Here is a 215,951-nt window from a genome sequence, read left to right as displayed (position 1 = left end):
CTCCGGTGTCGGGGCACTGGTTCTCCGAGCAGTTCCAGGAGCTCCTGGCCAACGCCCACCCACCCATCCAGTAACCCGCTAGCCGCGCAGGGCCACACGTGAGAGGTGTCCGCTCCACGGCGAGCGGGCACCTCCGCCCCGCGCTGCGCTCGGGCACTCCGGGGCGGTCCGGCCCGCCTCGGAGTGCCCGGAATATTCCGGAAACTTAACGGCAAGTAACTCGCTATACACCCATTGTCTGCCTGTGTCGATGGTGTTAACTTCGGCCCACACGTAATGGGAGCGCTCCCGCAAACGTGTGCGACGACAGGCATGCGCTTTCCAAGCCGTACCGCGACGACACGTAAGGCCCGCCCCGGGCCCTGAGCCCCGAGTGGCAGCGCCGCCACCGGGCTCCCTCCACAACACACCCGCACTCCGACCCGGCCGGATCCCCCGGTAACCCCCCGCACCGGCCACGCCCTCCGGCGTCCGCGGTGCCCGGGAAGGAGAACCTGTCCAAGGAGGACACGTGATCACCCCACGCACCGGTCCGCGCAGCACGAGCTGGCGCAGACCCGCGTCCGCGCTCTTCGGCGCGGCACTCGTAGCCGCCCTCCTCCCAGCCGGACCCGCACAAGCGGCACCGATCTGCTCGGTCGACTACCAGGTCAACGACTGGGGGTCCGGTTTCACCGCCGAGGTCTCGGTCACCAACGAGGCCGAACCCCTCTCCAGCTGGACTCTGGGCTGGGAGTTCACGGGCGACCAGCAGGTCACCAACAGCTGGAACGCCGAGGTCTCCCAGAGCGGAGCTTCCGTGAGCGCCCAGGCGCCGGCCTGGGAGAGCGGACTCGGCACCGGCCAGACCGCGACCTTCGGCTTCCAGGCCACCTACAGCGGCAGCAACGCAGCTCCCACCGAGTTCACCCTCAACGGCGCCGACTGCGCGGGCGGGGACGAGGAACCCGAACCCGAGGACCCGGCCCTGCTCGTGGACCCCGCCTCGGTCAGCCTGGATCCCGGCGGCGAGGCCGCCCTCGACGTCGCGCTGTCCGCCGAGCCCGGCGGCGCCGTCTCCGTCAACGTGGAGCGCACCTCCGGCAGCGAAGCCCTGTCGGTGGCCTCGGGAGGCTCCCTGACCTTCGGCGGCACCGACTGGGACACCCCCCAGGAGGTGACCATCGCCTCCTCCGGTGACGGCACGGGCGAGCCCGCGCGGGCCGAGTTCACGGTCTCCGCCCAGGGCTATGACCCCGTGGTGGTCACCGCGCGCGAACGGGGAGCGGCCTCCACCGAGTACGAGGAGGAGTTCCTCACCCAGTACGAGAAGATCAAGGACCCCGACAGCGGCTACTTCCGCGAGGTCGACGGTCTCCTCGTGCCCTACCACTCGGTGGAGACCCTCATCGTGGAGGCACCCGACTACGGGCACGCCACCACCTCCGAGGCCTACAGCTACTACCTGTGGCTGGAGGCGGCCTACGGCAGGATCACCGGCGACTGGGGACCCTTCAACGACGCCTGGGCGTCCATGGAGGCCTTCATCATCCCGGGCACCGCCGACCAGCCCACGAACGGCTCCTACGACCCCTCGGACCCCGCGACCTACATCCCCGAGTCGCTCGACCCGAGCGACTACCCGATGCCGCTGTCCCCCGAGGCCCAGGCCGGCGAGGACCCGCTCTCCAACGAGCTGAGCAGTACCTACGGCACTGACGAGGTCTACGGCATGCACTGGCTGCTGGACGTGGACAACGCCTACGGCTACGGGTTCTGCGGCGATGGCAGCGACGACGTCCCCGCCTATGTCAACACCTTCCAGCGCGGCTCCAACGAGTCGGTCTGGGAGACCGTCCCGCACCCGTCCTGCGAGACCTTCGAGCACGGTGGCGAGAACGGGTTCCTCGACCTGTTCACCGACGACGACAGCTACTCGGAGCAGTGGCGCTACACCAACGCCCCCGACGCTGACGCGCGCGCCGTCCAGGTGGCCTACCTCGCGCACGAGTGGGCTTCCGAGCAGGGCAACGAGGGCGCCATCGCCGAGAACGTCACCAACGCGGCGAAGATGGGCGACTACCTGCGCTACGCCATGTTCGACAAGTACTTCAAGGAGATCGGCGACTGCGTCGGTGCCGAGTCCTGCTCACCCGGATCGGGCAAGGACTCCGCGCACTACCTCATGGCCTGGTACTACTCCTGGGGCGGTGCCCTGGAAAGCGCCGAGTACCCCTGGGCCTGGCGAATCGGCGGATCCTCCGCCCACCAGGGCTACCAGAACGTGATGGCCGCCTACGCGCTCTCGGAGGTGGACGCGCTCCAGCCGGGTTCGCCCACCGGCGTCGAGGACTGGGACACCAGTCTCGACCGGCAGCTGGAGTTCCTCGAGTGGCTCCAGGCCTCTGACGGCGGTATCGCCGGCGGTGCGACCAACAGCTGGGAGGGCACCTACGCCGAGCCGCCCGCGGGCACGTCGACCTTCTACGGCCTGTACTACGACGAGAAGCCTGTCTGGCACGACCCGCCCTCGAACCGCTGGTTCGGGTTCCAGGTCTGGGACATCGAGCGTGTGGCCGAGTACTACCGCATCACCGGTGACGAGCGCGCCGGAGGAATCCTGGACGACTGGGTGCCCTGGGCGATCGAGAACACCACCGTCGGTGGGAACGGCGAGTTCGCCATCCCCGCCGACATGGAGTGGAGCGGCCAGCCCGACGACTGGACGGGTGAGTCCACGGGCAACCCCGACCTGAACGTCGAGGTCGTCTCACACGGTCAGGACGTCGGCATCGCCGCGGGCCTGGCCAAGACCCTCATGCACTACTCCGCGGCCACCGGCGACACCGAGTCCCGCGAGATGGCCGAGGACCTGCTGGAGGCGCTGCTCGTCCACCAGGACGACCTGGGGGTGGCCGTCCCCGAGGAACGGGCCGACTACGAGCGCTTCGACGACCCGTTCGACTCCCCGGACGGCGGGCTCCACATCCCCGAGGGATGGACCGGCCAGATGGCCAACGGTGACCCGATCGACTCCGACTCCACGTTCCTGTCCATCCGGTCCTTCTACGAGGACGACCCGAACTGGCCCCAGGTCGAGTCCTACCTCAACGGCGGTCCGGTGCCCGAGTTCACCTACCACAGGTTCTGGGCACAGGTCGACGTGGCCACAGCTCTCGCCACCCACGGCGAGTTGTTCGGCGACGGCTCCTAGAGGGCCGTGGCCGCGAGGGGGCGGGTGCCCCGTGCGCCCGCCCCCACCCCATCGAACGAAAGGAACACCATGCCGGTTACCAAGGGCCGAAGACGGCTCCGGGGCGGGGCCGTCGGCGCGGTCACCCTCGCCTTCGCACTCGTCACGGGCGGTTTCGCCGTCGCCCACGGCCAGGAGGGCGCTCCGGTGTCTGCGGAGGACGCTGTCCAGGCCCAGCAGGCCAGCCTCAGGGATCTGGCCGACCAGCGGGGCGTGCGCATGGGCACCGCGGTCGCCTCCCACCTGCTGGACCAGTCCGGCTACCAGCGGACGGCCGCCACGGAGTTCAACTCCGTCACCCACGAGAACGACCTCAAGTGGGAGACGGTCCAGCCACAGCAGGGGCAGTTCAACTGGTCCAACGCTGACCGGGTCGTGGACTTCGCCCAGCAGAACGACCAGATGATCCACGGTCACACGTTGGTGTGGCACAGCCAGCTGCCCTCCTGGGTGGAGAACGGCAACTTCAGCCAGGACCAGCTGCGGGACGTCATGCAGGACCACATCAGCACCACGATGGGCCGCTACCGCGGTCAGATCGGGACCTGGGACGTGGTCAACGAGCCCATCGGCGACGACGCCCGGTTCCGCGACTCGGTCTTCTACCGGACGCTGGGGCAGGACTTCATCGCCGAGGCCTTCCGGATGGCCGACGAGGCCGACCCCGACGCACGCCTGTTCATCAACGACTACAACATCGACGGGATCAACGCCAAGAGCGACGCCTACTACGACCTGGTCAGGGACCTGTTGGCGCAGGGCGTGCCGATCGACGGCATCGGTCTGCAAGGCCACATGATCTCCGGCCAGGTCCCCTCCGACGTCCAGCAGAACATCCAGCGCTTCGCCGACCTGGGGCTGGAGGTGATGATCACCGAGCTCGACATCCGCGTCCAGACACCCGTCACCGAGCAGAAGCTGGAGCAGCAGGCCAGGGACTACGAGAGCGTGGTCGACTCCTGCTACTCGGTCAGCGCGTGCTCGGGCGTGATCGTGTGGGGTGTCGGCGACGCCCACTCCTGGGTCCCCGACCACTTCGACGGCTACGACGCGCCCCTGCCCATCGACGGCGACTACCAGAAGAAGCCCGCCTACTGGGCGATCCACGAGGCTCTCGGCGGTGACTCGGAGCCGACCGATCCGCCCACCGAGGAGCCCACGGACCCGCCGACGGACCCGCCGAGCGGTGACTGCGAGGCCGACTACAGGGTCACCAACGAGTGGAACAACGGATTCCAGGCCGAGGTGACCGTCACCGCGGGCGCCAGCCTCACGGGATGGACCGTGACGTGGAGCTTCGGCGGTGGCGAGAGTGTCTCACACGCCTGGAACGCCTCGGTGAACAGCAGCGGTTCGAACGTCACCGCGAGCAACGCCAGCCACAACGGCACCCTCTCCGCCGGGCAGTCGACCGAGTTCGGCTTCGTCGGCAACCACAGCGGAGGCGTCTCGGCGCCACAACTGACCTGCACCAGCGGGTCCTGAACCGCGTCTGACCCCAGGCGCGGAGGAAACGACGCCCAGTATGCGGACGTGACCGCCCCGGAACAGGCCACGCCTGCATCATGACCGGGCGCCGGGGGACCGTAGCCGCCTCCCCCGGCGCCCACCACCCGCTGTCCCAGGACAGCGGTCCTCCGTAATCCGACAACGTTGTCTCTCTCGTCTGGAGATCCGCGATGGTCAAACGCCTACTGATCGCCTTGGGGTCGGTCCTGACCCTGGTGGCGGCACTGCTCGCGTACACGCTGCCAGCCCACGCCGACACCGGCTTCCGCGTCAGCGACGGCCGCCTGGTCGACGCATCCGGGAACGACTTCGTCATCCGCGGTGTCAGCCACCCGCATGCCTGGTACACGCAGGAGACGAACGCCCTCGCCGACATCAAGTCGCTGGGCGCCAACACCGTCCGCGTGGTCCTCAGCAGCGGCGACCAGTGGCAGGAGAACGACGCCGACGAGGTCGCCGGCATCGTCGCCGAGTGCAAGGCCAACCGGCTGATCTGCGTACTGGAGGTGCACGACACCACCGGCTACGGAGAGGAGTCCGAGGCCGTGTCGCTGGACCGGGCCGTGGACTACTGGCTGCGCGTGCAGGACGCCGTCCAGGGCGAGGAGGACCACGTCCTCGTCAACATCGGCAACGAGCCCTACGGCAACGACGAGTCGGTCAACCAGGGCTGGGCCAGCGACACCAGTGCGGCCGTCAACCGCCTGCGTGACGCGGGTTTCGACCACACGCTGGTCGCTGACGCGCCCAACTGGGGCCAGGACTGGCAGGGCATCATGCGCGACGACGCCCAGTCGGTGCTCGACTCCGACCCGCACGGCAACACGATGTTCTCCATCCACATGTACGGGGTCTACGAGCAGGAGTCGGCGGTCGTCTCCTACATGGAGCACTTCGCCGACGCGGGCCTGCCGCTGATGGTCGGCGAGTTCGGCCACGACCACTCCGACGGTGACCCCGACGAGGACGCCATCATGGCCAACGCCGAACGTCTCGGGCTGGGCTACGTCGGCTGGTCCTGGAGCGGCAACGGCAGTCCTGTCGAGTACCTGGACATGGTGAACGGATTCGACGTGAACAGCCTCACCCCCTGGGGCGAGCGCATCTTCAACGGTCCCGACGGGATCGCCTCGACCGCGGTCGAGGCGCCGATCTACGGCGGTGCGGGCGAACCGACCGACCCGCCCACGGACCCGCCCACCGAGGAGCCGACCGACCCGCCGAGCGGTGACTGCGAGGCCGACTACGCCGTGACCGGTGAGTGGCAGGGCGGTTTCCAGGGAGAGGTGACCGTCACCGCCGGAGCCGATGTCACCGGCTGGACCGTGACGTGGAGCTTCGGCGGTGGCGAGAGCGTCTCGCACGCCTGGAACGCCTCGGTGAGCAGTGACGGCGCCGATGTCACCGCGAGCAACGCCAGCCACAACGGCGCACTCTCCGCCGGGCAGTCGACCTCGTTCGGCTTCATCGGCACACACACGGGGAGCACCTCCACACCCACGCTCTCCTGCACCGCCTGATCCGACCCGCACCGCCTGCTCCCGTCGAGGGAGACAGGTCCAGCCCCCGGCCGCACCGACCGGTGCGGCCGGGTTTCCCCCCACACAGATTGGAGTGGCCCATGAGGTCACGCGACGTCATAGCCCTGACCGTGGCGCTCGGCGGACTCGCCGTCGGCACGGCCGTCGTGGCCCTGCCGGACTCGGCCGAGGCCCACGGCGCGTTCACCTACCCCGCCAGCCGCACCTACGCCTGTTTCCAGGACGCCACCGGCGGCAGCTCCGGCGGCGCGCTCCAGCCCACCAACGAGGCCTGCGCCGACGCTCTGGCCGAGGGCGGGGACTACCCGTTCTGGAACTGGTTCGGCAACCTGATCAGCGACTCCGACGGACGCCACCAGGAGTTCGTGGCCGATGGTGAGCTGTGCGGACCCACCGAGTCCTTCTCGGCGTTCAACGCGGTCCGCGACGACTGGCCGACCACCCAGCTGGAGCCGGGCACCACGGTGGAGTTCCACCACAACGCCTGGGCGTCGCACCCGGGTACCTTCTACACCTACGTCACCGAGGATGGGTTCGACCCCGCCACGGATGCTCTGAACTGGGACGACCTGGAGCTCATCGACGAGGTGACCGACCCGCCGCAGCGCGGCGGCGGTGTCGAGGGTGCCGAGTACTACTGGGATGTGGACCTGCCCGACAAGCAGGGCCAGCACATCGTCTACGTGGTGTGGGAGCGCTCCGACAGCCCTGAGGCGTTCTACAACTGCTCGGACGTGGTCTTCGGCGAGAGCACGGATCCCGGACCCGACCCGGAGCCCGAGCCCACGGACCCCGAGCCCAGCCCCGAACCCACGGACCCCGAGCCCGGCCCGGAGCCCACGGACCCGCCGCAGGGCGAGTACTGCACGGCCGAGTACACCGTCGCCAGCGAGTGGTCGAACGGCTTCCAGGCGGAGGTCGAGGTCACCGCGGGCGAGGACGGGGTCGACGGCTGGATGGTGGACTGGGTGTTCGCCAACGGCCAGGAGGTCAACAACTCCTGGAACGCCTCGCTCGTCAACCACGGCGCTCACTTCGAGGCCACCAACAGCGCGCACAACGGCACTCTCGAACCCGGACAGAGCGCCAGCTTCGGGTTCACCGCCACCCACGGGGGCGTGAACATCGAGCCCGAGGTGGCCTGCCAGGGGTCGTGAACCCGGCAGTGACCATCCTCCCGGGGACCGTACCCCCCTGAAGGGCCGTACCGGCCCGCGCGGTCCCGGCGCCACGGTACCGAACGCTGTTCGGTACCGTGGCGCCATGGATACCGCAGACGTGTACACCCGCTGCCAGGACCGCATGTTCGGCCTCGCCGACGGCCTGAGCGCGGATCAGCTCTCCACCCCCGTCCCCGCCCTGCCCGAGTGGAACGTTCAGCAGACCTACGCCCATCTGGCCGGTCTCTGCGCGGACGTGTCCGCGGAGCGGGTCCACCCTCCGGCCGACGACACCGTGACCGCCCGCCAGGTGGCTGAGCGGGCCCACCTGGACATCACCCAGCTCTGCGCGGCCTGGCGCGAGGACACCCCGGCGCTGCTGCGGGTCTTCGCCGCCCAGAAGCGGGCCCGCTACTCCCTGCCCGCCGTGGACGTGTGGCACCACGAGAACGACGTGCGGGGCGCCCTGGGCATGGAGGCCCAGCTCCAGGACGCCGACCAGCTGGCGGCCTTCAACATCGGTGCGATGAGCCGCGCATGGTCCCCGGAACTGCCCGGGGTACGCGTGGTGGCAACGGACACCGGGCAGGAGTGGACCTTCGGCGAGAACGCCGACCTGGAGTGGTCCGCCACGGCCTTCGAACTGGTCCGGGCGACCACCGGCCGCCGTAGCGCCGCCCAGATGCGCGCCATGGACTGGAGCGGTGATCCCTCGGCAGTCCTTGACCGCCTGTCGGCGTTCCCGTTCCCGGAGGTCGACCTGCGGGTCTGACCCGCCCCGGACGGTCGGGCGCGGGCCGGAGCGGTCAGGGCCGGTAGGGGACGCGGTCGACGGCCCGCACCTCGCCCAGCGTGGCCCACTCGTTGCGGCCCAGACGCGCCAGCGGGCGCAGCAGGGCCGCCTCGGGGTGCCCGTCCACCAGCACCGACTCGTCCACGGACGCGCGTACCACCCGGCCCAACACCACGGTGGAGTCGCCCAGCCCCAGCGTCGAGTGCAGCACGCACTCCAGCGCCACCGGGGAACCCGCGACACGGGGCGGGCGCACGTCCGTGCTGGCCTCGCGCTCGATCCCCAGGGTGTCGAACTCGCTCACCTCCGGCGGATAGGGGGTGCCGCTGGCGTTCACCTGGTCCTGCATCGGTTCCGGAGCCAGGTTCACCACGAACTCGCCGGTCCGCTCCGCGTTGCGCAGCGAGTCCTTGCGGCGCACCGACGTGAACTGCACGATCGGCGGTTCGACACAGGAGACCGTGAAGAAGGAGTGCGGGGCCAGGTTGTCCACGCCCTCTTCGGAGGTGGTGGAGACCCACGCGATCGGGCGCGGCACCACCACGGCCGTCAGCAGCTGGTAGAACGCTCGTCCGGGCAGGTCGTCTGGGGTCCATTCAGTACGCATCAGTACCGATTATGCCGCCTCGCGCCGAACGGGTCGCGTACTGGGACCTGGACTGGCGCGGGGAGCCCCCGGACCTGTGGAGGGCCCGTCCGGCCACGCCGAAGACGAGCCGCAGAACGGTAGCCCCGAGATCGACCGGCACGTTACCGACCTGGCGAACCCTGACCGGCTCCGCGCCCCTACCCGCTTACGGGTTCACTGGCCCCGTACCCGTGTCAGGCACGAGGATCGGGGTCCAGATCGGGTTCTCCAGGTCGTATTCGTCATCTGAAGCCATAGTGGTGTCGATAAGGGTGTCGACGATCCAGTCACCACCGCGGGTGGTTTCGTCCCAGACCATGGTGCGCCCGTAGATGTGGCGGTCCTCGGCCACCACCGCCCCACCAGCGCTCATCTCCAGGCCAGCGAGCACTCTCACATCGACGGCGCCGTCGTCCTGCTCCTCCCACCACACGCCCAGGGGCGTGATGAAGAAATAGGACGCGGGGCCGGGGAAGTCGTCCGTGTCGAAGTCGGAGTCCTCCGGCTGGCGAAGCCGCAATTGCAGAGCACGGTCAGAGAGGATGAATTCCTCGACGAGGGCCGCGTCGTACTCGCTGCGGTGGTAGGTGTTGAGCACCTCCACCAGGGCCTCGGTGTCGTTGGTGGACTGGGCCTGCAAGCCGTACACGGCCGCGGAGACCGCGCCCTGGGCGGTGTCGGGGAACCCCACGGGGTAGCGCCCCTGGGCCAGGTCCTCCCCGGTCAGGGGAGTGAACTCCTCCTCAGCGGATGGCTGGCCGGGCTCAGAGGCTGAGGGTGTTTCCGGTGGCGGGGAGGTGGTGCCACGGCCCAGGAGCCAACCGCCCGTCACGGCCAACAGCACCAGCACCAGGCCCATGGCCAGGTACAGGAGGCGGCGGTTGCGGGTGGCCTGGGCGGCGGTCCGCGAAGGAGTTGACATCAGATCTGGAACAGTCCGGTGACGATGGCGATGGACATGGTGATCACCGCGGTGACCGGGCAGGCGCACGCGAACTGGCGCACGCCGTCAGCCGAGACCGCGCCGCGTCCCCCGAAACGACCGACGGACATCATCACCCCAGAGGCCACGAACGCATCGGGGAAAGCGGTAGAGGGGCTCGTCCAAAGGAGCGGGAGGGATCTGTGTCCCCGGGGCCGGGTGGAGCGTCCTCGGTCTCGCTTTAGTTCTTTACCACGTTCTTCGGCCACTGCAAATGATATTGGCCCTACTTCGGCGTTTTGGCTTAGTGTTCCGTTTGTTCGCTTTCGGAGCGCTGAGCACATTTATACCATCACTGCCTGACGCTCACGGGAGAACCGCAAGCCATCAGAAGTGGAAATAATCCCGTTGATCTGGTATTCGGAGCGCCGGTTCCTCGCCGCAGCGCTCTGGCCCCGCCGCTGGACTCGAACACGGCGCGTTCCGTCAGCCCAACAGGCTCAGCCAGCAGTTCGGGTATCCCTGACCAGACCGAAGGAATCCCGGGAACGGTTTTGCGCACCTGTGGCCAAGCTGAGGCCGAAGCCGACGAGCTTCGCCCCTGAGGGTACCGGAACGCCATGGGATCCTGGCCGGAATCGGCCAGAAGCAGACCCAGTGCGGGGTCTGCCGCGGCTACCCCGGGGCGCTCGCCCGCGAGTACGGCGAGGCTCCGGGGTACCTGGCCGGCCCGGCGCGTCGGCCGGTGGACCCAGCAGCTCGCGGTGGGCAACGTCCTGGCCACCGCCACAGGGGCGATCGCGGTCGTGTGGCTGCTGGCCCAAGGTCAGCTGCTCGTCCCCGACCTCTCCGAACGCTTCGCCGACGTGTTCGGCGGCGCCGCCGATTGAACGATCAGCGGTCCCGACGCGTCCCGGTAGGGTCCTGCCTCATGCCGACAGCACAGCAAGTACGACATACCGCGAACCGCTTCTGGTACGCCGTCATCGTTCTCCTGGCCGCTCTGGCCGGTATCTGGTTCCTGGCCTGGCTGATCACCGCCGCTGGGGAACTGGACGAGATGTGCGCGCACGGGATCGTCGGCTCCGGCGGGTGGCACGAGGTGGAGCGGAGCTCCTACCCACCCAACGTGACGTGCGTCTACCCCGGTGGCGAGTCGACATCCAGCGCCGGAGTCCTGGTGTTCGTGTGGTGGGCCTTCGTAGCGCTCTTCGTGGTCTGCGTGCTGTTGGCGTTCGCCCTGGAGTTCATCGGCTTGTCGCACAGAGGGTTCGACAGCCGCTTTCTGGCCTTCGCCATCCTCTTCCCCTCACTGCTCGCGAACCTCTACATCCACGTACTCCTGCTGACCGTCGTTCCCACACTCGTGAACCCGACCAGATGCGGGATCGGTACGAGGTATCTCAACAGCGAGGCACACCTTCGGTACGAGCCCTTCCCGCAGCAGGTGACGTGCGATTACGGGAACGGCTTCCCGCAGACCCTGGTCCCGGGATGGGTGGCGGCGATGGAATGGGCCTTGCTCCTCGCGACAGTGGTCTCCTTGTCGGGCGTACTCGCGCGGCGCCGCGCCCGTGCGTTCAGCCAGGACCCGGTGATGTGACGGACCCGGCCGCCGATCCCGGCAGGCGCCTTCCGAGCCCTACCCGCTGCCGCCCGCCGAGGAACGGTCGCACGCCCCTTTCGAACCGGGCGGGTGCCGCACAGCAGGGCTTCGCTGGACCGAGGTCGGCGCAGGGGGGCAGTGTGACCTCACTGGGTGGTGGAGCGGGACGGCGAGACCACCTTCGCTGTGTCTGTCTGCCTGGAGGCGCTGTCTGGCAGGCGATGTGGAAGGTACGCGGTACTGAACGCCCGCGTTCCCTGCCTTTAGGCTGGGCGTCCGCTCACCCCTCGTTCGGAGCATGGTGCACATGAACACCCCCACCCCCCGTTGACACCTCGCTGGCCCACTCCGCTCGTATCTGGAACTACTGGCTGGGCGGTAAGGACAACTATCCCTCTGACCGGGAGGCCGGTGACCAGATCGTCGCGGTCCTGCCCGAGATCGTGGACATCGCCATCGCGACCAGGGCGGTTCTGGCCCGCATGGTCGCCCACCCGGCCACACAGGAGGGCATCGACCAGTTCCTGGACATCGGCGCCGGCCTGCCCACCGCCAACAACACCCACGAGGTCGCCCAGACCGCCGACCCGGCCGCCCGGGTCGTCTACGTCGACAACGACCCCCTCGTGCTCACCCACGCCCGTGCCCTGCTCACCGGCACCGCGGAGGGTCTCACCGACTACCTCCACGCTGACCTGCGCGACCCGGCCACCATCCTGGCCGGGGCCGCCGCGACCCTGGACCTGACCCGTCCGGTCGCGACCACGATGTTCGGCGTCCTGCCGTTCGTGGGCGAAGACGTCGAAGCCAAGGCCATCATCGACCACCCGATGGGGGCGCTGCCCTCAGGCAGCTTCCTCGCGATCGTACACAGCACCAGCGCGGTGACCGGTGAGGCGATGGAGGAGGCTGTGCGGCGCTGGAACGAGGCGGGCTCGGCGGTTTACCACCTGCGCACACCGAAGCGGATCTTGGGCCTGTTCGACGGCCTGGACCTGTTGGATCCCGGGGTGGTCTCGTGCCCGCTGTGACGGCCCGAACCCGTGCAGGTCGGTCAAGCGCGCGAAATGGACGAGTTCTGCGGGCTGGCACGCAAGAGATGACGATGGGCGGGGACGCGGTGCCGCAGGAGCGGGCGCCGACCTCACCGCGGAGCGGGAGGCGCCCTGGCCCGCGCTCGTGGGAAGCGCCGAGTGTCGGATCGCCCGCGTAGTCTCTGCGCGAATCCAGAGGCGCCGGCACCTCCCCGCGTCCGGCCCCGCCATCTGATCCCCTCACAGGTTGGAGTCCCATGGCAGAGAACGCGTCCGCTCTCGTCTTCCTCACCGAACGACAGCGAGTCGGAGCGGAATCAGGGGAGTGGCAGCCGGACCACCGCCTGGTCGTCGGGTTCGAGCCGGGCAGGGCCGTACCCCTGGCCCAGCTCGGCTGGCGGGACCTCGACGGTACCGAGTCGGTGGCCGGGTTCGACCCCGCCATGACCACCTTCACCGGTGCGCGGACCACCCTGGACGGCACGTCCTACGTGTGGCGGGGCCGATTGGCGGAGCGGCTGTCCGACCGCCCCGGCTACCGGTTCCGGGTGCGGGGCGGGCAGGGGCCGCAGGAGTACCTGCGGCTGCTCATCGAGGACGGCGGCGCACCGGTCGTGCGGGCCGACTGGGCCGACCGGGACGGTGGCGGCGGCGCGGTCGTCCTTCGCACGATCGACCTGGACCAGCCCCGGAGCGCGGGCGAGGCCACCGGCAAGGTACGCGAGGTGGAGGCGGGCAACGAGCACGCGTCGGCGGGTGAGGTCGCCGCCAACCTGCTCTACGGCACCTCCGCCAAGTGGCTCTCCTGGCGCGCCGCCGACTGGGTGGAGTTCACCATGGCCGAGCCCGTCCGTGTCCGGCACTACGTCCTGGTCTCCGCCAACGACTTCTCCGACCGCGACCCCTGCGACTGGGAGCTCAAGGGATCGGCTGACGGGCAGGCGTGGGTCACGCTCGACACCCGCTCCGACGAGTTCTTTCCCCGGCGGCACCTCTCCCGCGACTTCCACGTGAGCGGTACCGCGGCGGACACGCCCTACCGGCACCTGCGCCTGGAGTTCACCCGCAACTGCGGCGGTTCCCAGATCCAGCTCGAACGGGTGCGGTTCTTCTCCGCGGACCGCACCTACGAGGCCTTCACGGGACACCGCTACACGGCGGGGGAGGCGCCGACGCCGTACACGGGGGTCGCCGACGACCTGGTGACCGAAGCGCCGAACACCGTCGGGAGCTGGAGGTCCTACCTGGCTGAGTACAGCGCCGACATGCTGCGCGTCCTGGACGAGGACGAGCTCTTCACCACCACCGGGCAACAGCGCTCCGCTTCCTGGCTGGGCTACGACGGCGCCGCCGAGGAACAGATCACGGCTCTGGAGAACCGGCTCGGCACACGGTTGCCGCCCAGCTACCGCTCCTTCCTCGCCGCGTCCGACGGCTGGAGCACCATGGGCGCGTTCATGTACAGCCTGCGCACCACCGCCTCCGTCGGCTGGCTGGGCGACATCCAAGGCGAGCAGGTGCTGGACGAGGACCGTCTGGAGCACGAGGAGTTGGTCGGACCGGTGCTGCTGGTCTCGGACAAGGGCGACGCCCAGTACTGGCTGCTGGACGCGGGTGACGTCTCCCCCGACGGGGAGTGGGCCGCCTACGTGTGGGCGAGCTGGTATCCGGGGCTGGGGGAGCGCCACCAGTCCTTCGCCGGCCTGGTCGCCGACCAACGCGCCTCGTTCGAGGAACTGAGCAGGTCGGAGGGGCGTCCGGTGCGACCGGAGGGAGCCGAGGAGCTCTTGGCCCAGGGGCGCCGGGCGGCGCTGCGCGGCCGGGCGGACGAAGCCCTGGACGCCTTCCGGCGGGCCGAGGAGAAGGGGTCCGGCGCCGCCGCCTACCTGAAGGTGGTGCTCTCTGCCTTCCTCGACGTCCGCGGGATCCACCACAAGCTGCTCGGCCTGCTGCGCCGTCCCCACGTGGTGGCCGAGATCGGCACCGAACAGGTCGATGCCGAGGCGGTCGCGCTCTTCCTGCGCAGCGTCGCTCTGGACACACCCGGACGCGCGGCCCACGCGACGCGCAACCTGGGCGAGACCATGCCCGGTCTCGTTCTGCCGTCGACCGACCGGGAGCGGGATGCCTGGCTCGCCGAGCATCGCGTGCCGGAGCCGCCGGCCTTCGAGCGCGCCCTGGACACGGCGCGCACACTGGCGTCCCGCGGTGCCGCCGACGACGCCTGGGCCGTCATCAAGGAGGCCCTGGCCGAGTGGTATCCGGTCTCGCCCAACCGGATCGCTCCGGTGGCGCTGCTCACCGATCCCTCCCTTCACCGGGTGGTCACCCGCCGACGGGCGCGTGAGGTGGTGTTCAACCTGCGGGGAGATCGGTCGACAGCTCGCCTGGTTCCTGGTGGAACGTGGTAGCGAAGCTTCGCGGGCCATGAACCGGCACCGCCGGTGAAACAAGGGTCCTGTGCGTTCGCGGTCACCACGACTCGATGATGGGCTCATCGTGCTCGTGCCGCCGCCACTCCTCGGTGAGGCGGCCGAGTCGGTCCGGGGCGGCCATACCGCGCACGGTCGCGATCCTGTCGTCGCGGACGTCCATGACCACCACGCCCACGACCCGGTCGTCGAACGCGGCGATCATGGCGGGGGAGCCGTTGACCACGCCGGCGTGGATCGAGGGGGAGCCGCCGGCCAGTCTCCGCTTCGCCGGAGTCGGCTTGAAGGCGGCTCGTACGGCGACGGCGATTCGCACGGGAGTCGAGTGCCGCAGCAGTTTTCCGGCCAGCCCGGCGCCGTCGGTGATCGCGGTCGCGTCGTCGGTCAGCAACGCCACCAGCCGTTCGGTGCGGCCCGAGGAGGCGGCGTCGACGAACGCTTCGACGATTCGGCGAGCGGAGGCGCGGTCGATTTCACCGGTGTTGCGCTCGGCGGCGACATGGCGCCGGGACCGGTGGGCGTGCTGCTGGCTCGAGGACTCGGTGATGTCGAGGATCTCGGCGATCTCGGCGTGGCTGTAGGAGAAGGCCTCGCGCAGGACGTAGACGGCTCGCTCGACCGGCGGGAGGCGTTCCATGAGCGTCAGCACCGCCAGGGTCACCGATTCGCGCTGTTCGACGGTGTCGGCCGGGCCCAGCATGGGGTCGCCGTCGAGGAGCGGTTCGGGCAGCCAGGCGCCGACCGCTCGTTCGCGGCGCATCTGCGCCGAACGGAGCCGGTCGAGGGACAGGTTGGTGACCACCTTGGTCAGCCACGCCTCGGGCACCTCGATGTGTTCCCGGTGTGCGGCCTGCCAGCGCAGGAACGCGTCCTGTACCGCGTCCTCGGCGTCGGCGGCTGAGCCGAGCAGAGGGTAGGCGATCGAGGCCAACCGTGACCGGTTGGCCTCGAAGCGCTCCACGGCGGCGGCGTCCATGAGGGCCATGCTAAGCGAAGACGGCCCCGGTGGATCGGTGGAGCGCGGTCGTCAAGCGGTGCTTGCGTGCCGGCAGCCCGTAGGTCGGGTGGTTCGTGCTCCAGGCGGCGCCCTTGAGGATGCCCGCCTTGACGCGCGCGGCCGTCCGGCCGCGCAGGGCCCAGGACCTCGATCGCGCGTCGCGGTCGACCAGCTGGAAGACCGCGTCCCTACGTCCGAGGCTGATGTGGCTGCCCGGGTATACGAGCGGGGTCTTCGAGGTTTTGCGACCGGTCAGGTCCCCGATGACCGCGGCCGTCGCCTGCCTGGCGGTGAGTCCCGCAGTGGCGCAGTTCATCGGCAGCGGCTGCCCGTTCCCGCCGACGGCGTAGGCGCTGTCACCGGCGGCGTAGACCTCCGGATGCGAGACCGACCGCATCATGCGGTCGACCGTGATCTGGCCGTTGGCCTCGACGTCGAGACCGCTGGCGGCGGCGATGGGGTGGACGGCGACGCCGGCCGCCCACACGGTCGCGTCGGAGGGGAAGGCGGTGCCGCCGACGGTGACGGCCCCCGTCGCCACGACGCGTTCGACGGTGGCGTGCTCGTGGATCCTGACGCCGAACCCGTCGAAGGCTCGCAGCAGGTGGCGGCGGGCCTTCGTGCCCAGCCAGCCTCCCAGCTCGCCGTCGGTGGCGAGGGTGACCTGGATCCCGGGCCAGGACTCGGCGATCTCGGTGGCGGTCTCGATCGCGGTCAGGTTGCCGCCGACGACCAGCACCGTCCCGTCTCCGCCCAGGTCGTCCAGGCGCTGGCGCAGGCGCAGCGCCGAGGGGCGTCCGGCGACGTGGAAGGCGTACTCGTTCACGCCCGGAACGCCGTGGTCGTCAGCGGTGCTGCCGAGCGTGTAGAGGAGGGTGTCGTATTCGAGCCGGTCGGCGCCCTCGCCGTCGGCCACGGTGACGGTCCGGTGCTCGGCGTCGACGGCGGTGACGCGCGCCAGTCGCAGCCGGACGCCCGTGCCCGCGAACATCTCCGCCAGTCCGTGGCGGCGCAGATCCTGACCGGCGGCGAGCTGGTGCATGCGCAACCGCTCGACGAAGTCGGGTTCGGCGTTGACGACGGTGATCTCGAAGTCGTCGGGGTGGAGACGGCGGGCGAGGTATCCGGCTGCGTAGGCTCCGGAGTACCCGGCTCCGAGGACGATGATGCGGTGCCGCATGTTCTTGCTCCTCATCTGTTCGCTTGCCCTCTGAACGAGACGGCGCACAGGTCCCTGACGGGGTTCGACTGTGGCGTGGGTCACATTCCCGTGCCGGGCGTGATGGAGGCCCTGCCGTGCGCCGGGTGTCCGTCCCCGGCTTGGCCGACGGCGCGATCGCCACCGCTCCCGGCACGGCCGGGTCCGCCGCGGTGTGTCCCGTACCGACCCAGCACGCGTTCCCTCACCCGTCCGAGAGATAGTCAGGGTGTCCCTCCCTCCCCTTGGAACCCCCGGAGCTTGTGATGATGGGTACTTCGCATGCCGCGACCGGTGTGCTCGCCGGCGCGGCCGTCGGTCTCTGGTTCAGCCCCGAACCCGAGCACTTCCTGTTCTGCGCCGCGGTCGGCGCCGGCGCTGCGCTCCTACCGGACCTGGACGAGCCGCGGTCACGGGTGGGCCGGTCGCTGGGGCGGGTGACGGAGCTGGTGTCGCTGAAGCTGCGGGACGTGTCGCACCGCGCCTACCAGCGCACGGGCACTGAGGCCGAGCTCGCGGCCGACAGGGACGGCGGGCACAGACATCTGACGCACACGATCCCCGCCTGCCTGGTGTTCGGACTGGTCGGGCTGCTGATCGCTCTGGTGCCGTTGGGAGCGGCGCTGCTGGTGTTCTCCATGTCCGCGTTGGGCTTGGGCACGGTGGCGCGGTCGTTGACGAAGTGGGGGACGTGGAAGCAGCGGCGGGTGGTGGTGTGGTGGATCGCGGGGGGCCTCGCCCTGGCCACGCTGGGGGTCGAGGGCGGCGGAGCTCCGTCGTGGCTGATCGGACTGACGGTGTTCGCGGGAGCACTCACGCACGTCCTCGGCGACTGGCTGACGAAGTCCGGTGTCCCGTTGGCGTGGCCGTTCGTGGTGAACGGGAAGCGGTGGTGGATGTTCCGGTCGCCGGTCGCGTTCCACACCGGCAGGAGCCGGGTGGAGGACGGCATCAGGGTGGGGTCGCTGATCGGCCTCCCGGTGATGCTGGTATTGGAAGGCGCCCCGCCGTCGGCGTGGTGAGTGCGGCCGCGGTCCTGTCCGGCCCGCGCTCGCGGAAGCTCTCCCGGCGGTGTTCAGGTCGGGGTGGAGTCGGCCGCGGAGATGAGGGCCAGCCCGGTCTGAGGGTCCACCCGCTTGCGCAGGTGGGCGGGGGTCTCGGTGAGGACGACCTCCATCGTCGGGAACACGCGCAGCTCCTTCAGGTGCCCGGCCAGAGCAGTGGAGTCCGCGCGTCCCAGGACGATGTGCGCGTGCAGGGCGGTCTCGCCCCGGTCGTCGGCGATGTCACCGATACAGGAGGCGATCTCCATCTGCTCGTCGAAGCTGGTGTACCGGTACTGGCTGGTGTCGCGGTCGAAGTAGCCGAGGGTGGCGTGGCTGGCGGCGCCGATGGCGGTCAGGCTCGCGGCGTTGACGCCGTGGGCTCCGGCGAAGCCGGTGATCTGTTCGAACGCCTCGTCGCCCTTGTCCATGACGAGCAGGAACGTGCGCAGCCCGTTCTCCTCCAGTAGCCAGGTGGATTTCATCGGTGATCCTCTCCTTCGCTCTGATACCGGTCAGGAGGAGACCGGCGTGTACGGAGCGATGTCGTAGGCACTCTGAAGCACCTGGGGACGTGTGCCGTCGTTGAGCCGGCGCTCCCAGACCGAGTTCACCTGGTCCTTCATCTGGGGAACCATCTCCTCCGGGAGGACGTGGCGGTACATCTGGTCCTGGCCGGTCAGAACCGCCACCGTGGCCTGGAACACGGGCTCGGGGTCGTACTGCTCGTGGGGAAACGCCAGTTCGGAGTAGTCGAACAGGCGCTCGGAGGGGTCGTCGCGCCAGGTCTTCCACGTCTCGAACATCGTGTCGTTGAAGCCGGTCAGGAAAGGACCGGGATTGATCGTGGCCACGGTGACGCCGAACTCGGCCAGCTCCTGGTCCAGAGCATCGGCGAACGCCTCGACCGCGTGTTTGGACCCCGAGTAGGCACCGGTGAAGGGGTCCGTGATCAGCCCCGCCACCGAAGACATGAACACGATCTTGCCGCTCCGGCGGGCGGCCATCCTCCTGGCGAACCCCTGCGTGAGCAGGATCGGCCCGAACACGTTCACCTCGAACTGGCGGCGCAGGTGATCGGCCGGGATGTCGACGGTGGAGCCGCCCTCGGCCGTGCCCGCGTTGTTGAGCAGCACGTCCACGTCCCACGACCAGGCGTTCTCCTGGTCGTCGGGAGAGGTGACGTCGAGCTTTTCCACCCGCATGTCCACGCGGCGGTCCTCGGCCTCAGCACGCACCGCGCTCACCTGGGCGATGACCTCCACCCCGGCGATCACGTCGTGTCCCTGCCCGGCGAGGCGTAGCGCGACCTCTTTGCCGAATCCGGTTCCGGCTCCGGTGATGAGGATCGTTCCTGCCATGGTGAGTACTTCCTTCGTTCATGGCGCCGACGTTCCGATATGCCGCCTGGCACCGCGTGTCCACGAACGCTGCCGCGCCGGGTGCGTCGGAGACCGGAAGAGCATCGACGCGTGGGCCCAGCCGATCGAGTGCGTGCTCGTGATGCTAGACACGTCGACCGCCACATCGGTGTCGGACACGCGGCGATCAGCTCCTCCGCGTCGAACACGCGGAGGCCGTGGCGCGGTCTCGGCGTTGGCCGTTTCAGGGCGGAGGGCCGCCCGGCCGCACCACGTCGCCCCGCGTCAGCCGAGCTCCCACATCCGCAGCATGCTCCCGGCTCCCGCGGCGAAGAGGGTCGCCCCTTCCGCTCCGAAGGTCGCCAGTCTGGCCTCTTCGTCCCCCACCAGGGTCAGGGTGTGTTCCCCGGTCTGGACGTCCCACAGGCGGACGTCGCCGTCGCTGCTTCCGGTAGCGAGGGTGCTTCCGTCGGGGCTGAAGGTCACGGCGCTGATCTCTGCGCGGCTGGTGAAGTTCCTCGTGTAGAAGGAGTCCACGTACGTGGTGAACGCGGCGAGGAGCTCCCCGGTCCCGGCATCCCACAGGCGGGCGTAGGAGTACTCGATCCGAGGGCTGAACCAGCCTCGGCTGAGAGAGAAGTCGTCTCTGGCGGCGAGCGTGGAGCCGTCCGGGCTGAGCACCATGCTGGAGAAGCCGCTCGAGGGGTCCTCGCCCTCCTCGTACATCCCTTCGTGCACGTTCACGGCGACATCGGCTTCGACCTCGGCAGGGAGCGGTCCCCCTGAAGTGGGAAGTGTCCAGTAGAGCGTTCCGGCGGCGAGTACCGCGCAGGCCGCCGCGGCCATAGGCCGTCGGCGGAGCGGTCCGAAACGTGCTCGCGAAGCCCGGTACGGGCCGTACGCCTTCGGTTCCCCGGGAAGGTCCGTGTCGTCGGCCTCTCGCAGGGTCGGTGGTAACGACACCTCTCACCTGTTCCAGAGAGGGTCCGGGGATGTGGGCCGTAGCGATCCAGGGCGGCTCCGCGTCAGGGTCGGCGTCCACAACCTGGGCGGTGTGGAAACCGCCCACCCGGCGGGCCGCCTCGGCCTCACGTGCGAACCGGGCCCGGAACTCGGGGGCGTCAGCATGCTCGGGGCGGATGACCTTCACCACGACGGTCCTATCACCGGCGGTGCGTGCCAGGTATATCTGCCCCATACCGCCGATTCCCAGGCGCGCTTCGAGACGGTAACGACCGATATGGAGGGGATCGCTCGGTTGCAGGGACTTCAACCCGGGCTCACTTCCACGCGGGATGGGGGCGTCCTGGTGGCATCACCGCGCGTGATTATGCCAGGGGCCAGGCCGGGCACTGAGACCGTGGGAGGCCCTCGGAACGGCCCGGCCAGATCAGCGAGCGCTTTTCGGTTCGGCTATGGCCGTCCACGGGGCCCGGCGGCTGCTTCAGCGGTTGTGAGGGTCCTCCGTCTCGACGGTCCAGGTTCAGGGCGGTCAGTACCGCCACAGGGTCATCGCTCGTTCCCACTCTGGGCCGGGGAAAGGGGACGCGTCATCGGGGGCCCTTGTCGGGGGCCTGTGCGGTAGAGGCGGGCGGGTCGAGCCCGCCCCCCGCACCGCCTCATGGACACGTTGCAGTTCGGCGGTGGTGAAAGTCTCGTCGCAGAACGCCGTGGTCGGCGGGGCGTGCTCGATCTTCGTGCGAGCACGTTCCAGCCCGTCGCCGGGAATCTGTCGTTGGCCGAAGGCGAGTCACCCGCGGCCTGAGAAGAACTCATCCACGGGAGCAGTGAGGCCGCCGAAGCGTCGGAGCTGCTCTGTCAGATCAGCAAAAAGCACTTCCCGGAGACTGGTGCCCGTGGTCCCTCGTTTTTCTGGTGTGTCGATAACGGTCCATGGGGTTTCTTTTGTTGATGGTTCTCTGTGAACCCTGAATTCGGTGTCCGCTTGAATCGGAGATGTCCTGCTCGCAGCGCTCCTCGGCTTCGCCGTCTTGGAAGAGGATGCCTTCGAGGGGGCAGGTGGATCGAGGACGTGTACGGCGGCCGGGCCGCCTGCGCGATGCGGCGGACCGCGCCGAAGCGGTCGCGGACACGGGTGCCGGTCCGACGCGAGGGCGGTGCCGCGGTGAGCGCGTATCCGCCCTTCGGGGGCGGCTGATTTTCGGTCCGACGTGAACTGATATTTGGTGGTCGTCGAATAAAGACCGTCCGTGTGTTCGAGTGCCTCTGGTCGGGTGGAGCGGGTTTGTGCGGTGCCTGTGTTCCCGGTGGTGGTAATTATGGTTTTGGTCTGTATTTATATCCCTGGGGTTTGTGGGCCGCTATGAGAATTTGGTAACTTCCTTGTGGTTGGCGCGGGACATGGATGTCTCGCCCGGATTCTTTTTCTGTCATAGCTGGAATGTGTAGGCACCACCCGTAATGCGTCGTTCCCTGGCCCGCGCGACGGCGGCTTGTGCGGCTTACGCCCTGGTTCTTTCGCTGGGGGTGGTCGCTCCCGTCACAGCCGACGAGGAGGCCCCCGCCACCACCGATGGCACGGCCGTCTCCGGGGAGCGCGGCGCGTCGGAGAAGCGGAGCGGTGAACCGGGGAAGACCGCCTCGGCCGATGGGGGACCCCGCGACCCGGCCGGATCCGACGGCACCTCCGCCGCCGACGGCCCTCCCGGCCCCGTGCGCTCTGGCGGTGGTCGGGCCGAGGCCGGGAGCTCCTTGTGGACCTACGTGGACCGCGCCTTTCCCGACCGGTCCTACGGCGGCGCCGAGACCGCCAGCGTGGGCACGGGGCGCCTCGTATGGGACCGTGTCTACACCCGTAGAGCCCTGTTCCGGTTCCCGGTCGAGCTCGGACCCGGCACCGAGGTGGACTCCGCAGTGCTGCGCACCGAGGTGGTGTGGTCCTATGACTGCGCCAGCGACTCCTTCATGCAGCTGCACCGGGTCGACCCCTTCAACGGCGGGACCACCTGGAACGACCAGCCCGCGGCTCGCGCTTTGCTCGACACCCGAAGGGTCAGGGGCGGGCAGGCCGCCTGCCCCGTGAGCGGCGGTGCGGAGTTCGACGTGACCGAGGCCTACCAGTGGGCCGTGGACAACGGAGAACCCCACATCCATCTGCGGCTCGGGGAGCGCGACGAGTCCGGGACCACGGCCTGGCGCCGCTTCGACGTCGAGGACGACCCGCCGGTGCTGGTGGTCGACCCCGGCACACCACGGACCCTGGGCACGGCCACGGCCTTTGACCTGACCGGCCTCCTGAGCGACTCCCGGGATGGTGCCGCGGACGCCGAGCCGCCCGGTGACCGCGCCGCCCTCCATGACGGGGGCTCCCCGGACCTCTCACCGGCCCGGTCCGCAGGAGGGCCCGCCCTTTCCGGAGACACCGTCCCCGGGGCCGGGGGAGCCGACGACGTCCGTGTCCGAGGCCTCGTCTCCGCCGACCGGCTCCGGACCGGGGGTGAGTGGGTCCGTTCCCAGCGGCGGGAACGGACCGGCCGCCCAACCGCTCCGGGCGGCCGTCGGCAGCAGGGCGGGGACACGGCCCCCAGGGCCCGGGGTCCTCCGACCGTCACGCCGGTCGGATACCGCATCCCGGTTCACCGACCGAGGGGAACCGGTTGACGGACGACGGCACCATCTCTCCCGATGCGGCATCCAGTCGGGCGGAGGAACGCATCGGCGGCAGCCCGAGGGGGTCGGGCAGGCCGTTCCCGGAGCGCCACGGCGGGCGGAGCCCGGAAACGGTCAAGGAGCCGTATCATCGCCGCACCGGCCACAGGGCACGGTGGCCGCCTGCGGTGAGGGCACGGTTCCGCGCCGGTGAGAGAGGTGTTCGTCCCCGACGCCGGACGCGCCTACGGCAGAGCCAGGCAGGGGCTCTGCCGTCGGAAGCCGCGGTGGTCCGGAACCGCCTGTGTGCGTGGGCACCACACAGGAGGGCTCCGGGCCGCCACCGGCGTCCGCGCGCGGAGATCGGTCTGGTCCGCTACGGCACCGACGTGTCCGCCACCACCGGCCCGTGTCTCACGCAAGCGGCTGGCCGCGGCCGCGCAGGGTCTCGATGGAGGTCGTCCATCCGGAGCCGTCGAAGGAGAGACGGCCCAACGGAAGATTCGGGAACTCTCCGTCTGGACTTCCCGGAGCTAACGGCCTGACCGCATCCTTTTGTTGCGCACGCACAGCGACCATGACCACGGCGAAAGGACCCGGTGGAAATCCATGCCCCCGGCCCAGACCTCTCTCGATTCTCCCAGGCGTATCCGCCACATCGCCCCCGACACCAGCGGCCTGGTGTGCGGCTTCGACCTTCACCACGTGAAGGCCGCGCGCCGGTGGGCGATGCAGGCCACCAGGACCACACCTTCCGCTCCCACCCACTGTTGGTGTGCTTGGCCGAGCTGCACACCAACGCCCTCAGGCACACCGCCTCGGGGCTCCCGGATGGTCGGGTGCGGATCGAGATCCAGCGGCGCCCACGCCTGTTCCTGCTCCGTGTCAGTGACGACGGCCCCAAACCGGACGGGAAGGTCACCGGGCCCACAGCGTCCACCAAGCTCGTCGCAGAGAAGGCGGAACCCGTTGATCGAAGGCGGGTACGGCCTGGCGCTGGTGGACGCCCTGTCTCTGTACTGGGACTTCTCCGGAAACGCCGGAGGCCCGTTGACGGTTTGTGCCGCTTTCGACCGTTCCGGGCGAAACCGCCTGCCGTCGTGGCTCCGGATACGGTGACGTTTCCAGGCGGCAGGTATTGAAGGATCTCGTGCACCCAAGCGAATATCGACCACTCGGCGGAAGTGGCGCGCTTTTTTCGCAAGTTTCGGGCTTTTCGTGCCCTTGTGCGGTGTGGGCGGGAAGCGCGGTTCGAGGAGGCAGAACTCGTTGCTCTCGGGATCACGCAGCACCACCCAGTCGGCATCATCGGGCTGCCCCACGGCGGCGCGAGCGGCTCCCCTGGCGGTGAGGTCGTCCACGGCTGCCGCCCGGTCCCCTGCGTACAAGTCGAGGTGCAAGCGGTTCTTGGCCGGATCCGGGCCGTCTACGCGGACGAAGAAGAGAGACGGCGTGCGCCGATCGGGCGACCGGACCTCGACGCCGACCGGGCCGGGATCCATCAAGTCCCAGTCGAGGGTCTGCGCCCACCACCGCGCGAGACAACGGATCCCGCGCATCGATGGTCAGGGCCTCCCACCTGATCTCCACGATGACAACCCTACTTGCGGATCGGCTCAGAGCACGAGTTCACGCAGCGCGGATGAAAACCGCTGGCCTCGCGAGACGGTGAGGGGGCAGTCTGTGAGGCCATGGACGCAAACGTGTGGAGCACCCGGGTGGCCCAGCGGTACGACGAGGCGTTCGCCCCCGCGTTCACCCCCGAGGTCCTTGAACCGGCCGTCGATTTCCTGGCCCGTCGCACGCGCGATGCCCCGGCCCTGGAGTTCGCGGTCGGCACCGGTCGCGTCGCGCTGCCCCTGAGCGCACGGGGCGTGTCCGTATCCGGGATCGAGATGTCCGAACCCATGGCGGCGCAGCCGCGGGCCAAACCGGGCGGCGATGCCATCACGGTCACCATCGGGGACATGGCCACCTGTCGGGTGCCGGGCCGGTTCGGGCTCGTCTACGCGGTCTACAACGCCATCACCTGCCCGCTCTCCCAGAGCGAGCAGGTGGCGTGCTTTCGCAATGCCGCGCGGCATCTCCTACCGGGAGGGCGGTTCGTGGTGGAGGTCGAGGTCCCCGATCTACAGCGCCTGCCGCCGGGCGAGTATGCGCGGCCCTTCCATATCGGGCCGGACCAGGTGGGGTTCGACACCTTCGAGCCGGCCGAGCAGCGCATGGTCTCGCACCACTACCGGTTCGGCGACGGGGGCAGCGAGGTCTTCCGCTCACAGCACCGCTTCGTCTGGCCCTCCGAACTCGACCTGATGGCCCAGCTGGCGGGGCTGGTCACCGAGGGGCGGTGGGCCGACTTCGGCGAGGCGCCTTTCATGTCCTCCAGCAGGTCACACGTCTCGGTGTGGCGCAAACCATCCGAGGGTTCGGGCTGATCCCGGTGACATCACTGGGCCAGCCCAGGCTCTTATAGGCCCGGTTCTTTCGAATCTATGGCGAGGGACAAGGTGACCCGCGAGTAGGGCGAGACAAGAGTCGTTGATCGAGTGGTCTGTGTTCTCCCTGGCTTCCGCCGCTGTGATCACTGTGTGTTCGCTGGGAGCGTAGCGGTTCCAGGTCCCTCCGACTTCCGCGAGGACCTGCGTGGTGGTCTTGTCGTGGAACCCCAACGCCCGAGCGATCACCGGTGCGTGAACCTGGAACACGAGCTGGCACAGAGACGCAACAAGCGCATGCCTTCCCGGGATCCCGAGTTCGCGGACCAGCTCGGCAAGGCTGTGCGGATGCAGCAGACGCCCTGCCCGGGCCCCGGGAAAATCCAGAGGGCTTCGCTGCTCGCGAGTTGGGTGAAGAGCAGCATCAGCCAGGCCGCCGCTCAGGAGCGCAGCGGCTCCGCGGCCTCGTCCAGGACCCGGCGCAGCAGTTCGAGTCGGCGGTGCTGGGTGGCCGTTGCCCCTCGGTGACGGCCAGGCGAGGGAACGTCGGTCATGCAGCGAAGCGGCCGGTGCCACGCGCCCAGGCCAGGCCGCTCTTGGGGCGGGGCATGGCCAGGACCACATCTCGCAGCGTAGCGAGCCGGGGTGCGGCATTCTCGACCCGGTCGCGATGGGGCCGGCCGGGGCCACGCACGAGGTGCGGGTCGTTCCCTGCCACTTTCACTTTATATCAGATCCGCGCGTCTCATGAGGATTTGAAAATTGCTCCATACTTGCTGCCTTGCGAACCGACTCGACGAAAGAGGAGGCAGCGGAATTGCGCTACGTGATGGATTTCGAGCAGATCGACGCGACGAATGTCGCAGAGGTCGGCGGAAAGGGGGCGCTTCTGGGAGAGCTCTCGCGGACCGCCGGTATCCGCGTGCCGGACGGCTTCTGCGTCACGACGGACGCCTTCCAACGGATCGTCGCCGAGGCACCGTCGATCGATACTCGGTTCGACCTGCTGTCGCGAGTGGAACCGGACGACCGCGCGGCGATCCGCGCCCTGAGCGCCGATATACGCCGCGGCATCGAAGGCGTCGCGGTGCCCGAAGCCCTTGCGGCGGCGATCAGCGAAGCGCTCACCCGGCTCGGGGAGCACGCCTCCTACGCGGTGCGGTCCAGCGCGACCGCCGAGGACCTGCCGACCGCGTCCTTCGCCGGCCAGCAGGACTCGTACCTGAACATCACGGGTCCGGCGGCGATCCTCTGGCACGTCCGGCGGTGCTGGGCCTCGCTTTTCACCGAGCGGGCGGTGACCTACCGTCTCCGCAACGGCTTCGACCACCGGAAGGTCGGCATGGCCGTGGTCGTGCAGCAGATGGTGTTCCCGGACGCGGCCGGGACCCTGTTCACCGCGGACCCGGTGACCTCGAACCGCAAGACCGCCACCGTGGAGGCCGGTTGGGGGCTCGGCGAGGCGCTCGTCTCCGGTCTGGTCTCCGGTGACGTCTACACGGTGCGCGACGACCAGGTCGCCTCCACGGCGATCGCCACCAAGACCCGGTGTGTGCAGGCGTCGCCGGGAGGCGGTACCCATGACGCACCGATCGAGCCGGACCGGCAGACGCGGTCGGCTCTGACAGAAGCACAGGCCCTGCGCCTGGTGCGGCTGGGCCGGCGCATCGAAGCGCACTTCGGCCGATCCCAGGACATCGAATGGTGTCGGGTCGGCGACGACTTCCACATCGTCCAGAGCCGGCCGATCACCACCCTGTTCCCCGTCCCCGCGACCGATGACCAGGAGAACCACGTCTACGTCTCCGTCGGTCACCAGCAGATGATGACCGACGCGATGAAGCCGCTGGGGCTCTCCCTGTGGCAGCTGACGGCCCTACGGCCGATGCACGAGGCGGGCGGACGGTTGTTCGTCGACGTCGCCCCCGCCCTGGCGACGCCCGCGGGGCGCGCGAGCCTCTTGGAGGCCCTGGGGAGCTCCGATCCGCTGATCGGGGACGCGCTACAGACCGTCCTCGACCGCGGCGACTTCCTCCGCACGCTTCCGGAAGAAGGTCCCACCGCCGCGACCGCCGGTGACGCGCCCGCCCCGATCGCGACCGATCCCGGCGTCGTCAGCGAGCTGATCCAACGCGATGAGGCCTCCGTCGCCGCCCTGCGGCGCGGGATCCGGAATCTGTCCGGGCCGGCGCTACTCGACTTCATCCGGTCCGACCTCGCAGAGCTGAGGCGCGTCCTTTCCGATCCGCGGAGCCTCCAGGTGATCATGGCGGCGATGGAGGCGAGCCGGTGGCTCAACGAGCACTTGGAGGCGTGGCTGGGCGAGAAGAACGCGGCCGACGCGCTCACGCAATCCGTCCCCCGCAACGTCACCTCGGAGATGGGGCTGGCGCTTCTCGACGTGGCGGACACCATCCGGCCGCACACGGACGTCGTGGCGCTGCTGCGCCGTGTCGTGGACGAAGGCCGGGAGGGCGACGGCTTTTTGAACGAGATGGCCGGGCTGGCCGGCGGACCGGAAGCACGTGACGCCGTCCGGGGCTACCTCGACACGTACGGAATGCGCTGCGTGGGCGAGATCGACGTCACCAGGACGCGCTGGAGCGAGCAGCCCGCCGCGCTCGTGCCCGCCGTCCTCGGCAACATCAAGAACTTCGAGCCGGGCGAAGGCGAGCGACGCTTCGAACGAGGGCTCCGGGAGTCACGACGGAAAGAACGGGAACTGCTGGCGCGCTTGCGCGCCCTTCCCGGTGGCGAGCGCAAGGCCGAGGAGACCAAGCGGATGATCGACCGCGTCCGCACCTTCGCTGGATACCGGGAGTACCCCAAGTACGGCATGGTCAGCCGCTACTTCGTCTACAAGCAGGCGCTGCTGCGGGAAGCCGACCGCCTCGTCCGGTCCGGAGCCCTGGGCGAGGACGAGGACGTCTTCTTCCTCCGGTTCCAGGAGCTGGAAGAAGCCGTGCGAACCAACGACGTGGACGCCGGGCTCATTCTGGAAAGGCGGGAGGCATTCCGGTCGTACGAGGCGCTCACCCCGCCCCGGGTCCTCACATCGGACGGCGAGGCCATCACCGGCCGGTACCGGCGTGACGACGCCCCGCCCGGCGCGCTGGCCGGCCTCCCGGTCTCGGCCGGGACCGTCGAAGGCCGTGCCCGTGTCGTCACGGATATGGCGCGGGCCGACCTTGAGGCGGGCGACATCCTGGTCACCGCCTACACCGACCCCAGCTGGACCCCCCTGTTCGTCACCGTCGCCGGACTGGTGACGGAGGTAGGCGGACTTATGACGCACGGTGCGGTGATCGCGCGGGAGTACGGTCTGCCGGCCGTCGTGGGTGTGGAGCAGGCCACCCGGAGAATCCGGGATGGGCAGCGGATCCGCGTTAACGGAACCGACGGGTACGTCCAGGTCCTCGCCTGAACCTCCGCATCGGCCCCGGGGCTGCCGGACAGGGCGCGGATCGCGGTCGGGGACGGGGCGTTCCCCCTCGACCCGGCGCGGAAGCAGCGAGGCTGGTGTCGGGGGAGGCGTGGCCGAGCAGGGCTCGGTCCGGCGGCCAACGCGGTGAACCGCGGTTTTCGTGGCGGGCACGGCGGGAGCGGAACCTGCGACCATCGGATGGGAGGAGCGAGCGTGAGACCTCGCGGGCCATGACGACACGGCGGAGACATGGACTCCACCATCCACCACCTCAGATGCTTCCTTGCCGTAGCACGGGAACTCCACTTCGGCCGTGCCGCCGCACGTCTGCGTCTCAGCCCCTCCGCGCTGAGCGAGCAGATCGCGACCCTGGAACGGCGTGTGTCCCGGCCCCTCTTCGACCGCTCGTCCCGCGGTGTGGAGCTCACCGAGCACGGCCGTGAACTGCTGCCCCTGGCCAGGCGCGCGGTAGAGAGCATGGACGAGGTCGTGGACTGGGGACGGGGAGACGTCGCCGAGCCCTGCGTCCGCATCGGCCTCATGGTGTCCAGCACGGAGTTCCGCACGATCGTGGCCGAGGCCGTACACCAGATGCCGCAGGTGCGGTGGCAGGTGCGGCACCTGGGGTTCATGGGCTGCTACGAGGCACTCGCCAAGGCCGAGGTGGACTGCACGTTCGTCGTCGCGACCGACCAGGGGCCGGTCCGCGGGTTCGAGTCCCTCCCCCTCTGGGAGGAGGACTGCGTCCTGGTGGCCTCGGAACGGCACCGCCTCGCCGGCGAGGAGTCGGTGACCCTGGCGGAGATCGGGGAGGAGACCTTCGCGGCGGTGGAGGACGAGGCGGCCACGCAGTGGTTCTCGTCGGTGGCCGCCGACGCCTTCTCCCCGCGCCTGCTCCCGGTGGCCCGCGACTTCGAGGAGATCCTGGAGATGTGCGCTGCCGGCCAGGGCGTCAACATCGCGGGGAGGTCCGCCGCGACCACCTACGCGCACCCGGGCGTGCGGTTCGTGCCCATCGCGGACGCCGCGCCCGTGACCACCTACGCGCCCGCCCTGGGCCAGGCCATGGGGCCGGGCCAACTGGTCCTGGCCGACCGGGGATTCGACTCCGCCCGCCTGCTGGCCGGCTGGGCCGCGACCGGAGCCGATGTGCTGGTGCGTATGAGCGCCCATGTGCGCCCCAAACGACTACGGCGCCTGGCGGACGGGAGCTGGCTCGTCCAACGCGGCCGACTGCGTATGCGCCTGGTCCACGCCCAGGTCACCATCACCACCACCCAGGGCGAGCGCACCGGCCACTACCGACTGGCCACCACTTTGGTCGATCCCGCGTGCTACCCGGCCGCGGTCCTGGTGGCCCTGTACCACCAAAGGTGGGAGATCGAGACTGCTTACTGCGAGCTGAAGTCGACCCTGCTCGGGCGTCGGGTGCTGCGTTCCAAGGATCCCGAAGGGCTGGAGCAGGAGGTGTGGGCGCTGCTGGCCACCTACCAGGTGGTGCGCCAGGCGATCGCGGACGCGGTGAGAGCGACCGGGCACGGCCCGCTGCGGGGGAGTTTCGCCCTGGCGGTGGAAGAGGCCCGGGACTGTGTGGTGCGCGCGGACAACATCATGGCGGGGGAGCGGATCGATCTGCGGGGGCTGATCGGGCAGCAGGTTCTGGCCAACCTGCTGCCCGACCGGCGGGTGCGGACGGTGCCTCGGGTGGTCAAACGCGCGATCTCGAAGTATCACGCCCGTTCCAACGGGGTGGGCCGGACCACCTATCAGGCCACCGTGGACATCGCTGTGTTGACAGATCCCGGAGGACCCTAACTGAACGGCATTGCCGCTAGACGCCTACCTGCCCGATGAGCTGCTGAGCCGTGCGCACGCGGCACGCGCCCTCGACGTGCCTGGTGCCTTCGGGGCCCTCGCCGACTTGGCCACATGAATCGGGGCGAGGAGGAGGGGAACGGCCCCGGGCGCGGCTGCGGGGATCCCGGCGACGCCGTCGTGCTCTCCTCGGAATCCCTCGGAGGTGTTCATCCGGCCAGTCCACCGCCACTACTCCGAAGGGATGAGAGCGGACAGGAGCCCCTGGTAGGCGGGTGCTCGACCACGATCACCGCTCCCGCCAGGTGCTTTCACACGCTCGTGCACCTTGGTGCTGTCGACGTGTTCGGCTCCACCCCGCGATCCCCGAATCCCGCCCGCGCGGACAGCGCGCTCGTGGGGGTGTCCTGGCTCATGTTCCCGACGCCACGGAGCGTGCCCGACCGGGACCAGCGGCCGACCGGAGAGTTCGCGGATCCTTCGGCGGCCATCAGGTCGCTTGGTGTACCGGTGAACACCACCTCACCGCCGTGTTTGCCGCCGTCCGGACCGAGATCGATGACCCAGTCGGCCTGCCGGACGATGTCGAGGTTGTGCTCGACGACGATGACGGAGTTGCCCCGGTCCACCAGCCGCTCCAACAGCTGGACGATGGTGTCCACGTCGGACATGTGCAGCCGGGCGCCCTCGACTCGCACTTCCCCCGTCGCCTGGCGTACCTTCGGCCTGACACTGCCCGTGCGGCGCAACCCCTTTCCCGTGAGCGTGTCGGCTTCGCGGAGTTGTCCGAAGCCGCCCTCGAAGACGATCTCCCCACCGTGGACTCCCGCTGCCGGGCCCACGTCGACGATGTGGTCCGCGATCTTGATGACGTCCGGGTCGTGTTCGACGACGAGCACGGTGTTTCCCTTGTCGCGCAGCTCCCGCAACAGGTCGTTGAGTCGACCCACGTCGCGCGGGTGCAGGCCCGTGCTCGGTTCGTCGAAGATGTACGTCATCCCGCGGAGGGCGCTACTGAGGTGACGGACCGTCTTGAGCCTTTGCGCCTCGCCCCCGGAGAGCGACGTCGTCTGCCGGTCCAGGGACAGGTATCCGAGCCCGATCACCTCGATACGCCGCAACGCGGTAGCGATGTCCTCGGCGATCGGGGTCGCCACGGGATCGTCGATGGACCCGAGGACGTCGATGAGCTCACTGATTTCCATGCCGGACCATTCCGCGATGGTCCGCCCGTCGATCTTCGCTGAGAGCGCGGCCAGGTTCAGCCGTTCTCCGTCACAGGCATCGCACGGGCCGAGCTCGATGAAGCGCTCGATGTTGGCCCGGCCGCGCTCACTCAGAGAGCTCAGGTCGCGTTTGAGGTTGGTACGGGTGAAGCGGGCCACCACACCCTCGTATTTCAGGGTCGCGGTGTTGTTCGTCGCTCGCACGGTCACTTTGCCGCCACTGCCGTTCAACAGCATCCGCCACTCGTCTTCGGTGTAGTCGCGGAGCCGCTTGGTGTTGTCGAAGTGGCCTGAGTTGGCGTACTGCTGCCAGTCCATGCTTCCCACCTTGTGCGTGGGTAGCTGGATCGCTCCCTCGTTCAGGGACTTGCTCCGGTCGAGCATGCGCTCGACGCTGACCTGGCGTGCCTGGCCCGGCCCGTCACACTCGGGGCACATGCCCTGGGGGCGTTGAACGAGTAGACACTGGGCGGGTTGTACGGGGTCGCGTGCCGTGAGAAGAGCACGCGAACGCTTGAGTAGATGTCGATCATCGTGCCCACGGTCGACCGGGCGTTCCCACCCACCGGTTTCTGGTCGACGATGACCGGGGTGGTGAGGTTACTGATGACGCTCGCGTGGGGGCGCTGGTACTTGGGCAGCTGATTGCGGACGAACCAGCTGAATGTTCCGTTCAACTGCTGTTGCGTCTCCACGGCGAGGGTGTCGAACACGATGGAGGACTTCCCGGAACCGGACACTCCGGTGAATACTGTGATCTTGTCCTTCGGCAGCTGCAGGGACACGCCTTTGAGGTTGTTATCCTGGGCCCCGACGATGCGTATTCCTTCTTCGAATTCTCCCATGAGGGTAGGGTACCGAGTATCGCTTGAGTGGTGCTTGACGAAAAACGGGTAGACCGTTCGCCTCACCGAATTCCGTGTTTTCGCAGCTCCGTCGAATTGTCGCAGCGGATTGATCGCGGAGGTCCCCATGTCCTCACGGAGTTTCGGTGCCGTGACTCCCGATGATTCGCTTGGAGTTCATCCAGAGATAGCGATTGTCGTAGAGGTGATGGAATCCGTTCGTGGAACCGCAGGTGACGACGGTTCCACCGCGACGCACGACGAACACCGACATGCCAAACGTCGATCGTCCGACGTAGTCGGACACCACGTGCGGGTCCTCGCCCACCGCGCGGCGGATGGCCTTTCCCAGGCGTTTGCCCTGCTCGATGATCTCCTCGGGGGTGTCGGCCGTGCCCACCCCCGAGTTCGGTCCGGTTGAGGACCACGTCACATCCCAACGCACGCAGGGCCTCGGCCTTGGCGTCGGAGCTGACGACGCCGACGGGGATGCCGCCAGCCTGTTTCACCAGCTGGACCGCGAAAGCTCCCAGGCCGCCGGTGGCACCCCAGATCAGTACGATAAGGACGCCCCCAGTGTTCCCTCCGCGCCCGGCCACTTCCGAGCGGATTCTGGGGGCAGAGTCGGGCCGCGAACTCGACACGGCCTGTACCCGTGCTCGAATCCGCGGCCGACCCCGTGTCACCGGTTCGGGGGACACCCGGTGGTCATGCGCCGAACGCCTCGGCGTTCTCCCGTACCCACTGCGCGAACGTGCGGGCCGGCTTGCCGGTGACGGTTTCCACGGTCGGCAGGACGGTGTAGCCGGCCTCCGGCGGGTTGGTCCGCATCATCAGGAAGAACTCGATGTCCTCCTCGGAGTAGCCGATCTGGCGCCACTGCTCGATGACTTCGTCTCTGGTCTGCTCGACGAACCGGACCTCGTGCCCGAGGACCTCGCTGATCGTTCGCACCTGGTCCGGCGGGGTCAGCGTCTCCGGGCCGGTCAGCCAGTATCCCTGACCCGCGTGGCCCTCGGACGTCAGGGCGGTCGCGGCGACCGCGGCGATGTCCGCCTCGTGGATCATCGCGCTCCTGGCCTCGGGAAAGGCGTCTCGGACGACTCCCTCGGTCCTCACCGACTCCGCCCATTCCAGGGCGTTGGACATGAATTCGACGGGCGCCAGATGGGTCCACTCCAGGCCGCTGGCCTCGACCGCCTCTTCCAGCGGGCTCTTGTCCACGTCGCTTTTGAGAATGGTGACCCGCCGCACGCCGGCCTTGGCCGCGAGGTCGACGATCTCCTCCCCGTTGGCCAAGGGGGAGAAGTCCTCTCCGTTGAAGCTGATCAGGTGTGCGGCACTCACCCCTTCGAAGGCCGCGGCCAGACTCGGAGTGTCACTCAGGTTGCCTCTGACCACCTGGGCTCCCGAGGGAAGGTCGGCCTTCTCCGGGTTGCGGGTGAGCGCGCGGACCTGCTGTCCGGACGCAAGCAGCTGTTCGACCATGGGGCGGCCGACGTTTCCGGTGGAACCGGCGATGAGAATGGTCATGTGTTCTCCTTCCGTTGCGCCTCAGACGCTACGGGGATTCGCGGTCAACATTTGACCGCGTTCCGTGGGAAACTTCCGGCATGCTAGAAAATTCGGCCCGATTGCTCCGACTGCTCGGGTTGCTTCAGTCGCAACGGGACTGGACGGGGGTTGAACTAGGTGACCGGCTCGGAGTGAGTCCGAGAACCGTGCGCCGCGACGTGGAGAAACTGCGGCTGCTGGATTATCCGGTCAACGCGACCGGCGGCGTCGGCGGGGGTTACCAGCTCGGTTCCGGTGCTTCACTGCCGCCACTGCTGTTGGACGACGATGAGGCCATCGCCGTGGCGGTCGCACTGCGAACGGCCGCTGGGGGAGCGGTCACCGGTATCGCGGAGACGGCCGTGCGTGCTCTGGACAAGCTCGACCAGGTGCTGCCTTCGAGACTGAGGCATCGGGTCACCACGCTCAGTACGGCGCTGGTGGCCCTGCCGTCCTCCCACCGCCCCGTGGATCCCTCCGTGCTGACATCGATCGCGCGCGCGGTACGCGACCGGCTGCGGTTGCGGTTCGACTACACCTCGTACGAGGGCGTCGCGTCACTACGCGACGTGGAGCCCTACCGGCTCATCAACCACGCGCAGCGCTGGTACCTGTTCGCCTGGGACCTCCAGCGCGATGACTGGCGGCGGTTCCGGTTGGACCAGCTGGAGATCCGTGTACCGACGGGGCCCCGGTTCCGTCCGAGGCCGCTGCCGGCCGATGACCTGGCCAGCTTCTTCTCCACCGGTTCGGAGACCGCGCCGTTTCGTCACGAGGCAGTGCTGATGATGCATGGACCGGCCGAGAAGGTAGCCGATGAGGTGCCCCCGACCCTCGGCAGGGTGGAACCGGTGAGCGATGAGAGGTGTCTCCTGCGGATGGGGTCGAACAGCCTCGACCACCTGGCGGTGTGGGCGGCCACGTTCGGCTTCGAGTTCGAGGTGGTCGAACCGCCCGAACTGCTGGAGCGTCTCCGGGACCTGACCGCCTGCCTTCAGCGGTCGGTCAGGTCGGACGAGTGTCCCTCTCGCTGATGGTCAGGCCTGGCCGGGTGCGCTGGCGACCGCCTTGGCGCGCTCCAGCACGGCTGACTCGGCCTGTTGAAGCGATAGGGCCGTTCTCTCCAGCTCCGCCGGGTCCTGCGAGACATAGGGTGCGATCGTATGGGAGGCGATGATGATCTCCAGCTCGTAACCCAGGATCTCGTCGCCGGTCGCGGCAGCCGCGGCGGTGAATCCGTAGGACTCGGAGACGATGAGGTCGGGCTGCCAGCGCTCGACGAGCGCGCGTGTGCCGTCCAGGAGGCGGGCCGCGCCAGGCGGCCGAAGCCGCCACCGATTCCCTGGGCCATCTCCTCGTCGGTGTCAGGCAGGCGGACCGGGTGGCCGTGCCGGTCCTTGGCCATGACCTCGCCCATGTCGAGAGGACCGCTGACGGTGGCCATGGGCAGTCCGGAACCAGCGACCGGGCCGTTGAAACTCTCGGGGGCGCCTACGAGCACATCGTGGCCGACTGCTCGCAGCGCCCAGGCCAGGGGGACGATCGGGTAGTACAGCGGGTGGGCAGGGCCCGTGATGACCAATGCCTTCATGCCGGGAAAGGTAGGCCGGGGAGCCGGAATATCACTCGAATCGGGCTGCTTCGACCGCTAGAGCGCCCTCAAGTTCCAGACAGCGCGTGTGCTCCGGCAGCAGGCCTGCCTTTCTGGCCTGGGCGAGGAAGGGCGCCGTCCGGTCGCGTTCGGACACCAGTGGAGCGGGATCCCGAGGCAGCGGCAGGTCCAGCTCGGGATCGAACGGCGACACGGCCAGCTCGTACTCGGCGACGTAGCCGAGCGAGAGGGCGTAGGACACGACCGTCCCGTCGGTGAGGCCCACGAAGGCGTGGCCCACTCCGACCGGCAGGTAGACCGAGCGGTACTCGACAGGGTCGAGCACCACGCTGTCCCACTGTCCAAAGGCGGGAGGACCCAGTCGGAGATCCATAACGATGTCCAGAGCCCGGCCCTGCCCGCAGTAGACGTACTTGGCCATGCCAGGCGGTGTCCGGGTGAAGTGCACCCCGCGTACGACCCCGCGCCGCGACGTACTGGTGCTGATCTGATCCACCCGGAACAGGCGACGCCCGGTCGCCGCGGTGAACGCCCTCCCCCTGGTACGGCGACACGAAGTGGCCGCGCGGGTCGGTGAAGACACGCGGTGTGAAGACACGGGCACCGGCGACCTTGAGCTCTCTCGACTGCATCGTCCTCTCATTCCTTCCGCGGGATCTGCGGGGGTGTACCGGGAGCGCCCGACCCGAACTGTGCGTGGCCCTCCTCGACCCTGGCTGCAGGTTCGCTACATGCTCTTCGGCCTCGGGCCGACAACACAGGCCGACTTTCCGATCGCGGGCAGGAGCTGACCGTGGCCCCGGCTATCTTGTTCGGGCCCGGCGATACGCCACCGGCGACCTCCCGTCGTGCACAGGTGAAAGGACGTTATGGCTGTACTGAACCAGCGAAGCCTCAACCGGGCCACACTGCACCGGCAGTTGTTGCTGGAGCCATCCGCCATGTCAGCGGTGGAGGTGGTCGAGCGCCTGGTCGGTCTCCAGGCCCAGGACCCCAACCCGCCCTACGTGGGCTTGTGGAGCAGGATGAGGAACTTCGACATCGACGACCTCGCAAAGCTGCTCCACGAACGCTCCGTCGTGCGAGCGACCCTTTTCCGGGGTACGCAACACCTGGTCTCCGCCGAGGACTACCTGTGGCTGCGTCCTCTACTGCAGCCGATGCTGGACCGCTGGCAGAAGGGCGGCTTCGGCCGGTTCACTCGAGACATCGATCTCGCCGAACTGGCTGGGGCGGCGCGCAACCTGATCGGTTCCGGGACCGTGACCAGGCCTGACCTGGGCTGGGAGCTGACCCAGCGCTGGCCCGGCCGGGACGCGGTCGCGCTCGCCCGTTCGGTGCAGGGACTACTGCCGGTGGTTCATCCACCGCCGGACGGCCTCTGGGGGCGGCGCGGCACCACTCCGTTCGCGCTGGCCGAGGAATGGCTCGGACGGCCGCTGTTCGAGACTTCCTCCGCGCAGGACCTGGTTCTGCGCTACCTGGCGGCCTTCGGCCCGGCCACGGTCAAGGACGTCCAGGCCTGGAGCGGCATGACCCGGCTGCGCGAGGTCGTCGACCGGCTGCGGCCCCGGTTGCGGGTGCTGCGTAGCGAAGAGGGCACGGACCTGTTCGACCTGCCCGACGCGCCTCGTCCCGACCCGGACACACCGGTGCCGGTCCGTTTCCTGGCGGCGCTGGACAACGTGGTGCTGGGACACGCCGACCGCTCCCGGATCATGCTCGAGGAACGGCGCAAGCACATCATCGTCCATGCCGCGCTACTTGTGGACGGTTTCGTGCACGGGTTGTGGAACCTCAAACAGACCAAGGGCTCGGCCGTGCTGACCGTGGAGTTGTTCGAACCGCTGACGAGTGCTGAGGAGGAGGACGTGATCCGAGAGGGTGAGCGCCTGCTGCGGTTCGCGGCCGTCGGCGCCGACGGTCATGACATCCGGTTCACCGCGGTCCAGGACTGACCGAAGCCGTCACAGTGGGGCGTCGCGGGAATCCTATCCCGGCGCCCCGTCGGTCCGGTCCTTCGCCAGTTCCCGCGCGATCGCCATCACGTACTGCCCATAGCGGGACTTGGCGATCTGACCTACGCGGGCAACCTTGACCCCGTACGCGAGCACCCGGCACTGACCTTCGTCCATGGCGACATCAACGACGCCCACCTGATCTATGCCCTCATGCCCGGCCACGACCAGGTGGTGCATCTGGCGGCCGAGTCGCACGTGGACCGTTCCATCCAGGACACAGCCGCTTTCGTGCGTACGAACGTGTCGGGGACGCAGACCCTGCTCGACGCGGCGCTGAGACACGGTGTGGAGCCCTTCGTTCACGTGTCCACCGACGAGGTGTACGGTTCCATCGATGCCGGATCCTGGACCGAGGACTCTCCGCTACCCCTACGCGGCTTCCAAAGCCGCCGGTGACCTGCTCGCTCTTGCCCAGTACCGGACCCATGGGTTGGATGTCCGCGTCACACGCTGCTCCAACAACTACGGCCCCCGCCAGTACCCTGAGAAGCTCATCCCGCTCTTCGTGACCAGGCTGTTCGACGGCGACCGCGTTCCGCTGTACGGCGACGGCCGAAACGTCCGGGACTGGCTCCACGTCGAGGACCACGTACAGGCCCTGGAACTGGTCAGGACCCGCGGTAGTCGCCACCTCCGGGAACGCTCATCGCGCCACCGAACAAGTAGCCGAAGATCAACACCATCATGACGGGGAACAGCAGTCCCGCGATCACCTGGCCGGGCTGACGCAGCCAGTGGGTGATGTCGCGGCGGGCGACCGTCCAGCCGTCGACCAGTGCCCACCCGATCCGGTCGAGTTCCCGGGGAGGAACGACGGGCGGACCACTGTGGGAGGTCATGGTGATCGTGTCGTTCATTGTGCTGCGACCTCCGTGTCCTTGTTCGCGGTACTGTCCCACCGGCCCCAGGTCAGGTGGAGGAACACCTCGTCGAGGGTGGGTCGGCGTAGGGACACGTCCTCCACCGCGATGCCCTGCTGCTCCAACGCGTTCACAACCCCGGTCAGGGCGGCCACGCGATCGCTCACCTCCACGCTGATCGACCGTGCTGCCTCGCGGACCTCCGCGGACTCGCCGGTGACCCGCCCGATCAGTGCCGTGGCGCGGGGGAGGTCGGATTCGTCGTGGAGGACGACGTCCAGCCGGTCACCGCCCAGCCTGCTCTTGAGTTCGGCCGGGCTGCCCTCGGCGATCACCCGGCCGGAGTCCACGACCGACACCTGGTTGGCCAGTTGGCCGGCCTCCTCCAGGTACTGCGTGGTGAGCAGCACCGTGGTCCCGTCGACGACCAGCCGACGCACCGCGGCCCAGACCCCGCCGTGCCCGCAGGGATCCAGCCCGACGGTCGGCCCGTCCAGGAAGAGCACGGGCGGGGTCAGGATCATGCTCGCCGCCAGATCCAGCCGACGGCGCATTCCGCCGGAGTACTCGCTGACGGGCCTCTTCCCGGTGTCGGTGAGATCGAAGCGCTCCAGCAACTCGCTCGCCCGGAGCCTCGCGGCGCAGGCGCCCAGATGGTAGAGCCGGCCGAACATTTCCAGGTTCTGGCGGCCGCTGAAGATCTCGTCGACAGCGGCGTGCTGGCCCACCAGCCCGATCCTGTAGCGGACTTCGGCGCCCTGCGTGGCCACGTCGAATCCGGCGACCTGCGCGCTGCCCTCATCGAAACGCAGGAGCGTGGCGAGGATGCGGACCGCGGTGGTCTTGCCGGCTCCGTTGGGGCCCAGAATGCCGCAGACGCTGCCGGGTGGGACTGCCAGGTCGAATCCGCGCAGTACCCACGACTTCCCGTACCGCTTGCCCACACCTTGTGCTCTCACGGCGTGTTGTGTCGTTCCCCAGCGCACCCTCCTCGTTGTCGTACAGCGCACAGTGCAGGATACGAAAACTGTTGTGCGTGAGAGACGGAATCTCCCCGAGGCCGTCCGAATGCTCGCGGCCCCGGAGTCATGGCGAGTCCTCACCGTTGGGCCTTCTTGACCCCGGGCGCCCACCTGCGTCCGTAGAAGGAGGAGCGCCGCCACCATGTCCCCGGTCGGTGGTGAACGCGGATGCCTCCGGACCTTTGCCCTTCAGCCGTGGCCGGGAACCCATCCCGGGGGCCATCCCTGGCGGCGGATCCAGTTCTCGGGCCACTGGTGTCCGGCGGCCTCGACGTGGAGTTTGAGGGTGTGGGCGTCGGCGTGGGTGCCGAAGGGTTCGGACTGGGGCGCGCCGATGCGGGTGCCGCCGAGTCGCCATTTCACCCAGTAGCGGATGCGCCCGTCGGCCAGTGTGCGCTGGCTGATGGTTGCCATGCGTGGACCATCGCTTGGTCGCGAGCCAAAGCGAAGGGAATCGGCGAAGGGTCTCGAAGGTCTTTCCGCAGGCCATCGACGGTGTCCGGTCTACCCGCTGATGCCGTGGATGCGGGGGGTCGGTACTGGACCAGGGGCGGTCCGTGCACCCGCTGGTGCACCCCGACGGCGCGAAAGGCCCTGACCGTGCGACCTTGTCGCTGGTCAGGGCCTTTCGGCTCTGGCGTGAGTGACGGGACTCGAACCGGGCATACACGCCGCATGGAACTGATCACCGCGGACGAGGTCCGCGCCGCGGAGACGCGCCTGCAAGGCCAGGTCGTGCGCACCCCCCTGACGGCGGGGCCGCCCGATGGGCCGCCCTTCCTCCTCAAGCCCGAGAGCCTCCAGCCCACCGGCGCCTTCAAGCTCCGCGGCGCCACGAACGCCGTCGCCCTGCTCGACCCCGCCCAGCGCAGGGCCGGCGTGGTGACCCACTCCTCGGGCAACCACGGCCAGGCCCTCGCCTACGCGGCCGCCCGGTACGCGGTGCCCTGCACCGTCGTCGTCCCCGAGGGCTCTCCCAAGGTCAAGGTCGATCGCATACGCGCCTTCGGCGCCCGCGTCGTCACGGTGCCGCCCGAGCAGCGCGAGAGCACCGCCCGCGAACTCCGGGAGGCCGGGGGACTCGCCCTCGTCCCGCCGTTCGACGATCCGCACGTCATCGCCGGCCAGGGCACCGTGGGCCTGGAGATCCTGGAGCAGTCACCCGAGGTGACGACCATCGTCGTGCCCGTGGGCGGGGGAGGCCTGGCCTCCGGTGTGGCCACGGCGTCCCGGACCGTTCGCCCGCACCACGTCCGCGTCGTGGGTGTGGAGCCCGAACTGGCCGCCGACGCCACCGAGAGCCTGCGCACCGGGAGCCTCGTCACCTGGCCGTCCGAGCGTACCGGCCGCACCATGGCCGACGGTGTGCGTGTCTGCCTGTCCGAGCGCACCTTCGCCCACCTCAGCGCACGCCTGGACGAGATCGTCACCGTGACGGAGGAGGAGACCGCCCACGCCGTCGCCGCCTTGGCCCACGGCTCCCGCCTGGTCGCCGAGCCCAGCGGCGCCCTGGCCGCGGCGGCCATCCTCGCGGGCCGCGTGACCACGGCCCCCGACCGTCCGGAGGAGACGGTCGCGGTCCTCTCGGGAGGGAACATGGAGCCGGAGGTGTTCGCCCGCCTGGTGGCGTGATCGGCGGCCAGCCTCCACCGTCTGACGCAGGCCGGGAACCGCCGCACCGGAGAAGGGCCGGGCCGCGGAAAGTCGGTGGCCCCGCCGGCCGCGGGCACAGAAGAATGGCCCCATGACCCCTGAACGAACCCCCTCGTCCGGCCGTCCTCTCGCCCTGGTCACCGGAGTCGGCCGTACCGTCGGCATCGGTTCCGCCATCGCATGCCGGTTGGCCGGGTCGGGGTGGGACGTGGCCTTCACCTACTGGTCCCCCTACGACGCGCGCATGGACTGGGGCGTCGAACCCGGTGCGGCCGATGCCGTACTCGCCTCCCTGGCCGAGCGCGGCGCACAGGCCGTGGCCGTCGAGGCCGACCTGGAGGACCCCGCCGCCCCCGCCCGCGTCTTCGACACCGTCGAAGAACGGTTGGGCCCTGTGGGCGCGCTGGTCATGTGCCACTGCGAGTCGCTCGACTCCGGGCTGCTGGAGACCACGGTGGAGAGCTTCGACCGGCACTTCGCCGTCAACGCCCGCGCCACGTGGCAGCTGGTCCGCGAGCTCGGACTGCGCTTCCGGGGCGAACACGGAACCGGGCGGATCATCGCCCTCACCAGCGACCACACCGTTGGCAACCTGCCCTACGGCGCGAGCAAGGGCGCCCTGGACCGCATCGTGCTCTCCGCCGCCCGCGAACTCGCCCACCTGGGAGTGACGGCCAACGCCGTCAACCCCGGCCCCGTCGACACAGGCTGGATGTCGGAGCGGACCAGGGCCGAGTGCGTGGGCCACACCCCGCTGGGGCGCCTGGGCACCCCGGCCGACACCGCGAACCTGGTGGACTTTCTCTGTTCGGCCCGAGGCCAGTGGGTCAACGGCCAGCTGCTGATGAGCGACGGGGGCGTCTCCGCCTGACGGAAGAGGACGCGGTACGCCACCGGCCCTGGGCTCAGGCGCCGGGCACGCTGCCGTTGTGTCCGTTCACGGACGCGGCGGAGTCCTGCTGGTGCGTGGGACTCCGCCGGAACGCGGAGCCGCGCTGGTGCCCGGCGGCACGGGCGGCACGGTCCTCGCGGCGGCGCATGGCCATGTCGGCCAGGGCGGCCAGACCGAAGACGACGATGATCGCGGAAACGGTCAGCACAGTCCACAGCGCGGTGCTGAAGGAGGTCGGATCGGTCACTGGGTTCTCCGAAAAGGGGGGGGCGTGGTCATGCCGACACGACAACCGTAATAGGTGTTAACTTTCGACCCCAGTGTTCGCGCGAGTGAGCTGCGCCATATGCGCCGACCAGGCCGCGACACCTGCGGCAGAGGGCCCGGGAGGTGCGATGGCGCACCGTCCCGGGCCCCCGAGGTCCACGGTTGGAAACCGCTACAGGATCGAACCGGGGGAGTAGGCGGCGGCCTCCGGGTGCTCGGCCGCGATCTCGTTGATCCGCGCCACCACGGTCGTCACCTGGTCGGACGCGGCACCGGTGAAGGTGATCCGGTCGGCCAGCAGCGCGTCCAGCTCGGCACGGTCCAGCGGGAAGCGTTCGTCCTGCGCCAGGCGGTCCAGCAGCTGGTTGCCCACACCCTCCTGGCGCATGGCCAGGGCCGAGCCCACGGCATGCTCCTTGATGAGCTCGTGGGCGGTCTCGCGGCCCACACCGGCGCGCACGGCGGCCATCAGCATCTTGGTGGTGGCCAGGAACGGCAGGTAGCGGTCGAGTTCGGCGGAGACCACGGCGGGGAAGGCGCCGAACTCGTCCAGCACCGTCAGCATCGTCTCGATCAGGCCGTCGAAGGCGAAGAACGCGTCCGGCAGCGCCACCCGGCGCACCACCGAGCAGGACACGTCGCCCTCGTTCCACTGGTCGCCCGCCAGCTCACCGGCCATGGACGCGTACCCGCGCAGGATCACGGTCAGCCCGTTGACCCGCTCGCAGGAGCGCGTGTTCATCTTGTGCGGCATCGCCGAGGAGCCCACCTGGCCCTCGGCGAACCCCTCGGTGACCAGCTCCTGCCCGGCCATCAGCCGGATGGTCTTCGCCAGCGACGAGGGACCGGCGGACAGCTGTACCAGCGCCGTCAGCACCTCGTAGTCCAGCGAGCGCGGGTACACCTGGCCCACGCTCGTGAACCTCTGCTCGAACCCCAGGTGCGCGGCCACCTCGTTCTCCAGCGTGGCCAGCGCCTCGCGGTCCCCGCCCAGCAGGTCCAACATGTCCTGGGCGGTGCCCACCGGGCCCTTGATCCCGCGCAGCGGGTACCGGGCGATCAGCTCCTCCAGCCGCCCGTAGGCGACCAGCACCTCATCGGAGATCGAGGCGAACCGCTTGCCCAGCGTGGTGGCCTGGGCCGCGACGTTGTGGGACCGGCCCGCCATCACCGTCTCGCCGTACTCGGCCGACAGCCTCCCCAGCCGGGTCAGCAGGGCCACCGCGCGGTCGCGCGCCAGCAGCAGGCTGTCGCGCACCTGTAGCTGCTCGACGTTCTCGGTCAGGTCGCGCGAGGTCATGCCCTTGTGGACGTGCTCGTGGCCGGCGAGGGCGTTGAACTCCTCGATGCGGGCCTTGACGTCGTGCCGGGTGACCCGCTCGCGCTCGGCGATGGAGGCCAGGTCGACCTGCTCCAGGACCTTCTCGTAGTCCTCGACCACGCCGGCGGGCACGTCCACGCCCAGATGCGACTGTGCGCGCAGCACGGCCAGCCACAGCCGCCGCTCGGCGACCACCTTGTACTCGGGGGACCACAGCCGGGTCAGCTCCGCGGACGCGTAGCGGGCAGCCAGGACATCGGGGATCAGCGGTTTCGCACTCACGTCACCAGACCCTATCGCCCTGAGCTGCGACGGACGCGCCCCGGCCCGTGCCTTCGAGGGCCCGCCTCCCGCGGCCCCCCGCCCGGTCCCTCACCGCGGAACCCGCCTTCGGTGGTAGGCCCAGCCCTACCACCGACCGGGTGGCGCGACGGATTCTCCTCCGGCTCCGGCCTGCCTAACGTAAGGAAATGACCATGTTCGACGCGCTCACGAGGCCGGGGGCGTCCTCCCGGGAGGACCCGGGCGAAGGCTCCCGGAACCCCCGGAGAAGGCCGCGCACCCTCTTCCAGGCCCTGCTCAGCCCGCGCTTCCTGCTGACCGCGTGGCCCTGGCGCGCCCTGGCCCACTCCGCGAACACCATGTTCGTCGGGTGCGCCCTGGCCGTGGTGGCCATGCCGGTCTATCTGCCCTGGGCCGTCTTCGCGGGGGCACTCGCCACGAGGCCGTGGGACACCCTCCCGGCCGCGCCCATGGCGGCGGCCTTCGTGGTCGGCCTCGTCCTGGTCGCGGCCCTCGCCCCGCTCATCGCCCTGCCCCTCGGTGTCCTGGAGCGCAGACGCCTCTCCCTCGTCACACGGGGCCCCTTCGCCAGCGGCCACCGCGTCCCCCCGGCCGGCCTGTGGGGATGGTTCCGCACCCGCTACACCGAGGGCGCGACCTGGCGCGAGGCGGGCTACGCGGTACTGCTGGTACCCCTCTCGTTCGCGGTCATGACGGCCCTGGGCACGTTGTTCTCCATGGCGATGATCCTGGCCATGGGGCCGGTACTCGTCAGGCAGCCGGGGGAGCCCGAGGTCGCCCTCGGACCCGTCACCATCACCACACCGGCGGAGGCGGTGCCCTACGTTCTGCTCTCCCCGGTCGCGCTCGTCGCACTGCTCTACGCCTCCGGGGTCTTCGCCCAGGGCCACGCCGTGCTCGCCCGCGCCCTGCTGGTCGGGCCGCCCAAGGACGAGCTGCGCGCCGAGCTCAGCCAGGTCACCGAGTCCCGTGCCCGCCTGGTCAGCGCCTTCGAGTACGAGCGCAGGCGCATCGAGCGCGACCTGCACGACGGGGCCCAGCAGCGGCTCGTGGCCCTGTCCATGGACCTGGGGCTGGCCCGCCTGGACATGGAGGAGGGCAGCGAGGCGGACCGGCGCGTGGTCGCCGCCCAGGCCAAGGCCAACGAGCTCATCGACGAACTGCGCGAGCTGGTGCGCGGCATCCACCCCAGGGTCCTCACCGACCGGGGACTGCCCGCCGCCCTGGCCGAGCTCGCCGATCGCTGCCCCGTCCCCACCCGCGTGGACACCGAGGTCCCCCGACGCCTGCCGACGCATGTGGAGGGCACCGCCTACTTCGTGGTCTCCGAGGCCCTCACCAACGTGTGCAAGCACACCGGGGCCGACGCCGCCGCCGTGCATGCCAGTACGTCTCCCGGCGGCCCCGGGAAGCCCGACGTCCTCCTGGTGGAGGTCACCGACCACGGGTCGGGCGGGGCCGAGCCGGCACGCGGATCCGGGCTCACCGGGCTCGGGGACCGCGTCGCCGTCATGGGCGGCACAATGGAGCTGTCCAGCCCCGAGGGCGGACCGACCCGAATCCGAGTGGAGCTGCCGTGCGGACCGATCCCTCCGACACAGTCGACGTGAACGCCGCCGGACCGGCCTCCGTCCCCACCGTCCTGGCCGAGGACGGCGTGCTGCTCCGGGAGGGCCTGTCCGGGGTCCTGGAGCGCTTCGGCTTCCCCGTGGCGGCCTCCGTCGGCGACGGGGACGCGCTCCTGGCAGCGGCAGCCGAGCACCGGCCCGGCCTGGTGGTCACCGACATCCGCATGCCCCCGGACTTCACCGACGAGGGCCTGCGCGCGGCTGTGCGGCTGCGCCGCGAGCACCCCGGCCTGGCGGTGGTGGCGCTCAGCCAGTACGTGGAGCTGAGCTACGCCTCCGACCTGCTCGACTCCGGTGACGGCCGGGGCGTGGGCTACCTGCTCAAACAGAGGGTGGGTGACGTCCGCGAGTTCGCGTCCGTGCTGCGCCGGGTGGTGGACGGCGCCACCTTCGTCGACCCCGAGGTGGTCCGCCAGCTGCTGCGGCGCAGGGCCGACCCGCTGGCGCGCCTGACCCCGCGCGAGCACGAGGTGCTCGCCCTGATGGCCGAGGGGCACTCCAACGGGGCGATCGCCCGCCAGCTCGTGGTCAGCGACGCCGCCGTCGGCAAGCACGTGGGCAACATCCTGGCCAAGCTCGACCTGCCGCCGGACGAGGGCGTGCACCGCCGCGTCCATGCGGTCCTGGCCTATCTCCGCGGACGTCCCTCCTGAGCCGCAGGGGCCCGCGCGCCCGGGATCCCTGCGGGTCGTACGGAGCCCGGTGCTCACGAGGGGGCGGCCGCGCACCAGTCGATCAGTACGGCGGTCTCCCCTCCCACGACCCAGGCGTCGTGCCCGGGCGGGACGAACACGACCTGACCGGCCCCGATCTCGCGCTCCGTGCCGTCGTCCATGCGGCAGCGCATGGTGCCTGAGGCCAGGTAACCGCAGTGGGTCATCGTGCACGTGCCGGCCTCCAGGGCGGGGCCCCGGTGCTCGGACCAGCGCCAGCCGGGCTCCAGGGTCATCCGCACGACGCCCTGGCCGCCGACGCTCACGAGGTCGGTACGCCCCTTCCCGAACTCCTCGCTCTGCTCGGGCTCGTCGAACCCGGCCACCTGGAGAGTGCTCCGGGCGTCCTCGTCCCAGGCCTGCACCATGGACTGGTGCGCGATGCGCCCGTCCCGCAGGTCCAGCATGGTCATGCTGAGGACCTGGTTGCCCTCGGGGTAGGTGCACCGCTCGGTGTAGGCGACGTGCTCACCGTCGGCCACGCACTGGAGCACCTCGTGGGTCATCTCGCGGGAGCAGAGGTCGCGCACGGCCGTCTCGATCTGCTCCCTGCCGTGCAGGACCGCGGGTGCGCTGGGCGGTGTGCGCCGGTCGAACATCTCCATCTCGGCGTCATCGCTGTACTGGGCCATGATGGCGTCGGCGTCGGCCGACTCCACGGCCCGGGTGTAGCGGTCCACGTCGAAGGGAGTGTGGGTCCGTGCCGGTGCGGCCATGGTTCCGCTCCTTCCCCTTCCAGGACCGTCCTTGGCACGGGCGGTCCCACTACCCAGACTGCGCTTCGGGCATCCTCCGGTTCGCTCAAGGGCGGGTCACGGCTCGGTATCCGTCGCCGCCCGGCCTGACCAGCACCGCCTCCGCCCGTCCAGGGGCCGCGGGGAGGGGCCGGGCACCGGACGTATCGTGGGAGCAGAGTCCGCCACACGGTGCGAACCCCCTCGCAGCCCGGAGGAGACCGGATGCAGCCGACCGTCGCCGACCCCGAGAGCGTCACCTGGAAGATCCACCTGGACCGGTCCATGTGGGTGGCGGGCGTGCGGGCCCTGATGCTCCAGGCCCTGCACCCGGTGGCGATGCAGGGGGTGTGGCAGCGCTCGGACTTTCGCTCCGACCCCACAGGCCGCCTGCTGCGCACCGCCCACTTCGTGGCCGTCACCACCTACGGCAGCCCCGCCGAGGCCGACGCGCTCGGCGAGCGCATCCGCCGGGTGCACCGCTCCCTGGCCTTCACCGATCCGGCCACCAGCCGCCGCCACCGAGTGGACCAGCACGACCTGCTGGTGTGGGTGCACTGCGCGGAGGTCTCCTCCTACCTGGAGACCGCCCACCGCGCGGGGGTGCCGCTGACCACGGGGGAGGCGGACCGCTACATCGACGAGCAGTCGCATACCGCCACCTACGTGGGTCTGTCCCGCGACGACGTGCCGCGCGGCCTCGCCGGCATGCGCCGCTACCTCGCCTCGGTCCGGCCCGCCCTGCGCGCCACCCCGGAGGCGCGCAAGGCGGTGCGGTTCCTGCTGTGGCCCAAGGTGCCCGAGCACCTGTCCTGGCTGGCCCCGCTCAAACCGCTGTGGTTCCCGGTCGGCGCCCTGTCCTATGCCACTCTGCCCGTGTGGGCGCGCCGCTCCTACGGGGCCCTGCCCGAGGTACCCGGCGGGGACGCGGCGGCCACCGCGTCGCTGCGGGCTCTGCGCACCGCCCTGAACCGGGTACCCGAGCGCTACTACAACCTCATTTTCGACGAGGCCACCGTACGCAGCGCCGACGAGGCCAGGCAGCGCCTGCTCGACGCCGGGTACGAGATCGGGAACGGGTTCCGGGCCATGCGCTCGCGCACCCTCTTTCGTGCGCCGTCCGTGCCGCCTCCCCGAGCCCCGGCCGAGGTCTGACCAGGGCGTCGCCGGGTAGCGTGGGGAGTGCCTGCTGTAGAGGGGGACTTCCCATGAAGCGCCGGGTACGCCAGTACAGCATCGTCATGGGGGTGTGCCTGGTCCTGTTCGCCGGTGCGCTGCCCGTCTACTACCTGTTCGGCACCGGATGGGCGGTGGCCATGTGCGTGGTGGCGGCCTTCCTGCCACCCGTCGCCGTTACCCTGGGCAACCTCGCCGATCCCGACGACCCGAGGGACCACGACAGCAGATACGGGCCCAACGCCGACTGAGCGCGCGGCGCTGTGGCCGTGGGTGAGCGATCCCGCATGGTGCCTCTGACGGTCCCGCGCATAGTATTCCGACGGAATCGGGCACCACACGCCGCTGCGGCGGCGGGAGGCCCGGGCGGCGTACGAGCGGGGGAGACGCGGTGACACACACCAGCACCGAGGGCACCGGGACGGACGGGCGGACCGGCGGCGTCCGCATGCTACGCGTGCACCACGACGATCCCCGGGTGGCGGGGCTGCTCGCCGGACTGCTGGCGGAGTACACCGAGCGCTACGGCGCCGAGGGCGCGGCCGACGAGATGGCGCGCTACCCGGTGACCGAGTTCGCCGCCCCGCACGGCCGCATCGTGCTGGCCGAGGAGGACGGGGAGATCGTCGCCGGAGGCGCGGTGCGCCCCTACAAGCAGGACCGCGTGACCATGGCCGACACCGCCGAGTTCAAGCGGATCTGGACCTCGGACCGGCACCGCCGCCGCGGTCTGGCGCGCAGGGTGATGACCACTCTGGAGGAGGCCGCCCGCGACCTCGGCTACACGAGGGTCCTGCTGTTCACCGGCCCCTCCCAGCCCGAGGCGATCGCCTTCTACGAGCGGATCGGCTACCGGCCGGTCGACCCGGCCGTCATCGACGAACTGCCCCACACGTCCGCCATCCCCTTCACCCACGACCTCGCCTGAGCAGACCGGCGGGACCTGCGGCGTCCCGTCCCGCGGGTCCGCCCCGCGCCGAGGGCCCGGGCGCGCGCTCTCGCAGCGTTGTTATGGGGGACGCTATGTCCGCGGAGCGGCCGCGTGTTCGGCCTCCCCCGTACGATGGGTGAAGGCCGTCACCAGCGGTCACTTCGACCAGATCGACGAGGAGAGCACAACGTGAGCGAGCAGCAGCGCCCCCAGGACGAGACGAACGCTCCCGTGTTCAGTCCACGCAAGAACGGGCAGGCGCAGTCGGTCTCCGACGAGCTCGCCGCGTGGATGACCACGGGGTGGGCCGACACCGAGCGGCGCGACCTGGAGCCCGTCGAGCAGGCCGAGCACACCGCCCGCCGCCGTGCCGCGATCAGCGCGGCCTTCCCCGGTGACCGCCTGGTGGTCCCGGCCGGGCAGCTGCTCACCCGCTCCAACGACACCGAGTACCCCTTCCGGGCCGCCACCGACTACGCCTACCTCACCGGCGACACCTCCGACGGCGGTTGCCTGGTCTTCACGCCCGACGCCGAGGGCGGTCACGAGGTGGTTCTGTACCTCAAGCCCCGCTCCAACCGCGACAACGGCGAGTTCTGGCTGGGCAGCTACGGCGAGCTGTGGACCGGCCGCCGCAACAGCCTCTCCGAGGCCGCCGACCTGCTCGGCGTGGCCACCGCCGACGTGACCACCCTGGCCGAGGCGCTGGGCTCCGGCGACTCCACCACCCGTATCGTGCGCGGGCACGACGCCGAACTCGACGCCCTGGTCGACGAACTGCGCGCCGACACCGACGAGGAGTCCCGCGCCAAGTCCGCCCAGCTCGACGAGGACCTCTCCGTCACCCTGGCCGACCACCGTCTGGTCAAGGACGAGTGGGAGGTCGCTCAGCTCCAGCTGGCCGTGGACGCCACCGTGCGTGGCTTCAACGACGTGGTCAAGGCGCTGCCGCAGGCCAAGGACACCTCCGAGCGCTACGTCGAGGGCACCTTCTTCCTGCGCGCCCGCGTGGAGGGCAACGACGTCGGCTACGGCACCATCGCCGCCTCCGGTGCCAACGCCACCACCCTGCACTGGACCCGCAACGACAGCCCGGTGCGTGAGGGCGACCTGTTGCTGCTGGACGCGGGCGTGGAGACCGCCACCCTGTACACCGCCGACGTCACCCGCACCATGCCGGTGTCGGGCACCTTCACCGACCTCCAGCGCAAGGTCTACGACCTGGTGTACGCCGCCCAGGAAGTCGGTATCGCGGCCGTCGCCCCGGGCGAGCCGTTCGTTGCCTTCCACAAGGCGTCCCAGCGGGTGCTGGCGGAGGGCCTCATCGAGTGGGGCCTGCTGGAGGGGCCGGTCGAGCGTGTCCTGGAGCTGGGTTTGCAGCGCCGCTACACCCTGCACGGCACCGGGCACATGCTCGGTATGGACGTGCACGACTGCGCGGTCTCCCGCCAGGAGATGCACCTGTACGGCGACCTGGAGCCGGGCATGGTGCTCACCGTCGAGCCGGGCCTGTACTTCCAGCCCGACGACACCACCGTCCCCGAGGAGCTGCGCGGCATCGGCGTGCGCATCGAGGACGACGTGCTGGTCACCGAGGAGGGCCGCACGGTCATGTCGGCCGGCCTGCCGCGCTCCTCCGCCGACGTGGAGGCCTGGCTGGCCGAGCGCCTGCCTCGCTAGGCTCGTCCCGGCAGCACGGGCGGGGGCCGCTCCACCGAACGGTGGGGCGGCCCCCGCCCGTCAGCGAGCGGCGTGGCAGGGAACGGAGCGGGGGGGCGGTGGAGGCGACACGGCTGTGGGACGGCCGACTGGAGTGCCACAGCTGTTCCTGGGGGTGTGTACGCGGTGCGCGTCGACCTCTGCCCTCCGGGGACACGTTCGGCGCCCGCCGTGAAGAGCCGTCCGTCTTCTCGTGGCCGGAGCGGTCTCACCCGGTTTCGTGTGCGCCGTGAGCAGGGTTCGGGCAGGTGTTGAGGTGCGTGCGAGGCCCGAGTCCCGCCTGGAAACCCCTTCTCCGTCCGGTCCCGCCATATCGCTTATAACAGATCTACACCGTAAAGGTGTTGCTTCGTGTCAAATACCTTGATCGCGTGAGGGGGAGAGGGGCACATACGTCCTCCCTGCGGAGACGGTGGTCGAGTGCATCGCCGGATCCTCGAAGCGCGAGGTTTCACGGGGATCGATCGGGATAGCCGGGATGGGGAGGGCCGCGGACGGCGGCCACGGTCAGGAGGGGAGTAGGGACATGGGCGCGTCCTCGGTCTCGGGAGTGGTCCGCTCGGTGGCGCTTGGCCTCGCCGCGGGGTCGCGCGGCACGCTCGGGAGTGTGCCGCTGTGGGCCGAGTCGGGAACCGGCAAGCGTGCGCTCATGGCGGTGGCCGTTCTCGGGGAGTTGTCCGGGGACAAGGCCCCGGACATCCCCAGCCGACTTGCCTGGCCGAGCCTGATGGGCAGGGTCGCCAGCGCGGCCACGGGCGGCGCCGTACTGTTCCGGGACCTGGGTATGCCGGTCGCCTTCGGCGCCGTGATCGCGGCCGCAGCCTCTCCGGTGGGCGCGGCGGCGGGTGTGGGGTGGCGCCGGTACTGGAACGGCACCGGGCGCCCCGGGTGGATCGGCGGGGCCGTCGAGGACGCTTGTGCGGTCGCGCTCGCCTGTACGGCCTGTCAGGGCCTGCACACGGATACCCACACACGCGGCTGACGGCCATATGGCCCAGAACACACCGCCGTTTCGGGAACGGGCGGATGTCCTCGGACGTTGGGATGGCTCTGGAGAGGTTTGAAAGAGCCCTTCCCGCGGATCCGACCGAACACCACGACCTTGAGGACACCTGTGACAGGGCAGCCCGCTTCACCCGCGACCGATGGCGGTTCGGTCCAACAACACGGCGGCCGCGACGCGCGCGCCAACCGCTTCGTCATCCCGCTGCTCCTGGTGTCGGCGTTCGTCGTGATCCTGAACGAGACGATCATGGGTGTGGCTCTGCCCGCGCTGACCCGGGACCTGGGTGTCTCGGTTTCCACCGGGCAGTGGCTGACCTCGGCGTTCATGCTCGTGATGGCCGTGGTGATCCCCGCCACCGGCTACCTGCTCCAGCGCTTCCACGTGCGCCAGGTGTTCATCGCCGCCATGACGCTGTTCAGCCTGGGCACACTGCTGTGCTTCCTCGCGCCCGGGTTCTCCTTCCTGCTCGCGGGCCGGGTGGTCCAGGCGTCGGGGACGGCCATCATGATGCCGTTGCTCATGACGACCGTGCTGAACCTCGTCCCGGAGGACCGTCGCGGCCGCACGATGGGCAACATCTCCATCGTCATGTCGGTGGCGCCCGCGGTCGGTCCCACGCTGGCGGGCCTGATCCTGAGCGTGTTCGACTGGCGGTGGATGTTCGGGCTCGTCCTGCCCATCGCCGTCCTGGGGCTGGTCCTGGGCGCGCTCTTCATCCGCAACCTCACCGAGCCGCGCGCCGCCAGCATCGACCTGCCCTCGCTGCCGCTGTCGGCGTTGGCGTTCGGCGGACTCGTCTACGGCTTCTCCGGCCTGGGCGAGGGGGAGGCCACCGCCGTGGTTCCGCCCGTCGCTGCGATCGGGGCCGGCGCCGTGGCGCTGGTGCTGTTCGTGTGGCGCCAGTTGCGTTTGCAGCGCGGGGACCGTGCCCTGCTCGATCTGCGCGTGTTCCGTTCGACGCAGTTCTCGGTCTCGATCGTCCTGGTCATGATCAGTTTCATGGCCCTGTTCGGCACCCTCATCCTGCTTCCGGTCTACATGCAGAACGTTCTGGGTCACGACACGCTCGTCACCGGTCTGACCCTGTTGCCCGGTGGTCTGGCCATGGGGCTGCTCGCCCCCGTGGTGGGCCGCCTCTACGACCGTTTCGGTCCGCGTCCGCTGGTCACCCCGGGCGCGGCGATGGTGTCCCTGGTGCTGTGGGGGATGACCATGCTCGACGCCCACACGCCTGTCGGTTTCGTCGTGGCCGCCCATGTCCTGCTCAGCGCGGGGCTGGGCTTCATGTTCACGCCGTTGCTCACCGGTGCGCTGGGATCGCTCCGGCCCGAACTGTACTCGCATGGCAGTGCCGTGGTCGGCACCGTGCAGCAGGTCGCCGGCGCGGCCGGTACGGCGACGTTCGTGGCGATCATGTCCGCGACCTCGGCCGGTCTGCTCACCGACGGGTTCACGGAGGTCGGTGCCCAGGCGGGCGGTGTCCACGCCGCCTTCCTGGTGGGCGCGGTGGTCTCGGTGGCGGCCTTCGCCATGTCGTTCTTCGTGCGCCGGACGCGGTCCGGCACCTCGGAGGATGCTGCGGCCGCCGACGTTTCGCGGGAGGGGCACGCGCGGGGCCCGGTGGTCCGCGCGCACGGGTTCGCTTCGCGGCGGCACGGGTAGGTGAGCCGCGGCAGAATCGATATCCGTCCTGGGGGAGACTCATGGCACGACTGACCGACCTGCACGGCACCGCGATGGGGGAGTTCGACCGGCGGGTCCGTGGGGTCAAGCTGACGGACTGGGCGTTGCCCACGCCTTGTGCCGGGTGGGATGTGCACGACCTGGTCAACCACCTGACCACTGAGCAGCTGTGGGTGCCGTCCCTGCTGGGTGGCGCGCGGGTCGAGGACATCGGTGACCGTTTCGATGGTGACAACCTGGGTGATGAGCCCATCACCACTTGGGAGGTGGCCGCCCGTGAGGCCCGTGCCGCCTGGCTCGCCCCGTCCTCCCTGGAAAGCACGGTGCACTTGTCCTTCGGGGACGCGCCCGCCGAGCTCTACCTGTGGCAGATGACTTTCGACCTGACGGTTCACGCCTGGGATCTGGCGCGGGCTCTCGGCGTCGACGAGACCCTCGATCCCGGCCTGGCCAAGGAGGTGCACACGTGGGCGAGCGGTCAGGGGTTCGGTCCGGGGCCGATGTTCGACGCGCCCGTGGAGGTCGGTTCCGATGCCAGTGTCCAGGACCGGCTCATCGCCCTCACCGGCAGGACTCCCTGAGCTGGCGGAGCCGGTGCGGGGCCGGGGCGGTGCGGCACGTTTCGGCGGTGCGGACCGCGGAAAGTGCGCCTACGAAGGAGCCGTTTTTCGTTCGGTGCGCGGAGCCGAGAGACCTCAGGGGGCAGTATGCGTGCGGTACGGGTACACGAGTACGGTGGGGAGCCCTCCGTCGACGAGGTCTCCGACCCGCAGGCCAAGGGGCCGCTGGACGTCCTGGTACAGGTCGACGCCGCGGGCGTGTGCCGTACCGACCTGCATGTCGTCGAGGGCCAGTGGGCTGACAAGAGCGGGGTCTCCCTGCCCTACGTTCTTGGGCACGAGAACGCGGGGACCGTGGTCGAGATCGGTTCGGCCGTCACCAATGTGCTGGTCGGGGACAAGGTGATCCTGCATCCTCTGGTCACGTGCGGGTTGTGCCGCCCCTGTCGGGCGGGGGACGACGTCCACTGTGAGAACTCCTCCTTTCCCGGGATCGACGCCAACGGCGGTATGGCCGAGCTGTTGCTCACCAACGCGCGCTCCTGCGTCAAGCTCGCTGAGGGGCTGGCGCCGGTGGATGTGGCCGCGCTTGCTGATGCTGGGCTGACCGCCTATCACGCTGTCCGCAGGGCTGTTCCGCTGTTGTATCCGGGGGCGCATGTGGTGCTGGTCGGGGCCGGGGGGCTCGGCCATATCGGGATCCAGGTGCTCAACGCGCTCAGTCCCGCCGAGCTGACCGTCGTGGACCGTTCGGAGGAGGCGCTGGGTGTGGCTGAGGAGCTTGGCGCCCAGCACACGGTCCTGGCCGATGGCACCCAGGCTGAGGCGGTCGCCGGCATCACCGGTGGCAAGGGCGCGCATGTGGTGTTGGACTTCGTCGGTGAGGGCGGCACCGAGAAGGAGGGTGTGGCCATGACCCGCGACGCCGGGAGTTACTTCGTCATCGGCTACGGCGGCGCGTTGGACGTTTCCACCATCGATATCATCTCCCGTGAGATCTCCATCGTCGGCAACCTGGTGGGCAGCTACAACGATCTCGTCGAGCTCATGCGTCTGGCCTCCCTGGGCAGAGTGCGCCAGCGCACGAAGACCTATCGGCTTGAGGACGCCCCTGAGGCTTTCGAGGACCTGGACAAGGGTCGGTTGCCGGGGGCCAGGGCGGTTCTGGAGCCCGTCGGGGGCTGAACCCCTTCGAGGCTGGAGCGGTGGCCGCGTCGGCGGACAGGTCCTGCTCCGTGGCCCGATGCGGCCACCCCCGCCTTCGACTGTCGGCGGCGTCTTCCCGCGGGGCGCGGCCGCACGGCAGGGTAGCGGCGGTACGGACCCGAAGTGACGGAAGGCTCCGTGTGGGCCGCGGGACCGGTGCGGGGTGTCCGGCGCAACGGGCGGTGCTAGCTTGGCGGGCACAACCGACCGCAGAAAGTGGTTTCCATCGTGCAACCCAAGGCGCATCTGGCCTTCGGCGCGGCAGCCGCAGGGGTGGCCGCCTCCATCCTCGCCTTCGACCTGCCCTACTACGCCATAGCGGCCGCCACCGCACTGATCGGCTTGTTCGCCGTCTGGCTCACACTGGCGGCCCGCGATATCCGGGCGCGCAAGTCGGCTTCCTCCGCCCCGTAGCGGCCCCGATAGCCCGGGATGGTCAGATGGCGTCCATCATCGGTCGTCCCTCCTGAACGGCCGGTCGAACGGCGCCGGTAACGCCCCTCCGTGGGCTGTGTGAGCGTTCCGGCCCGCAAGGTCCCCTTGGACGGGCGAGTCATCACGCACCGGCAGCGGTCATCGCGGTGCTCGGCCGCCCGTGCCGGGCAAACGACCGGGGCGAATGCGAGCGGGGTTCGCGCCGTGTCGGCTTTCGGTAGTCCCGAACCTGTCACAGACTGTGTCGAGCCTTCGATGTTCTGTGCGGAGAAGGCGAGGACAGTTCACACACGAGGGAGGGCACCGCCGTTGGAGGCGACGATCACACTGCACGTCGACGGTGAGAAACACGAACTCACCGTCGATACCCGCACCACCCTGCTGGACGCTCTACGCGACCGGTTGGAGGTGACCTCGCCCAAGAAGGGCTGTGACCACGGCCAGTGCGGATCGTGCACGGTCCTGTTGGAGGGCCGCCGTGTCGTGTCCTGCCTGGCCTTCGCGGTCGCGCACGACGGCGCCAACGTCACCACGGCCGCCGGGCTCGCCGAGGAGGGGCAGCTGCACCCTGTGGCCCGTGCCTTCGTCGACCATGACGGTTTCCAGTGTGGCTACTGCACGCCCGGCCAGGTCTGTTCAGCGGTTGGCATGTTGGAGGAGGCCGCCGCCGACTGGCCCAGTCATGCCACCGAGGACCTCAACGCTGCGGTCCGTCTGGACGATGAGGAGATCCGCGAGCGTATGAGCGGCAACCTGTGCCGCTGCGGTGCCTACGTCAACATCGTCGCCGCCATCAGGGAGGCCGCCCGGTGAAACCGTTCGACTACACCCGGCCGACCGAGGCGGCCGCGGCCGTTGCCGCCGTGGCGGGCGATCCCGGGGCCGCCTACATCGGTGGGGGCACCAACCTGGTCGACCGTATGAAGCTGGGCATCACCGAGCCCACCGCGCTCGTGGACGTGCGCGAGCTGCTCAGCGACCGGATCGAGGAGCTCGCCGACGGTCGGATCCGTGTCGGTGCGGCCGTGCCCAACAGCGACCTGGCCGCCCATCCCGAGGTGCGCAGGCGCTATCCCGTTCTCTCCAAGGCCCTGCTGGCGGGAGCCTCGGGCCAGCTGCGCAACGCCGCCACCACCGGTGGCAACCTTCTGCAACGCACACGGTGTGTGTACTTTCAGAACCGCGCCATGCCCTGCAACAAGCGCGAACCCGGTACGGGGTGCTCGGCGGTGGAGGGCTACGGCCGCTACAACGCCGTCCTGGGCACCTCCGAGCACTGTGTGGCCACCCATCCGTCCGACATGGCGGTCGCGCTGACCGCCCTGGGCGCGCGTGTGCACGTGCTCGGTCCGGGCGGGGAGCGCACCGTCGACCTGCCCGGCCTGCACCGGCTGCCCGGTGGGGAGCCCGAGCGTGACACCGTTCTGGAGCACGGCGATCTGATCACCGCCGTTGACCTGCCCCACCTGCCTCTGGCGGCCCGGTCGGCCTATCGCAAGGTGCGCGACCGTGCCTCCTACGCCTTCGCGCTGGTGTCGGTGGCTGCTGCGCTCGACGTCGTGGACGGCACCGTCGTCGATGTGCGTGTGGCCTTCGGCGGCCTGGCGCACGCGCCCTGGCGCGCACACCGCGTTGAGGAGGCGTTGCGTGGCGGAGAGGCGACCGAGGAGGCCTTCCGTGAAGCCGGGCGGGCCGAGCTCGCCGACGCGAGTACCGGGCCGGACAACGCCTTCAAGGTTCCCATGGCCGTCAACGCACTGGCCTCGACCCTGCGCGAGCTGACCGCTGAGGAGGCACGTTGAACGAGACGTCGCAGCTGCGAGCCATGGGACGGCCGCTGGCCCGCCTGGAGGGTGTGGACAAGGTCACGGGTCGGGCGCCCTACGCCTATGAGCACCCGTTCGCCGACCCCTTGTACCTGCATCCGGTGCTGTCCACCCTCGCGAGGGGACGCGTCACCGGTGTCGATGCCGGTGAGGCCGGAGCGCTGGAGGGGGTGCGTGCCGTCCTGACCTCCGTCAACGCTGAGCGGCTCGCCGACACCGGGGACCGGGAGTTCGCCGTTCTACAGTCCGAGGAGGTGGCCTTTCACGGCCAGTTCGTCGCCGCGGTCGTGGCCGACACCCCCGAGATCGCCCGGCAGGCGGCTGGGCTGGTGCGGGTGGACTACGAGCGGTGGCCGCACGAGGTGGTGCTGAGCGCCGATCATGAGCGCCTGTACCGGCCCGAGAACCAGGGCGGGCCCGCGGCCGACACTGAGCAGGGTGAGGTCGAGGCGGCACTGGGGCGGGCCGAGGTCCTGGTCGATCAGGCCTATCGCACGCCCACGGAGCACAACAACCCGATGGAGCCGCACACCACCGTGGCCCTGTGGGAGGAGGGCGGGTTCTTGACGCTCTACGATTCCACCCAGGGCGTGCACGTGGTCCGTGAGACGGTGGCCGCGGTGTTCGGTCTGGAGCTGGAGCAGGTCAGGGTGGTCGCGCCTCACGTGGGGGGTGGTTTCGGCTCCAAGGGAGAGGCGCACGCCCACAACATCCTGGCCGCGATGGCCGCCCGTGCCCTGCCCGGGCGTCCGGTCAAGTTCGCGCTGACCCGGCAGCAGATGTTCTGCCTGGTGGGCTACCGCACCCCCACCATCCAGAGGATGCGGTTGGGCGCTGACCGTGACGGGCGGTTGGGTGTGGTCGTCCATGACTCGGTGGAGCAGACCTCGACCGTCAAGGAGTTCCCCGAGCAGAGCGCGATGTGTTCGCGGTGGATGTATGCCGCGCCGAGCCGCCGTACCACCCACCGGATGGCCGCTTTGGACGTGCCCGTCAATTTCTGGATGCGTGCTCCGGGTGAGGCTCCGGGGATGTACGCGGCGGAGGCGGCCATGGACGAGCTCGCCCAGGCGTGCGGGGTCGATCCCGTGGAACTGCGGGTGCGCAACGAGCCTGAGACTGATCCCCAGAGCGGTGCGCCGTGGTCGGGGCGGCGGTTGGTCAGGTGTCTGCGGGAGGGCGCTGAGCGCTTCGGCTGGCATGGGCGCGATCCGGAGCCCGGGGCCCGCCGTGAGGGGGACTGGCTGGTTGGTACCGGTGTGGCCGCGGCGAGTTACCCGCACCTGTTCAACCCGGGGTCGGTGGCCCGTATCAGCTACGGCGACGACGGCCGCTACGAGGTGGGGATCGGTGCTGTGGACATCGGTACCGGTGCCTGGACCGCGCTCACCCAGATCGCGGCTGATGCTTTGGGTTGTTCTGTGGCCGAGGTGCGGTTGCGGATCGGTGACACCGGTCTGCCCTCGGCCTCCGTCGCGGGCGGGTCCAGTGGCACCAGCTCCTGGGGTACGGCGATCGTGACCGCGGCCCGGGCCTTTCGCGCCGAGCACGGGCACGCTCCGCTGCCGGGGGCGACCACGAGCGCCAGCGCGGCGGAGGACACCGTCGATGAGGGGTATGCGGTCTACTCCTTCGGTGCGCACTTCGCTGAGGTGCGGGTGCGGGCTGACACGGGCGAGATCCGGGTACCGCGCATGTTCGGCATGTTCTCGGTGGGGCGGGTGGTTAATCCACGCACGGTGCGTTCGCAGTTTCTGGGCGGGATGGTCATGGGTGTGTCGATGGCGTTGCATGAGGAGAGTTTCCGGGATCCGCGCCACGGCCACGTCGCCAACGGGGACTTCGCCGAGTACCACATCCCCACCAACGCTGATGTGGGCGATCTGCGGGCCGACTGGTTGGAGGAGGAGGATCTTCGCGCCACCCCCATGGGTTCGCGGGGCGCGGGCGAGATCGGCATCGTCGGTACGGCCGCGGCGGTGGCCAACGCCGTCCACCACGCCACGGGCGTACGGGTGCGGGACCTGCCGGTCACGGCGGACAAGCTTGTACGTTGACCGGTTCGTGCGGTCGCGGGTCAGGTGCGGGGTGCGCTCAGCAGGGAGGGGCACACGCTGGTGTCCACCCCGGGCGACCACAGCACTGACACGGGTGCGCGGTCGCCGACGTGTACGCCCGCGGCCCGGAGCAGGTCGCCCTCGTACTCCCAGGAGCGCATGCGGTACAGGGGCCAGGGCCGGTGTTCCACCCGGATCCACCAGGTGTGTGCCGCGCGACGGGTGTGCAGGCCCCACCGTGCGGTGACGAAGCGCTCCAGCGGGGACTCGTGGGTCACGCGCTCGCCCGTGGCCGCCCGCCAGCGGCCCCGGGCCCCGTCCCGGGGCAGGCGTCGGCGTACCGCGCCCGTGTGTACGCCGCCCCTGCGGCACAGGGAGATGTCCGACCACATGTAGGGCAGGCCGACCAGGGCTCTGGCGGCCAGAACGTTGTGCGCTGAGTCGGCGTCCATGGACAGGAACACCACGCCCTGGCGTCCGTGTCCGTCCACCGAGTACAGGCGTACGTTGACCTCGTCGAATCCGCCGATGGGGATTCCCGCGGCCGTGGTGGTGGGGACGTGGAAGGCCACGAGTCCGACGTAGGTGGTCCCCTCCATCACGTCGGGGCGGGTGCCTCGGGGCAGCAGCGGGGCCGCTTGTTCGGGTGGGACCGCCCAGTGCGTGAGGACCACGTCGCGCCAGTCCTGCTTGAGCAGCGGCGGCCCGGGCAGGGGCGGTGGGTCGGTGGGAGGCAGCGCTTCCCGGTTCCCGAGCGTTGGTGTCTTCTTCACCGGTTCCTCTCACCCTGCCGGGTACGGGGCGGCCTCCGCCGCCTCGTGGGGATGAGCCCGTGCCCACGGTATCGGGCCGTTCGCGGCGGGGAGGGGCTTCCGCCCGCCCCGTGGCGGGTGGGGCGGGCGGAAGGGCGGTTTCTGGCGGTGGGCTACTCCAGGGTGTCCTTGAGTTTGCCCATGACGCCTTCGCCCTTGGTGGCCTGCGAGGCGCCCTTGGCCGATCCCTCTCCGCCCGGACCGGCGAAGGAGGCGTACAGCTTGGGATCTGGAGGAGGCGCGGAGGCCGGGCCGCCGAGCGGCTGGGGCTGGTCGAGGTAGCGCAGCTCGTGCCGGCCGTCGGGTGCGGGCCTGTTCGACCAGCGGGCCTCGGCGGCGGCCGTGCCGTCGGACAGGCCCCAGATGGTGTTGGCGTGTTCCTGGTTCTCCTCGTCCAGGAGCGCGTTGGGGGCGATCTCGCCCTCGATGCCGTCCTCCTGGAGTTCCTCGATGGCGGCCAGCCACATGTTCTGGTGGACGGTGTCCCGGGCCAGGTTGAACTGGAGCATCGCCTTGACGCCGGGGTCGTCGGTCATGTTGTACAGCCGTGCGGTCTGGAGCCTGCCCTGGGCTTCGGCCGCGACGTTGGCACGGAAGTCCGCCAGCAGGTTGCCGCTGGCCACGATGTACTTGCCGTTCCACGGGGTGCCCCCGGAGTCGGCGGGTACGGCGCCGCCTCCGGCGACGATGGCCTGCTGGGGGTTCATACCGCCCACGATCGCCGCCACCGCGGGGTCCTTGACCGCCTTGGCCACGGTTTCGGCCGGGGCGCCCTCCAGCAGGCGCGCCACCATGGTGGCGAGCATCTCGACGTGGCCGATCTCCTCGGTGGCCACGTCCATGATCAGGTCCTTGTACTTGCCCTCGATACGGCAGTTCCAGCCCTGGAACAGGTACTGCATGGTGACAGTCATCTCGCCGAAGGCGCCGCCGATGAGTTCTTGGAGTTTGGCCGCGTAGAGCGCGTCGGGTGCCTCGGGTTTGGCCTCGAACTGTAGGTGTTTGGTGTGTCGGAACACGGGTGCGCCTCATCACTGGGGGATGTGGTTTGAACAATTTCTGTTTCGGCCGCTACCCGGGTGCTCAGTGCGTATGCGCGGTTGGGGGAGAGTTGGGTTTTCATGTGCCGCCTCTGTGCCTGCGTGGCGGCTGTGTGGGCAGGAGGTAGGCCGTCAGGGGCTTGTCCGTACGGATCGAGGGAGCGGGGACGACATGCTGGAGGCGCTGGTCCCTCCCTGGCCGCTGGGGTGGAGCGTTGGGCTCTTCGTCCTGGTGGCCGCGGTGACGGTGGTGGCCAGTATCAGGTTGGCGGGGTTGGGTGATGTCCTGGCTGACCGCACCGGGTGGGGTGAGGCGGTCTTCGGCGCGGTCTTCTTCGGTCTGGCCACCTCCTTGTCGGGGATCGTGATGACGGCGGTCAGCGCCTCGGTGGACCAGCCCGGGCTGGCCTACAGCAACGCGGTGGGGGGTATCGTCGCGCAGACGCTCGCGTTGGCGGTCGCCGACTTCTTCCACCGGCGCGCCAACTTGGAGCATGCCGCGGCGTCCTCGGCCAATCTGCTCTTCTGCTGCATGCTGATCGGGTTGTTGGCGTTGGCGCTGCTCACGGCTTTTGGGCCCGATGTGACCGCCCTGGGGGTGCATCCCGCCTCGGTCGGGTTGGTCCTGTTCTACGCGGGCGGGCTCTGGCTGATCCACAAGGAGCACGAGCATCCGATGTGGAGGGCCGTGCGCACGACCGAGACCGTGGTGGATGTTCCCGGCCAAGGCGACGCGGGCGGTCCGGGCGGCGGCGACGGGGCCGGTGCGAGGACCGCCGTGCTGTGGGTGCGTTTTCTCACGGTGGGCGCTGTGGTGGCCGTGGGCGGATGGGCTCTCGCTCGTGCGGCCGCGACGATCGTGGATTCCACGGGGCTCAACGCGGGGTTCGTGGGCGCGGTGGCGATGGGCGCGGTCAACGCCCTGCCCGAGACGGTCGCGGCGGTCGCGGCGGTCCGGCGGGGCGCGATGACACTGGCGGTGGCCGCGGTTATCGGCGGTAACAGTCTGGACGTGCTCAACCTGGCCGTGGGCGACGTCTTCTACCGGCAGGGATCGCTGTTCCATGTCGCCACCACGGACGAGTACTTCCTCACCACCGGGGCGCTGCTGATGACCGTGGTGCTGCTCGCCGGGCTCATCCTGCGCCAGGTGCGCGGTTGGGCCCGGATCGGTTTCGAGGGGGTACTGCTGATCGTGCTCTACGCGGGGATCGTCGGTGTGCTCGCCTTCTGAGGGTGGGAAGCGGCCCGGCCCCCTGCTTCAGCGCACCCGGTGCAGCCGCACCTCGCGCAGGTGCGCGTCCTGGGCGATCGCCGTCATGTAGGTGTGGTGGGGCTGGCGCCGCCGGTCCGTGGGCGATCCGGGATTGAGCAGGCGCGGCCCGCCGGGAGCGGTGGTGTCCCAGGGGATGTGCGAGTGCCCGAAGACCAGCACGTCGCAGTCGGTGAAGCGCGCCTGACAGCGTTTCTCGCGCCCCCGCGCGTCGCCGGTCTCGTGTACGACGGCGAAGCGCACCCCCTCCAGTGTGGGGCGGGCGACCTCGGGCAGTCGTGCGCGCAGTTCGGGGCCGTCGTTGTTGCCGTACACACCGACCAGGTGTGCGGCCCGTGCCTGGAGGCGTTCCAGGCTGGCCAGGTCGCACCAGTCCCCGGCGTGGACCACCGTGTCGGCCCGGTCGACCTCCCGCCACACCTGGTCGGGCAGGTCGCGTGCGCGGCGCGGGATGTGGGTGTCGGACAGGATCAGCACGCGCATGTTCGTAGCGTCTTCCGCTCAGCTTGGCCGTCACGTGGGCGGGACCGGGTCGGCCGGCCACCGGACGCGGTGGGTGGCCGCTATTCGTTGCTGTCCAAGGAGTTGTACCCCTTGGCCCGCTCCTGGCCCGACATGGTGTGGATGGCGTCCATGACGTGGTCGGTGATCACCCGCCGGGCCTTGCCCGGTGCGAGGTGGTCGTAGCCGGTGGAGAAGTCCATCGGTTCGCCGAAGCGGATGGTGAAGGGGTGCGGGCGCGGCACGGAGGCGCCGATGGGCTGTACGTGCTGGGTGCCCGTCACAGCCACCGGCACGACCGGGGCCTTGGACTCCAACGCCAGGTGGGCCACGCCCGTGCGGCCCCGGTACAGGCGGCCGTCCCGGGACCGGGTGCCCTCGGGGTAGACGACGCAGGCCTCGCCCGCGCGCAGCCGGTCCAGCATCATCTCCAGGGAGAGCATGGCGCCGCGTGCGTTGGCGCGCTGCACCGGCATGGCGCCCAGGGAGGAGAACACGGTCTTGGTGAGGCGGCCCTTGACGCCGGTGCCCTCGAAGTAGTCGGACTTGGCCAGGAACCGCACCCGGCGCTGGGTCACCGACAGGGGGATGACGACGCTGTCCACGAACGACAGGTGGTTGCTGGCCAGCAGGACCGGTCCGGTGTCGGGGATGTTCGTGCGGCCTTCGATGGTCGGGCGGCACAGGGTACGGGCGAGCACCGAGGCCGTCTGCCGCAACACACCGTAGAGCACGTGGTCTCCCTCACGAATGGTCAGATGTTGGAGTCCAATGTAAGGGCGACCGGTCGGTAACCATGGCCCGGGCATGGGGATAGTGCTCCAGGTCACCGGGGAGAGGGGGCGGTTTCTGTGCCGGGCGGGTACCGTGTCCTCTTCCTCGGGTGCGCTGGCCGCGGCGGTTCGGGGCCGGGCGTCGGTCAGCCGATGCGTCGCCACTCGGCGTTGGCTCCGCACACCACCAGGCACGGGCGCTCGCCGGGGACCCGTCCCGTCAGCCAGGCGGCGAAGGGCACGGCCGCGGCCGGTTCGGTGGCGATCCGCAGCTCCTCCCACAGCCGCTCCTGTGCTCGGAGGATCTCGGTGTCGCTGACCAGTACCGGGGTTACCGGGTGTTCGCGTAGTACCTCGAAGGGCACCTGGCCCAGGGAGGAGGCGCCCAGCGCGGAGGAGGCCACCGAGTCCACGGAGCCCTCCACGGGGTGGCCCGCGGCCAGTGCGGCGTGCATGCTCTGGCAGCCCTGGGGTTCGGCGCCCACGACCTGGCGTCCCTCCGCTCCCAGGCGCACACCGGCGACCAGTCCGCCGCCGCCCACGGCGACCGCGATGGTGTCGCACTCGGGGGCGTCGGTGGCGATCTCCAGCCCGATCGTGCCCTGGCCGGCGACGACGAGGGGGTCGTTGAAGGCGTGCAGATAGCGCACGCCCTCGGTTTCGGCGCGGGCCTTGGCGGCCTCGGCGGCCTCGGCGTAGTGCTCGCCGACCCGGATGATCTCGGCACCGGTGGCGGCCAGCGGTGTCGCCTTGGCCTCGGGGATCGTCTCGGGGACGTAGACCGTCGCGTGGATGCCGAGCAGGCGGGCGGCCGTGGCCACGCCCAGGCCGTGGTTGCCGCCGGAGGCGGTGATCACCCGGTCGGTGTCCTGTCCGCCCAGGAGGGCGTTGAGGGCTCCGCGCAGTTTGAAGGCGCCCGTGCGCTGTAGCTGCTCCAGCTTGAGCGTCAGCGGCCGTCCGTCGATCTCGGTGTGCAGTACCGGGGTGCGGCGGGCGTGTGGGGCGATGCGTTCGGCGGCGGCACGGACGTCGGTGGCCGTGGGCGCGTCGTGCGTGGTCGTGGGGCTCATGTATCCCACTGTGCCGCTACTACTCGTTAACTTAAAGTTGGGTTTGCTAAAGTTCGTTAAGCGAAACTTTGTGTCAGGTGTCGTTTGTGGGGTGTGGTCGCCGTGTTGGACGCCAACCGGTTGCGTGTACTCGTGGAGATCGCGCACGCGGGGTCGATCGCCGCCGCGGCCGAGCGGCTCTCCTTCACCTCGCCCGCCCTGTCCCAGCAGCTCACCAAGCTGGAGCGCGAGGTCGGCTGCCGTCTGGTCGAGCGCGGCCGTACCGGCGCCTCCCTCACCGAGGCGGGCCGTGTCCTGCTCGAACACGGCGAACGTGTGCTGGGGGAGTTGCGCGACGCGGAGTCGGCTGTGCGCGCCTTCGCGGGAGTGGCCCCCGACCGGTTGTCGCTGGGGGCCTTCGCCAGCGCGGGCCAGGTGCTGCTGCCCGCCACTTTGGCGGCTTTCGGCCACGAGCATCCCCACGTGCGCCTGTCCCTGTCCGACATCGAACCTCCCGGCGGGTACGACCTGGTCACCTCCGGGGAGTTGGACCTGTTGCTGACCCACCGTTATCCGGGTGTGCCCCTGCCCCGTGCGGGAGGGCTGCATCGCGAGCGCGTTCTGGTGGATCCGCTGTTGGCGGTCGCTCCCACCGGCCATCCGATCACCGACCAGGACCTGTCGCTGGCCGATCTGGCCGGGGAGGAGTGGATCTGCGGCGCGCCGGGCATCCACAACCGGATCAGTCTGGACACCGCCGCCGCCGACGCCGGGGTGCGCCTGGACGTGGCCTATGAGACCCGCGACTACGAGGTGGCCCTGGCCCTCATCGAGGCCGGTGTGGGTGTGGCCCTCATCCCGCTCAGCATCCTGGGCTCGGCTCGCCGGGGCGGCTGGGTGAGCCGTCCGCTGCGCGATGCCCGCCTGGCACGGGAGATCTATGCCGTGCACCGGCGCAACCCGCCCGAGCCGGTTCCGGCCATGGTCGCGATCCTGCGCGGTGTCGCCCACCGGGCCCTGGACCCGCGCGGTGCGGCGGTCGACGGGGGCTGAGGGGCGCCCGTCCTCGCCGGGCCGGTCCGTGCCGCGCGGGTGTTCACAGCGGCGGGGCGCCGGGCGGGCTGGGTGCGCTCCACCGGTACAGCAGTGACAGCAACCGCACGGTGAAGCACAGCAGGGCTCCCACCACGGCGATCCATCCCCAGGTCAGGCCCACGATGTAGGCGGCGGCGACCAGGCCCGCACCCAGCAGGGCCGGGGTGGCGTACAGACGTGAGTTCGCGCTGAGCACGGTCGGTACGCGGTTCAGCAGGACGTCGCGGATGGTGCCGCCGCCCACACCGGTGATGACGCCCAGGAGGGTGGCCTGCAGGGGGCCGAAGCCCAGTTCCAGGGCTTTGGTCGCACCGATCACGGCGAACAGGCTCAATCCGGCCGCGTCGAAGACGAGGATCGGTTTGGTCAGGTGGGTGAGCTGGCGGCTGAGGAAGAACGCGGTGGTCGCGCCCAGCAGGGCGGTGCAGATGTAGCGCCAGTCCTGGAAGGTCGCGGGGGTCACGCCGAGCAGCAGGTCGCGGATGACGCCGCCGCCGAGAGCGGTCACCACGCCCAGGGACAGGACGCCGACGATATCCACGCGCGCGGTGCGGATGGCGGTCAGCGATCCGTCGATGGCGAAGGCGAGGATGCCCATGAGGTCGAGGAGGAGGATCAGGGTCTGCGTGGACATACGTGTGCGCCGAGGATGGCGTTTCCTTCCGGGTGGGCCAGTTGGGCCGGATACCGACCGACTATTCCACCACGTCCGAGGCCCTTTCAGCGCCTGTTCGCGCTGTGACGCGCCGCACGGGGGAGGGCGCCCGGATGCGCTTTCGGATCCTGCCCGCCCTTCGGGGACGCGGTGTCGTGGGCTCCGCGTTGGTGGTGCACAACGGCGTGTCGAGCCCTTCCGCGCCCCGGACAGGGGACACGATCGGGGTGATCCACCGGGCTGCGGGCGAAGTGAGGGCGCATGGAGCACATGGACGCGATCGTCATCGGGATGGGGCCGGGCGGTGAGACCGTCGCGGGGCGGCTGCTTTCCGCGGGCATGCGGGTGGCGGTCGTCGAACGCGAGCTCATCGGCGGCGAGTGCGGCTACTGGGCGTGCATCCCCACCAAGGTGCTGCTTCGCCCGCCGGAGGTGCGCCAGGAGACCGAGGGCGCGGCAGGGGTCGCTCGTCCGGACCTGGACTGGCCGCGGCTGCGCGACTACCGGGACCAGATGATCCGCCACCTCGACGACTCCGCGCAGGTGCGGGGGTACCGGGACCAGGGCGCGCTGGTGCTGCGGGGGCCGGGGCGCATCACCGGCCGTGACCCCTGGCGGGTGGTGGTGGGCGAGGCCGAACTCACCGCCGACCACGTGGTCGTGGCCACCGGATCGGCGGCCACGCGTCCGCCGATCGAGGGGCTGGAGGAGCTGGACCCCTCCGTGGTGTGGACCAACCGGGAGGCCGCCACCCTGACCGCCGTTCCTGACCGTGCCCTCGTGGTCGGGGGCAGCGCGGTGGGGGTGGAGCTGGGCCAGTTCCTGGCCCGTATGGGCTCGTCCGTGACCGTCGTTCAGCGCGGTCCCCGCCTGGTGGACCGTGAGGAGCCCCGGCTGTGTGAGCTGATCAGCGACCAGTTCGAGCGCGACGGCGTCACCGTGCACCTGAACACCCAGGTCTCCTCGGTCTCCCGTGACGGCGACGGGGTCGGGGCCGTCCTGGACAGCGGTGAACGTGTGCGCACCGACGTCGTGGTGCTCGCCGCCGGACGCAGGCCCCGCACCGAGGGGCTGGGACTGGAGGAGGCCGGTGCGAAGCTGGAGCGCTCGGCCCTGGTGGTGGACGAGCGCTGTCGGGCGGCGCCGGGCCTGTGGGGGGTCGGTGACGCCACCGGGCGGGCGATGTTCACCCACGTGGCCAAGTACCAGGGGCGCGTGGTCGCCGACAACATCCTGGGCGTCGGCCGGGCCGCCGACTACACGGCCGTTCCGCGTGTCGTCTTCTCCTATCCCGAGATCGCCGGAGTGGGGCTCACCGCGGATCAGGCCCGGGAGCGGGGGATCGACACGGTCACCGCCGAGGCCGACCTGCCCCAGGCCCTGGCCCGGCCCTGGACCTATGACACCGACCCGCGCGGCACGCTGGGCCTGGTGGCCGACCGCGGGCGCGGTGTGCTGGTGGGTGCGTGGGCGTTCGCGCCCATGGCCGCGGAGTGGATCCACACCGCGGCGCTCGCGATCCGTACGGGTCTGCCGGTCGCGGCGCTGGCCGATTCGATCCCGCAGTTTCCCACGTTCAACGAGGCCTACCTCATCGCCTTGGAGGACCTGCGGATGTGAGGCCGACCGGGTGGCGTTCAGCCGTTCGCGGCCAGGGCGGCCTCCTCCTCGGCTTCCACTCCGCGGTTCCACTCGCCCTTGGACGCCTGCCAGCCGTCCTCATCGCGGCCCAGGCGCCAGTAGCCGGACACCGACAGCTGCTCCTTGGGCAGGGCGTGTTCGACGCGCAGCAGGCGGCGCAGGTCACGTACGAAGGCGGCTTCACCGTGCACGAAGGCGTGGACGCGGCCCCCGGCGAAGTCGAGTGCGCGCACGGCGGGGACCAGGGCCGAGCCGACGGTGCGGTCCCCACGGTGCAGCCAGTGCACGTGGACGCCGTCGTGGGCGCTGAGCTCCTGTTCCTCCTCGGGGCCGCTGACCTCGATGAACACGTGGGCGGTGGTGTTGGGCCCGAGCCGTTCCACGGCGGTGGCGATGGCGGGCAGAGCGCTCTCGTCCCCGGCCAGCAGGTGCCAGTCGGCGTCGGGGGCGGGGGAGTATCCGCCGCCGGGTCCCAGGAAGCGCAGCCGGTCGCCCGGTCCGGCCCCGGCGGCCCACACACCGGCCAGGCCGGTGTCGCCGTGGTGGACGAAGTCGAGGGTGAGCCGCCGTGTGCCGGGATCCCAGGCGCGCACGGTGTAGGTGCGGGTGACCGGCCACTTCTCGCGGGGGCGTTCGGCGCGCACGCGTTCCAGGTCGAAGGTTTCGGGGTCCTCCGGCGCGGGTGGCGGGAAGAGCAGTTTGACGTAGCTGTCGGTGTGGCCGTTGGTGGCGAACGCCGAGAGGCCGTCTCCGCCGAGTACGACCCGGATCATGTGCGGGGTGAGCTGTTGGACCGTCTCCACCCGTCCTGTGTGCACGGTCCTGGCCGGCCGTCCCTGCCGTTGAGCCACGGCGTCCCCCTTCTTCCTGCCTGGGTTAGGCAAACCTAAGTTAGACATACCTTAGTGCACAGTGCGCAAAAGGGGCAAAACTTCGTGTTGGCTGCCGCGGGTTACGTGCCGTCCGCCGTGCGGCCTCAGGCGGCGTCCGTGCGGCTTCGGCCGCGGTCCCGGTCGGCCTGGGTGAAGACCGCGTGCAGCCGGTGGTCGTCCTCGGGCGCCCCCGCCCGCAGGGCCGCCAGCCAGGCCGCTCCGCCCACCGTGCACCCGGCCATGGCGATCACGGATCCGGCCGTGCCCATGGCCAGCTTGCGGGTGAGCGCGGACCGTACCGGACCGGACCCCGTCAGCACCCCGCCCGCCAACACCACGGGCAGCCTCTCGCCGGGGGTGCGTACCTGGTGCACCGAATGCGCCAGGTGTCCGGCGGCGGCCTCCACGATCACCTCGGCCGCCGGGTCGCCCAGCATGTGGGCCTCGCTGACCAGTGGTGCGAGTCCGGCGAGCATGACCGGGTCGGCGGAGGTCAGGGTCCGGGCGAAGCCGCGGGCGTGCTCCTCGGGCAGGTGTTCCCCTCCGTCCGTCGGACGCTGGCCCGGGATGACCCTCTTGGCCACCGCGCGCGCCAGCGGGCTGAGCGCGCCGCCCCGGGACAGCTGCCGCGCCGTCTCCCGGGCGGCCTGGTGCCCGATCCAGAACCCCGAGCCCTCGTCGCCGATCAGCCACCCCATCCCGTCCGCCGAGCGGATCCGCCCGCGTCCGTCGATGCGGGTGGCGATCGCCCCGGTTCCGGCGATCAGTACCGTGCCGTCGGCGGTCGGGGTCCCCGAGGCGAAGGCCACCTCGTCGTCGCCGGTGAACACCCCGTGCCCCGGGTCCAGGCCCGCCTCGGCCAGGGCCCGCTCCATCCGCTCGCGTACGCGCCCCTCGCGCAGCGAGGACACACCGGCCAGGCCGACCACGGCGGCGGCCACGGCCTTGCGCGCACACGGTCCCGCCAGGTCCAGGGCGCCGCTGACGGCCTCGGCCAGTTGTCGGGAGGCCCCGTCCGCTCCGTGGGAGTTGGGGTTGGCGCCCCCCGCCCAGGCCTGGCCCAGGCGCTGGCCGGACAGTGTGGTGACCAGCGCGCGGGTGGTGGTGCCGCCGGCGTCCACGCCCAGGACGAGTCTGCTTCGGTCCTCTGGCTGGTCGGTTCGGGCCCGGGGCGAGGAGATCGTAGGTGTCACAGGAAAGAGGTGCCCCGCCGCGCCGCGTGTTACTCGCCCGGGCCGCACGGAAGGGGGCGCGTCGTGGCCGGTGCCGCCCGCACGGCCCCTCGGCGGCCTCTGTATCCCAGGGGCCGCCGGGCACGGCCGCGTCCTCGTCGCCGGCGGGGATGTTGACAGGGGAGCGCCCGATCCCCCACCCTCACAGGTATGGACACCCTCTCGTTGAACCGCCCGACCGCCAACCGGTGGTCCGCACGGGTCGACAGGGTGCGCCGCGGCACGCCGGGACTCATCCTGCGCCGCGGCCGCCTGGGGTCCCCTCCCCGCGGCTGATCCGCGGTTTCCTCGCGCCGGCGCAGCTCGCCGCCCCGCCCGCGGCCCACGTGTGCCCGAAGAGGGCGTTGACGCCCAGCCGCCCGGCTCCTCCACAGCCCCCACGGGCTCGCCGACCGGTGCTCTCACGCGTCAGCGCACGCCCTGGGGCACGTGTGCGCCATGCCATCGGCCATGACCGGTGGCCGGTGCGAAACCCCTCGTTCCGCGATTCTCCCGCCTGCGGCCCCTGCCCGCCCATCCCCGACCCCACCCATGCCCACAGGAAGGTACGCACCATGACAGCGACCATCGAGACCGCCTCGACGGGCCTGCGTGACAGCGCGGCCGTCGACAACGCCCTCGTGGAGGGCCCGCGCACCCTGCGCCGGTTCGCCACGGACGCGGCGTCCCGCCCCTATGAGCTGTTCGAGGTCCGCCCGCTCGGTCCCCTCATCGGCGCCGAGATCCACGGCGTGGACCTGCGGGCGCACATCAGCGAGGAACTGCGTGCCGAACTCCACCGTGCGCTGCTGGAGTTCAAGGTGATCTTCTTCCGCGACCAGCCCATCGACTCCGAGCGTCAACAGGAGATCGCCCGGATGTGGGGCGAGTTGGAGACCAACCCCTTCATCGACCAGGGGGACGACGCCCACATCGCCCGCTTCGCCAAGGGCTCGATGCCGCCCAGCTACGAGAACGTGTGGCACACCGACGTCACCTGGCGCGAAGCACCCGCCCTGGGCGCCGTCCTGCGGCTGGTGGAGGTCCCGCCGATGGGCGGCGACACCCTGTGGGCCGACATGGCAGCGGCCTACGACAACCTGCCCGAGGACGTTAAGGAGCGCATCGAGGGACGCACCGCCGTCCACGACGTCATCCCCGGCTTCGCGCGCTTCCTCGACGAGGACCGGCTCCTGGAGTGGCAGGACCGCTTCCCGCCGGTCGAGCACCCCGTCGTCCGCACACACCCCGAGACCGGGCGCAAAACGCTGTTCGTCAACGTCTCCTTCACGACGCGGATCGTCGGCCTGGACAAGGCGGAGAGCGACGAGATCCTGCGCTTCCTCTTCCAGCAGGCGCACGCCCCCGAGTTCCAGGTGCGCTTCTCCTGGAGGGCGAACTCGATCGCGTTCTGGGACAACCGTGCCACGCAGCACTACGCCGTGAACGACTACTACCCGCACCCGCGTGTGGCCGAGCGCGTGGCGATCGTCGGTGACCGCCCGTTCTAGGTTCTGTCTTCTGGCTCAACCACGAACCAGAGAACACGACCTAGGGGTTCGCCGACGTGTGGCCCCCGCCCGGCCGGGCGGGGGCTCGTCTGCCTCCACCACGGCTCGCCGTTCGGAAAACCACTGGCGTCCGCCGGGGGCGGCTGAGAGGCTCGCACCATGACAGGCGTGCGAGAGTACGGCTCCCTCCGCGGCGACGATGCCCTCTGGACCGTGCGCGGAGGTACGGAGCAGGAACACCCCCAGGCCCTGAGGGTCTTCACTGAGGCCCTCAACGTCTCTGCCCAGGAGGAACTGGACAGAGAGCGAGACCATCCCACGGCCGAGCACGACCGCACCCTGCTCGCACTGGACGGTGACCGGATCGTGGGCACCACCATGGCCCACAGCTTCGAGATGACCATGCCCGGCGGTCCGCGCCCGGTGGCCGGTGTGACGGGTGTGGGTGTGTGGCCCACCCACCGCCGCAGGGGCGTACTCAGCGCGATGATGCGCCGCCAGTTCGCCGACATCCGCGCCCGGGGTGAGAACCTCGCCGTGCTGTGGGCCTCCGAGGGAGGCATCTACGGCCGGTTCGGCTACGGCCCCTCCTTCCAGGAGATGCGGGCGAGCGTCCAACGCGTCCACGCCGCTCTGCGCACCGACGTGCCCCGCGACCCCTCCCTCACCGTTGAACTGGTCGAGCCCGACCAGGCGCGCCAAGAGATGGAACACCTCCACCAGCGGGTCCTTCCCACGCGGGTGGGGCAGTTCCTCCGCGGCGCCAACCGGTGGAGCCTGATACTCAGGGACAAGCCCGGATCCGAGCCCGGGCGGACACGCGTGGCCCTGGTACGCGACTCCGACGGACCCCGGGGATACGCGCTGCACAGGCTCCTCAACGGCCAAGAGGGAGGCTCGCCCCAGGGACGGGTCGTGGTGCACGAACTGCTGACCACCGACCCGGCCGCGCGGGTCGCCCTGTACGAACACCTGCTGGACCGCGACCTGATCGCCGAGACGGTCTTCGGGAGCCTGCCCGAGGACGACGCCCTCACCGTCTTGCTGGCCGATCCCGGGCGCCTGGTCCGGCACGGCTTCGACGCTTTGTGGGTGCGGTTGGTGGACGTGCCCGGGGCCCTGTCCGACCGTCCCTACAACATCCCGGTGGACACCGTGGTGGAGGTCACCGACCGGTTCGCGCCGTGGAACGCCGGCCGCTGGCACCTGAGCGCCGACACCGGCGGAGCCCGTGTGCGGGCCACCGACGCCGCCCCCGACCTCAGCCTGGACGTGTCCCACCTGGGCGCGGCCTACCTGGGCCGTCGCCCTCTGACCGGATTCGTGGACGCGGGAGCTGCCACCGAGCACACCCCAGGTGCGGCCGCCCGGCTGGACACCGCCCTGTACGCTCCGCGCGCCCCCTTCTGCGGCACCGACTTCTGACGAGAATGACACCTACACCACACACACCAGCCGTGGCCGAGACCGCGGCGCAGTTGACAGGCTTCGGAGTATGACAACCAATTCCAGCTCCCATACCGACTGGACCGTACGGGGAACCGACCGCGACGAGCACACCGAGGTGATGCGCGTCGTCGGTGAGGCCCTGCTGTCGTCGGCACCGCCCGAGGAGCGCGAGCGCTACCTCCGCCCCCTGCTCGACGCCGAGGGGTACGACCGTCTCCTGGTGGCCGCGGACGGCGACGAGGTCGTGGGGGCGGTCAACGACTTCGCCTTCGAGATGACCATGCCCGGCGGTCCGCGCCCGGTGGCCGGTGTGACGGGTGTGGGTGTGTGGCCCACCCACCGCCGCAGGGGCGTACTCAGCGCGATGATGCGCCGCCAGCTCGCCGGCATCCACGCGCGCGGGGAGAAGTACGCCGCGCTGTGGGCCTCCGAGGGAGGCATCTACGGCCGGTTCGGCTACGGTCCGGCGGTCACGGAGATGGAGACGAGCGTGCGCAGTCCCCACACCGCGCTGCGCGCCGACGCTCCGGTGGACTCCGGCCTGGAGGTCCGCCTCGCCGACCCCGCACAGGTGCGCCCGGACCTGGAGCAGGTGCACCGCGAGGTCGCCTTCGCCCAGGCCGGCCAGTTCCAGCGTGCCGGGCACTGGTGGGACCGCGTCCTGCGGGACCTGCCCGAGCAGCGCGGCGACAAGGGCCCGCTGCGGGCCGTGGTGGTGAGCGGACCCCGGGGACCCTTGGGCTATGCGCTCTACCGCACGCGCAGCAGGTGGGAGCGGGACGGAGCACACGGCGAGGTGCACGTCAGCGAGGTCAACGCGACTGCCCCGGCTGCCTGGGCCGCCCTGTACGAGCACCTGTTCAGCCGCGACCTGACCAGTGAGGTCGTCTTCGGCTCCCTGGCCCTGGACGATCCGCTGCGTCATCTGCTCGCCGACATGGGCCGGGCGGTGCCCGTGGTCTACACGTCGTTGTGGGTGCGGTTGGTGGATGTGCCCGGGGCCCTGTCGGAGCGCTCCTACACCGTGCCGGCCGAGGCGGTCCTGGAGGTCGCCGACCGGTTCGCGCCGTGGAACGCCGGCCGCTGGCACCTGAGCGCCGACACCGGCGGAGCCCGTGTGCGGGCCACCGACGCCGCCCCCGACCTCAGCCTGGACGTGTCCCACCTGGGCGCGGCCTACCTGGGCCAGAGCACGCTGGGCGGCTACCTGCGCGCGGGGCTGCTCACCGAGCACACCCCGGGTGCGGTGGAGCGCCTGGACGCCGCGCTGCACCGTTCCCAGGCCCCGTTCTGCGGTCTGGTCTTTTGACCGTCCGACGTGCCGGGGCGGTGCTCTTCGGAGCAGCCCCGGCTCCGCGGGCGGGCCTGTGCGGGCGCTGTGACCGCACAGGCCCGCCGGGTCGGCGGTCGGAGGGAGCGGGAGGCCTCCCGCCCGCCCGACGACGGGGCTGCGTCGTCCAGACGGCCGCCACCCGTCCCCGCCGCGCCAGATGCCTTGCGTGTGACACGCGTCACCGGCATCGCCCCGTTCGGCTGTCACATCCGGCCGGGCCGTTCCGTCAGTGCTGTGTAACCACCGACAACGGCAGGGAGCGCACTATGGACGCCCGTCTCAACCTCTTCGGCAACCCGGTCGTGGCCAAGTCCCTGGGGCACGTCGTCTCGGCGAACAAGGTGACCTCGGACTCGACGCTGCCGGCCGCGACGCAGGAGCTGGTGAAGATCCGCGCCAGCCAGATCAACGGCTGCGGCTTCTGCACCGACATGCACACCAAGGACGCCGAGCACTCCGGGGAGACCTCGCTGCGCCTCAACCTGGTCGCGGCCTGGCGGGAGGCCGAGGTCTTCACCGGGGCCGAGCGGGCCGCCCTGGAACTGGCCGAACAGGGCACCCGCATCGCCGACGCGGCCGGTGGTGTCACTGACGAGGCCTGGGGGAAGGCCGCCGAGCACTACGACGATGACCAGTTGGGTGCCCTGGTCTGCCTCATCGCCCTCATCAACGCCTTCAACCGCGTGAACGTCATCGTCCAGCAGCCCGCCGGCGACTACCAGCCGGGCCAGTTCGACTGACCACGGATCCCGAGGGCGGCCTCCAGCCGCGAGGCCGCCCGTGCTCCTCCTTCCCGGCTCCTCCCCTCACAGGCCCTTCAGCGTCTTGGCCAGGAGGTCCACGTCGGACTCGTCGTTGTACAGGTGGAAGGCCGCCCGAAGCCGTCCGTCGCGGACGGCGGTGGCGATCCCGGCCTCGGCCACGCGCTCCACGGCGCCCTCGGGGGCGGGTACCGACACGATGGCCGACCCGGTGGGCTCCATGTCCATGGCTTCGCGGAAGCGGTCGCCCAGGGCGGCGTCGTGCTCGCCGACCGTCTCGATCCCCACCTGCTGGAGCAGGTCCAAGGACTCCTCCAAAGCGATCCAGGCCGACCACACCGGCGGCAGGTCCAGGCGGCGGGCCTGCTCGGCCAGTCGCAGCGGTCCTCCGTACAGCGAACCCCACCGGTCATCGCACGCGTACCAGTTCGCGGCCTGGGGTTCGAGCGCGGTCCGGGCCTCGGGGGTGGCGGTCAGCAGGGCGGCCCCGCGTGTGCCCAGCAGCCACTTGAAGGTGACGCACACCGTGTAGTCGATCCGGCTGGCGTCCAGGGGCAGCCATCCGGCGGACTGGGTGGTGTCCACCAGCAGCCGCGCCCCGTGGTCGGTACAGGCACTGACCAGGTCCTCGATCGGGGCGATCGCGCCGTCGGCCGATTGCACGGAGGAGACGGCCACCAGGTCGGTGTCGGGTCCGACCTCCTCGGCCAGGGCCTCCAGGGGCACCTCGCGCACGCGCACGCCGTGCTCCTGGCGGGCCAGGAAGGGAAAGGCCAGTGAGGCGAACTCGTGGGCGGCGGTGAGCACCCGCGTGCCGGGGGGAAGGCTGGCGGCGATCGTGCCGACGAGTTGGGCGACGTGGGAGCCGATGGCCACGTCGTCGGCGGACACACCGCTCATGCGCGCGTAGGCGGCGCGGACCCTGTCGATCCCGGGGTCGGTCTCGGACGGGGAGAACAGGCCGGAGGCCACCTCGTGGGTGTGCCGTTCCAGGGCCCGCAGCGTTCGGTGGGGCGTCAGGCCGTGCGTGGCGGTGTTGAGGTAGGTGTTCTGGGCACTGAACTGCCGCCGGGCGGAGTTCAGGCGGGCATAGCTGGCGTCGTCCATGGCTCGATGCTCACAGCCGGGGACGGGGCGCTCAAGGTCCATTCCGGTCCGGAGAGGACTGTGTTCGGACCCGCGGGCGGCCTCAGCTGCGGAACTTGGCCTTGGCCTCGGTGGAGCCCGCCATGAGCTTGTTGAGCAGGCGCACGAGCTCTTCGCGTTCCTCGGGTTCGAGGGCGTCGGCCCAGGCGCTCTCGCGCCGGTTGTGCGCGCGAAAGCCGCCGAGGATCGCCCCGTATCCGGCCTCGGTGAGGCTGAGCTGTAGGGCGCGCCGGTCGTGGACGGCGCGCTCGCGCACGATGAGTCCGTCGCGTTCGAGGGTGTTGAGCAGCGCGGACAGGGCGGCCCGGCTCATGCCGGAGATCTCGGCGGTGGTCTTGGCCTCCATGGGGCCGGCCAGCCACAGCGCGAAGATCACCCTGAATCCGGGCCAGGTGAGTCCGCGTGGGCGGTGGACGGAGGACTCCAGGTCGTAGATCACCATGCTCGTGGCCCTGTTGAGGGTCAGGACCATGCGCATGGCGTCGGTGTTCACCGAGGGCAGTTCCTGTTCGGCCTTGCTTACCGCGTAGTCCACGAATGACCAGAAGGTGAGATCGCTGGGGGGTGCGGTGTTGTGGGTCACGCGCACCACCCTAGCGCCCGAAGTTTCTCCGCCTGGACGCCCGCTGTTCGCAAGCCGTCGGCCCCCTGCGCCTTGAGGACCACCGGACCGGTCACGCCCCGGGTGCGGCCGGGATCGGGGTAGCCTGCTCCTGTGATCTGTATCACGTAACAACCGGTCCCACGCCTCTTGGTGCTGTGGCTTGGGGCACGTTATGGTCAGAATCATCAAACCTTTGATCAATTGGGCGGGGTCCGCCGCCCGGAGCGAGTGAAGGGTCCTTCGACCATGGCAGCCAAGCCGTTCGCCTCATCCGCCGACACCGAGGCCAAGCAGCAGACCCTGGAGGTCCTGGCCGACGGTGTCTACGCTCTGACCGCCGAGGGCGACCCCAACGTGGGCGCCATCGAGGGCGAGGACTTCCTCGTGGCCTTCGAGGCCCTCGCCACCCCCGCCGCCGCACGCGACTGGCTCACCGTGCTGCGCCAGCACACCGACAAGCCCATCCGCTACCTGGTGCTCTCGCACTACCACGCGGTCCGCGTCCTGGGCGCCAGCGCCTTCGACGCCGAGATCGTCCTCACCCACGAGAAGACCCACGAGCTCATCCGCGAACGCGGCAAGGAGGACTGGGCCAGCGAGTTCGGCCGCATGCCCCGCCTGGCCAAGGACGCCGACTCCGTGCCCGGCCTGACCTGGCCCACCCAGACCTTCGCCGACCGCACCACCATCGACCTGGGCGGCGACCGCGGCGAACTGGTCTTGCAGTACTTCGGCCGCGGCCACACCGAGGGCGACATCGTCGCCTGGCTGCCCAAGCACAAGATCCTCTTCGCGGGCGACCTCGTCGAAGCCCAGGCCGCCCTCTACACCGGCGACGCCTTCCACCACGACTGGGCCGGGGCCACCCTGGACGGGGTCAAGGCCCTGGGCGCCGAGATGCTCGTCGGCGGGCGCGGCGCCGTCAGCCGCGGCCGCCAGGAGGTCGACGCCGCCATCGAGCAGACCCGCGGCTTCCTCGACGTCATGATCCGCGAGGTCGGCGCCGTCCACGGCCGCGGCGGCACCCTCAAGGAGGCCTTCGACGCCACCCACGCCGCCCTCGTCGGCGACTACGGCCACTGGCCCATCTTCGAGCACTGCCTGCCCTTCGACGTCTCACGCCTGTGGGACGAGTTCTCCGGCATCGAACGCCCCGTCATCTGGACCGCCGAGCGCGACCGCGAGGTCTGGGACCAGCTCCAGAACTGACCCGCCCCGTCCACCCTCCTTCTCCCGTCCGCGCCCGTACGGGGCGCCCACGCCGAACGGAGCCACCACATGCACCCCCCTGCTCCACGCACCCCCGCCGACCCCGGCGCCGAACCGGTCCTGGTACTCGGCGCGGGGCCGGTCGGCCAGACCGCGGCCCTGCTGCTGGCCAGGCGCGGCGTCCCCGTACTGGTCGTGGACGAGCGCCCCGAGCGCGACGCCGTCGGCTCCAAGGCCATCTGCCAACAGCGCGACGTGCTCGACGTCTGGGACTGGCTGGGTGCCGGCACCATCGCCCAGGAGGGGCTGACCTGGGACACCGCACGCACCTTCTACCGCGAACACGAGCTGTTCAGCGTCCACCTCGCCGACCCGGGTGCCTCGCCCCTGCCCCCGTTCGTCAACATCTCCCAGTCCCGCACCGAGGAGGTACTCGACGAGCGCATGGCCGAGGCGGGCGTGCCGGTCCTGTGGAACCACCGGGTCACCGGCCTGACACAGGACGAGCGCGGCGTCACCGTCGAATGCGACACCCCCCGGGGCCCGGCGCTCCTGCGCGGCTCCCACGCCCTGTCGTGCCTGGGCGCCCACGGCGGCGTGGTCCGCGAGACACTCGGCCTGACCTTCGAGGGCACCACCTTCGACGACCGGTTCCTCATCTGCGACATCCGCGCCGACCTCACCGGATGGGAGCGCGAGCGCCGCTTCTACTTCGACCCCGAGTGGAACCCCGGCCGCCAGGTCCTCATCCACCCCTGCCCTGACTCGGTCTACCGCATCGACTGGCAGGTCCCCTCCGACTTCGACCTGGCGGCCGAGGAAGCCAGCGGCCGCCTGGAGGACCGTATCCGCCAGATCATCGGCGAGCGGCCCTACGAGATCGTCTGGCACTCGGTCTACCGGTTCCACACCCGCGTGGCCGAGCGCATGCGCACGGGCCGCGTCCTGCTGCTCGGCGACAACGCCCACCTGGTCGCCCCCTTCGGAGCACGCGGCCTCAACTCCGGCGTCCAGGACGCCGAGAACGCCGCGTGGAAGCTCGCCTACGTCCTGGCGGGGTGGGCGGGGGAGGAGCTGCTGGAGAGCTACCACGCCGAACGCCACGCCGCGGCCCTGGAGAACGCCGACGTCACCAGCGCCACCATGCGCTTCCTCGTCCCCCACGACGATGAGGGGCACCGCACCCGCGTCACCGTGCTGGAGCGGGCCCTGACCGAGAAGGCAGCCCACGCACGGGTCGACTCCGGGCGCCTGGCCGAACCGTTCTGGTACACCGACTCGGCCCTGACCACCCCCTGCCCCGAACGCCCCTTCGGCGGGCGGCCCCCACGCGGACAGCCCCCCGTCCCCTGCCCCGGGGTGATCCTGCCCGACGCCCCCGTCAGCCTCCCCGGCGAGGACGCACCCACCCGTATCCGCCCGCTGCTGCGCCAGGGCCTGACCCTGCTGGTGGGCACCGCTCCCCAAGGCCGCGATCCCGACGTCTTCCTGGGGAGAGTCCGCGCCGCCGCGTGCGAGGTCACACGCGCCCCCGTCACCGCCCTGTACCTGGACGGGGCCGACGCCACCGGTGCGCTCACCGGCGCCCTGGCCCCCGAGCCCGGCCAGGTGTGGCTGGTCCGCCCCGACGCCCACGTGGCCGCCGTCGTCGCGGGCGAGGACCCCGCCGCCGTACGCGCGGCGGTGCGCACCGCGCTGGGGCTGGCCGGCGCCCCCGCACCCGACACGGACGCACCCGGCGACGGATCCCTCACGACCACCTGACCCAGCCCGATCCCACACGGAAGGGAGAACAGCGCCATGGCCTACTACCGCCGGGTCGGCGAGGTGCCCCGCACCCGCCACACCCAGCACCGCAACCCCGAGGGCGGTCTGTACTACGAGGAGCTGATGGGGGAGGAGGGCTTCTCCTCCGACTCCTCGCTGCTCTACCACCGAGCCATCCCCTCGGCCATCGCCGACGCCGCCGAGTGGCGGGTCCCCGACCAGACCCGCACCCGCAACGCACCGCTGGTGCCGCGCCACCTGAAGCTGCACGAGCTGTTCCCCGGCCAGGAGTGGAAGGCCGCCGACGTCGTGGAGTCGCGTCGCCTGGTCCTGGGTAACGACGACGTGCGCATCTCCTACGTCGTGGCCGGAGCGCCCTCCGAGCTCTACCGCAACGGCATCGGCGACGAGTGCGTGTACGTGGAGTCGGGTACCGCACGTGTGGAGACCGTCTTCGGCCTACTGGAGGTCGGACGGGGCGACTACGTCATCCTGCCCCGGGCCACCACCCACCGCTGGGTGCCCACCGGAGAGGAGCCGCTGCGCGCCTACGTGGTGGAGGCGGGCAGCCACATCACCCCGCCCAAGCGCTACCTGTCCCGCTACGGGCAGCTGCTGGAGCACGCGCCCTACTGCGAGCGCGACCTGCGCGGCCCCTCCGAACCGCTCCTGGCGGAGGGCGAGAACGTCGACGTGCTGATCAAGCACCGCGGCGACGGACCCGGAGGGATCTCCGGCACCCGCTACACCTACCCCACCCACCCCTTCGACGTCGTGGGCTGGGACGGGTGCCTGTACCCCTACGTCCTCAACATCGACGACTTCCAGCCCATCACCGGCCGCGTCCACCAGCCGCCGCCCGTCCACCAGGTGTTCGAGGGCCACAACTTCGTCATCTGCAACTTCGTGCCGCGCAAGGTGGACTACCACCCCGGCGCCATCCCGGTGCCCTACTACCACTCCAACGTCGACTCCGACGAGGTCATGTTCTACTGCGGTGGCGACTACGAGGCCCGCAAGGGCTCCGGGATCGGCCAGGGATCCGTCTCCCTGCACCCGGGCGGCCACTCCCACGGCCCGCAACCCGGCGCCTACGAGCGCAGCATCGGTGCCGAGGCCTTCGACGAACTCGCCGTCATGGTGGACACTTTCCGCCCGCTCGACCTCGGTGAAGGCGGCATCGCCAGCGACGACGGCGCCTACGCCTGGACCTGGGCCGGCGGACGGAGGGAGCAGCGGTGAGCACGGCACTGTACCGCGGGCTCTTCGACGACGCCGCGCTCTTCCCACCCGGCAACGCGCCCATGGGCGGGGCACTGCCCGACCACCGCGTGCACCGGGCGGGCCCGCGCGCCGAGTACGTCGGCCCGCTCCTGGTGTCCGACGCCCGCGTGGGCGAGCTGCGCGCCGTCCTGGCCAGGGAGGAGGACGGCCGCGAACCACTCGCGGTCGTGGTCACCGTTCCCGGCGGGGCCGACGGCGTGGCGGCCGCGGTGGAAGCGGTCCTGGCCGACCCGGCACTGCGCCTGACCGGGGTGGAGGCCGCCGCGGGGCCCGGCGCCGCCACGGCCGTGGCCGAGCGGTTCGACGCCCACCTGCCCGTGGGGGTCCAGGGATTCGTGGAGGTCTCCCGCCAGGGTGATGTGCGCGCTGACCTGCGGGCGCTGGCCGGCACCGGCCACAACGCCAAGTTCCGCACCGGCGGGCTCACCCCCCAGGCACACCCCGACGAGGAGGAACTGGCCGCGTTCCTGCACGCGGCCGTGGAACTGGAGCTCTCCTTCAAGTGCACGGCCGGACTGCACCACGCCGTCCGCCACACCACCGTCGAGGGGTTCGAACAGCACGGCTTCCTCAACGTGCTCCTGGCCACCGCCGTCCTGATCGAGGGCGCCACCGAGCGGGAGGCCGCCCACGTGCTGGCCGACCGCGACGGCCCGCGCCTGGCCGCGCTGGCCGCCAAGATCACCGACGCCGAGGCCGAACGGGTGCGCCGCCACTTCCGCTCCTTCGGCACGTGCAGTGTCACCGAGCCCCTGGAGGACCTGGTGGTCCTCGGAGCACTGCACGCATCCCGTACCCGCTGACCCACCCACTCCCAAGAAAGCGAACGCCATGCCCGACAGCTGGCTCGACCTCGCACCGGACGCGCAGTTCGGCCTGGCCACCCTGCCCTACGGGGTGTTCAGTACCGACGCCGACCCCGCCCCGCGCACGGGCGTGGCCGTAGGCGACCACGTCCTGGACCTGGGCGCCGCGGCCCGCGCGCTGGACGCGCCCTTCGCCGAGACCGTCTCCGGCCCCAACCTGGACGGCCTCCTGGCGGCCGGGCGCACGGTGTGGGACGAGGTGCGCGCGGCCCTGACCGACTGGTTCACCGCCCCCGCCCACGAGGCCGGGGTGCGCCCGCACCTGGTGGAGCGCTCCGCCGTACGCATGCACCTGCCCTTCACCGTCGCCGACTACGTGGACTTCTACGCCTCGGAGCACCACGCCACCAACGTGGGCCGCATCTTCCGCCCCGAGCAGGAGCCCCTCACCCCGAACTGGAAGCACCTGCCCATCGGCTACCACGGCCGCGCGGGCACCGTCGTGGCCTCGGGCACCGACATCGTGCGCCCCACCGGCCAGCGCAAGCCGCCCACGGAGCCCGCCCCGGTCTTTGGCCCCTCGGCCCGTCTGGACATCGAGGCCGAGGTCGGTTTCGTCGTCGGGACGCCCAGCGCGATGGGTGACCGGGTCGGGGTGGACGACTTCGCCGACCACGTCTTCGGGGTGTTCCTGCTCAACGACTGGTCCTCCCGCGACCTCCAGGCCTGGGAGTACGTGCCGCTCGGCCCGTTCCTGGGCAAGTCCTTCGCCACGTCCGTCTCGCCGTGGATCGTGCCCGTGTCCGCCCTGGAGTCCGCCCGGGTGGAGCAGCCCGCCCAGGACCCAGAGCCGATGCCCTACCTCAAGGGGTCCCAGCCCTGGGGCCTGGACCTGCGCCTGGAGGTCCGCCTCAACGGGCACGTGGTCTCGAACCCGCCCTTCGCCCAGATGTACTGGACGGCGGCCCAGCAGCTCGCGCACATGACGGTCAACGGGGCCTCCCTGCGCACCGGCGACGTCTACGCCTCGGGGACCGTCAGCGGCCCCGAGCCCGGCCAGCGCGGCTGCCTGCTGGAGCTGACCTGGAGCGGCAAGGAGCCACTGCGCCTGCCCGACGGTAGCGAGCGCGCCTTCCTGGAGGACGGCGACGAGGTGACCATCACCGCCACAGCCCCCGGCCCGGACGGGACCAGGGTCGACTTCGGCGAGGTGAGCGGCAGGATCCTCCCGGCGCGGTAGTCAGAGGTACCTGACGGTTTCCGGGCCCGGTCGCGGTCCGCCACAGGCGGTCGGCGGCCGGGCCCGCATCGTGCCGCTCCCACGGTGGTCCCGTCGCCGGCTCAGCCCCGAGGAGCGCGCCGGCCCGCTCCTGGGCCGGGGAAGCTGGCTGCCCGCGCGGAGCCAGAGGCGGAGGGCGTCCTCGCCGCCGCGATGCGCTGCCCCTCCGCCTCTCTTCGGCCCTTCGCTTCGACGGAGGGCCGTTTTCATGGTTGAACGGGAAATCCAGGCCATTCCCTGTTAGGCGGCTTCTCGGAAAAAGCGGAGAATTCGGGTTGCTGGCATGTGTGGGATTGAGTGAAAAACCTGCGCACTCGTGTTCGTTGCGCTAGCTTGATTCCTGAAAAGAAAAATCCCGGTCGGTGCGGACAACACTGAGCCGGGATTTGGTCGACGCATGCGTGAACAAGCATTCGACCGTGCCACCTGCCTGTACCTACCCTCAGGCCCTCAGGAAGGCGACCCGTTATGGAGTCTAGCTCTTCCGGCCCCTGTGCCACCACCGAACGCCGTGATTCGGCCAGGTTTTTCGGTCCGTACGAACGCCCTCGCAAGTCCATGAAGGGCATCGGGTTCATACCGGACATCTGGGTCAATAAGGCCCGCGAGGCCGGGCTCTTTCCCAGCCCCCGTTCCTTCATCGTCGCCGGGATCGTCGCGTGCGCCGCCGACCTCGACGGGCGCTGGTGCTTTCTGTACCTGGACAACCTGGTCGACCGGTCCGGCGGACTGCTCAGCCTCTCCGGGGCCAAGCGCGGTATCAACGACCTCATCGGCGCGGGGCTGCTCCGCGAACTCACGCCTCACGAAGCCAGTGCCTTCTTCTTCGGGGGGCTGGTGAGGGGAATCCGCTCCCTGGACTGTCTGCCTCTCGTCCTCGAACTGCTGATCCCGGCCGAGGACTTCCTCGATCCGGTGCGCGAGGAGATCAACGCCGTCCGCTCGGCGCTGGGGGAGGAGCCCCTGGACGAGACCACCCGTCCTCGCCTTCGGAAGGTGGCGACGGTTCAATCTGACCCCGGCGGCAGTTCATGTTGGCCCACATACCCGTCTCCCACTCACCTTCCTCCAAACGAGCCCCCCGGTTCCGTCCGGGGAAGCTCAACCACAGGGGAAGAAGCCGCGCCAACGCCGGCGGAGGGGCCCCACGGCCGGATCGCCCGCGTCCCGAACCGCCTCCTGCTCGACCCCGCCGCCGACCGTGCCGCCCTGTGCCGGGCGGTGGACGACCTCGCCCGCCAGGGTCTGTGCATCGCGGCCCTGACCGCGCTGCTGCGGGGCGTTGAGCACCTGGGCAGGCCCTATCCGGCGCTGATGAGCCGCCTGCGCGACCTGGACGCGGCCCGGGCCTTCCTGGGCGGGGCCCTGGGGCGGGGCGTGAGCGCCCCGGGGCGGCCGACCATCCCGCGGCCCCGCGCCGCGGGGGAGGAATCAGACCTCTTCGGCCGAGTCCCGGAGTTCGACGTGGACGGGCGCGGTACCGCCACACGCACCTGCCCCGACCACCCCGGTGTGCGCAACGTGCCCGGGGGCGCCTGCCGGGCATGCGGCAACCCCTGCCGGCGGGTGCCGAACGAGCTCCTGCACCCGCCGGCTCCGCCCTCAGCGCCCGAATCCGGCGGGGGGAGGGGAGGCCCCCGGTGTCGAGGAGCTGACGGGGGAGGAGCCCTCCGGCCTCGCCCCGGCCCTCACCGAGCGCATCCTGGCGTCCCTCACGGCCAGTGTGCCGACCGCCGCCGACGGACCCGCCGAGGAGGCCGAACCGGCGCATCCGCCCGCACGGCGGGCGATCATCGACGGCATCCGCCAACGGCTCGTCGCCTGACCGAACCACCAGAACAAAATCTATGTTGTAAAGGTGGCGGTTAGGTTCATACCAAACTGGCCGCCGCGCTCGCCGGCACGGCTCCCGCCCCCCGCGTATCCCCCTGGTACGGCTACTCCCCGCTGGACCCGGCCCACCTGGCCGGTAGCGACGGGATCGTGTTCGCCAAGGACGTGCCGCGGAGGTAGTGCCACCGCCAGCGCGCCCGTTCCGGCCTCCCCGAGGCAGGGCAGGCCGGAGCGCCTCCGCGCCCGGGCCTATCCGGTCCGTGCGCCCAGGGCGCGCAGGAGGTAGGGCAGCAGCCGCTCGGCCATATCCGTGCCGGGCTGGGACCCGGGCTCGTGCGGGATGAGGAAGGTGTGGCTGACCATCGGGCCGATCACCATCTCACCCACCACCAGCGGATCCTGCCCCGGCGGGATCTCGCCCCGGTCGGCGGCCCGCGCCAGGAGCGCCTCGACGCGGGTCTGGAGCGGTAGGACGAACTGCTCCATGAGTACGTCGGCGAGCGCCTGGTTGTGCGCGGCCTCGCCCAGTACGGCGCGCAGCAGGCGCCCGGAGGGGCCGTCCAGGGCGGCGGCCTTGTCGTGCAGGAGGGAGGCCAGGTCCGAGGCCAGGCTCCCGGTGTCGTGGTCGGGGCCCAGTTCCTCGGCCCAGGCCTGGGAGGCTCCCAGGACCAGGTCCTCCTTGGAGCGCCAGCGCCGGTAGAGCGTGGCGGTGGAGACACCGGCCCGTCTGGCGACGGCGGCCGTGGTCAGGCCGCTGTAGCCGTGCAGCCGGAGTTCGGCGAGGGTGGCGTCCATCAGCGCGCGGTCCCGGCTGGCGTCGCGTGGCCTTCCACGGTGGGGGGTGTGCGGCGCGTCCGGCAGATGGTCCGTGGTCATGTTCGGGATCCTATGCCAGCCCCTCTTTTGAAACGAAAGTGTTTCGTTTAACATCACCCCATGACGAACCCCTCCAGCGCCCGAACTGTCGAGGACACCGCTCCGCAGGGCGGTGAACCGCTGACCCTGACCACCGAGATCCCCCCCGTCGTCGCCCGCCTGCGCGCCGCGTTCGCCTCCGGTCGCACCAAGCCGATCGCCTGGCGCCGCGCCCAGCTGCGCGCGCTGCGCCGCCTGCTCACCGCGGAGCGCCCGGCCCTGGAGGAGGCTCTCAAGGCCGACCTGGGCAAGAGCCCCGTCGAGGCGCACACCACAGAGATCGGTTTCGTGGTCAACGAGATCGACCACACCCTCAAGCACCTGGCCTCCTGGCTGCGCCCCCAGCGGGTGCCGGTGCCCCTGTCCCTGGCTCCGGCCAAGGCGCGCCGTGTGCGCGAGCCGCTCGGCACCGTGCTCATCGTCTCGCCGTGGAACTACCCGGTGAACCTGTCCCTGGCGCCCCTGGTCGGTGCCATCGCGGCGGGTAACGCCGCCCTGGTCAAGCCCAGCGAGCTCGCCCCCGCCACATCCGCCGCCCTGGCCGCGTTGGTGCCCCGCTACCTGGACGCCGAGGCCGTCGCGGTCGTGGAGGGCGGGATCCCCGAGAGCACCGCCCTGCTGGAGGAGCGCTTCGACCACATCTTCTACACCGGCAACGGCGCCGTCGCCCGCATCGTCATGGCCGCCGCCGCCAAGTACCTGACACCCCTCACGCTGGAACTGGGCGGCAAGAGCCCGGTCATCGTCGAGCCCGGCGTCGACCTGGCCACCACGGCCCGCCGCCTGGCCTGGGGCAAGTTCACCAACGCCGGGCAGACCTGTGTTGCACCCGACTACGTGCTCGCCGTCGGCGACACCGCCGAGCCCCTCCAGCGGGAGCTGGCCGCCGCCATCACCGAGATGTTCGGCGACGACCCGGCCGACAGCGCCGACTACGGGCGCATCGTCAACGAACGCCACTTCGACCGGCTCACCGCGCTGTTGGAGAGCGGCACCGTGGTCGCCGGCGGCCGACACGACCGTGGAAGCCTCTACCTCGCCCCCACCGTTCTGGGAGAGGTGGAAACGTCGTCCCCGGTGATGGCCGAGGAGATCTTCGGTCCGATCCTGCCGGTGCTCAGGGTCCCCGACCTGGACGCGGCCATCGCCTTCGTCAACGGGCGCGACAAGCCGCTGGCGCTGTACGGCTTCACGGACTCGGAGGAGAGCAAGCGCCGCCTGACCACCGAGACCTCCTCCGGCGGTCTGGCCTTCGGCCTGCCCATCGCCCATCTGGCCGTTCCCGACCTGCCCTTCGGCGGTGTGGGTGATAGCGGTATGGGCGCCTACCACGCCGCGGCCTCGGTCGAGACCTTCTCGCACACCAAGTCCGTGCTGGACAAGTCGCTGTTCATGGACACCATGAAGGTCGCCTACGCGCCCGTCACCGACCTCAAGGAGAAACTGCTGCGCAGGCTCCTTTGACCGCCGGTCAGGAGAGCTGGGCGTCGGTGTACACGTCGCCCGGCTCCAGGCCCGCGGCCCCGAAGACGTCGGTGACCGTGACGAAGTGGTAGCCCTGCCGGTGCAGTCCGGCCAGGACGGCGGGGACCGCCTGTACCGACGTTTCGTGGATGTCGTGGAAGAGCACCACGCTGCCCGGCACGGTGTGGGTCAGCGCGTGCTCGCTGACGATGCCGCTGTCGCGGTTCTGCCAGTCCAGTGTGTCCACGTCCCACAGGATGAACGGCTGGTCCACCGATCGGCGTGCCGTGCCGTCCAGTGACCCGTAGGGGGGCCGGATGGTGGGCGGGGAGAAGCCGGTCAGCTCGCGCACGGCCTCGTTGGTGCGCTTGATGTCCTTGCGGATCTCGGTGCTCGACATCTTCGCCAGGTCGTCGTGCTTCCAGGTGTGGTTGCCCAGTTCGTGTCCCTCCGCGGTCATGCGCCGTACCGGGTCGGGAAACTCCTCCACCAGCGACCCCAGTACGTAGAAGGTGGCGTGCGCGTCGTACTCGGCCAGGATGTCGAGCAGCGTCTCGGTGTGCTCGCCGGGTCCGTCGTCGAAGGTCAGCGCCACGCACCTGAGCCGTGCGCAGTCCAGGGTGTGTCCGTCGGGGCCGGGCTCACCGTCCAGTGGCAGCTCCTCGTCTGCGCTGTTTCCCGACAGTGCGGCCTCCCGTGCCCGATAGCCCAGCTCGGAGAGCATCTCCTCGGCGTCCTCGGGATCCACGGCCACCAGCACCTCGTTGACCCGGCCCGCCGAGGGGACTTCGGAGGGATCCATTCGCACGGCCAGGCCGCCCGCCGTGCTGAACGCCAGGTCCTCCAGCGGCGAGTCCGTCCAGCGCCCGGCTGCCTTGCGGTCCTGCTCGGCGTCGTTGTCGGGGGCGCCCGCCTCCACGGCTTCCTCGCCGCCCCGGGCGACCTCGCCGACCGGTCCGGGCAGCTGCTGCCGGGGAATGTTGTACCCGTCTTGCAGTACCTCGGCGAGCGCCAGGTGGGCCTGCTCGATCGCCTCCTCGTCCCGGAACAGCGACGTCCACGGCAGGACCTCGCCGTTTTCGGCGTCGTACCACAGGGTGCTGGCCTCGAAGGTCTGGTCCCTTCCGGCCGAGGCGGTCGCGGTCAGCCGTACCCCCACCACGTCGGGGGAGGCGGCCAGGATGGTCACGTCCTGGTGTAGCTCGGGCGTTCCCCGCTCTGGGAGCTCGTCGAGGAAGGCCGTCTGCCGCTCGGCCATGCGGGTGCGGGTCTCCACCGTCAGCGGGTGCGCCTCGCCCAGCACCGGGTAGCGGTAGCTCACCACGCTGTGGTCGGTGGCCACCGTCACCGTGGGTGCCTTCAACCCGGCCATGTCGTCGGTGGAGGTCCGGACCGCCTCGGCGTAGGGCAGGGCCTGTTCCATGGCATGGCAGCCGGGGACCAGAATGAGGCACAGGGCAGCACTGACGGAGATTTTTCGTCGCAGAGAGGTGAGAGCCACGAGGGGACCATATCCGAGCAACTCGTTCCCGCGTGAATCGCCTCGCAGCGGGTCCGTCACCCTCGGTGTTCGGAAGAGGCGCGGGGGTGCCCGAGTGAACCTGGGACACTGGCGAGGCGTCACACTTCTCCGGGGCACTCGCCCCCGGACTCCCCCGAAAGGCATTCATGAGTTATGGTCCCGGAACCGGTGGCTACCTTCCTCCCGAGGGAAACAGCGGCGGCTATCCTCCCCCTCCCGGGGACGGCGGCAGCTACCCTCCTCCGCCGCCACCTGGGAGCGGCGGCAACTACCCCCCTCCGCCCCCGGGAGGCTGGTACGGCGGCCCCGGCTTTCAGCCGCCGCAGCCCGCGAACCAGGGCTCGGCCGTCGGCGCGCTCATCGCGAACGTCGTCGGCCTGTGCATGTGCTGGGCCGTCGCGATCGTCGGCGTCATCCTGGCGATCATCGCCCTCACCATGACCAGCAGCAATCCCCAAGCCGCCAAGACCTGCACCATCATTTCCTGGGTGCTCTTCGGCGTCGGGGCCGTCTTCTGGGTCGTGCTGTTCCTCCTCTACGGCGCGATGGGCATCTTCTCCGTCTTCGAGGAAACTTCCACCTACACCTGATGACGGTTTCCGGTGCCCCGGCCGCCGTCGCGGCCGGGGCACCCGTCGGCCTCCGCGCGACGGGGGCCGGGGGAGCGGGCTACTCCTCCACCGGCGCCGTGTCCTGCGTTTCCGCCTCCGCCGCGGCGGAGGCCACGGCCGCCACGATCAGGCGGACCTGGGCCAGGACCGCGGTGTTCTCGCCCGCCCCCGCCACCTTGGGCAGGTGCACGTGCCCGGCCAGGCCCCTTCGCCCCGCCCGGTCCCGTAGCAGAGTGTTGCGGTAGGCGATCTCGTTGGACAGGTAGTCCCCGCCGCCTCCGCACCGTGCGGCCGAGCCCTCGGTGGGGCCGTCCGGGCGCACCACCGCTTCACCGCCGTCCGCCGGGACCTCGCTCACCTCGGTGTTGACCACCACCGGGTGGGGGTCCTGTTCCGCCGCTGCCACGATCTGCTCGTGGGGAAGCGAGGAGCGCGTCCACTCCGGGGCGCCCGGCAGCGGGATCCGGCCCGTGCGTGACACGCGCAGGTTGTCCTCGCCCCCGCCGCGCCAGACGCCGTTCCACACCTCCAGGTCGAAGCGGTCCGGCCGGCCCCGGCTGAGCGTGAGGACCGCGTCCGCGCGCTCGTGCAGGCCGGCCAGTGCCTCCTCCACCAGGCCCGCGTCGAAGTCCGCCCAGCGCACCGGGAACACGGCGGTGCGTACCACGGCGGTGCGCCCGCCCACGGGGAACGTCCATCCGTTCAGGTCCAGCGCCGCTGCCCCGGACGGGTTGGAGCACGCCGGGTCATCGTCCAGTTGGAAGGGGTCGAAACCAGTCACGACCACCCGGATCCACCGGTCGCCCGGTGGGAAGTCGAGGTCGGCGATACCGCGCGAGCCGCTCTCCAACAGGTGCAGCAGGTCGGCGTGCTCGGCGTCGGACAGGGCGAAGCCCGGCCGCCAGGACCGCAGCCGGGCGGCCAGCACCAGCCGCGCCCAGTACAGGGGGCGGTCGTCGATACCGTCGCGGGCGGCCTCCGTCCACAGCCGGGAGGCGTGTGCGGCGACCACCTCCCGGGCTTGGGCGAGGTCGCCGCTCGCCCGCAGGTCGGCGCTGAACAGGGGATCGGCGGCGCCGAAACCGGAGCGGGTCAGGATCGTGCGCGGCTCGGCGAGTCCGGCGCGGTCCTCTTCGGGGGTGGTGTGGTGATGCACGGGGTCGCTGTCTTCTCAAGTGTGTTCGGTGGCCGCTGGGGGAGGGCCAGCAGAGTCTAACGCCGCCCTGTTCCGGCCGTTGCGGCGGAGTGTGGCGCTGCCTGGGAGTAAGACGCCAGGGCTGGACCGGCGGGGCCGGACTTGGCAGTGTGTGTAGTGACCGCTGCCCCTCTCAACGGAGAGAGAAACACATGAGTACTTCCGCCCTCCCCGACACCGGGGTTCTCGCCGAGCGCGCGCGGGCCGCTCTGGAGCGGTGCCGCCTCGACCGGCCGCGCGAGCCGGCCGGGGCCCTCGGCGCGGCCAGGACACCCATCACCGGGCAGGAGCTCTTCCCCCTGGACCATGACGACGCCGCCTCTGCGGAGAGGGCCGTCACCACGGCCCACGAGGCCTTCACCTCCGTCTGGCGTGACACCCCCGCCCCCGTGCGCGGGCAGCTCGTCCACCGGCTCGGTGAGCTGCTGCGCGAGCACAAGGCCGACCTGGCTGAGCTGGTGACCATCGAGGCGGGCAAGATCGGCTCCGAGGCCCTGGGCGAGGTCCAGGAGATGATCGACATCTGCGACCTGGCCGTGGGCATGTCCCGGCAGTTGTACGGGCGCACCATGCCCTCCGAGCGGCCCGGCCACCGACTCATGGAGACCTGGCATCCACTGGGTGTGGTCGGTGTGATCACCGCGTTCAACTTTCCGGTGGCGGTGTGGTCGTGGAACACGTGTGTGGCCCTGGTGTGCGGCGACACCGTGGTGTGGAAGCCCTCGGAGCTGACCCCGCTCACCGCGTTGGCCTGCCACGGCCTGCTCATGCGCGCGGCGGCCGACGTCGGCGCGCCCCCGGAGGTGCACCGTGTGGTGCTGGGCGGCCGGGAGGTCGGTGAGGCCCTGGTGGAGGACCGCCGTGTGGCGTTGCTGTCGGCGACCGGTTCGACCGCGATGGGCCGCGCGGTCGCGCCGAGGGTGGCCGCTCGCATGGGCCGTTACCTGCTGGAGCTGGGCGGCAACAACGCGGCGGTGGTCGCCCCGTCCGCGGACCTGGACCTGGTGGTGCGCGGCAGTGTCTTCTCTGCCGCCGGTACCGCGGGTCAGCGCTGCACGAGCCTGCGCCGCCTCATCGTGCACGAGGACGTGGTCGAGGAGGTCGCCCGGCGCGTCGTGGACGCCTACAAGCAGTTGCGCGACCGGATCGGCGACCCCTTCGACGAGTCCACCCTGGTGGGCCCGCTGGTGGGCGAGCGCGGGTACACGGCCATGCGCGGGGCGCTGGAACGGGTCGAGGCCGACGGCGGCGAGGTGCTCGTCGGCGGTGGCCGTCGTTTGGCGGAGGACGCCGCCGACGCCTATTACGTCGAGCCCGCGGTGGTGCGTATGCCCGGGCAGACCGAGGTGGTGCGGGAGGAGACCTTCGCGCCGGTCCTGTACGTGATGTCCTACCGGACCCTGGACGAGGCCGTGCGGTTGCACAACGGCGTGCCCCAGGGTCTGTCGTCGGCGATCTTCACCCAGGACCAGGCCGAGGCCGAGCGGTTCCTGTCCGCGGCCGGTTCCGACTGCGGGATCGTCAACGTCAACATCGGCACCTCCGGTGCGGAGATCGGTGGCGCCTTCGGCGGGGAGAAGGACACCGGTGGCGGCCGCGAGTCGGGTTCGGATGCGTGGAAGGCCTACATGCGCCGGGCGACCAACACGGTCAACTACGGCGGCGAGCTGCCGCTGGCCCAGGGCGTCCGCTTCCTGTGACCACGCGGTGCCCGCGTCCGGCGAGGGGCGCGGGCACCGACGGCACACAGAAAAGTTGCGCCCTATTATGTTGCGCGCAACCAAATTCTGTTACGGTGGTGCCTGACCGACGGTCCCGTACGCGCAGGAGGGAACACCGTGGCCGAAGCGGAAGGGGACAACCCCCTCGCCCTGGACAACCAGCTGTGTTTCTCCCTCTACGCGGCTTCCCGGGCCCTGACCGGGCTCTACCGGGAGCTGCTGGGCGATCTGGGGCTGACCTACCCGCAGTACCTGGTCATGCTCGTGCTGTGGGAGCGCGAAACACTCACCGTCAAGGAACTCAGCCACGCCCTGCGCCTGGATTCGGGAACGCTCTCGCCGCTGCTGCGCCGCCTGGAGGGCATCGGGCTGCTGACCCGTGAGCGCAGCGCCGCCGACGAGCGCGTCGTGGAGGTCTCGGCCACGCGGAAGGGCGAGGACCTGCGTGCACGGGCCGAGAGCGTCCCCGACCGTGTCCTGTGCGCCGCCGACCTTCCCCCGGACCGGGCCGCGGTACTACGGGACGTGCTCGGTCAGATCACACGTTCGGTGGAGACGGCCTCCACCAGGCACAGCCCCTACTGAGGCCGCCTCCCGGACCAACCGTTCCAACAACAGCGACCACGTGTCGTCAACGAGAGAGGCAACCATGGCATACGACGTGCTGTACACCGCCAACGCCACCGTCACCGGTGAGGGACGCAAGGGAGCGGGAAGGACAGACGACAGCCGCCTGGAGGTCGACCTGTCCGTGCCCAAGGGCATGGGCGGCGACGACGGTGTCGGCACCAACCCCGAGCAGCTCTTCGCCGTCGGTTACGGCGCCTGCTTCCACGGTGCCCTCAAGGCGGTCGCCCGCAAGGAGCAGGTCGACGTCGACGGCTCCACCGTCGACTCCCAGGTCAGCCTCGGCAAGTCCGACGAGGGCATGGACCTGGCCGTCACGCTCACCGTCACCATCCCGGGCGTGGAGCAGGCCAAGGCCGAGGAGCTGGTCCAGGGCGCCCACCAGATGTGCCCCTACTCCCGCGCCACCCGTGGCAACATCGAGGTGAACCTGACGGCCAAGACCGCCTAGGGTCCACCCAGAGACGGGGGGAGGGCACGCGCTGCGCGCCCTCCCCCTCTCGCGCGTTCGGGCGCGCCGGCCCCGGGCTCAGGCGGCCGCTTCCAGCAGCAGCAGACGGTCCAGGATGTCCTGGAGGGTGACCAGGCCGATCGCCTCTCCCCCCGACTCCACCAGGGACAGGTGGCTGCGGCTCTCGCGCATGATGCTCATGGCCGCGTACATCGGCGTCTCCGACGACAGGGTGAGCACCGGCCGCATCAGGTCGGCCGCCGTCGTGCCCTTCGCGCTCGCCAGCGCCTCGCGCACGTGCAGCACACCCACCGGTTCGTCCCGGTCCATCACCACCAGGCGCAGGTGCGTGGACTCCCGGGAGACCCGCTTGATCTCCTCCACACCCGCGTCGGGGGCCACCGAGGCGATCTCCTCGCTCCGGGTGACGATCTCGTCCAGCGGACGGGAGTTGACCTCCAGAGCGGTGGCCAGCTGGTCACGCCGCTCAGCGTCCAGCGCCCCGGCCTTGGCCGAGTGCTCCACCAGTTCGCGCACGTCGTCCGGGCCGTGCCCGGCCGAGAGCTCGTCCACCGCGTTCACCCCGACCCGGTGCAGGCACCAGTTGGCCATGCCGTTCAGCATGAGCAGCAGTGGCCGGGTGAGCCACATGAAGGCCCGCATCGGGACCGCCAACAGGGTCGCCGACTTCTCCGGGTGCGAGATCGCCCAGGACTTGGGCGCCATCTCACCCACCACCAGGTGCAGGAACGTCACGATCACCAGGGACAGCACGAACGAGACCACCGACGACACCGCGTGCGGCAGGCCGACGAACAGGGGTTCCAGCAGATGGTGGACGGCGGGCTTGGAGATCGCGCCCAGCGCCAGCGTGCACAGCGTGATGCCCAGCTGCGAACCGGCCAGGAGCAGCGACAGGTCGCGGGCGCTGCGCAGGGCCGCCCGCGCTGACACGCTCGTCTCGGCGGCCTCCTCCAGCCGGTAGCGGCGGGCCGCCACCAGAGCGAACTCGATGGCCACGAAGAACGCGCTCAGCACGATGATGACCATGGTCAGCGCCAGCGCCAACCACACGTTCATGTCACTCATGCGCGCACCTCCCTTCCGTTCTCGACCGCCTCGCGCAGGAGCAGCTCCACGGTGTGCGGAACGTGCCTGTGCACGGTGTTGACGGTCAGGGTCAGCGCCATGTCGGGATCGTCGTCGTGCGCGCTGGCCGGGCGGGGCAGACAGATCCGGGTCCGGTCGCCCACCTCGGGCAGCCGGTGGAGCTCGTGGATGACCAGACCGCCCAAGGTCTCGTAGTCGCCCGGAGGCAGGTCGTGGCCGATCAGCCGCTCGACCTCGTCGATGTGCAGTGCGCCCGGGACCAGGTAGGAGCCCTCCCCGTCCAGGTGGGAGGGTGACTCCTCCTCCGGGGTGTGCTCGTCGGCGATCTCGCCGACCAGCTCCTCGGCCAGGTCCTCGGTCGTGATGATTCCGGCCAGTCCGCCGTATTCGTCCACGACGCAGGCGAACTCCTCGTTCGCCTCGCGCAGCCGGTCCAGCAGTACCGGCAGCGGCAGTGACGCGGGAACCATCACGGTTTCGCGGGCCACCTCGCTGACCTTGACGTCGGACAGGTCGCGGTCACCCAGGGCGAGTACGTCGCGAAGGCAGATGACACCGACGATGTCGTCCACACCGTCACCCAGGACGGGGAAGCGCGAGTGGTCGGAGGACATCAGCTCCACGACCCGGCTGACCGGGTCGCCCTCCTCCACGGTGGTCACCTCCGGACGCGGGATCATCGCGTGCCCGGCGGTGCGGTCGTGGAAGTCCAGGGTGCGGTCCAGCAGCGTGGACAGCTCGGCGGGCAGGTCCCCGCTCTCCCGGGACTCGGCGATGATGCTCTCCAGGTCGCGCGGTGTCGCCGCGTGCTGGACGTCCTCCACCGGTTCGATCCGCACTGCCTTGAGCAGCAGGATCGCGGCCTGGTCGAACAGCCAGATGAGCGGACCGAATGCCTTCAGGTAGATCCCGGTGGACAGTGCCAGCCAGCGGGCCAGCGGTTCGGGCCGGGCGATGGCCAGGTTCTTGGGGAAGAGCTCGCCGAAGACCATCTGCACGATGGTGGAGAACAGGAGCGCGAGGGCGGTACCGACGGTCACGCCGGTCCCCACGGGGACCCCGACGCCGCCGAGGAGCTCACCGACGCCCCGGCCGATCATGGGCTCGGCGACGTAGCCGACCAGAAGCCCGGTCACGGTGATGCCCAGCTGGGCACCGGAGAGCATGAAGGACGTGCGGTTGGTGATGCCAAGGGCGCGTTTCGCCCCGGTGTCACCGGCTGCGGCCCGCGCCCGTAGGCGCGAGCGGTCCACGGCCATGTAGCCGAATTCCTGGGCGACGAAGTATCCCGTCGCCACGGTGATCAGGAAGACCACCAAAGCCCCGAAGGCGATACTGAGGACGGTGCTCATCATCGGGCACGCACCGCCTGGTTCCGCCTCGTGGCATGGTCCCTACGAAGGTGCGCACCCTTCGTAGAAGGGGGCTCGTCGTCTGGGTCACAGCATCCTCTGAGGATGCTGCCGGTACTTCGGGACGGATCCACTGTTCCTCTCTCTACGCCTTGTGCGCGTTGACTGTGTGATGGGAGTGGCCTGCTGTGGAGATAAAGACGAAGGAGCGGGGGAGAAAGTTCCCCGGATGCTCAGCTTCCGACGGGGGCGTCGGCCTCCCCGCCGAAGACGGCCCACTCGCGGCGGCGGGCCTCGGCGAGCGCGATCGCGGTGGCCACGGCGACGTTCAGCGACCCCACACGCCCGACCTGCGGAATGTAGGTGACGGCGTCCGCGCCCGCGAGGAGCGCGGGGGAGCAGCCGTGGTCCTCGGCGCCCACGGCCAGGCACACGTCGGGCTCCAGCGGAGCCGCGTGCAGCGGTACGGCGCCGTCGGCGAGTTCGACGGCCACCACTTTGTAGCCGTCATCGCGCGCGGCCGCCAGGGCATCGGCGGTGGAGGACAGCCGTGTGTGCCTCACCTTCGCGGCGGTGCCCAGTGCGGTCTTGCCGACTTTGGAGTCGTCGGGGTCGGCGCTGTTGCCCGTGAGCCAGAGCTGATCGACACCGAAAGTCGCGCAGGTGCGCAGGATTGATCCCAGGTTGAAGGGCTGGGTGACCGATTCGACCAGAAGGGCGAGTCGCCCCTCGGTGCGCCTGCGCCACTGTCGGTTCAGGCGTTTGACGTCCGTGGGACGCAACTGCGTGCTCAACTGCGGTGTGTTCCTCGACGGGTGTGCCCGGGATGAACCGGGAGGCCGGTTGTCCGCCACAGAGTACCGGTCACCATGCGTGCGTGCACACATGACCCGGGACACATCCTGGCAAAAGGAACTTCAATCCTTCGATCGGCGTACCGCGAGCACCCGGTAGCCGGCCCGTGAGGCCACGCGCTCGGCGGGCAGCCCCTGCGAGTCCAGCCACTTCTGCAATGAGTCCGAACCCAGGTGGCGCTGTACCACCAGGTAGGCCACACCCTCCGGGGTGAGCCGCCCCAGCCAGGTGAGCAGCATCGTGTGCAGCACGTCCTTGCCTACCCGGATGGGCGGATTGGACCACACCGTGTCGAAGGGGCCGAGCAGGTCCTCGGCCAGGGGCGTCCCCGCCTCGTCCCCGACCGGGGCATCCCTCGTCGTTTCGCCCTCGGCCGGAGCGCCCTTGGACCCCACAACCGTGAAGCGGGCGTTGTCCAACCCCTGTTCGGCGGCGTTGAGCCGAGCCAGGTCCACGGCGCGGGCGTTGACGTCCACGCCCAGCACCCGTGCCCGCGGCGCGCGTGAGGCCATGGTCAGGGCTATGGGGCCGTAGCCGCAGCCCAGGTCGAGCAGGCGTCCCCGGGCGGGCGGTGCCGGGACCGTCTCCAGGAGTACCCGTGTGCCGAGGTCGACCTTCTCGGGGGAGAAGACGCCTCGGTCGGTGCGCAGCCGCAGGTGCAGGTCCGGCAGGACCAGGTCTGCGGTGGAGGGGCGGCTGGCGGCGCCCGGGTCGGAGTCGAAGTAGTGCTGGGCCACGCCGTGACGCTACCAGGGACCGAGTGGCACACCGCATCGGGCAAAAACCTCGTACACCCGTGTGAACGAAATCTCCAACATCTCGGACCTCGGCGGCCGAAGTGCCGAAGATGATGGTACCCAACGTTTGTGGGAGAACCCATGCGAGCACAGGTAGGAGACCGGCTGGTAGTCGAGAGCCCGCGCGCCGACACCCACCGCAGGACGGGCGTCGTCACCGGAGTGCGGGGGGCCGACGGATCACCCCCGTACCAGGTGCACTGGTCCGACGCGGAGCGAGGACACGACGACCTGATCTACCCGGGGCCGGACGCGCACATCGAACACCTGCCCGAGGGCGTGGGCGTGAACGCAGAGGGGGCCGATGCCATGCAGACGATGAAGCGCTGGAACGTCGACGTCGTGGTCGCCGAGGAGTCCGAGGGGGACAGCGCGCGGACCTGGGCCGAGGTGGGCTTGGTGGCTGATGACGGAACGGCTCTGAGGGGGCACGGGATGGCCCGCAAGCACCCCACGGACCTGGACGTACCCGAGATCGGGGAGGAGCTCGCGGTCTCGCGCGCCTTGTCCGACCTCTCGCGCCAGCTCCGCCAGGTCGCCGCCGAGGACATCAACGACCACAGCGGTGTCCCGTGGCGTCCCACCTGACGGGGCGCTCCCCGCGGTCCCCGCTTCACGCGGGCCGCCCGAGAGCATGGGCCCGGACCGGTACCGGTCCGGGCCCTCGGCGTTGACCGGCTCTGCCGCGGCGGGTGAGGCCGGGCCGACACCGCCTGGACCGGAAGCAGCCACCTTCGCCATGGGTTTTCTGCGTCCGAAGGTCACCGGGATCGGGCACACTCAGAAGTCGGGTACGACCGCCGTCCGAGCGGCGGAGGAGCGTCGCGGCCCTCCGGGGCCGGGACGCCGCGTCGTGCCTGACCAGGCCGTGGCGGGGGAGAGTGCGCCAGCCGGGCGCACGAGGTCCGCCGTCACGTCCCGAGGTAGCGCCGCGCTTCTACCGGAGGTCCCGGGTGAAGGCGTGTTACCGCCCGGCGCGCGCCGGGAGCACTCACGCAAGGAGACCCGTTGCCCACCTCTTCCGGATCCCAGGCCAGGCCCGCCCGTGTCCTCGGCACCGTGGACGCCGTCGCCATCGGCGCGGGCGCGATGCTCGGCGCCGGAGTGTTCACCGTCTTCGCTCCGGCCGCGCTCGGCGCGGGCGCCTGGCTGCCCGTGGCCATCCTCATCGCGGGTCTCATCGCCTACTGCAACGCCGTCTCCTCGGCCAGGCTCGCCGCCCGCCACCCCGAGTCCGGTGGCGCCTACGTCTACGGACGTGAACGCCTGGGCGAGCTGTGGGGCTACCTGGCGGGGTGGTCCTTCGTCATCGGCAAGACAGCCTCCTGCGCCGCCATGGCACTGACCTTCGCCGCCTACCTCCTGCCCGGCTGGGAGAGGCCCGTGGCGGTGGCCGCGGTGCTCGCGCTCACCGCGCTCAACTACCGGGGGGTCAAGCGCTCCACCCTGGTGGTCAAGGTCCTTCTCGTCCTGGTCCTGGCGGTCCTGGTCGCCGCGGTCGTGGCGATGGTGCTCAGCGGGCGCCTGGCAGCCGTCGCCCAGGTGGAGGGCCTGGGGCCCTGGCCCGGTTCCTTCGGTGTGCTCGGCGCCGCTGGGATGGTCTTCTTCGCCTTCGCCGGGTACGCGCGCGTGGCGACCCTGGGCGGTGAGGTCCGCGATCCCGAGACCACCATCCCCCGGGCCATCGTCCTGGCCCTGGGCGGCGTGCTCCTGCTGTACCTGGTCATCGGTACCGGCCTGTTGATCGTGCTGGGCCGTGGGCGCCTGTCCACCACCGACACCCCGATGGTCGACGCCGTCCAGGTCGCCGGGTTCCCCTGGCTGACCCCCGTCGTGGTCGCCGGTGCCGCCGTGGCGAGCCTGGGCGCCCTGCTCTCCCTGGTCCTGGGGGTCTCCAGGACCGCCGCCGCGATGGCCGCCGACGGGCACCTGCCCCGCTCCTTGGCCGTCTTCCACGAGCGGTTCGGGGTGCCGCACCGAGCCGAGATGTCGGTCGCCGCGCTCGTCATCGTCCTGGTCCTGATCACCGACCTGCGCGGCGCCATCGCCTTCTCCGCCTTCGGTGTCCTGGTGTACTACGCCATCACCAATGCCTCAGCGCTGCGGCTGGGACCCGACGAGCCCCGACCGCCGCTGGTGGTGCCCCTGACCGGGTTGGCGGGGTGCGTGGTCCTGGCCTGTAGCCTGCCGCTGCCCGCGGTCATCACCGGCATGGCGGTTCTGGCGCTGGGCGCGGGCCTGTGGTGGTTGCGAGAGCGGTTCGGCCTGCGTTTCTAACGTTGGGGGCATTGCTCCGGATACGGGGCGGGACCCTTCAGATGCGGCTGTGCTCCGCCAGGTAGGCCAGACCGCGCAGAGCGGTCGTGGACAACCGCAGCCCGGCCACCTCCTCGGGGGTGAACCAGCCGCAGTCGGCGGTCGAGCCGTCCTCCTCCAGCACCCGGGCCGGACCCGGCTCGGCCACGAACACGTGGAAGAACACCCACACCGAGTAGATCTCGTGGTCGCCGGGCTGGCCACGGTGGTGGCTGGACACGGTGATCAGGTCGCCGACCTGGCCGTGCTGGCCGGTTTCCTCGGCCACCTCGCGCCGCAGCGCGGCGCGTACGTCCTCGCCCGCGTCCACGCCGCCGCCCGGCAGGTGCCAGGTACCGGCGCCGGGGAATCCCTCGGCGATCCGGCTCAGCAGCACACGGCCCGCGGGGTCGCTGACGATTCCGTAGGAGGCGAACCGGCGCAGCCGCGGCCGGCCCTGGGCCGGGGCCTCCTCCTCGGCCAGTTCGGCGGGTGAGGGCGACAGCCCGGTCCCGGCGGCGGCCGAGGGCCAGGACGGTTCGGCTCCGGCCTCGGCGAAGACCACCCGGTCGATGTGCAGGGAGGTGCCGTCGGGAGCCCGTGCCAGTTCGGTGAGCACGTCCAACGCGCGCAGGGGCGTGTGCGGGGACAGGCCGCCCAGGTCGCGGACCACGTCCGCCGGGTCCTGCCCGAACAGCACGCGTGTGCCGAGCACGGCGGTCCCTGTGACCAGGTGCGCGGTGACGCGTCGCCCAGCCCCGACGGGGGAGGGGAGGGTCACAGCGTTCCCGCCGCGGGGACGCTGCTGGGCAGACCGACCATGTGCAGCAGCTCGTCCAGTCCGGTGACGGTGGTCACGCCGTCGAAGCGCTGCTGGCCCCGGCGGTCGACCATGATCGGGTGCATGCTTGCGGCCACGGCGCCCACGCCGTCAGCCTGGATCTGGTCGCCCACGTGCCAGCAGGCGGTGGGGTCCACTCCCAGGCGCTGGGCGGCGGTGCGGAAGATACGCGGGTCGGGCTTGCCCGTCCCGGCCGTGTCGGCGCACACCACGGCGTGGAAGTAGGGGGCCAGCTCCAGGGCCTGCAACTTGGCGTGCTGCAAGGCCTCGATTCCGTTGGTGACCACGGCCAGGCGATATCCGGACGAGGCCAGGGTGTTCAGGGAGGGGATAGCGTCGGGGAAGACCTGCCAGGCCGAGCGGTGTACGTCCAGGTAGAGGCGGTAGAGGTCGTCGCAGTGCTGGTCGGCTATGTCCGTGTGGCCTGCCTGGACGGCCAGGGCGCGGATGCGTTCGCGGCGCTGCTGTTCCAGATTCAGGTGTCCGCGCAGGTAGGAGCCGAAGGAGACCTCGGTCTGTACGTCCCACAGACTGCGCGCGGCACCGAAGTCCGGGTGGCCGAGCCGTTCCATGACCGCGCGGAGCCCCGCGGACGACGCGGCGAGGTCGTCGATGAGGGTGTCGTCCAGGTCGAAGCAGATCGCCGTCGGTGCTGCGGATGTGTTCGGCATCGTTCCTCAAGTGAATGGGCAGGACAAAACATGCCAACGCTAACCCGTGGACATGACGGAAAGGGTGTAAACCCCACCTAAAAGGATGTGACCCAAGTCACCAGCAGAGGGCGGTGGGGGAGCCCGGGGCTGCCTGCGAGCTCACGGGATCCGTTGGAACCACAGCAATGACGTCATCGACGTGGCCATGGCCAGCACGATCGCCACCAGCACGAACCGTGTGACAATCTCCTCGTGCACCACTTCGGTGCCCAACGACGAGCCGATGTTCTCGTAGACCTCGTTGAGCTCCGTCTCGCTCTCGGCCTCGTAGAAGTGACCGCCGGTGTCCTGTGACAGGCCGATCAGCGCGTCCTTGTCGATGTCGGCGGGTACCTGGTAGCCGTCGATCTCGATCATCGCCGCACCGGTGCCGAAAGCGATCGCGGACACCGGTACCTCCTGCTCGACCGCCACCGAGGCCGCCTGTGAGATGTCGCGCCCGCTGGTGTTCTCCCCGTCCGACAGGAGCACGACCGCCGACGGGGGCGGGTCCTGCTCGGAGTCCTCGTCGAAGCTGCTGATCGCCTCCAGCGAGGCGAACACGCCCTCACCGATCGCCGTACCCGGTCCCAGCTGTAGGTTCTCGATCGACCCGATCACCGCCTGGTGGTCATGGGTGGGGGAGGAGACCACCGTGGCCGTCGAGGAGAAGGCCACCAGCCCCACGTTGAACCGGTCCGGCAGAGTCTCCACGAACCCCTGCGCCGACTCCTTGGCCGCGTTCAGGCGGTCGGGGTCGATGTCGGTGGCCGCCATCGACAGCGACACGTCCACCGCCACCATGATCGTCGCCCGCTCGCGCGGCTTCTCCACCGGCATCGCGGGCATCGCCATCGACGTGATGAGCACACCCAAGGTCAGCGTGAACAGCGCCGCCGGGACGTGCCTGCGCACGTCCGGCCGGTGCGGTGCCACCTGGTTCAGCAGTGACAGGTTGGTGAAGCGCATCGTGTACTCGCGTCGCCGACTCTGCGCGAACACGTACGCCCCGACCAGCAGCACGATGAGGAGCAGCCACCACAGCCGCTGGGGCTCCAGGAAGGTCATCGCTCAGTCCCCCGTGCGTAGGCTCTGTCCCGCGGGTCGGACCCCGCGCCCTCGTTCGGTCCCATGGCGACCCTCCCCGCTCACCCGGGCGCCCCCGGAGTGTGGCGGGCCAGGTGGTGCGCGGTACGTCGCTGGTGGATGACGAACCGTGCCGTGTCCAATACCCAGTCCCGGTCCGTTCGTAGCAACAGGTGGTGTACCCCGCACCGGCGCAGTGCCTCGCGCACCGCCGAGCGCTGGTCGGCGGCCGCCTGGCGGTAGCGCTCGCGCACCGACCGGGTCAGCCGTACGTCACGCACCCTGCCCGTACGGGGGTCGCGCAGGGCCACGTCGCCCACCTCGGGCACGTCCAGCTCACGTGGGTCGACCACCTCCACCACCAGTACCTGGTGGCGCAGTGACAGCTGCCGTAGCGGACGCTCCCAGGCGATCTCGCCGCCAAAGGCGGGTGTGTCCAGGAAGTCGGAGATCACCACCCGCAGACCGCGACGACGGCGGGTGCGCACCATGTCGGACAGTGCGTCGGCCAGGGTGGCCTGGTGCGGGGAGGGCGTGTGCTCGTCGTTGGTCGGCGCCGCGGCCACGGTGGCCAGCAGTGCCAGCAGTGCCTCCTTGCCCGAGCGGGCGGGCCAGCGCCGGACCTTGCCCTGGTGCAGGAAGTGGGCGCCGAAACGGTCGCCCACACGCTGGGTGAGCAGGTTGGCCGCCACCATCGCGCCGACCGCCACCTCGCGTTTGGAACGCAGGCCCGTACCGAAGTCCATGCTCGGTGACAGGTCCAGCAGGGTCCAGCTCTCCAGCTCGCGGTCGGCGACCAGGTCGCGCACGTGCGGGATGGTGGTACGGGCGGTGACCGACCAGTCCATGTGCCGCACGTCGTCCTCGCCCGGCTGGTACACGCGGGCCTCAGCGGCCTCCGAGCCCGGTCCCAGGCGCAGGCCGAGGTGTTCACCGTGCAGCAGCCCCTCCAAACGGTGCACGATGCGCAGGTCCAGACGGCGCAGCGCGGCGCGTAGGCGGGGGTCGGTGCCGATCGCGGGACTGGTCACGGGTCTCACCTCGGGGAGGCGAAGGAGGCGGTCTCACCGCTGGGCGGCTCGTCCCAGATCACCCGCGGCGCGAGCACGGTCGACAGGATGCGGTCGACCACCTGCTCTGCGGTGACTCCGTCGGCCAGGGCGTCGAAGGTGAGTACCAGGCGGTGGGCGATGACGTCGTGGGCGAGCACCCGCACGTCGTCGGGCAGCACGTAGTCGCGCCCGCGCAGCAGGGCCAGGGCCCGCGCGGCCGAGACCAGGCCCAGGCTGGCGCGAGGGCTGGCCCCTATCTCCAACACCTGGCGCAGGTCCGGCATCTGGTGGTTCTCCGGCTCCCGGGTGGCCATGACCAACCGCACCACGTAGTCGGCGATGAGCTGGTGGACGTGCACGCGCTGGGCGTCGGACTGTAGCTCGCTCAGGGTGACGGGGTCGAGTACCTGGTGCGCCGTGGGCGGGGTGGTCGACATCCGGCGCAGGATCTCCATCTCCTCGTGCGCACGCGGGTGGCCGACGTTGACCTTCATCAGGAACCGGTCGCGCTGGGCCTCGGGCAGCGGGTACACGCCCTCGGACTCGACCGGGTTCTGTGTGGCGATGACGATGAACGGGGAGGGGAGAGGATAGGTGGTACCGCCCAGGGACACCTGCCGTTCGGCCATGACCTCGAGCAGGGCCGACTGCACCTTGGCGGGGGCGCGGTTGATCTCGTCGGCGAGTACGAAGTTGGCGAAGACCGGGCCCAACTCCACGTCGAACTTCTCGGTGGAGGGGTGGTAGATGCGCGTGCCGATGATGTCGGAGGGCACCAGGTCCGGGGTGAACTGCACGCGGGCGAAGGAGCCGCCGGTGACCTGCGCCAGGGTGGACACCGCCAGGGTCTTGGCGATACCGGGCACGCCCTCGATCAGGCAGTGGCCGTTGGCGACCAGGGCGATGAGGGAACGCTCCACCATGCGCTCCTGGCCCACGATGACCGTGGACACCTCGTGCAGCGCGGCGCGCAGCAGCCTGGTCGGCTCACCCGGGGAGCTCTCGGGGCCCGAGGAGGGCGCGGAGCCGTTTCCGGTCTCTGCCATGTCCCGCCTTCCTAGCAGGGAGCCCCGACGCGGGGGCACCGGATAGGTTGTGGATCCTCACCTGTGGTGACACTACCCGCTCCACGGGCACCAGTCCGGTACACAACGCGGCGAAGCGGACGGGCGCGGGCAGAGAGGGGAATGACATGGCGGTTCCCACGATGGGGTTGAACGAGGGCGATCCGCGCCAGCTGGGCGGCTACCGACTGCTGGGGCGGCTGCGCGACTCCTCCCTCGGGGTGGTCTACCTGGGCCGGGACAGGGCCGGGAACCAGGTGAGTGTGGCCGTTCTGGACTCCGGTGCCGCCGGTGACGGTACTGCGCGCGAACGCTTCGCCGAGGCGGTGCGCGCCAGTACGGACGTGGTGGCGGCCCGCACGCACGGGCGTTCGGCGTTGTGGGTGGCGGTGCACCGTGAGGGGTCCGCCTCGGCACAGGAGTTCCTGGAGGCGGCGGCGCGGTCGGGACGGGTGGCTGCGCGCGGCCCGGTGGTGATGCCGCACTGGGCGGGTTCGCGCGGTACGGCTTCGGTGCGGTGGGCGCCCTGGACCGGGCGGCGGGACAGCGCGGTGGCCGCGGGGGAGGGCAACTGGTGGCTGATCGGCGGACTGGGCCTGGTCCTGGTGCTGCTCCTGCTGCTGGTGTCGCTGCTGTACTGGTGGATGTTGCAGTTCCCGCAACCGGATATGCCGGGGTCCATGTCGCCTTCGGAGGCGCAGGAGAGTCCGGAGGGCCAGCCGGGGGAGGGGTCCAGCCCGGCCGAGGAGGACGGGGAGGGGAGCCCTTCCGTGCCGATGCCCTCACCTGGCGAGGGTGACGGAGAGTGGGGAGAAGCACCCGAGGACAACCTCTAGGGCGCGCGGGAAGGCATGGAGACAAGGCCCCGCAGCCCCCGTTGACCTACTAGAAATCTACATCGTAAAGGCAGCGGTTATTTTTCTAAGAACAAATAACAAGGAAGTTCAAACATCGCGCGGCTACGCCGCCCCTTTCCCAGACTCTCCCTTGAAACCGTTTCGGCGTGTCGCTGCCGTGGTGGGTGGATACCTGGAACGTGTTCAGCGTCGTTTAGCGGGCCCGTGGTGAGTGCGCGTGATGGGGGAGTCGGGCCGGGCCGGTGCTCCCGTCTGCGTCCGGCTCAGACCTCTGGTCGTTCGGGGTGGCGCTTCCCGGCTGCGCGGGTGACGGACGCGCCGGCTTCGGGCGGTGCCTATGCTGGTCCGCGTGCTGAAAAAGGTGATCGCGACGCGGTACGTGCTGCCGCTGCGCGAAGGAGGTTCGCTCCCAGGGCTGGTCGAGGCCGACGACCTGGGGATGTACGTGGTCAAGTTCCTCGGGGCGGGCCAGGGGCGTAAGACGCTCGTGGCCGAGGTGGTCTCCGGTGAACTGGGTCGGGCCCTGGGGCTACCGGTCCCCGAGTTGGCCCTGGTGGAGTTCGACGCGGTGATCGGCCGCAGCGAACCCGACCCCGAGGTGCAGGAGCTGCTCAAGGCCAGTGGCGGGCTCAACCTGGGGATGGACTTCCTGCCGGGCTCGCTCGGCTTCGACCCGCTGACCTTCGAGGTGGACCGGGACTTCGCCGGGCGGGTGCTGTGGTTCGACGCCCTGACCGGCAACGTGGACCGCTCCTGGCGCAACCCGAACATGCTTCTGTGGCATGGCAGGCCGTATCTGATCGACCACGGTGCGACGCTGATCTTCCACCACAACTGGGCCAACGCCGACAGGTTCGTCGCCCGGGCCTACGACGCCTCCGACCACGTGCTCTCGGGTTCCTCCCCGGATCTGGCCGCCGCGGACGCCGCTCTGGCCCCGCTGGTGGAGGAAGGTCTGCTGCGAGGTGTGGTGGACCTGGTTCCCGACGAGTGGTTGACGGGGGAGCCGGGATTCGACTCTCCCGAGGAGGTCCGTGATGCGTACGTGCGGTTCCTGCTGGGGCGGGTGGCCGACCGGTCCTGGCTGCCGGAGGTGACGGGGTGAGGCGTTACAGCGATGCGGTGACGACCGGCCGTGTGGGTGAGGAGCGTGACCGCGCGGTGTTCGAGTACGCGCTGCTGCGGGTGGTGCCGAGTGTGGAGCGCGGTGAGTGCGTGAACGCCGGGGTGGTCGTGTACTGCCAGGAGCGGGGGTTCTTGGCGGCTCGTTCCTCGTTGGACGAGGGGCGGCTGCTGGCTGTGGACCCGGGGGTGGACGTGGCCGGTGTGCGGCGTGCGCTGGAGGCGGTCGAGGTGATGTGCCGTGGTGGTACGGGGGCGGGTGCGGCCGGTCGTGAGCGGCCGGGGCAGCGGTTTCGATGGCTGACCGCGCCGCGGAGCACGATCGTGCAGCCAGGGCCGATTCACGGTGGTTTGACGGAGGACCCGGAGATTGAGGTCGTGCGGTTGCTGGACCGGCTCGTAAGGTAACGGTCCGGGTCGTAACGGACATCACAGGTGTTTGGGGGTTGGAAGGGAGGCGATCTGCGGGTTCGGGTGTTGGTATGGAGTGGACCCGCCGTGGGGAGGCCTCCCTTCCGGCTTCTTCTTCGCTTTCGAACCTTCCCGAACTGGAGCGCCTGTGCAGTCCCCGAATTCCCCCTCCACGGACACTGAGCAGGGGGCGGTCGAGTCAACCCCGGCAGGGAGCCGCGCCTGGACGCCTTCGCGCAAGTCGATCGCCTTGCTGGTGATGGTTCTGGGTGTGCTGACGGCGACGGGGCCGTTGGCGACTGACATGTACCTTCCGGCCTTTCCTCAGATCACCCAGGACCTGGGGACGAGTGAGGCGAGGATCCAGCTGACGCTGACGGCGATGATGCTGGGGTTGGCGCTGGGCCAGTTGGTGATCGGGCCGATGAGTGACGCCTGGGGGCGTCGCGGTCCGCTGTTGGTGGGCGTGGCCGTGTTCACGGCGACGTCGGTGCTGTGTGTGTTCGTGCCGGACGTGACGCTGTTCATCGCGCTCCGGTTCGTGCAGGGTATGGCTGGTGCCGCGGGTGCGGTGATCGCGCGTGCGGTGGTGCGTGACCTGTTCGAGGGCGATGACGCGGTGCGGTTCTTCTCGCGTTTGGCGCTGGTGATGATGTTGGCGCCGCTGTTGGCGCCGCTGGTGGGTGCGCAGCTGTTGCTGGTGGGTCCGTGGCAGTTGAGTTTTTGGGTGCTGGCGGTGATGTCGGCGCTGAGTTTCGTTTTGGTGTTGCTGTGGTTGCCGGAGAGTCTGCCGGCGGAGGAGCGTCGTCGTCGGGGTCCGCGTGCGTTGGCGTCGACGGTGGCGGGTTTGTTGCGTCAGCCGCGTTTTGTGGGTCCGGTGCTGACGCTGGGGCTGAGTTTCGGGATGTTGTTCACGTATGTGTCGGCGTTCTCGTTCGTGTCGCAGACGGAGTTTGGTGCTTCGCCGCAGTTGTATGCGGGGTTGTTCGCGTTGAACGCGCTGGGGATGATGGCGGGGACGCAGGTGAACGGGTTTTTGGTCGGCCGGGTGGAGACGTTGCGGCGTTTGGGCCTGGGGTTGGTGGCGGCCTTGGTGTCGGTGGGTGTGCTGGTGGTGTTGGCGCTGACCGGTGTGGCTGCTTTGTGGGTGGTCGGGGCGTTGTTGGCGTTCATGATGCTCAGCGTGGGGTTCATCATGCCGAACGCGACGGTGACGGCTCTGGACGGTCAGCCTTCCTCGGTGGCGGGTACGGCTTCGGCGTTGATGGGTGCGTTGCAGTTCTCGTTGGGTGGCGGTGTGGCGTCGCTGGCGGGGTTGACGGCTTCGGGTGAGCCGTCGTTGGTGAGTATGTCGTTGGTGATGGTGTCTGCGGCTGGGTTGGCGTTGGCGGCGTATGTGTGGTCGGTGCGTTCGAAGGTCCGATGACCCGAGGATCCTGGGGGTTGTGGTTCGTCGTTCCGGGTTGCCGTGTGGTGGGGAAATGGGCACAGTAGGTCGCAATTCCCCGATTGAGGCGGGCCTGGGTGCCCGCCTTCCGATGTGGCAGAGGATGAGTGGGTTATGGGCGGACCGAGTGTCACCCCTGGTACGTGGGCTCGGGGTCTTTCCGGGCTGAGCGATCTGGTTTATGCGGCGGCGACTGATGATCCGCGTGCTGAGGTGTTTTCGGTGCGGGGGGATCGGGGCCGTTGGGAGCGGGTGACGGCTGGTGAGTTCGCTACGGAGGTGACGGCTGCCGCCAAGGGCCTGGTTGCGGCTGGTGTGGGCGAGGGCGACCGGGTGCTGGTGGTTTCGGGTTCGCATCAGGAGTGGGTGCGGCTGGCGTTCGCGGTGTGGTCGGTGCGTGCGGTGTTGGTGCCGTTGCCGAAGTCGGTGTCGGTGGAGCGGGTGGCGCATGTGGTGCGGCAGACGCGTCCGGCGGCGGCGGTGGTTCAGGGTGAGCGGTTGCTGCGTGCGGTGTCGGGGTTGCAGCGGGAGTTGCCGGATCTGGGCCGGGTGTGGCGGATGGATGCTGGTCTGGCTGATTTGGTGCGGCTGGGGGCGTACATGGATGCGTCGTCGGTGCGGTTTCGGCGGGATGCGGCGGTGGCTGAGGACGCGGCGGTGGTGCTGTATCCGTTGAGTACGGTGTCGCGGTTGACGCGGGGTGTGGTGCTTTCGCACGGGGCGTTGTTGTCTTCGGCGGCGGATCTGGTTGATCGGATGTGGCCGCGGGTGTCGGAGTTGCCTGCGGGTAGGGCGAGCGCTTTGTTGGATCTGCCGTTGTCGCAGATTTCGGGGTTGGCGTCGTTGGTGGCGTGCATGGTGGGCCGGGTGCGTGTGGGGCTGGCCGGTGCTGCTGGTCTGCTGCGGCAGGCTGAGGCGTTCAAGCCGACGGTGCTGGTGTGTTCTGCGGGGATGTTGGAGGGCGTCTTCGAGGGCGAGAAGGGCAGTGCGCGCTCGACGGGGTGGGACTCGTTGGGCACGTTCAATTCGGCGGTGGATACGGCGGTGCAGTTCGACCGGTCGCCGAAGAAGGGTGCCTGGCAGCGGTTGTCGCGGTCGATGTATGACTGGCAGTTCGCGCGGGTGCGGGAGATGCTGGGCGGTCGGGTGCATCTGGCGGTGTGCTGGGGCGGTGGGCTGTCGGAGCGGTTGGACTCCTTCTACGGGGGTGTGGGGGTGCCGGTGGTGCAGGCGTTTGGTACGGCTGAGACCGCTGGTGTGTTCGTGGCTGGTGCTGTGGGGGATCGTTCGCCGGGGACGGTGGGGCGTGTTCTGGGTGGACGTGAGTTGTGGGTGTCGCGTGAGGGTGAGGCCCATGTGCGTGGTGGCGGGGTGTTCTCGGGTTATTGGGATGACGGGGAGGCTTCGCGCAGTGCATTTCGTGAGGGGTGGTTGGCGACCGGGTTCGCGGTGGATGTGGACGCGGACGGGGCTGTGAGGGTGTTGGGCCGGTTGCGGCCGCAGGCGGCGACGGTGGAGGTGCCGGGGCGGTTCGTGGCGCGTGGGCCCGTGGTGCGTGCTCGGGTGGTGGAGCCTGCGAGTGATGCGTCGACTGAGGCGTTGCCGGTGGTGGAGCCGGTGGAGGAGCGCGGGGACGCGTCGTTGGTGGGGGAGTTCGAGGCGCGGTTGCGTGCGCATCCGTTGATCAGTCAGGTGTTGGTGATCGTGGAGGGGCGGCCGTTCGCGAGTGCGTTGGTGACGTTGGTGCGTGACCAGTTGGAGTACTGGCGGTTGGTGAACGGTCGGCCGTTGTCGATGGCGCCGGAGGAGATCGCGGGGGACCGTGATTTGCTGCGTGAGGTGCAGGGGTTGGTGTATGAGGCCAATCGGAGTGTGCCGCGGCATTTGGCGGTGCGGTCGTTCCATGTGTTGGCTGAGGAGTTCACGGTGCAGTCGGGGCTGGTGCAGCCTTCGGGGGAGTTGCGGCGTGAGGCGGTGTTGCGGGCGTTCTCGGAGGAGATTGACGGGTTGTACCGGGTGCGTCGTGAGCAGTAGTAGTTGAGGTGTGTGGGCCGCGGCTCCCGACCGAGTGGTCGGGGGCCGCGGTTTTTTGTGTCTATTGGCTGTTGAGGAAGGCCAGGACGGCTAGGACGCGTCGGCTGTCGTCGGAGGAGGGGTGTAGGTCGAATTTGGTGAAGATGTTGTTGATGTGCTTGCTGACGGCTTTTTCGGTGATGTAGAGGCGTCCGGCGATGGCGGAGTTGGAGCGGCCTTCGGCCATTTCGGAGAGGACTTCGCGTTCGCGGGGGGTGAGTTGTGCCAGGGGGCCGCTCTGGTCCTGGCGGGCGAGGAGTTGGGAGATGACGGCGGGGTCCATGGCGGTGCCGCCGTCGGCGACGCGGCGGATGGCTTCGATGAACTGGCCGACGTCGAAGACGCGGTCTTTGAGGAGGTAGCCGACGCCTCCGGTGTCGTCGGAGAGGAGTTCGCGGGCGTAGAGCTGTTCGACGTGCTGGGAGAGCACGAGGATGGGCAGGCCGGGGATCTGGGCGCGGGCGGAGATGGCTGCTTGGAGGCCTTCGTCGGTGAAGGTGGGGGGTAGGCGGACGTCGACGACGGCGACGTCGGGTTTGTGTTCGGTCAGGGCTTTGTGGAGGTCGGGGCCGTTGTCCAGGGCGGCGACGACGGTGAAGTCATGTGCTTGGAGGAGGCGGATCAGGCCGTCCCTGAGGAGGGCAAGGTCTTCGGCGATGACAACGCGCACGGGATCTCCAGGGTCACGATGGTGGGGCCGCCGGGTGGGCTGGTGATGTTCATCGTGCCATCGAAGGCGTCCAGGCGCCTGCGGATGCCTGCGAGGCCGCTGCCGGGGGTGGGGTCGGCGCCGCCGGTGCCGTTGTCGGTGATGGTGGTGACGAGGCGGTTGCGGCCGTGGTTGATGTGGACCCAGGCGTGGGTGGCGTTGGCGTGTTTGGCGGTGTTGGTGAGGAGTTCGGCGATGGCGAAGTAGGTGGCGGATTCGACGGGGTCGGCGGGGCGGCCTTGGAGGTCGATGGTGACGGTGATGGGGAGGTGGTGGGTGAGGGCGAGGGCGTGGACGGCGCCGTGGAGTCCGCGTTCGACGAGGACGGGTGGGTGGATGCCGCGGACGAGGTCGCGGAGTTCGGTGAGGGCGTGGCGGGTGGTTTCGCGGGCTTCGGTGAGCATGGTTCGGGCGGTTTCGGGGTCTTGTTCGACGATGTGTTCGGCCATGCCGAGGTTCATGCCGAGGGCGACGAGGCGGGCTTGGGCGCCGTCGTGGAGGTCGCGTTCGATGCGGCGGATTTCTGAGGCTTGGGTGTCGATGGTGTTGGCGCGGCTGGTGGCTAGGTGGGCGACGCGGGCGGTGAGTCGGGCTTTTTCGGAGGGGGCGAGGAGGAGGCGGTTGAAGCGTAGGTAGGTGTTGGTGGCTGGGGTGAGGAGGAGGTAGCCGAGGGTGATGAGGAGGGTGGCGGGGGCGAGGAGGAGGAGTTGGTGTAGGGGGGTGGTGGGTGTGTAGGTGTCGTAGAGGGCGGGGCTGGTCAGATCGAGGGCGAAGAGGAGTTGGTAGGTGCCGTGGAGGAGGAGGGTGGCGGGGGCGGCGATGAGGGTGATGCTGGCGGCTCCGGAGATGAGCCAGAGGAGGTCTTTCCAGGTGGCGGGGTCGGTGATGATGGTGCTGCCGCGGTGGGTGATGCCTGTTGGGGGGATGGGTCGGTAGGCGGAGGCGAGGGGTGTTTTGGGGAGGAGGTGGGCGATGGTGCGGCGTTGGCTGTGGGCGAGGGTGCGTAGGAGGGTGCCGATGAGGATGACGAAGGGGAGGCCGATCCAGGTGAGGGTGAGGACGGCGGAGATGATGACGAGGGGGAGGAGGAGTAGGGCGGCGATGTTTTGGGAGAGCAGGAGGAAGAGGTAGGCCAGGGTGGTGAGGCGGCCTGCGCGGTGGTGGGGTGCGGTGGCCATGGGTGGTGCTTCCGTTCCTGCGTTGTGGGTGCTGGGGTCTATTGTGCCGCTTTCGGTTGTGGGGTGCGGTGGTGGTGGCTCCCCTGTTGGGCGGGGGTGGGAGCGTGGCTGGCCTGGTGGGGGCGGGGGTGTGGTGGTGTTCTTTGCTTCTGTGCGCCGGTTGGGGGTGCACGGTTTCTTGCGTGCTGGCCCTGTTCGGTTGGCTGGGAGTGGCGCGGAAGGGTTTTTCGGGGTTGTTGGGGGCGGGAGTGTTCACTGCGGGGGCGCGGGTCCGTGCTTGGGGCTTCGCGCGTGAGGCGCACGGCGGTGTGCGGTGCGGACCCGGTCGCGTGGTCGTTGTCGTCAGCCCTTGGTGCTGGTCGGAGCCGGGTCAGGGCCAGCGCATGTCGGTGGCGGGGCCCAGGGTGTCGACGCGGGTGCTTTGGTGGGCGTTGAGGGCGTTTTTGAGCTGGGTCCAGGCTTGCTGGGGTGTGTTGTCGGTGTTGTTGCAGCTGCGCTGTTGGCAGGCGGTGTGTTGGGACAGGGCTCCGGCGAAGCGGAGGGGGTCGTCGGTGTGGGTGTGGCCCCACCGGCTGATGTTGGCCCATTGGCGGGCTTGGATGCCGTCGGTTCGGTAGATCTGGGGGAGGACGTGGACGTGGGGGTTGCCGGCTCCGGCCATGTGGTGGACGTCGGCCAGGGTCCATCCGTTGGCGCAGTCGCCTGAGGTGGTGGTGGGGCAGGAGTCGGCGGAGTTGGCGGCGTAGAGGGGGGTGTTGGTGGCGTTGGTGTAGGCGGTGAGCCAGTCGCGGGCCCAGGTGGGGGTGGACCAGGAGGGTTCGGCGTCCAGGGCGGTGGTGATGGTTACGGCGTCGGTGGTGGAGCTGTCCTGGACGGTGGTGACCAGGTGGGCCCAGCGTTGGCCGGCGTGGGTTCCGGTGATGGTGCTGTCGTCTTTGTTGTTGACGCCCAGGGCCAGGTGGGTGGTGGCTTGGTTGGTGCGGCATTCGGTGAAGCCCTGGGCCCAGTGGTGGGCGTATTGGGCGGCTTTGGTGTAGGGGGCGCGGGGGGTGGTGGAGCTCGCGGCTCTGCCGGGTTCTCGCAGGGTGTCGTCCTTTTCCTGGGTGCCGAAGAAGAGGATGCGCGGGCCGGTGGTGCCGGTGCGGCCTTCGGTGCAGCCGTGTTGGTGGGCTTGGGTGGGGGTGGTGTTGGTGAGGGGGACGTAGCTGCTGGTGGTGTGGCCGGGGTAGTCGGTTTGGGCGGTGGCGTGTGTGGAGGCGGTCAGGGTCAGGGCCGCGGTGAGTGTGGTGGCGGCGAGCAGGCGCTGTGTGGTGGTCATGGGGCCATTGTGTGTGAGTGTGATGGGTTGTGCACGCATGGTGACGTAGGTGGCGCGTCGTGGTTGTTCTGCGCTTGTGGGGTGGTTGTGGGCGGGGTGGGATGGTTGGCGCGTGGCGGGGTCGTGTGGCGCGTCGTGGGGCGGGGTTGGTTTCGGCGGGGGCCTGGTGGTGGTTTGTGGTGGTGTCGCAGAGGCTGGTCCGGGTTTTTGGCGCAACTCGCCGTCGACGATTTCCCGTGTCTTGCCACGACCTGTGATGATCAAGAGTGTGTGGCGTGAACTGATCCTGGAGATGTATCCCGAGGCCGATCTGAGAGATCCGGTCGACGAGGTGACCCTGGCCGAGGTCGAGAAGCACCTGATGCTGCCCCTGCCCTTTGAGTTGGCCTCACTGTTGGGGGAGACCGACGGGGTGACCAACGAGTACGGGGATGAGGTGGTGTGGGGTGCGCGGCGTCTGGTGGAGGACAATCTGGCGATGCGCCGGGAGCCGGACTACCTGGAGTTGTACGCGCCCTTCGACGAGATGATCTTCTTCGGTGATTCGGACATGGGGCCGCAGTTCGCCTACGTGCACACTGATTACGGTCCGGGGATCGTGGTGTGGGATCATGAGAGCGACCGGCGGCGCTTGGTAGTGGTGTCGTTGCGTGACTACTTGGCTCGGTGTCTGATCCAGGGGAACTCCTGGTTCCGTTGAGCTGGCTTTGCGGTGGTGCCGGTGGTGGTGTGCCACCTGTTGTCGTGCTGAGTGCGTTGTGGGAGTAGGACCATGTCGGAGCAGTCCAGGCCTGCCCAGGTTGCCGCTGTCGTCCAGGGCCGAGAGGTCGCGGACTTTCCCGAGCTGGCTCCGGAGGCTGCCAGGGGGCGGGTGCGGCGGATCACCGTGACGGGTGAGGAGGTGTTGCACCGGCGCAACACCGAGGTCCCTGAGGAGATGTTGGGCGGGGCCGAGCTGGGCGGGCTCATCGACGACATGTTCGTGACGATGTACGCGGCCGAGGGTGTGGGGTTGGCGGCCAACCAGGTGGGTGTGGACCTGCGCCTGTTCGTCTACGACTGCCCTGATGATGAGGGTGTGCGGCATGTGGGGCATGTGATCAACCCGGTCCTGGACGAGCGCGACCTGGATGACCCGGTGGTGGTAGAGGCCGAGGGGTGCTTGTCGGTGCCGGGCCCGCATGCGGATCTGGGCCGGGCCGAGCACGCCACGGTGCGGGGCGTGGACCGTGACGGTGCGCCGGTGGTGGTCAGTGGCAGCGGGTATTTCGCCCGGTGTTTGCAGCACGAGACCGACCACACGTTGGGCCGGGTGTACGTGGACCGGTTGAGTACGCGAGAGCGCAAGCGGGTGTTGAAGAAGATGAACGAGATGGCCAACGACGTCTTCGCGCGCCGTGAGGAGCGCACGGAGCAGTTGGCTGAGGAGTTCTCGACCTGAGCCGGTCTGGTCGGGGGGGGCGAACCTGGGGGTTGGACCACACCCCCTTTTTTTTGTGCGTTGGTGGCGGGGCGAGGAGGATGGCTCCAGGATTGGGCGGTGGAGCCGCGGCCCGGGCGGGGCCGGTGACGGCGCCGCTGTGTCCGGTGCGCGGACCCCGCTGTCGTGACCGGGCTTTTTTCCGGAGGACACCCCCCGACGTGAGAGGTCACCCATGCCCACCCCACCCCTGACGGCCCCCGTCGTCACCGACGGGCACATCCCCCTGGACCCGGTCCTGTCCCCCGACGGGCGGTGGGTGGCCTATGCGGTCACTGCCCTCAGCCGTACCTCGGCGCGCCCGGTGAGTGCCCTTTGGGTCGTGTCCGCCGACGCCGCCACCGCGCCCCTGCGGCTCACCGACGGGACCGCATGGGACCACAGGCCACGGTGGGCTCCGGACTCAGAGCACCTGTACTTCCTCTCCGGCAGGTCCGGGCCGGAGCGGGACACGCCCCGGCTGCACCGGATCAACCCCGACGGGACCGGGGCCCAAGCCCTGGCCGGCCCTGGGGGCGGGGCGGTGGACCACCTGCCGCTGCATGGCGGCGCGACGGTGGCGGTGGTGGTCGGTGACCCCGGCGCCGGGGGCCGGGCCCCCCGGGTGTGGGGCGGGCCCGAGCCCCACCACCGGCTGGTCCTGCTCGATTCGGGCACCGGCCGTGTGCGCACGGTGCCCGGCCTGGGCGAGCGCCACGTGTTGGAGGTGGCCGCCCGGCCCGACCGGGGTGCCCTGGCCGTGATCAGTCAGCCGGGCTCTGGCCTCGACCCCGTCCGCCCCCGGTGGGACCTGCACCTGGTGGATCCGGACACCGGTCAGGTCAGTGACCTGGGTGAGGCCGGCTGGGAGGCGCACTCACCCGTGTGGTGGCACGGGGGCGGGCGCTGGCACCTGTCCTATCTGGCGATGGATCCGGGCCCCGATGGCGGGCAGGCCGTGTTCGACCTGCTGGCCACCCCCGCAGCCCGGGGGCGCACCAACCTCACCGAGGGTATGGACCGCTGCCCGATCGAGCTCGCCCAGGTCGAGGAAGGGCCTCCGCTGGCCCTGTTCGCCCATGGGCTCGACACCGAGATCCACCGTCTGAACCCCCGCGCCCGCCGCTTCGTGCCACTTCGAGGCGCCCCTGGGCTGTTGGAGTCCTTGACCTGCGACCGCACCGGAGGCCGTGTGGCGGCGGTGGCCGCCACCGCCCAGGACCCCCGCCAGGTGCACGCCGGGCCCCCCGGGGCCCCGCTGACCCGGCTCACCCACCTGTGGCCCGAACTCGACCGCTTCACCTGGGCCGTCAGGGAGCGGCTGTCCTACCAGGCCCGTGATGGGCTCGCGCTCGACGGACTGCTGCTCACCCCCGTGGGCACCACCTTCGACGAGGGTCCTTTTCCCCTGGTCACGTGGGTGCACGGGGGTCCCTATGGTCGCTACGTGGACCAGTTCGCCCTGAGCTTCGACGTCCCCGCCCAGTGGCTGGCCCATGCCGGGTACGCGGTGTTCCTGCCCAACCCCCGCGGCGGTCAGGGGCGCGGGCGGGCCTTCGCCGAGACGGTGGTGGGCGCGCTGGGGGCCAAGGAGTGGACCGACATCGAAGACGGCATCGACCTGCTCGTGGAGTCGGGTGTGGCCGACCCCGACCGGCTTGGGATCGGCGGGTGGAGCCATGGGGGGTTCATGGCGGCCTGGGCGGTGGGACGCACCGACCGGTTCCTCGCGGCGGTCGTGGGCGCGGGTGTCAGTGACTGGGGGATGCTGGCCGCCACGGGTGAGTACGGGGCCAGCGAGGCGGGGCTGAGCGGCAGTGTCGGCTGGGAGGGGCCGGGCCCGCATCCCCATGACGCGGTCAGCCCCGTCTCCTTCGCCTCTCGCATTCGCACCCCGGTGTTGGTCTTGCATGGCGAGGAGGACACCAACGTGCCTGTGGGGCAGGCCGTCTACCTGCATCGGGCACTGCGCTGGTTCGGGGTGGAGCAGGAGTTCGTGACCTACCCGGGCGAGGGACACGCGGTGCGCGGGCGGCGGAACCAGATCGACATGCTCCAGCGCACCCGTGCCTGGTTCGACCGGTGGCTCACCCCGTGAGCACGGCGGGCCGGCGGCTCACGGCACGTCCATGGCCGCTTGCCGCTGCTGGCCTGGGCCGGGGGGCTCGTTCTCGGCGTTGAGGGGCTGGGCACGCGCACTGGTTGGTTGTGGCGTGAGCAAAGGGTGCCTTTGGCTGTGATGGGAAGCCGAAATGGTGGGTTTGAGAGGGCCATTGGGAGAGTTTGGCTCTGTTCGCGGCCTTCTTGTGGTGGGGTGTGGCCTTTTCGTGACCGTGGAGGACGGTAGATTGCCCGGCATGTGTAATGGGGACGAGGCCGGCAGTGGGCCGGCGCAGCAAGTGGTGGTCTACACCGACGGGGCGTGCAGTGGGAACCCCGGCCCGGGAGGGTGGGGTGTGTGGCTGCGCTATGGCGAGTACGAGAAGGAGCTGTACGGGGGTGAGGAGCAGACCACCAACAACCGGATGGAGTTGATGGCGGCCATCCGGGCGCTGGAGAGTTTGAAGAAGCCCCTGCCGGTGCTGGTGCACACCGATTCCTCCTATGTGCGTAACGGGATCACTTCCTGGATGCAGAACTGGAAGCGGCGCGGGTGGAAGACGGCGGACAAGAAACCGGTCAAGAACGTGGACTTGTGGCAGCGCCTGGACGAGGTGGCCTCGCGTTACGAGGTCGAGTGGCGGTGGGTGCGCGGGCACAGCGGGGACGAGGGCAACGATCGCGCTGATGAGCTGGCCCGGCGCGGGCGCGATGAGGCGGCCGGGTTGTAGCCGGCACGGGTGGGGTGCGCGCTCGCCCGTGGGAGGTGGCCTCCTCCGTCAGGGGGAGGTACCGCGGGCTGGGGTGGGGCCATGACGGTGGGCATGGCGGCGCGCGGTGGTCTTCCTCTTGGCTCTTCCCGTTCGACCCTGGTCGTGTGGGCGGGGACGGTGTGGTCCGCGCTGTATGTGCTCTCCAAGGTCTTTTACGCCTTGCAGGGCCGTTTGGGGGTGAGTGGCGGGCCCCAGGTGGCGGCTTCGCGTTATGCCCCCTATGGGCCTGGTGAGGTGGCCGCTGCCCAGTGGGCGAACGCGGGTGTGGGGTTGGGGGTCGTGCTGGTTTTCGTGGTGTGTGCGTGGCCCGTGGCCCGGCGGTTTCCGCGGTGGGCGCTGGTGGTGCCGGTGGGTGCGGTGGGGATGGTGGGCCGGGCGGTGCTCACCGGTTCCGGTGGCGTGTGGTTTGGCTTGTACTGCCTGGTGTGGGTGGCCCTGTCGGGGGGTGGGCGGGGTTGTGGCGCCGCTGAGGGCCCCTTGGTGCCTTGTTCCCCTTTTCGGGGCGGCCTTTCAGGGGGTGTCGGTGTCCTGCTGGAGGGCGGGGACCATCAGGCGGCGCGGCCCGGGGCCGGCGGCGGCGAGTTCGTCCTCGGGGTTGGACAGGGCGCAAGTGTTCAGGGACAGGCATCCACAGCCGATGCAGCTGGTCAGGTCATCGCGTAGGCGGATGAGCTGGCTGATGCGGGTGTCGAGTTCGGTGCGCCATTGTTCGGAGAGGTGGGCCCAGTCGTCGCGGGTGGGGGTGCGGTTGTCGGGCAGGGAGTCCAGGGCCTGGCGGATGCGGGCCAGGGGCATGCCCACGCGCTGGGAGATGCGGATGAAGGAGACCCGGCGCAGGGTGTCGCGGCGGTAGCGGCGCTGGTTGCCGGCGGTGCGGCGGCTGTGGATGAGGCCTTGGCGCTCGTAGAAGTGCAGAGCCGAGACGGTGACTCCTGAGCGCTCGGCGACCTGGCCGACGGTGAGTTCCTTGACGATGGGTGCCACGCGTTCATTCTAGGGCGTTGCGGGTGGTGCGGTGGGTGCCGGTGAGGGCGTACAGGCGTGCGTAGGCGCCGCCGCGGACGAGGAGTTGGTGGTGGGTGCCGGTTTCGGTGACGCGTCCTTTGTGTAGGAGCAGGATGCGGTCGGCGGTGCGGGCCAGGGCGGGTTGGCGGGTGAGGACGAGTAGGCCGGTGTGGGGGGTGGGGGTGGGTTGGGGGTGGTCGGGTGGTGGGTCGGTGAGCACGAGCAGGCGTGTGTTGGTGTGCTGGGCGTACAGGTCGCGGGCTTGGTGGATGCGGGGTCTGAGGTGGGCGGGAAGGGCGGTGATGGGGGTGTGCAGGTGGTCGGGGTTTAGGCCGGTGCGGGTCAGGGCCTGGGTCAGGTGGGGGTCGTGGGGGCGGGGTGGGGTGTGGCCGGTGATGGCGTGGGCCAGGGTGGGGTGGGGGTGGGTGGTGAGTAGGTGGGGGGTGGTGTGGGTGGTCAGGTGGCCGTGGGTGGGTGTGCTTTGACCGGTGAGCAGGTGGGTCAGGGCGGTGGCGGCGCTGGTGGACAGGCCGACCAGGGCGAGGTGTTGGCTGGGGCGCAGGGTGAGGTCCAGGTGGTCCAGGAGGCGGATGCGGGCTTGGGTCAGGGACACGTCGTGGAACTCCACGAGGGGTTGGGCGGGTGCCTGGGTGTGGTTGGGGTTGCGGTGTAGCTTGCCTCGGTTGGAGAGCCTCACGGGTGTCCGTTCGTGTGGTGTGGTCGTCACCTGCCTGGGATTGTCCTGCGCGGGTGAGAGTTCTCGTGATCTTCTCGTGACTTTGGTCTCGGTGGGTGGACGGTGTGTGGGTGAAACGGCCGGTGGGTCCGGTTGGTTCCTGGGTGGGATGTGTGCCGAAGGTGCGGTGGGGCCGACCGGGGGGGGGCGGGTTTTTCGGCGGTTTGCGGAGGTGTTGGCCTGGTCTGGGGTGGGTGGTGGCAGGAAGGGTGGGGTGGGCGACCTTGCGGTCATGAGTGGTGCGCGGTGGTATGGGTGCCATGAGACACGAGGTGGTCATCGTCGTCTTCGACGGGGTGCAGAGTCTGGACGTGACGGGTGTGCTGGAGGTCTTCTCCGGTGCGGCACATGCGTCGGAGGGCGGTTACCGGGTGCGTACCGCCTCGTTGGGTGGTGCGGTGGTGACCTCCTCCAGCGGGTTGGGGCTGGTGCCCGCGGCGGCGCTGGAGGAGTTGGGGCGCATCGACACCCTGGTGGTGCCGGGCGGTGAGGGCACCCGGGATGAGGACCCCGAGCTGGTGGAGTGGTTGCGCGGGCGCTGTGGTGGCACGGGGCGGGTGGCGTCGGTGTGCACGGGGGCGTTCCTGCTCGCGCGGGCGGGGGTGTTGGACGGGTTGAGGGCCACCACGCACTGGGCCCACTGTGAGCGGTTGGCGCGGGAGTTTCCGCGGGTGCGGGTGGAGCCGGACCCGATCTTCGTGCGGCAGGGGCGGGTGGTGACCTCGGCGGGGGTGACAGCGGGGATCGACATGGCGTTGGCGTTGGTGGAGCAGGACCTGGGGCGGCGGGCGGCGTTGGCGTTGGCGCAGTACCTGGTGGTGTTCTTGCGCCGCCCGGGCCATCAGGCGCAGTTCTCGGTTCCGCTGTCGGTGCAGATGGCGCAGCGCCCGGCGGTGCGGGAGGTCCAGCACTGGGTCGTCGAGCATCCGGAGGCTGAGGCGTCGGTGGAGGCGTTGGCGCGGCGGGTGGGGTTGTCGCCGCGCCAGTTCGCGCGGGTGTTCGCGCGTGAGGTGGGGTGTACGCCGGGCCGGTATGTGGAGCGGGTGCGGGTGGAGGCGGCGCGGCGGTGTCTGGTGGAGGGCGAGGCCGGGGTGGTGGCGGTGGCGCGGCGGTGCGGGTTCGCTTCGGCTGAGGTGATGCGGCGGGTGTTCGTGCGGGTGTTGGGGTGTTCTCCGGCGGAGTACCGGGAGCGGTTCCGCTCGCGGGGTGTGTGAGTTCTTCGTGTGGTGGTCCCTGTCTCGTCGGGGTGGGGGCGGTGTTGTCGTGCCTGGATGAGGGGGTGTGGTCGTGGTGCGTGTGGCGATCGTGTTGTTTGAGGGTGTGACCCTGTTGGACGCGGTGGGCCCTTATGAGATGTGGGCCGGGTCGCCGGGGGTCGAGGTGGTCTTCGTGGCCGCTGGGCGTGGGCCGGTGCGTGATGGTGGTGGAGCGGGCCGATGTGGTGTGTGTGCCGGGTGGTGTGGGACAGGCCCGTCATATGGACGGTGGTCCCTTGGTTGAGTGGGTGCGCGCTGTGGACGCGACCAGTGTGTGGACGACGTCGGTGTGCACCGGGTCGTTGGTTTTGGCGGCGGCCGGGTTGTTGGAGGGGCGTCGGGCCACCTCGCACTGGTTGGCGTTGGAGGAGTTGGGGCGGTGGGGTGCTCGTGCGGTGGAGGAGCGGGTGGTGGTGGATGGCAAGTACGTCACTGCGGCCGGGGTGTCGGCGGGGATCGACATGGGTTTGATGATGGTGGAGCGGTTGGCGGGGGAGCGGGCGGCGCAGTCGGTGCAGTTGGCCACCGAGTACGATCCGCGGCCGCCGTTCGCGGCGGGGTGTCGTGGGCGAGACCCCGCCCGCAGGAACCGCGGCTTGGCGCGGCCGTCCCGCGCGTGTTCGCAGAAGCTGGATCGGTGGCTTGTCCGTCGGGGAGCTGTGTTCGCAGAAGCGACCTGGGCCCCGATCTGCCCAGGTCGGCCCTGACCCACCACACCAGCCCGCTGCGTGAGTCCGGCGTCGCCTTCCGCCTGGGCGGGCGGGGTCGCGTTCGTGGCGCTCGTGCTCGCCCTGGCCATCACGCGGGCCAGGGCGGTGCGACCGTCCGCACCGACCGGGGAGGAGTTCAGCCGGCCCAGACCCTGGGGCCGGACCGGTAGGCAGGTGCCATGACCGACCTGCGCCCCGACGTGCGCACCACGGAGTCGCGCCCTGGCCACGGAGGTTCTGGAGGCGTTCGCCGGCCAGGTGGAGCAGCTCCAGAGTACGGTCATCTGCGAGCAGTGCCGGTCCGTGCGCCTGACGTGGGTGGGTGCTGGCTGCGACCCCCACCACCGCGCTCCTGGGTGCCTGGATCGGCTCCCACCTCAGCGCTCGCCGCGAGGCACCTGAATCCCGAGAGTGAGGCAAGCGCAGGCGCTGTGCGACGCACACGGCCTGGCCCGCCCTGCCGGGTGGGTTCTCGGCGAGCTGTACCGTTGACCAGCGGTACTGGGGCGCAGCCGCGCCGCCCCCTGTTGGAGAGGACCTTCCGTGACCGGTCTGCACCTGCTGCTCCTGCTGTTCCTGGGCGGCGCCATAGTCGTGCTGGTCAAGCCACAGGTCATCTGGAGCCTGAATCGTTGGCGGTACCGTCACCCCGAGCACAACGGGCCCTCCGGCCTGGCCTACGCGGGTTACCGGTTCAGTGCGGGTTTCATGATCGTCATGGGGCTCGTAGCCTGGGCCATGACCTGGGATGACAGATCCGACAACCAGCTCACCCAGGACACGGCACCCATCGATGCCTCTCCCCCGGCCGGGCCCACGGCGCAAGCATCCCAGACAACCTCCACCGCCTGGCTCACCACGAGCGGCTCACGCGGGGGGCGTCTGCGCGCCTACTCCTACGACGAGGACCAGCTCACACTGACCGCTTACATCGAACCCGGCGCGTGCGCGTGGCGGTACACATCCGCCTACGCCCAGGAGGAGGGTGACACAGTCGTTGTTCGCGCCTCCATCGGTATCGGCGACGCCTTCTGCCAGGAGGACTACGGCATGGTCCGGGACTGGATCTCACTGAGCGAACCCCTGGGCGGTCGCGAGGTTGTGGACAGCGACGGTGAACCGGTCGCCCGGTGCGCGACCGACACCTGCCCCTGACTGCCCGGCCTTCGATGCACCAGCCCTCTTTCGGGCCTTCGACGTGTGCTGAAGGTCCACTTCCGCACACCGTTGAGGAATGGTAGGTCTACAGCACTTGCCTGTCCCCCGATTCGAGGAGTGCATCGTGGAGCACGTCGCCGACGTTGGTGCGGGTGTGGAGCGCATCGTGGAGCAGTACCGGGGTTTCGCGGACGACTACGCGGCTGGTGCGGCTCCTGCGTATGCGCGCATTGCCCGCGCTGTGGCCGGGGACGAGCAGGTTCTGGGCCTGCTCTCCTCGTTGCCCGCAGGTAACAAGCGCCAGCCCAACCTGTTGTTGGGTGCGGTGCGGTTCCTGGGCGGGCCGGTCTCCTCGTGGGAGGGGTTTCGTGCCTGGCTGGTGGAGCACTGGGAGTCGGTGCGCCAGGTGGTGTTGGAGCGCCGTACCCAGACCAACGAGGTGCGCAGGTGCGCCACCTTGTTGCCGGTCCTGGCGGGGTTGGAGGGGCCCTTGGCGCTGGTGGAGGTGGGGGCGTCGGCGGGGTTGTGCCTGTATCCGGACCGGTACCGCTACTCCTATGACGGCGGTGAGGTGATCGGTGCGGAGCGCGGCCCGGTGTTGTTGGAATGTGAGACCCGGGGGCCGGTGCCGATTCCTGAGCGCGTGCCGCAGGTGGTCTGGCGGGCGGGGATCGACCTGAATCCGTTGGATGTGCGTTCGGAGCGGGATGTGCGGTGGTTGGAGGCGTTGATCTGGCCGGGGCCGCAGGAGGCGCGGCGCCGGGAGCGGTTGCGTGCGGCGGCGCGGATGGCGGCTGCCGAGCCGCCGTCGCTGGTGGCGGGTGACCTGGTGGAGCAGTTGTCCGTGGTGGCGGGGCAGGCTCCCCGGGGTGCGCGGCTGGTGGTGTTTCACAGCGCGGTGCTGGCCTACCTGGACGCTGAGCGGCGTGATGGGTTCGTTGAGGCCGTGCGGGGGTTGGAGGGGCACTGGATCTCGAACGAGGGCGCCCGGGTGCTGCCGGATTTGGTGGGGGCGCGCTCTGGGGCGGAGCGCGGGTTCACCTTGGCGTTGGACGGGCGTGTGGTGGCCCGCGCTGGTGAGCACGGGCAGAGCTTGGCCTGGGTTGGCTGATCGGGTCGTTGTCGGGCCCCGCCCCGGTCGGGGTGGGGCCCCAGGTGTGTGGGTCAGCAGGGGTGGGGGTGGGCGTCGACCTCGGCGATCAGTTGGGCTTTGCGTTGGGGTGGCAGGAAGGAGGCGGTGAAGGAGTTGCGGGCCAGTTGGCGTAGCTGGTCCTGGTTCAGGTCCAGGTGGGTGTGCAGGGCCTGGAAGTTGTCGTGGACGTAGCCGCCGAAGTAGGAGGGGTCGTCGGAGTTGACGGTCACCAGTAGTCCGGCCTCCATCAGGGCGGGTAGTGGGTGTTGGGCCATGTCGGGTACGGCGCGCAGGCGCACGTTGGACAGTGGGCACACGGTCAGCGGGGTTTGGGTGGTGGCCAGGTGTGCGACCAGGTCGGGGTCGTCCAGGCAGCGGATGCCGTGGTCGATGCGCTGGGCGCCCAGCAGGTTCAGGGCCTGCCAGATGTAGGAGGCGGGGCCTTCCTCTCCGGCGTGGGCGACTCGGCGCAGGCCCAGGTCGCGGGCGGCGGCGAAGACTTCGGTGAAGTTTTCGGGTGGGTTGTCGACCTCGGCGGAGTCCAGGCCCACGGCGCTGATGCGTTCCAGGTGGGGGTGGGCCTGGTGGAGGGTGTCCAGGGCTTCTGCGGCGGGGCGGTCGCGCAGGAAGCACAGGATGAGGGTGGTGCTGATGCCGTGGGTGTCCTGGCTGGTGTCCAGGGCGGCCCCCAGGCCGTTGACGACGGTGTCCATGCTGATGCCGCGGCTGGTGTGGGCTTGGGGGTCGAAGAAGATCTCGGCGTGGCGTACCCCTTGTTGGGCGGCGCGGGCCAGGTAGGCGTTGGCCAGGTCGGTGAAGTCGGCTTCGGTGCGCAGTACGTCCATCAGGGCGTAGTACAGGTCCAGGAAGGACTGGAGGTCGGTGAAGGAGTAGGCGCGGCGTAGGTCGTGGACGTTGGTGTAGGGCAGGGTCAGGCCGTTGCGGTGGGCCAGGGTGAAGGCCAGTTCGGGTTCGAGGGTGCCTTCGATGTGCAGGTGCAGTTCGGCTTTGGGGATGGGCATGGTGGTGGTATGGCCCTTTCGGTGTGGGATGTGTGAGGGCCATTGTGGCTGATGGGTGTGGGTGTGTGGGCCATGGTGTGGGTGTGCGTGGCAGGGCCCTGTGCGGGGTGTTACTTGCGTGGGTGTTCTTGGCCCGGGGTCCAGTTCAGGGTGCTGGCGCGTTTCATGAACTCCTCCATGGTGATGTCGCCGCGGGCGAACCGGTCGGCCGGGGTGGTGCGGGGCGGAGGAGGCCGCTGCCCGGCTGGTGGTCTCTCCCGCGACGGCGCGCACGCATGTGAGCAGGTCGATGGTCGAGCTGGGGGCTCGGGACCGGGCGCAGCTGGTGGTGTTCGCCTTCCGGGCCGGGCTGGTGCGCTGAAAAGCCCGCGCTGCGGGGTGGGTAGGTTCTGTGGCGTTGTGTTGTGCGGGACGTGAGGAGGCTACGGGTGGGCATTGATGTGGGCGCGGTGCGTGCGGAGACTCCGGCGGTGGCCGAGGTGGTGCATCTGAACAACGCGGGTTCTTCGCTCTCACCGGAGCCGGTGGTGGACGCGGTGGTGGAGCATGTGCTGCTGGAGGCGCGGATCGGCGGTTATGAGGCGGCTGAGCGTGCTGAGGCGGCGGTCGAGGGCTTTTATACCGGTGTGGCGCGGATGGTGGGGGCGCGCCCGGAGGAGATCGCTTTCGTGGAGAGTGCCACGCGGGCGTGGGAGTTGGCGTTCGGTTCGGTGGCCTTTGAGCCCGGGGACCGGGTGCTGACCACCACCAGTGAGTACCCCAGTAACGCGTTGGGCATGGTCAAGGCCGCCCGTGATCGGGGGGTGCGGGTGCAGGTGGTGGAGGATGACGCGTCCGGGGTGATGGACCTGGGGGCGTTGGAGCGCGAGTTGGGCCGGGGCGGGGTGCGGGTGGTGGCGGTCAACCACATGCCCACCCACAACGGGTTGGTCAATCCGGCTGCGCGGATCGGGGCGCTGTGCCGTAGGGCTGGGGCGTTGTTCTTGTTGGATGCGTGCCAGTCGGTGGGCCAGTGGGATCTGGACGTGGAGCGGTTGGGGTGTGATGTGTTGGCGGCCACGGGGCGTAAGTACCTGCGTGGTCCGCGGGGGACGGGGTTTTTGTATGCGCGGGCGGGCTCGGGTCTGGGTGAGCCGCCGGTGGTGGATGTGAGTTCGGCGCATTGGGAGGGGCGTGGGTACCGGGTGCGTGAGGATGCGCGCCGGTTTGAGAGTTTTGAGCGCAGTGTGGCCGGCCAGATCGGGTTGGGGGTGGCCGCGGGTTATGCGGTGGATCTGGGGTTGGCCGCGATCCAGGAGCGGGTGGGGGCGTTGGCCGACCACGCCCGTGAGCGGTTGTCGCGGGTGGACGGGGTGCGTGTGCTGGACCGGGGGGTGCAGCGGTCGGGGATCGTGACGTTCGCCGTGGAGGGTGCCAGCGCTGAGCGGGTGCGTGCCGCCCTGGGGCGGGCTTCGGTGCACGTGAGTGTGGCCCGGGTGTGGAACCAGGTGTGGGAGCGCGATCCGGTGGTGGATGAGGCGGTGCGGGCCTCGGTGCACTACTTCAACACCGAGGAGGAGATCGAGACGCTGGTGCGTTTGGTCAAGGAGCGCTAGGAAGGGACCTGGGCCCCGGGGGTGGGGGCCGTGCGGCCTCACTGTCGGCGGTGGGGCCGTTTTGTGTACTCGGAGGCGGCCAGGCGGTCGGTGGCCGCGCGGGCGGTGTCCATGAGGGTGACCGTGCCCGAGCCGTGCCCGGCCTCTTCGACCACCAGGAGTTCGGCGTCGGGCCAGGCGCGGTGGAGGCGGTGGGCGGTGTCCAGGGGGCCGCTGATGTCCATGCGGCCGTGGACCATGGCCCCGGGGATGCCCGCGAGTGTGGTGGCCTGGTCGTGGAGCTGGTCGTCCTGGAGGAAGGCGGCGTTGCTCCAGTAGTGGGTGACCAACCGGGCGAAGGTCATGCGGAAGTCGGGGTCGTCGTAGTCGGGGTTGGGGGTGTGGCCGGGGACGGTGGCTACGTGTACGTCCTCCCACCTGCACCAGGCGCGGGCGGCCTCGAAGCGCACCCGGGGGTCGGGGTCGGCCAGTAGGCGGGCGTAGGCGGTGGCCAGGTCGGTGGGGTCGGCGTGTGCCCCGGCGCTTTGGCGGAAGAGTTCCCATTCCTCGGGGAAGACGCGGCCCATGTGGTGGGTGATCCAGGTGACCTCGGCGGCGGTGGTGGTGGTGACCGCGACCAGGGCCAGGGCGCTGACGTGGTCGGGGTGGGCTTGTGCGTAGGCCAGGCCCAGGGTGGAGCCCCAGGAGGCGCCCAGGACCAGCCAGGTGTTGATGTCGCGGTGGGCGCGCAGGGCCTCGATGTCGTCGATGAGGTGATGGGTGGTGTTGGTGGTCAGGTCGGTGCTCAGGTGGCGGGCGTTGGGGGTGGAGCGTCCGCTGCCGCGCTGGTCGAGCATGATGATGCGGTAGTGGTCGGTGTCGAAGAAGCGGGTGTAGCCGGGGTGGCAGCCGGTGCCGGGGCCGCCGTGCAGGACCAGGGCGGGTTGGCCGTGGGGGTTGCCGTACTCGTGCCAGTACAGCTTGTGGCCGTCGCTGACGGTGAGCATGCCTTCGGCGTGGGGGGTGGGTGTGCTCATGGGGGGTCCTTGTCTGGTGGGGTCAGCGCACGGCTGTCGTTCGCGCGCTGGCAACGGGGTCCGGGTGTGTGGACGGGGGCCTGGTCCGCCGCGGGTCAGTCGTGTCCGTGCGCGGGCTGGGAGAGCATGTGGGTGATCAGGCCGGTCAGTCGTTGCCGGTCGGCTGGGTCGGCCTGGCCCACGAGTGTTTCCAGTCGGGCGGTCACGCTGGCATGGGTGGCGGCGCCGAGCTGATGTCCTTGGTGGGTCAGTGCGACCTGGTAGGCGCGCCTGTCCTGGCTGCTGCGCGTGCGGGTGAGCAGGCCGCGCTTTTCGACCCGGTCCACGAGCCCTGTGAGGCTGGATTTCTCCAGGTCCAGCATGCGGCTCAGTTTGGCCATCCCGACGGGGCCGTCGATGAGGCGGCACAGCAGCTGGGTCTGTTGGGGGGTGAGCTCGTAGTCGCGGCTGACCTCGCCGAACACGCGCTGTACCAGGTGTGACAACCGCACCAGGGCGACCGTGAGGCCCATGTTCGCCGTTTCGCCGTTCGCGTGGTCCCTGGTCGCGGTGTCCTCTGGCTCGCTGTGGGCTGCTGGGCCGCTCGCCGGGTTGTCGGTGCCGGCTTGGCAGACGTGGCTCGTGTGGGTCATGGGTGTGCCTCCGCTGCCAGAATACTTGACATTCGTTCGTGCTGCGAACTAATTATTTCATAAGCAGAACAGTATGTAGTGCGAACTAAGGGGTTTTGTGAACACCACCGTTGTGGTCATCGGAGGCGGATACGGCGGCACCGCGGCCGCCAAGGAGCTGGACGAGGTGGCCGACGTCGTCCTGGTCGAGCCACGGAACTGCTTCGTGCACAACGTCGCCACCTTGCGCGCCACCCACGCATCCCTGGAGGAGGCCAAAGGGGTCCTGCTGCTCGGCGCGGGACCCGCCGGACTGGAACTGGCCGGGGAGATCAAGGCCTCCTGGCCCGAGAAGGCCGTCACGATCGTTGACCCGGCCGACGACATCCTCGCCGGCGGTTTCTCCGGCGAGTTCCGGGCCGAACTGCGCGGCCAGCTCGACCGGCTCGGTGTCGAACTGGTCATCGGTACCTCCCTGCGCGCTCACCCCCGACCGAGCCCGGCACGGTCACCGAATTCACGGCCACCACCCGGTCCGGCCGGGATATCGAGGCCGACCTCTGGTTCCGCTGCTACGGGGTGGCGCCCAACAGCGGCTACCTGCGCACGGGCAGCTGGCGTCCGCCCGACTCGACAGCGGCCACGTCGAGGTCACCAGCGAGCTGCGCGTGAGGGGCCAGGAGCGGGTGTTCGCCCTCGGCGACCTCACCGCGCTGCCGGAAGCCAACATGGCCAAGGCCGCCGGGGACCACGCCGAGGTGGTCGCGGCCAACATCGGCACCCTCGTCAACGGCGGTACCGAGCTGGCCACCTACCGACCCGCGGCCCCCGGCATCTCCCTGCCGCTGGGCCCCACCGGGGGAGCTTCCTACACCGCTGATACCGGCGTCCTCGGCGCCGAGCAGACCGCCCTGCTCAAGGGCGCCCATCTGCGGATGGACACCTACACGGCACTGTTCGGCCTCTCCTAGCCCGCTGATGGGGCGGCTGATCGACCGAGGGGGCCCGCTTGCGGGCGGCCGTGTCCGCCACCGCACGGCTGCGGGCGCGCGGGTCCGTCGGCTTCCTCAGCTGAATCAGCTGAGGAAGCCGACGCCGCCCCGTCCGGCCGCGGAGGCGGCCCTGCACCAGTCCATGCAGGACTCGGCGGCCTCCAGGACAGAGGGGTCCAGGTCCGCCTCGTGCTCGTCGGTGAGGGCCTCCCACTACTGGAGGGCCTTGTGGCACTCGGTGAGGCTCCACTCGCCGTAGCACGGCAGGAAGTCGGGCGCTGGAACTTGTAGGCGTAGCCGTACATGGTGCCGTACCGGTCGTCGAAGGGGCCTTCGTCGATGACCGCGCGGATCGCCTCGTAGACGGCGGGCCCGCCCGCGTCGACGATGTGGGCGAACTGGGAGTCGAAGTGGGACAGGTGCTTCTTGAAGCGGTGACGGAGGACTCCCGGCGAGGAGGCGCTGTAGTCGTTTTCCCAGGGCCGGTTCTCAGTCGCCGAAGCCGGTCAGCGCACCGCGGTCGTCGAACCTTGCACCCGAGGCCCACGCGATCTCCCAGCGGTTGCCCTCCGGGTCAGCGATGTAGGCGGAGCGGCCTCCCCACGGGCGGTCCACCGGTTCGGCCACGACCGAGGCGCCGCCCCGTACCGCGGCTGCGAACGCGCTGTCCACCTGCTGGGGGCTGTCCACATTGCAGGCGAGCGTGATCCCCGACCAGTTGGAGGAAGCGGGGGCGCCGTCCGCCGCCTCGGCGGCCAGTTCTTCCATGGGATACAGGGCCAGCAGCACGCCGCCGAGGAGGAAGCCCGCCCAGCCGTCACCGCTGGAGGGGAGCTCCCTCCATCCCAGGCCCCGATAGAACCGGAGGAGCGCTGGCAGGTCCCGGGCTCCGAGCGTCACGACGGTCAAGCGCGAAGGCAGATCGGACATGCCTGCATGTTACGTGGCCGGACACGTGGAGCCCCAGCCGCCGCACTGCCGTGTCCAGGCCGCCGTCCCCCGGTCAGGGCACGAAGAACAGCGTGAGGTCCCCCGCTCAGAGGCCCTGGTCCTGCTCAGACATACGGTCGCGCACCTGGGACAGGGTCGCGATCAGCTTGTCCAGGTAGGGGCGGTCCCTGCTGTCGTCGTGCAGGTGCAGGGTCACCCCGGGTGCCACGTCGACCAGGGCCAGGAGTTCGGGGTTGTCCTTGTGCCAGAACACCTTGATGTCGTCGGCGTCGGGCTGGCTGATGGAGAGTTGCACGCTGGTGGTGATCGAGGTGGTGCTCACGGGGTGCCTCCTGCGGGGTCGGGCGGGGCCGGGCTGGGCGGGTCCGCCTGTGGGCCGGAGCAGGGGAGCGTGGCCGCGGCTGCTCCGTCCGTCCCGGTGCGCCTGCTCATGGCCTTTACCTGCCCGTCAGTGCGGCCTTGGCGCCACCTGCTTCCGATATTCCTCGACCTCTGTGGCGGCTTCGACGGTCGCCCTTGCGCACCGGCCACAGTCCACGTTCTGGGGCGCCGTCCAGGCCGAGGGGCCAGCGCGCCCTCGCGGGCGGGGAGGGTGCGGCGCGTGCGGTGCCCCTGGGCGCCGCACCCGTTCTCCTTCAGGCCTGGTGCAGGGCTTTGGCGGCCCGTTCCGCGTCGTCGAGGGTGTTGTACAAGTGGAAGGACAGGCGGGTGCGGCCGCCGCGTTCGGTGGTGATGATCCCGGCCCGGGCCAGGCGCTGGGCGGCGTCGGGCAGGTCGGTGGAGGTGATCGCCGAGTGGGCCGGTTCCTGGTCCAGGGCGGCGCGGAAGTGGTCGGTCAGGGCCACGTTGTGTTCTCGTACCCGTTCCAGGCCTACCTGTAGCAGCACCTGGGTGGAGGCTGCCGCGGCCACGGCCGCGAACCAGTTGGGTGAGGTGTCGAAGGCCCGTGCGGTCGGGGACAGGTCCATGTCGGTGGCGTACATGGCCGAGGGCGTGTGGCGTGCGGCGGACGGGCCGGCGTTGTTGGGGCGTAGCTGCTTGCGCAGGCCGGGGGAGAGGTAGGCCAGTGCCAGGCCGCGCGGGGCCATGAACCACTTGTAGGCGGAGGCGATCAGGGCGTCGAAGGCGGTGGCCTCCAGCGGCATCCATCCGGCGGCTTGGGTGGCGTCCGCCACGACCAGGGCGCCGTGGGCGCGGGCGGCGGCCACGATGTCGTCGGTGGGGGAGATCCGGCCGGTGGCGGACTGCACCAGGCTGAAGGCGACCAGGTGGGTGCGCTCGTCCACGGCCTGGGCCAGGTGGTCCAGGGGGAGGGCTTGCACGGTGATGCCGCGGTCGGCTTGGGCGTGCCAGGGGAAGACGATGGAGGCGAAGTCGCCTTCGGGGACCAGGACGTGGGCGCCCTCGGGCAGGCTGGCGGCGATGGTGCCCGCGATCTGGGAGGTGCTGGTGCCCAGGGTGAGGTCGTCGGCGGGCGCACCCACCAGGGCGGCCAGGTTGGTGCGGGCCTGTTCCAGCTCCCGGCCCCAGTGGTGGGGGTCGCCGGTGGCCGCGTGCCAGGTGTCCAGGGTCTGGGTCAGGGCCTGGTGGGCGGGTGTGGGTGGGATGCCGTACTGGGCGGTGTTGAGCCAGACGGTGTCGGTGTTCCACAGGTTGGGGATCGTGTCCATGGGGTGAGTGTTTCAGGCGGTGGTGGTCAGGGCCGCGTGGAGGTTGTGTTCGACGATGTCGAGCATGGTGTCGCGGTCGGGGAAGTCGCCGTCGAGCAGGCGCAGGGGCCCGGCGACCAGGGACAGGTGCGTGGCCAGGGCGTACAGGTCGGTGCGGGCGCCGTCCAGGGGGCGGGTGGCAAGGCGCGGGTGGTGGCGGCCAAAGCGCAGGCGCAGGAAGGCGTGTTCCCATTCGACGTCGAAGAACATCAGTCCCTCGATGTCGATGAGGGCGGGGGCGCCGGCGGTGTCGACCAGGACGTGGTCGGGGCCGAGTTCGCCGTGGATGAGTCCGTGTTCGTCGCGGGGGGTGATGCGTGCGGCCAGGGTGTGCAGGGTGTGGGCGAGGCGTGGGCGGTCCTTGTGGGCGCGCGGGTCGCGTTCGGCGGCCTCGTCCAGGTCGGTCAGGGCTCGTTGCAGGACCAGGTCGTGGCAGGAGGGGGCTGCGGGGGTGCCGCCGCCTTGGACGTGGGCGACCTTGCCGAAGGCGGGTGCGGTGTGTGCGTGCATGGTGTGCAGGCTGTGGGCGAGGCGGTCCAGGACGTCGAGCATGGCGTCGGGGTCGCGGTGCAGGTGCTCTTCCAGGGTGGGGCCGGTGACGTCCTCCACCACGGCCAGGGCCCCGGGGTGGTGGGTGCCGGTGGTGTCCAGGGCGTATAGGTGGGGTACGCGCACGTCCAGGTCGGTCAGTGCCTGGTGGGCGGTGGTGAACAGGTCGGGGCCGGAGTCGTGGGAGAAGGGGTCGGCCGGGTCGGTGCTCTGGCCGGTGGTGGGCCAGTAGTCCTGGCTGGTGTGCCACAGGTAGGCGATGACGGTGGTGTCGTCGGTGAGGGTGAGGCGGTAGACGCCCTTTTTGGTGCCGCCGCGCAGGCGCTGCACGGTGCGGGCGGGGCCGGGCTGCTCGAGCAGGGCGGGGACGGCGTGGACGAGGGTGTGGCGGGCGTCGGGCGCGCTCATGGGGCTCCTGGCTGTGGTGGGGAGTGTGCATCATGGCACGGCCCCAGACCTGGGCGCGCGGGGTTTTTGGGGCCGGGGTGGGCTCAGGCGCGGTCGATGGGGGCCAGTACGCGGGAGAGCAGGGTGGCCAGTTGGGCGCGCTCGTCGGCGGTGAGGGGGTCCAGGACGTTGGCCTCGCGGGTGAGTTGGTCGGCGAAGAGGGTCTCGGCCAGGGCTTGTCCGCGTTCGGTGAGGCGGATCTGGACTTCGCGGCGGTCGCGTTGCAGGGGGGTTCTGGTGATGAGCCCGGCGGCTTGCAGGCGGGTGAGGCGTTTGGTGGTGGCGGCGCCGGAGGAGATGGTCTCGCGGGTGAGCTGGCGGGGGCGCAGGCCCTGGGGGGAGCGGCGTAGGGCGGCCAGGACTTCGAATTCGGGGCGGGTGACCTCGGCGTCGGCGAGTGCGTCCTCGGTGATGTTGTTCATCAGGGCGGCCAGGCGCAGGATGCGGCCCATGGCGGCCATGCTGGTCAGGTCCAGGTCGGGGCGCAGGTGTGACCAGCTGTCGAGGAAGCGCGAGACGGCGTCGCTCATGGTGTCCTTCGCGTGGGTGGTGCGGTCTCTGGTGGGTGGGGCCGGGGTGGGTGAGGTCTCCCCCGCTCCGGTTGATTTACTGGTAAACCATCCTACAATAGTTTACCTGTGAATTACTTTTCGTCAGTGTTGGTGTCCCTGCGCCGCACCCTCAGCGTCCAAGGGGCTTTTCGGCCTCGTCCCGTCCACGGCAACGTCGCGGTCACCGCGCTGCGCGCCGGGTCCTGTGTGGCCCTGTCCCTGGTGTCGCTGTACGCCGCCGGGCGGATCGACCTGGTCCCCTACGCCGCCATGGGCTGCTTCACCGCCCTGTACGCACGCGATGACACCTACGCCCGCCGTGCCCGGATCCTGGCTGTGGTCGGGGCCGCACTGACCGCGTCCGTGGCTCTGGGCGGGCTGACCTCGGCCCTGTTCGGCCATCCCCTGGCCGCCATCGTGGCGGGTGCCCTGGTGGCCGCCGGGGCCAAGTACCTCTCCGACGCCCTGGCCTTTGGCGCCCCGGCCGGGCTGATGTTCGTCTTCGCCACGGGGGTGGCCGCCTACAGCCCCCAGACCCTGGCCGCCCTGCCCCTGGAGGTCGCCACCACCGCGGCGGCCGCCGCCCTGTGCTGGACCCTGGCCCTGGTCGGCACCCTGGTCCATCCCACCGCCCCCGAACGCCTGGCGGTCGCGCGCGCCCTGCACGCCCTGGCCCGACACCTGCGCCGGCCTTCCCCCGCCGGTCGCGCCGCGGCCGAGGGCGCCCTCCAACACGCCTGGGACGTGTTGCTGTGCGCGCCTCGGCGCACCGGCGTTCACCACGTACTGGAGATCCTCACCGCCCGCGCCCAGAGGCTGCTCACCGGTACCGGCCACCGCGTCGGCGACGCCCGGGCCGCCGCCGAGCTGAGCGAGTTGGCGCGCCGTACGCGACGCGAGCGCACCGTCGAGCCCCTGGTCGGCGCGGACGAGCACACGGCCCTGGCCGCCCACGTCGCCCGGCTGCGCCCTCACCACGCGCCCGCCTCCGGGGCGGGTGAGCTCCTGCGCGCCGCGTTGCGCTCTCCTTCGCCCACCCCGGCCTCGGTGGTGCGTATCGCCGTGGCCTCCCTGCTGGCCGGGACCTTGGCCTGGGTGTTGGGTATGGGGCACGGCTACTGGGCGGCCGTCTCGGCCGGGTCGGTCTTGCAGGCCGCCAACGTCACCACCACCTGGCACCGCACCCTGCAACGCGCCTCGGGCACGGTTGTGGGTGTGCTGTTGGCCGCGGTGCTGTTCTCCTTCGACCACTCCCCGCTGAGCGTCATCGCGGTGGTGGTGGTGTGCCAGATGGCCGCGGAGCTGGTGGTGGCCACCAACTACTCCTACGCCATCGTGTTCGTCACTCCGCTCACGTTGGCCCTGTCCAGCCTGGGTCGTCCTGTCTCGGGTACCGAGGGGTTGGCCGCCGAGCGGCTGTGGGCGACCGTGCTGGGCGCGGTGGTCGGTGTGGTGGTGTGTGCGCTGGTGGCCAACCGCCGCGCCGGCCAGCACCTGCGCTCGGCTCTGGCCGCGTGTGAGGGTGCGTGCCAGCAGGTGGAGGCGGAGGGGGCGCGGGATCCAGTGGCCCGCCACCGGTTGGCGCGCTGCCTGGTCGCCCTGCGGGAGGCACACGCCCTGGCTGCGGGGGAGCCGTGGGCCAGGGGGCCGCAGGCCGGGGAGGTCGAGCGTGTGGAACGGGGTGCCCGTGCGCTGTTGGACCGGCCCCTCGTGCACGGGTGAGCGGCCCTGGGAGCTGGCGGGGCCGTGTGCGCTCTCGCCCCACCCGGGTGTTTGCTGAAACAGCAAAGAATTTTGCCAGGATTCGGTGTCTGGCGCAGCATGGACGGCGAAAGGGGACACACATGGACACCACCGCACAGCACAGTGCCGCCGCGAGCCACTACGAGGCCGTCGTCATCGGCGGGGGCGCCGCCGGGCTCTCCGGGGCCCTGGCCCTGGCACGCGCCCGGCGCTCGGTCCTGGTCGTCGACGCCGGACAGCCGCGCAACGCCCCCGCTGAGGGTGTGCACAACTTTCCGACCCGTGAGGCAACCCCGCCCGCGGAGCTGCTGGAGATCGGCCGCGCCGAGGTCACCGGCTACGGTGCGCACGTGCGCACCGGCCGTGTCGTCGCCGCCCAGGTCCGCCCCGATGCGGCCTTCGCCCTGCGCCTTGACGAGGGCTCCACCGTCACCGCCGACCGGCTCCTGGTCGCCACCGGTGTGGCCGACGAACTGCCCGACGTTTTCGGCCTGGCCCAGCAGTGGGGCCGCGGCGTCTTGCACTGCCCCTACTGCCACGGCTGGGAGGTGCGCGACAGGGCCATCGGTGTCTTGGCCACCAACGCCATGGCCGTGCACCAGGCGCTGCTGTGGCGCCAGTGGAGCCAGGACATCACCCTGTTGCAGCACACCGGACCCGACCTGGGCGAGCAGGAGCGCGAACGGCTGCACGCACGCGGTATCCGTTTGGTGCGGGGACCGGTCGCCGGGGTGCGGGTCGAGGGTGGGCGCCTGGCCGGGGTCGAGATGGCCGATGGCGCCACCGTGGCGCTGAACGCCCTGACGGTGGCCACGCACATGCGTGCCCGTGTTCAGGGCCTGGAGGGGCTGGGGCTGAAGGTGATCCAGGCCCAGGCGATGGGGCAGGTGACGGGCACCCGGATCGAGGCCGATGCCACCGGTGCCACCAACGTGCCGGGCGTGTGGGCGGCGGGCAACGTCACCACCCCCTTCGACCAGGTCATCGCTGGTGCGGCCGCCGGTCTGCGGGCGGGCGCGGCGATCAACGCCGACCTGGTCACCGCCCAGGCCGATCAGGCGGTACGGGAGCGCTCGGCCGCCTGAGCCGCTCGCCGTGCGGGGGCGCGCGGGCCCCCGCACGGCGGCCTCGGTGCTCAGTGAAGCGTGGTCGTCTCGATGCCCAACAGCTCCTGCCAGGCCCGCTCTCCCCGCTCGGTCACCCGCAGGGCCCGACCCCGTGGGCGCGCACCATCCCGAGGCCAGGGCGTGTCGGCGCAGCGCCGCCCCGGCCGCCCCCGCCAGGTGCGGCCGGCGTTCGGTCCAGTCCAGGCACGCGCGTACCAGTGGGCGCCGCCCGGTGCGTGTCAGGGGCACCCGGTGGCGGGCGAACCAGGCCAGTCCCTGCTCGGTCAGCGCGAACCCGGTGTCCTGGAGCAGCAGGCCCTGCCGGGTCATCGCCTCGGTGATGGCGCATCCCAGCCGTCCGGCCAGGTGGTCGTAGCAGGTGCGTGCCCGTGCCAGTGCCTGGTCGGCGCGCACGGTGCGCAGGGTGCGGGGGCGTTCGCTGGCGGGGGCGGGGTCGACCTGCGCGGCCAGGGTCTCCACCAGGTGCGCCACCGTGGTGTCGGCCAGGCGTACGTAGCGGTGGCGGCCCTGGCGTTCCTGGGCGAGCAGCCCGCCCCTGACCAGCCTGGTCAGGTGGTCGCTGGCGGTGGAGGCGCCGACACCGGCGTGGCGGGCCAGTTCGTTCGCGGTCCAGGCCCGCCCGTCCAACAGCGCAAGACACATCTGGGCGCGTGTGGGGTCGGAGAGCAGGGCCGCCAGGGCGGCCAGGCGATTTCCGTCAGGGGCGTGCATACCTTCCAGGATGGGCCAGCGACCGTGCGGTGGTGACCGAAGTGTCGTCGAGGGCGCCCGGCGGGGCGCCCCCAAGGGGCCTTGCCCGCACGTGTGGCCGGTTCCTGTGCGTTGGCCGCCCGGGGTCAGCGGGTGCCGATGAGCACGGTGGCCTCCCGCTCCTGGCAGGAACGCACCTGGCAGGACAGACCGCCCTGGGCGAAGGCGGCCCGCGCGGACCGGACCTGTTGTTCTTCCACCTCCACCAGCAGGTGGCCGCCCGGGGTCAGCCAGTCGGTGGCCTGGGCGGCGACGCGGCGCACCAGGTCCAGTCCGTCCGCGCCGCCGTCCAGGGACAGGTGGTCCTCGTGCACGCGTGCTTCGGCGGGCAGCAGGGCGATCTGACCGGTGGGGACGTAGGGCACGTTGGCGACCAGGAGCTGGACGCGGCCGCGCAGCCCGGTGGGCAGGGGCTCGTACAGGTCGCCGTGGTGTACCGGATGGCCGGGCAGGTTGCCTCGGGCGCAGGCCACGCTGGTGGCGTCGATGTCGGCGGCGTGCAGGGTGATGTCGTCTCGGGTGTGGGCCAGGACCGCGCCCAGGGCACCGGAGCCGCAGCACAGGTCGACGGCCACGGCGCCGGGGGTGAGGAGGGCGGCGGCCTGGCGGGCCAGGAACTCGGTGCGGGGGCGGGGAACGAACACGCCCTCGTTGACCTGTACGCGCAGCCCGCAGAACCGTGCCCAGCCCAGGACGTGTTCGAGGGGCAGACCGAGGCAGCGCCGGTCGGCCATCGAGACCAGTTCGTCGAAGGTGCGCGCGGTGTCGGTGATCAGCCGCGCCTCTTCCTCAGCGAAGACACAGCCCGCCGAGCGCAAACGTGTGATCAGGGCGAAGGAGGGGACCGAAGAGAGTGGGGACGCCACGAAAGCCTTTCCAGAGGACTGTCGGGCGTTCGGGCTAGGACGCGACGGTGTGTCCTGGCGGTGGGAACGCCCGGCTTGCAGCAGCGATGATCGTTCTCACCTCCCCGGTCGGTCCTTGCGGTGCCCGGAGATCTTATCCCATCGCGGGTCAGGGTTCGCGGGGCGGGACCGGTACGCGCTCCAGGTCCTGGGCCAGTACGACGGTGCCCCCGAACTCGGCGGCGGCCTGGGCGACGAAGCGGTGGTCATCGTCTTGTTCGTAGCGTTCGGACAGGTGGGTGAGCACCAGGGTGCGCACCCCGCCGGCGCGCGCGGCGATGCGTCCGGCCTGGCGTGCGGTCAGGTGGCCGTAGGAGCGTGCCAGGTGCTCCTCGGTGTCCAGGTAGGTCGACTCGATCACCAGCATGTCGGCTCCGCGCGCCAGTTCCACCGCTTCGTCGCACTCGGCGGTGTCCATCACGAACGCCAGCACCTGGCCCCGGCGGGGGCGGGCGCACTCGGCCAGCTCCACCCGGCGCCCGTCGCCGGTGGTGACGCTGCCCTGGCGTTGCAGGCGACCGATCATGGGGCCGTGCACACCATGGGCGGCCAGCTTCTCGGGCAGCATGCGCCATCGGTCCGGTTCGGCCAGCCGGTACCCGTAGGCGGGGGCGGAGTGGCGCAGTGGCAGAGCGGTGATGCGCAGGTCCTGTTCCCCCATGAGGCAGGAACCTGTGCCGCCGACCGGTTGGGCCAGTACGACGTCGGTGTCGTGGAAGGCGGTAGCGTGGCGCAGCCGCTGCCAGTACCGCTGGCCCTGGGCGGGGTAGGCCGCGCGCACGGTGTGGGGGACCCGGTCGCGGGCGATGCGTTGAATGGTGCCGGGCAGCCCCAGGCAGTGGTCGCCGTGGAAGTGGGTCAGGCAGATACGGGTGATGTCGGTGGCGGCCACGCCCGCCAGGCTCATCTGGCGCTGGGTGCCCTCACCCGGGTCGAACAGGACGCCGTGGGTGTCCCACCTCAGGAAGTAGCCGTTGTGGTTGCGGCGGCGGGTGGGCACCGCGCTGGAGGTGCCCAGGATGAGGAGTTCGCGTGCGGACATGGGGGGATCCTGCCACAGCGGCCCCGCCCACGGCTGGTGGGCGCGGCCGCCGCCCTGTTCGACGGATAATGGTGTGCGGGCCGGGCGTGCGGTTGACAGACTGAGAAGATGAACCGTCAACACGACCCCGTACCCGGTTCCTCCTCGCCCCGGGAGGGAGACTGGATCACCACCCCGGTCGAGGCGTGCCTTCTGCGCGGCGCCCTGGACCTGGAGCGCACCGAGCACGGGGTGCTGCCGCACCGGCTGCCCGCCTGGGCCCGCGCACAGTGCGCTGACGGGCAACTGGCCATGGCCGAGGCCCAACCCTCCGGTGTGCGGCTGGTCTTTCGCACCCGGGCCACCGCCGTGGAGTTGGACACGCTGCGCACCAAGATGGCCTACCAGGGCGCCCCGCCCCGCCCGGACGGGGTGTACGACCTGCTCGTTGACGGTCACCTGAGCGGGCGTGCCAGTGTGGGCGGCGGCAACGTCCAGATGATGGACATGGCTACCGGGTCCGTCGAGACCCGTCCCGGCCCGGTCGGCACGGTCGGGTTCACCGGTCTGCCCAAGCGTGTGAAGGACGTCGAGGTCTGGCTGCCCCACAACGAGGTCACCCAGCTGGTCGCCCTGCGCACCGACGCCCCCGTCGAGGCCGTGCCGCGGGGGGAGCGCAGGGTGTGGCTGCACCACGGCAGTTCGATCAGCCAGGGCTCCGACGCTGAGAGCCCCACCACGACCTGGCCGGCGCTGGCCGCCTCCCTCGGCGGCGTGGAGCTGGTCAACCTCGGCCTGGGCGGCAGCGCTCTGCTCGATCCGTTCACCGCCCGCGCTATGCGAGACACCCCCGCGGACCTGATCAGCGTCAAGATCGGCATCAACCTCGTCAACACCGACCTGATGCGGCTGCGCGCCTTCACCCCGGCCGTGCACGGTTTCCTCGACACCATCCGTGAGGGGCACCCCACCACGCCGCTGCTGGTCGTCTCGCCCATCTACTGCCCCATCCACGAGGACACCCCCGGCCCCAGCGCTTTCGACCTCAGCGCCCTCAGCGCCGGAAAACTGCGGTTCCGGGCCACCGGCGACCCTGACGAGCGCGCCGCGGGGAGGTTGACGCTCAACGTCATCCGCGAGGAGCTGTCCCGTATCGTGAGGCAGCGGGCGGCCGATGATCCCCGTCTGCACTACCTCGACGGCCGCGACCTCTACGGCGAAGCGGACTTCGTTGAGCTGCCGCTGCCCGACCAGCTCCACCCGGACGCCGCCACGCACCGCCGTATCGGTGAACGCTTCGCCGAACTGGCCCTGGGCAGCGGGCCGTTCACCGCACAGCGCGGCTGAGGGGCCCGCCCCTGGCCGTGGCTTCGAAAAAACCCGGGTCGGGTGCGGGCGACCGGCGGCTTTTGGTCATTCTCCACAACTGGAGCCGCGTAGCGTTTGCGGTCTGCGACATGGCGCCGCCAGCCGGCAGACGAAAGGATGAGCACTGCCGTGGTCCGTCATGTCGCGGCACGCACATCTTTGGTCTACAGGAGGGCTCGGCCGTATGTTCAGACGTGTCGCCATCGTCAACCGCGGTGAGGCCGCTATGCGGCTCATCCACGCCGTACGGGACATTTCCGCGGAGACCGGGACACGGGTCGAGACCGTCGCCCTGCACACCGACGTCGACCGTACGGCCACCTTCGTCCGCGAAGCGGACCTGTCCTACGATCTCGGTCCCGCCTCCGCACGCCCCTACCTCGACCTGGAGGCGCTGGAGCGCGCGCTGGTGGAGACGGGCGCCGACGCCGCGTGGGTCGGCTGGGGCTTCGTCGCCGAGGACCCGGCGTTCGCGGAACTGTGCGAGAGGATCGGAGTCACCTTCGTCGGGCCGAGCGCGGAGGCCATGCGCAAGCTCGGCGACAAGATCGGCGCGAAGCTGCTCGCCGAGGAGGTCGGCGTGCCGGTCGCGCCGTGGAGCCACGGTGCGGTCGAGACCCTGGACGCCGCACTGGCGGCGGCGGACGAGGTCGGCTATCCGCTGATGCTGAAGGCGACCGCGGGCGGAGGCGGACGCGGCATTCGTGTGATCACGAACGCGGCTGAGCTGGCGGACGCCTATGAGCGCACCAGCCAGGAGGCCGCGCGGGCCTTCGGTAGCGACATCGTGTTCCTGGAGCGCCTGGTCACCGGTGCCCGGCACGTCGAGGTCCAGGTGATCGCTGACGGTGAGGGAACCGCGTGGGCGCTCGGTGTCCGCGACTGCTCGGTGCAGCGGCGCAACCAGAAGGTCGTCGAGGAGTCGGCGTCGCCGGTGCTCAGCCCCGCGCAGACGGGCGAGCTCAAGGCTTCGGCCGAACGGTTGGCCGTGGCGGTCGGTTACCGCGGTGCGGCCACCGTCGAGTTCCTCTACCACCCCGGTGAGAAGCTGTTCGCGTTCTTGGAGGTCAACACCCGCCTTCAGGTCGAGCACCCGATCACCGAGTCCACCACCGGGTTCGACCTGGTCAAGGCACAGCTGCGGGTGGCGTCCGGGGGCAGGCTCGAAGGTGAGCCGCCGGTGGAGCGCGGACACGCCGTCGAGGCCCGGCTGAACGCCGAGGACCCCGACCGCGACTTCGCGCCCTCCCCGGGCCGCATCGCACGGCTGGACCTGCCCGCCGGGCCGGGTATTCGCGTGGACACCGGCGTCAGTGAGGGCGACACCATCCCCGCTGACTTCGACTCGATGATCGCCAAGATCATCGCCTACGGCCACAACCGGGACGAGGCGCTCGGCAGGCTGCGCCGGGCGATGGCGCAGACCACGGTGATCATCGAGGGTGGTGCGACGAACAAGAGCTTCGTGCTCGACCTGCTCGACGAACCCGAGGTGATCGACGCCAGCGCGGACACCGGGTGGATCGACCGTGTCCGGGGCGAAGGCAGGCTCGTCTCGCACCGGCACTCCGCCGTCGCGCTGGCGGCCGCCGCCATCGAGGCCTATGAGGAGGAAGAGCGCGTCGAGCAGCAGCGGCTGCTGTCGACGGCGTTCGGCGGCCGCCCGCAGGTGCGGCATGAGGGCGGTCGGCCGCTGGACCTCAAACTGCGCGGCGTCGGTTACCGCGTGCGTGTGGCGCGGGTCGGCGCGCACCGGTTCCGTGTGGGCGTCGAAGCGGGGGACGGTGTCCACACCGCCGACGTTGAGCTCGACCGATTCGACCAGCACACTGGTCGAATCATCGTCAACGGCGCCCGGTACCGCCTGCTGGTCGGCACGCACGGGCCGATCCACCTGGTCGAGGTGGACGGCGTGACGCACCGGGTCAGTCGCGACGAGGGCGGTGTGGTCCGCTCGCCCACGCCCGCGCTGGTCGTCGCCACACCGTTGGAGGTCGGTGCCGAGGTCGAGGCGGGCGCGCCGGTGCTGGTGCTGGAGAGCATGAAGATGGAGACGGTGCTACAGGCGCCGTTCAAGGCGCGGCTGAAGGAGTGCGCTGTGTCCGTGGGCAGCCAGGTGGAGACCGGTGCCCCGTTGCTGCGGCTGGAGCCGCTCGCCGACGCGGAAGCTGAGGACACCTCGGCTGTTGAGTCCGTTGAACTGGACCTGCCCGCCGCCTCCGCGTCGGTCCCGGCGCGAGAGCGCGCCATGCGTGGGCGGGAGGATCTGCGCAGTCTGCTGTTGGGCTTCGACGTTGATCCGCACGACGAGCGCCGGGTGCTCGACGGCTACCTCGCCGCGCGCCGGGCGGCCGCTGAGGACGGTCACCGGCTGCTGGCTGAGGAGCTCGAACTCGTCGACGTGTTCGCCGATCTCGCCGAGCTGAGCCGTAACCGGCCGGTGGTCGAGGACGGCGGCGACGACCACGTGTACAGCGACCGCGAGTACTTCCATACCTACTTGCAGAGCCTGGACGTTGAACGGGCCGGGTTGTCGGAGGCCTTCCAGGTCAAGCTCGCCAAGGCGCTCGGGCGCTACGGGGTCACCGAGCTGGAGCGCTCTCCCGAGCTCGAGTCCGCGGTGTTTCGGATCTTCCTCGCCCAGCAGCACGCCTCTGCCGACGCCACGGTCGTGACGACGCTGCTGCGTGCGTGGCTGCGGGAGCCGCCGCCGGACGAGGCGCTGCGCGAGCCTGCCGGTCTTGCGCTGGAGCGGTTGGTGGCCGCGACGCAGGTCCGTTTCCCGGTGGTCGCCGACCTGGCGCGCGGAGTGGTCTTCGCCTGGTTCGGTCAGCCGTTGCTGCGCCGCAACCGCGCCCGCGTCTACGCCGACGTCCGTAAGCACCTGCGTCACCTGGACGCGAACCCGCACGCACCGGACCGTGCCGAGCGTATCGCTGAGATGGTGCGCAGCACCGAGCCGCTGGTGCGTTTGCTCGGTCAGCGGCTTGTCCGCGATGACCTGGACAACGCGATCATGCTGGAGGTGCTGACCCGGAGGTACTACGGCAACAAGGGGCTCACCGGCGTCCACACCAGGCAGGTCGCGGACTGCACGTTCGTGGTCGCTGAGCGCGCGGGCTCGCGTGTGGTCTCCTCCGCGGTGAGCTTCGACGCGCTGGGTGATGCGCTGCGCGGGCTCGCTGCTCTGGCGAACGGCACGGACGCCATCGACGCCGACATCTACCTCTCCTGGGAGAAGCAGCCGGAGGACTCCGATGCGATGGCGGCCGCGCTGCACGAGGTCCTGAGCGTGAACCTGCTGCCGGACCAGGTCCGCAGGCTCACCGCCACCGTCGCGGGCAGGGGCGGCGCGGTGATGCACCACCACTTCACGTTCCGCTCCTCGCCCACCGGGATGGCCGAGGAGCGGCTGATCCGTGGGCTGCACCCCTACATCGCGCAGCGGATGCAGCTGGAGCGGCTGAGCAAGTTCGACCTGACCCGGTTGCCGTCCTCGGACGAGGAGGTCTACCTCTTTCAGTGCGTGGCGCGGGAGAACCCTTCCGATGAGCGCCTCATCGCCTTCGCGCAGGTGCGCGACCTGACCGAGCTGCGTGAGAACGACGGCAGGCTGGTCGCGCTGCCGACGGCCGAGGACACCATCGCCACCTGCCTCGACTCGATCCGCCGTGCGCAGTCGCGGCGCCCGTCGAAGAAGCGCTTCAACACCAACCGGATCGTGGTCTATGTCTGGCCGCCGAGCGGCATGAGCCGCGCGGAGCTGGAGATGATCGCCGGACGGGTGCTGCCGACGACCGCGGGCGCCGGGCTGGAGGAGATCCTGCTCATCGCGCGACAGCGCGACCAGGAGAGCGGCGAGCTGACCAAGACCGCCGTGCGCGTCTCCTTCGATGCCACCGGTGGCACCGAGCTGACTGTCGGCGAGCCGTCGGATGAGCCGCTTGAGCCGCTCGACGACTACCGGCAGAAGGCGCTGCGCGCGAGCAACCGCAACACGGTCTACCCCTATGAGCTGACCGGCCTGCTCGGCGACTTCGTCGAGTACGACCTCGACGATGACCACGTGCTGGTGCCGGTCGAGCGGCCCAAGGGGAACAACACCGCGGCGATCGTGGCGGGCGTGGTCACCACGCCGACCCCGCGGCACCCGCGGGGCGTCACCAGGGTCGTGCTGCTCGGCGACCCGACGAAGTCGCTCGGCGCACTGTCGGAGCCGGAGTGCCGCCGGGTGATCGCCGCGCTGGACCTGGCCGAGCGGATGCGGGTGCCGCTGGAGTGGTACGCCCTCTCCGCCGGCGCACGGATCTCCATGGAGTCGGGTACCGAGAACATGGACTGGGTGGCCGCGGCGCTCAAGCGGATCGTCGAGTTCACCCAGGACGGCGGCGAGATCAACATCGTGGGCGCGGGTATCAACGTCGGCGCGCAGCCGTACTGGAACGCCGAGGCGACGATGCTCATGCACACCAAGGGCATCTTGGTGATGACGCCGGATTCGGCGATGGTGCTCACCGGTAAGCAGTCACTCGACTTCTCCGGTGGCGTGTCGGCCGAGGACAACTTCGGTATCGGCGGCTACGACCGGGTGATGGGCCCGAACGGGCAGGCGCAGTACTGGGCGCCGAACCTGAGCGCCGCGCGGGACGTGCTGATGTCGTACTACGACCACACCTACGTCGCCCCCGGCGAGGAGGCACCGCGGCGGGCGGGGACGACCGACCCCCTCGACCGCGACATCTCCGACTTCCCGCACTCCGTGGCGGGCAGCGATTTCACCACCGTCGGTGAGATCTTCTCCGCTGAGGCCAACCCGGACCGTAAGAAACCGTTCGATATCCGGACCGTGATGCGGGCGCTCGCCGATCAGGACCACTCGGTGCTGGAGCGTTGGGCGGGTATGGCCGACGCGGAGACCGCGGCGGTGCAGGACGTGCACCTGGGCGGGATGCCGGTGTGTTTGCTGGGCATCGAGTCACAGTCGGTGTCGCGGCGCGGTTTCCCGCCCACCGACGGCCCGGACACCTATACCGCGGGCACGCTGTTTCCGCGCTCGTCGAAGAAGGTCGCGCGGGCGATCAACGCGGCCAGCGGCAACCGGCCGCTGGTGGTGTTGGCGAACCTGTCGGGCTTTGACGGCTCACCGGAGTCGATGCGCAAGCTACAGCTGGAGTACGGCGCCGAGATCGGCCGTGCGATCGTGAACTTCCGTGGGCCCATCGTGTTCTGCGTGATCTCGCGGTACCACGGTGGCGCGTTCGTGGTGTTCTCCAAGGCACTGAACCCGAACATGACCGTGCTTGCGCTGGAGGGCTCCTTCGCTTCGGTGCTCGGTGGCGCGCCCGCCGCCGCGGTGGTGTTCTCCGGTGACGTCAACGCCCGTACCGCGGCCGACCCGCGTGTGCGGGACTTGGAGGCCCGCTGTGCGGTCGCCTCCGGAGCTGACCGTGCCGCGTTGACCGCGGAGCTCGACGAGCTGCGGTCGTCGGTTCGCGTGGAAAAGCTCGGTGAGGTGGCCACGGAGTTCGATCGCGTGCACGACATCCAGCGCGCGGTCGAGGTCGGCTCCGTGGACGCCGTCATCCGTGCCGCGGAGCTGCGCCCGCGCATCATCGAGGCCATTGAGGCTCGTCTGCGCTGATTCCGCTTCGGCGCCGCGTTGTCGGAAGCCGTGCCCACCAGGGGGCCTGGTGGGCACGGTGGTTTTGTTCTTGGCGTGCCCCGAGGAAGGCGCGGGAGGCCACGGGCCGTCTCCTGGTGCGCGGTCGGTGGCTTGAAAGGCCTCCGAGGGGGACCGGTCCGGATTTTGGCGGCAGAGCTCTCCGCGACGCAGGTGATGCGGCGATCGCTTCGGCGAGTGCGGCTGGTTCGCCACGACCCGGCATGCGTTCCAGGTGCTACGCCGCGTTCTGCGGAGTCAGCGACTCTGGGTGGAACTGCTACAGGCCGGTTTTCGCGTGCGCTGAGCAGGTCAGGGTGCGGGGGCGGGCCCGGGCGGCAGGTGGACCGTCATGATCAGGCGGCAGGTTTCGGTGCCTGTGCCGCAGTAGGCGTGGGGGAGGTCGCCGTCGAACGTGGCGGTCTGTTCGGCTTCGACGGTGTACTCGGTGCCGTCGACGACCAGGATCATCCGGCCGGAGATGACGCTGACGGTTTCCACGACTCCGGCCTGGTGGGGGTGGCTGGGATATTCCTCCTCCGGTTCCAGCTGCCAGCGCCAGACCTCGACAGGGGTCGGGCCCGAGGTCGTCAGTACAAACCGGGCCTGGCTGCCTTGTGCTCCGGTCCACAGGGGGGTCACCTCGTCGGCGGCCACGACGCGGACGCGGCCTTCGGGCGGTCCCTGCATCAGGTCGGACACCGAGATGCCCAGGGTGTCGGCCAGCCGGACCAGGGTGGCCAGGTTGGGGTTGCCCTGGGCCTTCTCCAGCCCCACCAGGGCTCCTTTGCTGACCTGGGCGCGTCGGCTGAGCTCCTCCAGGGACAGGCCCGCGCGACCACGGGCCGCCCGGACGTTGTGCGCGACCGTCCGCAGAGCTGCGACCGTCTCGACCACCTGATCACCATCCTCGCCACTTGACCGTTTGAATGCACCGCTCGGTCGTTTTATTGACACATTGCGGTCGCTCTACTGTACTATCTGGTCGTTCCAACTGCTGACGCACCGCAGCCAGCTCGTCGGTACGGGGACCGCCGTCGCCGCCAGCCTCCTCGCCCTGACCTGGGCAAGTTCGCAACCCGCTACGCAAGGAGAACAGCATGCTGGTCCATCCCTGGGACGCCAACCTGGACGATTCCGAATGGCGGAGCTGGATCGCCCAGGGCCACGACTTCGGGCAGCTGAGCGTCAACGGCCCGCCCGGCCATCCGCCCGTGGTCGTCCCCACCCACTTCACCTGCGCCGGGGACCACCTCCTGGTCCACTTCGCCCGGCCCAACCCGGTCTGGAAGGCGATCGAGCACGACCCGAACGTCGCCTTCACCGTGATCGGCGACTACGCCTTCATCCCCGGACCCTGGCGCGCCAACACCGGCACTCCGCCCCGTGACGGCGTCCCCACCAGCTACTACACGGCCGTCCAGTTCATCTGCCGCGCCGAGATCGTTGACGGTCCCGAGGCCAAGGCCGAGCTGCTGCGCCGCCAGATGGCCCACTTCCAGCCCGACGGCGACCACGCCCCCATCGCCGTCGACCAGCCCCCCTACGGCCGGATGCTGTCCGGCATCCGCGGCCTGCGCCTGGAGGTCACCGAAGTACGGGCCAAGTTCAAGTACGACGACCACAAACCCGTCGAGCACCGCGCCGCCGTCGCCGACCACCTCACCGCGCGCGGCCAGGACCTCGACGTGCCCACCGCGCACCAGCAGCGCCGCCGCTTGGGCCGCATCGGCTCCTGGAAGTCCTGACCCCCGCCCGCACGAAACGGAACCCTCCCATGAGCGCTTTCCGCACCCGCGTCGCCGAGGACTCCACACACGTCGTTTTCGCCCTCGAAGCCTTCCGCACCACCCGTAATACGGGCTTGGGGAACATGGGTACAGCCGTTCACGGTAAGCGGCTCAGGGCGTGGCCTTCTTAGGACGGCGAGGAGGCCGGCGCTCCGGGTTCCACGCGTGGCCTCGGGTGTCGCGTGATGTGGCCTCGGACGAGGTGGGGGCTCTGACATCCGTGGGTATCGTTCGACGCCCCCCTTATCGGTGAGGTTGCGCGCTGGCTCGAACGAGGGCTCGTGCCAGGTCAGTGCTTTCCGAAAGGGTGTCGATCGGGAGCGGCTGCGTGGCGAGAGCGCCTTCGTGCAGCACAAGGAGCCGGGTGGCGAGGGTGTCGGTTCCCGAGCAGCCCGCCGCGGTGGCGAGTTCATTGAACAGGTTCTGCAACCAGAGCTTCTGGTTCGCGGCGATGCGGTGGGCGGGGTGCGAGGGGTCCGGGAGTTCGGCCAGTGCGTTGATGAACGCGCATCCGCGGGTGTTGGTCTGGTTCCAGGTCCGCAGTGCGTGGAAGGGCATGGTGACGGTCTCGACGGGGTCGTCGCAGGCGTCAACGGTGGCGCGGACCAGTGACCGCCAGCGCTGGTCACGTTCTGCGAGATAGGTCGCCACGAGATGGTCTTTCGAACCGAACTGGTTGTACAGGGTCCGCTTGGTCACGCCTGAGCACTGAGCGATCAGGTCCACGCCGACCGTTGTGATTCCGCGGTTGTAGAACAGCTCCTCGGCAGCCGCCACGATGCGTCGGCCGGCCGGTGTCATGGGCTGTGTTTCCTGCATTGGACATCCCTTCACTGATCAGTGTACCCTAACCTTAGTTCACAGGTCAGTATACCTATGGGGGCTGAGTGATGGATGTGCCCGAGACCATGCGCGCGGTGCGGATCGCAGAGCACGGGGGGCCGGAGGTGCTTGAGCTGACGGAGGCGGCCGCGCCCACCCCGCGGGCAGGAGAGGTATTGGTCCAGGTCAGCGCGGTAGCGCTGAACAACACCGACCTGTGGACCCGGGAGGGTGCCTACGGCAGCCCGGAAGATCCGAAGGCGCTGTCGGGCTGGCGCGGTCCGATCGACTTCCCGCGCGTCCAGGGCGCCGACGTAGCCGGCCGGGTCGTGGCAGTCGGTATCGATGCGGACGAGAGCCTCGTCGGCCGCCGAGTGGTCGTCGACCCAGCGATCTACGACACCGAAGGACCGGATGCGAACCCGGTGGGCCTGATGGGGAGCGAACGTGACGGCGGTTACGCCGAGTACGTGACCGCGCCGACGGAGCGTGTACATGACGTGACGGAATCCCCCCTCACGGACGATCAGCTCGCGGCGTTGCCGACCGCCTACGGCACGGCGCTGGGCATGATCGAGCGGGGCCGGCTGCAGAGGGGAGAGACCGTCCTGGTCTCGGGAGCGTCCGGCGGGGTCGGCCTCGCGCTGGTGCAGATCGCCCGTGCGCGCGGTGCGAGGGTGCTCGCCATCAGCAGCGGGCCCAAGATCGATTCGGTGCGCGCGGCGGGCGCACACGAAGTCATCGACCGCGCACGAAACGTCGCCGAGCAGGTCCGCTCTGCCGCCCCGGAGGGCATCGACGTCGCACTCGACGTCGTCGCTGGGGAGCTGGTGGGCGCGGGACTGCCGCTGCTGCGCGAAGGTGGCCGATGGGTCATCGCCGGCGCACTCGGCGGGTACAACGTGGCCTTTGACGTGCGCCGTCTCTACCTGCACAACGCGCAGGTGATCGGCTCCGCGATGCACACGCCCACGCACTTCGACCTCCTGATGGACCTGGCTCGCCAGGCCGAGATCCAGCCCGTTATCGCCGCGGCGTTCCCTCTGGACCAGGCCGCTCAGGCGCAGGAAGAACTCGCCCGCAGGGAGCACGTGGGAAAGATCGTCATGCACCCCTAGGCCGTTTCACCGGCGAGGTGTCGGGGCACCCACGTTCCAACCGACCACCTGGGTACGGTGGGAGACGCAACGGGAAGAGGGTGAGTCCCGCCCCTTCACCATTGAGGCGAGTGGAAGCAACAGCAATGTCTACGTTCCCTATTGGGTCGTCACCACGGACCACCGCGGGGCCGCACGCGATGACGAGTTCAACGCACTGGTGAGCACGAACTGGCAGCTCACCCTTACGCGATTTGACGGGACGGTCCCCCTCTGCACCTGGCAGCGGTGTACCGACATGACCTCCACGGCCCTCGGCGTCATGCGCGAGGAGAGGATGGTCGCCCTCTGGTCCAAGAGGCGAAGGAGCGCATGAGCGGAAAAGACCGACTCAAGCAGATCGGCTATATCGGCCTGGTCGCGTTCGTCGTGACCGTCGCCTTCCATGCGGGAACGGCCGTGGTCGGTCTCGTCCTGGGTAGGTCTATGGGCCTCTTCGGCTGCTGAAGCGGTGCCCGCACCGAAACAAGCCTGAGGGAACCCTGCTGGGGAGCTCTGAGCGGGAACGCCCACCAGTTCGGCGAGGGGGTTTCTGCGTCCGCACAGTGATACGTCATGTCTTGCTTCTGAGAAGGCCCGGTTCTTCCGAAGCTACGGCGATCCGCAAGGCAGGCCATGTTTGCCTGCCGCAGCTCGGGTAGGGGCCGGGTGCGCACCTGCGCGCCCCGCGGGCCACGGGGGGCGGCCTACACGGTCGTGCGGCCCCGGGATGACACGGCGCGGGTGCGGGGCCGAGCGCCCACGGGGGATGAGCGCGTTTGGCCGTGCCGGATCCGGCGATCGGGGGATGCCGAGGTCACGGTGATGTCACGGGAGCCCCCGCGCAACCAAGCGTTGCGCGGGGGCTTTTCTCATGCCCGCACGGCGAGACGACCCTGTGCTCGTATAGCTGTCGCCCCCCGACAAGCAGCTCCATGCCGGGGAGCGGCCCTGCACTGTGCCCGGTGTGCCGGTGTATCGGTGGGCCGACACACCGGCACGGGCGTAACCGTCCGCCCCAAGCGTACAGCGACGGCTGTACCCATCTCGTTTTCCGGCCTTGTGACCTGCCTCGAATAACGTTGCGGGCCCCTGACGTCCCCGCTGGGGCCCTCGGGCGCCCTTCGGCTCCTCACCTCCGGTAAGGCCCACTTATCGGAGGTGAGGATCACGGCCCCCGCGAGGGCAGGTTTGGTTTGCTGCAATCAGTTACGTTTATTAATAACGTTTCCAACGAAACGTTATTAGCAGACCCCGTCGGGCAACGCGGCATGGCACCTGGGTGGGGTGGCGCTCCCACCCCAGCAGGGGCGCCGTCAACGAACGGCGAACCATGTGAGGAGTGGCCCTCTGTAGCCAACGCGTCGGTCGGTCGCTGGCGCGGGGGGGGCAAGTCAGGCAGCGGATGGCGGAAGCAGCGATTCCGCTTCGAGGCCGGCTCGTCGGACCGCTGTGCTCCGACGGTCGGCATCGAGCGGCGGCTCGCGCCGATGAGATGCCGTACCTGAACGTGGAAGACCTGTATCCGGCCGGCAAGCGCGGGAAGACCACCGCCGAGGGCGGGGACCGGGTGGATCCACTGGCAGTCCGGCGCCGCCCAGCTCCTGCCCCGCCTGATCGCCCGCAGTGCCCGCGGTCCGCTGTTCCTCACCGCCCGCAAAGCCCCCGCCGGAGCACCGACGCTGGACGTATGCCCGGAGTCCGGCCGCGCCAGGCTGTCCTACCGCCGTGCTGAGGAGGTCTTCGAGAACACCCGGCTGCTCCCTCTTGCCTCCCCCGACGTCGTCGAGGGCCTGGACGGCCGGACGCTCCACCGGATGCGTGCAGAGCTCGGCGCCGCGCGAGCCGCACTGATACAGATCGTCAACTGATCGGCTCTCACGGGGCTGGCCGCTGCGCTGGTCCTGCGTAGGGTTTCAAGGAGGCGGCAGCGCGGCGTTCGCGCACCCCGTCCGCTGCCGCGCCGAGTGTTCAGGCGCGTCCACGAGAGAAGGAAACACACCCATGCGCGCTCTTGTCGTCGATCACGGCGAGGCCGGACCCGTCCGGTTCGCCGATGTCGATGAGCCCGTGCCGTCCAGCGACGAGGCATTGGTCGGGATACGGCACATCGGTCTCAACTTCGGAGAGCTGAATTACGTGCACCAGTGGCCGGCCGGCGCTGTGCACGGTCACGACGCGGCCGGCGTCGTGGTGCGCGCCGCATCCGACGGCTCGGGGCCACCCGAAGGTACGCGCGTCGCGCTGGGGATGTCCGCCCACGCGTGGGCGGAGCGGGTGGCGGTCAGTCCCGCCTCGCTCGGCACCGTGCCCGAGGGCGTGGATCTGGCAGACGGTGCCGCGATGGGGATCGCTGGAGTCACCGCACTGCGGGTGCTGCGCAAGCGTTCCCTGCTGGCGCGCAACGTCCTGGTCACCGGCGCCAGCGGGGGCGTGGGGCACTTCGCCGTCCAGTTGGCGGCGCTGGCGGGCGCCCGGGTGACGGCACTCGTGGGTTCGCCGGACCGGGCCGCCGGACTCCTCAGACTCGGGGCCGACAAGGTCCTGACCGACCTGGCCGAGACCGAGTACCGGTTCGACCTCGTCCTGGACACGGTCGGTGGACCGCTGGTGGCCCAGGCGTGGAGTTCCCTCGCCGAGGGCGGCACCCTCCACCTAGTCGGTTACTCCTCGGGGCAGGACACCACGTTCCCGTCAGGGGCCTTGTTCGGCTTCGGCGAACCCCGCGGCATCGCCACCTACGGCGACATGACGCCGACCAGCGGGGATCTGACGGACCTGCTGGGCCTCATGGCCGCCGGGAGGCTCTCGGCACCGGTCGGACTGCGAGGCGACTGGCAAAACGTGGACGACGCCGTCCAGGCACTGTTCGCGCGGAAGGTGCACGGAAAGATCGTTCTTGACGTGGTCTGACGCCTGTCTACGAGAGTGGAAAGATGGACGTACTCGCGGAGGCCTTGCGTATGTCGGGTGCGCGGGGGGCGCTCGGGGTCGTGCTGAAGGCCGGAGGAAACTGGGGCCTGTGGCTGGACTCCTATCCGGGAGCGGCACTGCACGTGGTGTCCCGTGGCACGATGTGGCTCCATGTCCCGGGAGGGAATCCCCTGGAGGTGCAGGCAGGAGACGCCGTCCTGTTGTCCCCGGGCACCGCCCACGGGATAGCCGGCGGGGCCAGTACGACGATGGGGCCCTGTGACCGGAAGGCGACGGTCCAGGCCCTCACCGACGGCAGCGCCCTGCACCTGGGCTCGACGCCGGCGCGGACGGAAGTGCTCGTCCTGCGCTATGAGCAGGACCCGGAGGTGAGTACGCCGGTACTCACCTCCCTCGTCCGGCCGATGCACGTCACGAGCCGGGAGAACGCACAGCTGAGAAAGACCGTCGAGCTTCTCACGGCGGAGCTCGCGCAGCCGCAGACCGGCACCACCGCAGCCGTCAACAGCATCGTCGACCTTCTGCTCATCCAGTTCGTACGCGTCTGGCTGGCCCGCCGCCCGGAGAAGCAGTCCGGCTCATGGCTGGGCGCGATGCGTGATCCGGTCGTGCGCGACGCCCTGGTACATGTCCACGCCCGACCGGAACACCCCTGGACCACCGAGTCCCTGGCGGCCGCGACGGCGGTCTCCCGGACGACACTGTCCAGGCACTTCCGGTCCGCCCTCGGACAGACGCCGGGCGCGTACATGACGCAGTGGCGCATGGACCTGGCCTCCGTCCGGCTCCGCGACACCGACGAGCCGGTCGAGTCGATCTCCGGCGCGGTCGGCTACGCCTCTCCGCACGCTTTCAGCCGTGCCTTCCGACGTGCCCGAGGCATGCCCCCGGGCGAGTACCGTTCTCGACTTCGCAAGTGATCGCAGGCAGGCGGTCACCGGCAACACTTGAGCACAAGTGCGTCCGGGCGGGTGGGTAAGGGCGGCGCGCCTCATCATCGCTGAGCAAATCGTTGATCTCGTCCTCGGGTGAGCTGATCGGGCTCCATGCCCCCCATGAAGACCGAACCGCCCGCCTCCTCCGGGACCTGGACCGTTCCTCCCAGATCTGTTCTCGCGCGATGGCCCCGTGGTCATCAGGGACTCGCGCGATGCCTGCGCGCTGTGGCAGCGCCAGCACGGGATCGAGCAGTGGACGCCCGGGGCCGTGCACCTCCCCGGATGGCACCCGCCCCGCGAGAGAGCCCGCCCCGCCCCTGTCCGCGGGACGGGTGCTGTGCCATACTCAAGGTTGGGCGCTCGACCAATGCAAACGATCAGGGCAATCGACCAAAAGGTGGCACGGTGACGACGACACAAGGCGAACAAGTACGCAAACGCCTGCTCCAGGCAGCCGCCGAACTCATCAGCGAACGCGGATGGTCAGCGGTCAGCACCCGCACACTCGCCCAACACGCCGGAGTCGGACCCGGCCTGGTCCACTACCACTTCGCCTCCCTGCAGGCCCTGCTCGCCGAAGCCGCCATCCAGACCCTGCGCACCATCGCCGAAGAAGCCGCCGCACACCTGGACAACACCACACCCCAGGAAGGCCTCGCCCTGATCCTGGGCGACCTGGACCGCTACCCCGGCGACGACCCCGCCTCACGGCTGGTCACCGAGACCTACCTGGCCGCCACCCGCGACCCGGACCTACGCCAAGCCATCACCCAGATCCTGAACCTGATGCGCCAACACCTGACCACCTGGCTCACCGCCGCCGGTGTCCCCGACCCCCGACCCACCGCCACCGTCCTGGCCGCCACCCTCGACGGCATCATGCTCCACCGCGCACTCGACCCCGACCTGACCGCACCCACCGTCGAACCCGTCCTACGCCGACTCCTCACACCCGACGACCACCAAGGAGCACGACGATGAAGGCCATCATCTGCGGAGCAGGCATCGCCGGCCTGGCCGCCGCCCACCGGCTCCACGCCCACGGCTGGCAGGTCACCGTCCTGGAGAAGGCCCCCGGCCCACGCACCCAGGGCTACATGATCGACTTCTTCGGCCCCGGCTACCAGGCAGCCGACCTCATGGGCCTGCTGCCCCGCCTACGCGGACTCGGCTACCACATCGACCACGCCACCCTCGTCGACCACAACGGCACCCCCCGCGCCTCCGTGGGGGTGCGGCAGTTCGCCAACACCGGTTTCATCTCCCTCATGCGCCCCGACCTCGAACGCGCCCTACGACACACCCTTCCCCAAGACGTACAGCTGCGCTATGACACGCCCCTGCGCCACATCCACGACCACGGCGACAACGTCCAGGTCACCCTCGCCGACGGCGACACCCTGACCGGCGACCTACTCGTGGGCGCTGACGGCATCCACTCCACCGTGCGCGCCCAGATCCTCGGCCCCGAAACCGACCACCTGCGCTATCTGGGCTTTCACACCGCCGCCTACGTCTTCACCGACCCCGACATCCACGCCCAGGTCGACGGCGGCTTCTACCTCACCGACACCACCGGCGCCCAGATGGGCCTGTACGGACTACGTGACGGCCGCGTCGCCGCCTTCACCGTGCACCGGTCCTCCACCCCCGAGGTGCCCGACGACCCGCGCGAGGAACTACGCCGCACCCACGCCGGCCTGGGCTGGCTGGTCCCCCGCGCCCTGGACCACTGCCCCGACCCCGAGCACCTCTACTACGACCAGGTCGCCCAGACACTCGTGCCCCACTGGGGCCACAAACGCACCGTCCTGCTCGGCGATGCCTGCGGCGCGGTCTCCCTGCTCGGGGGACAGGGTGCTTCCCTGGCCGTGGGCGGCGCCTTCGTCCTGGCCGAGCACCTGGCCTCGGCCCCCGCTGTCCAAGAGGGCCTACGACGCTACGAACAGCAGTGGCGCCCCGAGGTCGAACAGCGCCAACGCTCCGCCCGCCGTACCGCCCGCTGGTTCCTGCCTCCCACCCGTACACAACTGCTCCTGCGCCGCGCCGTACTGCGCATGAGCGGATTGCCCGGAGTGAGCCGGCTTCTGGCAGGCGCCCTCACCGGCAAACCCACCCCCGCCGTGCGCGAACACACCCACCTGACCTCCCGCTGACCCCGGATCCGCGCAGCACCCGCCCCTTACACGCCAGGACCCCGCACGCGCACAGAAGCCGCCCCGCCCACCCGGGCAGCAGAGTCGACTCGCGAGCCCGTCGGCCTGGTGACCGTGGCCGAGCTGATGGGGCACGCCGGTGCCAACACCTCCCGCGCTATGCCTCGCCCACCGAGACCGGCAAGGCCACTGCCCTGGACGCGCCCACCGTCGACAGATGAGCACGGAGGAGGAGCAGGGATTCCGTATGCGGTTGGTGACACGTTCGTCCACGGAATCTCGGCTCCAGGGGCGTCACGCTTTAACCCTGCGATCAGGGGATACGCTTACAACTGACCCTCCGGGTAAGGAACCAAAATCTCTATGAGCCGAACTTATGACGCCACTTCATCCGGTCTACCACGCTCATCGGGTCCACGAAGGTCGCTTCATGGCCTTCTTTCTTCACCGTGATGGACAGGTCTTCCGGATAGGTTGCACTGGAGAAGTTGCAACTGATTTCCAGTGTCATCCCTAAGGTGCCAGCGCCCGGTTCGAGCCCGCTCGGGAAGCTTCCTTTCCTGGTCATATCCTGGGAGAAGACCAGGTTGCTTTCTTCCATGTTTTCGCAACGCACATCCGGGTAATGAGCCTCTGCGTGCCTGTCTGAATTATTCACGATGCCAAGAGTGAAATCATACGCCTGCGCTGCTCCGTCCTCTCCACCTTCCATCCTCACCGAGGTCACGGTGTAGGAGATCGCCTCTTCCGGGCTGGACATCCAGTCCATGTGAACATTGAAGAAGTCACCGAAACGCAACTCCTCAGTCGCGTCCGTACCGCCCTCTTCCTCCTGTGCTGGCCATGACGCATAGGCTGCCGCTCCCCCTGCGAGGAGAAGGCACACCGCACCGGACGCAAAGCCAGCAACGAAACTCTTGATAGAGAACCACTCCCTTCAGGTCCTGCAACTCCATCACCAGGAGCAACACGACTCCAATAACGCCACGGAAGCCATAGAAATTGAGCACAGCCACCCAGGCCGACGAGATCACTGGAGAAAATGTCGTCACCCGCAGCGAAGGGGGAGCCGACCCTGCGGGGCCCTTCTGGAAACGGCACCATGCAAGGCTCTCCCGGCATCGCCATCCACTACACCGGGTCTATCTGGCCGCTCCCCATCCTGCACCGCGCCTGCGCTGACTACGTCCGCGGGGTTCAGGAAGAGCACCTGGCCGGCGAATACAGCGACATCGCCTACAATTACCTCGTGTGCCGTCACGGCTACATCTACATCGGCCGGGGGTGCCAGTACCAGTCCGGTGCCAACGGAACCGATTCGGGCAACGACACCTGGTGTCCGGGAAACCTGAGCTCCTACGTCGCGGACGGGTCGTTCCGCCCTGGCAGCACCTTCGCCGCCCCCGCCGCCACCCCTGACACCCATGTGAAGAACACATCACTCGTTGAACTCCCAGCGTGGCCCGGCGTCGAGTTCACCAACCCCCCGCCGACCGAGCACCCGTCCGTGCGGGTATGGCAAGAGCAGATGGTGGCCCGTGGCTGGCGGCTGGCCGTTGACGGGGTTTACGGCAATCGCAGCCAACTCTCATGTCGGCTCTTCCAGGCGGAGAAGGGGTTGGAGGTTGACGGGACCGTTGGCCCGGCAACCTGGGCCGCTTCCTGGGACGCGCCGATCACGTAAGGCGTCCAGCCCAGCCAAGGTAAGTGCCCCGTCGTGGCCTATCGGCTGGTGCACCGCCGTCTTCGGCTCGCTCGCGCACCACATGAAGGACCTGGCCTACCTTCCTTGGCTCTTTCTGCGGCCGCCAAGGCGATCACCAGCCTCCGCTGCCGCCGCCGTAGGCGGACCACAGCTCGCCATGCGTTCCTCCGGCGCGGCTGCGAAGTGGTCGGGCTGGCGAAGGACACGCACCTGTGCTCGCGCTACCTCGTCGGGGGCGAAGGGCGCCGCCGTCAGCTGAGTGCGCGGCCGAGGGGCCGGACCCTCGGGCGGATGACCGCTTCGCCGTCGGCGGCTGGCCCGGCCGTTGAAGGATCCTGCTGGGCCCTTCAACGGCCGGGCCGTTCTGCGTTTTCACCCTGCTCTGAGCAGGTTAGGGACGTTTGCGGGCTCGAAGGACGGAGTCGTTGAGGGTGACCTCCTGGCCGCTGGGGCCGGTGGCCGCTCGGGTCCTGGCCTCGGCGACGACGACGTCCCACCGGTCGGGGTCGAGGACGGCTGTGACCTCCTCAGCTGTGAGGTGGGCCTTTGTCTCCGAGGCGTGTGGGGCACTGGTGTGCTGGTCTGAGGGGTGGTGGCCGACGATGAGCAGTGTGCCTCCTGGCGCGACTGCTGCGGCCAGGTGCCCGGACAGCTTCTCGTACGGGCCCGTCGGGTGCACGTAGTGGGCGCAGACCAGATCGAAGTACTCCTTGGCGGGCGGCTCCCCGGTCAGGTCGGCCCGCACCCACTCGATCCGGTTCGCGATGTCGGTGCCGAGGGTGCGGGCGTGCTCGCGCGCGCGGGTCAGCGCGGTGGCGGCGATGTCCACCGCCCTGACCCGCCAGCCGCGCGAGGCGAGCCAGAGGGCGTTGGCACCCTCGCCGCAGCCCGCCTCCAGCGCGATGCCGGGTGTGAGGTCCCCGGTCTCGGCCACCAGTTGCGGGTTGGGTTGCCCACCGTGGGCAGCGGTGTGTCCGTGACCGCGGTAACGCTCTTCCCAGTACGCCCTGTCGAATTCTTCGGGCACGGTGGTTTCCTCTCGTGGTTCACAGGCCGTGGCGGCGGTCGCCCATGACCTGTTCGCAGATACGTGCTTCGACTGTGTTCGTGAACGGGTCCTGGTGGGAGGCGACCGTCTGGCGGGCGCCCTCGGTTGCCGGGTCGAGGTTGGTCCGGGCCGCCACCTCGCCTTCTCCCACTTCAGGACCGCCATTTGCCCGGTCGGCCATCATGATCACCCCTCCAGGCTCACCATGCGGGTACGTCCCGCATTTCAGCAATATTTATTGCCGATATGGCAAACTGGTGGCATGGACAACGACCTCGACCACACACTCGACGCGGTCGGGCACCGGCTGCGCGTGCTGCGACAGCAGCGGGAGACCACACTGGCCGAGCTGTCGGAGGCGACTGGCATCTCGGTGAGTACCCTGTCCCGCCTGGAGTCCGGTGCTCGCAGGCCGACCCTCGAACTCCTGCTTCCCCTGGCCAGAGTCCACGGCGTCACGCTTGACGAACTCGTGGACGCCCCACCCACCGGTGACCCGCGTATCCACCTGCGCCCGGTCACCCTCCACGGCATGACCATGCTGCCCCTGACGCGCCGGGCCGGCGGCATCCAGGCGTACAAGCTCGTGATCTCGGCCAACGACCGCCGCGAACCCGAGCCACAGACCCACGAGGGCTACGAGTGGCTCTATGTCCTCAACGGACGGCTGCGGGTCGTGCTCGGTGAACACGATCTGGTGCTCTCACCTGGTGAGGCCGCCGAGTTCGACACCCGTGTTCCGCACTGGTTCGGTGCCGCCGGCACCGAACCAGTCGAGTTCCTCAGCCTGTTCGGCAGGCAGGGAGAGCGCGCACACCTTCGTGCTCGTCCCAAGTCGGGACACTCAGCGAAGCAGTCCGACTGAGCGCTTTGCGAGTGGTCCGGCCGATGGGAGCCAGCGGCCGCATCCGGGCAAGCCTCGATCAGGCGGCAAGGGATGATCCTGGGTCCGTGGAAGACGATGGTGCGAGTATGCGGGGACTCCTTGGCGCCTTCACCCCAGAGCCCCCCCCCTTTGAGGATGGTCATGCGCTCCCACAACTCAAAAATCACCCGGTTCCTGAGAAGCCGGACGAAGAGGTGAAAGTAGCGCCCCGTCGCCTGCCTCGTGGCCGCGGACTTCGACGCGCCCGGGGAGTGGCTCCCCGTCGACGGGGACGAGGGGCCCTCCGCCCCGGGAGGCTCGCTGGAGCAGAGGTGGGACGCTCTTCCCGACTATCGTCGCAACCGCGCGGTCGAGGTCAGGATCGAACCTCTGCCCGGCATCGCCGCGGCCGCCGAGCGCGTCACGGTCGCTCCCGTTTTCGATCCGGGCCCGGTTCTTGGCGGGAGCCTTCGAATCCCATGGGGCCGACTGAAGCGCGGCCGTTGACACACTCGTTCACGGTGCTCGGTGTGGTGCGGGCCCCTCAACGGGCCACGTTCTGGTCCCCGCCACTGTTTCGGCCGTGTCCATCCTCGGCAGGGGTGTGCGCGGTGGTGCCCGTGTTGCGTAGCAGCGTGGCGACCGTGAGCGTGACAGCTCCCAGCAGTACCGCCAGCACGACGGTGGTCACCTGCATCCCCTGCACGAAGGCCTCCCGTGCCACGGCGAGCAGCTGCCTTCCACCGGGCCCGGCCAGTTCCCCGGCAGCGGCCACCGCACCCCCCAAGGTGTTGCCTGCGGCCTCGGCCGTCTCCGGTGGTGTGCCCGCGGGGAGGGAGGCCCCGGTCACCTGGCGGTGGTAGACGGCGGCGCCGATGCTTCCTGCGATCGCCACTCCGAGCGCGATACCCAGTTCGTTGCCGGTCTCGGCCGTGCCCGAGGCCGTTCCGGCGCGCTCGGGCGGAGCGCTGCTGATAATCATGTCGTAGGTCAGCACCATCGCGGGGTTGAGCGCGAGGTTGAGCAGGGTGAACCCGGCCACGGTCAGGGCCAGCCCGGAGGTGCCTGCCGCGGCGATCAGGGCAAGGCCGACCACACCCAGGGCGAATGCTCCGGTGATCACGTGCACCGGCCTGACCCTGCGGGACAGCAGAGGAACCAGCAGGTTCGCGGCCACGCCCACGGCCATCGCAGGGACGGTCCACAGCCCGGCGACCAGTGGGGACAGACCCAGTACCAGCTGTAGGTACTGCATGACGAAGAACTGGATGGCGCCCAGGACGAACAGTCCGGTGGTCTGGGCTCCCAGGGACACGCTGAAACCGCGGTGGGAGAAGAGCACCAGATCGAGCAGCGGGTCGGCCAGCCGCCGTTGCCGTCGCACGAAGACCCATCCGAGGAGGACACCGGCGGCGATGGAGAGCAGGGGGGCCGCGGCCGGGCCGTCCTTGGCCACCTCCTTGATCCCGTACACCACGGGCAGGATCGAGGTGATCGCCAACGCGACGCTGGCCAGGTCGGGGCGGCCCGCGGCCTTGGCACGGTATTCCGGCAGCACCAGCGGGCCCAGGACAACCAGCACGAGCATCACCGGTACCGCTGGCAGGAAGACAGATCCCCACCAGAACGCCTCCAGGAGGGCGCCGCCCACCAGTGGTCCGATAGCCCCGCCGAGCATGAAGTTGGCCGACCACACCGCGATGGCGAACCTGCGCTGTACCGGGTCGCGGAACATGTTGCTGATCAGCGACAGCGTGGAGGGCAGCAGGGTGGCCCCGGTGATGCCGAGCAGGGCACGGGCCAGGATCAGCACTTCGGCGTTGGTGGAGAGGGCGGCGAGTACCGAGGCGGCGCCGAAAGCGAACGCGCCGGCCAACAGCAGCCTGCGACGGCCGATCCGGTCGCCCAGTGTGCCCATGGCGATCAGGAGTCCGGCGATCATGAAGCCGTAGATGTCCACGATCCAGAGCGTCTGTGTGCTCGTGGGCCGTAGGTCGGCGCTCAGGTGCGGTACGGCCAGGTGCAGCACGGTGAAGTCCAGCGCGATCACCAGTGCGGGCAGGGACAGTACGATCAGTCCCACCCATTGGCGCGTCCCCGCCCGGGGGGCTGTCTCGGACATGGTCGGGCCTCCTCGGAAGTTCTGGTCGCCGCAGCGAGACTAAAAGGTCAAGCTAGCTTGAGGTCAATGTGGGAGAGGCCCGTGGGCCCGCCGCGGGTGAGTCGGAGGCCGGTACGGCGGCGGTGTCTCAGCCGCTCCACCGCACCCGTGCGCGCTCACGCCAGATGTCCAGGGCCCGTCGAGCACCAGTGACCGTGCACCTGTCGGTACCGGCCCGGTTCCACAACAGCAGGTACAGCTCGTGCGCCGGTCCGGACACGGTGGTGTCGGCGCCGGGGCTGGTTCCGCGTGTGCTCGTGCGGCCGGTGGGGCTCAAGGACACCGTCCAGTCCTGGTCGGTGTCGGTGGCTTCCAGTGCCAGTACCAGTGCCGGATCGGCCACCAGCGGGCCGCCGGGTCGGGCGAAGAAGCCCAGGAGCAACTCCTCGACCCCGTCAGCGGCCAGTCCTGGGCCGACGGGGTCGATCCCGGCCAGGTCGGGGGCGGGGGAGTGTTCGGGGTGGGCCGACTGGGCGTCAACGCGGTGGACCGTGGTCTCGTGGGCTTGGCGGCGCGCCCAGAACGCCAGGGGTGAGGGTGCGGGCAGGAACGTGTGGCACGCGGTGTCGGGGGCGGCGCCGGAGAGGGTCTCCACCAGATGGGCGCGGCCTGCGCGGAACCAGTCCAGGATGGCGTCGTCGCCCGGCGGAGGGAACACCGCCTTGGCGACCTGTCCACGTACCGGCGGCCCGCCGTTGCCGGAGGCCACGTGCGCCGCGGCCCAGCGGTGTACCTGGCCGGTATGGGCGAGCAGGTCGCGTATGCGCCATCCGGGGCAGGTGGCCACCACCGCGTCGAGTCCGGCAGAGGCGGCGGATTCGGCCATCAGATGGCCTTCACGGTCTAAAGCGGCGATGTATTCGGTGACGTTCACCGCGACATGGTTGCACATCCCCGATCCGGTACCGCACCGGGGATGAGCGGGGCCTGACACAGGTTCTGCCCGTGGGGCCCGCGGCCAGGACACGGCCCCGGGCCCGGACGTGTCCTGCCGGGGTTCTGGACCGGCGGTGCCGTGTCCTGCCCCGGCTCCGGCCGGTGGTCGGGTCCGCGCTCGGCGCTCAGGCGGGGGATGATCGCGCGGACGTGAACTCCTCGGCCTGACGAACGATCCGGGCCAGTTGGGAGTGGTGAGCGCCGGGCCAGTACACCCGCCCGCAGGAACGGCAACGCGAGAACGTCCCATAGGTGGCGCGGGTGCCCGGTTCCAGCCGGCCCTGGACCTCCTCCTTGGCCACCGGCACCAGTGCGCCGTTGCACGCGGGGCACAGCGTCCACGGGCGCAGTGGCGGCGCGAACCGCTCCAGCACCTCGCGCAGTTGGTCGTCGGGAAGGTCCTGGTGTACGTGGCCGCCCGCGCGCAGACTCCTGCGGCGTAGGAGGCCGCGGTCGCGGGTGAGCAGCACCCTCTCCTCGTCGTTGGCCTGTTCCACCAGGGCCTGGTCGTCGCGGTCGTTGTCGTAGGCGGTGTCCACGCCCAGTAGGCGCAGGCGGCGGGCCAGGGTGCCCAGGTGGACGTCGAGGAGGAACCGTACGCGGTCAAAGGGCAGGGCTTGTGGCCACTGAACGACCAGGACGTCGACGATCTCGCCCGGATTCGGGCGGTAGGAGGGCGGGCGCGGGTGGCCGTTGACGTGCAGGGCCCCGACCTCGGTCAGCGGTACGCCCAGTGACTGCACGACATGGCCCAGGGTGGAGGTGGGCTCTGTCTCCACGTGTACCGGCCCGCGACGGTGTCGTGGGGCGAGGAAGAACCGTAGTTCGTGCGCCAAGCGCAGATCCAGCGTCACCCGTTCCATCCCTCCAGCATGCCATGCAGGTGCGGTGTGGCCCCGGTGGGAAAGCGGTTTTGCGGAGGGCCGTCCCCACCGTGTGGGAGACGGCCCTCCGCCCTGGCGCGTATGTCAGACCGTGTGTACCGTCTGGCTTCGCGGCGGCGGGTGCGAACGTCCCTCCAAGCGCGGTTCCGTCTCCCCGGACACCCAGGGGCGGGTGGCGACGATGTCGCTGTTGGGGTAGCCGGGATCGAATCCGGCCACTGCGTCCAGACGTTCCAGGGCCTGCGGTGGCAGGGCCACGTTCACCGCCCCCAGGTTGTCCCGCAGCTGTTCGGTGTCGCGCGCGCCGATGATGGGGTGCACGGCGTGTGAGCGTGCCAGGGTCCAGGCGGTCGCGACCTGGGAGGAGCTCGCCCCCAGTTCGTCGGCGACGGCGTCCACGGCGCGTGCCGCCCGGCGGTCGCGCTCGGTCAGAGAGGCCGGATCGACCCTGGTGTCGGACACCGTGCCGCCCGGCCGGGTGAACTTGCCCGAGAGCAGGCCCCCGGCGAGACCGCCGTAGGTGGCCACGCTCATTCCCAGGGCTTCGGACATGGGCAGCAGTTCGCGTTCGATGTCGCGAAAGAGCAGGTTGTAGGGCACCTGGACCCCGGCGAAGGAGGTCCGGTCGCGCCACTGGGCCAGGGTGTTGGCTTGGGATACGACCCAGGCGGGGAGGTTGGAGGCTCCCACGTAGAGCACCTTTCCGGCGCGTACCGCGTCGTCCAGCGCCCGCATGGTCTCCTCGACGGGTGTGTGCTCGTCCCACGTGTGCACCCACAGAAGGTCGAGGTAGTCCGTGCCCAGTCTGCGCAGGCTCCGTTCCAGGGACAGGGTGAGGTTCTTGCGGTGGCTGCCTCCCGCGTTGGGGTCGGAGCGATCACGCGAGAGCGTGTACTTGGTGGCCAGCACGAACCGGTCCCGGCGCTGGCGCAGCAGTTCACCCAGCACCTGTTCGCTGTCGCCGTAGGCAGAGGCGGTGTCGATGACGTTGCCCCCGGCGTCGGCGTACAGGTCGACCATTTCGCGGGCCTGTCGGGGACCGGCGAAGGACATCGCGCCCAGGAACAGCTCCGAGACGCGCAGGCCGGTGGATCCCAGCAGTCGATAGCGCATCAGGCCACGCCCTTTCCCGGAGGCACGGGGCTGTCGGCGGCGACCGTGCCCAGGCGTTCGAGGGGGTGGCTGTGGAGGTGGGCGTTCCGGGAGGCGGTGAAGGTCATGGCTCTCAGTGTGAGGAGCGGACTCGGTGGTGGGAAGGCCGTGGTGAGGCTAGCCCCGTCGGGGCCAGGATCGGCCCGCGTGCTCGCCCGTAGACTGCGGCGCATGAGCGAGAGCGAGTTGGGGGCGTTTCTGCGTGCGTGCCGGGAGGCCTTGTCGCCGGAGCGTGTAGGGCTGCCCACCGGTGCGCGCCGTCGCACGCCCGGCCTTCGGCGGGCGGAGCTGGCCACCCTTTCGGGGGTGAGCGTGGACTACCTGACCCGGTTGGAGCAGGGGCGTGATCGCAATCCCTCTCCGCAGGTTCTGGCCTCGTTGGCGGACACCCTGCTGTTGTCGATGGCCGAGCGGGTCCAGTTGCGCAATCTGTCCAAGGCGGCCTCGGGCGCGGACGCGCTGTGTCCGGGTGGGCAGATGCCTGAGTGGCAGGTGCGGCCCACGATGCGGGCGTTGTTGGAGCGGATGGCGCATACCCCGGCGGTACTGGTGAACCGGCTCGGTGACGCCGTGGCCCACACTCGCGCCTATGAGCGCCTGGCCGGGCCTGTCGGGTTGTTGGAGGGCGAGCCGTTCGCCAACAGGGTCTGGTTCGTCTTCGCCGATGAGCGGGCGCGGAGCGTTTACCCGGACTGGGAGCGGGTGGCCGATGAGAGGGTCTCCGTGCTGAGGGCCTGGTCCTCACGCGATGATCCGCATCTGGTGCACCTTGTGGAGGAGTTGTCGCTGGTGGCTGGTGCCGCGTTCACCGAGCGCCTGGAGGCCGCACCGGTGCCGCCACCGCACACGGGGGTGGAGCGTTTGGTCCATCCCGAGGTGGGTGAGGTGCGTCTGTCCTATGAGACCTTGGACGCCGAGGGCCAGCAGCTGGTGGTCTACCTGCCCGCTGACGAGAGCGCCTCGGCCACGTTGGAACACCTGGTCCGGGGCGGCTCCGAGGGTCTGCGCGTGGTGCGGGGCTGAACGGGTGGAGGAGATGTCCATGGGGTCGGTGGTGGAGTCGGTCAGCAGCAGCGCGGAGCACGCCTTCAGCAAGACCGCCCTACCGGGGATCCGTCTTCTGGCGGGGCTGGGCGTGGAGGGCGACGCTCACCTGGGCACCACCGTCCAGCACCGTTCCCGGGTGGCCGCGGATCCGTCCCAGCCCAACCTGCGCCAGGTGCACCTGATCCATGCCGAGCTCTTCGAGGATCTGGCCGTGGCCGGGTTCTCGGTCGGCCCCGGAGAGCTGGGAGAGAACATCACCACGCGCGGGCTGGACCTGTTGGCGTTGTCGGCCGGCACCGTCCTGCGTTTCGGGGACCGGGCCAGCGTCGAGATCACCGGTCTGCGCAACCCGTGCTGGCAGATCGACGGTTTCTCCAAGGGCTTGCTCGGACAGGTCGTCCACCGTGCCGAGGACGGTGCCGTGGTGCGCAGGGTCGGGGTGATGGGCATCGTCTTGACCAGTGGTGTGGTCGAACCCGGTATGTCCATCCATGTGCGGGCGCCCGAGGGGGCCCACGTGCCCCTGGAGAGGGTCTGAACCTCGGTTCTTCCGTGAATCACTCAAAAACACGCCCCAGGTGGTGGGCCGGGCGGGGCCGCAGTCGATGAGGGCGGCGGACGGCCCACCGGTTCAGCCCACCCTCTCCGACGGTGACGCAGGCCGGACCTGCCCCAGGTGTCAGGTGTCGGCACGCTGGTCGAGGCGTTCGTGGCGTTGGCGGGCGGCCTGGGCCGATCCCAGCCCCAGCCCGAAGGCGATCTCCCGCCAGGTCATGCCGCGTCCCTTGGACATCTGCAACAGCCCGGCCTCCAGTTGGTCGAACTCCGCGCGCGCCCAGGGCACCAGGGTCAGGGCGGCGGTGAGGTCGTCCTGGTCCACGGCTGGAGCGCCCTCCTCGGGCACGGCGCTGCCGGCGGCCAGGTCAGTGACGCGCCGCAGGGCGTCCAGGGGCGGCATGGGCCTGTGGTGCTCGTTCCAGCGAAGACGGTGTTCACCGCGGGCGTGCCGTTCGGTGAGGCGCACCAGCGCCTGATGGGTGCGCATGCGGCGTGCGGCGTCGGGGTCGGGCTGGGCGAAGGCGTTCTCGGGCTGTGGTTCGGTCATGCCTTCAGCATGGAGGCCGCACCCACATTCGTCAACAGAATATTTTCAACACTTTGTTTATCCGTTGGTGTTCCGGCTCAGGAACTCCTCGAAGGCGACCGTGCCCACCGCGCGCTCCAGATTCAGGTGGCGCCCAGCACGGTAGGCGGCGAAGGCCGCCCCCGGCAGGCGCACCGGCAGCATCCGCCTCCGCAGGCCCGCCCAGGCCAGATAGGTGCTGGCCAGGTCGCGGAAGGACTCCACACGCGGACCGCCCATGTCCGGGACGCGTCCGACCGGGTCGCCTTCGGCCAGCCGTGCCAGGCGGGTGGCGACCTCACCGGTGTCCACGGGCTGCACGTCCACCTGCGGGACGGGCATGAGCGGGAGGCGGGCCGCGTTCGCGCACAGGCTGCGGACCATGTCGTGGAACTGGGTGGTGCGCAGTACCGTGCATCCCAGACCGGAGGCCTCCATGGCCAGTTCCACGATGTGCTTGTTCCTGTAGTAACCCAGAGGCACCCGGTCCACCCCGACGATGGAGATGTAGACCAGGTGTCCCACGCCCGCCCGACGCAGCGCGTGCAGCAGGCGTGTGGCGGACTCGATGTCTCCGCCGGTGGGCGTGCTGGCGCAGTGCACGACAGTGTCGGTGCCCTGAACGGCGTCGGCCAGCCCGGTGCCCTCGCGCAGGTCCACGGCGAAGGAGGCGGGGTCCTCGGGCCCGGGATGACGACTCAGGCTGCGCACCTGGTGCCCGGCCTGGCGCAGACGTTGCACGACACGGCGTCCCAGGGCTCCAGTACCACCGGTGACCAGGACTGTCTTCATGGGCGCTCCTTCGCTGGCCGAAGGGCCATGCTAAGACTCCGGGGCCCTGATGGGGCGATACATACGGTGTTCACGGCGCTTTCCGCACAGGTGGTGTCCGGTTTCGGACCGGGGTCGGTGATACCTCCGGGACAGGGTGTCCGGTTAGAGTGCTGGGCGGCATCGGCGCAGCGGAGCGTTCGAGCACAGCGGTGAGGAGGGTGCCCATGTCCGGGATCGCCGAGAGGTTGAGGGCAGCGGTCGGCGCGGAACAGGTGGTCACCGACCCCCAGGTCATGGAGGGCTACTCCCACGACGAGGCCGAGTGGGCCGCTTACGGGCGCCCCACCGCGGTCGTGCGCCCGCGGGAGACCGCCGACGTCTCGGCCGTCGTGCGTGTGTGCGCCGAGCTGGGTGTTCCGGTGGTCGCGCGCGGCGCCGGCACGGGGCTGTCGGGGGCGGCCAACGCCGTGGACGGCTGGGTGGTGGTCTCCTTCGAGCGGATGAACCGGGTACTGGAGGTCGACCCCCTCCAGCAGACGGCGACCGTACAGCCCGGGGTGATCAACGACGAGCTGCGCGCCAGAGTGGCCCAGGACGGCCTGTGGTATCCGCCCGACCCCGCCTCCGCCCCCTGGTCGACCATCGGCGGGAACGTGGCCACCAACGCGGGCGGCCTGTGCTGCGTCAAGTACGGGGTCACCCGCGACTACGTGCTGGGCATGGAGGCGGTCGTGGGCTCGGGCGAGGTGGTCCGGCTGGGCCGCACCACCGCCAAGGGCGTGACCGGCTACGACCTGTGCGGGCTCATGGTGGGCTCGGAGGGAACCCTGGGCATGGTCACCGAGGTGACGTTGCGGATGCGGCCGCTGCGCACCGGCACCGAGCACACGGTGGTGGGCTACTTCGACTCGCTGGTGGAGGCCGGGCGCGCGGTGGCGGCGGTCTCGGCCGCAGGGGTGATCCCTTCGGCGATGGAGCTGATCGACCGGTTCTGCCTGCAAGCGGTGGACTCCTGGAAGAACATGGGCCTGTCCGCCGAGGGCGAGGTGCTGCTGCTGGCGCGCAGCGACCAGCCCGGGGCCGCGGGTGAGCAGGAGGCCGACCACATGCTGAAGTGCTTCCAGGACGAGGGGGCGGTCTACGCGGTGCGCTCCACCGACCAGGAGGAGGCTGAGGCCCTGTTCGCGGCCCGCCGCCTGGCCTATCCGGCACTGGAGCGGCTCGGTCCGCTGCTGACCGAGGACATGTGCCTGCCCAAGGCGAAACTGCCGTTGATGCTGGAGCGCATCGAGCAGATCGGGGAGCGTTTCGAGACGCGGATCGGCAACGTCGCGCACGCCGGCGACGGCAACCTGCATCCCCTGTTCATCGTTCCGGCCGGTGACGAGGCCGCCAAGAAGCGTGCACAGGAGGCCTTCGAGGTGATCGTGGAGGAGGCACTGGCACTGGGTGGCACGGTTACCGGCGAGCACGGAGTGGGCCTGTTGAAGATGCGCGGCGCGGCCCAGGAGATGGGGCCCGATGTCCTGCGGATGCACCGGGCGGTCAAGAACTCCCTGGATCCCCGGGGGATCTTCAACCCGGGCAAGGTCTTCACCACGGACTGACCGCGACCCGTGTCGGGACAGCGCACCGCCCCCCCCGACACGGGTCGGTGCGGATCAGATGCCGAACGGGGCGGCGTAGTGGACGGTGCCGCCGGGCAGCGGCTGCTCGGCGTCCAGGGTCAGGGCCATCAGGGCCTCGTCGGGGACCTCGATGCTCAGCCCGATGCCGTACCGCGAGGCTCGGGTGAACCCGAACCGGGGGTAGTAGGTCGGGTGGCCCAGGACGACGATGAAGTGTTCGCCCATGTCCCTGGCGGCCCGCAGGGCGGCACGGATCGCCGCCGATCCGGCGCCGGTGCGCTGGTGTGCGGGCAGTACCGCGCAGGGGGCCAGGCACAGGGCCGGGACGTGGTCGATGTGGCAGCGGGTCAACAGCGCGTATCCCACGGGGGTGTCGCGCTCGTCGGTGGCCACGGTGGACAGGCCCGGGATCCAGGCCTGGTCGGCGCGCAGGGCGTCGACGAGGTCGGCCTCGGCCGGGGTGTCGAAGGCGGCCGCGTTGATGGCGTGGACCGCGGGGATGTCGGCGTCGGTCTCGACGCGGGTGTTCCAGGTGTGGTGCGTGCTCATGGTGAGAGGCCCTTGCTTGTTCCGTTGCCGCAGACCGCTCCGGTACTGGAGGAGTCGCGGTGCCGGGAGGCGACCCCGGCTCAGCACAGCCGGTCGCTGCCGGAGGGAGCGGTTTCGTTACCGACTATCCCACCACCGCTGGATCCTCGCCCGCCACGTGCACGGTCGTCTCCACCCCTTCCCCGGGAGGTGCGAAGAAGTGCAGCTCATAGGGCATGGCACCGTCGCCGGGCTCGGCCCGCTCCATCGTGGGAAGGCCGCTGGTGGGGGAGTCCTGGACGGTGAGGGTGCCGCCGAGGACCGGTTCTTGTCGTCGCCGGTGCCGGGGCGGCCGGTGTGCACACCGATCTGTGTACTTTTTATGCGATCAGTTTGGTCGATCGCCACCGAAGAGTGGTGTACGCACCACCCTCCAAAGGCGCCCTGCTCCCGGAGCTGTCCCAGCCCGAAAGTAGTGAGCTGTGACGCCGCGCCCAGCGGTCGCCACTGCTACCAGTTTTATCCGAGAGTGCTCCGGCCTTCAGGTCGGAGGTGGATCGGCTCTGGTTTGCACGTTGGGCTTATGGTCCTGTACTTTCCGCGTTGTCGGTGGGTGAGAACCAAGCCCGTCGGCGTGTCGCCGCCGGGCAGGCGGAGACCTTGAACGCCTGCGGAGGCAGGGTAAGACCACCATCTTCCGGGTGGGGCGCCAGCCGGTGGAACAGGAACCAGCGGGCGCCGCGAGGCGCACCGCGCCTACAGCCGCGAGGCTGCGGGAACCCCCGGGGCTCACCCCGGGGAGGACGCCAAAGTCCGTACCGGCTCGCCCGGCGATCGTAGCTCCTGCAGGGCTGACCTCTGGTTGGTCTGAACCCCGCTGGAGGTTGTGTACCGGCACCAGTCCAAGCGGAGGAAGACCCGCCATGCCCACCAAGAGGTTGCAGATTCCCACCACGGACGGCCAGGCCGACGCTTTCGCCGCCTTCCCCGACCACGGCGAGCGGCACCCGGGGGTGCTGTTGTACATGGACGCCATCGGCGTGCGGCCCGTGTTGGAGGAGATGGCCCGTGAACTGGCCGAGCACGGGTACTACGTACTCGTCCCCAACCTCTACTACCGGCACGGCCCGGCACCGGTGATCGAACTTCCCGAGCACATCGGAGAAGAGGTCCGACCCGCGGTCTTCGCGCAGCTGATGCCCTTGATCGAGGCGCACACCACCGAACGCGCCCTACGCGACGCCGACGCCTACCTCAGGTTCCTCACCACCCAGCCCGAGGTCAGCGCCGGGCCGGTCGCCGTGATCGGCTACTGCATGGGCGCCGTCCTGGCGATGCGCACCGCAGCGGCCCACCCCGGCCAGGTGGCCGCCGTCGCCGGATTCCACCCCGGCCCCCTGGTCACCGACGCGCCCGACAGCCCGCACCGCCTCGTCCCCGAGCTCAACGCCCAAGTCCACCTCGGTCTCGCCGAGAACGACATGCCGTCCGAGGCCGTCAGCGAGCTCAACCAGGCCCTGGACGCCGCAGGTGTGGGCTACACCTCCGAGATCTACCCCGGCACCGTCCACGGATTCACCATGTCCGACACCAGCGCCTTCGACCCCTCCGCGCTACAGCGCCACTGGGACCGCCTGCTCCCCCTCCTCGGCCGCACCCTGGCCAACAGCTGAGACTTCGGCCCCGAGGAGTGACAGGACGCCTTCCCCTGCTCTCGTGGGCAGAATCCGGGTCAGCACGCGGGAACTGGTGTCCTTCTTCGAGGACTACTCGCCCTGCTGAACGCCTACGACCGTCCTGAGGGGGGAAGCGCCCGCGCGGACCCGGGTGGTTCTGACCCGGTTCCTGGCCTTTCCCGCACACGTGAGCACCCCTGACGGGGACCCGCCGCCAGACCTGTGAGTCGCACGGGCAAACGGGAACCAAAGCGGGAGTGGGATCCGTCTCAATGAGGGAAGAGCCGCACTTCGGGCGAGGAGTCCCCCATGGAGACCACCACTGTCATGGTTTTGGTGATCGTGGCCTTGACGGTTGCCGGTGTCGGCATGATGGCGGTCGCGGGGTCGGCCGCCGAACGCCACCGTTCCCGGGGCCTGTCCGCCTGGGCCAAGCGTCGGGGGTGGCGCTATGACCGGGAGCGACCCGAGCTGGTCGACCGGTTCGATGGTGCCCCGTTCCTGGAAGGGCGCTCCAACGCCCGGACCAGGCACGTGCTGTGCACTGAGCGGCGCGGTCGGCGGATCATGGCCTATGAGTACGGCTACACCGCGCCCCATCCCCAACACCGCGGGCGAACCGCCGCGCACGTGTACACCGTGGTCATGGCCGCCCTGCCCGAGGCCGTGCCACCACTGCATGTGGAGGAGGCGGGTGCGGCGGTCGCCCCACCGCCGCGTCTGGAGGGCGCACACTCCTGGAGTTCGGGGCATGACGGGTTCGACGAGCGGTTCCGTGTCGTCACCGGCAGCGACACCTTCGCCGAGACCGTCCTCGGGGAGTCGACGCGCTCGTGGTTGCTGTCCCAGAACGGTGTCTGCCCGTTCCGCTTCACCGGCCAGTACCTGCTCTCCTGGGAGCGGGGGCACCTGAGGACGGAGCGGGTCGAGGCGCGGGCCGACGCCGTGATCGACCTGTTGGAGCAGATCCCCGCCGGAGTGTGGGCGGGCACCCAGGGCAGCCTCGGCTAGGTCGTGTTTTTTGCATCATTTCGAGCTCGCGTCCACCAGGCTGCCTCTCGCTACGCCTGCGCGCTCGTGAAGCACGACCAGGCTGAACTTCGCACATCGTCTTGCGAGAGATGGCCCAAACGGCCGCTCACCGACCCGAAAGCCTTCTAAAAAACACTCCCTAGTCATCCCGTGCCGGGATGAGCATGCGGGGCCCGGTCCCCGGGGCAGGTGTGAGGAGTCGCCGTGTTCCCACCACCGACGCGTACTCGACGCACCCTCCGGGTAGAGGCGCAACGCGGCACGGAAGGTGCCGGGAAGTCGAGCTGAGGGGGCAGCTATGGCTGACACGCTCAACGGTCGCCGGGTCGCGATCCTGGCGGCGGACGGGGTCGAACAGGTCGAACTCGTCAAACCGCGCGAGGCGCTGCTGGGTGAGGGCGCCGACATCGACCTGGTCTCACTCAAGTCGGGAAAGATCCAGGCGATGAACGGCGACATCAACCAGGCGGACCAGTTCGCGGTCGACCGTGTGGTGTCCGAGGCCGGGGTGGATGACTACGACGCCCTGATGGTTCCCGGCGGGACCGTCAACCCGGACAACCTGCGCCAGGACGAGAACGCGGTGGGGTTCGTGCGCGACTTCGTCGAGTCGGGCAAACCCGTGGCCGCTATCTGCCACGGGCCGTGGATCCTGGTGGAGGCGGACGTGGTGCGGGGGCGCACAGTGACCTCCTATCCCAGTCTGCGCACCGACATCCGCAACGCGGGCGGAACCACGGTGGAGGAGGAGGTGGTCACCGACCAGGGGATCACCACCAGCCGCGATCCGGACGATCTCCCCGCCTTCTGCGAGCGCATCGTGCAGGAGTTCGCCGCGAGGTAAGACGTGCTCCCGGGCCGGCGGAGCCGCCTCCCGGGTCCCGGGGCGGCGAGGGCTCCGGAGCTCTGCTTCGGGGCCCTTTCCGACGGGGACGCGGCCGCCGGACCGGTGCGGGTGCGCGGGAGCGCGCGGAGCCCCTGGACGCGGACGGGGCGGTGGACACCGTGTCAGGTGTCCACCGCCCCGTGTGCTGGTCACGCCCGCGGTACCCGGACTACTCGGAATCGGGCTCCTCGGGGTGGCGGCGCAGGTGGATGACGGCCGCGGTGAGACCGCCCCACAGCAGGACGATGGAGACGACCATCATGACGATCGCGCTGGTGGACATCAGCGGTCTCCTTCCTTGCCGGTGCTCTCGGTACTCGTGGCCGCGGCGTTCTCGGCGTCCTGCCTGGCCAGGGCGTCAGCCCTCCTCCAGGGGATGAGCGAGACGATGACGCCGAAGACGATCGCGCCGATGGCGATCCCCCACCCGGCGGTGAGCAGGAACCCGAGCGGGTAGTCGGCGTAGTTCTCCGTCAGTTCCGTGCGCAGGCTGTCCCACATCATGAAGCCCAGCAGGACGGGCGTGACGACGCCCAGGGCGATCAACCACCAGGGGCCGAGCCGAATGGTGGAGGCCGCGTTGGCGTGCTTCGCGAACATCGGCAGCTTGCGCATGATCCATGCGAACACGATCAGCATCACCAGCGCGGCCAGGGCGATGCCGTACTGGTTGATGAAGTGGTCGAACACGTCCAGGAAGTGCAGGCCCTCGGGTGTGGGGAAGAGCAGGATCGAGATCAGCGCGGTGAGGCCGCCCACCAGCAGCACGGTGGGAACGCGGCCCAGACCGGTGCGGTCCCGCACAGCCGAGATGATGACCTCCACGATGCTGACCAGCGAGCTGATCCCCGCGATGGTCAGGGAGCCGAAGAAGAGCACACCGAACAGGGCGCCGCCGAAGGGCAGGGTGGAGATGATCTGCGGGAAGGCGACGAAGGCCAGACCGATCCCGGATGTGGCCACCTCGTCGACTCCGGTGCCGGCGGTGGTGGCCATGAAGCCCAGGGCGGCGAACACGCCGATACCGGCGAGCAGCTCGAAGGAGCTGTTGGCGAAGCCCGCCGTGACCGCGGTTCCGGTCAGGTCGGTCTTGCGTCGCAGGTAGGAGGCGTAGGTGACCATGATGGCGAAGCCGATGGACAGCGAGAAGAAGATCTGTCCGTAGGCGGCGATCCACACGCTCCCGTTGAGCATGGCGCCCCAGTCGGGGGTGAACAGCGCGTTGAGGCCCGCACTGGCTCCGTCGAGGGTGAGTGCCTGCACGACCAGGAGCAGGAACAGCACCACCAGCAGCGGAATGAAGATCTTGTTGGCCTTCTCGATACCGTTGCGGATGCCGAGCGCCAGGATCAGCAGTACCACGGCCCACACGCCGATGAGCGGTAGGGCGACTCCGGGGACGTAGCCCGAGATCGCGCCCGGGGTCTCGCTCATCTGGAGGTATTCGCTGAAGAAGAAGGCGTTGGGGTCATCCCCCCAGGACTGGCGGACGGAGAAGACCAGGAAGGCGCAGCTCCAGGCGATGATGGCCCCGTAGTAGACCGCGATCACGAAGCAGATGGCCACCTGCCACCAGCCAATGGCTTCGGCGGGCCTGGCGATGCGCCGATAGGACAGCGGCGCGGAGGAGCGGTAGCGGTGCCCGATGCTGTACTCGAGGATCAGCAACGGAATACCTGCGGTGATCAGGGCGACGAGGTAGGGCACCAGGAAGGCGCCGCCACCGTTCTCGTAGGCGATGTAGGGGAATCGCCAGATGTTGCCCAGTCCGACGGCGGATCCGATCGCCGCCATCAGGAATCCCGCGCGCGTTCCCCACTGCTCGCGAGTCTGTTGGACCATGTTCAGGTCTCCTAAATCATCCCGTAGTTCGCGATCCGCACGGTAGCAGGAGTTAGCCTGGTCAGCATCGTGGAGCAGGCCGAATGAGCACGGCGTCGCCTAACCATGGGCCTTTCGGCGTCTTTTGTCTAGTCTTGCACTCCGCCTCAAATCTCCCAAGAAGCACTTACCAGACACCTTCAGGCGGCCTTGCGTACGCGCGTGGCGCTGGGAGCGAGCGGCCCGGGTACCTACGGGCGATGGCGCGGGCGCGCCCGCAACCGGGCGTTGGGCATCACCGGTGCGGGAAGCGCCGCGCCCCTGTCGCGCTCTGGTCCGTGTCTTCGTCGTCGCGTCCGCGGTCGTTCTCCCACGCGGTACGTGCACGCACGATCTCGTCGTGGTCGCGGCCGACGAAGTTCCACCACATCACCAGGTCCTCGGTGAAGGGCTCACCGCCGACCACCAGCAGGCGCACGGCCTCCTTCGCATGCGGTGCGCACAACTCCACCTCCCGCCGCCCCGGGTCCAGGTAGAGCATGGAGCCGGCCTCGAGGCGACGGCCGAGAGTGTGCACGGGGCCTCGAGTGGCAGGACGCCGTGTTCGAAGCCCTCGGCCAGGGGCAGTCGTACCCGCGCTCCGGGTTCCAGCACGACCTCAGCGCCCATCAGCGGGGTGTGGACGCGTGCCGGGGAGCAGTGTCCGTTCACCTCGTCGGCGATCACCGTCACCCGGGCTCCGGGCGGTCCCGAGGATCGGGTACCCCGAGCGTCCGCTGCCACCGTGTCGATGCCCGCGAGGTCGAAGACCGGCAGGTCGGCGTGGTGCTCGAAGCCTGCCAGGCCCTCCCGGTCGGCCCCGGGGCAGGGCGATCCAGAGCTGGACGCCACCGTGTCGGCTTCGTCGGAGGCGGGGGCGACTTCCCCGCCGCGGACACGCTCTTCCGTTGGACGGGGCTCAAGGTTGCTCACACCGTCGAAGGTAGCCAACCCGGCCCTGTCTCAGCTTGATCTAGCGCGGAGACCCGGGCGTTCGCGCCGGCAGGAAGCGCTTCTCTGGGCTGCCCTGACCCGAAGGTTCCCACGGGTCCGCGCTGTTGTCCTCAGCCGGGACGCTTCCGCTGCTGGACGTAGTCCTGGTCTCGTGGGCCCTCGGGCGGGTCCGCGCTCAGGTCGGCGAAGAGCCGCCCTTGGGGAGGGCCGGGCCCAGGGCAGTGTCGTCTATGAGGACGACCTGGTGCTGGCCTTCATGGACCTGTACCCGGTCACACCAGGGCACGTGCTGGTGGTGCCTCGCGAGCACCTGGTGGGGCTGAGCGAGATCGATGACGAGTTAGGTCGTGTTTTTTGCATCATTTCGGGCTCGCGTCCACCGGGCCGCCTCTCGCTACGTCTCTGCGCTCGTGAAGCACGACCAGGCTGAACTTCGCACATCGTCTTGCGAGAGATGGCCCAAACGGCCGCTCACTGACCCGAAAGCCTTCTAAAAAACACTCCCTAGGCGGGACGGTTGTGGAGTGTGGCCCGACGGGTGGACGATGCTCTGCGCGCCAACGCCGCACGAGACGCCGCCTCGGGGAACACCCCAGCCGAGCCCACCTTGGCGAGCCTGCGCTGTGAGGGCGTCAACCTGCTCCTGGCCGATGGTGAGGCGGCGGGCCAGGAGATCTTTCATCTGCATATGCACGTCTTCCCGCGCTTCTCGGGCGATCCCTTCTCCATCCAGGCGGTGTGGGAGGAAGCCGATCGCGTCGAGCTGGACGGCCACGCGGCTAGGCTGCGCAGCTTGCTGCCCTGATCCGCCGTAGCCGCTCTGAGCAGCCGATATCCGAGTCCGTTCGCGTATGCCCCCAGTTGTGGGCCTACGTCCCAGCCCCGTCTCCGGGGGCCGTGCCCGGCATCGCGCACGGCCTCCGCGCACTCCGGTACAGACCGGTCACGTCGTGGCTGGTCCGGGGCCCCTCTGGTGTGAAAGGTGGGTTTGCCGTAGGCTGGAAAGCGCTTTCACACGGAAAGGTGGTAACAACCTATGGGTGATCACGTGCTGGGTGTCGCTATGAACGGCGTCACCGGACGCATGGGGTACCGGCAGCACCTGACCCGGTCGATCCTGGCCATCCGCGAGGCGGGCGGCGTACGCCTGCCCGACGGGTCCCGGATCATTCCCGAACCCATCCTGATCGGGCGCTCCGAGCGCAAGCTGCGCGAGATCGCCGAACTCCACGGGATCGAGCGGTGGTCCACCGACTTGGACGCCGTGCTCTCCGACGACGACGTCAAGATCTACTTCGACTCGCAGATCACACACGCCCGCGAGTCCGCCGTGCGCTCCGCCATCGCCGCGGGCAAGCACATCTACGTCGAAAAGCCCACCGCGAGCACGCTCAGCGCCTCCCTGGAGCTGGCCAAGCTGGCCCGCGACGCGGGTGTGCGCAACGGCGTGGTCCAGGACAAGCTGTTCCTGCCCGGTCTGCTCAAACTGCGCAGGCTGATCGAGAGTGGCTTCTTCGGCCAGATCCTGTCGGTGCGCGGTGAGTTCGGCTACTGGGTCTTCGAGGGCGACTGGCAGCCCGCGCAGCGCCCGAGCTGGAACTACCGCGCAGAAGAGGGCGGCGGCATGGTGCTGGACATGTTCCCGCACTGGCACTACATCCTGGAGCACCTGTTCGGCTCGGTGCGCACGGTCACCGCCAAGGTGGCCACCCACATCCCGCGCCGTTGGGACGAGGACGGCCAGCCCTACGAGGCCACCGCCGACGACTCCGCCTACGGCATCTTCGAGCTGGACGACGGAGTCATCGCCCAGATCAACTCCTCCTGGAGTGTGCGCGTGGCCCGCGACGAGCTCGTGGAGTTCCAGGTCGACGGTACGCACGGCAGCGCCGTGGCGGGGTTGCGCAGCTGCCGCGCCCAGCACCGCTCGGCCACACCCAAGGCGGTGTGGAACCCCGACCTGGAGGACCCGGGCCGCTACCGCGACCAGTGGGAGCCGGTGCCCGACAACGCCGAGTTCCCCAACGGCTTCCGCGCCCAGTGGGAGAACTTCCTGCGCCACGTGGTCCTGGACACGCCCTTCCCGCACGACCTGCTCTCCGGTGCGCGCGGCTTGCAGGTGGCCGAGGCCGGGCTGCAATCGGCGCGTACCGGGCGCACGATCGAACTGGACGAGGTCGACCTCGCATGAGCACACTCCTCCTACCCGCCGGCGACGGCACCGCCGCCCCCTATACCTTGGGTGGCACCCCCGTCGACGCCTCCCCGCTGCCCCCCGCCCGCTCGCGCACCGCCTACGCGGCGGCCCACGTGGTCGCCGACCCCCTGGCCGCCAATGCCCCCGGGGCGCCCGCCCGCCTGGACTGGGACGCCACCCTGGCCTTTCGCCACCACCTGTGGGACCAGGGGCTGGGCGTGGCCGATGCCATGGACACCGCCCAGCGCGGTATGGGCCTGGACTGGGCGGCCACCGCCGAGCTGATCCGCAGGTCGGGGGCGGAGGCCGCCTCGCGCGGAGCCGCCCTGGCCTGCGGGGCGGGCACCGACCAACTCGATCCTTCGCATGCCAGCCTGGAAAGCGTTATCACGGCGTACGGGGAGCAGCTCGACGTCGTCCAGGGCGCCGGTGCCACCCCCATCCTGATGGCCTCCCGCGTCCTGGCCGCCGTCGCCTCCGGGCCCGACGACTACGCCAAGGTCTACGGCCGCCTGCTGCGTCAGACCGACCAGCCGGTCATCCTGCACTGGTTGGGCACCGCGTTCGATCCGGCCCTGACCGGGTACTGGGGCTATACCGACCCGGCCGAGGCGATCGAGCCGGTGGCCGCCCTCATCGCCGAGCACGCGGCGAAGGTGGAGGGCATCAAGGTCTCCCTGCTCGATGCCTCCCTGGAGGTACGGCTGCGCCGCCTGCTGCCCGAGGGGGTGCGCCTCTACACCGGTGACGACTTCAACTACCCGGACCTGGTCCTGGGCGACGAGCACGGCTACTCCGACGCCCTGCTGGGTGTCTTCGCCGCCATCGCCCCGGCCGCCGCCCGCGCGCTGGCGGCTCTGGACGGGGGAGACACCGGGCGTTACCGGGCCCTGATGGAGCCCACGGTCCCCCTGGCCCGGCACCTGTTCGCCGAGCCCACCTTCTACTACAAGACCGGTGTCGCCTTCCTGTCCTGGCTCAACGGCCACCAGAAGGGCTTCCACATGGTGGGTGGGCTGCACAGCGCCCGCGACCTGCCCCACCTGGCCCAAGTGGTGCGCCTGGCCGACGCCGCCGGGGCCCTGACCGACCCCGACCTCGCGGCGGCACGCATGCGGGCGCTTCTCGAGGTTTCGGGGGTGCGGCAGTGAGTACGGTTCCCGGTGACACCGCGCCGGCGGTGCCCACGGCGGTGGACGTGCCCTCCGGCATGCCCGCCGCGGTACCCACGCCCCAACCGGGCGACCCCCGGTTGTCGCGGCTCTCGCTCAACCAGGCCACCGTCAAGTACTGGAGCCTGACCCAGGCCGTGGACGGCTGCCTGCGCGCGGGCCTGCCCGCCATCGGTCTGTGGCGTGAGCCGGTCGCCGATACCGGCCTGGCCAAGGCTGCCCGCCTGGTCCGCCAGACGGGGCTGCGTGTGTCCTCCTACTGCCGTGCCGGGTTCCTGACCGCCTCCGACAGGGACGCGGCCCTGGAGGACAACCGGCGGGCGATCGATGAGGCCGCAGAACTGGGTGCGCCCTGCCTGGTCATGGTCGTGGGCGGCATGCCCGACGGTGACCGCGACCTGGTCGGAATCCGCGAGCGTGTGGCCGACGCTCTCGCTGAGCTGGTTCCCTACGCGGCCGAGCGCGGGGTCCAGCTCGCCCTGGAACCCCTACACCCGATGTTCTGCGCCGATCGGGCCGTGCTCTCCACGCTGGGTCAGGCCCTGGACCTGGCCGAGCGCTTCGACGCCGCCGCCGTCGGCGTGGTGGTGGACGCCTACCACGTGTGGTGGGATCCCCAGGTCTGGGCGCAGATCGCCCGTGCCGGGGCGCACGGTCGCATCGCCTCCTTCCAGGCCTGCGACTGGGAGCTGCCGCTGCCCGTCGACTCCCTGCTGGGCCGGGGCATGGTCGGTGACGGCCACGCCGACGTCGGAGCTCTGCGCCGTGCCGTGGACGAGGCCGGCTACGACGGCGACATCGAGGTGGAGATCTTCAACAAACGGGTCTGGGAGGCCGACGGCGACGACGTCATCGCCACTCTGGCCCGCCGCCACGTCCAGCACGTCCTGTGAGTTTTCCGGGGGCGCTCCACGCCCCCGGAAAACCCCGGCACGGATCACAAGGAGCAGCATGAACTTCAACGGAATCCTGTTCTTCCCCCTGACCCCCTTCGACTCCGGGGGAGGGGTGAACGAGGACGTACTGGCCAAGCACGTCGCCTCGGGTGTGGAGCACGGCGCGGGCGGGGTGTTCGCGGCCTGCGGCACCGGTGAGGTGCACGCCCTCTCGGCTGCCGAGCACGCCACCGTGGTGCGGCGGTCGGTGGAGGTCACCGCGGGCCGCGTGCCGGTGGTCGCCGGTGCGGGCGGCAGCGTGGGCACCGCCATCGAGCAGGCGCGCGCGGCCAAGGAGGCGGGCGCGGACGCGATCCTGCTGTTGCCGCCCTACCTGGTGGGCGCGCCCCAGCAGGGGCTGGTGGAGTACGTCCGCACGGTGACCTCGGCCGTGGACATCCCGGTGGTGGTCTACCAGCGCGGGTCGATGGTCTTCACCCCCCAGAGCGCGGCGGAGCTGGCACGGATCCCCACGGTGGTCGGCATCAAGGACGGTGTCGGCGATCTGGGGAGGATGCACCAGATCGTGCTGTCGGTGCGTGAGGTGCGCGGTGAGGAGTTCACCTTCTTCAACGGGTTGCCCACCGCGGAGCTGACCGTGCCCGCTTACCGGGCGGTGGGGGTGCCGCTGTACTCCTCGGCGGCGTTCGCGTTCGTGCCCGAGGTCGCCAACGCCTTCTACACCGCCTTCCACTCCGGAAGCCCGCTGGCCGACACCCTGATGCGCGAGTTCTTCGATCCGCTGGTGCGGCTGCGCGACCGGGTACCGGGGTACGCGGTGTCGCTGGTCAAGGCGGGCGCCCGTCTGCGCGGGGTGGACATGGGTGGGGTGCGGGCCCCGTTCGTGGACCCCACCGCCGAGGAGGAGGCCGCCCTGGGCGAACTGATCGAGACCGGCCTGTCCCTGGTCAAGGAGGGCTGAGCGTGCGTGTCACCGAGGTCGAGGCACGTGCCTTCCGACTGCCGCTGCACCGGTCCTGGGACGGGGGTGTGGACCGCAACGACGTCGTGGTGGTGAGGGTGACCACCGACACCGGCCTGGTCGGCACCGGGTTCGCGTGGACTCCCCTGGTCGGGGCCCGGGCGGTGGCCGCGCTGGTCAACGACGACATCCGACCCGCGCTGATGGGGCAGGAGGCCCATCCGGCCCGATGGGAGGAGCTGCGCTGGCACCTGCGCGAGGCGGGCACCAGCGGGCTCACCCTGATGGCACTGGCGGGGGTGGACATCGCCCTGTGGGATCTGAGGGCCCGCGCGGTGGGGTCGAGCCTGGTGGACCTGGTGGGGCGGCGCCGGGAGTCCGTGCCCGCCTACGGCAGCGGGGTGAACCTGGACTACTCCCTGCCGGACCTGTTGGAGCAGGTGCGCGGTTGGGTGGAGGCCGGGCATTCGGCGGTCAAGATGAAGATCGGCTCTTCCGATCCGGCCCGCGACGTGGAGCGGGTGAGGGCGGTGCGCGAGCTGGTGGGCTCCGACCGTTTGCTGATGGTGGACGCCAACCAGCGCTGGGACGTCGCGCGAGCGGTCCGGGCGTTGGACGCGCTGGAGGAGTTCGACCCGCACTTCGTGGAGGAGCCGCTCCCGGCGGAGGACTTGGAGGCCCACGCACGGTTGCGTGAGCGCACCCGGATCCCGTTCGCGATCGGTGAGAACCTGCGCACGGTCGTGGAGTTCGAGCGGGCCGTGGAGTTGGGGGTGTGCGACGTCGCCCAGCCCAACGTGGTGCGGGTCGGCGGTATCACCCCGTTCCTGCGGATCGCGGAGTCGATGGCGCGCCGAGGCGTGCCGGTGGCTCCGCACCTGTTGCCCGAGCTGTCGGGGCAGCTGGCACTGTGCCTGCCCCGGGTGGCCATGGTCGAGGACATCGACCGGGCCTCCTTCGCCGCGCTGGGCGCGTTGGCCCGCCCCAGCGGGGTGGAGTTCGACCGGGGTCGGGTGCGTGCCGACACCGGGCACGGCCATGGCCTGGTGTTCGCCGACACGCTCACGCCGGTCGCGGACGCTTCCCCCTAGCACCGGGTACGCGATCGGCGGGCCGGGGCACCCTGTGGCGGGGTGTCCCGGCCCCGTCGTGAGTACGGGTACTCACCGGGGGTGGGTGCGGGTACCGATGTGCGCGGAGCGCCCCGATCCTAGGTTCGGGGGCATGACCTCCCTCCTCGTGGGCCACACCGCGATGGCCCTGCACTTCTCCTTTCTCTGCTTCGTCGTCTTCGGTGGCTTCCTGGCCTGGCGCTGGCCCCGGCTGTTCTGGGTGCACCTGGGCGTGGCCGCCTATGCCCTGGGCATCGTCATCATCGACTGGCCGTGCTTTCTGACCGAGATCGAGAACTGGTCGCGGCTGAGTACCGGGCGTGAGGTGATGGAGAACGGCTTCATCGACTTCTACCTGACCGGCACCCTGTACCCGCGTGAGCACCTGCTGACCTCGCGCCTGGTCATGGCGGGGGTCGTCGCGGCCTCCTGGGCGGGCGCGGTGTGGATCGGCCCGCGGCGGTGTTCCCGGTCACCGCTGCCCCCTCCCGCCGGACCTGTCGGTTCCTGAGGCGGGCGCCCCCGAGGGGCGGAGACGGGACATGGCCCTCCAGGGGGCGGTCGTCCCCGGCCGGGTGTGGACGGTCGTTGCCTAGGCCGTGCTCGTGCCGTCCCTCGCCGGACCGGTCACCAGCGGCGCCGCGCCGGTGGTCGTGTCGGTGCTGGCGGGCATGCACGTCCTGGTCGGAGTGGTGCTGAACCTGGGCTGGGCCGTTCGGCCCGCGTCTGACCCTCGGTGCCGCCGTCCCAGCTGTCCGCGGGCTCAGCGGGCGGGCGGCGCCGTGCTCTCGCGCTCGACGACCTCGCCCCGCACCGTGACCACGCGTGGCTGGTCGCCGGGCTCACCGTCCAGGGCGAGTACGGCGGCCCGCTCGCCCATCTCCTCCAGGGGCAGGCGCACCGTGGTCAGTGCGGGAGTCAGGTCGCGCAGGGTGGGGATGTCGTCGAACCCGGCCACCGAAAGGTCGGCGGGGATCCGCAGCCCCAGGTCGCGCAGGGCCGCCATCGCCCCCGTGGCCATGACGTCGTTGACCGCGAACAGGCAGGTGGCGTCGGTGCCCACCGCCATCAGGCGGCGGGTGGACTCATAGCCGCCGTCGCGGGTGAAGGCGCCGTGCACCACGTTGTGGTGGGCCAGCTCCAGGTCCGCCCCCGAGAGCGCGGAGTGGAAGCCGTCCAGGCGCTCGCGCGCGGTCTGTAGGTCGGTGGGGCCGGCCAGGATGGCGAACTCGCGGTGGCCCTGGGCGATGAGGCGGCGGGCCAGGTCGGCTGCGCCGGTGTGGTTGTCGGGGGTGACCGTGTCGGCGGGCAGGCCCTCCTGGGACACGCACGCCACCTGCCCGCCCTGGCGGCGGAACATGCGGATCTCCTCGGCCAGGCGCCGGTTGCTCTCCTCGTCGGTGGAGCGTGAGCCGACCAGGACCACCGCGCGGGCCCGGTGCGCGCGCAGTGTGGCCAGGATCTGGCCCTCCTTCTGCGCGGAGCGGCTGGTGGTACCCAGCACCAGGACCAGGTCCTGTTCCTCGGTGTGGCGGGTGACACCGGCGGCGATCGAGGAGAAGTAGGGGTCGGAGATGTCGTGGACGAGCAGACCGACCAGGGAGCTGCTGTTGCGGGCCAGTGTCTGGGCTGAGGCGTTGGCCAGGTAGCCGAGCTCCTGGGCGCTGGCGGTCACCTTGTCGCGCAGGCGCTGGCTCACCTGCCGGGTGCTGCCGTTGATCACCCTGGACGCCGTCGCCAAGGACACCCCGGCGTGCTCGGCGACCTGTTCCAAGGTCACGTAACCGGACTCCACGCCGCTCCCTCTTCTGCTTCGGCCCACGGGAAAACTCTTTCCTAGCCTAGCGGAGTCCTCAGCCCGTTCACGGACACTCAGACGCCCCACTCGCCTCGTCAGCCCTGGTGGTTTCCAGGGGGCCCGGAGGGTCCACCGGTCTCGTTCTCGGTACGCAACTGCTCACGCCAGGTCCGTGCGGGGTTCCAGTCCAGAGCGGTGCGGGCCGCTTCGGAGGAGAACACCGCGCGGCCGTCGGCCAGGGCGTCGGCCACCGCGGCGGTGGCGGGGTGGTATTCGGGCAGTAGGGCGTCGACCGGCCCGGTGGCCAGGGGGCCGGGGGCCATGGCGTTGAACACCTGACCTGTGCTGACCCTGCCGGGGTTCTCCACCACCAGTGCGAACAGCTCGGCGGCGTCGCGGGCGTCGACGTAGTTGAACAGGGATGTGGCGGCCAGCGCCGGGTCTGCCAGCCGTTCGGCCATGGTGTGGCCCAGCTGGGTTGGTGCGCCCTCCCACTCCTCGGGGGCGACCACGTATCCCGGGCGCACGCACGACAGGACACAGGTGTCGGCGGTACGCGCCAGGGCGCGCACGGTGTCCTCGATGATCGCCTTGCTCAGCCCGTAGGCGTGCCAGGGCGCGACCGGGTGGTCCTCGTCCAGCGGCAGGTAACGAGGGGTCCAGGAGGGGGTGTTGTACCCGTAGACGGTGGGACTGGAGGCGGCCACCGCCGAGTGCGCGCCGTGGGCGACGGCGGCGGAGAGCACCGCCCAGGCCAGCCCGGTGTTGACCTGGAGGGTTTCCACATCGGGGCGGACGAAGGGCACGGCGATGCCGGCCAGGTGGATGACCGCCTCGGGGCGGGCGCGGGCGAAGGCCTCCTCCCGCGCCGCGGGATCCAAAAGATCGGCGGTGACGCCGTCGACGCCGTCGGGCTGGCTGGCCGGGGCGGTGTCCACGGAGGTCACCTGGTGTCCGCGGTCGACCAGGACGGACACGACGCTGCGGCCGAGCCGTCCGGAGCCGCCGGTGACGAGAACGCGCATGGTGTTGTCTTCCTTCCGTGCCCCGGTGGTCCGGGGCTGGTTTTCCACAGGTCGGGCCGGGCACTGGTACTGCCTGACGAAGCGGGTCTGACGTTGGTGTCAGGCCTCAGGAGCATCCGGCCCCGTGCCGTCCCGGCCCGTTGTGTCCGTCTGTTCCTTTGGTCCGCGGGGCCGGGGACGGGCGGCGGCGCGTGGCGGCGTGGAGCTCTGCGTCGGGCCCGCGTCACAAGAGGACCCCTCACATGGCTCCGCGGCGCTGGCCCAGCGTCTTCCCCTCAGACGCTCAGGGCAGCTCCCGCACGGATCCGGCCAGTGCCCTCAAGCCCTCGGTGCCGTCCACGTGCCCGTCGCGCACCGCCACGCGCAAGCGCCGCTCCAGGCGCCCGCCCTCGGGCAGGGGCAGGCGTGTGTCCCAGGCCAGTGCGGGTCCCACTCCCGGATACTCCTCTGAGCGCAGGAACCACGGGTCGGCGTGCTCTCCGGGCTGGAGGAAGAGCAGGGTCCACTCCTTGCCGTCCTCGTTCGCCCCGGCCATGGCCAGCCATTCGGCGCACGAGCCGTGCAGGGCCTTCTCGCCCACCAGGCCGTCGGCGCCGGTGACGGCGGGTGGGGCGGCGGCGATGGGAGCGCGCCAGAACAGGCCTCCGTACCCGGCGCCGGGACGGCCGTTGGTGGCCGGGCTGCCGATGCTCAGCTCACGTCCTGAGGTGTTGCGCAGCTCCGTTCGCACATCCAGCACCCAGGTGCGCTCGTCCAGGCCCGCGGCTCGCACGGTGCGTTCCTCGCGCAGCAGTTCGGCCCCTTCCGGGCCGGTCCACGACAGCAGTTCGACGCGGCGGTCCTCGGCCAGCTCCAGCCAGGACACGTGCCGTTGGCGGCCGTGGTTGTCCAGCAGCACCGATCCCTGGTCCCGGGTGAAGGTGCGTCCTCCCCAGAAGCTGATCCCCGACACGTCGGGCACGGCCACGCTCGCCCCGAAGTGGTGCAGGTGGTCGGCGGGCCGTTGCTCGGTGACCACCGTCCCCGAGCGGGTGCGCACCGGGTGCAGATAGGGGCGCGGGGACAGGCTCTGCTCGATGTCGGTTCCGTCTTGGAGGACGGCCAGGACGTCACCGTCCAGGGTCAGCGTGTTCAAGGTGTGGCCTTCGCGTCGGCCGACCCCGTCCGGGAGGCGGGAGGCCAGGCGGGGTCGAGTTCGGAGAACAGCGCCAGGTGTTCGGCGCTGCGGTGGATGAGGGTGTCGATACCGGGGATGATCCGGCGCACGCCCTCGTCGGTGTCGTGGACCTGCTGCATGTGGTCCGGGACCGCTACGGGCGCGGGCGCGGTGCGCACCCCTTCGAGCACGTGCATGAACGCGCGGGTGGCCGGGGGCGGCACCAGCAGCGGTTCCTGCCCGCGCACGTGAGCGACGAGGTTGGCCAGCAGATGGGTGCGCGGGTACGTGCTGGTGGCCGGGGCCTGACCGGGCTGGTGCAGGGTGAGGCGGTCCAGGGTGTAATCGAACTCGATGCGTCCGCGCTCGCCGTGCACCACCAGGCGCGGCGGCAGGTGTTCGGGCGCGCACAGGGTCACCGCCAGCGTGATGGGCAGGCCGTCGGCGGTGCGCACGCGCACGCACGAGGTGTCGTCGGCCTCGATGGGATGGGCGTGGAACATCTCCAGGTCCACTCCGGCCGGTGCGTCCGCCTGGGTTCCGGCCACGGCCAGGGCTGTGGCCAGGGCGTGGGCGAAGGGGTTGGTCAGCGCACCGTCCACCACGTCGCGCCCTTCCATGCGGCGCCGGCCGGCCCAGGGGGCGCGGTCGTAGTAGGCCGAGGTGCGTACCCAGGTGCCCGATCCGCCGATGCCGCGCACGCGGCCCACCGCCCCGTCACGGATCAGTGCGCGCACGGCTTCCACGGCGGCCGAGCCCAGGCTCTGGAAGCCCACCTGGCAGGCCAGCCTGGAGGCGTCCACAGCCGCGTTGAGCTGTTCGAACTCGGCCAGGGTCGCGGTGGTGGGCTTTTCCAGCAGCACGTGGGAGCCGTGCTTCAGCGCGGTGCGGGCCAGGGGCAGGTGGGTGTGGATGGGTGTGGAAAGGATGGTGATCTGCGCGCCGGTGCGCTCGATCGCCTCGCCCAGGTCGGCGTGGCAGGGTAGCGGGCCGTGCCCCTCCAGGTCGTCGCCGTCGGCGGCGGGGCGCTGGTCGCACAGGCCCACGAGACGGACCAGGCCGCTCTCACCCAGTTCGCGCAGGGCGCGCAGGTGGGAGCGGCCGTGTCCGTGGACCCCGGCCAGCAGTACGGGCACGGGCGCGCTCATCAGTTGTCTCCGAGCAGGTCGGTGACGCGGACCGGGACGCCCGAGGCGATGGAGGCGTTGGCGGCCAGTCCGGTGAGCAGGGCGTTGCCGCCGTCGGCGTGGTCGGGGCGGATGCCGTCGTCGCCGCCGCCGAAGAGGGAGTCGAGCATGAGTTGGTCGCCGCCGCCGTGGGTGCCCTCGCCCACCGCGACCTCGATCTCCTCGGGCGGCTGCCAGTGGCGGCGCAGCCAAAGCCGGGCGGTGGTGTGTTCCTTGGGGGCGGGCATGCCGCGCACGGGCGTGGCCTCGTCCTGGTGGGGCGAGGTGTACTCGAACTCGGTCATGTCCAGTTCCAGGCGGCCCTTGCTACCGGTGATGGCGATTCGGTAGCCCTCCCAGGGAGCATAGGCGACCAGGTGGTAGGTGAGCCGTGCGCCGGTGTCGTAGCCGACCAGTACCGACATGTCGTCCTCGATGGTGATGCCGGGGCTGAAGACGTTGAGGTCGCGTCGGTAGCCGTCCTCGTGCTCGGCCTCCAGGTAGAGGGCGCTCAGGTCGGGGCTGTCGTCCATGTGCAGGGCGAAGGGGTCGTGCTCGGCGGCCGCCTCGCCGTGGCCGCGCTCGTAGTCGGCGGCCAAGCCGTGGCGGCGGCCGTTCTCGTCGCCGTAGAAGAACAGGCGTCCCGAGGCGAACACGTCGGTGGGGCGGGCACCGATCCACCAGTTGACCAGGTCGAAGTGGTGGCTGGCCTTGTGCACGAGCAGGCCGCCGGACTGGGTCTTGTCGCGGTGCCAGCGGCGGAAGTAGTCGGCACCGTGGCGCAGGTCCAGCATCCACTCGAAGTGCACCGATCCGACCTCGCCGATGACTCCGGAGGCGATGAGTTCGCGCAGCTGGCGGTGGACGGGGTTGTAGCGGTAGTTGAAGCCGACGGTCACCCGTCCCCCGGTGCGCGCCTGGGCCTCGTTGATACGCCGCAGCCCGTCCAGGTCGGCGGTCATGGGCTTTTCGGTGATGGCGTTGAGCCCGGCGTCCAGGGCGGCCACGACGTAGTCGGCGTGGGTGCGGTCGACGGTGCACACGATGACCTCGTCGACCCTCTCCTCCTTGAGCATGCGGGAGAAGTCATCGGGGGAGTAGGTCGGTACAGGGGTGAGCCCGGCCTCGGTGACGATCTGGTTGTGCACGGCCATGCGGGTGGTGTTGGTGTCGCAGAGGGCGACCAGCCGTCCCCGGTCCCGGTGGGTTCCGGTCAGTGCCCGGGTGTACATCCGTGCGCGGGATCCGGTGCCGACAATCGCGTACCTGCGTGGGGTGGTGTGGTTCACACAGGGCATGGTAAACGCTTTCCGTAGTGGACGACAAGGGCGTCGGCCGAGAAGAAGCCACTCTGAAATCCAGCACCGCACGTGTTTGAAAAAACACTTAAGGTGATATCGGTCGCGGAAAAGGGCGCGGGAGGTGGGCCGGGGGGACGTCTTTGGCGCCCTGAAAGGGTAACGATCTGGGGTGTGGATCACACTTTTCGGGAAACTTGCCGTTGACACCCATGTAACCCGGTGCTAGAAACTGAACATCTTAGTACGTGGATAGCGCTTACCAGAACGGGTTTCAGCAGTTCATCCCGTGTTCTCGCACACAGAGGCATACGCGCCCTTCCGAACGAGATTGGCAGTTTCCATGACCCCAGGACCACACGCGTCCGCCAGCGCTGCGGCGGCCGCCCCACAGGAGGGTGGATCTCCGTGAGCGCCCTCCTGCAACGGCGGCCCCCAAAGACCCCGGACGACCCTGCCGCCCAACCGCGCAAGCGAGTCGGCAAGGGCCCGGCTCCGGGCAAGAGGCGGAATGAGAACCTCGCCGCCTACGGCTTCCTGGCCCCGTGGTTCCTCGGCCTGGCGTTCATCACCGCGGGACCCCTGCTGGCCTCCCTGTACTTCTCCTTCACCGACTACAGCCTCATCGGCGACTACAGCTGGGTCGGCCTGGAGAACTACGAACGGATGCTCACCGACGACCGGCTGCGCAGCGCGCTGAAGGTCACGTTCGTGTACGTGTTCGTTTCGGTACCGCTCCAGCTGGCCATGGCCCTGGCCCTGGCGATGGTCCTGGACCGGGGAGTGCGGGGACTGCCCCTGTACCGGTCGGTGTACTACCTGCCCTCCCTGCTCGGCGGCAGCGTGGCCATCGCCATCCTGTGGCGCCAGGTCTTCGGCGCCAACGGCCTGATCAACCAGGTCCTGGCCTTCTTCGGCATCCAGGGCGAGGGCTGGGTCTCCCACCCCGACTACGCGCTGGGCACCCTGATCGTGCTCAACGTGTGGACGTTCGGCGCCCCCATGGTGATCTTCCTGGCGGGCCTGCGGCAGATCCCCCTCATGTACTACGAGGCCGCGTCGGTGGACGGCGCGAGCCCGGCGCGCAAGTTCTGGAACATCACCGTGCCGATGCTCACCCCGATCATCTTCTTCAACCTGGTGTTGCAGATCATCAACGCCTTCCAGACCTTCACTCAGGCGTTCATCGTCAGCGGCGGTACCGGAGGCCCCTCCGACTCCACACTCTTCTACACGCTCTACCTCTACCAACGCGGCTTCGGCGCCTTCGACATGGGATACGCCTCGGCGATGGCGTGGCTGCTGCTGATGATCATCGGCGGGTTCACCGCGGTGAACTTCTTCGCATCCAAGTACTGGGTCTTCTATGGCGACTGAGACTAAGGCCCCCGCGACCTCGCAGAGGCGCTCGCGGGCCCAACGTGTACGACGGCTGCTCATCCACATCGGGTTGATCGGGTTCGGGCTCGCCATGCTCTACCCGCTGCTGTGGATGGTCTCCAGCTCCTTCAAGCCGACCGAGGAGATCTTCCGCGCCCCGGGCCTGATCCCGGACTCCCTGACCCCCGGCAACTACACCGAGGGCTGGAACGCTCTACAGTTCCCCTTCCACCACTACCTGCTCAACTCGGCGATCGTGGTGGGCGGGGCGATCATCGGCAACCTCGTGGGCTGCTCGATGGCGGCCTACGCCTTCGCCCGGCTGGAGTTCCGGGGCAAGAAGCTGCTCTTCGCCATCATGCTCGCCACGATCATGCTGCCGATCCACGTCGTGATCGTGCCGCAGTACATCCTGTTCTCCGAGCTGGGCTGGGTGAACACCTTCCTGCCGCTGATCGTGCCCAAGCTCCTGGCCACGGACGGGTTCTTCATCTTCCTGATGGTGCAGTTCATCCGAGGGCTGCCCAGGGACCTGGACGAGGCGGCGCGCATCGACGGCTGCGGCCACGTGCGGATCTTCCTCCAGTTGATCCTGCCGCTGTCCATGCCCGCCCTGGCCACCACCGCGATCTTCACCTTCATCTGGACGTGGAACGATTTCTTCAGTCAGCTGATCTTCCTCACCAGCCCGGACATGTACACCGTGCCCGTCGCCCTGCGCACCTTCGTCGACTCCACCTCGCAGACCTCCTGGGGTCCGCTGTTCGCGATGTCGGTGGTCGCCCTGGGTCCGGTCTTCGGGTTCTTCCTCGCGGGACAGCGATACCTGGTCAAGGGCATCGCCACCACCGGAATCAAGTAGTCGAAGGGAAACGAACACATGCGCGCACTCCCTGGCAACGGGCGCCCCCAGGCCCGTCGCCGTAGCCCCCTCCTGTCCGTGGCCGCAGGAGCGGGTGCCATCATCATGGCGGCCACCGCATGCGGTGACTCCGAAAGCGATGACGGCACCGTCGAACTGCGCTTTTCCTGGTGGGGCGCGGACGACCGCCACTCCACCACCCAGCAGGTCATCGACCTGTTCGAGGCCGAGAACCCCGGCATCGAGATCGTGGCGGACTACACCGACTGGGGCGGCTACTGGGACCGCCTGGCCACCAGCACCGCCGCCGACGACGCTCCCGACATCATGACCCAGGAGGAGCGCTACCTGCGCGAGTACGGCGACCGCGGCGCCCTGCTCGACCTCAACGAGGTCAGCGACCAGCTGGACCTGTCCGACATCGACCCGCTGGTCGCCGAGAGCGGCGACCTGGACGGCCAGACCTACGGTGTCGCCACAGGTGTGAACGCCTACGCGATCCTGGCCGACTCGCAGGCCTTCGAGGACGCGGGTGTGGAGATGCCCGACGACTCCTCCTGGACCTGGGATGACTACATCGAGATCTCGGCCGAGATCACCGAGGCCACCGACGGTGAGACGGTCGGCGTCCAGAGCATGTCCTACAACGAGACGGGCTTTCAGATCTTCGCCCGCCAGCACGGAGAGAACCTGTACGACGAGGACGGCTCCCTCGGTTTCTCCCAGGAGACGCTCCAGGAATGGTTCGAGGTGACTGAGGAGCTCTTGGATAACGGCGGCCAGCCCAGTGCCTCCGAGAGCGTGGAGATCGAGGCGGGCGGCCCCGACCAGTCGGTGCTGGCCACCAACCAGGGCGCGATGGCCCACTTCTGGACCAACCAGCTCGGCGGGATCTCGGCCTCCGCGGACCGTGACATCGAACTGCTGCGCTACCCCGGTGAGACCGAGAACGAGCGGACCGGCATGTACTTCAAGCCGGCCATGTTCTACTCCATTTCCTCGGGTACCGATCACCCGGAGGAGGCCGCCCTCTTCGTGGACTTCCTGCTCAACAACAACGAGGCGGCCGAGCTGGTCCTGGCCGACCGCGGTCTGCCCGCCAACGTCAACGTGCGCTCCCACGTCCTGGACTCGCTGCCGGAGGCCGACGCCCGCAGCGCGGTGTTCCTGTCCGAGGTCGAGGACACGATCGTGGACGGCAACCCGCCGCCGCCGATCGGTGCGGGCCAGGTCGTGGAGATCACCAAGCGCGTCAGCGAGGAGATGGCGTTTGGCAACATCACCCCGGCCGAGGCCGCGGAGCAGTTCATGTCGGAGGTCGAGGCGGCCACCGGCAGCGCCTGATCCGACACCGCGTCCGGGCGGGCCCGGCGGGAGACCCCTCTCCCGCCGGGCCCGCCCCGTTGTTCGACACGTCCCCGCGCGGGGTTCAGGGCGCGGTGGGGATCGGGGCCTCCGCGGGGCCGGTCCCGGCCTCTGGTCCCGGGTCGGGCGCGGAGGGCACGGCGGTCTGAGCGATGAGGGCGCCCGCGACGACCACGGCCGAACCCAGGACCTGCACCAGGGTGAGAGCCTCGCCCAGCAGCACCCAAGCCAGCACGATGGCGGTCACCACCTCCAGGTAGGCGACCCCTCCGGCGACCTGCGGGGACAGTCGCCGAACCGCCGAGATCCCGAGGAAGTAGGCCAGGGCGGTACACACCAGCCCCAGCCACAGAGCCGCCGCCCAGCCGGGGAAGCCGAATCCGCCAAGCTCGACCGGCTCGGCCAGCACACCCCAGGGCAGAGTCCAGGGTCGCGCGAGAACGCCCAGCAGTACCGCGGCGACCAGGGAGCCGAAAGCGACCACGGCCAGGGGGTCGGTGTGCTCGTCCATGCTGTCGGAAAGCAGGAAGAAAGCAGCCTGTGCGGCGGCCGCTCCCAAGGCCAGCGCCACCCCGATCGCGTCCAGGCGCATGCCCGCCCACACCTCCAGCAGCAGGCCCACACCGGCCACCGCCAGGACCACTCCGACCACGGCGGCGGGGGAGACGCGGGTGCGGTGCACCACGCGCAGCCACAGCAGAACCAGGACCGGCCCCAGGAACTCGATGAGTAGGGCGATGCCAACGGGGATGCGGGCGATGGCGGCGAAGTACAGGGCCTGTACACCGGCCATGGGAAAGACGCCGTAGGCCAGTACCAGCAGCGGGCGGCGCCGGGCGGTGCGCCAGTGGGCCAGGGCCACAGGAAGCAGCAGCAGCGCGGCCCCGGCCACCCGCAGCCAGGTGACGTGGAGGGAGTCCAGCCCCGCGTCCAGCAGAGGGCGGGCGAACACGCCCGAGCCACCGAAGGCGAGCGCCGAGGCGACTGCGAAGGCCAGACCCGTGGGGCGGTGGCGCGCGGGTGGTGCGGACACGTCGGGACTCCCGGGGATTGGTGGGGACATGGGATCGCTGACGAGCATACGACCGGCCGGCAGAGGGCGGCAGGAAGAGCCCTGCTTCGTCCTTACTCGAGGGCGCCGCACACGGATACGCGCCGCTCGGAGGCCAGAACAATTCTTGTGACACACAACCCTCGGCCTGACAGACTCACCTCCATGGGCAAGATCTACGACACCATCGACACTCGGCTGGCGCGCTTCCTCCTCGACCAGCCGGTGCTCTTCGTCGGCAGCGCGCCCCTGGCAGGTGACGGTCACGTCAATGTCTCCCCCAAGGGCATGAGCGGCACCTTCGCCGTCCTCGGTGAGCAGCAGGTCGCCTATCTCGACTACACCGGATCGGGTGCGGAGACCATCGCGCACCTGCGTGAGAACGGGCGCATCGTGTTGATGTTCTGCGCCTTCGACGGGCCGCCGAAGATCGTCCGTCTGCACGGCCGCGGACGCGTCGTCACACCCGCCGCCCCCGAGTTCGACGAACTACGGTCCAATTTCCCCAAGGAGCGCACTCAGGGCCAGCGCGCCATCATCGTGGTCGACGTGCGCCGTATCTCTGATTCCTGCGGGTTCTCGGTCCCGCTCATGGACCTGCGCGACGACCGCGACCTCTTGGACCGTCACCACGAACGCCGCGGCACCGACTACTTCGACGAGTACCACCGCACCCTCAACGCCACCAGCATTGACGGCTTGCCCGCCCTACCGGGCGTGAGGAACAACGGAACATGATCCAACGCCGGGCGGCCCTGGCGGACCCGGCGATCGGAGTAGTCCCCCCGCACCCTTGGTGCCGGAAGACCGTGACAGCCTCGGCGCACTGCTGGCTCGGGCCGCTCAGCTCACGTAGGGGACGGGTTGCCGACCTCAGCGGTCAGTACGTCTACTCGTGGGCGGCGTGGCCGGGCAGGTCGCGGTGGGTCAGGTCCACGGTGCGGCCGTGGCCGCGCAGGCGCTCGGCCACGTCGTGGGCCACTGTGGGAGCGCGGTGCTCACCGCCGGTGCATCCCACGGCCAGGACCACGTCCTCGGTGCCCGGACCGGCGATGAGGGCGTCGGTGGCCGCGACCAGGGCGTCGACCAGGGCGCTGATGCCCGGGGTGGCCAGGACGTGCTCGCGCACGCGGTCATCGGGAAAGACCAGGTTCGGTAGGTGCGGGGCTGGGTTGAGGAAGTGGTCGCGAAGGTCAGCGACCAGGTGGGCGCCGTCGGGAGCCTCGCCGTGGAAGTAGCCGAAGCTGGTGACGTGGATGACCTGCACGATGGGTCCTTTTCGGGTCGTGGGTCTGGCGGGGGCCGCCTGGGCGGGTTCAGACGAGTTCGGCTCGCGCTGGAGGGTGGCACGGGTGGGGTCCCGTAACACCCTGGTCCGCTCTGCCGGCGTCGCCGGACACCGCGACGCGGGTCGCGGGAATGGTCGGCGAATCAGGGCTGCCCGGCATGGGCGGAGAGGTCGTGCTGGGCCCAGGCGATGTCGTACCAGGCGTCGAACTTGCGGCCCGCCCGCCTCATGACGCCGACGTCCTCAAAGCCCAGGGAGCGGTGCAGGCCCTGGCTGGCGTCGTTGGGTAGGGTCATGCAGGCGATGGCGGTGTGCATGCCGCGCTCGGCCAGACGGGGCAGCAGCGCCTGGTAGAGGGTGCGGCCCGCGCCGGTGCGGCGGATCCCGGTCTGGAGGTAGACGCTGACCTCGCATGTCCACCGGTAGGCGTCCCGGGAGCGGAAGGGGCCGCCGTAGGCGTAGCCCGTGATCCCCTCCGGATTCTGGAGGACGATCCATGCGTGCCGCTCCTGGGCCGCGGCGATCCGGTCGGCCATCTGCCCGGCGGTGGGCGGCTCGTACTCGAAGGTGATCGCGGTGTCGGTGACGTAGGGCGCGTAGATCGCCGCGCACGCCTCGGCGTCCGCCCGGGTCGCGTCGCGGACGGTGAGGGTCGGCATCGAACTCATGTCAATCATAGTATGCGTTCATGTCTCCTATAGTGAGCACATGAGCGACGATCTGGGCCCTGCCCTCGCCATGGCCCTGCAAGAGCTGCGACAGGCCCGCGGGTTGAGCGGAGGCGCCCTGGCCGAGCGTTCCGGTGTCTCCCGGGGCATGATCAGCCGGATCGAGAACGGCGACGCCCAGCCCACCGCCGTCCTGTTGAGCCGCCTGTCCGCCGCGTTGGGTGTCACCCTCTCGGAGCTGATCGCCCGTGCCGAACAGGGCGACCGGTGCCTGGCCCGCGCACACGAGCAGCCCGTGTGGACCGATCCGGAGACGGGGTACCGACGGCGTGGGGTCTCGCCCACGGCCGGGGGGCCGATCGAGTTGGTGGAGGTCGAGCTGCCCCCGGGCGCGCGGGTGGCCTTCCCGGTGGAGGCCTACACCTTCGCCCACCACCAGATCTGGGTGCTGGAGGGCACACTCGCCTTTCGGGAGGGAAGCGTCGAGCACGTCCTGGGCACGGGAGACTGCCTGCACCTGGGCCCGCCCGAGCCGTGCGAGTACCGCAACCCGACCGGTGAGCTCTGCCGCTACCTGGTGGCCATCGCCCGCAGCCAGGTCTGAGGCGGCCCTGCCCGGGGCGGAGGCGGTTCGGGCCTCGGGGCCGGTCAGCGCGGCCAGGAACACCGGGCGCTGGTCGGCCAGCCGGCTCTGGCGACGGTCCCAGTGCTTCCAGCCGCCGAGCCGATCCAGGTCGCGGACGAAGAGCTCGTCGCCAGAGGGGATCCGCCCTGCCACGAAGGCCCGGGAGACGTCGGTGTACTGCCCGACCGCCCCGGGCAGGGCACGGCGGACCTCGGGGGAGAGCCCGTAGGTGTCGGCGAGCACGCGCCGCCGCCTTGGGACGTTGAGCCCTTCGCACGGTGTCCCGGCCGCCGAGACGGGGGCGAGCGCGGGACCTGCTCGTTCATCGCCCAGTCGGGGAAGGGCGGCAGCGCCACGCCGCCCTCGTCGAAGCCGGGTTCCTCGCGGCCGTCGCCGTGCAGCCGGAGCGGGACGGGTGCGCCGTCGAACCCGGCCTGGGCCAGGGGACGCAGGTGGGCGTGGACGTCAGGGGGAGGCGGGGGTGGACGTGCGTACGACCCGGTCACCATGGCGGAAGACGGTGTTCATCATGCCTCCGGTGAGCGGCTGGCCCTTCTCCTCGGCCGTGTCGTGGGCGCCATTGGAGTGGATCATCGCTCTCCGTCGGATCGCGCGGAAGGGTGGGGTGAGGGTATGAGATGACAAAGGTGGTTTCGCACGTTTTTCCTGGTGAAAGCAGCGAAAACAATGGTGCGTTTTTCTGCCCAACCGCACCCGCATCTGTGTTCGTCCCGCTAACGTGAGAACGGAAAAGACAAACCCGGTCCGGTGCTATCAACACCGAACCGGGTTTCGGGCACTTACCTGTGCGATCAGGAAAGCGGCCCACCATCTCCCTGCAGACCCAGGAAGACAGTCCACCATCTCCCTGCAGACCCAGGAAGACAGCGCATGCCGCAGTCTAGCGTTTCCGTCCGTGCCGTGACAGCGATACCGAACATGTCGCGCGTCGAAGACGTGCACGAGGCCCCGGCGCCACCCGATCCAGCCCTTCCCTCACTCCGCAAGCGCCCCCGGAAAGCCATGCGCGGTGTCGGATTCAGGCCCAGCCTGTGGATCGTCGACGCCCTCAAGGCCGGGCTTCTTCCCAGCACCAGTGCGTACGCCGTCGCCACGGTCGTCGCCGACGCGGTCGACGCCGACGGCCGCTGGTGCTTTCTGTACCTGAGCAGGATCGTCGAACGCTGTGGTGGGACCGTGAGCCTGTCCACGGTCAAGCGAGCGATCGATGAACTCGTGCGGAAAGGGCTGGTCCGTAGGCTGTCGCCGTCACAGGCACAGGAGTTCTTCCACGACGACATCGTTCTGGGGCACCGGTGGAAAGAACGCCTGCCACTGGTGCTGGAGCTGATGGTCCCCGCCAGCGACTTCTCGCTGCCGGAGTTGGAGGAGATCAACCGGGTACGGGCGACCGTGGGGGAGGAGCCGCTGAACGAGCGGTCCCGCCCGCGCCTGCGGGCGGAGAAGGGAGTTCATCCTGACCCCGGTGCCAGCTCACAACGACCTACAGACCTTTCCCCTATCCACCTTTCCCCGAGCAATCCCTGTCCGTCCGCCCCTGGGAGCCCGACCACAGCCCGCGCGCCCGCGCGCGAGGCACCGGACGGACACGGCTTCGGCGACGGCGGTGGCGGGCGGAGGGAGCCGAGCGGCCGGGCCCTGGGGTTGCTGGCCCACGTGCCTGACGCGGTACTGCGCAAACCCGGCCCGGACCGGGCCGCGCTGGCCCACGCCGTGGACCGGCTCATCGGTCAGAAGCTGGAACAGGGGGAGCTCGTCGCGCTCCTGGACGACATCCGTGTTCTGCGCCAGCCGTTCGCCGCGCTCATGCGCCGCCTCAGGAGCGCTGAGGACGCACGCGCCTTCCTCGACGGGCGCATGGGCTCGGGTGTCCACCGCCCCATGGGGTGTGCCTCGCTCCCGGGGCCGGGCGGTATCCCCATGCCCCGTCGGGACGAGGACAGCTCCGGCGGGGAGGGTGGGGACATGTTCGCCCGGCCCGTGGAGTTCGTGGTCGACGCCCAGGACACGGTGCCGCGCACCTGCCCCGACCACCCGGGCGTGCGCAACGTCCCGGGCGGCACCTGCCGTGTGTGCGGCAGAACGTGCCGGTCCGTGCCCGGGGAGGACCCGCACCCGCCCCCACCTGCTGTCGCCGCGCCGGTGCCGCGGCCCGAAGCGCCTGTCCCCGAGTCCACTCCAGACGCCCCCGCTGAGGAGACGGGGGCCGATCCGGCGGTGCTGGAGCTGATGCGTGCCTCCCTGGCGCGTACGCGCGATAAGGACTCTCACCCTGCTCGCCTCGTCCGCGCCACCGAGCGCGCGCCCACCGCCACGGCGCGTGCGGCGGTGCGCGCCGTGCGCGAACAGCTGGCCCGCGTCCGGGGGCGGGCACCGGGATGAGTCCTGGCCGCGGTCTCGCCGCCTCGGTGTGAGCAGGACCGGGGCCGGACACGTCGCAGGTTTTCCCGGCGCGTGAGTGGGGATGCGCTGGTGTGCGCGTTTCATATGGCAGAAACGCCGACGAAACACAGCCTCAAAGCGGACAAACGCGCACGAACTTCGCATATGTCCTCTGTGAACTGGGGAGACCCTCGTTCCGGCAGGGTGTGAGCCGGCCTGGTGTGCGCCGTACCGCAAGATTTATGTTCACATCGAGGTAATACACTCCTAACACAGCCACGACCCGCAGGCATGAGGACATCAGGACCTCAGGGCCTCGGGTCATCCGACGTATGGCGCCAGTGTGCGTGTTTTTCGAGGTTCCCGACACAACGGCGTGTGGGGTGCCCGTTCCACCTGAGCCGAAAGGAACGCCACCCATGCCCTTCTCCTCCGAGGCGCGCCGTGACCACCATCCCGGAGTCCGGTCGGCCTATGAGCACGTGGCTCGTCGCAACCCCGACGAGCCGGAGTTCCAGCAAGCGGTCCTGGAGGTCCTGGACGACCTCTCTCCCGCTCTGACCAGGCACCCCGAGTACGCCGAGCAGCGGATCCTGGAGCGCCTGTGCGAGCCCGAGCGCCAGCTCATGTTCCGGGTGCCCTGGCGCGACGACCAGGGACGTGTACACGTCAACCGGGGCTTTCGGGTGGAGTTCAACAGTGCGCTGGGCCCCTACAAGGGCGGCCTGCGCTTCCACCCCAGCGTGAACCTCGGCGTGATCAAGTTCCTGGGCTTTGAGCAGATCTTCAAGAACGCGCTGACCGGTATGAACATCGGCGGCGGCAAAGGCGGCAGCGACTTCGACCCCAAGGGGCGCTCGGACACCGAGATCGAGCGGTTCTGCCAGTCGTTCATGACCGAGCTGCACCGTCACCTGGGCGAGCACACCGACGTCCCGGCCGGGGACATCGGCGTGGGCGGCCGCGAGATCGGCTACCTGTTCGGTCAGTACCGGCGCCTGGCCAACCGGTGGGAGGCCGGAGTGATCACCGGTAAGGGCCTGGAGTGGGGCGGCTCGCGGGTGCGCACCGAGGCCACCGGCTACGGAAACGTGCTCTTCACCCAGCGGATGCTGGAGCGCGTGGGCAAGTCGCTGGACGGACAGCGCGTGGTGGTGTCCGGATCGGGCAACGTGGCGATCTACTCGGCCGAGAAGGCTCAGCAGCTGGACGCCACCGTGGTGGCCTGCTCCGACTCCGGCGGCTACGTGGTCGATGACAAGGGCCTGGACCTGGACCTGATCAAGCAGATCAAGGAGGTCGAGCGCGCGCGGATCAGCGTCTACGCCGAACGGCGCGTCGGCGCCCGCTACGTGGAGGGCGGCAGTGTGTGGGATGTGCCCTGTGACGTGGCTCTGCCCTCGGCCACCCAGAACGAGTTGGACTCCGAGGCGGCACGCACCCTGGTGCGCAACGGGGTGACCGCTGTGGCGGAGGGCGCGAACATGCCCACCACGCCCGAGGCGGTCAAGGTGCTGCGCGAGGCGAAGGCACTGTTCGCGCCGGGCAAGGCGGCCAACGCCGGGGGCGTGGCCACCAGCGTGCTGGAGATGCGCCAGAACGCGCGTCGCACGTCGTGGTCCTTCGAGCACGCCGAGTCCGAGCTGGCCGAGACGATGGCCGACATCCACGACCGTTGCGAGGAGGCGGCCGAGCGCTACGGTGCCCCGGGTGACTACGTGCTGGGAGCGAACGTGGCCGGGTTCGAGCGGGTGGCGGGCGCGATGCTCGCCCAGGGCCTCATCTAGAAGGATCCGACGCTTCCGGGGCGCCAGCGAGGGCGCCCCGGGACCAGTCCGGCCCGCGGCGGCCGACCGGAGGCACTGGCCACGACGGTCGGCCGCCGTCTGTGACTACGTCATCACCACAGGTGGTGAACCTGGGGGCGGATGAGCTCGTCGTAGATCTCGCGGACCCGGGCGTGCGTGGCGGCGTCCAGCGGGGGGAGCTCGGCGGCGGCCGCGTTGCCGTGTGCCTGGTCGGCGTTGCGCGCGCCGGGGATGACGACGCTGACGCCCTCCTGGTCCAGGATCCAGCGCAGCGCGAACTGGGCCACGGTGGTGCCTTCGGGGACCAGCTGGCGCACACGCTCGACCGCCTTCAGGCCGGTCGCGTAGTCCACGCCGGAGAAGGTCTCGCCCCTGTCGAAGGCCTGCCCCTCGCGGTTGAAGTTGCGGTGGTCGTCCTCGCCGAAGGCGGTCTCGGCGGTGAACTTGCCCGAGAGCAGGCCACTGGCCAGGGGGACGCGCGCGATGACGCCGACGCCGGCCTCGCGTGCCGCGGGCAGGACCCGCTCCAGGGGCTTGTGCCGGAAGGCGTTGAGGATGAGCTGGACGGTGGCGACGTTGGGGCGGGCGATCGCGGCCAGGGCCTCATCGCAGGTCTCCACCGAGACGCCGTAGGCGTGCATGCGGCCCTCGTCGACCATGGCGTCCAGGTCGTCGAGGACGGCGTCGGTGCCGATGACCCGCGCTGGCGGGCAGTGCAGCTGGACGAGGTCGATGGTGTCCACGCCCAGGTTCTCGCGGGAGCGGTCGTTCCAGGCACGGAAGTTGTCGGGGCTGTAGTTCTCCGGGACCTGGTCGGCGCGGCGGCCCATCTTGGTGGCCACGGTGATGTCGGGGCGTTCCTTGAGCAGCTGGCCGACGAACTGCTCGCTGCGGCCGTCACCGTAGACGTCGGCGGTGTCGAAGAAGGTGACACCGGCATCGGCGGCCGCGTGCAGGGCGGCCAGGGCGTCGGTCTCGCTGACCTCGCCCCAGGATGCTCCGATCTGCCAGGCTCCGAAACCGACGACGCCTACGTTTTTACTGGTGCGTCCGAGTACGCGTGTTTCCATATGTTCGATCCTAGACCCTTGGGAGCGCTCCCAATAAACGGCCGTCCGGTGGCCCCGACAGAACCGCCTTCCCCGCACGCTTTCGCGCGCGCAGCGGCCCGGTTCAGGACGGGCGTCCTGCGAGAGGACGCGGTCCGAACCGTTCACGGTAGAGCGAGGGACTGATCCCGGTCCGGGCGCGCACGCTCGCGCGTAGGTTGGCGATACTGCCCAGTCCGCTGGCACGGGAGATCGAGATCGCCTCGGACCCCATGCCCCACCGCGATCAGGCGGCAGGCCAACAGCAACCCGCTCCGAGCGCAGCCAGGCCAGCGGGGTCATACCCAGCTCGGTGAGGAAGCGGCGGTGCAGCGTCGTGGAGCTGACCGCCGCCCACGAGGCCGGGTCGGCGGCGCTCAGCGGGGCGTCCAAGCGCTCACGCGCCCAGTCCAGAACCGGGGCGAGGGAGGATTCCACCACCTCGGGCAGAGGCCGTTGCACGAACTGGCGCTGTCCGCCCTGCCAGTGGGCGGTGAAGACTCGGTGCCGGTACTTCGCCACGAAAACCAAGTGTGCGTGCAGCACGAGAACACAGTGCCTACCAGTCCTCATCTCATCACCCTGAGTCATAGGCCAATGCTAGGAGGCGGGTGTGCAGCTCCGGTACTCCTTCCGCGTGCGACACGAAGTCGCACCATAAAAGTGGGCGAACCACCACATAAGGGGTTGTCCCTGACCAGTGTCCAAGGTCAGATCCCACGCTCACATGCGCCGCTGGTAACGGCGGGTTGTGAAGCTGAGCGCTCAAGACCCAAGAAGCACCAAGGCATCTGGTGTGACAGGTCGAGGGACAGGCCGGAAGGGCGAATGAAAGTGAACCTCCGTCAAAGCCTCGTCAGAGTAGCCCGCACGATGCCAAGCACGAAGTGGCGGACATGGTCCGGACGTGAAAGGCGTCAGGCGAGACCCTGGGTTCGGTCCTGGGGTCCAAGAACACCGCTGGCCACGGGGCAGAGGGGGCGCCCTCCTCGACCGCATCTTATTGGTGTGGAACGTGGAAACCCAGTCGGGGTCCAGCCAGACGGCTGGTAGTCCGACCGCAAGGAAGGACGAACTCCCCAGCTGGACAGGAAGGTCCGAGAAGCGAAGGCCGACGGCCGAAGGGCAAGGGGAAGGGGGAAAGCGTATAAACCGTCGGATACGGGATGAATTCCCGGCCCGAAAGGGAGCAGACGTGGGTCTGGTGAACCTTTCAAGGGAGATTGCATGGGAGCCGGAACTGAAGGACAAGTTAGACACCGCAAGGTGAACGGACCCGAGGACGCCGCACAACGCCGGCACCAGGTCGACTGGGGCCAGCACGACTACGGCAACGGATCTTCAAGGCGACCGAGCAGGGTGACTGGCCGAAGGTCAGGAACCTTCAGAAGCTCATGCTGCGAAGCCAGTCCAACACGCTGGTGAGCGTGCGAAGGGTGTCGCGGTTGAACACTGGGCGTAAGACCGCCGGGGTTGATAGGGAGAAGGCGCTAACGCCGAAGGAACGATGGAACCTTGCAACACAAGTCCGCTGGGCCGAACCCTGGAAAGCCCGACCGGTCAGGCGTGTACACATCCCGAAGAGCAATGGGAAACAACGACCGCTCGGAATCCCGACTATTCGCGACCGAGCCATGCAGGCCCGCGTTAAGAATGCGATGGAACCGGAGTGGGAGGTCCGCTTCGAGGCCAGATCGTATGGGTTTCGGCCTGGTCGAGGATGCCACGACGCGATCGCTGTCCAAGCAGTTGATCACCGAGGCGAAGAAGACCGAGGCACGGTCCTGGCTGGGCGAGGTGTCCGCGGTCGTGCTCCAGCAGTCGTTGCGGGACCTGGAGGCCGCCTACCGGCACTTCTTCGACTCCCTGAAGGGCGAGTGCCCCGCGTGGGCGCGCCCCGATTCAAGTCCCGTAAGGACAGTCGCCAGTCGGTCCGGTTCACCGCCAACGCCCGGTGGAAGGCCGCCGGCCAAGGGAAGCTGTCCCTGCCCAGGATCGGTGAGGTGAGGGCGCGGTGGTCCGGGTCCGGAAAGGTCCTGCCGTGCGGTCGCCGAGTGCCCCAGGCCGCCGGATCGGTCGGGGGCGGGGACCGCCCGTACACTGCGCGTGCCGGGCGGGGACCGCCTCCGCCGCGGCGAAAAGGCATGGAATGCGTGGTCGAGTGAATCCCCTGTCCAGAGCAGTAATCCCCCTGTTGGCCCTCTCCCTGCTGGCCGTCTCCTGCGGTGTGGAAGAGCCCGAACCGTGGGACGTGGACGTCTCCGTGGGCGAGCTTCCCCAGAGTCCCCTCGACTCCAGGCAGGACCACAGCCTCGTCTGGTCGGGGGAGGAACTCCTCGTCTGGGGCGGGCACGGCGCGACCCAGCACGACTCCTTCGCCGACGGTGCCGCCTACTCACCCGGGACCGGTTCCTGGCGGAGGCTGCCGGAGGTGGACCTGGAGCCCAGGACCCGCCACAGCGCCGTCCTGGTGAAGGACCAGATGCTGGTCTGGGGAGGGTTCACCCCGACGCACTCCGGCGATGCCGAAGCACACCTGGCCAGTGACGGAGCCCTCTACGACATCGGGACGGACTCCTGGGAGCCGATCGCACCGGCACCCGAGGCGAGGACCCTGGCGTGGGCGGTGGCCGTGGGCGGGCACGTGGTCTTCGGCGGCGGGGGCAGCGAGCAGGGCGGGGAGGAGGGCTTCCTGGTGTACTCGCTGGCGGAGGACACCTGGGACACCGTTGCCCTGGACGGGGTGGACACCGGCTTCGTGGTGTACGGCTTGCAGGCCCTCGACGACGCGGTGGTGGCCGTGGGAGGCCACTCCCAGGGGACCTTCCTGATCACGTTCGGCATGGGCGACACGCACGCGTCGGCACGGAGGATCTCCGGACTGGAGGAGGAGGGGGAGGATTTGAACGTCCAGATCGGGCTGGCGGCCTCCCCCGCCGGTGAGACCCTCCTGGCGGTACGGAGCGACGAGAGCGCGAGACTGTACGAGGTGGATGAGCAGGGACGGGCGGACCTGGCCGACGAGACCGGCTACACCGGCTTCCGCCCTCCCTTCTCCCTGATGACCCATGGCCTGGACGCGGGGAGGATGGACTACGTGGACGGGCTGGGACTGCTCGCCACCGCCCCCGGGGAGTTCAGCATGTGGGACCCCAAGGCCGGCACCTCCTACCGGTTGCAGTCCGAGGGACTCTCGGGTTACTGCGGCCCCCTCGCACCCGCCGCCGACGGTGTCCTGCTCGGCTGGGGCGGCCTGTGTGAGACCTCCGGCGTCAGAGCGGACATCACCGCCTGATCCGTACCCGTACCGCCGACCCTGCGCCCCGGAACCGAGAACGGAGCGCGCGAACCTTCCCCGCCCGGCACGGGGAAGGTTCGCGCGGACACGGCGGGGAGCGTCAGCGCCCCAGGTAGGCGCGCAGGTGGCGGGCGGTGAGGGTGTCACCGTCGGCGACCAGGGCGGCGGGGCTGCCCTCGAAGACGACGCGGCCGCCGTCGTGTCCGGCGCCCGGACCCAGGTCGATGATGTGGTCGGCGTGCGCCATCACCGCCTGGTGGTGCTCGATGACCACCACCGTGTTGCCGTCCTCCACCAGACGGTCCAGCAGCGCCAGCAGCCGGTCCACGTCAGCCAGGTGCAGGCCGCTGGTCGGCTCGTCCAGCACGTACACCGCGCCCTGTTGGGCCATGCTGATCGCCAGTTTGAGCCGTTGGCGCTCGCCGCCCGACAGGGTGGTCAGCGGCTGGCCCAGGCTCAGGTAACCCAGGCCCACGTCGTGGAGCCGGTCCAGGATGGTGCGGGCGTTACCGGTGGTGAAGAACTCCCGGGCCTCCACCACCGGCATCGCCAGTACCTGGCTGATGTCCTTGCCGCGCAGTTTGTGGGTGAGTACCTCGGCCCGGAAGCGCTTGCCCCGGCACTGCTCGCAGGTGGTGGCGACCCCGGCCATCATCGCCAGGTCGGTGTAGATGACCCCGGCGCCCTTGCACTCGGGGCAGGCGCCCTCGGAGTTGGCGCTGAACAGCGACGCCTTGACCTTGTTGGCGCGGGCGAAGGCGGTGCGGACGGCGTCCAGCAGCCCGGTGTAGGTGGCCGGGTTGGAGCGGCGTGAGCCCCGGATCGCCGACTGGTCGACCACCACAACGCCCTCACGGCCGGGCAGGGCGCCGTGGATGAGCGAGCTCTTGCCCGAGCCCGCCACACCGGTGACCACCGTGAGCACGCCGAGGGGGACGTCCACGCTCACGTCCTTGAGGTTGTGGGTGCTGGCCCCGGTGATGGGGATGGTTCCGGTGGGCTGGCGTACCCGCTCGCGCAGGGCGGCCCGGTGGTCCAGGTGGTCGCCGGTGAGCGTGCCCGAGGTGCGCAGGCCGGCCACGTCCCCGGTGTAGGTGATGCGGCCGCCCGAGGGGCCCGCTCCGGGCCCCAGGTCCACCACGTGGTCGGCGATGGCGATGGTCTCGGGTTTGTGCTCGACGACCAGCACCGTGTTGCCCTTGTCGCGCAGGCTCAGCAGCAGGCTGTTCATCCGCTCGATGTCGTGCGGGTGCATGCCCACGGTGGGCTCGTCGAAGACGTAGGTGACGTCGCTGAGGCTGGAGCCCAGGTGGCGGACCATCTTGACCCGCTGGGCCTCCCCGCCCGAGAGGGTGCCCGACTCCCGGTTCAGGCTCAGATAGCCCAGGCCCACCTGCACCAGGGATTCCAGGGTGTGGCCGAGGTTGTCCAACAAGGGCTTGACCGAGGGCTCGTCCAGGGAGCGCACGAACTCGGCGAGCTCGTTGATCTGCATGGACGAACACTCGGTGATGGTGCGGCCGGCGACCTTGACCGAGCGGGCCTGGGCGTTGAGGCGGGTGCCCTCGCACTCGGGGCAGGTGGAGTAGGTGACCGCCCGATCGGCGAACGCGCGGATTCCGGGCTGCATGGAATCGCGGTCCTTGGCCAGGTAGGTGCGCTTGAGCTTGACCAGCAGGCCCTCGTAGGAGAAGGAGTTGTTCTCCAACTTGATCCGTGTGGCGGGCTGGTGCAGGAAGGTCTGCCACTGCTCGGGCGTGTAGTCACGCAGCTTCTGGTCCGGGTCCAACAGCCCGGAATGGGCCATGACCTGCCAGTACCAGTTGCCCACCGCGTAGCCGGGGATCGTGATGGCGCCCTCGTTCAGGGACAGGTCGCGGTCGAAGAGCTCCTCCAGGTCGATCTGGTTGGTGCGGCCCAGGCCCTCGCACTCGCCACACATGCCTTCGGAGTGGTTGAAGCTGAACGCGCTGGAGGGCTCCAGGCGCGGGGTCCCCGCCCGGCTGAAGACGATGCGCAGCATGGCGGAGGAGTCGGTCGCGGTGCCGACGGTGGAGCGGGAGTTGGCGCCCATGCGCTCCTGGTCGACGATGATGGCCGCGCTCAGGTTGCGCAGGCTGTCCACGTCGGGCCGCCCCAGGCTCGGCATGAACGACTGGACGAACGTCGTGTAGGTCTCGTTGATGAGGCGCTGGGACTCGGCGGCGACCGTGCCGAAGACCAGCGAGGACTTTCCCGATCCGGACAGGCCCGTGAAGACGCTCAGCCTCCGCTTGGGGATGTCCACGCAGACGTCGGCGAGGTTGTTCTCCCTGGCCCCTTTGACCTGGATGGTGTCGTGGGTGTCCGCGGCGGCGGGTTCGGAAGACACACTGCTCCTCGGAAAGAATTATGCTGTAAAGTAATGGTCTGCGAACGTTAGTTTATCCCATAAGGAGATGCAAGTGGTTGTCTACGCCGGACAGGGTGACGCCCGCCGTTCCATGGCCCTGCTGTGGCGCGCCCCCGGCGGCGGGCCCGCCCACACCGCGCCCGGGCCCAAGCCCGAGCTCAGCGTGGACCTGGTGGTGGAGGCCGCGGTCGTCCTCGCCGACGCCGAGGGCATGCAGGCGCTGTCCATGCGCGCGGTGGGCCAGCGCCTGGGCCGTACCGCCATGTCCCTGTACACCTACGTGGCCAGCAAGAACGAACTCGTCGAGCTGATGTATGACCACGTGTTCGGAGAACTGGCCGATGCCGCCGAGGCCGAGGAGGAAGCCGACTGGCGCGCGGCCACCACCGCATGGGCCACCAGGCTGTGGGACTTCCTCCTGCGACACCCCTGGACGATGGAGGTCTCCCAGGCCCGCCCGGTGCTGGGGCCCAACGAGTACCGCCTGTTCGAGTCACTGGCTTCGGTGCTGCACCGTGCCGGGCTGGGGGCCGCGCAGATCCGCAGCGCTTACGGCAACCTGTTCACCCTGGTGCGCGGGCCCGCCCAGACAGCCTCCGAGGCACGCCGGGCCGAGGCGGTCACGGGTGTGCCCGAGGACCAGTGGTGGTACGAGCGCTCGGCGCAGCTGGAGCAGGCCGCACCCGACTTCGCCGAGCGCTTTCCCGTGCTGACCCTCATGGCCGGGCAGGGCGCCTTCGACAACGAGAACGACAGCGAGCCCTACCTGGAACAGGAGGCATGGGAGACCTTCCGGTTCGGGTTGGCGGCTTTGCTCGACGGAATCCAGGGCGCGATCAACTCGGGCGCGCGGAGGTGATGACCTCTTCGCTGGTCCCGGTAGGCGGACCGCACCCTAGTGGTTGGCTTTCCACAGCCCCAGGAGCGGCCTTTCTCCGTCGGCCCGCGCAACCTAGCCTGATGGGGTGAGCGATACCCCCAGCACCCCAGGTCAGCAGACGTATCCCTTCGACGTCGACGCCTTCCTGGACCGGCCCCTGGTCGCCAGGGTGGCCACCTCCGACTCCTCCGGCGCTCCCACGGTGCGCCCGGTCTGGTTCCTTTGGGAGGAGGGCGCGCTGTGGTGGATCACCGGCGCCTACTCACGGCTGTCCCAGCTCCTGGAGAAGGATTCGAGGGCCGCCCTGACCGTGGACACCTGCGACCTGGAGAGACTGGAGTTCCTCCAGGTCATCATGCGCGGTGAGGCCGAGGTCGTGCCCTACGACGAGGAACGCGCCAGACACAAGCTCCGCCGCTACCTCGGCGCGGACGAATCCACCTGGCCCGCCGACTTCAGGGACTTCGACGAGGACACACGGTTCATCCGCTTCGTCCCAGGACGGACCATCGTCAAGGACCTGTCCAAGACCCGTCCCTGAACGACGCTTCCCCTCCTTGTGTTCCCAGGCACTCGGGCGGGGCCCTGGCAGGCCGACGGCTACTCGTGGGCCGTCTGTCCTGTCGCCGGGCAGTCGGGGGCACCGGAGCCGCGTTCGTCCTCGACATGAACGACGCGGAGCTCGGTGCCGTCCAGATGGCGTTTGGAACGCCCGTGGACCCCGACGGCGATCTCCGACCGACCATGCGGCTCACCAGGAGCGACGTATGTGGGGACGTCCCGATGGTGCCCGGTGGCCACCCACCCGTCGGCCCCGTCCAGATGGATCACCCCGAAGCCACCTGCCTCAGAGGCCGCGTGCGCGGGACCGGACTGCCCCAGGAGCTCGGTGGCCTGTTCCGCGAGCTCTCCCCGGGGAGCGGTCAGTACGACGCAGGTGCCGTGTTGGAACAGTACGCGTGACTTGTGAGGATCGTTGAGGAGCCGCTGCCAGACGTTGACGCGTGGCTCTGTGTTCACGGCGACCATCATGCTGTAGGGCACCGATACAGCAGAAGGGCCGTCCGGCCCCTTGGCGCATGCGCGGCTCGCGGACATCCGGAGGAGGGGTCGGTCTATGCGGGCCGGGTGCACATCAGTCCGCCTCAGGCCGGGTGCGGCGGGCGTAGGCGCGCGCGGCGCGGGCCCGGTCGCCGCAGCGGGTGGAGCACCAGTGGCGGCGACCGTGGCTTGACGTCCTCGCGCGCTCACCTGGACCGCTTCTTCCACCTCGACGACGCCGACGAGGAGCTGATCGCGCCAGGGCGGTGGATCTGCCGGAGAAAACCGCGGCAGTGCCCGCTGTCCCGTGCAGCCGTGGAGAGCAGTAGCGCTGGTGCTCTCGCGCTTGACAGTCAGGATGGCTGGACTTCGTCGAAGAGGGCGAGGGCTTCAGTGGGGTCCGGACTCACAAGGCGTTCCAGACCAGCCGTCGTGATTCCCGCCCACCTGCCGGCCCGTGCCCACATCTGTTCCTCGAAGGCGCGGACGGCCTCGTCCAGATCTCCAGGGCCGGTGGCGATGGTCTCGGCGAGTTCGGCGCCTTCCAGCATTGCGAGGTTCGCGCCCGCCCCCAATGGCGGCATCAGATGGGCGGCATCGCCCAGCAGCGTCACCCCGGGGACGTGGGCCCAGGTGTGGGACACGGGCAGGGCGTAGAGGGGGCGGTGGACGAAAGCGGTGCCGTGGCGGAGGAGGTCGAGGACGGGAGCGGCCCAGCCGTCGAACAGAGCCAGCAGGCTGGACCGCACAGCCTCGACGTCGGCCAGGTCCAGGCCCGCGCGCCGGTTCAGGCCCATATTGCGGTCCAGGTTCGTGTGCCAGTCCAGCGGCGCGCGGAACTGGGCGTACACCTTGACATGGCCGCCGCTGTTGCGCTGGGCGACGAGGGCGCGGTTCACACCGTACACAGCCATGGAACCGTCGCCGACCAGCTGGGCGAGGTCGGGGTGGCGGGTGTCGATGTCGTCCAGAGAGGTCTCGACCAAGGTGACGCCGGTGTAGTGCGGTGTCGCGGACGAGATCGCCGGGCGGACTCGGGACCAGGCGCCGTCCGCGCCGATCACGAGGGCGAACGTCTCCTGTCGCCCGTCCGCGAAACGGACCAGTACGCCATCCCGGGTCCCCGGCACTACCTCCGTCACGCCCCGCCCCCACTGCACGTCGAGAGGTCCAAGCAGCAGGTCACGGAGTTGCCCGCGGTCGATCTCGGGATTGGCCCGCTCACCCGGGCGGGGTCGCCAGTCGCGCAGGACGGCCCCGTCCGCATCCAGGATGCGCATGGCCTGCCCCTCGGGACGAGACAGCGCTTGGAACTCCGCCAGCAGCCCCGCCTTGTCCAGCGCGAGCTGGCCCAGTCCTTCATGCAGATCCAGCATGCCGCCCGGGGGACGGGCATCGGGGGCGGGATCGCGTTCGAGGACGGCGACGGGGTAATCATGGCGGTGCAGGACGCGGGCGAAGGTAAGGCCGGCAGGGCCGCTCCCGATCACGGCAATACGGTGTCTCATGCCGATACACTGTATATCCATGACGATGTATCGCAACAGTACGGTGTAGCCATGACTGTATGGGACCGGCCGGAGCCGCCGACTCGCCCCTCGCCGCTCGACCGGGAGCGTATCGTGGCCGCCGCCATCGCGCTGGCCGACGAGGGCGGGCTGGAGGCGGTGTCCTTGCGCAAGGTCGCCGCCCGGTTGAACGCCGGCCCGATGCGGCTGTACGGATACATCTCCTCCAAGGAGGAGCTGTTCGACCTCATGGTGGACGAGGTCCACGCCGAAATCCTCCCCGAGGAGCGGCCCGGTGACTGGCGAGAGGCGCTGCGCATCCTCGCCCACCGCACCAGGCAGGCCGCTCTCCGTCACGAATGGCTGGCCGACCTGCTCGGCGGGCGCCCGACCCTGGGCCCCAACGCCCTCGCCGTGGCTGAGGCCACGCTGGCCGCCCTCGACGGTCTCGCCGACCTCGACACCGTCCTGCGCTCCGTGGAGACTGTCAGCGCCTACTTCACCGGCGCGATCAGGCGCGAGATAGCGGACCTGCGGGCCGAGCGCGCCACGGGCCTGTCCAAGCGCGACTGGCAGCGCGCCTCCGGCCCGCATGTGACGAGAATGTTGGCCACGGGCCGCTTCCCGACGCTGGCCAAGGCCGTGTACGACGGCACGGACGTGGACGCCGAGGCATCCTTCGCGGTCGGCCTGGACTGGGTCCTCGACGCCGTGGCCGCCAAACTCACCCGACCGTCGGCGTGACGCCCAGCTCCTACCGGATGTGAGCGAGGCCGGGGCCGGTGTCCACAGGCAGCCTTAGCGCCGGATCCTGTTCCGAGGTTCCTCAACCCCCTAGACGCTCCGTATGCCACCCATCGGGATGCCTCCGAGGGGCTCAGGACTCAACACGCTGACTTGACAGGGAAGTCCATCCGTGCGCGCACACGCTGCTTGAAGGATTTCTGCCTGGTCATGACGGCTCCTCGGCGACGGCGTGGGAACCCACGCTTCTCCCGCCCCGCCGGATGAGGCACGTCAGCCCGGCGTCCCGAGAACTCCAGGGTTCCCTTTGTCCCCTCACAGCCGGTGGCGTGGGCACCGAAACCGGGGATCGGCCCCGGAACAGCGCGCGAGAGGGCTACGGGCCCACCCGCCCCCTGGGGCGGATGGGTGGCTGACCAGGGACGGCCCAGGGTCATCCCCCATGGATTTCTGACCGTGCGTGCTAGATTCTGGCCATGCGGTCAAAAAATGAGACAGACGGTCAGGGGCGGTCCTTCATCGAGGAGGCCCGCAGGTCGCAGATCATCACGGCGGCGATCGGCACCATCGCCGAGGCGGGCTACCCCAGCGCCTCCCTGGCACGGATCGCGCGCACGGCCGGGATCAGCAAGGGCGTGATCTCCTACCACTTCGCCGGAAAGGACGAGCTGATGGACCAGGTGGTGACGGACGTCTACACCGAGATCACCGAGTCAGTCGTCCCCGCGATCCTGGAGCAGCAAAGCGCCACCGGCATGCTGCGCGCCCATGTGCGCGGCGTGGCCGAGTACGCGCTGAACAACCCCGAGCGCATGGTCACGCTGGCGCAGATCTTCACCCACGCGCGCAAGGCCGACGGCTCGCCGCGCTACGGAGCAGCTGAGTCCGAGGCCCTCTACGAGGCCCTGGAGGGGCTCTACCGGGGCGGGCAGGAGAGCGGCGAGTTCCGCGACTTCGACGTGCGGGTGATGGCGGTGACCCAGCAGTCGGCGGTCGACACCATGTTCGCCTACTGGCACGCCCACCCCGGCCACGACCTCATGGCGCACGCGCGCGAGCTGGGTGAACTGCTCGTGCGCGCGACCCGCGCCGACTGACCGGTCCCACCCCCACGTGACGAGGGCACCATGGCACAGCAGGCCACACCACACCCGAGCCCGGACGCCGACGCACCACCGTCCCGAAGGCGTCTGCACCACGTCGACAACCTGCGGGGCGCGCTGACCGTCCTGGTCGTCCTGCACCACGTGGCGGTCACCTACGGCAACATCCCGGTCTGGTTCTACACCGAACCCGCCCAGGACCCCTCCGGCGGGCTGCTCGACCTGTTCGTCATCGTCAACCAGACCTACTTCATGGGCTTGTTCTTCCTGCTCGCGGGCTACTTCGTACCCGGAGCGGCCGACCGCAGAGGCGGCAGGGGCCTGGTCCGCGAACGCCTGGTGCGCCTGGGCGTGCCCCTGCTGTTGTTCGTGCTAATGGTGCGCCCACTGGCCACGGCCCACATGTATCCGGCCGTGGCCGGAGCGGCCGCGGCCGAGGGTACCGAGCTGCCCTACTGGCTGTTCTACCTGGTCAGCTTCGACCCGGGGCCGATGTGGTTCGTGGAGGTGCTCCTGGTCTTCAGCCTGACCTACGTGATGGTCCGGGGCCTGCGTGAGCGCCGCGCCGCACGAGCCGGAAGCGCGCTGGAGGCCGCCGTACGGCCCTCCGACACCGCTCCGCTGAGCTGGGTGGGACCGGTCCTCGTCTCCACCGCGGGCCTGACCCTGGTCACCTTCGCCTGGCGCTACCTGGCCCCCGCGCCGTATTGGCCCTTCGTGGGGCTGCCCAGCCCCGGCTACCTGCCCCAGTACCTCGCCCTGTTCACCGTGGGTGTGTTGGCCTACCGGGGCAACTGGCTCACCCGTCTGCCCAGCGCCGCCGGATGGTTCGGCGCCGTCCTGGCCGCGGCGGGGCTGCTGGGCCTGCCGGTGGTCATGGCCGTTTCGGGGGAGGCCGCTCTGGTCCCGGGCACCTGGCAGGCGCTGGCGCAGATCATGGTGGAGACCTGCTTCGCGACGGGCATGGTGCTCGCGCTGCTGGTGTTCTTCCGCCGCTTCCTGGGCCGTGGCAACCGCTTCACCCGGTTCCTGTCCGAGAACGCCTTCGCCGTGTACTTCCTGCATCCGGTGGTGCTGGTCGGCCTCGGCCTGGCACTGAGCGGCTGGGACGCACCCGCGATCGCCAAGTTCGCTGTGATGGGCGCCATCGCCGTCCCTGCCTGCTGGCTCCTAGCCGTCGCGGTCCGCGCCGTCCCGGGATCCCGACGGATCCTGTAACGACCGGGGCCACCTCCAGGAAGAGCGGGAGGCGGCCCCTCCCGTCCGGCCTCCAGGCGACCGGCGGCCTCATGCCTGGCCGGGACCCTTCGCCTTCGGGCGGGGGAGGAGGTCGGCAGGTGAGACGGAGACTCCGGTGCGGGCGGAGAGGATCAGGGCCTCGCACACGGCGAGAGTGCGCGCCCCGTCCACACCGTCGATCTCGGGGCCGCGTGTGCCCGCGACGGCGTGGGCGAACTCGTGGACGGCGGAGGCGGTCCCACTGCGCAGTACGTCGTTCCTGGAGAAGAACGGCCGGGCCGGTTCGTGTCCGAGAGCGGGATCGGACACGTCGGCGCCGTTCCTCGCGGCACCGGCGCGGGCGGCCATGGCCTCGTCCGTCGTGGTGCGCACACCGTCGTGGCCGTGGTGCCAGCCGTCCCACACCTCCCATGCCTGGCTGGTGACGTGGCCCTCTTCCAGGACGATCTTCCTGGTTCCGTTCGGCGGCTCGTGGTCGGACGACCGCAGGCTCAGATGCGCGACCGCTCCGGATGAGCACCTCAACAACGCGAACAGCCCGGCGGCTCGTCGCGGATCGTGTGAGGGCTCGTGCGGCGAGAAGCGGGGGAGACAGTAGACGGATTCGACCTCCCCCAGGAGGAACCGTGTGAGGTCCGTCTCGTGGGCGCCCATCTCGTGGGCGAGGTAGGACCCGGCGGTGTCGGGATCGTCGTACCAGTCCGCGCCGTTGTGCTGTGCGTCGTACAGCCGTGAACAAACGATGTCGGTGGACATCGAGACGATCTCGCCCGAGCGGTCCAGCAGGCCGCGAAGGGCGCGGTTGGCGCCCAGGCGCCGGTAGTTCTCCGCCACGGACAGCACTCGGCCGCTCTCCGCGGCGGCGTCGGTCATCGCCGCGGCCTGTTCCGTGTCGAGCGCCAGTGGTTTCTCCACCAGGACGTGTTTTCCCGCGCGCAGGGCCCGAACGCAGACGTCGTGGTGTGCTGCCGTGGGCAGTACGACGTCGACGGAGTCCAGGCTCTCGTCGGTGAACAGGTCCTCGTCCCGTTCCGTGGCCGAGGGGCGGGGCAGGCCGGCCCGCGCGAACAGTTCAGCGACCCGGTGCGCCCGGGCGAGGTCCCGGTCGCAGACGCGGGTGATGCGTACGCGCGGCTCCAGGTGGCTGGTCGCGATGAAGGCCTCGGCGTGGCGCGCTCCCATGCTTCCGCATCCGATGATCCCGACCGACTGCTGGGTTCCGGCATCATGTTGAGCTCTCTGCCTGCGATGTCTCATCGTTTGTCCTCCTTCGCGACGGGCGGGCCGGGACGCCGAACCCGACAAAGTACTACTAGATCGTTGATGGGAAATCCCTGAACCTGCTGCGGGCACGACGAAGGGCGTCGAGGATCGGTGTGTGACGACCAA

At 70.0% G+C, this 215,951-nt stretch carries 195 protein-coding genes and 6 pseudogenes; 110 read left to right on the top strand and 91 right to left on the bottom strand.

Going from position 1 to position 215,951, the window contains the following annotated elements; genetic code table 11:
- Nucleotides 1-511: 511 nt before the first annotated feature.
- From AC0T5L_RS15665 to AC0T5L_RS15645, 5 genes are all read left to right on the top strand, one after another.
- Nucleotides 512-3,193, top strand: coding sequence for a glycoside hydrolase family 48 protein (locus AC0T5L_RS15665; RefSeq protein ID WP_476166206.1), 2,682 nt, complete (start codon nt 512-514; stop codon nt 3,191-3,193).
- A 69-nt stretch (nt 3,194-3,262) separates the two neighbouring features.
- Complete coding sequence (locus AC0T5L_RS15660; RefSeq protein WP_476166205.1) at nt 3,263-4,717, top strand: endo-1,4-beta-xylanase; 1,455 nt, start codon at nt 3,263-3,265, stop codon at nt 4,715-4,717.
- Between the two features lie 194 nt (nt 4,718-4,911).
- Nucleotides 4,912-6,261 carry a cellulase family glycosylhydrolase gene (locus AC0T5L_RS15655; protein WP_476166204.1) on the top strand — a complete coding sequence of 450 codons (1,350 nt, stop codon included), beginning with the start codon at nt 4,912-4,914 and terminating at the stop codon, nt 6,259-6,261.
- Nucleotides 6,262-6,362: 101 nt separating this feature from the next.
- The gene (locus tag AC0T5L_RS15650) at nt 6,363-7,439 is read left to right on the top strand and encodes a lytic polysaccharide monooxygenase auxiliary activity family 9 protein (RefSeq protein ID WP_476166203.1); all 1,077 of its coding nucleotides are present in this window, start codon (nt 6,363-6,365) and stop codon (nt 7,437-7,439) included.
- 106 nt (nt 7,440-7,545) lie between these two features.
- Nucleotides 7,546-8,214: a maleylpyruvate isomerase family mycothiol-dependent enzyme gene (locus tag AC0T5L_RS15645; protein ID WP_476166202.1), complete on the top strand. Its 669-nt coding sequence runs from the start codon at nt 7,546-7,548 to the stop codon at nt 8,212-8,214.
- A gap of 34 nt (nt 8,215-8,248) precedes the next feature.
- Here the strand turns inward: AC0T5L_RS15645 and AC0T5L_RS15640 are convergent, their stop codons facing one another.
- The 3 genes from AC0T5L_RS15640 to AC0T5L_RS15630 form a co-directional block, all read right to left on the bottom strand.
- Entirely contained in the window at nt 8,249-8,842 is a 594-nt protein-coding gene (locus tag AC0T5L_RS15640) for a flavin reductase family protein (protein WP_476166201.1), read from the bottom strand.
- 187 nt (nt 8,843-9,029) lie between these two features.
- Complete coding sequence (locus AC0T5L_RS15635; protein ID WP_476166200.1) at nt 9,030-9,785, bottom strand: hypothetical protein; 756 nt, start codon at nt 9,783-9,785, stop codon at nt 9,030-9,032.
- The gene (locus AC0T5L_RS15630) at nt 9,785-9,919 is read right to left on the bottom strand and encodes a hypothetical protein (RefSeq protein ID WP_476166199.1); all 135 of its coding nucleotides are present in this window, start codon (nt 9,917-9,919) and stop codon (nt 9,785-9,787) included. Before AC0T5L_RS15630 ends, AC0T5L_RS15635 begins: the two co-directional genes overlap by 1 nt.
- 630 nt (nt 9,920-10,549) lie before the next feature.
- Between AC0T5L_RS15630 and AC0T5L_RS15625 the strand changes: the two genes are divergently transcribed.
- From AC0T5L_RS15625 to AC0T5L_RS15610, 4 genes and pseudogenes are all read left to right on the top strand, one after another.
- On the top strand, nt 10,550-10,675 hold the full coding sequence (locus AC0T5L_RS15625) for a hypothetical protein (RefSeq protein ID WP_476166198.1): 126 nt from the start codon (nt 10,550-10,552) through the stop codon (nt 10,673-10,675).
- A gap of 41 nt (nt 10,676-10,716) precedes the next feature.
- The gene (locus AC0T5L_RS15620; RefSeq protein ID WP_476166197.1) at nt 10,717-11,388 is read left to right on the top strand and encodes a hypothetical protein; all 672 of its coding nucleotides are present in this window, start codon (nt 10,717-10,719) and stop codon (nt 11,386-11,388) included.
- 323 nt (nt 11,389-11,711) lie between these two features.
- Nucleotides 11,712-12,494 (top strand): annotated as a pseudogene (locus AC0T5L_RS15615) (SAM-dependent methyltransferase); the annotation flags it as partial.
- A gap of 188 nt (nt 12,495-12,682) precedes the next feature.
- Complete coding sequence (locus AC0T5L_RS15610) at nt 12,683-14,836, top strand: SMI1/KNR4 family protein (RefSeq protein WP_476166196.1); 2,154 nt, start codon at nt 12,683-12,685, stop codon at nt 14,834-14,836.
- 61 nt (nt 14,837-14,897) lie between these two features.
- On the opposite strand, the gene AC0T5L_RS15605 is transcribed toward AC0T5L_RS15610, so the two are convergent.
- On the bottom strand, nt 14,898-15,833 hold the full coding sequence (locus tag AC0T5L_RS15605) for a sigma-70 family RNA polymerase sigma factor (protein ID WP_476166195.1): 936 nt from the start codon (nt 15,831-15,833) through the stop codon (nt 14,898-14,900).
- 10 nt (nt 15,834-15,843) lie between these two features.
- Nucleotides 15,844-17,034 (bottom strand): NAD(P)/FAD-dependent oxidoreductase, encoded by a 1,191-nt coding sequence (locus tag AC0T5L_RS15600; RefSeq protein ID WP_476166194.1) that lies wholly within the window; start codon nt 17,032-17,034, stop codon nt 15,844-15,846.
- Between the two features lie 287 nt (nt 17,035-17,321).
- On the opposite strand from AC0T5L_RS15600, the gene AC0T5L_RS15595 reads away from it, so the two are divergent.
- Entirely contained in the window at nt 17,322-18,074 is a 753-nt protein-coding gene (locus tag AC0T5L_RS15595; protein WP_476166193.1) for a metal-dependent hydrolase, read from the top strand.
- A gap of 53 nt (nt 18,075-18,127) precedes the next feature.
- On the opposite strand, the gene AC0T5L_RS15590 is transcribed toward AC0T5L_RS15595, so the two are convergent.
- The 3 genes from AC0T5L_RS15590 to AC0T5L_RS15580 all read right to left on the bottom strand — a co-directional run bounded on the left by AC0T5L_RS15590 (nt 18,128) and on the right by AC0T5L_RS15580 (nt 20,200).
- Complete coding sequence (locus AC0T5L_RS15590; RefSeq protein ID WP_476166192.1) at nt 18,128-18,580, bottom strand: PPC domain-containing DNA-binding protein; 453 nt, start codon at nt 18,578-18,580, stop codon at nt 18,128-18,130.
- A gap of 30 nt (nt 18,581-18,610) precedes the next feature.
- Complete coding sequence (locus AC0T5L_RS15585; protein WP_476166191.1) at nt 18,611-19,456, bottom strand: SDR family oxidoreductase; 846 nt, start codon at nt 19,454-19,456, stop codon at nt 18,611-18,613.
- A gap of 285 nt (nt 19,457-19,741) precedes the next feature.
- Nucleotides 19,742-20,200: a WD40 repeat domain-containing protein gene (locus AC0T5L_RS15580; protein ID WP_476166190.1), complete on the bottom strand. Its 459-nt coding sequence runs from the start codon at nt 20,198-20,200 to the stop codon at nt 19,742-19,744.
- A gap of 1,677 nt (nt 20,201-21,877) precedes the next feature.
- Between AC0T5L_RS15580 and AC0T5L_RS15575 the strand changes: the two genes are divergently transcribed.
- Complete coding sequence (locus AC0T5L_RS15575) at nt 21,878-23,077, top strand: DNRLRE domain-containing protein (RefSeq protein ID WP_476166189.1); 1,200 nt, start codon at nt 21,878-21,880, stop codon at nt 23,075-23,077.
- A 686-nt stretch (nt 23,078-23,763) separates the two neighbouring features.
- Here the strand turns inward: AC0T5L_RS15575 and AC0T5L_RS15570 are convergent.
- Nucleotides 23,764-24,624, bottom strand: a complete 861-nt coding sequence (locus AC0T5L_RS15570; protein WP_476166188.1) for a VOC family protein — start codon at nt 24,622-24,624, stop codon at nt 23,764-23,766.
- 132 nt (nt 24,625-24,756) lie between these two features.
- On the opposite strand from AC0T5L_RS15570, the gene AC0T5L_RS15565 reads away from it, so the two are divergent.
- The 3 genes from AC0T5L_RS15565 (at nt 24,757) to AC0T5L_RS15555 (ending at nt 30,739) form a co-directional block, all read left to right on the top strand.
- On the top strand, nt 24,757-25,500 hold the full coding sequence (locus tag AC0T5L_RS15565) for a class I SAM-dependent DNA methyltransferase (protein ID WP_476166187.1): 744 nt from the start codon (nt 24,757-24,759) through the stop codon (nt 25,498-25,500).
- Between the two features lie 781 nt (nt 25,501-26,281).
- On the top strand, nt 26,282-28,924 hold the full coding sequence (rph, locus tag AC0T5L_RS15560) for a rifamycin-inactivating phosphotransferase (protein ID WP_476166186.1): 2,643 nt from the start codon (nt 26,282-26,284) through the stop codon (nt 28,922-28,924).
- A 249-nt stretch (nt 28,925-29,173) separates the two neighbouring features.
- Nucleotides 29,174-30,739 carry a LysR substrate-binding domain-containing protein gene (locus AC0T5L_RS15555; protein WP_476166185.1) on the top strand — a complete coding sequence of 522 codons (1,566 nt, stop codon included), beginning with the start codon at nt 29,174-29,176 and terminating at the stop codon, nt 30,737-30,739.
- Between the two features lie 311 nt (nt 30,740-31,050).
- On the opposite strand, the gene AC0T5L_RS15550 is transcribed toward AC0T5L_RS15555, so the two are convergent.
- From AC0T5L_RS15550 to AC0T5L_RS15535, 4 genes are all read right to left on the bottom strand, one after another.
- On the bottom strand, nt 31,051-32,349 hold the full coding sequence (locus AC0T5L_RS15550; RefSeq protein WP_476166184.1) for a hypothetical protein: 1,299 nt from the start codon (nt 32,347-32,349) through the stop codon (nt 31,051-31,053).
- Nucleotides 32,325-32,810: a P-loop NTPase family protein gene (locus AC0T5L_RS15545; protein WP_476166183.1), complete on the bottom strand. Its 486-nt coding sequence runs from the start codon at nt 32,808-32,810 to the stop codon at nt 32,325-32,327. The genes AC0T5L_RS15550 and AC0T5L_RS15545 overlap by 25 nt, the downstream gene beginning before the upstream one ends.
- 133 nt (nt 32,811-32,943) lie before the next feature.
- The gene (locus tag AC0T5L_RS15540) at nt 32,944-33,210 is read right to left on the bottom strand and encodes a zinc-binding dehydrogenase (RefSeq protein ID WP_476166182.1); all 267 of its coding nucleotides are present in this window, start codon (nt 33,208-33,210) and stop codon (nt 32,944-32,946) included.
- 308 nt (nt 33,211-33,518) lie between these two features.
- Nucleotides 33,519-34,343 carry an SDR family oxidoreductase gene (locus tag AC0T5L_RS15535; RefSeq protein ID WP_476166181.1) on the bottom strand — a complete coding sequence of 275 codons (825 nt, stop codon included), beginning with the start codon at nt 34,341-34,343 and terminating at the stop codon, nt 33,519-33,521.
- Between the two features lie 80 nt (nt 34,344-34,423).
- On the opposite strand from AC0T5L_RS15535, the gene AC0T5L_RS15530 reads away from it, so the two are divergent.
- Complete coding sequence (locus AC0T5L_RS15530; RefSeq protein WP_476166180.1) at nt 34,424-35,398, top strand: helix-turn-helix transcriptional regulator; 975 nt, start codon at nt 34,424-34,426, stop codon at nt 35,396-35,398.
- 588 nt (nt 35,399-35,986) lie between these two features.
- Here the strand turns inward: AC0T5L_RS15530 and AC0T5L_RS15525 are convergent.
- The gene (locus AC0T5L_RS15525; RefSeq protein WP_476166179.1) at nt 35,987-36,472 is read right to left on the bottom strand and encodes a dTDP-4-dehydrorhamnose 3,5-epimerase family protein; all 486 of its coding nucleotides are present in this window, start codon (nt 36,470-36,472) and stop codon (nt 35,987-35,989) included.
- Nucleotides 36,473-36,845: 373 nt separating this feature from the next.
- Between AC0T5L_RS15525 and AC0T5L_RS15520 the strand changes: the two genes are divergently transcribed.
- Both AC0T5L_RS15520 and AC0T5L_RS15515 read left to right on the top strand, forming a co-directional pair.
- A complete protein-coding gene (locus AC0T5L_RS15520) occupies nt 36,846-37,934 on the top strand; it encodes a winged helix DNA-binding domain-containing protein (protein ID WP_476166178.1) in 1,089 nt (362 codons plus the stop codon).
- A gap of 93 nt (nt 37,935-38,027) precedes the next feature.
- Nucleotides 38,028-38,619: pseudogene (locus AC0T5L_RS15515) on the top strand (dTDP-glucose 4,6-dehydratase); the annotation flags it as partial.
- On the opposite strand, the pseudogene AC0T5L_RS15510 reads toward AC0T5L_RS15515, so the two are convergent.
- The 3 genes and pseudogenes from AC0T5L_RS15510 to AC0T5L_RS15500 all read right to left on the bottom strand — a co-directional run.
- A pseudogene (locus AC0T5L_RS15510) lies at nt 38,615-38,854 on the bottom strand (ABC transporter permease); the annotation flags it as partial. The pseudogenes AC0T5L_RS15515 and AC0T5L_RS15510 overlap by 5 nt on opposite strands.
- A complete protein-coding gene (locus AC0T5L_RS15505) occupies nt 38,851-39,816 on the bottom strand; it encodes an ATP-binding cassette domain-containing protein (RefSeq protein WP_476166177.1) in 966 nt (321 codons plus the stop codon). The gene AC0T5L_RS15505 and the pseudogene AC0T5L_RS15510, both read right to left, overlap by 4 nt.
- A gap of 252 nt (nt 39,817-40,068) precedes the next feature.
- Entirely contained in the window at nt 40,069-40,293 is a 225-nt protein-coding gene (locus AC0T5L_RS15500) for a hypothetical protein (protein ID WP_476166176.1), read from the bottom strand.
- Nucleotides 40,294-40,554: 261 nt separating this feature from the next.
- On the opposite strand from AC0T5L_RS15500, the gene AC0T5L_RS15495 reads away from it, so the two are divergent.
- Complete coding sequence (locus AC0T5L_RS15495) at nt 40,555-41,511, top strand: threonine ammonia-lyase (protein ID WP_476166175.1); 957 nt, start codon at nt 40,555-40,557, stop codon at nt 41,509-41,511.
- 112 nt (nt 41,512-41,623) lie between these two features.
- Entirely contained in the window at nt 41,624-42,403 is a 780-nt protein-coding gene (locus AC0T5L_RS15490) for an SDR family oxidoreductase (protein WP_476166174.1), read from the top strand.
- Nucleotides 42,404-42,437: 34 nt separating this feature from the next.
- On the opposite strand, the gene AC0T5L_RS15485 is transcribed toward AC0T5L_RS15490, so the two are convergent.
- On the bottom strand, nt 42,438-42,671 hold the full coding sequence (locus AC0T5L_RS15485; RefSeq protein ID WP_476166173.1) for a histidine kinase: 234 nt from the start codon (nt 42,669-42,671) through the stop codon (nt 42,438-42,440).
- A 192-nt stretch (nt 42,672-42,863) separates the two neighbouring features.
- Nucleotides 42,864-44,294: an adenylosuccinate lyase gene (gene purB, locus AC0T5L_RS15480; protein ID WP_476166172.1), complete on the bottom strand. Its 1,431-nt coding sequence runs from the start codon at nt 44,292-44,294 to the stop codon at nt 42,864-42,866.
- A 194-nt stretch (nt 44,295-44,488) separates the two neighbouring features.
- Here purB and AC0T5L_RS15475 point away from each other — a divergent pair, with 194 nt between their 5' ends.
- Nucleotides 44,489-45,925 (top strand): sensor histidine kinase, encoded by a 1,437-nt coding sequence (locus tag AC0T5L_RS15475; protein ID WP_476166216.1) that lies wholly within the window; start codon nt 44,489-44,491, stop codon nt 45,923-45,925.
- On the top strand, nt 45,892-46,596 hold the full coding sequence (locus tag AC0T5L_RS15470) for a response regulator (protein WP_476166171.1): 705 nt from the start codon (nt 45,892-45,894) through the stop codon (nt 46,594-46,596). The genes AC0T5L_RS15475 and AC0T5L_RS15470 overlap by 34 nt, the downstream gene beginning before the upstream one ends.
- Before the next feature lie 53 nt (nt 46,597-46,649).
- On the opposite strand, the gene AC0T5L_RS15465 is transcribed toward AC0T5L_RS15470, so the two are convergent.
- On the bottom strand, nt 46,650-47,372 hold the full coding sequence (locus AC0T5L_RS15465; protein ID WP_476166170.1) for a nuclear transport factor 2 family protein: 723 nt from the start codon (nt 47,370-47,372) through the stop codon (nt 46,650-46,652).
- Nucleotides 47,373-47,615: 243 nt separating this feature from the next.
- On the opposite strand from AC0T5L_RS15465, the gene AC0T5L_RS15460 reads away from it, so the two are divergent.
- The 12 genes from AC0T5L_RS15460 to AC0T5L_RS15405 all read left to right on the top strand — a co-directional run bounded on the left by AC0T5L_RS15460 (nt 47,616) and on the right by AC0T5L_RS15405 (nt 59,989).
- The gene (locus AC0T5L_RS15460) at nt 47,616-48,545 is read left to right on the top strand and encodes an oxygenase MpaB family protein (protein ID WP_476166169.1); all 930 of its coding nucleotides are present in this window, start codon (nt 47,616-47,618) and stop codon (nt 48,543-48,545) included.
- 53 nt (nt 48,546-48,598) lie between these two features.
- Nucleotides 48,599-48,817 carry a DUF3099 domain-containing protein gene (locus AC0T5L_RS15455; RefSeq protein WP_476166168.1) on the top strand — a complete coding sequence of 73 codons (219 nt, stop codon included), beginning with the start codon at nt 48,599-48,601 and terminating at the stop codon, nt 48,815-48,817.
- A gap of 140 nt (nt 48,818-48,957) precedes the next feature.
- Entirely contained in the window at nt 48,958-49,494 is a 537-nt protein-coding gene (locus AC0T5L_RS15450) for a GNAT family N-acetyltransferase (RefSeq protein ID WP_476166167.1), read from the top strand.
- Between the two features lie 192 nt (nt 49,495-49,686).
- A complete protein-coding gene (locus AC0T5L_RS15445) occupies nt 49,687-51,177 on the top strand; it encodes an aminopeptidase P family protein (RefSeq protein WP_476166166.1) in 1,491 nt (496 codons plus the stop codon).
- A 565-nt stretch (nt 51,178-51,742) separates the two neighbouring features.
- Nucleotides 51,743-52,198: a hypothetical protein gene (locus AC0T5L_RS15440; RefSeq protein WP_476166165.1), complete on the top strand. Its 456-nt coding sequence runs from the start codon at nt 51,743-51,745 to the stop codon at nt 52,196-52,198.
- A gap of 132 nt (nt 52,199-52,330) precedes the next feature.
- On the top strand, nt 52,331-53,884 hold the full coding sequence (locus AC0T5L_RS15435) for an MDR family MFS transporter (RefSeq protein ID WP_476166164.1): 1,554 nt from the start codon (nt 52,331-52,333) through the stop codon (nt 53,882-53,884).
- A gap of 41 nt (nt 53,885-53,925) precedes the next feature.
- Complete coding sequence (locus AC0T5L_RS15430) at nt 53,926-54,486, top strand: TIGR03086 family metal-binding protein (RefSeq protein ID WP_476166163.1); 561 nt, start codon at nt 53,926-53,928, stop codon at nt 54,484-54,486.
- A gap of 126 nt (nt 54,487-54,612) precedes the next feature.
- Nucleotides 54,613-55,650 carry an NAD(P)-dependent alcohol dehydrogenase gene (locus AC0T5L_RS15425; protein WP_476166162.1) on the top strand — a complete coding sequence of 346 codons (1,038 nt, stop codon included), beginning with the start codon at nt 54,613-54,615 and terminating at the stop codon, nt 55,648-55,650.
- A 249-nt stretch (nt 55,651-55,899) separates the two neighbouring features.
- A complete protein-coding gene (locus AC0T5L_RS15420; RefSeq protein WP_476166161.1) occupies nt 55,900-56,085 on the top strand; it encodes a hypothetical protein in 186 nt (61 codons plus the stop codon).
- Between the two features lie 330 nt (nt 56,086-56,415).
- The gene (locus tag AC0T5L_RS15415; protein WP_476166160.1) at nt 56,416-56,919 is read left to right on the top strand and encodes a 2Fe-2S iron-sulfur cluster-binding protein; all 504 of its coding nucleotides are present in this window, start codon (nt 56,416-56,418) and stop codon (nt 56,917-56,919) included.
- Complete coding sequence (locus AC0T5L_RS15410; RefSeq protein WP_476166159.1) at nt 56,916-57,908, top strand: FAD binding domain-containing protein; 993 nt, start codon at nt 56,916-56,918, stop codon at nt 57,906-57,908. The genes AC0T5L_RS15415 and AC0T5L_RS15410 overlap by 4 nt, the downstream gene beginning before the upstream one ends.
- A gap of 23 nt (nt 57,909-57,931) precedes the next feature.
- Nucleotides 57,932-59,989: a xanthine dehydrogenase family protein molybdopterin-binding subunit gene (locus AC0T5L_RS15405; protein WP_476166215.1), complete on the top strand. Its 2,058-nt coding sequence runs from the start codon at nt 57,932-57,934 to the stop codon at nt 59,987-59,989.
- A gap of 20 nt (nt 59,990-60,009) precedes the next feature.
- On the opposite strand, the gene AC0T5L_RS15400 is transcribed toward AC0T5L_RS15405, so the two are convergent.
- Both AC0T5L_RS15400 and AC0T5L_RS15395 read right to left on the bottom strand, forming a co-directional pair.
- Entirely contained in the window at nt 60,010-60,762 is a 753-nt protein-coding gene (locus AC0T5L_RS15400; protein ID WP_476166158.1) for a YqjF family protein, read from the bottom strand.
- Nucleotides 60,763-60,914: 152 nt separating this feature from the next.
- Complete coding sequence (locus AC0T5L_RS15395; RefSeq protein ID WP_476166157.1) at nt 60,915-61,820, bottom strand: manganese catalase; 906 nt, start codon at nt 61,818-61,820, stop codon at nt 60,915-60,917.
- A gap of 193 nt (nt 61,821-62,013) precedes the next feature.
- Between AC0T5L_RS15395 and AC0T5L_RS15390 the strand changes: the two genes are divergently transcribed.
- Nucleotides 62,014-63,075 (top strand): sodium:calcium antiporter, encoded by a 1,062-nt coding sequence (locus tag AC0T5L_RS15390; RefSeq protein WP_476166156.1) that lies wholly within the window; start codon nt 62,014-62,016, stop codon nt 63,073-63,075.
- A gap of 27 nt (nt 63,076-63,102) precedes the next feature.
- Here the strand turns inward: AC0T5L_RS15390 and AC0T5L_RS15385 are convergent, their stop codons facing one another.
- The 3 genes from AC0T5L_RS15385 to AC0T5L_RS15375 form a co-directional block, all read right to left on the bottom strand.
- Nucleotides 63,103-63,597, bottom strand: a complete 495-nt coding sequence (locus AC0T5L_RS15385) for a metallophosphoesterase family protein (RefSeq protein ID WP_476166155.1) — start codon at nt 63,595-63,597, stop codon at nt 63,103-63,105.
- A gap of 80 nt (nt 63,598-63,677) precedes the next feature.
- Complete coding sequence (locus AC0T5L_RS15380) at nt 63,678-64,349, bottom strand: lysophospholipid acyltransferase family protein (RefSeq protein ID WP_476166154.1); 672 nt, start codon at nt 64,347-64,349, stop codon at nt 63,678-63,680.
- Between the two features lie 185 nt (nt 64,350-64,534).
- Nucleotides 64,535-65,458, bottom strand: coding sequence for a threonine/serine dehydratase (locus AC0T5L_RS15375; protein WP_476166153.1), 924 nt, complete (start codon nt 65,456-65,458; stop codon nt 64,535-64,537).
- A 102-nt stretch (nt 65,459-65,560) separates the two neighbouring features.
- Here AC0T5L_RS15375 and AC0T5L_RS15370 point away from each other — a divergent pair, with 102 nt between their 5' ends.
- Complete coding sequence (locus tag AC0T5L_RS15370; protein ID WP_476166214.1) at nt 65,561-66,490, top strand: LysR family transcriptional regulator; 930 nt, start codon at nt 65,561-65,563, stop codon at nt 66,488-66,490.
- A gap of 43 nt (nt 66,491-66,533) precedes the next feature.
- Here AC0T5L_RS15370 and AC0T5L_RS15365 read toward each other — a convergent pair whose 3' ends face one another.
- Entirely contained in the window at nt 66,534-67,166 is a 633-nt protein-coding gene (locus AC0T5L_RS15365) for a trimeric intracellular cation channel family protein (protein ID WP_476166152.1), read from the bottom strand.
- A 282-nt stretch (nt 67,167-67,448) separates the two neighbouring features.
- Here AC0T5L_RS15365 and AC0T5L_RS15360 point away from each other — a divergent pair, with 282 nt between their 5' ends.
- Nucleotides 67,449-68,807 (top strand): dihydrolipoyl dehydrogenase family protein, encoded by a 1,359-nt coding sequence (locus AC0T5L_RS15360; RefSeq protein WP_476166151.1) that lies wholly within the window; start codon nt 67,449-67,451, stop codon nt 68,805-68,807.
- Between the two features lie 17 nt (nt 68,808-68,824).
- On the opposite strand, the gene AC0T5L_RS15355 is transcribed toward AC0T5L_RS15360, so the two are convergent.
- Together AC0T5L_RS15355 and AC0T5L_RS15350 are read right to left on the bottom strand one after the other, a co-directional pair.
- Complete coding sequence (locus AC0T5L_RS15355) at nt 68,825-69,679, bottom strand: siderophore-interacting protein (protein ID WP_476166150.1); 855 nt, start codon at nt 69,677-69,679, stop codon at nt 68,825-68,827.
- A gap of 125 nt (nt 69,680-69,804) precedes the next feature.
- Nucleotides 69,805-70,821 carry an N-acetylglucosamine kinase gene (locus tag AC0T5L_RS15350; RefSeq protein ID WP_476166213.1) on the bottom strand — a complete coding sequence of 339 codons (1,017 nt, stop codon included), beginning with the start codon at nt 70,819-70,821 and terminating at the stop codon, nt 69,805-69,807.
- A gap of 665 nt (nt 70,822-71,486) precedes the next feature.
- On the opposite strand from AC0T5L_RS15350, the gene AC0T5L_RS15345 reads away from it, so the two are divergent.
- From AC0T5L_RS15345 to AC0T5L_RS15330, 4 genes are all read left to right on the top strand, one after another.
- Entirely contained in the window at nt 71,487-72,422 is a 936-nt protein-coding gene (locus AC0T5L_RS15345; protein ID WP_476166149.1) for a TauD/TfdA dioxygenase family protein, read from the top strand.
- 159 nt (nt 72,423-72,581) lie between these two features.
- A complete protein-coding gene (locus AC0T5L_RS15340; protein WP_476166148.1) occupies nt 72,582-73,847 on the top strand; it encodes a GNAT family N-acetyltransferase in 1,266 nt (421 codons plus the stop codon).
- 70 nt (nt 73,848-73,917) lie between these two features.
- A complete protein-coding gene (locus tag AC0T5L_RS15335) occupies nt 73,918-75,180 on the top strand; it encodes a GNAT family N-acetyltransferase (RefSeq protein WP_476166147.1) in 1,263 nt (420 codons plus the stop codon).
- 290 nt (nt 75,181-75,470) lie between these two features.
- Nucleotides 75,471-75,944, top strand: coding sequence for a carboxymuconolactone decarboxylase family protein (locus tag AC0T5L_RS15330; protein WP_476166146.1), 474 nt, complete (start codon nt 75,471-75,473; stop codon nt 75,942-75,944).
- 66 nt (nt 75,945-76,010) lie between these two features.
- On the opposite strand, the gene AC0T5L_RS15325 is transcribed toward AC0T5L_RS15330, so the two are convergent.
- Both AC0T5L_RS15325 and AC0T5L_RS15320 read right to left on the bottom strand, forming a co-directional pair.
- Nucleotides 76,011-77,072 carry an aminotransferase class V-fold PLP-dependent enzyme gene (locus AC0T5L_RS15325; RefSeq protein ID WP_476166145.1) on the bottom strand — a complete coding sequence of 354 codons (1,062 nt, stop codon included), beginning with the start codon at nt 77,070-77,072 and terminating at the stop codon, nt 76,011-76,013.
- A gap of 82 nt (nt 77,073-77,154) precedes the next feature.
- Nucleotides 77,155-77,694, bottom strand: coding sequence for a MarR family winged helix-turn-helix transcriptional regulator (locus tag AC0T5L_RS15320; RefSeq protein WP_476166144.1), 540 nt, complete (start codon nt 77,692-77,694; stop codon nt 77,155-77,157).
- 267 nt (nt 77,695-77,961) lie between these two features.
- Between AC0T5L_RS15320 and AC0T5L_RS15315 the strand changes: the two genes are divergently transcribed.
- The 5 genes from AC0T5L_RS15315 (at nt 77,962) to fahA (ending at nt 84,021) form a co-directional block, all read left to right on the top strand.
- Nucleotides 77,962-78,924, top strand: coding sequence for an MBL fold metallo-hydrolase (locus tag AC0T5L_RS15315; RefSeq protein WP_476166143.1), 963 nt, complete (start codon nt 77,962-77,964; stop codon nt 78,922-78,924).
- Between the two features lie 69 nt (nt 78,925-78,993).
- Nucleotides 78,994-80,688, top strand: coding sequence for an FAD-dependent monooxygenase (locus tag AC0T5L_RS15310; RefSeq protein WP_476166142.1), 1,695 nt, complete (start codon nt 78,994-78,996; stop codon nt 80,686-80,688).
- A gap of 36 nt (nt 80,689-80,724) precedes the next feature.
- On the top strand, nt 80,725-81,933 hold the full coding sequence (locus AC0T5L_RS15305; protein ID WP_476166141.1) for a cupin domain-containing protein: 1,209 nt from the start codon (nt 80,725-80,727) through the stop codon (nt 81,931-81,933).
- On the top strand, nt 81,930-82,778 hold the full coding sequence (locus AC0T5L_RS15300) for a hypothetical protein (RefSeq protein WP_476166140.1): 849 nt from the start codon (nt 81,930-81,932) through the stop codon (nt 82,776-82,778). Before AC0T5L_RS15305 ends, AC0T5L_RS15300 begins: the two co-directional genes overlap by 4 nt.
- 28 nt (nt 82,779-82,806) lie before the next feature.
- On the top strand, nt 82,807-84,021 hold the full coding sequence (gene fahA / locus AC0T5L_RS15295; protein ID WP_476166139.1) for a fumarylacetoacetase: 1,215 nt from the start codon (nt 82,807-82,809) through the stop codon (nt 84,019-84,021).
- Nucleotides 84,022-84,510: 489 nt separating this feature from the next.
- Here the strand turns inward: fahA and AC0T5L_RS15290 are convergent, their stop codons facing one another.
- On the bottom strand, nt 84,511-85,071 hold the full coding sequence (locus AC0T5L_RS15290; protein ID WP_476166138.1) for a hypothetical protein: 561 nt from the start codon (nt 85,069-85,071) through the stop codon (nt 84,511-84,513).
- Between the two features lie 1,071 nt (nt 85,072-86,142).
- A complete protein-coding gene (locus tag AC0T5L_RS15285; protein WP_476166137.1) occupies nt 86,143-86,769 on the bottom strand; it encodes a TetR/AcrR family transcriptional regulator in 627 nt (208 codons plus the stop codon).
- A 60-nt stretch (nt 86,770-86,829) separates the two neighbouring features.
- Here AC0T5L_RS15285 and AC0T5L_RS15280 point away from each other — a divergent pair, with 60 nt between their 5' ends.
- Nucleotides 86,830-88,272: an aldehyde dehydrogenase family protein gene (locus tag AC0T5L_RS15280; RefSeq protein ID WP_476166136.1), complete on the top strand. Its 1,443-nt coding sequence runs from the start codon at nt 86,830-86,832 to the stop codon at nt 88,270-88,272.
- Nucleotides 88,273-88,279: 7 nt separating this feature from the next.
- On the opposite strand, the gene AC0T5L_RS15275 is transcribed toward AC0T5L_RS15280, so the two are convergent.
- Nucleotides 88,280-89,773 carry a polysaccharide deacetylase family protein gene (locus AC0T5L_RS15275; protein ID WP_476166135.1) on the bottom strand — a complete coding sequence of 498 codons (1,494 nt, stop codon included), beginning with the start codon at nt 89,771-89,773 and terminating at the stop codon, nt 88,280-88,282.
- Nucleotides 89,774-89,940: 167 nt separating this feature from the next.
- Here AC0T5L_RS15275 and AC0T5L_RS15270 point away from each other — a divergent pair, with 167 nt between their 5' ends.
- A complete protein-coding gene (locus AC0T5L_RS15270; RefSeq protein WP_476166134.1) occupies nt 89,941-90,384 on the top strand; it encodes a hypothetical protein in 444 nt (147 codons plus the stop codon).
- 79 nt (nt 90,385-90,463) lie between these two features.
- On the opposite strand, the gene AC0T5L_RS15265 is transcribed toward AC0T5L_RS15270, so the two are convergent.
- On the bottom strand, nt 90,464-91,561 hold the full coding sequence (locus tag AC0T5L_RS15265) for a pyroglutamyl peptidase (protein ID WP_476166133.1): 1,098 nt from the start codon (nt 91,559-91,561) through the stop codon (nt 90,464-90,466).
- A gap of 191 nt (nt 91,562-91,752) precedes the next feature.
- On the opposite strand from AC0T5L_RS15265, the gene amaB reads away from it, so the two are divergent.
- The 3 genes from amaB to AC0T5L_RS15250 all read left to right on the top strand — a co-directional run bounded on the left by amaB (nt 91,753) and on the right by AC0T5L_RS15250 (nt 94,399).
- Nucleotides 91,753-93,300, top strand: a complete 1,548-nt coding sequence (amaB, locus tag AC0T5L_RS15260; protein WP_476166132.1) for an L-piperidine-6-carboxylate dehydrogenase — start codon at nt 91,753-91,755, stop codon at nt 93,298-93,300.
- Nucleotides 93,301-93,438: 138 nt separating this feature from the next.
- Nucleotides 93,439-93,906: a MarR family winged helix-turn-helix transcriptional regulator gene (locus AC0T5L_RS15255; RefSeq protein WP_476166131.1), complete on the top strand. Its 468-nt coding sequence runs from the start codon at nt 93,439-93,441 to the stop codon at nt 93,904-93,906.
- Nucleotides 93,907-93,970: 64 nt separating this feature from the next.
- Entirely contained in the window at nt 93,971-94,399 is a 429-nt protein-coding gene (locus tag AC0T5L_RS15250; RefSeq protein ID WP_476166130.1) for an organic hydroperoxide resistance protein, read from the top strand.
- Nucleotides 94,400-94,477: 78 nt separating this feature from the next.
- On the opposite strand, the gene AC0T5L_RS15245 is transcribed toward AC0T5L_RS15250, so the two are convergent.
- The 4 genes from AC0T5L_RS15245 to AC0T5L_RS15230 form a co-directional block, all read right to left on the bottom strand.
- Nucleotides 94,478-95,488, bottom strand: a complete 1,011-nt coding sequence (locus AC0T5L_RS15245) for a hemolysin family protein (RefSeq protein ID WP_476166129.1) — start codon at nt 95,486-95,488, stop codon at nt 94,478-94,480.
- The gene (locus AC0T5L_RS15240; RefSeq protein ID WP_476166128.1) at nt 95,485-96,864 is read right to left on the bottom strand and encodes a hemolysin family protein; all 1,380 of its coding nucleotides are present in this window, start codon (nt 96,862-96,864) and stop codon (nt 95,485-95,487) included. The genes AC0T5L_RS15245 and AC0T5L_RS15240 overlap by 4 nt, the downstream gene beginning before the upstream one ends.
- A gap of 230 nt (nt 96,865-97,094) precedes the next feature.
- Nucleotides 97,095-97,655 (bottom strand): TrmH family RNA methyltransferase, encoded by a 561-nt coding sequence (locus AC0T5L_RS15235; protein ID WP_476166127.1) that lies wholly within the window; start codon nt 97,653-97,655, stop codon nt 97,095-97,097.
- A 123-nt stretch (nt 97,656-97,778) separates the two neighbouring features.
- Nucleotides 97,779-98,453, bottom strand: coding sequence for a class I SAM-dependent methyltransferase (locus AC0T5L_RS15230; protein WP_476166126.1), 675 nt, complete (start codon nt 98,451-98,453; stop codon nt 97,779-97,781).
- 141 nt (nt 98,454-98,594) lie between these two features.
- Here AC0T5L_RS15230 and AC0T5L_RS15225 point away from each other — a divergent pair, with 141 nt between their 5' ends.
- Together AC0T5L_RS15225 and AC0T5L_RS15220 are read left to right on the top strand one after the other, a co-directional pair.
- Nucleotides 98,595-99,101 (top strand): dsRBD fold-containing protein, encoded by a 507-nt coding sequence (locus AC0T5L_RS15225; protein WP_476166125.1) that lies wholly within the window; start codon nt 98,595-98,597, stop codon nt 99,099-99,101.
- A gap of 420 nt (nt 99,102-99,521) precedes the next feature.
- Complete coding sequence (locus AC0T5L_RS15220; protein WP_476166124.1) at nt 99,522-100,790, top strand: APC family permease; 1,269 nt, start codon at nt 99,522-99,524, stop codon at nt 100,788-100,790.
- 37 nt (nt 100,791-100,827) lie between these two features.
- Here the strand turns inward: AC0T5L_RS15220 and AC0T5L_RS15215 are convergent, their stop codons facing one another.
- The 5 genes from AC0T5L_RS15215 to AC0T5L_RS15195 all read right to left on the bottom strand — a co-directional run bounded on the left by AC0T5L_RS15215 (nt 100,828) and on the right by AC0T5L_RS15195 (nt 105,525).
- A complete protein-coding gene (locus AC0T5L_RS15215) occupies nt 100,828-101,589 on the bottom strand; it encodes an NUDIX hydrolase (protein ID WP_476166123.1) in 762 nt (253 codons plus the stop codon).
- A complete protein-coding gene (locus AC0T5L_RS15210; RefSeq protein WP_476166122.1) occupies nt 101,586-102,320 on the bottom strand; it encodes an HAD family hydrolase in 735 nt (244 codons plus the stop codon). Before AC0T5L_RS15210 ends, AC0T5L_RS15215 begins: the two co-directional genes overlap by 4 nt.
- 141 nt (nt 102,321-102,461) lie before the next feature.
- Entirely contained in the window at nt 102,462-103,409 is a 948-nt protein-coding gene (locus tag AC0T5L_RS15205) for a VWA domain-containing protein (RefSeq protein ID WP_476166121.1), read from the bottom strand.
- 80 nt (nt 103,410-103,489) lie between these two features.
- Entirely contained in the window at nt 103,490-104,458 is a 969-nt protein-coding gene (locus AC0T5L_RS15200; protein WP_476166120.1) for a DUF58 domain-containing protein, read from the bottom strand.
- Nucleotides 104,459-104,463: 5 nt separating this feature from the next.
- Nucleotides 104,464-105,525 (bottom strand): AAA family ATPase, encoded by a 1,062-nt coding sequence (locus tag AC0T5L_RS15195; protein WP_476166119.1) that lies wholly within the window; start codon nt 105,523-105,525, stop codon nt 104,464-104,466.
- Nucleotides 105,526-105,671: 146 nt separating this feature from the next.
- On the opposite strand from AC0T5L_RS15195, the gene AC0T5L_RS15190 reads away from it, so the two are divergent.
- The 5 genes from AC0T5L_RS15190 (at nt 105,672) to AC0T5L_RS15170 (ending at nt 111,414) form a co-directional block, all read left to right on the top strand.
- On the top strand, nt 105,672-106,379 hold the full coding sequence (locus AC0T5L_RS15190; protein ID WP_476166118.1) for a hypothetical protein: 708 nt from the start codon (nt 105,672-105,674) through the stop codon (nt 106,377-106,379).
- A gap of 358 nt (nt 106,380-106,737) precedes the next feature.
- Nucleotides 106,738-107,505 (top strand): HipA family kinase, encoded by a 768-nt coding sequence (locus AC0T5L_RS15185; protein ID WP_476166212.1) that lies wholly within the window; start codon nt 106,738-106,740, stop codon nt 107,503-107,505.
- Complete coding sequence (locus AC0T5L_RS15180; protein WP_476166117.1) at nt 107,502-107,930, top strand: DUF3037 domain-containing protein; 429 nt, start codon at nt 107,502-107,504, stop codon at nt 107,928-107,930. Before AC0T5L_RS15185 ends, AC0T5L_RS15180 begins: the two co-directional genes overlap by 4 nt.
- Nucleotides 107,931-108,081: 151 nt before the next feature.
- Nucleotides 108,082-109,359 carry a multidrug effflux MFS transporter gene (locus AC0T5L_RS15175; RefSeq protein ID WP_476166116.1) on the top strand — a complete coding sequence of 426 codons (1,278 nt, stop codon included), beginning with the start codon at nt 108,082-108,084 and terminating at the stop codon, nt 109,357-109,359.
- A gap of 135 nt (nt 109,360-109,494) precedes the next feature.
- On the top strand, nt 109,495-111,414 hold the full coding sequence (locus AC0T5L_RS15170; protein ID WP_476166211.1) for an AMP-binding protein: 1,920 nt from the start codon (nt 109,495-109,497) through the stop codon (nt 111,412-111,414).
- Between the two features lie 61 nt (nt 111,415-111,475).
- Here AC0T5L_RS15170 and AC0T5L_RS15165 read toward each other — a convergent pair whose 3' ends face one another.
- The 3 genes from AC0T5L_RS15165 to AC0T5L_RS15155 form a co-directional block, all read right to left on the bottom strand.
- Nucleotides 111,476-112,123 (bottom strand): LuxR C-terminal-related transcriptional regulator, encoded by a 648-nt coding sequence (locus AC0T5L_RS15165; RefSeq protein WP_476166115.1) that lies wholly within the window; start codon nt 112,121-112,123, stop codon nt 111,476-111,478.
- A complete protein-coding gene (locus AC0T5L_RS15160) occupies nt 112,075-113,340 on the bottom strand; it encodes a sensor histidine kinase (RefSeq protein ID WP_476166114.1) in 1,266 nt (421 codons plus the stop codon). Before AC0T5L_RS15160 ends, AC0T5L_RS15165 begins: the two co-directional genes overlap by 49 nt.
- 370 nt (nt 113,341-113,710) lie before the next feature.
- A complete protein-coding gene (locus AC0T5L_RS15155; protein WP_476166113.1) occupies nt 113,711-114,658 on the bottom strand; it encodes a hypothetical protein in 948 nt (315 codons plus the stop codon).
- Between the two features lie 256 nt (nt 114,659-114,914).
- Here AC0T5L_RS15155 and AC0T5L_RS15150 point away from each other — a divergent pair, with 256 nt between their 5' ends.
- The 4 genes from AC0T5L_RS15150 (at nt 114,915) to rnhA (ending at nt 118,948) form a co-directional block, all read left to right on the top strand.
- On the top strand, nt 114,915-115,358 hold the full coding sequence (locus AC0T5L_RS15150) for an SMI1/KNR4 family protein (RefSeq protein ID WP_476166112.1): 444 nt from the start codon (nt 114,915-114,917) through the stop codon (nt 115,356-115,358).
- A 72-nt stretch (nt 115,359-115,430) separates the two neighbouring features.
- A complete protein-coding gene (gene def / locus AC0T5L_RS15145; RefSeq protein WP_476166111.1) occupies nt 115,431-116,099 on the top strand; it encodes a peptide deformylase in 669 nt (222 codons plus the stop codon).
- Nucleotides 116,100-116,313: 214 nt separating this feature from the next.
- Entirely contained in the window at nt 116,314-118,215 is a 1,902-nt protein-coding gene (locus tag AC0T5L_RS15140) for a S9 family peptidase (RefSeq protein WP_476166110.1), read from the top strand.
- Nucleotides 118,216-118,474: 259 nt separating this feature from the next.
- Nucleotides 118,475-118,948: a ribonuclease HI gene (gene rnhA, locus AC0T5L_RS15135; RefSeq protein ID WP_476166109.1), complete on the top strand. Its 474-nt coding sequence runs from the start codon at nt 118,475-118,477 to the stop codon at nt 118,946-118,948.
- 552 nt (nt 118,949-119,500) lie between these two features.
- Here rnhA and soxR read toward each other — a convergent pair.
- Both soxR and AC0T5L_RS15125 read right to left on the bottom strand, forming a co-directional pair.
- The gene (soxR, locus tag AC0T5L_RS15130; RefSeq protein WP_476166108.1) at nt 119,501-119,974 is read right to left on the bottom strand and encodes a redox-sensitive transcriptional activator SoxR; all 474 of its coding nucleotides are present in this window, start codon (nt 119,972-119,974) and stop codon (nt 119,501-119,503) included.
- A 4-nt stretch (nt 119,975-119,978) separates the two neighbouring features.
- Nucleotides 119,979-120,692, bottom strand: coding sequence for an ABC transporter ATP-binding protein (locus AC0T5L_RS15125; protein ID WP_476166107.1), 714 nt, complete (start codon nt 120,690-120,692; stop codon nt 119,979-119,981).
- A 299-nt stretch (nt 120,693-120,991) separates the two neighbouring features.
- Here AC0T5L_RS15125 and AC0T5L_RS15120 point away from each other — a divergent pair, with 299 nt between their 5' ends.
- The 4 genes from AC0T5L_RS15120 to AC0T5L_RS15105 all read left to right on the top strand — a co-directional run bounded on the left by AC0T5L_RS15120 (nt 120,992) and on the right by AC0T5L_RS15105 (nt 124,966).
- Entirely contained in the window at nt 120,992-121,945 is a 954-nt protein-coding gene (locus AC0T5L_RS15120) for a GlxA family transcriptional regulator (RefSeq protein WP_476166106.1), read from the top strand.
- A 134-nt stretch (nt 121,946-122,079) separates the two neighbouring features.
- Nucleotides 122,080-122,694, top strand: coding sequence for a DJ-1/PfpI family protein (locus AC0T5L_RS15115; protein WP_476166105.1), 615 nt, complete (start codon nt 122,080-122,082; stop codon nt 122,692-122,694).
- Between the two features lie 546 nt (nt 122,695-123,240).
- Nucleotides 123,241-123,852, top strand: a complete 612-nt coding sequence (locus AC0T5L_RS15110) for a DUF6199 family natural product biosynthesis protein (RefSeq protein WP_476166104.1) — start codon at nt 123,241-123,243, stop codon at nt 123,850-123,852.
- 127 nt (nt 123,853-123,979) lie between these two features.
- A complete protein-coding gene (locus AC0T5L_RS15105) occupies nt 123,980-124,966 on the top strand; it encodes a DUF2332 domain-containing protein (RefSeq protein ID WP_476166103.1) in 987 nt (328 codons plus the stop codon).
- Between the two features lie 53 nt (nt 124,967-125,019).
- On the opposite strand, the gene AC0T5L_RS15100 is transcribed toward AC0T5L_RS15105, so the two are convergent.
- Nucleotides 125,020-126,009 (bottom strand): adenosine deaminase, encoded by a 990-nt coding sequence (locus tag AC0T5L_RS15100; RefSeq protein ID WP_476166102.1) that lies wholly within the window; start codon nt 126,007-126,009, stop codon nt 125,020-125,022.
- 226 nt (nt 126,010-126,235) lie between these two features.
- Between AC0T5L_RS15100 and AC0T5L_RS15095 the strand changes: the two are divergent.
- Nucleotides 126,236-126,370 (top strand): annotated as a pseudogene (locus AC0T5L_RS15095) (DNA-binding response regulator); the annotation flags it as partial.
- A gap of 67 nt (nt 126,371-126,437) precedes the next feature.
- Nucleotides 126,438-127,604, top strand: a complete 1,167-nt coding sequence (locus tag AC0T5L_RS15090) for an aminotransferase class V-fold PLP-dependent enzyme (RefSeq protein WP_476166101.1) — start codon at nt 126,438-126,440, stop codon at nt 127,602-127,604.
- 38 nt (nt 127,605-127,642) lie between these two features.
- Here the strand turns inward: AC0T5L_RS15090 and pip are convergent, their stop codons facing one another.
- Nucleotides 127,643-128,620 (bottom strand): prolyl aminopeptidase, encoded by a 978-nt coding sequence (gene pip / locus AC0T5L_RS15085; protein WP_476166100.1) that lies wholly within the window; start codon nt 128,618-128,620, stop codon nt 127,643-127,645.
- A 95-nt stretch (nt 128,621-128,715) separates the two neighbouring features.
- Complete coding sequence (locus AC0T5L_RS15080) at nt 128,716-129,252, bottom strand: MarR family winged helix-turn-helix transcriptional regulator (protein ID WP_476166099.1); 537 nt, start codon at nt 129,250-129,252, stop codon at nt 128,716-128,718.
- A gap of 97 nt (nt 129,253-129,349) precedes the next feature.
- Between AC0T5L_RS15080 and AC0T5L_RS15075 the strand changes: the two are divergent.
- Nucleotides 129,350-129,649: pseudogene (locus AC0T5L_RS15075) on the top strand (hypothetical protein); the annotation flags it as partial.
- Between the two features lie 250 nt (nt 129,650-129,899).
- Nucleotides 129,900-130,202 (top strand): hypothetical protein, encoded by a 303-nt coding sequence (locus AC0T5L_RS15070; RefSeq protein WP_476166217.1) that lies wholly within the window; start codon nt 129,900-129,902, stop codon nt 130,200-130,202.
- Here the strand turns inward: AC0T5L_RS15070 and AC0T5L_RS15065 are convergent.
- From AC0T5L_RS15065 to AC0T5L_RS15040, 6 genes are all read right to left on the bottom strand, one after another.
- On the bottom strand, nt 130,199-130,612 hold the full coding sequence (locus AC0T5L_RS15065; protein WP_476166210.1) for a DUF7691 family protein: 414 nt from the start codon (nt 130,610-130,612) through the stop codon (nt 130,199-130,201). The two genes, AC0T5L_RS15070 and AC0T5L_RS15065, sit on opposite strands and share 4 nt — an antisense overlap.
- A gap of 100 nt (nt 130,613-130,712) precedes the next feature.
- Nucleotides 130,713-131,153: a VOC family protein gene (locus tag AC0T5L_RS15060; RefSeq protein ID WP_476166098.1), complete on the bottom strand. Its 441-nt coding sequence runs from the start codon at nt 131,151-131,153 to the stop codon at nt 130,713-130,715.
- A gap of 106 nt (nt 131,154-131,259) precedes the next feature.
- On the bottom strand, nt 131,260-131,496 hold the full coding sequence (locus AC0T5L_RS15055) for a hypothetical protein (protein WP_476166097.1): 237 nt from the start codon (nt 131,494-131,496) through the stop codon (nt 131,260-131,262).
- A 313-nt stretch (nt 131,497-131,809) separates the two neighbouring features.
- Complete coding sequence (locus tag AC0T5L_RS15050; protein WP_476166096.1) at nt 131,810-132,844, bottom strand: aminotransferase class V-fold PLP-dependent enzyme; 1,035 nt, start codon at nt 132,842-132,844, stop codon at nt 131,810-131,812.
- Between the two features lie 12 nt (nt 132,845-132,856).
- The gene (locus AC0T5L_RS15045) at nt 132,857-133,840 is read right to left on the bottom strand and encodes a phosphotransferase family protein (protein ID WP_476166095.1); all 984 of its coding nucleotides are present in this window, start codon (nt 133,838-133,840) and stop codon (nt 132,857-132,859) included.
- Between the two features lie 83 nt (nt 133,841-133,923).
- The gene (locus AC0T5L_RS15040; protein ID WP_476166094.1) at nt 133,924-134,409 is read right to left on the bottom strand and encodes a MarR family winged helix-turn-helix transcriptional regulator; all 486 of its coding nucleotides are present in this window, start codon (nt 134,407-134,409) and stop codon (nt 133,924-133,926) included.
- 108 nt (nt 134,410-134,517) lie between these two features.
- Between AC0T5L_RS15040 and AC0T5L_RS15035 the strand changes: the two genes are divergently transcribed.
- Both AC0T5L_RS15035 and AC0T5L_RS15030 read left to right on the top strand, forming a co-directional pair.
- Nucleotides 134,518-136,152 carry an FUSC family protein gene (locus AC0T5L_RS15035; protein ID WP_476166093.1) on the top strand — a complete coding sequence of 545 codons (1,635 nt, stop codon included), beginning with the start codon at nt 134,518-134,520 and terminating at the stop codon, nt 136,150-136,152.
- Between the two features lie 122 nt (nt 136,153-136,274).
- Complete coding sequence (locus AC0T5L_RS15030; protein ID WP_476166092.1) at nt 136,275-137,258, top strand: NAD(P)/FAD-dependent oxidoreductase; 984 nt, start codon at nt 136,275-136,277, stop codon at nt 137,256-137,258.
- 618 nt (nt 137,259-137,876) lie between these two features.
- Here AC0T5L_RS15030 and AC0T5L_RS15025 read toward each other — a convergent pair.
- The 3 genes and pseudogenes from AC0T5L_RS15025 to AC0T5L_RS15015 all read right to left on the bottom strand — a co-directional run.
- Nucleotides 137,877-137,942: pseudogene (locus AC0T5L_RS15025) on the bottom strand (hypothetical protein); the annotation flags it as partial.
- Nucleotides 137,943-138,136: 194 nt separating this feature from the next.
- Nucleotides 138,137-138,916: a putative protein N(5)-glutamine methyltransferase gene (locus tag AC0T5L_RS15020; RefSeq protein WP_476166091.1), complete on the bottom strand. Its 780-nt coding sequence runs from the start codon at nt 138,914-138,916 to the stop codon at nt 138,137-138,139.
- A gap of 148 nt (nt 138,917-139,064) precedes the next feature.
- Complete coding sequence (locus AC0T5L_RS15015; RefSeq protein ID WP_476166090.1) at nt 139,065-139,997, bottom strand: ribonuclease Z; 933 nt, start codon at nt 139,995-139,997, stop codon at nt 139,065-139,067.
- Nucleotides 139,998-140,105: 108 nt separating this feature from the next.
- Between AC0T5L_RS15015 and AC0T5L_RS15010 the strand changes: the two genes are divergently transcribed.
- Together AC0T5L_RS15010 and AC0T5L_RS15005 are read left to right on the top strand one after the other, a co-directional pair.
- Entirely contained in the window at nt 140,106-141,323 is a 1,218-nt protein-coding gene (locus AC0T5L_RS15010; protein WP_476166089.1) for a GDSL-type esterase/lipase family protein, read from the top strand.
- A 205-nt stretch (nt 141,324-141,528) separates the two neighbouring features.
- Nucleotides 141,529-146,985, top strand: coding sequence for an ATP-binding protein (locus tag AC0T5L_RS15005; protein WP_476166088.1), 5,457 nt, complete (start codon nt 141,529-141,531; stop codon nt 146,983-146,985).
- 330 nt (nt 146,986-147,315) lie between these two features.
- Here the strand turns inward: AC0T5L_RS15005 and AC0T5L_RS15000 are convergent, their stop codons facing one another.
- Nucleotides 147,316-147,900: a helix-turn-helix domain-containing protein gene (locus AC0T5L_RS15000; RefSeq protein ID WP_476166087.1), complete on the bottom strand. Its 585-nt coding sequence runs from the start codon at nt 147,898-147,900 to the stop codon at nt 147,316-147,318.
- Between the two features lie 203 nt (nt 147,901-148,103).
- Here AC0T5L_RS15000 and AC0T5L_RS14995 point away from each other — a divergent pair, with 203 nt between their 5' ends.
- Nucleotides 148,104-148,751, top strand: a complete 648-nt coding sequence (locus AC0T5L_RS14995; protein WP_476166086.1) for an FMN-binding negative transcriptional regulator — start codon at nt 148,104-148,106, stop codon at nt 148,749-148,751.
- Between the two features lie 285 nt (nt 148,752-149,036).
- On the opposite strand, the gene AC0T5L_RS14990 is transcribed toward AC0T5L_RS14995, so the two are convergent.
- Nucleotides 149,037-149,594 (bottom strand): TetR/AcrR family transcriptional regulator, encoded by a 558-nt coding sequence (locus AC0T5L_RS14990; RefSeq protein ID WP_476166085.1) that lies wholly within the window; start codon nt 149,592-149,594, stop codon nt 149,037-149,039.
- An 89-nt stretch (nt 149,595-149,683) separates the two neighbouring features.
- Between AC0T5L_RS14990 and AC0T5L_RS14985 the strand changes: the two genes are divergently transcribed.
- From AC0T5L_RS14985 to AC0T5L_RS14960, 6 genes are all read left to right on the top strand, one after another.
- Nucleotides 149,684-150,733: a zinc-binding dehydrogenase gene (locus AC0T5L_RS14985; protein ID WP_476166084.1), complete on the top strand. Its 1,050-nt coding sequence runs from the start codon at nt 149,684-149,686 to the stop codon at nt 150,731-150,733.
- 351 nt (nt 150,734-151,084) lie between these two features.
- The gene (locus AC0T5L_RS14980; RefSeq protein WP_476166083.1) at nt 151,085-151,219 is read left to right on the top strand and encodes a hypothetical protein; all 135 of its coding nucleotides are present in this window, start codon (nt 151,085-151,087) and stop codon (nt 151,217-151,219) included.
- A 1,536-nt stretch (nt 151,220-152,755) separates the two neighbouring features.
- Nucleotides 152,756-153,664, top strand: coding sequence for a zinc-binding dehydrogenase (locus AC0T5L_RS14975; RefSeq protein WP_476166082.1), 909 nt, complete (start codon nt 152,756-152,758; stop codon nt 153,662-153,664).
- A 23-nt stretch (nt 153,665-153,687) separates the two neighbouring features.
- Nucleotides 153,688-154,605 (top strand): cupin domain-containing protein, encoded by a 918-nt coding sequence (locus AC0T5L_RS14970; RefSeq protein WP_476166081.1) that lies wholly within the window; start codon nt 153,688-153,690, stop codon nt 154,603-154,605.
- A 423-nt stretch (nt 154,606-155,028) separates the two neighbouring features.
- Nucleotides 155,029-155,604: a TetR/AcrR family transcriptional regulator gene (locus AC0T5L_RS14965; protein WP_476166080.1), complete on the top strand. Its 576-nt coding sequence runs from the start codon at nt 155,029-155,031 to the stop codon at nt 155,602-155,604.
- On the top strand, nt 155,601-156,779 hold the full coding sequence (locus AC0T5L_RS14960) for an FAD-dependent oxidoreductase (protein WP_476166079.1): 1,179 nt from the start codon (nt 155,601-155,603) through the stop codon (nt 156,777-156,779). Before AC0T5L_RS14965 ends, AC0T5L_RS14960 begins: the two co-directional genes overlap by 4 nt.
- A 361-nt stretch (nt 156,780-157,140) precedes the next feature.
- Here AC0T5L_RS14960 and AC0T5L_RS14955 read toward each other — a convergent pair whose 3' ends face one another.
- Nucleotides 157,141-157,548 (bottom strand): hypothetical protein, encoded by a 408-nt coding sequence (locus tag AC0T5L_RS14955; protein ID WP_476166078.1) that lies wholly within the window; start codon nt 157,546-157,548, stop codon nt 157,141-157,143.
- A 333-nt stretch (nt 157,549-157,881) separates the two neighbouring features.
- Between AC0T5L_RS14955 and AC0T5L_RS14950 the strand changes: the two genes are divergently transcribed.
- Nucleotides 157,882-158,463, top strand: a complete 582-nt coding sequence (locus AC0T5L_RS14950) for a peptidoglycan recognition protein family protein (protein WP_476166077.1) — start codon at nt 157,882-157,884, stop codon at nt 158,461-158,463.
- Nucleotides 158,464-158,875: 412 nt separating this feature from the next.
- Here the strand turns inward: AC0T5L_RS14950 and AC0T5L_RS14945 are convergent, their stop codons facing one another.
- Both AC0T5L_RS14945 and AC0T5L_RS14940 read right to left on the bottom strand, forming a co-directional pair.
- Entirely contained in the window at nt 158,876-159,511 is a 636-nt protein-coding gene (locus tag AC0T5L_RS14945; protein WP_476166076.1) for a class I SAM-dependent methyltransferase, read from the bottom strand.
- 19 nt (nt 159,512-159,530) lie between these two features.
- The gene (locus AC0T5L_RS14940) at nt 159,531-159,722 is read right to left on the bottom strand and encodes a hypothetical protein (protein ID WP_476166075.1); all 192 of its coding nucleotides are present in this window, start codon (nt 159,720-159,722) and stop codon (nt 159,531-159,533) included.
- Between the two features lie 72 nt (nt 159,723-159,794).
- On the opposite strand from AC0T5L_RS14940, the gene AC0T5L_RS14935 reads away from it, so the two are divergent.
- A complete protein-coding gene (locus AC0T5L_RS14935) occupies nt 159,795-160,397 on the top strand; it encodes a helix-turn-helix domain-containing protein (RefSeq protein ID WP_476166074.1) in 603 nt (200 codons plus the stop codon).
- A 544-nt stretch (nt 160,398-160,941) separates the two neighbouring features.
- Here AC0T5L_RS14935 and AC0T5L_RS14930 read toward each other — a convergent pair.
- From AC0T5L_RS14930 to AC0T5L_RS14915, 4 genes are all read right to left on the bottom strand, one after another.
- The gene (locus AC0T5L_RS14930; RefSeq protein ID WP_476166073.1) at nt 160,942-162,519 is read right to left on the bottom strand and encodes an MFS transporter; all 1,578 of its coding nucleotides are present in this window, start codon (nt 162,517-162,519) and stop codon (nt 160,942-160,944) included.
- A gap of 127 nt (nt 162,520-162,646) precedes the next feature.
- A complete protein-coding gene (locus AC0T5L_RS14925) occupies nt 162,647-163,432 on the bottom strand; it encodes a maleylpyruvate isomerase family mycothiol-dependent enzyme (protein WP_476166072.1) in 786 nt (261 codons plus the stop codon).
- A 187-nt stretch (nt 163,433-163,619) separates the two neighbouring features.
- Nucleotides 163,620-164,357 (bottom strand): Mut7-C RNAse domain-containing protein, encoded by a 738-nt coding sequence (locus AC0T5L_RS14920; protein ID WP_476166071.1) that lies wholly within the window; start codon nt 164,355-164,357, stop codon nt 163,620-163,622.
- Between the two features lie 105 nt (nt 164,358-164,462).
- Nucleotides 164,463-165,491, bottom strand: a complete 1,029-nt coding sequence (locus AC0T5L_RS14915; RefSeq protein ID WP_476166070.1) for an aldo/keto reductase — start codon at nt 165,489-165,491, stop codon at nt 164,463-164,465.
- Nucleotides 165,492-165,701: 210 nt separating this feature from the next.
- On the opposite strand from AC0T5L_RS14915, the gene AC0T5L_RS14910 reads away from it, so the two are divergent.
- Both AC0T5L_RS14910 and AC0T5L_RS14905 read left to right on the top strand, forming a co-directional pair.
- On the top strand, nt 165,702-166,553 hold the full coding sequence (locus AC0T5L_RS14910) for a helix-turn-helix transcriptional regulator (protein ID WP_476166069.1): 852 nt from the start codon (nt 165,702-165,704) through the stop codon (nt 166,551-166,553).
- A 19-nt stretch (nt 166,554-166,572) separates the two neighbouring features.
- Nucleotides 166,573-167,115 (top strand): MOSC domain-containing protein, encoded by a 543-nt coding sequence (locus AC0T5L_RS14905; RefSeq protein WP_476166068.1) that lies wholly within the window; start codon nt 166,573-166,575, stop codon nt 167,113-167,115.
- A gap of 141 nt (nt 167,116-167,256) precedes the next feature.
- On the opposite strand, the gene AC0T5L_RS14900 is transcribed toward AC0T5L_RS14905, so the two are convergent.
- Complete coding sequence (locus tag AC0T5L_RS14900; RefSeq protein ID WP_476166067.1) at nt 167,257-167,682, bottom strand: DNA-binding protein; 426 nt, start codon at nt 167,680-167,682, stop codon at nt 167,257-167,259.
- A gap of 57 nt (nt 167,683-167,739) precedes the next feature.
- Nucleotides 167,740-168,492, bottom strand: coding sequence for an SDR family oxidoreductase (locus AC0T5L_RS14895; protein ID WP_476166066.1), 753 nt, complete (start codon nt 168,490-168,492; stop codon nt 167,740-167,742).
- Between the two features lie 206 nt (nt 168,493-168,698).
- Here AC0T5L_RS14895 and AC0T5L_RS14890 point away from each other — a divergent pair, with 206 nt between their 5' ends.
- A complete protein-coding gene (locus tag AC0T5L_RS14890) occupies nt 168,699-170,081 on the top strand; it encodes an FAD-binding oxidoreductase (protein WP_476166065.1) in 1,383 nt (460 codons plus the stop codon).
- A gap of 54 nt (nt 170,082-170,135) precedes the next feature.
- Here AC0T5L_RS14890 and AC0T5L_RS14885 read toward each other — a convergent pair whose 3' ends face one another.
- Entirely contained in the window at nt 170,136-170,651 is a 516-nt protein-coding gene (locus tag AC0T5L_RS14885) for a GNAT family N-acetyltransferase (RefSeq protein ID WP_476166064.1), read from the bottom strand.
- 124 nt (nt 170,652-170,775) lie between these two features.
- Nucleotides 170,776-170,898: a hypothetical protein gene (locus tag AC0T5L_RS14880; RefSeq protein WP_476166063.1), complete on the bottom strand. Its 123-nt coding sequence runs from the start codon at nt 170,896-170,898 to the stop codon at nt 170,776-170,778.
- A gap of 655 nt (nt 170,899-171,553) precedes the next feature.
- Here AC0T5L_RS14880 and AC0T5L_RS14875 point away from each other — a divergent pair.
- The 3 genes from AC0T5L_RS14875 to AC0T5L_RS14865 all read left to right on the top strand — a co-directional run bounded on the left by AC0T5L_RS14875 (nt 171,554) and on the right by AC0T5L_RS14865 (nt 174,182).
- Entirely contained in the window at nt 171,554-172,303 is a 750-nt protein-coding gene (locus AC0T5L_RS14875) for a dienelactone hydrolase family protein (RefSeq protein ID WP_476166062.1), read from the top strand.
- A 312-nt stretch (nt 172,304-172,615) separates the two neighbouring features.
- A complete protein-coding gene (locus AC0T5L_RS14870) occupies nt 172,616-173,317 on the top strand; it encodes a hypothetical protein (protein WP_476166061.1) in 702 nt (233 codons plus the stop codon).
- A 319-nt stretch (nt 173,318-173,636) separates the two neighbouring features.
- Nucleotides 173,637-174,182 carry a type 1 glutamine amidotransferase domain-containing protein gene (locus tag AC0T5L_RS14865; RefSeq protein WP_476166060.1) on the top strand — a complete coding sequence of 182 codons (546 nt, stop codon included), beginning with the start codon at nt 173,637-173,639 and terminating at the stop codon, nt 174,180-174,182.
- A 211-nt stretch (nt 174,183-174,393) separates the two neighbouring features.
- Here AC0T5L_RS14865 and AC0T5L_RS14860 read toward each other — a convergent pair whose 3' ends face one another.
- The 3 genes from AC0T5L_RS14860 to AC0T5L_RS14850 all read right to left on the bottom strand — a co-directional run bounded on the left by AC0T5L_RS14860 (nt 174,394) and on the right by AC0T5L_RS14850 (nt 176,622).
- Complete coding sequence (locus AC0T5L_RS14860) at nt 174,394-174,507, bottom strand: methionine/alanine import family NSS transporter small subunit (protein ID WP_476166059.1); 114 nt, start codon at nt 174,505-174,507, stop codon at nt 174,394-174,396.
- Nucleotides 174,507-176,066: a sodium-dependent transporter gene (locus tag AC0T5L_RS14855; RefSeq protein WP_476166058.1), complete on the bottom strand. Its 1,560-nt coding sequence runs from the start codon at nt 176,064-176,066 to the stop codon at nt 174,507-174,509. Before AC0T5L_RS14855 ends, AC0T5L_RS14860 begins: the two co-directional genes overlap by 1 nt.
- 274 nt (nt 176,067-176,340) lie before the next feature.
- Nucleotides 176,341-176,622: a pirin-like C-terminal cupin domain-containing protein gene (locus tag AC0T5L_RS14850; RefSeq protein ID WP_476166057.1), complete on the bottom strand. Its 282-nt coding sequence runs from the start codon at nt 176,620-176,622 to the stop codon at nt 176,341-176,343.
- On the opposite strand from AC0T5L_RS14850, the gene AC0T5L_RS14845 reads away from it, so the two are divergent.
- The 8 genes from AC0T5L_RS14845 (at nt 176,536) to AC0T5L_RS14810 (ending at nt 183,887) form a co-directional block, all read left to right on the top strand.
- Entirely contained in the window at nt 176,536-177,468 is a 933-nt protein-coding gene (locus AC0T5L_RS14845) for an HIT domain-containing protein (protein WP_476166056.1), read from the top strand. The two genes, AC0T5L_RS14850 and AC0T5L_RS14845, sit on opposite strands and share 87 nt — an antisense overlap.
- A gap of 87 nt (nt 177,469-177,555) precedes the next feature.
- Nucleotides 177,556-177,843 carry an HIT family protein gene (locus AC0T5L_RS14840; protein ID WP_476166055.1) on the top strand — a complete coding sequence of 96 codons (288 nt, stop codon included), beginning with the start codon at nt 177,556-177,558 and terminating at the stop codon, nt 177,841-177,843.
- 231 nt (nt 177,844-178,074) lie between these two features.
- Nucleotides 178,075-179,229 (top strand): Gfo/Idh/MocA family protein, encoded by a 1,155-nt coding sequence (locus AC0T5L_RS14835; protein WP_476166054.1) that lies wholly within the window; start codon nt 178,075-178,077, stop codon nt 179,227-179,229.
- Entirely contained in the window at nt 179,226-180,386 is a 1,161-nt protein-coding gene (locus AC0T5L_RS14830; RefSeq protein ID WP_476166053.1) for a dihydrodipicolinate synthase family protein, read from the top strand. Before AC0T5L_RS14835 ends, AC0T5L_RS14830 begins: the two co-directional genes overlap by 4 nt.
- A gap of 59 nt (nt 180,387-180,445) precedes the next feature.
- Entirely contained in the window at nt 180,446-181,300 is an 855-nt protein-coding gene (locus AC0T5L_RS14825) for a sugar phosphate isomerase/epimerase family protein (protein ID WP_476166209.1), read from the top strand.
- 58 nt (nt 181,301-181,358) lie between these two features.
- Nucleotides 181,359-182,264: a 5-dehydro-4-deoxyglucarate dehydratase gene (locus tag AC0T5L_RS14820; RefSeq protein WP_476166052.1), complete on the top strand. Its 906-nt coding sequence runs from the start codon at nt 181,359-181,361 to the stop codon at nt 182,262-182,264.
- 2 nt (nt 182,265-182,266) lie between these two features.
- Entirely contained in the window at nt 182,267-183,355 is a 1,089-nt protein-coding gene (locus AC0T5L_RS14815; protein WP_476166051.1) for a mandelate racemase/muconate lactonizing enzyme family protein, read from the top strand.
- 133 nt (nt 183,356-183,488) lie between these two features.
- A complete protein-coding gene (locus tag AC0T5L_RS14810) occupies nt 183,489-183,887 on the top strand; it encodes a DUF2784 domain-containing protein (RefSeq protein WP_476166050.1) in 399 nt (132 codons plus the stop codon).
- 252 nt (nt 183,888-184,139) lie between these two features.
- On the opposite strand, the gene AC0T5L_RS14805 is transcribed toward AC0T5L_RS14810, so the two are convergent.
- The 5 genes from AC0T5L_RS14805 to AC0T5L_RS14785 all read right to left on the bottom strand — a co-directional run bounded on the left by AC0T5L_RS14805 (nt 184,140) and on the right by AC0T5L_RS14785 (nt 189,819).
- On the bottom strand, nt 184,140-185,171 hold the full coding sequence (locus tag AC0T5L_RS14805; protein ID WP_476166049.1) for a LacI family DNA-binding transcriptional regulator: 1,032 nt from the start codon (nt 185,169-185,171) through the stop codon (nt 184,140-184,142).
- Nucleotides 185,172-185,269: 98 nt separating this feature from the next.
- Nucleotides 185,270-186,199 carry an NAD-dependent epimerase/dehydratase family protein gene (locus AC0T5L_RS14800; protein WP_476166048.1) on the bottom strand — a complete coding sequence of 310 codons (930 nt, stop codon included), beginning with the start codon at nt 186,197-186,199 and terminating at the stop codon, nt 185,270-185,272.
- Nucleotides 186,200-186,482: 283 nt separating this feature from the next.
- Entirely contained in the window at nt 186,483-187,334 is an 852-nt protein-coding gene (locus AC0T5L_RS14795) for a DUF6807 domain-containing protein (protein ID WP_476166047.1), read from the bottom strand.
- Nucleotides 187,331-188,503: a Gfo/Idh/MocA family protein gene (locus tag AC0T5L_RS14790; RefSeq protein ID WP_476166046.1), complete on the bottom strand. Its 1,173-nt coding sequence runs from the start codon at nt 188,501-188,503 to the stop codon at nt 187,331-187,333. Before AC0T5L_RS14790 ends, AC0T5L_RS14795 begins: the two co-directional genes overlap by 4 nt.
- Nucleotides 188,503-189,819, bottom strand: a complete 1,317-nt coding sequence (locus tag AC0T5L_RS14785) for a Gfo/Idh/MocA family oxidoreductase (protein ID WP_476166045.1) — start codon at nt 189,817-189,819, stop codon at nt 188,503-188,505. Before AC0T5L_RS14785 ends, AC0T5L_RS14790 begins: the two co-directional genes overlap by 1 nt.
- 408 nt (nt 189,820-190,227) lie before the next feature.
- On the opposite strand from AC0T5L_RS14785, the gene AC0T5L_RS14780 reads away from it, so the two are divergent.
- The 3 genes from AC0T5L_RS14780 to AC0T5L_RS14770 are packed head-to-tail and all read left to right on the top strand — an operon-like array spanning nt 190,228 to nt 193,405.
- Nucleotides 190,228-191,196 carry a carbohydrate ABC transporter permease gene (locus AC0T5L_RS14780; protein ID WP_476166044.1) on the top strand — a complete coding sequence of 323 codons (969 nt, stop codon included), beginning with the start codon at nt 190,228-190,230 and terminating at the stop codon, nt 191,194-191,196.
- Nucleotides 191,186-192,061: a carbohydrate ABC transporter permease gene (locus tag AC0T5L_RS14775; RefSeq protein ID WP_476166043.1), complete on the top strand. Its 876-nt coding sequence runs from the start codon at nt 191,186-191,188 to the stop codon at nt 192,059-192,061. Before AC0T5L_RS14780 ends, AC0T5L_RS14775 begins: the two co-directional genes overlap by 11 nt.
- 18 nt (nt 192,062-192,079) lie before the next feature.
- Nucleotides 192,080-193,405, top strand: coding sequence for an ABC transporter substrate-binding protein (locus AC0T5L_RS14770; protein WP_476166042.1), 1,326 nt, complete (start codon nt 192,080-192,082; stop codon nt 193,403-193,405).
- Nucleotides 193,406-193,490: 85 nt separating this feature from the next.
- On the opposite strand, the gene AC0T5L_RS14765 is transcribed toward AC0T5L_RS14770, so the two are convergent.
- Nucleotides 193,491-194,459 (bottom strand): EamA family transporter, encoded by a 969-nt coding sequence (locus tag AC0T5L_RS14765; protein ID WP_476166041.1) that lies wholly within the window; start codon nt 194,457-194,459, stop codon nt 193,491-193,493.
- Nucleotides 194,460-194,642: 183 nt separating this feature from the next.
- Here AC0T5L_RS14765 and AC0T5L_RS14760 point away from each other — a divergent pair, with 183 nt between their 5' ends.
- Nucleotides 194,643-195,215 (top strand): pyridoxamine 5'-phosphate oxidase family protein, encoded by a 573-nt coding sequence (locus AC0T5L_RS14760; RefSeq protein ID WP_476166040.1) that lies wholly within the window; start codon nt 194,643-194,645, stop codon nt 195,213-195,215.
- Between the two features lie 151 nt (nt 195,216-195,366).
- Here the strand turns inward: AC0T5L_RS14760 and AC0T5L_RS14755 are convergent, their stop codons facing one another.
- Nucleotides 195,367-195,744, bottom strand: coding sequence for a RapZ C-terminal domain-containing protein (locus tag AC0T5L_RS14755; protein ID WP_476166039.1), 378 nt, complete (start codon nt 195,742-195,744; stop codon nt 195,367-195,369).
- A 164-nt stretch (nt 195,745-195,908) separates the two neighbouring features.
- Nucleotides 195,909-196,442, bottom strand: a complete 534-nt coding sequence (locus tag AC0T5L_RS14750) for an N-acetyltransferase family protein (protein WP_476166038.1) — start codon at nt 196,440-196,442, stop codon at nt 195,909-195,911.
- Nucleotides 196,443-196,473: 31 nt separating this feature from the next.
- On the opposite strand from AC0T5L_RS14750, the gene AC0T5L_RS14745 reads away from it, so the two are divergent.
- Nucleotides 196,474-197,037, top strand: a complete 564-nt coding sequence (locus AC0T5L_RS14745; protein WP_476166037.1) for a helix-turn-helix domain-containing protein — start codon at nt 196,474-196,476, stop codon at nt 197,035-197,037.
- 486 nt (nt 197,038-197,523) lie between these two features.
- On the opposite strand, the gene AC0T5L_RS14740 is transcribed toward AC0T5L_RS14745, so the two are convergent.
- Nucleotides 197,524-197,652 carry a hypothetical protein gene (locus AC0T5L_RS14740; protein ID WP_476166036.1) on the bottom strand — a complete coding sequence of 43 codons (129 nt, stop codon included), beginning with the start codon at nt 197,650-197,652 and terminating at the stop codon, nt 197,524-197,526.
- Nucleotides 197,653-198,081: 429 nt separating this feature from the next.
- Between AC0T5L_RS14740 and AC0T5L_RS14735 the strand changes: the two genes are divergently transcribed.
- Together AC0T5L_RS14735 and gdhA are read left to right on the top strand one after the other, a co-directional pair.
- The gene (locus tag AC0T5L_RS14735; RefSeq protein ID WP_476166035.1) at nt 198,082-199,461 is read left to right on the top strand and encodes a hypothetical protein; all 1,380 of its coding nucleotides are present in this window, start codon (nt 198,082-198,084) and stop codon (nt 199,459-199,461) included.
- A gap of 419 nt (nt 199,462-199,880) precedes the next feature.
- Entirely contained in the window at nt 199,881-201,248 is a 1,368-nt protein-coding gene (gdhA, locus tag AC0T5L_RS14730) for an NADP-specific glutamate dehydrogenase (RefSeq protein WP_476166034.1), read from the top strand.
- Nucleotides 201,249-201,361: 113 nt separating this feature from the next.
- Here the strand turns inward: gdhA and AC0T5L_RS14725 are convergent, their stop codons facing one another.
- Nucleotides 201,362-202,339: an aldo/keto reductase gene (locus AC0T5L_RS14725; RefSeq protein ID WP_476166033.1), complete on the bottom strand. Its 978-nt coding sequence runs from the start codon at nt 202,337-202,339 to the stop codon at nt 201,362-201,364.
- Between the two features lie 1,328 nt (nt 202,340-203,667).
- On the opposite strand from AC0T5L_RS14725, the gene AC0T5L_RS14720 reads away from it, so the two are divergent.
- Both AC0T5L_RS14720 and AC0T5L_RS14715 read left to right on the top strand, forming a co-directional pair.
- Nucleotides 203,668-204,522 (top strand): reverse transcriptase N-terminal domain-containing protein, encoded by an 855-nt coding sequence (locus AC0T5L_RS14720; RefSeq protein ID WP_476166208.1) that lies wholly within the window; start codon nt 203,668-203,670, stop codon nt 204,520-204,522.
- Nucleotides 204,519-205,652 carry a Kelch repeat-containing protein gene (locus AC0T5L_RS14715; RefSeq protein WP_476166032.1) on the top strand — a complete coding sequence of 378 codons (1,134 nt, stop codon included), beginning with the start codon at nt 204,519-204,521 and terminating at the stop codon, nt 205,650-205,652. Before AC0T5L_RS14720 ends, AC0T5L_RS14715 begins: the two co-directional genes overlap by 4 nt.
- Nucleotides 205,653-205,755: 103 nt before the next feature.
- Here the strand turns inward: AC0T5L_RS14715 and AC0T5L_RS14710 are convergent, their stop codons facing one another.
- On the bottom strand, nt 205,756-208,026 hold the full coding sequence (locus tag AC0T5L_RS14710) for an ATP-binding cassette domain-containing protein (RefSeq protein WP_476166031.1): 2,271 nt from the start codon (nt 208,024-208,026) through the stop codon (nt 205,756-205,758).
- 73 nt (nt 208,027-208,099) lie between these two features.
- Here AC0T5L_RS14710 and AC0T5L_RS14705 point away from each other — a divergent pair, with 73 nt between their 5' ends.
- Together AC0T5L_RS14705 and AC0T5L_RS14700 are read left to right on the top strand one after the other, a co-directional pair.
- Nucleotides 208,100-208,906 carry a TetR/AcrR family transcriptional regulator gene (locus AC0T5L_RS14705; RefSeq protein ID WP_476166030.1) on the top strand — a complete coding sequence of 269 codons (807 nt, stop codon included), beginning with the start codon at nt 208,100-208,102 and terminating at the stop codon, nt 208,904-208,906.
- Between the two features lie 106 nt (nt 208,907-209,012).
- The gene (locus AC0T5L_RS14700; protein ID WP_476166029.1) at nt 209,013-209,468 is read left to right on the top strand and encodes a pyridoxamine 5'-phosphate oxidase family protein; all 456 of its coding nucleotides are present in this window, start codon (nt 209,013-209,015) and stop codon (nt 209,466-209,468) included.
- A gap of 59 nt (nt 209,469-209,527) precedes the next feature.
- Here the strand turns inward: AC0T5L_RS14700 and AC0T5L_RS14695 are convergent, their stop codons facing one another.
- The 3 genes from AC0T5L_RS14695 to AC0T5L_RS14685 all read right to left on the bottom strand — a co-directional run bounded on the left by AC0T5L_RS14695 (nt 209,528) and on the right by AC0T5L_RS14685 (nt 211,476).
- Nucleotides 209,528-209,947 (bottom strand): hypothetical protein, encoded by a 420-nt coding sequence (locus tag AC0T5L_RS14695; RefSeq protein WP_476166028.1) that lies wholly within the window; start codon nt 209,945-209,947, stop codon nt 209,528-209,530.
- A gap of 115 nt (nt 209,948-210,062) precedes the next feature.
- A complete protein-coding gene (locus AC0T5L_RS14690; RefSeq protein WP_476166207.1) occupies nt 210,063-210,230 on the bottom strand; it encodes a CGNR zinc finger domain-containing protein in 168 nt (55 codons plus the stop codon).
- A gap of 91 nt (nt 210,231-210,321) precedes the next feature.
- The gene (locus AC0T5L_RS14685) at nt 210,322-211,476 is read right to left on the bottom strand and encodes an FAD-dependent oxidoreductase (RefSeq protein ID WP_476166027.1); all 1,155 of its coding nucleotides are present in this window, start codon (nt 211,474-211,476) and stop codon (nt 210,322-210,324) included.
- 51 nt (nt 211,477-211,527) lie between these two features.
- On the opposite strand from AC0T5L_RS14685, the gene AC0T5L_RS14680 reads away from it, so the two are divergent.
- The 3 genes from AC0T5L_RS14680 to AC0T5L_RS14670 all read left to right on the top strand — a co-directional run bounded on the left by AC0T5L_RS14680 (nt 211,528) and on the right by AC0T5L_RS14670 (nt 214,541).
- Nucleotides 211,528-212,220, top strand: coding sequence for a TetR/AcrR family transcriptional regulator (locus AC0T5L_RS14680; protein WP_476166026.1), 693 nt, complete (start codon nt 211,528-211,530; stop codon nt 212,218-212,220).
- Between the two features lie 476 nt (nt 212,221-212,696).
- Nucleotides 212,697-213,317, top strand: coding sequence for a TetR/AcrR family transcriptional regulator (locus tag AC0T5L_RS14675; protein WP_476166025.1), 621 nt, complete (start codon nt 212,697-212,699; stop codon nt 213,315-213,317).
- A 30-nt stretch (nt 213,318-213,347) separates the two neighbouring features.
- Nucleotides 213,348-214,541 (top strand): acyltransferase family protein, encoded by a 1,194-nt coding sequence (locus tag AC0T5L_RS14670; RefSeq protein WP_476166024.1) that lies wholly within the window; start codon nt 213,348-213,350, stop codon nt 214,539-214,541.
- Between the two features lie 69 nt (nt 214,542-214,610).
- Here AC0T5L_RS14670 and AC0T5L_RS14665 read toward each other — a convergent pair whose 3' ends face one another.
- Nucleotides 214,611-215,819, bottom strand: a complete 1,209-nt coding sequence (locus tag AC0T5L_RS14665; RefSeq protein WP_476166023.1) for a Gfo/Idh/MocA family protein — start codon at nt 215,817-215,819, stop codon at nt 214,611-214,613.
- Between the last annotated feature and the right edge of the window lie 132 nt (nt 215,820-215,951).

The organism is Nocardiopsis sp. TRM 82005 (assembly GCF_056312425.1).
This window is presented reverse-complemented; position numbering and strand designations above follow the sequence as displayed.

Excerpts from the sequence above, each read along its gene's own strand:
- AC0T5L_RS15660 (WP_476166205.1), top strand. The coding sequence starts at position 3,263 with ATGCCGGTTACCAAGGGCCGAAGACGGCTCCGGGGCGGGGCCGTCGGC.
- AC0T5L_RS15655 (WP_476166204.1), top strand. The coding sequence starts at position 4,912 with ATGGTCAAACGCCTACTGATCGCCTTGGGGTCGGTCCTGACCCTGGTG.
- AC0T5L_RS15650 (WP_476166203.1), top strand. The coding sequence starts at position 6,363 with ATGAGGTCACGCGACGTCATAGCCCTGACCGTGGCGCTCGGCGGACTC.
- AC0T5L_RS15645 (WP_476166202.1), top strand. The coding sequence starts at position 7,546 with ATGGATACCGCAGACGTGTACACCCGCTGCCAGGACCGCATGTTCGGC.
- AC0T5L_RS15640 (WP_476166201.1), bottom strand. The coding sequence starts at position 8,842 with ATGCGTACTGAATGGACCCCAGACGACCTGCCCGGACGAGCGTTCTAC.
- AC0T5L_RS15635 (WP_476166200.1), bottom strand. The coding sequence starts at position 9,785 with ATGTCAACTCCTTCGCGGACCGCCGCCCAGGCCACCCGCAACCGCCGC.
- AC0T5L_RS15630 (WP_476166199.1), bottom strand. The coding sequence starts at position 9,919 with ATGATGTCCGTCGGTCGTTTCGGGGGACGCGGCGCGGTCTCGGCTGAC.
- AC0T5L_RS15620 (WP_476166197.1), top strand. The coding sequence starts at position 10,717 with ATGCCGACAGCACAGCAAGTACGACATACCGCGAACCGCTTCTGGTAC.
- AC0T5L_RS15610 (WP_476166196.1), top strand. The coding sequence starts at position 12,683 with ATGGCAGAGAACGCGTCCGCTCTCGTCTTCCTCACCGAACGACAGCGA.
- AC0T5L_RS15605 (WP_476166195.1), bottom strand. The coding sequence starts at position 15,833 with ATGGACGCCGCCGCCGTGGAGCGCTTCGAGGCCAACCGGTCACGGTTG.
- AC0T5L_RS15600 (WP_476166194.1), bottom strand. The coding sequence starts at position 17,034 with ATGCGGCACCGCATCATCGTCCTCGGAGCCGGGTACTCCGGAGCCTAC.
- AC0T5L_RS15595 (WP_476166193.1), top strand. The coding sequence starts at position 17,322 with ATGGGTACTTCGCATGCCGCGACCGGTGTGCTCGCCGGCGCGGCCGTC.
- AC0T5L_RS15590 (WP_476166192.1), bottom strand. The coding sequence starts at position 18,580 with ATGAAATCCACCTGGCTACTGGAGGAGAACGGGCTGCGCACGTTCCTG.
- AC0T5L_RS15585 (WP_476166191.1), bottom strand. The coding sequence starts at position 19,456 with ATGGCAGGAACGATCCTCATCACCGGAGCCGGAACCGGATTCGGCAAA.
- AC0T5L_RS15575 (WP_476166189.1), top strand. The coding sequence starts at position 21,878 with ATGCGTCGTTCCCTGGCCCGCGCGACGGCGGCTTGTGCGGCTTACGCC.
- AC0T5L_RS15570 (WP_476166188.1), bottom strand. The coding sequence starts at position 24,624 with ATGCGCGGGATCCGTTGTCTCGCGCGGTGGTGGGCGCAGACCCTCGAC.
- AC0T5L_RS15565 (WP_476166187.1), top strand. The coding sequence starts at position 24,757 with ATGGACGCAAACGTGTGGAGCACCCGGGTGGCCCAGCGGTACGACGAG.
- AC0T5L_RS15555 (WP_476166185.1), top strand. The coding sequence starts at position 29,174 with ATGGACTCCACCATCCACCACCTCAGATGCTTCCTTGCCGTAGCACGG.
- AC0T5L_RS15550 (WP_476166184.1), bottom strand. The coding sequence starts at position 32,349 with ATGCTCGACCGGAGCAAGTCCCTGAACGAGGGAGCGATCCAGCTACCC.
- AC0T5L_RS15545 (WP_476166183.1), bottom strand. The coding sequence starts at position 32,810 with ATGGGAGAATTCGAAGAAGGAATACGCATCGTCGGGGCCCAGGATAAC.
- AC0T5L_RS15535 (WP_476166181.1), bottom strand. The coding sequence starts at position 34,343 with ATGACCATTCTCATCGCCGGTTCCACCGGAAACGTCGGCCGCCCCATG.
- AC0T5L_RS15530 (WP_476166180.1), top strand. The coding sequence starts at position 34,424 with ATGCTAGAAAATTCGGCCCGATTGCTCCGACTGCTCGGGTTGCTTCAG.
- AC0T5L_RS15520 (WP_476166178.1), top strand. The coding sequence starts at position 36,846 with ATGGCTGTACTGAACCAGCGAAGCCTCAACCGGGCCACACTGCACCGG.
- AC0T5L_RS15500 (WP_476166176.1), bottom strand. The coding sequence starts at position 40,293 with ATGGCAACCATCAGCCAGCGCACACTGGCCGACGGGCGCATCCGCTAC.
- AC0T5L_RS15495 (WP_476166175.1), top strand. The coding sequence starts at position 40,555 with ATGGAACTGATCACCGCGGACGAGGTCCGCGCCGCGGAGACGCGCCTG.
- AC0T5L_RS15490 (WP_476166174.1), top strand. The coding sequence starts at position 41,624 with ATGACCCCTGAACGAACCCCCTCGTCCGGCCGTCCTCTCGCCCTGGTC.
- AC0T5L_RS15475 (WP_476166216.1), top strand. The coding sequence starts at position 44,489 with ATGTTCGACGCGCTCACGAGGCCGGGGGCGTCCTCCCGGGAGGACCCG.
- AC0T5L_RS15465 (WP_476166170.1), bottom strand. The coding sequence starts at position 47,372 with ATGGCCGCACCGGCACGGACCCACACTCCCTTCGACGTGGACCGCTAC.
- AC0T5L_RS15460 (WP_476166169.1), top strand. The coding sequence starts at position 47,616 with ATGCAGCCGACCGTCGCCGACCCCGAGAGCGTCACCTGGAAGATCCAC.
- AC0T5L_RS15455 (WP_476166168.1), top strand. The coding sequence starts at position 48,599 with ATGAAGCGCCGGGTACGCCAGTACAGCATCGTCATGGGGGTGTGCCTG.
- AC0T5L_RS15440 (WP_476166165.1), top strand. The coding sequence starts at position 51,743 with ATGGGCGCGTCCTCGGTCTCGGGAGTGGTCCGCTCGGTGGCGCTTGGC.
- AC0T5L_RS15430 (WP_476166163.1), top strand. The coding sequence starts at position 53,926 with ATGGCACGACTGACCGACCTGCACGGCACCGCGATGGGGGAGTTCGAC.
- AC0T5L_RS15425 (WP_476166162.1), top strand. The coding sequence starts at position 54,613 with ATGCGTGCGGTACGGGTACACGAGTACGGTGGGGAGCCCTCCGTCGAC.
- AC0T5L_RS15405 (WP_476166215.1), top strand. The coding sequence starts at position 57,932 with ATGGGACGGCCGCTGGCCCGCCTGGAGGGTGTGGACAAGGTCACGGGT.
- AC0T5L_RS15390 (WP_476166156.1), top strand. The coding sequence starts at position 62,014 with ATGCTGGAGGCGCTGGTCCCTCCCTGGCCGCTGGGGTGGAGCGTTGGG.
- AC0T5L_RS15385 (WP_476166155.1), bottom strand. The coding sequence starts at position 63,597 with ATGCGCGTGCTGATCCTGTCCGACACCCACATCCCGCGCCGCGCACGC.
- AC0T5L_RS15375 (WP_476166153.1), bottom strand. The coding sequence starts at position 65,458 with ATGAGCCCCACGACCACGCACGACGCGCCCACGGCCACCGACGTCCGT.
- AC0T5L_RS15365 (WP_476166152.1), bottom strand. The coding sequence starts at position 67,166 with ATGTCCACGCAGACCCTGATCCTCCTCCTCGACCTCATGGGCATCCTC.
- AC0T5L_RS15360 (WP_476166151.1), top strand. The coding sequence starts at position 67,449 with ATGGAGCACATGGACGCGATCGTCATCGGGATGGGGCCGGGCGGTGAG.
- AC0T5L_RS15345 (WP_476166149.1), top strand. The coding sequence starts at position 71,487 with ATGACAGCGACCATCGAGACCGCCTCGACGGGCCTGCGTGACAGCGCG.
- AC0T5L_RS15340 (WP_476166148.1), top strand. The coding sequence starts at position 72,582 with ATGACAGGCGTGCGAGAGTACGGCTCCCTCCGCGGCGACGATGCCCTC.
- AC0T5L_RS15335 (WP_476166147.1), top strand. The coding sequence starts at position 73,918 with ATGACAACCAATTCCAGCTCCCATACCGACTGGACCGTACGGGGAACC.
- AC0T5L_RS15330 (WP_476166146.1), top strand. The coding sequence starts at position 75,471 with ATGGACGCCCGTCTCAACCTCTTCGGCAACCCGGTCGTGGCCAAGTCC.
- AC0T5L_RS15325 (WP_476166145.1), bottom strand. The coding sequence starts at position 77,072 with ATGGACGACGCCAGCTATGCCCGCCTGAACTCCGCCCGGCGGCAGTTC.
- AC0T5L_RS15315 (WP_476166143.1), top strand. The coding sequence starts at position 77,962 with ATGGCAGCCAAGCCGTTCGCCTCATCCGCCGACACCGAGGCCAAGCAG.
- AC0T5L_RS15310 (WP_476166142.1), top strand. The coding sequence starts at position 78,994 with ATGCACCCCCCTGCTCCACGCACCCCCGCCGACCCCGGCGCCGAACCG.
- AC0T5L_RS15305 (WP_476166141.1), top strand. The coding sequence starts at position 80,725 with ATGGCCTACTACCGCCGGGTCGGCGAGGTGCCCCGCACCCGCCACACC.
- fahA (WP_476166139.1), top strand. The coding sequence starts at position 82,807 with ATGCCCGACAGCTGGCTCGACCTCGCACCGGACGCGCAGTTCGGCCTG.
- AC0T5L_RS15285 (WP_476166137.1), bottom strand. The coding sequence starts at position 86,769 with ATGACCACGGACCATCTGCCGGACGCGCCGCACACCCCCCACCGTGGA.
- AC0T5L_RS15280 (WP_476166136.1), top strand. The coding sequence starts at position 86,830 with ATGACGAACCCCTCCAGCGCCCGAACTGTCGAGGACACCGCTCCGCAG.
- AC0T5L_RS15270 (WP_476166134.1), top strand. The coding sequence starts at position 89,941 with ATGAGTTATGGTCCCGGAACCGGTGGCTACCTTCCTCCCGAGGGAAAC.
- amaB (WP_476166132.1), top strand. The coding sequence starts at position 91,753 with ATGAGTACTTCCGCCCTCCCCGACACCGGGGTTCTCGCCGAGCGCGCG.
- AC0T5L_RS15250 (WP_476166130.1), top strand. The coding sequence starts at position 93,971 with ATGGCATACGACGTGCTGTACACCGCCAACGCCACCGTCACCGGTGAG.
- AC0T5L_RS15245 (WP_476166129.1), bottom strand. The coding sequence starts at position 95,488 with ATGAGTGACATGAACGTGTGGTTGGCGCTGGCGCTGACCATGGTCATC.
- AC0T5L_RS15240 (WP_476166128.1), bottom strand. The coding sequence starts at position 96,864 with ATGATGAGCACCGTCCTCAGTATCGCCTTCGGGGCTTTGGTGGTCTTC.
- AC0T5L_RS15225 (WP_476166125.1), top strand. The coding sequence starts at position 98,595 with ATGCGAGCACAGGTAGGAGACCGGCTGGTAGTCGAGAGCCCGCGCGCC.
- AC0T5L_RS15210 (WP_476166122.1), bottom strand. The coding sequence starts at position 102,320 with ATGCCGAACACATCCGCAGCACCGACGGCGATCTGCTTCGACCTGGAC.
- AC0T5L_RS15205 (WP_476166121.1), bottom strand. The coding sequence starts at position 103,409 with ATGACCTTCCTGGAGCCCCAGCGGCTGTGGTGGCTGCTCCTCATCGTG.
- AC0T5L_RS15195 (WP_476166119.1), bottom strand. The coding sequence starts at position 105,525 with ATGGCAGAGACCGGAAACGGCTCCGCGCCCTCCTCGGGCCCCGAGAGC.
- AC0T5L_RS15190 (WP_476166118.1), top strand. The coding sequence starts at position 105,672 with ATGGCGGTTCCCACGATGGGGTTGAACGAGGGCGATCCGCGCCAGCTG.
- AC0T5L_RS15185 (WP_476166212.1), top strand. The coding sequence starts at position 106,738 with ATGCTGGTCCGCGTGCTGAAAAAGGTGATCGCGACGCGGTACGTGCTG.
- AC0T5L_RS15170 (WP_476166211.1), top strand. The coding sequence starts at position 109,495 with ATGGGCGGACCGAGTGTCACCCCTGGTACGTGGGCTCGGGGTCTTTCC.
- AC0T5L_RS15160 (WP_476166114.1), bottom strand. The coding sequence starts at position 113,340 with ATGGCCACCGCACCCCACCACCGCGCAGGCCGCCTCACCACCCTGGCC.
- AC0T5L_RS15155 (WP_476166113.1), bottom strand. The coding sequence starts at position 114,658 with ATGACCACCACACAGCGCCTGCTCGCCGCCACCACACTCACCGCGGCC.
- AC0T5L_RS15150 (WP_476166112.1), top strand. The coding sequence starts at position 114,915 with ATGATCAAGAGTGTGTGGCGTGAACTGATCCTGGAGATGTATCCCGAG.
- def (WP_476166111.1), top strand. The coding sequence starts at position 115,431 with ATGTCGGAGCAGTCCAGGCCTGCCCAGGTTGCCGCTGTCGTCCAGGGC.
- AC0T5L_RS15140 (WP_476166110.1), top strand. The coding sequence starts at position 116,314 with ATGCCCACCCCACCCCTGACGGCCCCCGTCGTCACCGACGGGCACATC.
- rnhA (WP_476166109.1), top strand. The coding sequence starts at position 118,475 with ATGTGTAATGGGGACGAGGCCGGCAGTGGGCCGGCGCAGCAAGTGGTG.
- AC0T5L_RS15120 (WP_476166106.1), top strand. The coding sequence starts at position 120,992 with ATGAGACACGAGGTGGTCATCGTCGTCTTCGACGGGGTGCAGAGTCTG.
- AC0T5L_RS15115 (WP_476166105.1), top strand. The coding sequence starts at position 122,080 with ATGAGATGTGGGCCGGGTCGCCGGGGGTCGAGGTGGTCTTCGTGGCCG.
- AC0T5L_RS15100 (WP_476166102.1), bottom strand. The coding sequence starts at position 126,009 with ATGCCCATCCCCAAAGCCGAACTGCACCTGCACATCGAAGGCACCCTC.
- pip (WP_476166100.1), bottom strand. The coding sequence starts at position 128,620 with ATGAGCACACCCACCCCCCACGCCGAAGGCATGCTCACCGTCAGCGAC.
- AC0T5L_RS15080 (WP_476166099.1), bottom strand. The coding sequence starts at position 129,252 with ATGACCCACACGAGCCACGTCTGCCAAGCCGGCACCGACAACCCGGCG.
- AC0T5L_RS15060 (WP_476166098.1), bottom strand. The coding sequence starts at position 131,153 with ATGTCCGATCTGCCTTCGCGCTTGACCGTCGTGACGCTCGGAGCCCGG.
- AC0T5L_RS15050 (WP_476166096.1), bottom strand. The coding sequence starts at position 132,844 with ATGGACACGATCCCCAACCTGTGGAACACCGACACCGTCTGGCTCAAC.
- AC0T5L_RS15045 (WP_476166095.1), bottom strand. The coding sequence starts at position 133,840 with ATGAGCGCGCCCGACGCCCGCCACACCCTCGTCCACGCCGTCCCCGCC.
- AC0T5L_RS15040 (WP_476166094.1), bottom strand. The coding sequence starts at position 134,409 with ATGAGCGACGCCGTCTCGCGCTTCCTCGACAGCTGGTCACACCTGCGC.
- AC0T5L_RS15030 (WP_476166092.1), top strand. The coding sequence starts at position 136,275 with ATGGACACCACCGCACAGCACAGTGCCGCCGCGAGCCACTACGAGGCC.
- AC0T5L_RS15015 (WP_476166090.1), bottom strand. The coding sequence starts at position 139,997 with ATGTCCGCACGCGAACTCCTCATCCTGGGCACCTCCAGCGCGGTGCCC.
- AC0T5L_RS15010 (WP_476166089.1), top strand. The coding sequence starts at position 140,106 with ATGAACCGTCAACACGACCCCGTACCCGGTTCCTCCTCGCCCCGGGAG.
- AC0T5L_RS15005 (WP_476166088.1), top strand. The coding sequence starts at position 141,529 with ATGTTCAGACGTGTCGCCATCGTCAACCGCGGTGAGGCCGCTATGCGG.
- AC0T5L_RS14995 (WP_476166086.1), top strand. The coding sequence starts at position 148,104 with ATGCTGGTCCATCCCTGGGACGCCAACCTGGACGATTCCGAATGGCGG.
- AC0T5L_RS14990 (WP_476166085.1), bottom strand. The coding sequence starts at position 149,594 with ATGACACCGGCCGGCCGACGCATCGTGGCGGCTGCCGAGGAGCTGTTC.
- AC0T5L_RS14985 (WP_476166084.1), top strand. The coding sequence starts at position 149,684 with ATGGATGTGCCCGAGACCATGCGCGCGGTGCGGATCGCAGAGCACGGG.
- AC0T5L_RS14980 (WP_476166083.1), top strand. The coding sequence starts at position 151,085 with ATGAGCGGAAAAGACCGACTCAAGCAGATCGGCTATATCGGCCTGGTC.
- AC0T5L_RS14975 (WP_476166082.1), top strand. The coding sequence starts at position 152,756 with ATGCGCGCTCTTGTCGTCGATCACGGCGAGGCCGGACCCGTCCGGTTC.
- AC0T5L_RS14970 (WP_476166081.1), top strand. The coding sequence starts at position 153,688 with ATGGACGTACTCGCGGAGGCCTTGCGTATGTCGGGTGCGCGGGGGGCG.
- AC0T5L_RS14960 (WP_476166079.1), top strand. The coding sequence starts at position 155,601 with ATGAAGGCCATCATCTGCGGAGCAGGCATCGCCGGCCTGGCCGCCGCC.
- AC0T5L_RS14955 (WP_476166078.1), bottom strand. The coding sequence starts at position 157,548 with ATGGACTGGATGTCCAGCCCGGAAGAGGCGATCTCCTACACCGTGACC.
- AC0T5L_RS14950 (WP_476166077.1), top strand. The coding sequence starts at position 157,882 with ATGCAAGGCTCTCCCGGCATCGCCATCCACTACACCGGGTCTATCTGG.
- AC0T5L_RS14935 (WP_476166074.1), top strand. The coding sequence starts at position 159,795 with ATGGACAACGACCTCGACCACACACTCGACGCGGTCGGGCACCGGCTG.
- AC0T5L_RS14930 (WP_476166073.1), bottom strand. The coding sequence starts at position 162,519 with ATGTCCGAGACAGCCCCCCGGGCGGGGACGCGCCAATGGGTGGGACTG.
- AC0T5L_RS14920 (WP_476166071.1), bottom strand. The coding sequence starts at position 164,357 with ATGGAACGGGTGACGCTGGATCTGCGCTTGGCGCACGAACTACGGTTC.
- AC0T5L_RS14915 (WP_476166070.1), bottom strand. The coding sequence starts at position 165,491 with ATGCGCTATCGACTGCTGGGATCCACCGGCCTGCGCGTCTCGGAGCTG.
- AC0T5L_RS14910 (WP_476166069.1), top strand. The coding sequence starts at position 165,702 with ATGAGCGAGAGCGAGTTGGGGGCGTTTCTGCGTGCGTGCCGGGAGGCC.
- AC0T5L_RS14905 (WP_476166068.1), top strand. The coding sequence starts at position 166,573 with ATGGGGTCGGTGGTGGAGTCGGTCAGCAGCAGCGCGGAGCACGCCTTC.
- AC0T5L_RS14900 (WP_476166067.1), bottom strand. The coding sequence starts at position 167,682 with ATGACCGAACCACAGCCCGAGAACGCCTTCGCCCAGCCCGACCCCGAC.
- AC0T5L_RS14895 (WP_476166066.1), bottom strand. The coding sequence starts at position 168,492 with ATGAAGACAGTCCTGGTCACCGGTGGTACTGGAGCCCTGGGACGCCGT.
- AC0T5L_RS14890 (WP_476166065.1), top strand. The coding sequence starts at position 168,699 with ATGTCCGGGATCGCCGAGAGGTTGAGGGCAGCGGTCGGCGCGGAACAG.
- AC0T5L_RS14885 (WP_476166064.1), bottom strand. The coding sequence starts at position 170,651 with ATGAGCACGCACCACACCTGGAACACCCGCGTCGAGACCGACGCCGAC.
- AC0T5L_RS14880 (WP_476166063.1), bottom strand. The coding sequence starts at position 170,898 with ATGGAGCGGGCCGAGCCCGGCGACGGTGCCATGCCCTATGAGCTGCAC.
- AC0T5L_RS14875 (WP_476166062.1), top strand. The coding sequence starts at position 171,554 with ATGCCCACCAAGAGGTTGCAGATTCCCACCACGGACGGCCAGGCCGAC.
- AC0T5L_RS14870 (WP_476166061.1), top strand. The coding sequence starts at position 172,616 with ATGGAGACCACCACTGTCATGGTTTTGGTGATCGTGGCCTTGACGGTT.
- AC0T5L_RS14865 (WP_476166060.1), top strand. The coding sequence starts at position 173,637 with ATGGCTGACACGCTCAACGGTCGCCGGGTCGCGATCCTGGCGGCGGAC.
- AC0T5L_RS14860 (WP_476166059.1), bottom strand. The coding sequence starts at position 174,507 with ATGTCCACCAGCGCGATCGTCATGATGGTCGTCTCCATCGTCCTGCTG.
- AC0T5L_RS14855 (WP_476166058.1), bottom strand. The coding sequence starts at position 176,066 with ATGGTCCAACAGACTCGCGAGCAGTGGGGAACGCGCGCGGGATTCCTG.
- AC0T5L_RS14845 (WP_476166056.1), top strand. The coding sequence starts at position 176,536 with ATGCGGTGCGCACAACTCCACCTCCCGCCGCCCCGGGTCCAGGTAGAG.
- AC0T5L_RS14835 (WP_476166054.1), top strand. The coding sequence starts at position 178,075 with ATGGGTGATCACGTGCTGGGTGTCGCTATGAACGGCGTCACCGGACGC.
- AC0T5L_RS14830 (WP_476166053.1), top strand. The coding sequence starts at position 179,226 with ATGAGCACACTCCTCCTACCCGCCGGCGACGGCACCGCCGCCCCCTAT.
- AC0T5L_RS14825 (WP_476166209.1), top strand. The coding sequence starts at position 180,446 with ATGCCCGCCGCGGTACCCACGCCCCAACCGGGCGACCCCCGGTTGTCG.
- AC0T5L_RS14820 (WP_476166052.1), top strand. The coding sequence starts at position 181,359 with ATGAACTTCAACGGAATCCTGTTCTTCCCCCTGACCCCCTTCGACTCC.
- AC0T5L_RS14810 (WP_476166050.1), top strand. The coding sequence starts at position 183,489 with ATGACCTCCCTCCTCGTGGGCCACACCGCGATGGCCCTGCACTTCTCC.
- AC0T5L_RS14800 (WP_476166048.1), bottom strand. The coding sequence starts at position 186,199 with ATGCGCGTTCTCGTCACCGGCGGCTCCGGACGGCTCGGCCGCAGCGTC.
- AC0T5L_RS14790 (WP_476166046.1), bottom strand. The coding sequence starts at position 188,503 with ATGAGCGCGCCCGTGCCCGTACTGCTGGCCGGGGTCCACGGACACGGC.
- AC0T5L_RS14785 (WP_476166045.1), bottom strand. The coding sequence starts at position 189,819 with ATGCCCTGTGTGAACCACACCACCCCACGCAGGTACGCGATTGTCGGC.
- AC0T5L_RS14775 (WP_476166043.1), top strand. The coding sequence starts at position 191,186 with ATGGCGACTGAGACTAAGGCCCCCGCGACCTCGCAGAGGCGCTCGCGG.
- AC0T5L_RS14770 (WP_476166042.1), top strand. The coding sequence starts at position 192,080 with ATGCGCGCACTCCCTGGCAACGGGCGCCCCCAGGCCCGTCGCCGTAGC.
- AC0T5L_RS14760 (WP_476166040.1), top strand. The coding sequence starts at position 194,643 with ATGGGCAAGATCTACGACACCATCGACACTCGGCTGGCGCGCTTCCTC.
- AC0T5L_RS14750 (WP_476166038.1), bottom strand. The coding sequence starts at position 196,442 with ATGATTGACATGAGTTCGATGCCGACCCTCACCGTCCGCGACGCGACC.
- AC0T5L_RS14745 (WP_476166037.1), top strand. The coding sequence starts at position 196,474 with ATGAGCGACGATCTGGGCCCTGCCCTCGCCATGGCCCTGCAAGAGCTG.
- AC0T5L_RS14740 (WP_476166036.1), bottom strand. The coding sequence starts at position 197,652 with ATGATCCACTCCAATGGCGCCCACGACACGGCCGAGGAGAAGGGCCAG.
- AC0T5L_RS14735 (WP_476166035.1), top strand. The coding sequence starts at position 198,082 with ATGCGCGGTGTCGGATTCAGGCCCAGCCTGTGGATCGTCGACGCCCTC.
- gdhA (WP_476166034.1), top strand. The coding sequence starts at position 199,881 with ATGCCCTTCTCCTCCGAGGCGCGCCGTGACCACCATCCCGGAGTCCGG.
- AC0T5L_RS14725 (WP_476166033.1), bottom strand. The coding sequence starts at position 202,339 with ATGGAAACACGCGTACTCGGACGCACCAGTAAAAACGTAGGCGTCGTC.
- AC0T5L_RS14685 (WP_476166027.1), bottom strand. The coding sequence starts at position 211,476 with ATGAGACACCGTATTGCCGTGATCGGGAGCGGCCCTGCCGGCCTTACC.
- AC0T5L_RS14680 (WP_476166026.1), top strand. The coding sequence starts at position 211,528 with ATGACTGTATGGGACCGGCCGGAGCCGCCGACTCGCCCCTCGCCGCTC.
- AC0T5L_RS14675 (WP_476166025.1), top strand. The coding sequence starts at position 212,697 with ATGCGGTCAAAAAATGAGACAGACGGTCAGGGGCGGTCCTTCATCGAG.
- AC0T5L_RS14670 (WP_476166024.1), top strand. The coding sequence starts at position 213,348 with ATGGCACAGCAGGCCACACCACACCCGAGCCCGGACGCCGACGCACCA.
- AC0T5L_RS14665 (WP_476166023.1), bottom strand. The coding sequence starts at position 215,819 with ATGAGACATCGCAGGCAGAGAGCTCAACATGATGCCGGAACCCAGCAG.